Genomic DNA, 230686 nt, shown 5'->3' with positions numbered 1-230686 from the left:
CGGCTCACGGCACCACCCGCCCGGCGGGTGACGAGGTCGAAACCTGTGCGCGCTGCCATTCCCGGCGCGGCATCCTCTCCGAAAACTGGCATCCCGGACAAGCGCTCACCGACACGCATCTGCCGAGTCTTCTTTCCGAAGGACTGTTCGAAGCCGATGGACAGATGAAGGATGAGGTGTTCAACGACCAGGCCTTCAAACAGAGCCTGATGTATGCGCGCGGCGTCGTCTGCAGCGATTGTCACGAGCCGCATTCGGCACAATTGCGGGCGCCAGGCAGTGCGGTCTGCGGTCAGTGTCATGATCCCGCACGCTTTGCGACGACACACCATAGCGGTCATTCTCCAGGCGCAAACGCGCCCGACTGCATCGCCTGCCACATGCCGAAACGGACCTATATGGTCATCGATGAGCGGCACGATCACTCTTTCCGCATCCCCCGGCCGGATCTTTCCATGCAGCTCGGTACACCGAATGCCTGCAATGATTGCCACCGGGACAAACCGGCCAGCTGGGCGGCCGACGCAGTGACACGCTGGCACGGACACGAGCGCGAGGGCGTGCGCAAAGGTTTCCAGACCTGGGCCACAGCCTTTGCGGCGGCACGGCACGGCGCGCCCGAGGCGCGCGAGGCGCTGATACGGCTTGCCAAAACACCTTCGGTTCCAGCCATCGCCCGCGCGACCGCCGTCTCGGAGCTTCAGGCCTTTCCTTCCATCGCGACGGAAGCAGCGATCCGCGCGGCCCTCGCGGATCCCGATCCGCTCGTACGCATCTCCGCGATCCAGGGACAGGAGGGCCAGCCACTCGCCACGCGCTGGCAACGTCTTTCCCCGTTGCTCGCGGATCCCGTGCTGGCGGTGCGCATCGAAGCGGCAAGCCAACTGGCCGAACAGCCAATGGACGGCCTCACCGAGGCCGAGCGGTCGCGGCTCGAAGCCGCATTTCGCGATTATGAATCCGCCCAGCGGCTCAACGCCGACCGCGCGGAAGGACGCGCCAATCTCGGAATGTTCATGCTCAAGCGGGGAAATCCGGCGGGCGCCGAGGCGGAATTTCTCGCCGGGTTGAAAGTGCATCCGGGTTCACCGCTCTTGTCGGTCAATCTCACCGATCTCTATCGCCAGCAGGGTCGCGAAGCCGAAGCGCAGAAGGTGCTGCACCAGGCCATTGAGACCTTCCCGGACGCGGCGGCGGCGCATCACGCTTTGGGGCTGGCTCTCATCCGCGCGCGGCAATATTCCAAGGCCGTCGCCGAGATGCAGAGCGCTTCGCGCCTCGCGCCGGATCATCCGCGCTATGCTTATGTCTATGTGGTGGCGCTCCAATCGCTCGGCAGGGCGGAAGAAAGCGCGGCGGCTCTCGCCGATGCCCTGCGCCGGATGCCGAACGACGCAAGCCTGCTCACACTGGCTTTGAACGCGGCGCTCCAGTCCGGTGACATAAAAACCGCACGCAGCCATGCGCAGACGCTCGGCCTGCTGCGCCCCGACGATTCCGAAATTGCGCGAATCAAGGCGGAACTGCACTGACCGCAGAAGCGGCGCCCTAAGGGAGCGAACGAGAGCCACGAGCGGGCAATCCGGCAGCTTTATCCGTTTTCAAAGAAAAAAGAGCACCGGATTGCTCATCCGGTGCTCCAGAAAACGCTCTTTGGAAAAGACACAATTGTCTTAGTGATAGCCCTCGCCTGGCCGCAGACGGCCGCGGAAGGTCCAATAAACGAAGGCCGTATATCCCAGAACGATCGGCAGCAGGAACAAGACGCCGAACAGCATGAAGATCAGCGAGCCAGGCGCGCCGGCAGCCTGCCAGAGGTCGATCGAGCGCGGCACCAGATAGGGATAGGCGGAAATCGCGAGACCGACGAAACAGCAGAGGAAAATGCCGACCACGCCGAAGAAAGGCTTGACGGCCTCCCCTCTCTGAAGCGCCCGGTAAACCTGATAGGCCAGCCAGGCAGTGGCCAGCGGCAAGGGCCAGAGGAAGAAAATATTGGGCATCGAGAACCAGCGTTCCGCGATGAAGGGATAGCGCAGAGGTGTCCACAGGCTGACCAATGCGGCAAATCCGGCGACCCCCAAAAGCAGCATCGGCGCAAGGCGCTGGGCATGGAGATGGATCGCACCGGATGTCTTCATCAACAGCCAGCAGCTGGCGAGCAAAGCATAGCCGGTGACAAGACCGAGACCGCAGGCGACCGAAAATGGTGAAAGCCAGTCGAAGGGACCACCGGCGAAAGCCCCATCCTTGACCTCGATGCCCTGAATGAGACCACCGAGCACGAAGCCCTGAGCCAAAGCCGCAAGGGTGGAGCCCGCGGCAAAAGCGAAATCCCATAATTTATGGGTGGGCTTGGCCGCCCAGCGGAATTCGAAGGCCACACCGCGCAGGATCAAGGCCAGAAGCATCAGAATGATCGGCACGTAAAGCGCGGACATGACGATCGCATAGGCGATGGGGAAGGCGGCGAACAGGCCGCCGCCACCAAGAATCAGCCAGGTTTCATTGCCATCCCAGAACGGCGCGACGGAGGACATCATGTCGTCGCGTGAGGTCTCGTCCCGCGTCGTCCAGAAGAGAATGCCGAGGCCAAGGTCGAAACCGTCGAGAATGACGTAAAGCGCCACGGCGGTCGCGAGCAGTCCAGCCCAGATCAGCGGCAGATAAGGTTCGATGCCGGTCATATCGATAATTCCCTGAAATCTCTCATGCCAAAGTCGCCCTCAATCGCCGATGCTGCGCGTGGCGGCCGACAGAGGCCGAGACGGCACGCCTTCCTCGGCGCCAACGACATGCGGAACCGGCCCTTTGTTGATCAGGCGGTTGATGAAATAAATGCCTGCGGAGAAAACGATGCCATAGACGAAGATGAACAAAGCGAGAGAGACCATGACCGATTGCGGCACCAGCGGCGAGGAGGCATCGGCGGTGCGCAGAAGGCCGGTCACGATCCACGGCTGACGTCCGATCTCGGTCACCATCCAACCCGCAATGGTGGCGAGAAAACCGATCGGCCAGACATTGGCGGCGACCCGCAGGAACAGGCGGTTTTCCATCAAATCACCGCGCCACCAATGATAGAGGCCCCAGGCGACGAAGCCGAGAAGGGCAAAGCCGATCCCGACCATGAAGCGGAAAGCGAAGAAGATCGGCGGCACCGGCGGACGATCCTGCGGCGCGAAATCCTTCAGCGCCGGAAAGCGTCCATCCCAGGAATGGGTGATGATCAGGCTGCCGATATGCGGCAGCGAGAGCGCGAAATCATTGCTTTCCGTCTTCTGGTTCGGCCAGCCGAACAGAATTAGCGGCACGCCCGCGCCTTCTTCCTTTTCGTTTTCCCAATGGCCCTCAATGGCCGCGAGTTTGGCCGGCTGATGATGGGCGGTGGCGAGTCCGTGGAAATCGCCGATCGCGATCTGCGCCGGAACGAGAATGAGAGCGAGGCCGAGCCCCATGTGAAGCATGGTGCGGGCATGGTCGGGGAATTGTCCCTTCAGCGCGAAACGGGCGCCGACGGCGACGACCACCAGAGACGTCGTGATATAGGCGGCCGTGACCATATGCGCGAAGCGCAGCGGGAAGGTCGGGCTGAAGATGATATGCACCCAATCCAGGGGAAAGGCGACGCCGTCGCGCATTTCATGGCCTGTCGGGAACTGCATCCAGGAATTGGCCGAAAGGATCCAGAAGGCGGAAACGGCGGTCCCGATCGCCACCATAATCGCCGCTGTCAGATGCAGCCATGGCGGCACCCGGCCGGCGCCAAACAGCATGATGCCGAGAAAGGTCGCCTCGAGGAAGAAGGCGGTCAACACTTCATAGGCGAGAAGCGGACCGACAATATTGCCGACGACGACGGAAAACCGGCTCCAGTTGGTACCGAATTGATAGGACAGAACGAGCCCGGAAACGACGCCCATGGCAAAGGAAATGGCGAAGATCTTGGTCCAGAAACGCGCGAGCTCCAGATCATGCTGACGCCCACTACGCGTATAGCGGACCATCAGCACGGCAATGAAAGCGGAGAGGCCGATGGTGAAGGAAGGAAAAATGATGTGAAAAGTGATGGTGAAAGCAAATTGCAGGCGGCTCAAAAGAACAGGATCTAACACCATCGCATACTCCGATTCATTGCTCTTCTCCTCCGATCCGGAAGACGTTCGCTCTCACGCCGTCAGCGCGTCCGGGGGAACGCCGAGGATGAAAGTCATCACGGGAACGGGATCAGCGAGAGGTTATAACATATAACTTACTCTAGGCTGGTCTTCTCTTACCATGCGACTTTTTACCAAATTTTAAAACTCCGTAATAATGTAAATAAATATACTCCACATCTATTGGATGTTTATTTGCCACAATTCACATATTATTTTGAATAATTAAGAAAATTACATCGGTTTCATGTGTATTTAGCAGCATGCTGGCCGGCCTCGGAACAGCTTCATCAAGACTGCATCAAGAAATCTGCTTGCGCCAATTCGCTTGCGTCAATGCGTTTCCCGCGCATTCGCGGCCCATGCACCTCTCCCGCTCATCGCCGGAATGCTCTATCTGTCGCCCATGACCAGATTGAAACGGTTGCAACGAAAGGGCAAGGCCGATGCGTGACCAATTCACGAGCCAATTGAAGGAAGCCATGAAAGCCGGCGACAAATGCCGGGTCGATACGATCCGCATGATCACCGCCGCGCTCAAGGACAAGGATATCGAGGCCCGCACCACCGGCAAGACAGTCTCGGATGACGAGATTCTCGCCTTGTTGCAGAAGCTTGTGAAGAGCCGTCAGGAATCGAAAGAAATCTATGAAAAGGCCGGCCGACCGGAACTCGCCGCGCAGGAAGCCGCGGAAATAGCGGTCATTCAGGGGTTTCTGCCGCAACCTCTGAGCGAAGAGGAAGTCGAAGCGGCGGTTTCCGCCGCTCTTGCCGAGACGGGCGCGGCATCGATCAAGGACATGGGCAAGGTCGTTGCAGCGCTCAAGGCAAAATTCGCGGGCCGCATGGATTTCGCCAAGGCGTCTGGCATCGTCAAAGGCAAACTCGGCGCGTGAGAAAAGAACAGGCTTGCGGCCATCCACGGCGGCAAGCCTGTCCGGGGCTCACGACCTTCGGCGCGCGCCCAGCCTCCGCTCAAAGCGAAATATTCCGCAGCATCGCCCGGAAACACCGGGCGCTTCCGCTCTCGGGCGATGCTCACCTTTCTGGTGAATACGGTCGAATGGCCTGAGCCAGACCCGAAGGCGCCCGGATCGGAGGTCAAGACACTTCAGTCAGAAACGCAGGCAATTCCTCCCGGCTCATGAAAAAGGCATTGGCCGCGGCCGGAAAAGCTCTGGCATGGACATCGGCGACATAGGCACGGGCAGCGGCTTCCATGCTCTCGCCAACCTCGGCGTAGCGCTTGTTGTGCCGGAAAGCAGCCTTGGTGAAACCCAAAACATCGCAGATCACCAGAACCTGGCCATCAGTCGCCCGGCCCGCGCCAATGCCGATGGTCGGCACTTTGAGCCGTTGCGTCACGGCCTGCGCCACTTCCTCGGGGATCAGTTCCAGTACCAGCATGGAAACGCCGGCCTTTTCCAGACCAAGTGCCGCCTCGACGAGCTGATGCGCCTCGCCCGCCTGTTTGCTCTTCAGCCGTTTCTCGGCATGGTGCTGCGGCTCGAGGCCCAGATGGCCGCAAACCGCAATATCCGCATCGGCGAGGGCCGCGACAATGGCCGGGCGGTCGCCCTCGAATTTCACCATATCGGCGCCAGCATTCAGCAATGTCCGCGCATTGGCGACGGCCTCCGCCGGAGTCTCATAGGTCGCAAAGGGCAGATCACCGATAATGTAGGATTCCGGAGCCCCTCTGCGCACGGCGGCGACATGATGTGCCATATCCGCCAAAGTGACCTCGCGCTCGCTCGCATAGCCGAGCATATTGGTGCCGACGCTGTCTCCGACGAGAAGAATGTCGACGCCCGCCGCCGCCTGCGCCCGCGCCGTCGGGGCATCATAGGCCGTGAGCATGGCGATCGGCTCACCGCGTCTCTTCATGTCCCAAAAACGCGTCGCCTTGCCTTCCATAGGTCTTCCTCTTTCAATCCGGCCGGCTCCCGAATCGTCCGGGTCCGCCATTATGGAGGTCATGAACCTCTTAGGAGCCGCAAGCGGATGCGGCACCTGTCCGCAATCGCCTCCTCGCCCCCACCCGAAGCGCATGATCCGTTTCTAATATAGGATATTCTAATAGTGGAGAGCCGGCGATAGCCACGATCATTCCGGAAAATCAGTCCGACAGTGAAAATCCGACGCATAAAACCACGGCCGCGCTCTTGCCGCATTCATCGGGCATGGATACACTTGTAGAGGTTAGCGTCTCGCAAAGATGCGAAACATGCGTGGTGCATTCTATCGTTTAAGATAATTCCGACGATGCATCGAGCCGCAAGGCACCCGCCTCTTTCAGTTTTGTGCATGTAAAGTGCGAATGTTATTGCAAGTGGAAGAATTGACCTGACCGTGTTTCCGGCGCGTTCCTCCCTCCGCCCAAATCCCATGCCTTCACCGGCGTGGCACGGTTGCTTTCCGCAGCGGCAGAGGATGTTTTTCCTGCTTGCAATCCTTCTCGCCGTCCTTTCATTTCTGCCCGGCGTGACGGCCCCATCGGCTGCATCCCTTTATCGAACGAAACAGCCCATGAGGCTCGCGGCAGCGCCGGACACGGCCTCCGGCATGAAGGCGCAACGGAACACACGGGAAACCGTCGCCGGAAAATCCGCCGTGTCATTCCGGCTCGCCGACAGGATTCGTCTCGACGATCCTTCCAGCCTTTCCGCCAGCGCAGTGACACAATCCGGCGAAGCGCGCATGAGCGCGGCAGCGGACGATGCCGACGACGAATTCCCGGAACTGCCCGACCCACGGGGCAATCCTTCTGCCAATTCTCTTGGGGAAAATATCGTCGCGGAGGATAATCCGGGCGATCTCGACGATTCGTCTTCAGCCTTTCCCTGCATGGGCGGTGATGCTTTTTTCTGTCCCCTCTTCGACTGGCGTCGTGGCTGGGGCTTGCCCGCTTCCCATAGGATCCTGCCGCTCGCCAATGCGGCGCCGCCCTTGCGGCCTCCCACTTTTGTGCCTTTGAAGGGCTGATTCCCGCATGAAGACGATAGCGTGAGCATCTGATCCCGTCCTTCCAAAGAGATCAGGAGCCGCCTGCGCCCGTCACAGCCGGTCAGCCGCCGTGCAAACGCCTCCTCACGCCCCAATGGCGTAAAGGCACCTTTTTCCATCAATCAGCGCCGCAAGACCGCAGGCTCTCCCCCGCCGCGCGTCCTGTCCGTGCGCTTTACGCGATGTCCGAAAGCCTATGATGAGCAAGACTTATTCTCCTGCTTCCACCCGCAATCCGATCGATTCCATTTTCGATGCCTTCATACAGCACCGGCAAGGCGATTTCGCCGAAAATCCGGAGGTTTTTCGGGTCGGCAACAAGCCGCATACAATGCTGATCACCTGTTCCGATTCCCGCATTCTTCCGGAGCGGCTGTTTGGTTTCGATCCCGGCGAGGTTTTTGTCCAACGCAATGCCGGCAATATCATCCCGCCCTATGGTCAGTCCGTGTCGGGTGAAATCGCTACCATCGAATATGCGGTGGATGGGCTGGGTGTCCGCAATATCATCGTCTGCGGCCATGCGGATTGCGGCGCGATGAAAGCCGTAGTCGATCCGACGCTTCTTGCCGGATTGCCTTCGGTGACCGCCTGGCTCAAACATGCCGATACGGCGCGCAAGGTTGCCTGCGGTTGCGATCATCACACGAAGGATGCGCTGATCGACCGTGTCATCGAGGAAAATGTCCTGGCGCAGATCGATCATCTGCGCACCATTCCGGCCGTCGCCGCGCAAATGCGCCGCTCGGATGAACGCGGCGCCTGCCTGCAATTACACGGCTGGGTCTATGACAATGCGCATGCGACTCTCAAGGTTTACGACGGAAACGCCTTCGTTCCCTTCGAGACCCTGGAACTCGCGGATTATTCCGCCGAGATCCCCGCCTTTCAGCGCGCGTCCGGACGCCATATCGTGAGCTGACGGCAAAGCCCGAACCAGCGCCCTAGAGCATTTTCGGCCCGGATTGAATCGCTACACGAGTCAAATAAGTTGAAAATGCTCTGATTTTTCCGAGCGGAGCGTTTCGGATATATCCGAAACGCTCCGGGTCTCAATGAGCTTCTCTCTCATTGAGACCTGATTGATTGAGGCTTGTTTCATAGGAACTGGGCACGGTTTGCGAAGCCCGCACCAGCCAGGGTTCGCATCAACCCTCATCTCGGCGCGGCGGACTTTCCTGCCTCGATGCCCGCTTCCGTCTCAAACGGGAAGACACGCTTCCAGTCAGATTTCATGTCCACCACGATCCAGCCGCGGCCAGGGGCGTCCTGGAGCGCTTCCACGAGCTTGCCGCTGCTTTTGGTGTGGGCATCATAAGCATATTCACGTTCCGCATCGGTGTGGTGAATGATGACACCAAGGCTCGGCCGGGGGTTTGCGATTGTGGTATATTCCAACATTGCCTTGTCGCCATCGCTGTTACCGAAAGCCATGATAGGGCGGAGTCCAATGAATTCATGGATACCGGCAGGCTTGCCGTCCTTGTCATCGACAAAGAGGTAATCCAGCGTTTTGACAAGCTCCGGCCCGCTTGGCGTAAGCGCGTATTTCACGCGGCCCGCCGATCCCACGACCTGCTCAGGCGGGATACCATAAACCCGCTCGCTCCAGACGCGCATGAAATCGACACCACCGCCGGAAACGATGAAGGTCTTGAATCCATTAGCGCGAAGATAGCTGAGCACTTCCTGCATCGGCTGATAGGTGAGTTGGTCATAAGGCTTGCCATAGCGGGGATGACGGGCGGTGGCGAGCCATTTTTCCACATCCGCATTGAATGCGTCGGTTGTCATCCCGGCATGAGTCAGCGCTATGATGTGGAGCAAGCCATCATGGTGGGGGCCTTCGAGAAGCTTGGCAAAATCGCCCGACAAGGCCGCCTGAACCATCACGTCCTTGCCTAGTTCCGGCTTTTGTTCGGCCATTTGCCGCAGCATGTCCAAAGCATAGGCTAGTTGGAACGGGACCGGATTTTCAGGCCATAGAGTGCCGTCATTATCGAAGACTGCTATGCGTTCGGCCGGTGGAACATATTTCGAGCCGGTCTCGTCGGTGGTCTCCGTCACGAATGCGATGATGGCCTTCCTGGCTTGACCGTCATTCCACGAGGGGAGTGGATCCGCGGCAGCAAATGCTTGTGCGTAAAGCGCAACCAGCAAAGCTCCGAACGCCATCAGGCGGACGATTTGTGCCACAGCAAGTCGTCGGTTCATGAACGGCTCCATGCGTATGCCTCCCAACGAACAGAGCCTATTCGCAAGACGACAGGACCGGATGATATCAAGCCGCCTCCGCGGCACCGGATTGTGTCATCTTCAGCATGACTTGATCAAGGTTGAAACCGCTGCGCCTTTCGGCACATCATTCCAGGTCTCAACGAGCAAGCCTCAAACGCCAAGCAGAGCCAGCGTATGAGGATCGGGTTTTCCGCCATAAAACTGACCGAGCGCGTCGTCGAAGATCCGCGCCTCATCGTCATTCATTGCAGCCCTTTGAAACAATGTGAGACAGGAGTGGAATTTCAGATCGTCGGGCGTGCCGAGGATTGCATGGGCGGATTTGTCCTTGTGTTCCAGTATCAAGCGCACATGGCGGAGCAGGCGCGGCCCCAGGACAGGATCGGCGAGATAGCGGCGGGCCTCATCGAGATCGAGAATCGCAAAATGTTGCGCCGTCGGCGAGCGGCCAAGGCCCGCCAGCTGCGGAAACACGAACCACATCCAGTGGCTGCGCTTGTGACCGGCAGCGAGTTCCGCTTCGACGTCATCGAGAACCTCGTTCTGGGCGGTGACGAAACGGGTGAGATCGGAATCTGTCACGGCACGGCCCTTTCAGCGAATGTTTCCCTCGACGGATACGCCAGCAGAAACATGGATGCCTCCATCGGATCTGATGCATTTACAAAAACAACAGGGTCATTCATGTGTTCAAAGACCGTGCGCTGCTTCACGGCCCCGCCTGTGCCGCGCGCACTTGCTCCAAGGCGGTCCGGGCCTCGCCAAGTATATGCTGGAATTCCGATGAAGGCAGGGCAAGCGGCCCCTCGAAAGGAAAATCAAGCAGGCGCACCAGAACCAGAATGCTGGTCAATCCCAGAGTGAAACACGCCGTCATCAGCATTGCCGTGACCATGTCGTCGATCTGCGATAGGGCTGTGAAGATCACCAGCACGAGGGTGAAAACAATCAGCAGCGTCCAAAGCTGGCGCGGCACGCCGAAACTCGCCTGGAAGATCCGCGTCCCCCGATCGGTTTGTGCATTCTGCAACGCTGTGAGGATACGATATTTGGTATCGGCGGCGTCGGGATCGCCGAGTTTCGCCGTTACAGTCTGCCGCACCAGTCGATCGAGCCGCGCGCTCGTCTCGCGATCGCCGTTCCGTTCCCTCGCCATCGAGGGCCATTCCTTTTGAATGACGCTCTCCATGTAGGCGATCTGCGCGGCGAGAATTGCCTCGGCCTCGGGCGGTGGAAGGGTTCCGGCCAGCACAGTGATGACATGCAAGGAGTGCTGCTCGAGAGCAACCGCTTCGGCGGCTCCATTATATTCGCTCCAGACCTCGCTGAACACGAAAGCGAGCAGAACGGCAAATACGACGCCGAGTTGCAGGTACATGGTGGAACCGACATCATGATGGCGGCGGCGAAAGGCGACCTCGACACGTATCTGAACAAGAAATGCGAGGGCAGCCCCGCCAAGACCGGCAAGCCCGATGATCAGAAGCGCTATTCCATAGCCCATGCTTCCTCCCTCTGTTTGCCCGGCATTCCTTAAACCCGTTCATTTTTCGGGCAGCCAATTTTCTCCTGAAAGGTCGCGGCGCACTTTGTCGAGTTCTTCCGTATAACGCCGCAAGACCCGCGATTCCGTCAAGAGCCCGATGATATGCCTGTCCTGCTCGTCGGCCACCACGGCAAGCGCCTCGCATTCACTGCGCTCGAAAACATAAGCCGCCATTTTGACATTCATGTCTGGCAGGAGCATGGATTCCTTCTGGCGCAGGATCCTGCTGACGCGCGCTTCGCCCAGAGCAGGCATCGCCTCTCGGCCAGAAACCGCTTCCTCTTGGAGAGATTTCTCTTTGACCACCTCGCCTTGGACCGTTCCCTTCCCGGCCGGATAATCCGGCAACGCCGCGAGATAGGCCTCGGTCACGGAAATGATTCCGGCATAATGTCCCTGCGGATCAGCGGCGAGAACCCATTGCAACGAGCCCAGCGGAAATTTCTCCCTGAAAGCGGCGATGGAAAGATCGGAGCAAACGACCGGCACATCCGTATACATGAGCTTGCCGACCGTCAGATCCCGCATCCAGCCGACATCCTGGGCGCTGCGGATCGATTCACCGCGCAGGTGCAAGCGCCAGGTCGCGAAGGAATAACCGAACATCCGCCGCACCATCACCGAGACGATGGTCGCCACGGCCAACATCTCGATGGCGAGCGGCAGATCGCTTGTCGCTTCCAGCGCCAGAAAGGTCATGGTCATCGGGCCGCCGACGATCGCCACAGCCGTGGCGGCCATGCCGACGACAGTCGCGATCCAGGCATCGGGCGCCAGCGCCGGGTCGATCCAGCCGACCAGAACCACGAAGATGCGCCCGAGCAGACCGCCGAGATAGAGCGAGGCGAAGAACAGGCCGCCGCGAAAGCCGGAACCAATCGAAACCGCCGAAGCTATGGCCTTGAGCAAAAGGACGCCAATAAGAAAGGTCAGCGTGACATCGCTTTCAGCGAACAAAGTGGCAAGCGCGCCATGGCCCGAGGCAAGCACATGCGGCGTGATGAGCGCCAGAGCACCAAGCACGCAACCGCCGATTGCCGGACGCATCGCGGCCGGCACCCGGCTCCGGCGAAAGATCGTCTCCATCGCGGTCACGGCGCGCATCACGACAATGCCGAACAGGCCACAGGCAAGGCCAAGCACCAGAAGCAGAGCCATATCGCCATGAGACAGGGCTATATCCGGTCCTTTGCCGACGAAATCGCCGCCTGTCCCCAATGCCCTCCCGGCGAGCGCGCCGCCGACCGCCGCCGCACCGATCGGGGCAAGACCAAAAGGCGTATAGGAACCAAGGATGAGCTCAAAGGCATAGAAGGCGCCGGTCAGGGGCGCGCCGAAGGCGGCGGCTATGGCGCCCGCAGAACCGCAACCGACGAGGGTGCGCAGATCGCTGCGCCGCAGACGAAAAGCCTGGCCGAGCCAGGAGGCGAAACCCGAGCCGAATTGGGTATAGGAAGCCTCAAGGCCGACCGAACCGCCAGTCCCGTTGGAGAGGAGGGTCTGGCCGGTGATGAGCACGGAATCACGTAGCGACATCCGGCCACCGCACAAAGCATTGGCCTCGATCGGATCCACCGGCCGTTCACGCCGCCATTTCTGCAGAAAATGGCCGCTGATACCTAAGAGAAGCCCCCCTACGCCGGGAATAAGCGCCTGCCAGGGATGGCCAAGCCGCGTCAGGCTGCTCAGATGGGATTCGAAAGCAATCCCATAGAGAAACATATGCATCCAATTGGCGAGACTGATAATGCCGGCGACGAGAACACCGGCGATCTGCCCGGCGAGGAGTCCGAGACAAATGAGTCCCAGTTCGTAGCGCCGCACGATCCTGCGCACATAGGCGGGCACGCTCCAACGCATGGGCGTGCCATCCATGGAGGCCATGGCGGGAGATGAAGAGATCGCGGGAGAAGCGGCTTTCGGCGGCAAACCCATCTTGACCGATATTTCTCCGCCTGTCCGAAGAGGATTCATTATGCCGATGGGTAGCACTGCATGAACCGAGATCCAAGCGGAGCTCTGCCTTGAAAATCTCTGCTCCGGTCTCGAAAAGGGGCAGCCAGATCTCAGGCGGGGCTGGAAAAGACCAGGCGCGTTCCCGTATAGGCGCGCACCAGGCGGTCGGGCATTTCCGCCTTGGCAATCTCGTAAAATGGCTCACCGGTACAGTGCAACGGGATGAGGTAATCCGGTCCGATCTCCTTGAGCGCCGCCACCGTCCGGCGCACATAATCCAGCGGATAGGGTGCGAGATGAAAGCCGCCGATGATAGCGTGCACTTTCTCGACGCCGGAGATTGTTTGTGCCTGTCTGACAGTATTGACGACACCACGATGACTGCAGGAGGTCAGAACGATGAGGCCACGGCCCCTGAGATGAAACGCCGTCGCGATCTCATGCCGGAACTTGTCGGGAATGGGCCCCGGCCCACGCTCGGCTTCCGGCAATCGTTCAGGCGAACAGCCGTTTCCCCCAGCCATGCCGGGATACATCGCGCTCGGGGACAAAAGCATCTCGAAACTTTTCCCGGCGATCGGGCCGGAGGTGAAACCGTGCCCGGCGACGAGCACCGGCCCTTCGGCAAGGGTTGCATCAAGGCCCGTCTCGGCCAGGAGCGCACGGTCGATCACACCGAAATCCCCCTTGACGGGAGGCGCCGTCCATTGGCGTGCGCAGAAACAATCCTCTCCACCGACATGGAACGGCAGTCCCCGTTTCAGATGATCCTTATTCTGCCGCAGAAAACCGGCGAGACCGCCAAAATGATCATAATGGCCATGACTGAGGACCAGCGCATCGATCTCGGCCGGATGGAGACCTAGAAGCTGGAGATTATTGTTGAGTGCCGTGGCGGTATAGCCGAAATCGATCAGCGTCCTGCGTGTCTGCGCTCCACGCGACGATGTCACATGAAGAGAAAGACCGAATTCACTCGCGGGCGTTCGGTCCGGCGGATGGTCGGGACTGATGCCCCAGCCGAAATGCTCGATCGAAAGATTGCCCACCTTGCGGCTCGGCGCGACGGCGAATTGATAATCCTCCGTCACGACATGGACACTCACGCTGTCAAGTTCGGGGACCGGCAAGACCAAGGCCTGCGCCGCAGTTCTTGACGCCGTTCCCGTCAACGCTGCCATAAACAGGCTTAAAGAAGCAGCGCCGCAGCCGCAAAGCACATTCCGTCGACTGGGATCCTCACAAACAAAGGGAAATTGTCCGATCCGCTCATCACTATGCCGGGAGAGCCGGAATCTCGCAGGTGCGGCAGGAGCCATGGGCAACCTCCGATGTTTGTCTTGACGCAAACTGGAAGCCTAGAGCATTTCGGATGTTTCCGAACTGCTCCACTTGGAAAAATTAGCGCATTTTCAGGTAGACAAAATGCTCCAAGGCCACGGATACGCTATAATCTGTAGCCGCACCGGGCGTTGACACAAACATTACGCCCCTCTCCCGCCGATCGCAAGATGGCAGGCAGCATTGCATCATACGGCGATATCAGGCGGCCGCTGCATATATCGAACAGCTATATGCAGCGGCCATCATCCTATCTTTTGATGGCACCGACGATCTGATCGACATTGTTGCGGACCATGCGGAGATAGGTCGGTGCCGGGCCATCCGGCGGCGACAGGGATTCGACGTAAAGCATGCCGCCGGGCACCGCGCCCGTCGCCTTAGCGATCTGCCGCACGAGGCGCGGATCGTTGGAATTTTCCAGAAAATAGACCTTCACCTTCTCCTTACGAATCTGGTCGATCAGTTTCGCGACGGTCGCCGCCGAAGCTTCCGTCTCGGTCGAAAAACCGGTCGGCGCGAGAAAAGTCACGCCATAGTCACGGGCGAAATAACCGAAGGCTTCATGGCTCGTCAGCACTTTCCGCTGTTCTTGCGGCACTTGCGCGATCTTCGCGCGGACATCAGCGTCAAGCGCCTGCAATTGCTGGCGATAACGGCTGGCATTTTCATGAAAGGCGGCAGCATCCTCGGGATCGGCGGCGGCGAGCGCCTTTTCGATATTATCGGTCCAGACGATGACATTGGCGACACTGTTCCACACATGCGGATCAGTCACATTGTGGTCACCCTCTTCCATCGCCAGGGTCTTGATACCCTCCGAGACAATGACAGGCTCACCCTTGTAGCCGGAAGCCTTGGCAAGGCGGGCAAACCAGCCCTCAAGTCCTTCACCGCTGATGAAGACGAGCGAGGCCGCCTTCAGGGAGCGGGCATTATCAGGCGAGGGTTCGAATTCATGCGGATCGCCATTGGTCGGCACGAGGCTCTCGACCGTGACATGATCGCCGCCAATCTGTTTCACGACATCAGCGAGCACGGTGAAGCTGGCGACAGCCTGAACCGTCTTGGCCATAGCCCCCTGCCCCGAGGGGACGAGCGACAGAAGACACGCCGAAAGGCACAAGCAAGCGACGCCAGGGATCCGTATCCGCATATCCCATCTCCCTCAACCGGTGCGATGCCGCAAGGGCAACAGTCGGCGCATGGCGCCCGATGGACAAAACAGCAGGGAAAGAACGTAAAAGCAGGCAGCCGTGAGAATGATCGTCGGCCCCGAGGCAAAGCCCAGATGGAACGAGACGATCAGCCCGATCAATCCCGAAAGCGCGGCGATAACAGCAGCGACCAGCGCCATGCCGGGTAACGTGCGCGCCCAGAGCTGCGCCACGGCGGCGGGCAGCATCATCATGCCAACCGACATCAAAGTGCCGAGCGCCTGAAAGCCCGCCACGAGATTGAGGACGACGAGAAACAGAAACAGGAGATGATAAAAGATGCCATGGCCGCCGACCGCGCGCATGAAGCCCGGATCGAAACATTCCGCGACGAGCGGCCGGTAGACGATGGCGAGCACGATCAAAGTGAAAGTGGCAATCGCCCCGACAAGGTAAAGAGCCGGCGCGTCAATGGCGAGAATGGTGCCGAAGAGCACATGCAGAAGATCGATGTTCGAGCCCCGCAGCGACACGATGAGGACGCCGAGCGCCAGAGAGGTCAGATAGAAACTCGCAAAACTCGCATCCTCGCGCAGCACTGTCGTGCGGCTGATGAGACCAGAGAGAAGCGCGACGCTCAAACCGGCAACGAGACCGCCGAGCCCCATGGCGGGCAGAGAAAGACCTCCGGCGATCAGAAAACCGATCGCCGCGCCCGGCAGAACCGCATGGCTCATCGCATCGCCGACGAGGCTCATGCGGCGCAGCATGAGCAAAACACCGATGGGACCGGAACCAAGGCCGAGCGCGATGGAAGCCACCAGCGCGCGGCGCATGAAACCATAATCCGCGAAGGGGCTGATGAAGAGAGCGGAGAAGCTCATGCGCTCCCCGGCACGGACGCTGCGGCCCCTGGCCTCTTGCTGAAGGGGGGAATGTGCATCGAAAGACCCTTATGAAACAGCTCACGAGTAAGGAGCCTTTGAGGAATCAGGCGGCGCAATAGGGGGCGCTTTCATCCCATTTTTCCGCCATCGCCCGCGTCCGCTGCAAATTGGCCTCGGTGAGTACGCTGGCGGTCGGCCCCCAGCCGACCAGATCCCGCGCCAGGAGCAAAGTCTCGGGGAAATGGTGCCGTACCTGATCGAAATCATGCAGCACGGCGATCACCGTACGTCCTTCGCCATGCCAACCGGCAATGATCCGCAAAAGGTCCTCGGTGGTGCGCGCGTCGATTGCGGTAAATGGCTCATCCAGGATGATCACGGAGGCATTCTGCAGAATGAGGCGCGCGAAAAGGACACGCTGGAACTGGCCGGAGGAGAGCGAGCCGATGGAACGGAATTCGAACCCCTCAAGGCCGACGGCGACAAGCGCCTGCCGCGCCGCCTCGGCGCAGGCGCTCGTCACCCGACCAAACACGCCGACCTCGCGCCAGGCACCGAGCATCACAAGATCGGCAACCGACAAGGGAAAATGGCGGTCGAGCTCGGCCGCCTGCGGCAGATAGCCGAAATCGCCGATAGCCAGGCCGCAACGATCGATTGTGCCATGTGACAGCGGTAATTGACCCATAATGGCCTTGAGCAACGTCGATTTGCCCGCCCCATTAGGTCCCACAATGGCGGTAAGGCATCCCCGGGCGAAAGTGCCTGAAAGGTGATGCACCGCCGGATGGGCCTCGTAGGTCAAGGTGACGTCGTCGAGCACGAGAACGGGAGGCGAAACAGGCTTCATGGCAGGGAAATCGCCCATACGATCGCGAGCCACAGGCACAGGATGACGGGAAGCGCGAAAGCCAGCCGCTGCCACGCCGAACGCGCCAGGAGCGAGGTGAGAAAGGGATCACGGGCGGCCATGCGGATGCTATTTCTTCGGCGCGAGGGGAGATCAGGTGACCGATCATAACGCAATGTTATAATATATCAATGCCCATGAAACGGCCCATCAAACTGATCATGGCTCGCGAATCCTGGATGTGCGGGCGGCTGCCGGCAATGATTCCACAGCGGCGCGGGGGGGCTTCATGCCGCCGGACGAAAGTGGCCCCGGCACAAGCCGGGGCCATCTGCATTCCGAAACCTTTGCCACAGGCAAACGCTCACCAGGCAGCCCGTACCTGGCTTGCCGGCCGGTTCAGCTCGACATCATTCGTGCCAATGGATTTGATCCAGTCGAGCGGAATGAAATGGTCGCGTCCGTCCGGGGAATCGGCGCGGGTAAGCTGTATGCGGTCGCCTTCGAGGTGATCGACAATACCGATGATCTGGCCGTCAGAAGCCATGACATTCATATGATCATGGATCTTATCGGCATAGGATGCCATATCCGAGCCGACGAGGCCCGTGCTCGCTGCCAGACGGTCCTTGTCGATAGCTTGGCCAAGGCGGGAATCGTCAATGTCGACTTTGGTTTCGCGCACCTGATCCGACACTGTCTGCTCATGTTCGGTGACGTTGCGGCTGAGGAGGATTTCCTCGCTGATATGGATATCCTTCTCGACCACCGGCTCTTCGGCATGTTGCGTGAGTTCGATCGTTCTTTCAGCGAAGACATCCTCCGCCGCGGTCACGGAGCGATCAACGGGATGACGATCGAGCGTGATATTTTCCTCACGCAGATTGATTGTCGCGCTGACCGGCCGCATCACCGTATAGCTGTGAACGCGAACGCGGCCATTGTCGATTTCGCGTTTGCCGAGATGCATGATTTCCTGGGCGACGGGGATCACCTCTTCCCGCCCGGTAAAGGCCGGGGCTTGCGAGCCCACACCGGCGAAACGGGTCTCGCCCATATTCTCCTCGCCAAGGAGAGCCGCATTCTCTTCCTCGGTCAAGGGCCTGATATCCTCTGGGCTTTCAAGCAGCGTCATTTCCTCGGAGGTCTTCTCTTGTTCACCCAAAGCCGGTGCAATGGGAGCCGCACCGGCTGGTGCCGCCGCAATCGCGCCGGAAGGCTGATCTTTCATTGCAGCATCCGCCATTTCGGCTTTTTCTTCCATCTTGGCCGGCATGCTGGCGTGGGCGGCCGCATAGCCGGTCCAGCCTTCGGCGCGCCATTGCGCTTCCTGCTCGTTGAGATCGATCGTGCCGGAGGAATCGAGAATATCGAAAGCCTGTTCATAGGCGGCATCGCTTTCCGCGCGGACCGACACGAGATAACCGCCCCGCTTCAAGCTCTCGGCATAGATATGACGGTCTTCCTCGGGCAGGAACATCCCCTTGAGGCTTTCCCAAAAGCCTTTTTCCTCCTCAATTGTGCTGCCAGCGGCTTCCTGCAGCGTCCCTCCCAGACCATGCAGGAAATGAATGGAGGATTCCGGAATGCCGATCGCCAAAAGCTTGTCCACCGCCCTGCGGGCATCCGCCTCCCGATCGAAAAACGCCGTGATGTGATGATATTTGGTGGAATCGCCTTGTCGCGCCTCGGGTAGCGACTCAGAAAGATTGGCCATGAACTGTCTCCCTTCCTCGGGTGAACTGGCCGCGTCCTGAAGCGGCGCAGCCGTTGCGGGCAGGGTCTCGACAAGCGCGCGTTGTTGACGCCGTTCGACGGGTATATTCACATAGGTGTCGGAGCGCTGCCGGCGAATGTGGATTTCTTCCGTCAGGACGAGGCGCTTTTCGATGAACAGAACTTCCTTGAAAACCGGAATGATCGTGAGATCGCCTTCAATTCGGACATCCGGAACACTATCGACAACACGATCCACCGGCACACGTTTGATCTCGACAGTCTCTGACGCAAGCGTCGCCTCAATGGTCTCGTTCAGCCTATCCGTGACGACACGCACACGGACTGACCCTTTCGACACCGATCGTTTACCGACAGACGCGATTTCCTGATAAAGCGGCAGAGTTTCGGTTTCCGTCTCAAGATTTTCATTCATCGTGGGACCCGATCCATTGCCAATTTTCAACAAACGGCTGGCATCGAGGTTCCAGAAGGAAATTGAGGAATTTCCCTCACATGCAAATTGCGCGCGGTGAGGGATAAGCAGCAGGCCATGAATGCGAAGCTCGAGCAAGTTCATCGTCCGGGCACCCGCAGCCGGATCGGCCTGCCACGCGCGATTGCGCATACATTTCCATTGTATGAATCGCTATGTCCTCCCGTGAGGAGATCACACGACCAGGACTGCCGAAACCATCATTGCCCGGGCTTGAAGATCGCCACGGCATTTGCATCGCCAGGCCGGGGCAGAAGGCCCGCCGCGAAGAAGGCGTCGGCGATCGCCTGTTGCTCGCCGAACGCATCGCGCTTGACCGCGCCGACTTCGTAACTGCGTTTGGCATTGGCATCAAGCACAGTCTCTTCATCGATGCCCCAGAGTTTTGCGAGAATCCGGGTCGCCGCTTGCGGATGCGCCTTCACATCCCTCCCGCGTTCCACCAGCTTTTCAAAGATGACGGCAAGCTCGGGAGCATGTGTCGTGGCATAGTCCCCAGTCGTGACATAATAACGTTTGTATGCGGCGAGGCTCTGCGCATCGGCAAGCACACGCGCCTTCGTCTGCCGCTGGATGCTCGAAACGAAAGGTTCCCATGTCACCAGCGCGTCGATCCGGCCGCTCGCCAGCGCCGCGCGCCCGTTCGAGCGCGCCATCTGTCTTCAGCAAGACCATGAGAGTGGGTGAACGCTGACAGCCGATGCGCATCACCTCTGCCTCGGCAAGCGCGCCGTCATGGCAAAAGAGCACCGCCAGCAAGAGCGCGAAGAGGGTCAGCATCACGGATCCGTGCCCACGGCAAAAAAACTCAATTCGAACATGATGCCCCTCCGCAATGCCCACGGCGGAATTACGCGGCGGGCGATAGATAAATACATATCCAATTGATATATCTTGTATTTTGTAGCGTCAGCGGCGCCATGATGCGGCACTATAGAGAAAGCCCCGCCCGAAAATACTTGAGTTTTTCTCAACGATCGGCATCCGTGACCGGTCTGGTCTTCGATCGGCTCAGGAAACACGCCACGCCAACTTCAAGGCTTTCGCTTTTTCCGACTGCCCTTTTATAAGGGTCGAAACATCATTCTCCTCCGCCCATTCGGAGCGGCGCCACCGCCTTGAGCAGAAGGTTAAGGGCAAGGGGTGAGGTGACGGACTTTCACGAAGAGGATTTCATGGGTTTCAAATGCGGCATCGTCGGCCTGCCCAATGTCGGCAAATCGACCCTTTTCAATGCCCTCACGCAGACCGCGGCGGCGCAGGCGGCGAATTATCCCTTCTGCACGATCGAACCGAATGTCGGCGACGTCGCCGTGCCTGACGAAAGGCTCACGGCGCTCGCTGAAATCTCCCATTCCAAGGAGATCATCCCGACGCGCCTCACCTTCGTCGATATCGCCGGCCTCGTGCGCGGTGCGTCGAAGGGAGAAGGCCTCGGCAATCAATTCCTCGGCAATATCCGCGAATGCGATGCCATCGCCCATGTCGTGCGCTGTTTCGAGGATTCCGACATCACCCATGTCGCGGGCAAGATCGCGCCGATCGACGATATCGAGACGATCGAGACCGAACTCATGCTCGCCGATCTCGAATCTCTCGAAAAGCGCGTCGGCAATCTGGAGAAAAAGGCCAAGGGCGGCGACAAGGAAGCCAAGGAAATCCTGTCGCTTGTGGAGCGCAGTCTCGCGCTTCTGCGCGAGGGCAAGCCGGCGCGTCTCGCGGAGGTCGCGGCCGATGAACGCAAGCTTTTTTCAAGCCTTGGTCTCCTGAGCGCCAAGCCGGTGCTCTATGTCTGCAATGTGGAAGAGGAATCCGCAGACAAGGGCAATTCCTTCTCCGCCGCCGTCGCCGCGCGTGCAGCTGAGGAGAACGCGGTCACCGTCGTCGTCTCGGCCAAGATCGAAAGCGAGATCGCCATCCTGCCACCGCAGGATCAGAAGGACTATCTCGAAGCCGTCGGGCTCACGGAACCAGGCCTCAACCGCGTCATTCGCGCCGGCTACAGCCTGCTCGGTCTCATTACTTATTTCACCGTCGGACCGAAGGAAGCCCGCGCCTGGACGATCCCCGCCGGAACCAAAGGCCCGCAGGCGGCTGGCGTGATTCATACCGATTTCGAGAAAGGCTTCATCCGCGCCGAAACGATCGCCTATGAAGATTATATCGCCCATCAGGGCGAAACCGGCGCGCGGGAAGCCGGCAAATTCCGCCTAGAAGGCAAGGATTATGTCGTCGCTGACGGAGATGTGTTGCATTTCCGTTTCGCCAATTGAAACGGATGATTTCGCGCCGCATTACCAGTTTTTGAGAGGTCTCACGCCGAAACGCATGTGTCACGACAGAGCGTGATCCACAGCGCTCGGCGGACGACCACCCCGCAATCGCAGGAGCCGGCAGGCAATGATCTATGGTCAGTGCCGGTCGAGATCACGGACGCGGGGCAAATCGGCAACAGCCAGGATGCGAGGTCGCGCATCCTGTTCACATTTGAAAAGAAAGCATTTTCTTAAAGCCGCCAGAGGCCGCATGGCAATTGGAAAGCTGTTCCCGTAGCGAGCTCGCGGCATTCGGAAGCTTGGCTTATTCCCGATTTGGGGAAATGCGTGAGGGAATCATCCGTGCCATTGTCTCGAACAGAGAGAGACAACAGAGGCAACGCAACGCACCAAGCTCGAAGGCCCCGCGCCTAGACTATGATACAGAAACAATCACGGTCACGGAATTGTCGAATTTCTATCGTTATATAAAATGCACTCCACTCATACGTATAATAAATAAAAATAGATTTAAATTTAATTTATGTTGCGTATGATCGGAACTTTCTATAATGACAACGGCAGATTTCTCGTCGAGATAACGATTTTATCCCTTTCTGCACCCTGTATATTACATTGTCGGCTGAGGTCTTTCAGACCTCAGCTTTTTCATTTGGGCGTTTGTATCACAAATATTCCATAACAAGGTGGGCTGGTTCTCGTTTCACTCGAGCACCGGAAACCTCCCGATAGATCACAACCAAAAGCCCCCACTCTTACGGGGGAGCCTTGTCTTCATTTAAAGCCTGTCACATCAAGGGGATTTGCCGGGAGGAAGGCTCATCGCATCGATGGCAGCCTGCTCGGCCGCCGTTGCTTTTGCGCGTGAGGGCGCCTTGATCCTCTCGCGCAACCCCTGGAACAGAACATAGAGCGGCGGTATCACGAAAATGCCAAGGAAGGAGGCTCCGATCATGCCCGCGAACACCGCCGTCGAGACATTGCGGCGGGCAAGCATGGCGGCTCCAACCGCGAAGACCAACGGGACGAGCCCAAGGATGAAGGCAAAGGAGGTCATCATCACCGGGCGAAACCGCAGCCGCGCTCCTTCCGTCGCCGCTTCCAGCAAGGGCATGCCGTGTTCGCGCCGCTCCTTGGCGAATTCGACGATCAGAATGCCGTTCTTCGCGGCAAGACCGATGAGCACGATCATGCCGATCTGGGCGTAGAGATCGAGCGTGACGCCCGCCACGACCATGCCCACGAAAGCTGCAACGAGACCGACGGAAACCGACAGAAGCACCGAAACCGGAATGCTCCAGCTTTCGTAAAGCGCGACCAGGAAGAGATAGGCGAACAGGACGGCGAAGGCGAGAATGATGGGCGTCTTGCCCTCGGCGCGTTTCTCCTGGAAGGAAATATCCGTCCAATCCCCGCGATAGCCGGTCGGCAGGACATTGGCGGCGACGCGTTCCATCGCACTAAGCGCCTGCCCCGAAGAAATGCCAGGCGCCGGGCTCCCCTGCACCGTCGCCGCGAGCCGGTTGTTGTAGCGGATGAGGGCCTGCGGACCGACGACGAGGCGCACCTCCACGAGGCTACGCAGCGGAACCATCTTGCCCTGTGCATTACGGACATTGATGCGGTTGATATCGTCCACCGAGGCACGGTCCTCCGCCTCGGCCTGAACCTGGACCTGCCACGTCCGCCCGAAGAGATTCATATCGTTGACATAGAAGCCGCCGAGGGATGCCTGAAGCGCCTGGAAAATGTCATTGATTGCGACACCGAGAATCTGCGCCTTGTCACGGTCGATATCGAGATAGATTGACGGGTTTGTGGCCGAAAACGTGCTGAACACCCGCGCCAGTTGCGGATCCTGATTGGCTGCGACGAGGAGACCGCGCAACACTTGCGCCAACGCTTTGGGCGTGCCACCGGCAAGATCACGCAAGACGAAACTGAAGCCGCCGCCGGTGCCGAGGCCGATGATGGGCGGCGGACTGATGGGGATGGCGCGGCCGCCGCGCACCTCCGCGAGTTTTTCACCAAGCCGGCGAATGATCGCGGGCGCTCCGTCTTCCTCCGCCTTGCGTTCCTCGAAAGGCTTTAGCGTCACGATCACGAAGGCCGCATTGGGCTGCGAATAATTGTCGATGAAATTCAGGCCGACGATCGAGGAATAATCGGCAATCGTCGGTTCTTCCTTCAGGACGGTTTCAACCTGACGGATGACATCGGTCGAACGGCCGATCGAAGCCCCATCGGGAAGCTGGACGATGACAAAGAGCGCACCCTGGTCTTCCTCCGGCACGAAGCCTGTCGGCGTCATCTTGCCGAGTACATAAATGCCAGCAAAGGCCGCGGCCACGGCGACGAGACTGAGCACCGAGACACGAACCAGCCGGGCGACGGCTGCGCCGTAACGGTCACGCACCCAATCGATTGCCCGCATCAACGCGCCGATCGGCCCCCGGCGCGGACCATGGCGCGACTGCAGGAGCAGAGCGCAAAGCGCCGGCGATAACGTCAGCGCATTCACTGCCGACAGGAACATCGAGACCGCGACCGTCACCGCGAACTGACGGAAGAGCACGCCCGAGATTCCCGGGACGAAGGCAACCGGAACGAAGACGGAGAGCAACACCAGCGTAATGGCGATGATCGGCGCGGTAATGCCTTTCATCGCCTGGATCGTCGCCTCGGCGGGGGTCAGTTCGGGATGGTTTTCCATCACCGCCTCGACCGCTTCGACGACGACGATCGCGTCATCGACGACGATACCGATCGCAAGCACCAGGGCCAGCAGCGAAACCGTATTGGCGGAATAGCCGATCGCGTTCAGCACGACGAATGTGCCGATCAGGCTTACCGGGACGGCAATCGTCGGGATCAAAGTCGCGCGCAGATTGCCGAGGAACAAAAATACCACCAGCACGACGAGGACAAAAGCCTCGAAGAGCGTATGCAGCACCGTCTCGATCGTCGCCGAAACGAATGTCGTCGGATCGTAGGTGACTTTCCAGGCAAGATCCTCGGGAAAATCCTTGGCGGCTGTCCGCAGCTTCTCCTTGACCGCGTCCAGCGTTTTCAGCGCATTCGCGCCGGGCGTCTGGTAGATGCCGATGAGTGTAGCGGGGCCGCCATTGAGGCGGGTCGAGCGGTCGAGATTTGCCGCGCCGAGCTCAAGGCGGGCAATATCATCGAGCCGCAGGATCGAGCCATCGGGATTCGTCCGGATGATGATCTTCTTGAATTCGTCGATCGAGGTCAGACGGCCCTTGGTCTGAATATTCAGCTGCAATTGCTGATCGTTGGAGATTGGCCGCGCGCCGATCCGGCCGACCGCCGCCTGGACATTCTGCGCCTTGATCGCATTAATGACATCGCCTGTCGTGAGGCCAAGGCCGGTCAGCCGGTCCGTATGCACCCAGGCGCGAACGGAATAATCCTGCGGCGCGAACAAAAAGGCATCGCCCACGCCAGGCGTGCTCTTGATATCATCGAGAAGATTGATGGTGACGTAATTTGAAATGAACAACTCGTCATGCGTCTGTTTCGGTGAAGAAACCGCAATCACGCCGAGAAGCGCGGAGGATTGCTTCTTGACGTTGACGCCCTGCCGCTTGACATCTTCGGGGAGTTTCGACAGCGCGGTCTGGACACGATTGTTGACATTGACCGTATTAATGTCCGGATCGGTACCGAGTTCGAAGGACACCAGCAGGGAATAACTGCCGTCATCTCCGCTCACGCTTTTCATATAGATCATCTTGTCGACGCCGATGACCTGACTTTCGATCGGCTGCGCGACCGTCGATTCGACCACGGCTGCCGAGCCGCCAGGATAACTCGTCTTGACGGACACCTGAGGCGGCACGATATCGGGATATTGCGCGATGGGAATGACGAAGAGCGAAACGAGACCGGCAATCACTGTAATGATGGCGATGACGGTCGCAAGCCGGGGCCGCGCCACAAAGACGTCTGAAATCATGGATCAGCTCCGGTCGGTAAGCGGCATAACGGGGCTGGCGGTCACGGGGCCGCCGGGACGCGCGCGGTCGACGCCCTCGACGATGACTTGCTCTCCTCCTGTAAGACCCGATTCGACGATCGAATCGCCGCCAATTTCCCCCCCGAGCTTCAAGCGGCGGACCTGCGCCTTGCCATCCTCGACAACAAAGACATAGACGCCCTGCTGATCGGCCAGCAAAGCGGATTCAGGCACTGTGACCTTTTCCTGCGGCTTGCCACCTTCGACCGTGACCTGGACCAATTGTCCGTCGATCAGCATGCCATCGGGATTGGGCACGATAGCCCGCACGGTGATTGTATCCGTCGATTTATCCACCGTCACATCGACGAAATTGATCTTGCCCTCGTGATCATAGGTAGAGCCATCGGAAAAGCGAAGGCTGACCTTGAGAACATCACCCGCCATTTTGCGCTTTTCATTCTCGAGACGAAGGAATTCACGCTGGCTGACCGGGAAGACGACATAGGTCGGATCCTGGCTGACGATCGTTGTCAGGACTCCGCTATCGGGACCGACAACATTGCCTTTCGTTACATTTGTCCGGCTGATGATACCAGCGATAGGCGAGGTGATTTGCGTATAGCCAAGATTGATCATGGCGCCGTCCAATTGCGCTTCCGCCACGGCAACATCGCCGAGGGCGGTCTGCTCTTCCGCCACACGCACGTCGCGCACGGCAGCGGTACCGGTTTGCCTGGCCAGCAATTCCTGCGCACGGGCGCGCTGGAGCGAGGCATTCGCCAGCGCGCCCTTCGCCTTCAACACATTGCCCTTGGCTTGTTGCACCGCGGCATCAAAGGGCTCCCGTTCGATACGAAACAGGGGAGCACCTTCGGCGACTTTGTCGCCCTCCTTGAACAGAACAGCTTGGAGATAGCCGGTGACACGCGCACGAACCTCGACCTTGTTCATCGCCTCGATCCGGCCGACGAAGCCCAGCGCGTTGGTGACCGGCCGTTTGGAGACAAGAACAGTACCGACGATGGCTGGCGCCGGCGTTTGCGCGATTACGGGGCCGCGAATGGAGCTCATAGCCAGCAAAACACACACAATGACAGAGAGATAACGGACAGAGGGATACCGCATGAACTCCGTCTCCATCGATCGCATAGCCGTTCTTGCAAGCCGTCAACGCGCGTCTCGAACGCGCCCGCACATTCATATCATTCTTTGGCAACAGGCATCAAAGTGGATTTTGGGTTAGGTGACCCATTGTTTCACCCCCAAGTTTCCTCTCAAGCTGCATCAGCCGACGGAACCGTGTCTTGATCGGCGTGTTTTACCCAACGCGCATCTCGGCACATCTCGGTACATCGGACCACGTCAGGAAAACCGGCAGCTTGGCCACAACAGCAGTTTTGAGGGCATACAGCTTGCGGTCCCCCTGGTGGTGCGAGACAGGCTCCGCAACGGCTTGGCTCACAATCAGCCTTCACAGGCCGCTATGATTATCCTCGTCCCTTCACCTCGGTTTCACGGTTAACCTGCCCAACGAAACAGCTCCCGGGAGGGAAATATGACAACCCATCTCGACGAATTATTACCCACCGCCAAAGACATTATGAAGAAAGTCGCTATCGCCGAGGCGGCGGAAGCGGCCAAGCGCGAAACCGCGCAAGCCAAGGCTGCGGAAGAAAAAAAAGCACTGATCGAGCAGCTGTCGAAACCCTCCGGACTGTCGGACGAGGAGGCCATTCGACGCGCCATCGTCATCATCGATCGCGCCGTCAGCAATGGCCTGACGGAAGTCCAGGTCTACCGCTTCCCCAACGAGCTCTGCACGGATCACGGCCGCGCCATCAACCAGGCGGAACCGGGATGGGAGACGACCCTCACCGGCATACCCAAGGAAATCTATCAATTGTGGGACAAATATTTTCGCGAGCGCGGCTACAAGCTGAAGGTGGAAATCGTCGACTATCCGGGGGGAATGCCGGGTGATGTCGCGATGACGATGAACTGGAGCGACACCGAACCGGGCACGACCCATTGACCCTCACCGGGCAGCCGCTCCATCACGGAAATAGTGCGGGCATAAACACCCATTCCGCTAACAGAGCCGTTGGTAGAGATGACCGCTGGCTTGGAGCGTTGCGGATATACCCAGAACATGACCCAACAGATGAGAGCATCGAAGGTTCGAATGGAATCCTCTTCGATGCTCTGTTTCATTGAAAACGCAATCAGATTGATTCCAAAACGGGTGCCCTTTTGGGTTTGATGCTCGCGACGGACAGCGCAGGGGAGCGGGACTCATGATCTTCGATAGCGCGGCATTACCCTCCAACGCTCCCACTTGGCCACTCACGGGGCCGATTCCGGGGCCAATGGGCTTCTTCGCGCCCGTGATGGATTATTGGATCGATGCGGTGCAGCGCAGCCTGCTGTTTCTCGACGTCCTGCGTCAACGCGGCAATCAATATCACGTCCATATCGCCAAGACGGCGCCACATGTTCTCAATTATCAGGTGGAGCTTGTGGTTGATGGCCGCCAACTTGAACAGGCCGTCAATTACCTCCTCGTCAAGGTCATTCCGCCACCAGGCATCAACGTCGATCCGACGCTGCGGCCTTTCGTGATCGTCGATCCGCGCGCCGGTCACGGTCCCGGCATCGGCGGGTTCAAGGCGGATAGTGAGATCGGCGTTGCCCTCAAGGCCGGCCATCCCTGCTATTTCATCGGCTTCCTGCCCAATCCCATGCCGGGCCAGACGATCGAGGATATCGCCCGCGCGGAAGCGATCTTTCTCAAGAAGGTCATCGAACTGCATCCTGAAGCCGATGGCAAACCCTGCGTGATCGGCAATTGCCAGGCCGGTTGGGCGATCATGATGCTGGCCGCCATCGCCCCCGACCTGTTCGGCCCCATCATCATCGCCGGGTCGCCTTTGTCCTATTGGGCAGGCGTTCATGGCCAAAATCCCATGCGCTATAGCGGCGGTCTTGTGGGCGGAAGCTGGCTGACCGAGCTCACCAGCGATCTCGGCAATGGCATATTCGATGGCGCCTGGCTCGTGCAGAATTTCGAGAACCAGAATCCCGCGAACACACTTTGGACCAAGCAATATAATCTCTATTCCAAAATCGACACGGAACCGAAACGCTATCTCGATTTCGAGCGCTGGTGGAGCGGCCATGTCAATCTCGCTGCGCAGGAGATTCAATTCATCGTCGACAAGCTCTTCATCGGCAACAATCTCGCCGCGGGCAGGATCGAAACCTCCGACGGGAAGACAATTGATCTCCGCAACATCCGGACACCCACCGTCGTCTTCTGCTCGAAGGGAGACAATATCACGCCGCCGCAACAGGCGCTGGGCTGGCTTCTCGATCTTTATGAATCCGTCGACGACATCCGCGCCTATGGTCAGACCATTGTCTATACAATTCACGAATCCATTGGTCATCTCGGCATTTTCGTCTCGGGAGGCGTCGCCAAAAAGGAGCATGGACAATTTTCAAGCAATATCGATCTGATCGACGTCCTGCCGCCAGGCCTCTACGAGGCGATTTTCGAACCCAAAACGGAGATGATGGCGCATCGCGATCTCGTCGCCGACGAATGGGTGATGCGATGCGAGAGTCGAACATTGGAGGACATCCGCGCCCTTGGCGCAAACAGCACGGCCGATGATCGCTGTTTCGAGACCGCCGACCATGTATCCAAAGTCAATCTGGCCTTGTACCGGCTGTTCGCGCAACCGCTGATCCGCGCCTTTATCAACCCATCACTGGCGGAAACGATCCGCAAGAGTCAGCCGCTGCGGCTGCAATATGATGTTCTATCCGATGACAATCCCTTGATGCCGCCGCTTGCCACAATAGCGGAGAAAATCCGCGAATACCGCAGGCCGATTGCGACGGACAATCCCTTTATCATCATGCAGGAGATGGTTTCCGAGCAGATCGTCGCGGCTCTAGACAACTGGCGCGTGGCCTGCGAAACAATCACCGAACGGAGATTTTTCGCGATCTATGGCTCACCCGCGCTGCAAGCGGCGTTTGGCATCGACCGGTCGGATACACATCCGTTTCGCAAGGCACCGAAAAGCAAGCTGTATGATGAACTCAGGCGGATCCGGATCACCGAACTCAAATCACAAATTCCCGTCGGAGGATTGCGCGAGGCCACAATCCGGGGCCTTCTCTATGCCGGCATGGCTCGAGGTTCGGTCGACGAACGTGGTTTCGAGGCGGTGCGCCGTATTCGCGAGACCTATGACACAACACCTTTGCCTGCGTTCAAATCCATCGTCCGCCAACAATTCTATATGCTGCTGCTCGACACGGAAAGCACGCTCGCGGCCATACCCGCCATGTTGCCGTCCGACATGGATGCACGGAAAAAGGCGTTGCAGATCATCAAACAGGTTCTGAGCGCGCGCGGCGAACTCTCCACCGAGGACAAGCGGCGGTACCAGCGGGTCGCGGCTTTGTTCGGTGTCGAGGAAGACGTGGAGCCGCAGGGCAGCCTGACGGTCGTGCCAATGACACGAAAGGAAACACGCAAGGACGTACAGACCAAGACGCCATGATCGATCGCCGGCGCCCCGGCGCTCTCAAACCGAATGGATATCACTGCCGGTTTGAACGCATAAAGCCGCATAGCCCTAGCCTCGCACCTTCACTCTTCCGCCATAGGCCTTCGGACCAAAGTCCTCTTTCGCCGCAAATCGCGCCGGGCCATAGACAATCTGGGAAAAAGCTTGATCCCGATGATGGCGAGAGCCCACCGATTGTGCGGCGCGCGCAGGCGGGAGAGGAAGACGCATGATTTTTTATGACGATATCACCAGCGGCGACCTGATCGAGACCGGCATGCGCGCCCTGAGCCGCGACGACATCATCGAATTCGCCCGCGTCTATGATGCGCAGCCATTCCATCTCGATGAAGAGGCCGCCAGAAACTCCCTGCTTGGCAGCCTTGCCGCTTCCGGCTGGCAGACGGCGTCGCTCACTCAGCGTCTCGTGCATGAGGCCTTCATCGGCAAGGCCTCCTCGCTTGGCGCGCCCGGTATCGAGGAATTGAAATGGCTGAAGCCGGTCGTGCCAGACGTCGGTTTACGCGCACGCATTCATGTGGGCGACAAACGCGTCTCGAAAAGCCGTCCTGAAATGGGCCTTGTCAATCTCTTCGTCGAAGTCCTGAACGAGGCCGGCGTCACCGTGATGACGCAACGCAATGTGCTGCTGATGGGCCTGCGCGGTGCCTTGCAAAAACCGATCGAGCGGCCCCAGGATGGCGGTGCGCAGACACAGGATGGTTTGTCATTGCAACACTCCGCGCCTCAGGAAAGGCCCCTCCGGCCGTGGCCGAAGACGCAATATCTGGAAGATCTGCCAGTCGGACAGGAAATTCTCCTCGGCAAGGAACATTTCACGGCACAATCCATCATCGCCTTTGCAACGGCCTATGATCCGCAGCCGTTTCACTTCGATGAGGCAGCAGCACGGCAAAGCCATTTCGGCGGGCTCGCGGCCTCCGGCTGGCAGACAGGGGCGAGCTGGATGAAGCATTATGTGGCTTATCGTGAGGTTTTTTCGAAGGAGTTTTCCGCCGAAGGCGGTATCTTGCCGGAATATGGCCCCTCCCCCGGATTCATCGACCTCAAATGGCCGCGCCCGGTCTATGCCGGAGACACGATCACCTATACAACCCTCATCGAGAGCATACGTCCCACCTCGCGGTCCGGCTGGGGGCTCGTCACCTCGCTGAACCGGGGATTCAATCAGAATGGCCAGTTGGTCCTTTCCTTCCGTCCTTCCATCTTCTGGCAGATGAAGCCGGTTTGATGCGGAGCAAGCCCCTTGAGAGAGCTATGGATTTTGCCCCGTCACAAACAGACCCGGCCCATACGTGTCAGCATCCTCCCGTGTTCGATGACGCCTTCTTCGAGCAATTGATCGATCTGTTTCGCTGGCGCCGCGATGTCCGCCGTTTCCGGACGGATCCGGTGCCTCAGGCTCTCGTCGAGGAACTGGTGTCGATGGCGACGCTCGCGCCCTCCGTCGGCAACAGCCAGCCATGGCGGTTCATCAGCGTCGAAAGCCGCGAGCGCCGCCAGAAGGTGATCGAGGATTTCAATCTCTGCAATGCCGAGGCGCTCAAGACCTATGAGGGCGAGCGCGCCGCCCGTTATGCGCGACTCAAATTGTCGGGTCTCAGGGAAGCACCGATTCATCTCGCCGTCTTTTGCGATATGGAGACGCTGGCCGGCAAAAGGCTCGGCCGTCTCACCATGCCGGAAACCCTCTCCTATTCGGTCGTCGCCGCCATTCAAATCCTCTGGCTCGCCGCGCGGGCACGTGGCCTCGGCCTCGGCTGGGTGTCGATCCTGCATCCCGATGTCCTGAAGAAGACGCTCGACGTGCCGGCTGAGTGGCAGTTCATCGCCTATCTGTGCCTCGGCTATCCGCAGGAGGAACATGAGGATCCCGAATTGGTGCGCAGCCAATGGCAGGCACGTCTCGCCGAGCCCGGGCGCCTGCTGCACCGCTGACCCCTTTCCAAGCCTCCGGTCCGGCCGGCATCCTGACCGTGGCCAAAGCCATACTTACACAATTACAATGAAATAGCAGCGTCACGGAAAACTGCTAGCCTGTATGACATAACCTCTGATCAACGCGAGGGCCGGTCATGAACGCCAGCGATGTCATGGTACACAATGTCATTACCATCGGACCCGAAGACGATATTGCGGAAGCCGCCAAACGGCTTGTCGATCACGACATCAGCGCCTTGCCGGTCGTCGACGGCGAAGGACGCCTGATAGGCATCCTGAGCGAAGCGGATCTGATCCACCGCAAGGAGGTCGACACGGAAAAACGGAGGCCGTGGTGGATGGAGGCCATCCTTCCGGCGACCATTCTTTCGGAAGATTACGCGAAATCCCATGGGCGCAAGGTCGGCGAGGTCATGTCACCGCATCTCGTGACGGCCGCCGAGGACACGCCGCTGTCCGAAATCGCCACTCTGATGGAAAAGCATCGCATCAAGCGCATACCGATCGTGCGCGACGGCAGGCTCATCGGGATCGTCAGCCGCGCAAATCTCATCCAGGCGCTCGCCAGCACAGTGACAATGCAGCATGAAACGCTGGATGACGACCGGGCAATCCGCAGGGAAATCCTGTCGCGGCTTGCCAACCAATCCTGGACCGATTTCGGCGAGCGCAACATCGTCGTCACAAAGGGCGTCGCCCATCTCTGGGGGCTCGTCGGTTCCCCCGAGGAACGCAAGGCGTTGCGGGCCCTTGTCGAGACGGTGCCTGGCGTGCGCAGCATATCCGACGAAATGATCGCCGCCTACGATTGAGGCTTCCACCGCCGCGCAGGCTCGTGACAACCAGCGCGGCCTCGGATCATCCGACATCTTGCCGCAAGGCCCCATCGATCGCAGCGATTGCAATCGACGAGGCCGTTATCATTCACCCGATGGAAGAAGGTGCAGCCGCTTGTTCCTGTGGACGATCAGCCGGCAGGAACAGGCTGAACAAGGTCGCGACGACTATGTTCAGGACCAGCGCGATGAGACCGACATAGATGGTGACGCTGTCGCTCCCATAAGCGATCTTGTGCAGGGGCTTCAGCCCGTCGCTCCAGGCGAAATAGGTTCCGACGGTGAGACCGACGGCCCAGCCGAGGAGCAGGGCCTTTGCCTTGAAGAACCGCGTGTAGAGGCCGAAAATGAGAGCAGGAAAAGTCTGCAGAATCCACAGACCGCCGAGCAATTGCAGATCGAGCGCGAACTGTGTCGGCAGATAGATGATAACGAGCAGCGCGCCGACCTTCACCAGCATGGAGGTAATCTTGGCGACCTGCGCCTCGCCCGCCGGTGTCACCTGCGGATGAACATAGGCCTTCCAGAAATTGCGCGTGAAGAGATTGGCGGCGCCAATGCTCATCACTGCCGCAGGCACCAGCGCACCGACAGCGATCGCGGCAAAGGCAAAACCCGCGAACCAGCTCGGGAACAAGGTCTGGAACAGTGCCGGCACAACATCATTATTATGGGCGAGTTTGAGGCCCGCCGCATGCCCCATATAGCCGAGCAGGGCCAAAAGGCCGAGCAGCAATGTGTAGGCCGGCAACAGCATGGCGTTCTTGCGGATCGTATTCCGGCTTCTGCTGGCGAACACACCGGTCAACGTATGTGGATACATAAAGGCAGCAAGCGCCGAACCGAGCGCCAGCGAGGCATAGGGAATGATCTGTTGCGATGACAGGAGAATCCCGCCAGATCCCTTGGTCTCGAAGGCTTTCTGCGCCGCGTGGAACACGGCCCCGTAGCCGCCCAGCTTGAAGGGAACGATGCCGATGGCGACGAGCACCACGATATAGATCATGATGTCCTTGACGAAGGCGATCAGCGCCGGTGCCCTGAGGCCCGACGAATAGGTATAGAGGGCAAGCACCAGAAAGGCGATGACCAGCGGAATTTCGCCGGTGATCCCCAAAGCCTGAATGGCGACCGCCATGCCGACGAGCTGCAGCGCGATATAGGGCATTGTGGCGATGACACCGGTGCCCGCGACCGCGAGTTCGAGCGCGCGGGAACCGTAACGGCCATGCACAACATCGGCAGCGGTGACGTAATTATTGTCTTTCGCGACCTTCCACAGAAGGGGCATGACTGCGAAGACGAAAGGATAGACGATGATCGTATAGGGGAGCGCGAAGAAACCGAAGGCGCCGGTGGCATAGACGAGCGCGGGAACGGCAATGACCGTATAGGCCGTATAAAAATCGCCGCCGACGAGAAACCAGGTAATCCAGGTTCCAAACTGCCGCCCGCCCAATCCCCATTCATCGATATGAGCGAGCGTTTCAGGCCGGCGCCAATAAGCGGCGATGAAGCCCATGACCGTCACGAGCACGAAAAAGAACAGAAAGACGCCGAGCGCCGTATAATCGATCTCAGTCGTCATGGGAGACGCGCCCCGCCTTCTGGAGACTGCGATAGACGATGTAAAGCAGCAGCGAGGTTATCGGCACCCAGGCGAGCTGGTACCAATAGAAGAAGGGAAAACCAAAGATTTCAGGTTCGGCGCGATTGTAGAGCGTCACCCATAAAAGCCCCACATAGGGGATCAATGCCAAAAGCCAGACCGGCGACATGATATGCTCCTCCCTGACCGGGAGAATTCATCGCCTCCCGTTGCATCATACATATTTCCGCGCGCAAACGCCGTTAGCTCCACGATAGGCTCGAGAGGGGGCCATAAGGAAAATCGTCTGAACGATCCGCCCAATGCCCTCTTCTGCGCGACTCCAGCCCACGACGCCGTTCCGCTCAGACTATGCACATAGTCTGAGCGGAATCGCCATTCGCCGAATCGTTATCGGCGCTTCTCCGAAATATTTTCGGGATGGAGACGCCTATTTGTTCTTGTCCTCGAGCTGCGCCTTGAGCGCCGCCAGTTTGGCGAAGGGCGAATTGGGATCAATCGGCCGCTCGCCGCCGCCGCGCCGTTCGGTCGAGAAATGTCCGCGATTTTGCCCGCGCTCCCCTTCCCCCGAACGCTGCTGATGGGAGCGTTGCGCATTGCCGCGATTCTGACCGGACCTTTCGGGCCGGTTCTGGTCATTGCGCTGATCGCCCCTGCCTCGCGGCCGCTGTGATTTCTGATCCTCGCGCCCCGAGGCCCCCCCGGGCGCACCTTTGCCACGATAATGATGGGCGCCCGCCTGCTGCGTCTTGGCCTCGGCGGCTTCCGCCACTGGCGGTTGGCCGCCTTGAGCATCAGCTTGAGAAGCATCGGCTTGGGGCGCGTTGGCTTGGGGCACGTTGGCTTGTGCCGGCCCCCGATGCTCATGCCTTCCGTGTTCGGATCTCCCTCTCGGGCGTTGCTGTCCAGCCTCGCCCGCGCGCTCCGCCTGAGGACGCCTGCCGCGATGATCTGGGCGGCGGGCATGGTGCTGGCGATGCGGCCGCCAAACCTCGATCAAAACCTCCTCGGCGACTGGCTCCGCCGGGTTCTCGCTTGTTTCCGCGGTTTCGGTGCTCACAGCCCCGGCCTCGGCCGGTTCCGGCGTTTCAGCGAGAGCGGTTGCAGAATCGGCAACGGCCTCCGGCACCTCCACTTTTTCTGCTGTTGTGACAACCGCCTCGGTGGGAGCAACTTCCAACGCAGCCGTCTGGCTCTCGCCCTCCTGCGCCGGCGCCACAGACACCGCCGGTTCCTCGACAATGCTTTCTTGCGGTACGCCGGGCACGGTCAAAGCTTCCGCAGCGGCTGATTCTTCCTGGGTGTCCGCGCCCATTTCCGGGGTCACTACATCGCCAGTCGCCGCATCCGCCGCCACCACTGCAGTTTCTTCCGATGATGCCATTGCGGTATCGGCACCGCCCTCATGCGCGGCCACAGGCTGCACCGGTTCGGTCGCGGCAAGCGGCACCAGCTTCTGGGTGATCGCCGGCCCCTTACGCTGTTCCGATTGATAGCCGAGCGCGCGCAGAATGGAGGCGAAGCTTTCCCCCGAACAGCCGGCAAGCGAGGTCATGGCCACGGTTACGACGAATCCATCACCGTCGGCGGTACCCGCTGGCGGTTCACCCGGGGTGGTTCCCGGCCGATAGGAGACGGCGGGGCGAATCAGATCGGCAAGGCGCTCGAGAATATCGACGCGCACCGCCCGGTCCCCGCAGACGGAAAAGCCGGCGGCGCGATAGAAACCCTTTGGAATTTCCTTGTCGGCGACGAAGGAAGTGCGGCCGGACGATGCCAGATGTGGCACTTCATCGAGCCCCTTCACCTCTTCGACACCGCCATTCTTCAAGGCCCAAAGCTGAGCCGCGAGCGCGCGGGGAGCGGGCTTGAGCAAGGCCGGCAGGTAAAGATGATAGGCGCCGAAACGAATGCCGAATTTGCGCAAGGCGGCGCGGGTTTCCTGCGCCAGATTCTTCACCTCATCGGCAACTTTCGAGCGTTCCAGCACGCCGAGTGATTCGGCCACCTGAAAGGCAATGCCACGGGCGATGCCTTCAAGCCCCTCGCCCTTTTCCAATTCGGCGAGCGCTCCGAGATATTTCTTCACATGCTGGCCGAGCCAGAGATCGAGACGCCGCTGGACCTGCTCCAGGGCCTGACCGCTCAATTGCTCATCGGCAAGGACGCGCACGCGGGGCTCAAGCAGATGCTCCCCGGCGATGATCCTGCCGACTGGCTCGCCAAGCCAGCGGATGACGCCGTCATTGGCGAGAACGAAAGCCTCGTCCACCGCCTCATGGACACGATTGGCCCGGGCTTCGATCTCGCTCGCCAAGGCTTTTTGCGCCGCGGCGTTCAGGGCCTTTGCCGCTTCACCGGCGGCCTGCGGATCGGCCGTGAAGCGAAATCCATTGAGCTGGCCCACGTGCTGGCCTTCCACCATCACTTCGCCATTGGTGGTGACTTCCGCTTCCATGATCGCATTCTCTCTCAAACGGCGCATGAGGACACTCGTCCGGCGGTCGACGAACCTCTGGGCGAGCCGCTCATGCAAAGCGTCGGATAATGTGTCCTCTACCTGACGCGTCACGCCCTGCCAATGCCGCGGATCGGCCAACCAGTCGGAACGGTTGGCAATAAAGGTCCATGTGCGGCATTGCGCGATGCGCGCGGACAAAGCATCGATGTCGCCATCGACCCGGGCGATGCCTTCGACATGACGCGCCAGCCAGTCCTCGGGAATACGTCCGGCGCGGACGACGAAACCATAAACGGCCAGCACGAGTTCCGCGTGAGCGGCCGGGGAAAGCTTCCGGTAATCCGGAATCTGGCAGCATTCCCAGAGACGTGCGACATCACCCCGATTGGTCGCGGTGCGTTGCACCATGGCATCGCGGGCGGCTGCGTCAAGCACCATCTGATCGATGGCGAGCGGTGCACGGGTGAGTCGCGGCTCCCGCGGCGACAGATCCAGGGAATGGACAAGGTCGGCGATCGAAGAGAAATCGAGGTCGGTGTTGCGCCATTGCAGCAGAGTGGCGGAATCGAAACGATGGTCCTCCAGCGCCTCGATCAAATCCTCGTCGAAGGGAGGACAGCGGCCGGTGGTGCCGAAAGTGCCATCCTTGACGTGGCGGCCCGCGCGCCCGGCGATCTGGCCGAATTCCGCCGGCGACAGGCGCCGATAATGCCTTCCGTCAAATTTCCGGTCGGCGGCAAAAGCAATATGGTCGACATCGAGATTGAGGCCCATGCCAATGGCATCGGTGGCGACGATGTAATCCACATCGCCGTTCTGATACATCTCGACCTGGGCATTGCGTGTACGCGGTGACAAGGCGCCGAGCACCACCGCCGCGCCACCGCGCTGGCGCCGAATCCATTCGGCGATCGCATAGACTTCCTCAGCCGAAAAGGCGACGATGGCGCTGCGCCGCGGCAGCCGCGCCATCTTCTTCTCTCCGGCGAAACTGAGTTTCGACAGACGCGGCCGCGACAAGAAATGCGCCCCGGGCAGAAGCTCGGCGAGCGCCTTCTGCATTGTGGCGGCGCCGATCAATAGCGTCTCGTCACGGCCACGCCGGTTCAATAGCCGGTCGGTAAAAACGTGGCCGCGATCGAAATCACAGGCAAGCTGGATTTCATCCACCGCCACAAAGGAGAGATCGAGATCGCGCGGCATAGCCTCGACGGTCGAGATCCAGTAACGCGGCGATGGCGGCTTGATCTTCTCCTCGCCGGTGACGAGTGCCACGGCATTGACGCCGGCCTTTTCGACGACACGATTATAGACTTCACGGGCCAGAAGCCGCAGCGGCAGGCCGATCATGCCGGAAGGATGGGACAGCATACGCTCAATAGCGTAATGCGTCTTGCCCGTATTGGTCGGGCCCAACAGGATCGTGACCCCCTTTGAGCGATCCTTGGCGCGCTCTTTGGTGCGATCCTGGGGCTTTAAGGGGTCAGCCGGGAGAACGAAATTCATTCACGACTCGGCGAAGCTGAGGCGAAGGCGGCAAGCCCAAGAGGCGTAAACGCTTGCGGCGCGGACGGAAAAGCGCGCCAGCATCCGGACCGCTTTTGAAAACGGCGGAGGGCGAGCGGCATCCAAGGCAAATCACTTCGCACGATCAAATATCCGATCCGCAGTTCCGGCGGAAAAACCATGCAATCCAGCCCCGCTGTCAGGTCCAGACCCTTATGCAGATTCCCCGCCTACAGCAGACAGGAGCATTCCGCCAAAGGATGATGCATCGTTTCGGATAATATGCGGATTTGCAAGCGCTTCCGCCAGCCCTTCAGGAAATCGCAAGACTGGCGGGAAATAACGGCGGCAATCGGAAGAATGCCGCCGCCGCGTGACCGGGGAAACGCGCTAACGGCTCCGCGCGGTCATGGTGGATGACGGTTCGACCGAAAATTCGGTCGCCTCGACCACGGCAAGGCCAGCAAGCGTCATCAGGGAAACATGGACGGGGACGACGACATGCGCCTTTTCAACCGGCGCGAGCCAAGCCTCGATTTCCCGGTTCTCGGCCATGAAACGGGTCGATTGCGAATCAAGCTTATGGCCGGCAATCGGCCGATAGCGGGCGGCACAGACGGAAACCGGCCCGGAATAACCCGTCACCTGGACGTCACGCGTTCCCGCATAGCTGAGTGCCACATCATAGCGGATATACCCGTCGTAGATGCGCAAGGTCCGGTTGCAGGCGGCTGGTCCCACCAAAGGCTGATTCTCTGGAACCGCCATGATGAGCGCGCTGGTCGGATCGAGAATATTGCGTTTCAAGGCTTCGGTCACCGGCACCCGGCCCTCCCAATCCTCGAATGGGGGGGAAATATCCAAAGCCTTCACAGTCCCTGACTTCAGCCGCATGCGGACCGTGTGCGTCTCTTGCTCGGTACCGCTCGTCGTTGCGTAAGAGGCCGGCAGAACCGAACCGCTATGAAGCGCGCCCGTCGAGGCGAAGGCGAGCCGCATGTTGGAAACCATGGCCGCGACGCCTGTAAGCCGCGCGTTGAGATCGATCTTGTAATGGGAAGGCTCAACATTGCCGGTCGCTATGGCATTGCCGATCTCAAGACCCACCAAGCTCAGCCGATATTGCGCGCGGATCATATCCGCCGCCGCTGGCGTCGCGAGGCCAGCTACAAGGCCGGCCGGAATGCCAAGAGCGGTGGCGATAAGGAGAAAGGATGGCCTCACCTCGTCCTGGCGCCGGCCCATCCCTTCGGAGATCCCTTTGGACATCCCTTGCCGCGAACGGCACGACCGCATCCGCATCTGGCGGGAGAACAAGCCTGGGGCGGCTTTGATGCGCCGGACATATCTCTGCCAGGGAAAAGACCAAAACACCATCGTGCGACCATCGTTGAACGGAGAGATCCAGCTTGTCGCGCCCTCTCAAGCTTCGTGAAGCCCGAACCTGAACCCGACGGATATTCCCGGTAAATCATATCAGTTTTTGATCGGGGACGACATGAAATCGAAGCGATTTCAGAAATGCCTGTGCCACCGCCGGAATCTCGCGGACCATGCCGGAGGTGCGGCAGAAGACGGGGTGTAAGGCGATCTGTCCATTCCCCCTTCTGTGACGCATAAGAAACCATTAAGGTTGACGAAATCTTAACCCCAACGCCTCGCGAACATTGTAAAGCACCCCGGCAGATTATCTTGCCAAAATCACCTTGGCGCGTCTGCCTGGAAAATGCATCGTCTGGTTCCACTCCGCCATGCGCGTGCAAAGGACCGGATCAGAGACGCGCGGCGGCAGGAGAAGCCAAGCGCAGGATCCGGCGTGCAAACCGCGCCGGGGCGCGGCATCGATGCTCGTATTCAGGTGATCCATGACGACTTTCCCTTACAAGACCGCCCTGATTGTCGGCGCTGGCAGCGGATTGAGCGCTGCCCTTGCAAGACTGTTTTCGGCCAAGGGCTTGCAGATCGGACTAGCCGCCCGCAACGTCGATAAGCTCGCGGGTCTCGCGGCGCAAACCAACGCCAAACTCTTTAAGGCAGATGCGACCGACCCCGATGCAGTCGCCACACTTTTCGCTTCGGTCGACCAGGAATTGGGCGGAGCCGATGTCGTCATCTATAATGTGGCGGGGCGGGTGCGCGGATCACTGACCGATCTCGATCCGAAAGACGTCGCCTTCGCACTCAATGCCGGCGCCTTCGGCGGCTTCCTCGTCGCCCAGCAGGCGATCAGACGCATGCGCGCCAAGGGGCAAGGCGCCCTCTTCTTCACCGGCGCCACGGCGAGCATCAAGGGCAATGCGCAATCGGCACCCTTCGCCATGGGCAAATTCGCCCTGCGCGCTCTGGCGCAGAGCGCGGCGCGGGAATATTCGCCGCACAATATCCATGTCGCCCATTTCATCATCGACGGTGCGATCTGCCCCGGCAATGTGCCGCCCGGCCCCGGACGCGAGGACATGATCGATCCTGATGCAATTGCCCAGACCTATTTCGATTTTCTGGCGCAACCGCGCGGCGCCTGGAGCTTCGAAGCCGACCTGCGGACATTCGTCGAGAAATTCTAGAGCAACCAGCCCAGGAGTGAGCATTGAAGGCGGCCCGATTCAAACCTCCGATGCTCGCGAACGAAGCGGCAACAGCCTAGAGCATTTCGGATATATCCAGAAACGCTTCACTCAGAAAATTCAGAGCATTTTCAAGCAAATGGAATCGCGGAGCGATCCAACATCAAAAACAAAATGCTCTAACCCGCCTGGAGCTCTCCTTTACCTTACAGAAAGGTTAATTTTATCAAGGCGCATGAGGCCCCCTCTCGACATGGCTCAAGGCCGCTATACATTAGGTGCGTCCTGCCGTGCCGCCGGGACGATGACTTTGCCGGGATTGGGGCCCTTAAGCTCTCAAACTGAGCTCTCAACTTGGGCTCCCGATCGACGAAGACAGCGGCCAGAATGGAGCGGTCCATGAGCTATTACAGCGGACGGCCGGGCGATGATCGGCCTTCGGGCGAGGGGTCACCCTGGGGCACTTACCGGTATGAATCGCATTATGCGTCCCATGGCGGTTGCGCCAATTGGAAACCCGCCGAATTTATCGCCATGATCCTCGGCTTCATCGTGTTCTGGCCGGTGGGTCTCGCCATCGTCGGATGGAAATTCTGGCAGGGCAAGAGCGGCTATTCCGGCGATCTTTTCAGTTTTCTGCGCGATCAATGGAACCGCCGGGGCGGCCTTGACGGCATTGCCTGCCGCGCCGGATTTCCGCGCGGTTTCGGCGGCGGTTTTTCCGGCTTCGGTGGTTCGAGCGGCAACCGCGCCTTCGACGAATGGCGTAATGCCGAACTCGCAAGGCTCGAGGAAGAACGTCGCAGGCTCGCAGCGGCCGAACGGGAATTCTCAGCCTTCCTCGAACAATTGCGTCACGCCAAGGATCGCGAGGAATTCGAGCGTTTCATGCGCGAACGCAACAATGGCCCGTCTGCTGCCTGAAAACACCCGGTGTCTTTTTCGATAGACGGCTGGAGAGGAAGTCTTCTCTCCAGTTTTCTTTTGGCGAAGGTTTAGTGCTGCTTAAGAAATTGCCTGCATCTTGCGGCAATGGCACGCTTCTTCTTCTCCTTCGTGCATCGGGCAGTCACGTCCCGCGTCGATTGCCCGCGCCCCCGCCTCTCCGGCCTGCCCGCACGAGACTGGCGGCACCATGGTTTGCTTCTACCGCTCGGCATCATCGCGGCTTTGCTCTTCGTCGAAGGGTGCTCGAGATATCAACGTCCGCAACGCGCCGCCTGGCGCGGCCAGGCTGAGCGCGCCTGCCTCGCACAACATCGCATCCGCCCGACCCTCTTCATCCAGCAGGCGCGCGCCATCGACGGACCTAGTGTCTGCGGACTCGATTACCCCTTCAAGGTAACCGCCCTGCAAAACGGAGCGGTAGCCTTCAACTCACCGCATACGATCGATTGTCCGATGATCGCCCTGCTGGACGAGTGGCTCGCCGAGGTGGTGCAGCCGCTGGCGCAGGCCACTTTCGGCGTACCTGTAGCGGGCCTCAATGGCATGGGCGCCTATTCCTGCAGGGGCATGAACAATCAGGCTGGCGCCCGGATTTCCGAACATGCTTTCGGCAATGCCATGGATATTGGCGGCTTCCGCCTCGCTGATGGCCGCACCATTTCGGTGCAGCATGACTGGACACAGGGCGATGCGCCCACCCGGGCCTTTTTGCTCGGCGTTCAGGCCGGTGCCTGTTCCCGCTTTACGACGGTGCTCGCACCGGGCTCCAATATTTTTCACTATAATCACATTCATCTCGATCTGGCGATGCACGGCAATACATCGACAGGTCCCCGGCGCATCTGCAAACCGGCGCCGCCTTCCATGCAAGCCCCGACGCAGAAAGACAATCTGCCGCCTGCCCCGGACATCGAGGACGAGATCGATGTCGCGCACCATGCGGTGGGTGAATCCAGGACGGTCGCCCTGCAGCAGGGCGCGGGATCCGGCCTCGATGTCGCTGTCCCGCCCGTTGCGGCCAATTCCTACGCATCAAGCGCCCGCACATTATCGCAGCAATCGGCGCCGCAGCCCTTGCATGGCAGCCTGCGCGAGGACGGCGCCTTCGTTCCCGAAGGCCACCCGCAGGATTGGGACCTGCCTACCTCCTCGATCCCCCAGCATTAAAGACCCCTGCCGAAGGAATAAGGCGGCATAGTCCTGCAGATCATTGGAATGGAATGATCTGCAGGAACAGAACCCGAAATTCCCGCGGAACTCGGGTATCCCAAAGGGCGATGAACCTTAATTCTCGCCCTTTGCCCCGCGACCGAGGGGCGGCAGTCCGTCAAGCACTATGGATCATGAAAGGGCGTGATCCATGCACCTTGGGCAAGCTCGGCCCCTTTGCCGATCTTGTGGCAAATCGCCGAGAAGCCTATAGAACGGGTCTTTCACAAAAGCGTGGTTTTTCCGTTCCTGCCACGCTTTTGCTCATTGTCCCTTCATCAGGATCCCGCCAGCGCCGTATGGTCACGCTCTTTCATCATCCGCTATGCCCGCATTCCCGTTTCGTCCGACTTCTTCTCGGCGAATATGGCATCGAGCCGCAATTGATCGAGGAAAAGACCTTTCAGCGCCGCCCGGAGTTTCTGGCGATCAACCCGGCTGGCACCACGCCAGTGCTGGTCGAGGCCGATTACGTCATTCCCGGCGCAGATGTGATTGCCGAATATCTCGACGAAACCCGCGGCCTCGGCCTCGGCCGCCACAGGCTCTTGCCGGAAGAGCCGCTCGATCGCGTCGAAGTGCGCCGCCTTTATGATTGGTTCGCCCGCAAATTCCACCAGGAAGTGGTGGATTGGCTGATCACTGAAAAGGTGACCAAACGCTTCATGACAAGGGCGCAGGGCGGCGGCGGACCTGATATGGAGGTCGTGCGCATCGCCCGCGGCAATATTCGCTATCATCTGCGCTACATCGGCTATCTCACCGGACGGCGTAACTGGCTCGCTGGCAATCGTCTGACTCATGCCGATCTCGCCGCCGCAGCGCAGATTTCCTGCATCGACTTTCTGGGCGATGTGCCTTGGGAGGAGGATGAGACGGCAAAACTGTGGTACGCGCGGATCAAGTCGCGTCCCTCCTTCCGCTCCCTCTTGAACGACAGATTGCCCGGCCTTGCTCCGGCAGCCGTCTATGCCGATCTCGATTTTTAAGGCATCAAAGATCCGATTTTCGGAAAGTTTCAGCGCATTTCGTCTCCAGAATTTCCGCGATCATTTTGTCTCTGGACAAGCAACGGTCAAAGCGATTCCAATGACACAATAACACCCGGCAGTCGGAGACGCCCTCCGGGCGCGGAACAAGCGCAAGCACCCGGAATTGCCCTCCCAAAGAAGGGAATCGCCAACCCCTATGGCCGCGCGATTGCTTCCTTCGAGACAGATACAGATCATCAAACCCATCATCCGCCATGATCCCTGATCAGACCGAAGGTCAAACCCAAGAACGGTCACAGGAAGCGAAAACGGACGCGGCCTTCAAGGAGGCTCTCGCGGCAGCGGCGCGCGATCAGGGTTTCGCCCTCTGCCGCGTGACCGATCCAGCGGCGATCGACGGTTCTTTAGCCCCCCGCCTGCAAGCCTGGCTCGAACGCGATTATTGCGGCGACATGGACTGGATGCGCGAGACTCAGGCGCGCCGCACCGATCCGCGCGTGCTCTGGCCGGAAGTCCGCAGCATTATCATGCTCGGCATGAATTACGGCCCGGAAGAGGATCCGCTCGCCCATGTCGGAGAAGCAGGCCGCGGCAACATCTCGCTCTATGCGCGCGGCCGCGATTATCACGAAATCATCAAGGGCCGCCTGAAAATGCTGGCCTCCTGGCTCCTCGCCGAGGCAAAGCGCCGTCACCTCCAACCGGACGAACCAGAGCTCAAGGTCTTCGTCGATACGGCGCCGGTCATGGAAAAGCCGCTCGCCGCCGCAGCGGGCCTTGGCTGGCAGGGACGCCATACCAATCTCGTCTCGCGCAGCGCGGGCTCGTGGCTGTTTCTCGGCGCGATCTTTACGACCCTGTCCCTTTCACCGGATCTCACAGAAAAAGATCATTGCGGCTCCTGCCGTGCCTGTCTCGACGCTTGTCCCACAGGGGCCTTTCCCGAGCCTTACCTCCTCGATGCGCGCCGCTGCATTTCCTATCTGACGATCGAGCACAAAGGGCCGATCCCGCTGGAGTTCCGCAAAAGGATCGGCAACCGGATCTATGGCTGCGACGATTGCCTAGCAATCTGCCCATGGAATAAATTCGCCAGCACCAGTGCGGAGATCAAGCTCGCGGCAAGGTCCGAATGGACGGCGCCACAGCTCGCAGAATTGCTCGGCCTTGACGATGCCGCTTTTCGGCGTTTCTTCGCAGGCAATCCGGTCAAACGGATCGGCCGGGCCCGTTTCCTGCGCAATGTGCTGATCGCCGCCGGGAATAACGGGGATAAAACCCTGGTACCGCAGATTCTGGCGCTCATCGACGATGATGCGCCGCTCGTGCGCGGAGCCGCCGTCTGGGCGCTCAGCGCACTTTTGCCGGAGACGGAATTTCTTTTCCTTGCGGGCAGGCTCGCCGCGCGCGAAAAAGAACCTTACGTCCGCGGAGAATGGATGCAATCGGATAGGATGGAGAAGGGCGTTTTTGCATGAAGCTGTTCGCATTCGGACTCGGATACAGCGCCTTACATTTCATCGATCGTTTCGGCGCCTCGTTCGAGGCGATCAGCGGCACGGTGCGCACGGCGGAAAAGGCCGCGGAACTCGCCAGCGACCAGATCACCCCCCTGCTGTTCAGCCCTGAAAAAGAAGATCCGGCAATTCTCGACGCACTGGGAACGGCCGACGCCATCATTGTCTCAATTCCCCCAGGCGTTTCCACCGATCCCGTCCTGTCCCGCTTTGGCCGCAAGATTGCCGGCATCGACCGGCCGCAAACAATCATCTATCTCTCGACCGTCGGCGTTTACGGCGATCGACAAGGGCAATGGGTCGATGAATCGCGTCCGGCGGTTCCCACATCGGATCGCGCCCGCACGCGCATCCAGGCGGAGAAATCCTGGGCCGCGCTCGGCAAGAGCCGCAACAAGAACGTCCATATCCTGCGTCTCGCCGGCATCTACGGCCCCGGCCGCAACGTGCTCGTCAATCTGCGCGCCGGCACCGCGCGGCGGATCATCAAGCCCGACCAGGTGTTCAACCGCATTCATGTGGATGATATTGCAAGCGCCATTGCCGGTGCTCTGGCCCATGAGGGCCGCAACGAGGTCTGGAATGTGACCGATGACGAGCCGACGCCGCCGCAGGATGTGGTGCTCTATGCGGCGCAATTGCTCGGCATGACACCGCCACCGGAAGTCCCCATCGAGGAAGCCCTAGACCTCTCGCCGATGACCCGCAGCTTCTACGCCGAAAACAAACGCGCATCGAACCTGAAGCTCAAACAGGAATTACGGATGGAACTCGCCTATCCAACCTATCGTGAGGGACTGACCGCCCTCTGGGAAAGCGGCGAGGGGCGGCTCTGATACGCCGTCCCAATCGAGCAAGACTCATTGTGACTTAGACTCGGAGACTGGGTCCCTTCGTCGATGGAGCTGCGCCTTCACGCCGGAATCTGTGCAGGAATAATTGTCCTATTGACCGGATAGGAAAATATCCTTCTATATTTCATAAACAGGTCGGATTTTTCCAATCATTGATCATTCTCTCCGCCTGTCATTGCGGACATGTTTATTCTTCGCGTCAGCACATGACGGCAAAAAGCACACAATACGCAACGCCTGCCGATTTGGAATCGAGTTCTTTTAAAGGACATCCCCGTTGATCTCTCTTCCCGAGCCCGATTCCGGCTTTTCCGCTCCGGCGGTTTCCTCTTCCAATCAAAAGCCCATTTACGTCATTCTCGGCATGCACCGGAGCGGCACTTCTCTATGTTCCAGCATTATGAGTGCGCTCGGCGTGGATATGGCCGATGAAAAGGGCGAGGGTACAGGCAACGAACTGGGGCATTGGGAGAGATGGGATATTGTCGCCCTTCAGGACGAAATCCTCAGCTTTTTCAATCGTGCCTATTACGCCCGGACCCATGATTTTCCGTTGCCGCCCGCCTGGTGGGCGGATCCGGCCCTGCAACCGATCATCGGCCGGCTGGAACAACTGATTGCAGAAAAAATCCGGCATACAGATGCTTTCGGGTTCAAGGATCCCCGTACCGCGAAACTTATGCCGGTGTGGAAACGCATTTTCACCCGGCTGAACCTGAAACCGAAATTCGTCTTCTGCATACGCAATCCGGCGCAGATCGCCGCCTCTCTCAAAGCCAGGGATGGCCTCGATCCGAGCGTCGGCGAATACAGATGCCTCGATTACATCGTCGAAAGTTTCCGTTATTCAGTGGACCAGGATGTTCTCATCCTCGATTATGATGAATGGTTCGAAGATCCCGCCGCCACCTCTCAACGGCTACAAACCTTTCTGGGACTCGGCAAATCGCTTTCGGATCATGATCGAATCCTCGCCGTCAACCATCTCATCCATGATGAGATGAACCGGCAGGGGCGTGTGGCACCCAGAGCACGACAGCCACTGGTACGCAGCGCCTATGAATTGTTGAGGCAGGCAAGGACCGATGCGACGGCCCACGAAAAATTCCGCAATTTTGCCGACCAATTTGTGAGCTTCCGGCAATTGCTTGCCCCGTTCGAACTGCAACTGACCTCGCTGCAAAGCGCTCACGACAATATCCAGGCACAGATCCACGCCGCTCAGACGGCCAATAACGAGCTGACCGGACAAAATCATGCGCTGCAACAGGCAGTTCAGGAACAGACGAGCGCCCGGGAGGGTGCTGATGCCGCACGTAACGCGGCCGAACACATAACGTCCGTCGTTGCCGGAGAGCGCGATGAACTCAAAGCCGCCCTTGATCAGAAAAACCAGGCGCAATTGGAGTTGCAACAGACCTTTACGCAAAGGATAGCGGAACAGGATGCAGCAGTCGCCGCACGCCTGGAAGAGATCGGTACTCTTCGATCAACAATCGCTTCCAACGATTCGGTAATTCTCGATCTACAGAATCAGCTGCAGCAGGAAAGAACGAAGCGGGAGGAAACCGAAGCGGCGCTGATCGCAGCACGGGAGCAGGTTGAACGGCGCAGAATGTTTCTGGTGCCACTCCGCGTGTGGAAAATACGAAACTGAAAGCAGTATAGCGGGAGGAATACGGAAAAAGGCGGCTTCAATCACGCCAATCCACAGAGTGAATGGCTATTTCATTTGCCTGTAAACATAGGGTGTTTCATCCTTCCCCTCGTCCCGGAAGCGCGCCACGGCGACGACTTTTTCATGGTCCGGCGCATTGACGCAGACCGGATCCGCCCGTGATGCATCGCCGGTCAATGCCAGAGCCTGACAACGGCATCCGCCAAAGTCGATTTCTTTCCGGTCACATGACCGGCAGGGTTCGGGCATCCAGTCGGTTCCGCGAAATGCATTGAAGGCCGGCGAATTGAACCAGATATCGGCGAGCGAGGCGTCGCGCACCGTCAGGAAGGTGAGGCCCGGAATCGTTTCCGCAGCGTGGCAGGGCAAGACCTTACCCGATGGCGTGACATTCAGGGTCCGCCGCGCCCATCCCCCCATGCAAGCCTTAGGATAACGCGCGTGATAGTCGGGAATGACATGATCGATGACGATCGTGCCCGCATAATGTTTGCGCAGCGCCTCGACTTCGGCAATGGCGGCTTCCGCCTCAGCCTTGCCGGGCATCAGCGCCTCACGGTTGACGAGACCCCAGCCGTAATATTGCGTATGCGCGATCTCGACGCGGCGGGCGCCGAGCGCGACCGCCAGTTCGACCATGCGGCCGGCGCGGATGATATTGGCGTGATGAATGACGGCATTGACGGTCAGCGGCAGCCCCGCCTCGATCACCCAGGCGGCAACGGCCTGCTTGCGCGCGAAAGCGCCCTCATAACCGGCGATGCGATCAGCCGATGCGGCTTCGGCATCCTGAATCGACAATTGCACATGATCGAGCCCAGCCTCGCTCAGCGCATTCAGCCGCTCGCGGGTGAGGCCAATGCCGGAGGTGATCAGATTGGTGTAGAGGCCAAGGCTCGCGCAATGGACCACGAGCTCAACGAGATCGCGTCGCGCGAGCGGTTCGCCGCCGGAGAGATGCACCTGCAAAACGCCAAGCGCCGCCGCTTCGGAGAACACGCGCTTCCAGACCGCGGTGTCGAGTTCATCCGCGACCTTTTCGAGATCGAGCGGGTTTGAACAATAGGGGCAGGCCAAGGGACAACGATGCGTCAGCTCGGCTAGGAGACCAAGCGGGGCGCCGATCTTTGTCGACGATTGCGGCGCGTGATCTGTAACGGGTTTGTTCATAGATCCAGCATGCGTTTGGCGGCGAGTTCATTCAGAAGCGCACGAACATCGCGTTCGATGAGCGCCGGATCGGCGGAGAATTGCTCGGCCAGCGCCTGCACGATTTCGCTGACATTCGCCTTACCGTCACAGCGTTTCAGGATTTCGATCGCACTCGGATTGGGCTTGACGACACGTTCGGGAGCAAGCAGCAGCCATTCATCCCGTGTCTCATCATGTTTGAGACGCACGCCACGCGGCATACGCGGAATGGTCGTCGGCTCAATCTTCGTTTCGACACCCATGAATGATACGCTTTCGCTAGAGCATTTTCCGATAGCGTTGAAACGCTTGGCAATACCATTACCCTGAAAATGCTCGATTTTTTAAGTGGAGTATTTCCAGATATATCCGGAATACTCTCGATGCCGCCCCTCAAAGCCTGCGCCAACACGCTGGAGAGAAATCCATTGTGGCCCACGCGGATCAGGGCGCTGCCCTTCAAGGTTTGAGCGCAATCGGTGATTTACAATCCCGCTCGAAAAAGATTGCGCGGGCCGGAGAGACGCAGCGTACTCGCCTCTCCCTCCGCAGGCCGTTTACCTTAGGCAGCCTGGACCTTGCCTGAGGGTGGTGTCGCATAGCCTATTCCCTGTCCCGGCACCCAGGCACCGGGCGGAATGGCGCCATCGACATAGGCACTCCACAAAGCATCGAGCTGCGCCCAGAGCACCGAACATTTGAATTCAAGCGCCGCACAGACGAGGTCCTGCTCCGCGCGTGTTTTCGCATGTTTCTTGACGTAATCGAGCGCGAAATCGCTGTCGCGCTTGGCTTGCACCGGACGTTGCGAGAAATAGGCGAGCGTCTCGCTGCTCACGAAATCATAATGGGCGAGCATGCCGGCGACACGTTCGGAGATGATGGTCGGCGAAAACAGCTCGGTCAGCGACGAGGCGACGGCCTCGAGCAGGCTGCGGGTCCGGCAGAATTCCACATAGGCCTCAACCGCGAAGCGGGTCGCCGGAAGAATCCCGCGCGTCGACTGCACGTAGTCGCGGGGAAAACCAAGACTGTCGGTCAGTTTCAGCCAGCGTTCGATGCCGCCATCCCCCGGATGCAGACCGTCATGATCCTCGATGCGCTTGCGCCATTGGCGGCGATCCTCGGCATCCTGCATCCGGGTCAGGACCGTCGCATCCTTGATCGGGATCATTGCCTGATAATAATAGCGGTTGAGCGCCCAGGCCTGGATCTCCGGATAGGTACATTCACCGGAATGCAGCCGCTTATGGAAGCGATGCAGATTGTGATAGCGCTCAGCGCCGATCTGGCGCAGCCGCGCCTCGAATTCCTCGCCGGACAGAAGCAGTTCGTCAGCGCCCATTATGCGACAACCTCCATACCGTCGTAAGCGATTTCCCAACCGGCCTTTTCGGCGATCGCCCGTTGGGGCGAGTCGCTGATCAGAACCGGATTCGTATTATTGATGTGGATATAGATACGGCGTGGAATGCCGCAATCGGCGAGGCCAGCGAGCGAGCCTTTTTCCCCGCCCATCGCCACATGGCCCATGCGCCAGGCAGTCTTCTGCGAGAGGCCGAGTTCGACCATTTCGGAATCGGTGAAGGTGGTTCCGTCGAAGAAGAGCAGATCAGCGCCTTTGATGCGTTCAAGGAGCGCAGGGGTTATTTCGGCGCAGCCGGGAATATAGAAAAAGCGCCGCGCCGGCCCGGCAATCTCGAGACCCAATGTGCTTTCCGAGAGCCCGCCGATTTCGACCGTTTCGCCTTCCAGATAAAGCGGCACTTTCCCCGGCACGGCAAAAGCCGTCACCGTGAAGCCGAGGCCAGTATCACAAGGCTGATCGAGAGCGATGGTCTGCGTCTTGACAAGTGCCCGGTTGAGGACACCGAAGACGCTACCGGGCGGGATCTGGGCGAGGGTCGCCCCCGTACCATAGACCGTAAATGCCTGCTGCTCACGCATAGTGAGGAGGCCGGCGATATGATCAATATCGCCATTGGTCAGAAACACGCCAGCGATTGGCGAGTGACGCTTCCCTTCGCGCGGATGTAAGGCGCGATTGGAGATAATCTGCTGCCGCAGATCCGGCGACGCATTGAGTAGCAGCCAGTGCTCGCCATCGGCGCTGACCGCCAGACTTGACTGGGTGCGGGCCGTGACACGCGCGTCACCAGCCCATACCAGACTGCACACGGGGCATCGGCAGTTCCATTGCGGAAAGCCGCCGCCGGCCGCCGATCCGAGAACAAGAACCCGCATAGGCGACCAGCCCCGATTATCCAATCAGATTTCGGCCGGAGCGTAGCTCGTAACTTCCATACCGATGCAAACTTCAGTCACGGCGGGGGTGGTCCAGGTCATGTGATCCTCCTACAAAGACTCTTTTTGTCGAGTTATCGAGAGTCGCCGTTTCCCGCTTCATCACGAGCCAGGCAACTTTTCTTTCTCTAACATGGCGGCAAACAGCACGCCATTCCTTTTCTCCGCTTTACCGGGAATTGCCGATAAAGTGATGAACCTCATAGGTTTGACCTTCAAACGCGCAAGCGCGCCCTTGTTTCCCCAATGAGGTCATTCTTATGCGAGGCGCGGCCCCATAAGAGACCACAATGAAAGACCGGGAACTTGAAAAGCCCGGAATGCTGTCATGCCGTCACGGCTGCATGAAAGTCGCGAATGCGCGGCACAACCTCGCGGCGGAAGCGCGAGCCGTTGAAGACGCCGTAATGACCGACTTTCTCCTGCATATAATAATCTTTCAGACGGGATGGAACGTTAGCGCAAAGATCGAGCGCGGCCTCCGTCTGTCCAAGCCCGGAAATATCGTCGCGTTCACCTTCAACGGCGAGGAGAGCGACGCGGTGGATCGCGCGCAGATCGACCTTCTCACCGCGATGACGCATTTCGCCGAGCGGCAGCGCATGTTTGACAAAGACCGCATCCACAGTCTGAAGGTAGAATTCGGCGGAGAGGTCCATCACAGCGAGATATTCGTCATAGAATTCGCGGTGCTTCTCGGCGGAATCACCGTCGCCGGCGACAAGATGCTCGAACATGTCCAGATGCGCCGTCACATGTTTGTCGATATTCATTGCCATAAAACCGGCGAGCTGCAAGAAGCCCGGATAGACGCTGCGGCCGAACCCCGGATAGCTGTAGGGCACCGTATGGATGCAATGCTCGCGAAACCATGGCAAGCCGCGCTCCTGGGCCAGGAGATTGACGGCGGTCGGGCTGCGCCGCGTGTCGATCGGACCACCCATCAGCGTCATCGAGGCCGGCACTGCCGGATCTCCCATGGCTTCCATCCGTGCGACGGCGACGATCAGCGGCACCGCCGGCTGGCAGACGCCGATCGTATGCAATGGCACTTTGGGCGCGCCATCCGCCCCATCTCCATTCAGCAGACGGCAGATCGCGATCAGATAATCGACGTAATCGTCGAAACCAAAGGCGCCTTGATCTTTGGGAACGAGCCGCGCATCCGTCCAATCGGTGATATAAACATCGTAATCCGACAGAAAGGCCGCGACGGTGCCACGCAGAAGCGTCGCGTGATGGCCGGACATGGGCGCGACGATCAACAATTTCGGCTGCCGGCCAAGCACGGCGGCACATTCGGGCGCCGCGGCGGCGTCACGCTGAAAATGCAGAAGCTTGCAGAAGGGACCCGACCAGACGACTTCCTCGAGCACCGGGACTGTGATGCCGCCAACATGCGCGGAATCGAGGCCAAAAACCGGCTTTTCATAATGCCGGGTCAGACGCTCGAAAATCTCGGCCGAGGCAGCCAGATTACGCCCCACGCGCGTATAGGAAATGGGATTGGCCGGATGCTTCAGCCATTGGCGCGTGGCATCGGTGACGATACGCGCAGGCGTCAAGGCCAGATGCGTGATTTCATGCATGTCATAGGAATACGGCCGCATTCGTTCTCCCCTTCGGATCTGCTTCTCCGACGACACAACGACCTGCCAAGCGGCCGCAATTTTCGCCAGGGCGACCCTGTTGCATTTTCCGTGGCGTGATTTATGCTTAGCGACTAGCCACATTATCGATTCGCCAGCATGAATTCCCGGAAGCGCAGATATCCCCGTTTGCGCTTCACAATGTCGCATACCTGTTCTATTCCCCATTCGGAAACAGGGCGTTTATAATACCTGTTTCGATATGGGATTTCTACCATTACGAAGCGACTATTGCCACGGTCACGTTTTTTTGACATCCTGCTTTTCTGGCAGCAGGGATCGCCCAGAGCAAAATCTACCGACAATACAGTCCTCTGACGGCAGATTCTTTTGAGGGCACAGTGCAGGCGATATTCCGTCTCCGAACAGCTTCCGGCCTCGATCACCTCAGCCTTCCTGTCCTCTTTGCGCCCACCTGCTCCCACAGCTTCCCTTGGGCGATGTCTGACGATTGACCTCCAGCGGCGCTTTATTCGCTCACTATTCAAGCTGATAGAGACGAATTATACCGGCCTCGTTGATCCGGACCCACCGTGATCACATGGCTTGGTAGAACGCGATCTTTTCATGCCCTCTTTGCCCGAAGTCGATCTCAGCCGCTATTCACGCCGCTTGCGCGTCGACACGCTCATCAAATTGCGCTGGCTCGCCTTGTTCGGCCAAACGGCAGCGGTGCTCATCGTCTATTACGGCTTCGGATTCAACCTGCCGTTTCTTGCCTGTCTTGTCGCCATTGGCGCCTCGGCCTGCCTCAATATTGGCCTACGTATCCGATTCGCGCGCACGCACAGGCTCGACGACCTCTCCGCCTCGCTCACCTTCGCTTATGATATTCTTCAGCTCACCGCCCTGCTGTTTCTGACCGGCGGCCTGCAAAATCCCTTTTCCATGCTGGTCTTCGCCCCGGTGGTGATTGCCGCTGTCTCGCTCTCGGGCCGCACGACTTTGGTGCTGACCCTTTTGATGATCACGGCGACCACGCTGCTCATCTTTTTTCACTATCCGCTGCCCTGGTACGCCAGCGAAAAAATCAACCTGCCGCTGCTTTACCGTTTCGGCATCTGGATCGCGATCGCGCTGGGCGCAAGTTTCATGGCGATTTATGCCTCACGCGTCGCGGAGGAAGCACGCAAACTCGCCGATGCCCTTGCCGCAACCGAACTCGTGCTCGCCCGCGAACAGCATCTGACCCAGCTCGACGGACTCGCCGCCGCCGCCGCACATGAACTCGGCACCCCGCTCGCCACCATTACCCTGGTGACGCGCGATCTCCAGAAGGCTGCACAAAATCTCGATCAAGAAAATCTGCTCCCGCAGGAAGATATTGCACTGCTCGCCCAGGAAGTCGCCCGCTGTCGCACCATTCTCGGCAAGCTGACTTCACTCGGCGAGGATAGCGGCGATATTCTGCAGCGTATGTCCGTCACGCTATTGCTTGAAGAAGTCGTCGAGCCGCAGCGTGACTTCGACATTCAGCTCGAGGTCGAGGCGCAGGGCGAAGGCCGTGAACCCTCCTGTCGCCGCAATGCAGGTATCCTTTACGGCCTCGGCAATCTCGTTGAAAATGCGATCGATTTCGCCAGGACCAAGGTGAGCATCAAGGCCAACTGGAGCCAGACCAGCGTCCGCATCACCATCGAGGATGACGGACCGGGTTTCGCGCCGCATGTTCTCGGCCATCTCGGCGAGCCCTATGTAACGACCAGGGCCAACCGGCGCGCCAAGATTGAGGAAGGATCAGGCCTCGGCCTTGGCCTCTTCATCGCCAAAACGCTTCTGGAACGCTCGGGCGCGAGCGTGACCACCGCCAACAGGCCTGCACCCGAATCAGGCGCCTCCATCAGCATCACCTGGAACCGGACCGTGTTCGAACAGGAGTCCGCCTCTCTCTCCCGTCTCTCCGGCACTCAAAACCCGTAGCGGCAGAGGAACAGGATGCCGGGATTTCTATTCTCAAGCAGACGCGAAGGATGTACAAAACGCACGCAAAATGATTAGAATAGCTTCAGCAAAGGCATAGCCATTGAGCAAAGTCGTCCTGAAACGCGCGCCAAACGGATTCCTCGCCGCTCCCGCCGTCCTGCCGAATGACGCAACTCGATGAAACCCTTTGCGACAGCAACCCTTGCGCCCAACCTTTGCGCAACAGACTCAAAGACGGGCCTAACGGGATAACCCACCGAAGCAACCAACAGCGCATGACCGCCACCGAGCATGGCGGAATTTGATGCCATCTTCTCTCGGTTTCGCTCGGCATGCCGGCCGGAACACGATCCAGGGTGAAGACCCATGACCTCTGCCGAAAATCTGCACCATGAATTGCCTGAAGGCCAGCCGCTCCCCGATCCGCTCGATGAACTCGGCCCCGATCGCAGCCTGCTCCTCGTCGATGACGACAAGCCCTTTCTCACACGCCTCATCCGCACCATGGAACTGCGCGGCTTCACCGTCACCGCAGCCTCTTCCGTCGCCGAAGGACTGGCGGCGATCGCCGCCCATGCTCCCGCCTTCGCCGTCATCGACATGCGGCTCGGCGACGGCAACGGGCTCGACGTCATTTCAGAACTGAAAGCACGGCGGCCCGACGCGCGGGGAATCATCCTGACGGGTTACGGGAATATCGTCACCGCCGTCACCGCCGTGAAGCTCGGCGCCTTCGACTATCTGGCAAAGCCCGCCGATGCCGATGAAATTTATTCGGCGCTGATCGCGACGCGGCATGACAAGGCTGAAGTCCCGGAAAATCCGATGTCCGCCGATCGCGTGCGCTGGGAACATATTCAGCGCATTTATGAATTATGTGGCCGCAACGTCTCGGAAACGGCGCGGCGGCTCAACATGCACCGGCGCACCTTGCAGCGCATTCTCGCCAAGCGCGCGCCGCGCTGAAGGTCGAACGCACCCGGCGCGGAGCGCATGAGCAACCGGCCAAGAGGCGGTCTTTCTGAAATACCGCTTCTTGAGCCGCGCGGAAAATTGACTTTGCCGCCCGTCTCCTTCTATATGCGGGCGATTTTCCGCTGCCGCCGCCTGCTTCACGCCTGACGGCCAGCGACTTCCCATTATCATTACGATCGAGGCCGGAGTTCCGCGCGCCGATTGGCATTTCCGCCACCGCTTCCGGAAATCGGCCGGGAAGGCATTGCGGTATCAGCCGGCGGCTCTCCAGCCTTTCAAGAGGCAAACAGGAGTTTATCGTGAAGCGTACTTATCAACCGAGCAAGCTCGTGCGCAAACGCCGTCATGGCTTCCGCGCCCGTATGGAGACGGTCGGCGGCCGCAAGGTCCTCGCGGCGCGACGCGCGCGTGGCCGCAAGCGCCTGTCGGCTTGAACGAGTAAGCTTGAGCGAGCCCCGCCGACAGGCAGCCTGGCTTTTCGCTTCCCGAGACGATCGCGATTCGCCGCATTCGAGCTTTTCTCCCTTGCGCGACAAGAATCCTCCCTCCGAACCACCACACGTCGCACGGCTTCGCAAGCGGCGTGATTTTTTGCGCGCCGCGAAGGGAAGAAAATTTCATTGCGGCGCTCTCACCCTTCTGGCCGCTTCACGCTGCCCGTCCCCCTCGCCGGACGCCATCCCCATCAAAGACCAAACTCCCGGAGATCAGCCCGAGGGACTTGGCTTGGAGGCTTTTGGCTTGCAGGATCACGGTTCAGAAAGTCGTGTCCGGCTAAACCTCTCCATCAGCGCAGCCGGCGCTGTGACGGAGCGGCAAAGCGCATCGATGCTAGATGATGCATCGGACGGCCCATGCATCGATGCAAAGGCCGAAGCTCCGCCTTTGGCCCGCGTCGGCTTCACCGTCACCAAGAAGACGATCGGCCATGCGGTGAGACGCAACCGGACACGCCGGCGTTTGAAGGAGGCACTGCGGACGCTCGGGGATCTTCCGGTAAAGCCCGATCATGATTATGTGGTCATCGCACGCCCCATGGTCCTCGATATGCCGTTCGGTGATCTTCAGGCCACGCTTCGGCAGGCGCTGGTAAAGGTCCATGAGCCGAAAAAATCGCGCCAGCCGGAGAGAAAAAATTCGGCTGCCGCGCCGCAGAAAGCTGACTCACCGACGGACATGACCGATGCCAGTGCATCAAGGCGGCCGCAACGCCGAGGCCAGAAAAACGATGCCACAACAAAGGGCATGAAAGGAAACGGCGGCTCCGCAGCCGGTGCCCTTGACATCAAGGACGCCATCAGGGACGCCGAAACCCGCAATTTCAGAGCTTCGCTCGGTGATTCCGATCCATGAGGGATGCTCTGTCGCTGTCCGTCAGCTTCGGATTGTTCCGAACGCTCGCTATAAAAATGAAAACATTTCCGGTGCCTCGACTTTTATGAGGTAACCCGGTCGAAATTGCTCTCCCCATGGCATCAAACCAAAGCGGGTTCTCCCTCTTCCGTTTGATTGCCGCAGGCAACCAGCCATAGGCAAAACTTCAAAAGGCCGCTCAACCCCATGAAGCAGGACAGTCGAAATCTTTATCTGGCGATCGGCCTGTCGCTCCTCGTCCTCATCGGCTGGAACTATTTCTTCGCCGGTCCGCAGATTGAAAAGTCCCGCCAGCAACAGCAGCAGCAAGCGCTGGAACAGCAGATGGCCGCGTCCAAGGGCAATAATGCTGGGACCGATTCCTCCGGCCTGAAGGCTCCTTCACAGGGTGGTAACGGCGCCGGCGCGCCGCAGGCAATCATGACCCGGGCCGAGGCCATCGCCGCCTCGCCGCGCATCAAGCTCGATACGCCGGCTTTGTTTGGCACCATCAATCTGAAGGGCGCGCGCATTGATGACGTGTCGCTCAAGGGCTATCGCGAGACCGTCGCCAAGGACAGCCCGCACATCATCCTTTTGTCCCCCAATGGCAGTCCGGAACCCTATTATGCCGAGAGCGGCTATGTCGCTCCTGCCGAATCAGGCCTCACCCTGCCGAAATCCGATACGCTCTGGACCGCCGATCGCGACCTGCTGACGGCGGAGGCGCCGGTAACACTGAGCTGGGATAACGGCCAGGGGCTCGTCTTCCACCGCACCATTGCGGTCGATGACCATTTCATGTTCACCATCAGCGACAAGGTCGAGAACAAGACCGACAAGCCGGTGACGCTCTACCCCTATTCGCTGGTTTCACGGCATGGCCGCCCGGCGACTTCCGGCTTCGCCGTCCTGCATGAGGGCATGGTCGGCGTCATCGGCGACAACGGCCTGCAGGAAATCACCTACGACAAGATTCTCAAGGAAGAGAACGCCACCAAGAGCTTTAACGGAACCGGCGGCTGGCTCGGCTTCACTGATAAATATTGGGCCGCCGTCGTGGTGCCTGACCAGGCGGTGCGATTCGAGGGACGCTTTTCCGAACGCGGCAGCGTGAGCCAGCTCTTCCAGGCGGATGCGCTTGGACCGGCGGAAATCATTGCGCCCGGCGGCACGGGCAACGGCATGAGCCGTCTCTTCGCTGGCGCCAAGGAAGTCCAGACGCTGGACAATTACCGCGACGAACTCGGCATCAAGAAATTCGATTTGCTGATCGACTGGGGCTATTTCTATTTCATCACCCGGCCGATGTTCTGGGTGTTGCATACGATCTATCAGGTCGTCGGCAATTTCGGTGTCGCCATTCTCTGCATCACCGTCCTCGTCAAGGCCCTGTTCTTCCCGCTCGCCAACCGCTCCTATCTCTCGATGGCCAAAATGAAGGCCGTCCAGCCGCAGATGGTGGCCTTGCGGGAACGCTATCCCGACGACAAGGTGAAGCAGCAGCAGGAGCTGATGGAGCTCTACAAGCGGGAGAAGATCAATCCGGTCGCCGGATGTCTGCCGATGCTGATCCAGATTCCGGTCTTCTTCGCGCTCTATAAAGTGCTGTTCGTCACGATCGAGATGCGCCAGGCACCTTTCTTCGGCTGGATCCACGACCTTTCGGCACCCGATCCGACCAATATCTTCAACCTGTTCGGGCTCATCCCCTTCGATCCGACGCATCTGCCGCTCATCGGCCATTTCCTGGCGATCGGCATCTGGCCGCTCATCATGGGCTTCTCTATGTTCCTTCAGATGAAGATGAACCCTGAGCCCACAGATCCGGTGCAGAAACAGATGTTTGCCTGGATGCCAGTGATCTTCACCTTCATGCTTGGCACGTTCCCCTCCGGTCTCGTCATCTACTGGACCTGGAACAACACGCTTTCCGTCCTGCAGCAGACCCTCATCATGAAACGCGCCGGCGTGAAGGTCGAATTGTGGGACAATCTCGCGAATATGTTCCGCAAGAAGGCGACGACGTGATCGCGACGCAAGCAAAGGAAACAGCAGAGGCGGCGGGCACCGAGGACTACCTCGAAGCCGGCCGCAAATTATTCGCGCAGGAATGCGCCTTCTTCTGGGGCGCAGCCGCAAAGGGCCAATTACCGCCGATGCGGGCGCCGGAGATCGCTTTCGCGGGACGCTCCAACGTCGGCAAAAGCTCGCTCCTCAATGCGCTGACCGGCCGCAAGACGCTCGCACGGACATCGCATACGCCGGGACGCACCCGCGAGCTCAATTTCTTCGCGCTCGGGCCACAAGGGTCCGGCCAGGATGTTGAAACGCCGCGGCTGATTCTCGTCGATATGCCTGGCTATGGCTATGCTGCCGCCTCCAAGGAGAAGATCGCGGCCTGGACCGCGCTTTGCCGCGATTTCCTGCGCGGCCGCGTACCCTTGAAGCGCGTCTATGTTCTGATCGATGGAAGGCACGGGCTGAAGCCGATCGACACCGAAACGCTCGACATGCTCGATCAGACGGCCATGTCGTATCAGATTGTTCTGACCAAGCGCGACGAAGTCAAAATAGCCGATCAGGCGGCGCGCATCGCCGCCGTCGAGGCGGCGCTCGCCAAACGGCCAGCGGCTTTTCCGCAGGTGATCTTCACTTCCTCGCAAACGGGAGAGGGTATCGCCGATCTGCGCGCCGCCATCGCCCGATTGCTGGCCGAACAAGGCGGCTCATCGGCGCAGGAAATCAGCTGACGCAGGCAATCCACAATAAATCCTTCATGATCGGCGCTTAACCCTTTGGGGACTCTGACGAGAAAACCACGAGGCCAAAGGGCTGGCGGAACCGGAGGCAGGGCCGATGACCGGGAAATTCGAACAAAAAGCCGGTGACGGCGAAGAGGCGCAGGAAGAGTTGAAGGCCCAGCAGCAGGCCGAGATCCTGATGCAGGCGCTGCCGCATATGCTGCGCTATGACGAAGCGATCGTCGTCGTGAAATATGGCGGCCATGCCATGGACGACGAGGAAAGCGCCCGCAATTTCGCCAGGGACATGGTGCTGCTCGAACAATCCGGCGTTAATCCGGTGGTGGTTCATGGCGGCGGTCCGCAGATCGGCGCCATGCTCGCCAAACTCGGGATCAAATCCGCCTTTTCCAACGGGCTCCGGATCACCGATCGCGCGACGATCGAAATCGTCGAAATGGTCTTGGCGGGCTCCATCAACAAGCAGATCGTCGGCTTCATCAATGCGGCAGGCGGTCATGCCATTGGCCTTTGCGGCAAGGATGGCAATATGGTCACGGCGCACAAGCTCGGCCATTCCGATGCCAGCGTCGATCTTGGTTTCGTCGGCGAGCCGGAAAAGGTCGATACCACCGTGCTCGACCAGGTGCTCGGCCGCGAGTTGATCCCCGTCCTCGCGCCGGTGGCCCAAGGCGTCGATGGGGAAACCTACAACATCAACGCCGACACCTTTGCCGGGGCGATCGCTGGCGCTTTGCGCGCCAAGCGGCTTCTCTTCCTCACCGATGTGCCCGGCGTGCTCGATCGCGACAAGAAGCTCATCAAAGAGCTGAAGGTCGATGAGATCCGCGCCCTGATCGCCGACGGCACGATCACCGGCGGCATGATTCCCAAAGTTGAGACCTGCATCTATGCTCTGGAACAAGGCGTCGAAGGCGTGGTTATTCTTGACGGCAAGACCCCCCATGCCGTGCTGATCGAGCTTCTGACCGACCATGGCGCGGGCACCCTGATTACACGGTGACAGTGACGAAAGCGCGATCTTTCCTTCCTGAAAATTCTCCCCGGCGCGCGGAGACGGGCGACGCCGGGGCACGCGATTCCTTCGCGCATGTCGAGACCTTCGTCTTTGATCTCGACAATACGCTCTATCCGTCCGATTGCGATCTCTGGCCGAAGATCGATGCGCGCATCACCTTGTTCATGATGCATCGGCTCGGCCTCGACGGTCTCTCCTCGCGGGCGCTGCAAAAACATTATTATCACGCCTATGGCACCACATTGCGCGGGCTGATGCAGGACCATGACGTCGGCGCCGAGGAATTTCTCGCCTTCGTCCACGACATCGATCGCTCGACGCTTTTACCCAATCTCCTGCTCGCCGAGGCGCTCACCCACCTGCCCGGCCGCAAATTGATCCTCACCAATGGCTCGCGTGACCATGCGCTGCAAACGGCCAAGGCGCTTGGCCTCGAAGCCCTGTTCGAGGCGGTTTTCGACATTGCCGACGCCGATTTCGTGCCCAAGCCCCATGCCGCCACCTATGAGCGTTTCTTCGACAAGCATCAGGTGGACCCGCTGCGCTCCGCTTTGTTCGAGGATCTGTCCAAAAATCTGATCGTACCGCACCAGCGCGGGATGAAGACCGTGCTGGTGGTTCCCAAACCCGGAAAGATCGATCATCGCGACGCCATCGAGAAAGCCGGTCCCGAACGGCCGCCGCATGTCGATTTCATCACCAGCGATCTCGAAAATTTCCTGCTCGATCTTTTAGCCGAGGACGGCACAGACGAAAAAGAGGCTACGCCGCCGCAATCATTCTGATGCATTCGGGGTGCCGCTCATACCAAGTCTCAAGGAGAATGACTCATCGAGACTTGCCCCTTCCGCGACTTTAGGGCGGCGGCTCGCCGGACCTCGAAGCTCTGGTTAACCTGGTTAGAGTGTTCCCGGATATATCCGAAATTCTCCAGGCTCGCCTTCCATCGAAGGTATCGCGCCATCAACGGAAGCGACCAAACGCATCGACTGGCCGCCGACCGATATTTAAATATTTTTCATTGCCATGACTTTCGTTATATTATAAATTATCTGGCATGTGATATTATGTATTAATTCTATCTAGCGAGAACTTTTCTGCATTCTGTCACTTGGACAGTCTCGCTTTACCCAAATATTAAATTACGGGATCTTCATGTCGGTTTCACTTACGAAAAACCAGACTGTCAGCCTTGTGAAGAAAGCAAGTGGTATCCTGACCTCGATCACTCTCGGTGTAGGCTGGGATGTTGCCAAACCCAGGGGCCTACTAGCTACAATCATCGGCCGCGGCAACAATAGTATCGATCTCGACGCATCGGCCATCGTTCTCGACAGCCGGGCAAATGTCACCGACACCATCTGGTTTCGTCAGCTTCAAAGTAGAGATGGTTCGATTCGTCACAGCGGAGACAACCTCACCGGCGAAGGCGAGGGTGACGATGAAACGATCACCGTTGACCTGACGCGTCTACCTGCAAATGTCGAGCATGTCGTGCTCACCGTGAACAGCTTCCGTGGTCAAACTTTCAACAACATAGATAATGCTTACGGACGAGTCGTCGACAATTCGAACGGCCATGAGTTGGCACGCTTCCCCATTTCAGGCAGCGGTCCACACACAGGACTGATTCTCGCCAGCCTTTCACGAAACAATGGAGACTGGACTTTTAAAGCTCTCGGTCATCGGACCAATGGCCGCACCGTTCATGAGTTGGTCGGGGAAGTAACTCGCATCCTGCAATAGCCATTCGAAACAGGTCTGTGCCAAACGCATGGACATTGTAAAGCTTTGAATCTTTTTTGGATGAACACGAAAATGCAGCTTCAGCGCGGAGAGAAGCGGAGCTTGTCCAATCTCGGCATTGGATCAAAATGCTCAGTCAAAGTCGATTTTGGTCTCGACGGTGTCGATATTACAGCATTCGGTCTCAATCAAGCCAAGCAGATCGGCGATGATCGTTACGTCGTCCTTTTCTCGAATATCCGATCGCCAGAAGGTGCAATCCAGATCAACAGCTATTCCGACACGGCAACTTTTGACATTGATCTTAACCTTCTTCCCGACGTCATACAGCGAATTGTCTTTACCGCCACACACGACACCCGTCCTGTTTCTCAAGCCCTCTCCCTTATCGTCAAACTGGATGGCAACAAAGCGACTTTCAATGTTGCCGAGCATCTGACTACCGAAAAAGCGGTTATGATGCTCGAGCTCTACCGCCATTCGGGTGAATGGAAGGTCGGTACGATCGCGGCGGGGTTCGACGACGGCTTGCCCGCCCTGATCGCCCATTTCGGGGGAACAGTGGCGGATACCCCTGCCTCTATGCCTACCTCCGACGCTATGCCGGGAGTGCCATCAGTCGCCCCCGCTCCGGTATCGCTAAAAAAGATTACGCTCGAGAAGTCGAGCCCCACCGTCAGCCTCAAGAAGACCGCGGCGACTTTTGGCGAGATTGTCGTGCATCTAAATTGGAATCAGGCGAAAGGCCGTCGTGCCCTTTTTCGAGCTCCCAAAAACATCGATTTGGACCTTGGCGTTCTTTACGAACTCAATACTGACGGACGCGGCGTGATTCAATCGCTCGGCAATGCCTTTGGATGCTACGACAACAATCCATGGATCGAATTATCAGGCGACGATCGTACCGGCGCCACCACCGGTGAAACCATTCGGGTCAACGGCAAGTATTTTGACCGCATTAAGCGCATTGCTGTCTTCGCTCTCATCTACGATGGTGTACCGAATTGGCAGCAGACGGATGGTATCGTCTGCATGAATATCCCGGGACAGCCAGAGATAGAAGTGCGTATGACTGAAGGCCGCAATGATTATCGTCTTTGCGGCATTGCAATTATCGAAAATGTCGGGAGAGAACTACGTATTCAGCGGCACATGCAATACTATCGCGACCAGCAGGACTTTGCCGATGATATCGGAATTTACCTACGCTGGAAGGCAGGGAGGAAGGACTAATGTTTTTTCTTGCCTTGCAATAAACGCCCGGATTCCATCCCTTGCCAGCCAAGTTTCAAAGGAAACTCTCTCATGCAGGCATTTCGCGGTTCGATGATCTTCACGATTGTCTGCCTCTTGCTCGCAGGACTCCTCGGCTATGCCGAAACAGGTCTCATTGCCCCTGTACTGTCGATGGTCTTCCTTGCCGCCGTTCTCGGTGTAATGGAAATCTCTCTCAGTCTGGATAATGCGGTCGTCAATGCCTCAATCCTTAAAGATATGGATGAGATGTGGCAACGTCGATTCCTCACCTGGGGCATCGTGATCGCTGTTTTCGGGATGCGCATCCTTTTCCCGATCCTGATCGTTTCCTTTACAGCGATGGTTACCCCTTGGGAAGCAGCGTCCATTGCGATCACAGATCACGCACGCTACGAAGCCATCGTCACTGGCGCTCATATCGGGATTTCCGGCTTCGGCGGTGCATTCCTCATGCTCGTAGGCCTGAGCTTCTTCTTCGACGAAGACCGAGAGCATCACTGGATCGGATTCATAGAAAAGCCACTATCTCTATTCGCCAAGCTCCCACTAGCACCTTACATCACAACGGCTTTCCTTCTCATAGTCCTCTCATTCATGCTGGATCCGGCCGAAAAGCAAACCTTTCTCTTCGCCGGCTTCGCAGGTATTACCGTTTACTTTCTCGTTCAGAGGTTGGGCGATTTCATCGGGGAAGAAGACGAGATTACGGGAAGGGTTGTTCGCTCAGGTGCAGCGGCATTTGTCTATCTCGAATTCCTCGACGCTTCATTTTCCTTCGACGGCGTGATTGGCGCCTTTGCCATCACCAATGATATTCTGCTGATCGCGATCGGTCTTGGCATTGGCGCCATGTTTGTCCGCTCAATGACGCTTGCTCTCGTACGTGGCGGACATCTCTCCGAGTTTCGATACCTTGAACCCGGCGCCTTCTACGCCATCATCGCCCTCGCTCTAATCATGTTACTGAGTATTCGTATCCACACGCCAGAAGTTGTCACCGGCCTCATCGGCGCCGTGCTCATCGGCCTATCGCTTCTGGCCTCGATCCGTCATAAAAAGCTGTTTCCACATGAATACGCGGAAGACGGCAATGCAGATGCCGTTCTGCCTAGCGGCAATGTCATTTCCAGTGTTCATACCATCTGATTATAACGCGGACGGAGCGGAGCATTCCTGGACATGTCCAGATGCTCTAAGCTGCTTTAATCACACCTTTTGGTGGGATCGCACCCGCGAACAGTCTTCCTCAGTAAAATCGAAAGGATTCTCTCATGGCAATCTCGCTTTCGAAAGGCGGCAATGTCTCACTGTCAAAGGAAGAACCGGGTCTTGACGAGATCACGATTGGCCTTGGATGGGATGTGCGCGCAACCGATGGCAAAGCTTTTGACCTCGATGCTTCGGCTTTTCTGCTGAGCGTCTCTGGTAAAGTCCGCAGCGACAGTGATTTTGTGTTCTACAATAACTTGACCACCGCCGGTGGTGCCGTTAACCACCAGGGTGATAATCGTACCGGTGCAGGCGAAGGTGACGACGAGCAGATTAAGATTACGCTCTCGAAGATGCCTGCAGATGTTGACAAGGTCGCCATCGTTGTCACCATCCATGAAGCTGACAAAAATGGTCAATCGTTCGGCCAGGTCTCGAACGCTTACATCCGCCTCGCCAATGAGAAGTCGGGCAAGGAGGTTGTCCGTTACGACTTATCCGAAGACGCATCGGTCGAAACCGCGATGATCCTAGGTGAAGTCTACCGTCATGGTACCGATTGGAAGTTCCGCGCGGTCGGCCAGGGCTACAAGGGCGGCCTTGGTCTCCTCGCGATGAATTACGGCGTAAACATAGGCTGATAGGTTCCGGACCGAGCTCACACGTCGCGGCACACTTGGTTCCGGCCCTGCCGCATGAAAGGGCCGGATCAGCCGGTGCTCTCGCTATAGGATATGCCCATGCTGACCATACTTTGAGGAAGAACGAGCGCCCATTTGTTTCCCCCAGACTCAAATGTCATAAAACTCTGAAGGCCTTGACTACTCTCGCCAGTAGCGTTTGAAGGCAGTTTGACGAGGGTGAAATTACCACCGAATTTCCCCCCATCCAGTCACCTGATCCGTCAGTTCCAAGGACTTATAAGCCTTCTGGATGCTGTCCAGCGACGGAAGCCCTTTGGCGAACACGGTCGTATCCTGTGTCGCCGTCAGAGACGGGCCGTCCTGGCCAAGCGGGACATCGACCACCGTGACCGCCTCTCCCATGCCACTGAGAGAGCCATCCTCGGCGCTTGCTCCATGGTTCGTGGCGGGATCGAGCGCATTTTGCCCCTAAAGCGTTTCGGATATATCCAGAAACGCTTCACTCAAAAAACTAAAGTGTTTTCAAGGCTATGGAATCACGAAGCCATTCAACGTCAATGCAAAATGCTCTAGACATACTGATTGACTAAGGCGACGGCATCATTGATCTGTTGCAATGCTCCCGGCGCCGCGATGGTGACGCCCGGATCCTTCACATTATAGCCCGAAATACAGGCCGAGGCTGCCTGAACATTAGCGCAAGCCCCCCGTCCGAAGGCAAAGCGGAGAATTTCACCCCGAACAAAGTCAGCAGTTGGAGGGCGTTCGAGCCACCATAAGCATTCAACGAAGACAACATGAGACACCTTTTCCCGCCCGCGGACGGTCATCGTCCTCGACGGCCTTTTGCTTGGCCCGCATGACCGGGAATGAAGGAAAGAATCGGGAGCGGAAACGTCCATGACGATGGCGCGCTCGTGACGGCACCCGAGTTTCGCAACGACATAGCCGACGTTTATCACCTGTTTGATCCCGCCAGATTGGGATCAAGGGACATTCGGTGGAAAACCGCCACCCCGCCGTCGCGGCAGCCAGGTATGAGGACCCGGAACGAGAGCCTTTCCGCAATTGCCGGCAAAAGCCCCAAAAGCAGTGCCGTGGGCTTGACTTCACCCGTGCGGCCGTCGAAACCATCCGGCAAAGAAAGTCCAACGGGAAGAAGACAGAATGGCGAATTCTCCGCTCGAAAGCCTGATCGAGGCCGCCTTCGAGGACCGCGCGAATATCAATGCTTCGACGCAGGGTGATGTGCGCGACGCCGTCGAACGCGCGCTTCTGGAGCTTGATTCCGGCAAGCTGCGTGTCGCCGAAAAACAGGAAGGCGGCTCCGGGCCTGAAGCCTGGAAGGTCAATCAATGGCTCAAAAAGGCGGTGCTGCTCTCCTTCCGCCTGAATGACATGTCGACGATTGAAGGTGGCCCAGGCGGCGCCTTCTGGTGGGACAAGGTACCCTCCAAATTCGCCGGATGGAGAGCGGCAGACCATGCGGCGGCGGGTTTCCGCTCCGTGCCCAATTGCGTCGTGCGCCGCTCGGCCTATATCGCACCGGGCGTCGTGCTCATGCCCTCCTTCGTCAATCTCGGCGCCTATGTCGATTCCGGCACCATGGTCGATACCTGGGCGACGGTCGGCTCCTGTGCGCAGATCGGCAAGAACGTGCATCTTTCGGGCGGTGTCGGCATCGGCGGCGTGCTCGAACCGTTGCAGGCCAATCCGACGATCATTGAGGATGATTGCTTCATCGGCGCGCGTTCGGAGGTCGTCGAAGGCGTGATCATCGGCCAGGGCTCGGTGCTCGCCATGGGCGTGTTCATTTCCTCATCGACCAAGATCATCGACCGCGCGACGGGCAAGATCCATATGGGCTATGTGCCACCTTATTCGGTGGTGGTTTCCGGCAATCTGCCGGGCAAGCCCCTGCCCGACGGTACGCCCGGTCCCTCGCTCTATTGCGCGGTAATCGTCAAAACCGTCGATGCGCAGACGCGCTCCAAGACGGGCATCAACGAGCTTTTGAGAGATTGATGACAGAGCCATCCGACGGGGCGCCCGACGAGCGGCGTTTCGCCTTCCTGTTCAAATCCGACCAGGGCCTCATCAGTGCCTCGACCTGGCGCCGTCATGCGGCCCGGCTCGCGGCGCTTCTGGCTCTCCTCACCCTCATCTGGTGGGTCATTTCGCCTTTTGCCGAACATGATCTCGCCAAACAGGCGTTTTTCGATCCCGCAGTCATCGCCACCTTCGTCTATCTCATCTTCTATGCCTTCGCGGTTCTGTTGATCGGCATCTGTTATTATAATCTCAGCGCCAAACGCTGGCGGGACAGGGCACGGCCGCCGAGCCTGGCCGGACTGCTGCCGGTCGCGGCTCTATGCGCCGGGGCGGCGCATTGGTTGCAGCCTCGCGTCACCGAGGTGATGCCGCGCTTCTATGTCATCGGGCTCGACGTGCTGCTCGTCCTGATCCTTGTATGGAACATCGGCGAATTGGGTTTCATGCGCTCGCGGCCGCAAAGCGGAGGCCAGTGACTGCGCCCCCTCACTCCCGACAGCCTTCGCTTACGAAGAATCATGCGCGATGAGAGCCGGGATGAGGCGCAGATCCTCCAGAAACAGCGCGTAATTTTCTGATTTTTCCGGCTCCTCCATGCGCAGGATGGCGGAGGGATGGGTCGTCACCAGGAGGCTCGTCTCGCCGAAGGGCAAGGGCCTGCCGCGCGAGGCGCCGATCCGCACGACATGACCGGTGAGCCCACGCGCTGCCACCGACCCCAAGGCCACGATCACTTTGGGTTTTACGAGCGCAAGCTCCGCCTCAAGCCAGACATTGCAGGCTTTAATTTCCGAGGCGACCGGCGATTGATGGATGCGGCGCTTGCCGCGCGGCTCGAATTTGAAATGTTTCACCGCATTGGTGAGATAAAGGCCTTTTCGATCGAGCCCCACATCTTGAAGCGCCCGATCGAGCAGATGGCCGGCGGGGCCGACGAAAGGGTGACCGAGCACATCCTCGCGATCGCCCGGCGCCTCACCCACAAGCATGGTCTCGGCGTCGAGCGGCCCCTCGCCGAAAACCATCTGCCGCGCCTGTTGCCACAGGGGACAACGGTGACACTGCCGCGCTTCCGCGATGAGCCGGTCGAAATCCGTATCTGGCTCTGAAACCTGTTCGTGCCGCTCCGTCATCGCGCCCCTCTTGTTCGATGAAGGAATCCGTTCGCGCCCGGCGCACAGATTCGGAATTTTTTCCAAAATCCCGTGACGACCAACGTATAAGAGAGCGCAATGATGCATCCCTGCGGGAACAACTCCGCCGAAAGTGCCTTCCATGCAAGATAATGCGCTCGACCTCGCCCGCGCTCTCATTGCCTGCCCCTCCGTCACGCCGCAGGATGGTGGCGCGCTCGGCATTCTGGAAAACCGGCTGAAACAGGCGGGATTTCGCACCCATCGCCTGACTTTTCAGGACGAGGGCACGCCCGATATCGACAATCTCTATGCGCGTTTCGGCACTAAGGGTCCCTGCCTCGCCTTCGCCGGACATACGGATGTGGTGCCAGTGGGCAGTGCTTCCGACTGGCGGTTCGATCCCTTTGCCGGCAAGATCGAGGACGGCCAGATCTGGGGCCGCGGCGCCGCCGATATGAAAGGCGCCATCGCCGCCTTCGCCATAGCGGCGATGGATTTCGTCACCACGCACAGTTTCGAAGGGTCGATCGCCTTTCTGATCACCGGCGACGAGGAAGGCCCCTCGATCAACGGCACCATCAAACTCCTGCACTGGGCGACCGAACAGGGAGAACATTTTGATCATTGCATCGTGGGCGAGCCGACCAATCCGCAACAGCTCGGCGATATGATCAAGATCGGACGGCGCGGTTCTCTAAACGGAACGCTGCGCGTGCAGGGCAAGCAGGGCCATGTCGCCTATCCGCAGCGCGCGGACAATCCGATCCCGACCCTGATACGTCTGATCGCGGCATTGAAGGTACCGCTCGACGAAGGCACGGCGCATTTCGATGCCTCCAATCTCGAAGTGGTCGCCCTCACCTCCGGAACCGGCGCCTATAATGTCATTCCGGCTCAGGCGGAAGCGAAATTCAACATCCGCTTCAACGACCTGTGGACGGCTGAAACATTGCGGCAGGAGCTCGCGACAAGGATAGAGAAAGTGGCGGAGAATGCCGCTTACACTCTCACTTTCGAGCCGTGCAACGCGCCGGCCTTCCTCACAAAGCCGGACCCCTTCACCGAACTCGTCGCCTCCGCGATCGAAAAAGGGACCGGCCGTCGCCCCGAATTGTCGACGACGGGCGGCACTTCGGATGCGCGTTTCATTTCCGCTTATTGTCCCGTGGTGGAATTCGGGCTCGTCGGGCAGACCATGCATATGGTCGATGAGCGTGTGTCGGTGGACGACATCACACGCCTGAAGGAGATCTATGAGTCTATTCTCGTGGATTATTTCGATAGCCGGGAACGGTGAAACATTCTCAGCGTCAGCGGCCTGTCATAAAAACGGAACCATGTCCGATCGGAGATACGACAAGCGTCAATGTTTGTCACTGATGCGGCGATAGAGATCGATGAGGATCGGCGGCGTACAATATTTGATATTGTTCCAAAGCCGCATCTTGCCACGCAAAACGATGTCGCGCTTGATGATTGTCGAATGTTCCTCTGTATCCGCCCCGTCCTCGCGCCCGTTCGTATAAAAATAGGCAGCGACTGAACAACGCGGCTGATTATCAGGGGCGCTCACGGGCTCCGGATGGCCATGAATGCTTTTTGAGGATTGCGCGAAAAAAACCGAACGGCCAAAAATCGGATCGATCTTCACGGTCTCACTCTGTTCATTTCCGTCCCATAATTCGAGCTGGCCACCATAGGAAGAATGCCAGTCCTTATTGAGGTAGGTGATGAACACCAGGCGGTTGTCGAGCCTCGTTTCCGGATGTTTGTTGAAATCGAGATGCATGGCGAAACGGCCATCGGTCGGAATCTTGTGCATGCCTCCACTTTTGAGAAGCGGATCGCAGATCAAGCCTGGAATACCGGTCACCGTTTGCAGGAAACGGATGAAACGGCTGGAATGCAGAAGTGAGAAATAGATTTGCGTCGCCGGACCAAATTGCTTTTCGGGCGTGGAAAGAAACTTGAATTCGTTCTTTCCATCATGGACACGCCAATCACCATATTCCAGCATGTCGAATTCGGACCGTACTTCCTCAAGCAGCCCGTCAGCAAAAAAATTATCGACGACGAGAAAAGGAAATGGCCGATTGTTTTGGAAAGTGCCGGCGAGATCATCCGCCGCAGCCAAAACATTTTTATTCATAAGATCTTCAAAATGCAGCGATACGCGATCAAATTTCAACAATAGATTCGACACAACTGCCTCATACTATATATTTTATTACTTATCATAAAACAAATTTCCGGCAAACCCGTTACCAAATTACCAATAATTGCCATTTCGTACAGATTCAAGCACAGCAGTACGCAAATCGACAAAACCATACAGACATATCATTATGTTTTAAATTTACATAACATATCTGCGCTTAGCATGCGCATATCCTATACGATATATTATAAAATCTTTCAAGAACCGCCTTAAATATACCTTTTGTCACACGCCAGAAAGACAATACAATTCCCCGAGGTACAGACCTGCACCCTACTCATCATATAGATTGTATATTATGCCGAGGACTTGCCGCTTCTGAAATCATGCTCATCCACTATTCAATATACTCGAAAGGTCATTCGTTTTCATGACGGTCGATCGAGGTCCCGCCAGTCGCTTGCAACGATTCCCGGGCTATGCGGCAGAGCGACGCGCTTACCGCGGCCACGCACAGAAATCCTATTCAAAGGAAAGAAACCGCGGGAAAGAAACCGCGAAGCGATTCACCAAGATCGGAAAATGTTCCAAAAGCCTCGGCCTTCCTCGATGAGAGAAAAAATTTGCCCGGGACCGGAATAGGACGGAATAAATCCGGATCGAGACGGTTACCTCCTCAAAGCAATGCGCTTTGGGAGATTGATAATGAGTGCACAAAATGATGACAGCGCAGGCGTAACGCGACGCCACACTCTCGAATGTATGCTATGGGCCGGGACCGGCATGGTCTGGACCTTGGTAGGCGGCGTTCCGGGCTCGATGCCTCTGGCAAAGGCGGCGGCGCTTAATCCTTCAAAGACATTCAGCTTCGTCCAGATCAGCGACAGCCATGTCGGCTTCGACAAACCCGCCAATCCGGATACGCTCGGCACTTTACGGGAAGCCGTCGCTTCTATCAAAACCCTCCCCACCAAACCCGCCTTCTTCCTGCATACAGGCGATATCACGCATCTTTCAAAAGAGTCGCAATTCGACGATGCGGATCAAATCCTCAAGGAGCTCGGCGCGCCTGTCTTTTACGTGCCCGGAGAACATGATGTCCTCGATGACAATCCGGGCCAGTCCTATCTCGCCCGTTACGGCAAGGGCACCAGCGGTGCTGGCTGGCGCTCGTTTGATCACGAAGGTGTCCATTTCATCGGCTGTGTCAATGTCGTCGATCTCAAGGCCGGCGGTCTCGGCAATCTCGGCGCCGATCAGATCGCCTGGCTCGCTGCCGATCTGAAACCGCTTTCATCCTCCACGCCGATCGTCGTCTTCGCGCATATTCCCCTCTGGTCGATCTATCCGGAATGGGGCTGGGGAACCGAGGACAGCGCGCGCGTGCTCGATCTCCTGAAACGGTTCGGCTCGGTCACGGTGCTGAACGGCCATATTCATCAGGTGATGCAAAAGGTGGAGGGCGCCGTCACCTTCCATACCGCCCGTTCGACGGCTTTTCCGCAGCCTGCGCCCGGCACCGCCGCCTCGCCCGGCCCGATGAAGGTACCGCCGGGTCTTCTGCGGACATTTCTCGGCATTACCGATGTGACGTTCCAGCGCGGCGAGGATCGTCTCGCGGTCGTTGATCACACGCTTGCAGGCGAAGGTACCAGCAAATGACCCAGGCCGAGGAGAAAGCCATGATTCAGCCATCCGACATATCGGCGTGGCGTATACGCCACAAACAGGCAAATACTTCCCCCGCAGCCTCGTGCCTTAGCGTTGCCATCTTGTTGATGTCGTCTTCGTTATGCTTCGCACAGCCGGTCACCATTCACGTGGATAATTTCACCTTTACCCCTGTGGAAACGACCGTCGCTCCGGGCACGACGATCACCTGGGTCAACGACGACGATATTCCTCATACAGTCGTTGCAACCGATGGAACCTTTAAATCGAAAGCTCTGGATACCGAGGATCAATTCACCGTGACGATGACAGAACCGGGAGAATATGTTTATTTCTGCTCGCTTCACCCGCGGATGACGGGCAAAATCATCGTCAAGGCACCGTGAACATTCAATGGATATCATGCCGCGCGCATTCCTGAACGCGCCAAGGGCGGAGGTGGCGTGAGCGCCTTCGCCAAAGAGCGATTCTCCCGCCTCGTCCTGCCCAGGCTCGACGAAGCTTACCGGCTTGCGCGCTGGTTGACGGGGAGCGCCGCCGATGCCGAAGATATCGTGCAGGAGGCTTCCCTGCGGGCCTATCGCGCTATGGAAACCTTCGTGGAGGAGAATGCCCGTGCGTGGTTTCTCACCATCGTCCGCAATCTTTGCTATTCCTGGCTACAGAAGCGCAAGGCCGAACGCCTCGCCATCAAGGAGGATAAAGATCCCGCCGACGAGCAGGTGATGGAAACCGGCGGTGTTCATACCCATACGCCGGATACACCTGAGAGTCTCCTCATCGCCAAGCAGGAGACAATGCGCCTGACCCGCGTGATCGACGCCTTGCCGGTCGATCTCAAGGAAATCCTCGTGCTGCGCGAATATCACGCTCTCGCCTATCGTGACATTGCCGCCATCAGCGGCGTGCCGCTCGGCACGGTAATGTCCCGCCTCGCCAGGGCGCGGCAGCGTCTGATGCAGCTGCTGGAGGATAGTCATTGATGGATAGTGATCTCGATCTCCTCCTGAACGCCTATTGCGATGGGGAATTGTCGCCCGCCGAGACGCTCGCCATGGAACTGCGGCTGGCGGAAGATCCGGGTCTGCGCGCCGAGGCCGAAAGAATCCGCTCTCTGTCCCGGTCCCTGCACTCCACTTTGGCCGATGTGCCGGTCCCCGACGGCTTGCGTGCCGACATCCTCCACGACCTTGGATTACAGGAAACAACAGCCCCCCCGACGCCGACGCCGCGCCGCTCGCTGTTACGCTCTTTCGCCTTCGGTAGCGCCCTGATGAGTCTTCTCGGCGGTATGGTTCTCGGTGGCGGAACGGTCTATCTGACGATGCGGGAGAGCAGCGAGCCCATAGCAATGGATATCTATTCCGCCCATGCACGCGCGCTGCTCGCCCCACAGCCGTTCGATATCGCCTCATCGGAAAGGCATACAGTCAAACCCTGGTTCAACGGCAAGGTCATGATTGCGCCCGATGTCATCGATCTGTCGGCGCAGGGTTTTCCCCTTGCCGGCGGCCGGATCGACGTCATCGACGGCAAGGCCGTTCCGGTTCTCGTCTACCGGCATGGCGGCCATCTCATCAGCGTTACCGTCCTGCCCATGGAAACGCGGCTGAAGGAGGGCAGCGAAACGCACGAAGGTTTCACCATCAAACGCTGGCGGCAGAAGGATCTTCTTTATGTCGCGATCTCCGATATTGCCGCCGCCGATCTCCAAAAATTTGCGGAAAAATTCCGCGCCGCAGAACAGCAGGAGCGATGAGCGCAGCGCAAGTCTCGGCCCATGCTCCCCACGCGTTCTGCCGCATCTCGCCTCACCAATCCGTCGGCTTGGGATTGCGTTCGCCAAACTGGATCTGATGCCAATAGGGATAGGTCGGCACGCGATGGCTTGCCTTGTCGAGCAAAGCGATATGCTCCGGCGACAGCGTCCAGCCGATAGCACCGAGATTTTGCTTCAGTTGCTCCTCGTTGCGGGCGCCGATGACGATATTGGCGACACTCGGGCGCTGTAAAAGCCAGTTGAGGGCAATCTGCGGAATAGTTTTCCCGGTCTCCTTGGCGACGATGTCGAGCGCATCGACCACGGTGAACAGATATTCGTCATCGACGATCGGACCGCCTTCCGCTCCGCCGCTGGCTATGCGGCCATCGCCCTTCGGCGTTTCCCTGCGCATTTTTCCGGTCAGGCGGCCCCAGCCGAGCGGACTCCAGACCATGAGCCCGACACCCTGATCGAGACCGAGCGGCATTAATTCCCATTCGTAATCACGGCCGATCAGTGAATAATAGCCCTGATAGGCAATGTAACGCGCAAGCCCCTCGCGGTCGGCGGCGGCAAGCGATTTCATCAGATGCCAGCCGGAAAAATTCGAGGCGCCGATATAGCCTATCTTGCCGCTCGCAATCAGATGATCGAGCGCACGCAAGGTTTCCTCGACCGGTGTCAAGGCATCGAAAGCATGCATGAAATAGATATCGATATGATCGGTACCGAGCCTTTTGAGGCTCGCCTCGCAGGCGCGGATCAGGTGGAAACGGGAAGAACCGACCTCGTTTGGCCCCTCACCCATGGCGAATGTGGCCTTGGTCGAAATCAGAACCTTGTCGCGCCGGCCCTTGATCGCCTGTCCCAGCACTTCTTCGGAAACACCTGCGGAATACACGTCGGCGGTATCGAAGAAATTGACGCCATGATCGAGGCAGAGATCGACCATACGTGAGGCTTCCTTCACGTCGGTATCGCCCCAGCGTTTGAAGAAATCATTGGAACCGCCGAAAGTCGCGGTGCCCATGCTCAATACGGGTACTTTGAGTCCCGATTTTCCAAGCTGCCGATAGTCCACGGGCTTTCCTCCTGATCTGGTGCTTTCCCAGACAGAATAATGGCATGATGACACCCGCTTTTCGCGTCACGCTCGCGTGAATTAAAAGCGGCCCCTCACGGCAGAATGGCGAAGACCCGAGCCGGAAAGCCGAGGCCATCCTTGATTTTTGCAAAACTCACGACGAGCAGCGCCCCGGTCGCAGGCACGCGATCGAGATTGGCCATAACCTCGATCTGATAGCGGCCACTTTTCAGAATATAGCTTTCCGTCTCCATCGATTCGGTGACATCGGAATCGAGCGATTCATGGCCAATCGCCTTGATGCCGCGCTCTTCGACGAGAAACTGCACCGTCTCACGCGACCAGCCGGGAAAAGGATACCGCTTGAAACGCGCGGGATCCGTCGCGAAATCCTTGCTCATATCGGTCCGCAAGGCCACAAAGGCGCCTTCCGGCACCCGCCCATGCGCACGCTCCCAGGCTTCCAGATCCTGCCGCGAAAAGGCATGCGCAGGATCATCCTTGAGGAAGGGCGTCGCATCGAACACGACGAGAGGCAGGATCATATCATGCAGCGCCAGCCGGTCGAGGGTCGCCCCATCCGGCGAAAAATGCGCTGGCGGGTCGATATGCGTGCCGCTCTGGCCGACCATCGCGAAGACATTCGCGCGGAAACCGTCATGCGCGATTGTATAGGGAGCGCCATCGGGCCTGCGCGCCGACGCGATTTTCGGCTCCGGAAATCCCTCCCAGACGGGCGATGTTTCGCTCAATGTCTGCGTGAGATCGATGAAGGTTTTGTGTGCGAGCACAGCACCAATTTCGGCGAGCGTCGGCTCGGCCCGCACAATAACAGTCGAGAACAGAAGAGAGAATGCAACCGCGCCAGACCGCACCGCTTTTTGTGTAGGCCTTGGTATGTACCTTTGTATGTGCCTTGCTTGTAAACACTGACTCTGCGGACGCCGCAACGGGTTTTCAGCCGTCGAGACCGCCGAGGCAGAGATATTTGATTTCGAGATAATCCTCGATGCCATATTTCGATCCTTCCCGCCCGAGGCCGGAAGCCTTCATGCCGCCGAAGGGAGCGACTTCCGTCGAGATCAATCCTTCATTGATGCCGACGATGCCATAATCAAGCGCCTCGCTCACGCGCATGATGCGGCCGATATCACGCGCGTAGAAATAGGAGGCGAGACCGAAAGGCGTATTATTGGCGAGTGCGATGGCTTCCGCCTCGGACTGGAAACGGAACAAGGGCGCGACTGGCCCGAAGGTTTCCTCGTGAAAGATGCGCGCCTCGATCGGCACGTCGGCAAGAACGGTTGGCCTGTAGAATGTGCCACCCGCAATGTCCCCCGGCGCATCCGGCACACCGCCGATGAGCGTTCTGGCGCCCCGCGCCACCGCATCGCCTACATGCGCCTCGACCTTTTCAAGCGCGGCGCGGTCGATCAGCGGGCCGATCGCAACCCCTTCCTCGAAACCATCGCCGACCTTCAATTGACCGACCGCCTCCACGAGTTTTTGCGCGAAACGATCGTAAATGCCGTCCTGTACCAGAATGCGATTGGCGCAGACGCAGGTCTGCCCGGCATTGCGATATTTCGAGGCGATCGCGCCGGCGACGGCGGCATCGAGATCGGCATCGTCAAAAACGATGAAGGGCGCATTGCCGCCCAGTTCCATGCTGGTCTTTTTGATCGTCGGCGCGCATTGGGCAAGCAATTGGGCGCCGACTTCCGTACTGCCGGTAAAGGAAAATTTGCGCACATCCGGATTGCCGGTGAGTTCCGCGCCGATTGCCCGCGCGGGACCGGTCACGATATTGCAAACGCCTGCCGGAAGCCCCGCGCGTTCAGCGAGAACACCGAGCGCCAGTGCCGAAAAGGGCGTCTGGCTTGCCGGGCGCAACACTCCGGCGCAGCCCGCAGCCCAGCCGGGCCCCGCCTTACGGGTGATCATGGCGGAAGGAAAATTCCACGGCGTTATGGCGGCGAAGACGCCGATCGGCTGTTTGCACACGATCAGCCGGCGGCCGGGCAGATGTTCGGGAATCACATCGCCATAGACGCGCTTGCCCTCCTCGGCGAACCATTCGATGAAGTTCGCGGCATAGGCGATCTCGCCACGGCTTTCACTCAGCGGCTTGCCCTGTTCGGCGGTCATGATCCGGGCGAGATCCTCCTGATTTTCCATCATCAGATCGAAGAGCCGGCGCAGGATTCTGGCACGCTCCTTGGCGGTTTTCGTCCGCCATTCGGGTTGCACCTTTTTGGCGGCGGCGATTGCCTGCGCCGTTTCCACCGCGCCAAAGGCCGGCACTGTGCCAAGCAACGCGCCGGTCGCGGGATTTCTCACCTCGACGCGCGCGCCGCCGGAGGCTCCTGTCCAGACACCACCGATCAGATTGGCCTCGCGAAACAGCGAAGCATCCTTGAGCGAGGCGAGAAAAGAATCGTCGGCCATATTCTGCTCCTTGCCATCTGCTTGTCATTCAGCGCCGTGGGGCCCTCATTCGATCCCGCTACTCGGAGGGCGCGGCATCGGTCCCGTTCCGGCGCGCACTTTTCCCGCTTTCGCATTGCGGCGAAACCCCGCTTTTCTGGGGATCGGCGGACCCATGCCCGATCCCCTTCACAACGATCTTTCGTCCCGATCGGATGCAAAAAGACGGGATTACCCCTATCGTCGCTTGAACCTTGGCTTGACGCGGCAGGGCGATCAGGCTTCCCTCAAACGGGCTCCTGTCGCGCAGCGGATGATCGTCATGGCTCCTCAATCGTCAAAACCCGCCAGGCTTGCTCTTTCCTCACCCATTCTTTTTCTCATTCGCATGCTGCTGTTTCTCGCCGCCGCGGGAAGCGTGGTTTTCTTTCTGCAGCAACAGATCCTGCATGCCTTCATGGCCAATCCCGGTCTCAACGGGCTCATTACCGGGGTTCTGGCGCTTGGCATTCTGCTCGGCCTCAGGCAAGTGACCCGGCTGTTTCGTGAGATCCGCTGGGTCAATGCCACCGCGCGCGGCATGGGCGCCGCGGTCCGCCGGCCGGTCCTGCTCGCGCCGATGGCGAGCCTCCTTGGCGACCGTGCGCCCGGCGCGCCGATCTCGACCCCGACCTTGCGGACGATTCTCGATTCCGTCGGTACGCGTCTCGACGAGGCCCGCGACATGGCCCGCTATCTGACGGGGCTTTTGATCTTTCTTGGCCTGCTGGGCACTTTCTGGGGACTCGTCGAGACGGTGGGATCGCTCGGCTCCGTCATCCGCACCATGCAGACCGGCACTGATGCGGCCCTGATGTTCGATGATCTGAAGAACGGACTCGCCGCACCGCTCGCCGGCATGAGCATATCCTTCACATCGTCTCTGTTCGGCCTTGCCGGCTCGCTCATTCTGGGCTTTCTCGATCTGCAGTCGGGCCAGGCGCAAAACCGGTTCTATAATGAACTCGAGGATCTGTTGATGGCGAATACGCCGGAGGCGCTCGGTATCGAGGCCGCGCCGGAGGAGACGGCGGCTCGCTCCGCGCAGCCGTCCATGCCGGGACACGATGACATTCCGCTCGAATTGCGCCTCGCACTCGAAAAGATCGCCGCCGTGGCCGATCAGAGCCAGGCGCGGGCGACGGCGCTCGCCATCGCCAATCTTGCTGAGGGGATTCAGGGGCTCGTCCTGCATATGCGGTCCGAGCAACAGATGCTGCGCGATTGGGTGGAAGCGCAGGCAGAGCACAGCCAGAAGACCCAGACCTTGCTGCAACGCCTGATTACCGAGCGCCTGAGCGGAGAAGGAACAGGTGGCGAGAGAACAGGTAGCGAGAGAAGCGGTGCCGAGCGATCAAGCGCCGACATGTTGAAACGGGAGCCTTATTAATGCGCCGATTTGGCCGCAGGCAGGAACGCCAGATCGATTATTGGCCGGGCTTCGTCGATGCGCTTTCGACCATGCTGCTCGTCATTATCTTCCTTCTGTCGATGTTCATGCTCGCCCAATTCTTTCTTTCGCGCGAGATGAGCGGCAAGGACCGGGCCTTGACGCGGCTCGATCGCCAGCTCGGCGATCTTTCCTCGCTGCTCGCCATGGAGCATGATGCCAAGGAAAGAGCCGAGCAGGAAACCGGCACGCTCAAGGCCACTCTCAAGGAGACGCAGGAAGCCGCGCAGAAATCCGAGGCCGAGGCGCAAGCGCGCGCGAAAGATTCCAGCGCGGCACTTGATAGCGAAAAAGCGCAGTCGGCCGAGGCACGAAGCCAGGTCGAAACCCTCAACCAGCAGCTCGGCGCGCTGCGGCAGCAGCTCACGGGCCTGGAAACCGCACTTTCCGCCGCCAAGGAGCGCGACCAGCAAGATCAGGTGCAGATCGAAAATCTCGGCCGGGAACTCAATGCCGCGCTTGCCCAGAAGGTGCAGGAACTCGCCCGTTACCGTTCGGATTTCTTCGGACGCCTGCGTCAGGTGCTGGGCGATCGCCCCGATCTCAGGACTGTCGGCGACCGTTTCGTCTTCCAATCGGAACTACTCTTCAGCTCCGGCCAGGTGCGGCTGAGCCCCGAGGGCCATAAGGAGCTCGACGCGCTGGCCGCCGCGCTCAATGATCTCGCCAAAACCATTCCGGCGGATATTCCCTGGGTGATGCGGGTCGACGGCCATACCGACAAGAAACAGATCCGCTCGGCGCAATTCCCCTCAAACTGGGAGCTTTCCACCGCGCGGGCGCTTGCCGTCGTGCATTATCTCATCGACAAGGGCGTGCCGCCGGACCGGCTCGCGGCGGCAGGTTTTGGTGAATTCCAGCCGCTTGATCCGGGTGACAGCGAGGAAGCCCTGAAACGCAACCGCCGGATCGAATTGAAGATCACCGAGAAATAGCGCCGGTTTACATTAAATCCTCTTGATTTCCGACCTATTGGAATCAAGAAGGCCTGTCGGGGAGCCAGGTCGCAATGAGTCCTGCTCATTGAGAGCTATTACGCCTCCGGGACGTCAAAAACCTCTCCGGGGCGCTTCACCTGAAAATGGCCGGGCTCGATACCCGCGCGCTCCAGCGAAACGGCGAGGCGTTTCGGCGGTTCGTCGATCGCCTCATCAGTGAGATGGAACGTGCCCCAATGATGGGCGAGCGCATAGCTCGCACCGCAATCCTGAAAGATGCGCACAGCCTCTTCGGGATCGACATGATGTGCCCGCATGAACCAGCGCGGCTCATAGGCGCCAATGGGCAGTAGCGCCAGCCGGAACGGCCCATGCTTGACCCGCATCGCGCGGAAGATTTCGCCATGGGCATAAGCGGTATCGCCGATGTGATAAATGCCTCCGGCGGGCGTCTCGATGACGAAAGCCGCCCAAAGCGCCATGCGGCGGTCACGAAGGCCGCGCGCCGACCAATGATAACAGGGCTCAACATGGACGAAGACGTCGCGGCCGAGGCCGACGCGGGCGCCCCAGTCATGGGCTTCGACGCGGAGTTTCGCATCGTGGCGGCGGATGATGTGGTCGTTGCCGAGCGGGGTGATGATACGGGCATCGGGAAACAGCGACAGGGTCGCGAGATCGAGATGATCGTAATGATTGTGGGTGACGAGGATCGCGTCGATCGGCGGCAGATCCTCGATGGCAATCCCCGGCGCGTTGACGCGTTTCGGGCCGACCGAACGGAACGGGCTCGCGCGCTCGGAAAAGATCGGATCGAGCAGAAGATTGAGCCCCTGCGTCTGCACAAGAAAACTGGCGTGGCCAATATAGGAGACCCGCAATTCTCCGCCTTCGACACGGGCGGGCGGACGATCCCGCGCCGGGCTTGGAAAAGCCGAAGGCCATTGCGCGCCGCGCGTTTTCCCAAGCCGCCATTTCAGGAAAGCGCCCAGCCGGCTGCCCTGATCCTCTTGGCGGTCATGCTGCCCCGGCACGAAAAAACGCATGCCGTCGAAATGATCCGAACGGGGGCCGTCATAATAGGGATTGCGGGGCATGCCGGGTCCAATTGCATCCATGCGGGGTCAAATGGCCCCTCCGACGGTACGGGAAGGGAGCGCACCCGAAGGTCCGCCGGGAAAGAAGAGCGGGACGGACCAGAGATCCGTCCCGGAAAGATAGGAAAGCCGCCACGCGCTTGAAAGAGCGGGGCAGGCCGCGGACCCGGATCAAATGACGAGCAGCCTCACGATGCAGCGGAGGCGGTGAAAGACACGACGAAATCGCGGACACCCGAGGCGATGAACTGCACCGCGACGCAGGCCAGGAGAAAGCCCATGATCTTGGTCACGGACTGAATACCGGCCTCGCCAAGAAAACGGGCGATCCGCGAGGCCCCGGCAAGCGCGAGATAGGCGCAAAAGATCGTGATGCCGATGCCGCAGAGGACGACGATATAGCCGAGAATGAGGTGATTATCGGGAATCGACGACCCGTATCCCATCACGACGGCAATGGAACCGGGACCGGCGAGGCTCGGCATCGCGAGCGGGGAAAAAGAGAAATCCATATCGGCCTGTTTGATCGCGTCAGCCTTTTCCGGCCCCTCGTCCTTTCCCGCAAACAGCATGCGGAAAGCGATGACGAGAATGATCAGACCGCCCGCGATTCTGATTCCCGCGAGCGAAATGCCGAACAAGGCGATAATGCCATTGCCGACGAGCAGGAAGGCCGCGAGGATCGCAAAGGCATAAAGCGAGGCCCGTACCGCCTGCTGATGTTTGCGGGCTTCCGACATTCTCCCCGTCAGGCTCAGGAACAGCGGAATCGTGCTCAAGGGGTTCATGATCGGCAGGAGCCCGATCGCAACGATGGCGACATAGCGGAGCGCCAGAAAAAAGAGATCCATGGACAGCCTCTGTTAGTGAGCCTTTCGCCCGATGCGCCCCAAAATTCCTCTCAGGGCTGTAATTCACGCGTCGCGGTTCAGGCGAAACATCGGCAACACAGCCGGGAACCAGCTCTTTGTCGCTCATAGGGCTGGCTTCGTGAAGCCCCTTCCTGGGTTTGGCTCCGAGAAGCCCTTTCCCACACTTGACGCGCCACCTCCCGATCATTAGTTTCCTCAGCTTCCATGCGGATTTTCTCCGGTTTTCCGGCGTCAACACCGCATCCGATGACAAAGCCGGCTCCGCGATTGGATCCGGTCACGCCCGGCAGCGCGTTGCGCCCCCGGGCGCGTTTTGCGTTGCGCAAACGGGTTTTCACGCCTCTCGGCCAAACATTGACCAAGGGGGTTCAGGGTCACGGCCGCCGTCGCGGCGGTTCATGCGGGAGAGGCAGATGTTCGAAGGACTTTCCGAAAGGCTTTCCGGCGTTTTCGATGCCCTGACGCAACGTGGCGCCCTCAATACCGAAGATATCGACATCGCCCTGCGCGAAGTCCGCCGCGCTCTGCTCGAAGCCGATGTCGCGCTCGATGTCGTGCGCTCCTTCATCGACAAAGTGAAGAATCGCGCGCTCGGCGCCAATGTCGTCAAATCGGTGACGCCCGGCCAGATGGTCGTGAAGATCGTCAATGACGTGCTGATCGAAACCCTGGGCAAGAGCGCCGAGCCGATCGATCTCGACGCCGCTCCGCCGGTCGGCATCATGATGGTCGGCCTGCAGGGCGCCGGCAAGACCACGACGACGGCGAAGATCGCCAAGCGGCTGACCGACCGTTTCAAGCGCCGGGTGCTGATGGCCTCGCTCGACGTCAAACGTCCGGCCGCGCAGGAACAGCTCGCCGTGCTCGGCAGGCAGATCGATGTCGCCACTCTGCCCATCGTGGCGGGCCAGACGCCGGTGCAGATCGCCCATCGCGCCGAACAGGCGGCGCGTCTGCAGGGCTTCGACGTCGTTTTGTTCGACACGGCCGGACGCACCCATATCGACGAAGCCCTGATGGCGGAAATGGCGGAGATCAAGGCCGCCACGCATCCCCATGAAATCCTGCTCGTCGTCGACGCCCTCACCGGCCAGGACGCCGTCAATCTCGCGAAAAATTTCGACGATCGCGTCGGCATCACCGGCATCGTTCTGACCCGCATCGACGGTGATGGACGCGGCGGCGCCGCGCTCTCGATGCGCGCTGTGACCGGCAAGCCGATCAAGCTCATCGGTACCGGCGAAAAAATCGACGCGCTGGAAGAATTCTACCCCGACCGCATCGCCAACCGCATTCTCGGCATGGGCGATATCGTCTCGCTGGTCGAAAAGGCCGCCCAGACCATCGACGCCGAAAAGGCGGAAAAGATGGCTGCCCGCCTGCGCAAGGGCAAGTTCGATCTCGAGGATCTTTCCGAACAGCTCGCCCAGGCGGAAAAGCTCGGCGGTATCAGCGGCATTATGGGCATGTTGCCGGGCATGGGCAAATTGAAGGACCAGCTCGCCTCGGCCAATGTCGACGACAAGGCGCTGAAGCGCCAGCGCTCCATCATCCTGTCCATGACGCCGCAGGAGCGCCGCAACCCCGATCTCATCAAGGCCTCGCGCAAGAAACGCATTGCGGCGGGCTCCGGCATGAAGGTCGAGGACGTCAACAAGCTTTTGAAACAGCACCGGCAGATGGCCGATCTGATGAAGGCTTTCGGCGGCGGCAAGGGCAAATTGGGCAAAATGGCAGCCATGCTCGGCGGCGGACGCGGCATGCCGGGGCTTCCCGGCATGGGTGGTCTCGGCGGGATGGGTGGCCTTGGAAAAATGGGGCTCGGCGGCGGCATGCCCTCCCCCGAGGATCTCGCCGCGCTGCAGAAGCAGTTCGGCTCGCTCGGCCTGCCGGGTGCCGAGGCACCGGCAAAAACACCTGCCCAAGCTCCAGCCCCCTCGGCTGCTGCGCCAGCCGGCAAACCCGCCGCGGCACCCACCTCCTTGCCAAAACTGCCGGCCGATCCGGGAGCGATTTTCGGCACCAAAAGCCCTGCCGCCACTTTACCCGGAAAATCGAGCCCGCTGCCAGGGCTCGGCGGCGTGAAACTGCCAGGCCTCGGCGGTTTCAACCCTTTCGCCAAGAAGAAATAGGCTTCTGTTTCTCTTAACCTTTTTAACCCTTGCCCAGCATCGACAGGCATTCAACCAAAGTAGGAAAAATCCATGTCCCTGAAAATCCGGCTGGCGCGCGGCGGCGCCAAGAAGCGCCCCTTCTATCGCGTGGTCGTCGCCGACGCCCGCGCCCCGCGTGACGGCCGTTTCATCGAAAAGCTCGGCACCTTCGATCCGGTGAAGCCGAAAAACGCCGAAGACCGCATCGTGCTCGACGCGGAAAAGGTGAAGGAATGGCTCGCCAAGGGTGCTCAGCCGACCGACCGTGTCGCCCGCCTGCTCGATGGTCTCGACATCAAGAAGCGTGAGCCGCACAACAATCCGAAACAGGGCCTGCCGAAGAAGAAGGCGCAGGAACGCGCCGCTGCAGCCGCCGCCGCTGCCGCGAAGGCCGCAGAGGAAGCCGCCGCCTGACGCCGATGAGCGACGATCGCAGCCGGCGCATCCTCGTCGGCCGCTTCGGCGCGCCGCATGGCGTGCGCGGCGAATTGCGCCTGCAATCCTTCACCCAGGATCCGCAGGCGATCGGCGCCTATGCCCCGCTCTTCGACGAGAGCGGGCGCGGGCGCTACAAAATCGTGAGCCTGCGCCCGGTCAAGGGCACGTCCTTCGTTGTCCGCATCGAGGGAATCTCCACGCGCGAGGCAGCGGCGGCGCTCACCAATCAACCGCTTTATATCGAGCGGGACAACCTCCCCGAGCCCGAGGAGGAAGAATTCTATCTCGCCGATCTCATCGGCCTTACGGCCTTCGCCCGCGATGAATCCGGCGCCGAGCTTCCCTTCGGCCGCGTTAAGGACGTGCTGAATTTCGGCGGCGGCGATATTCTCGAAATCGAGCCTCCCGAGGGCGGAGAAACGATCCTCCTGCCGTTCACCCGGGCGGTCGTGCCCGAGCTTGATCTCGCCGCGCGCCGACTCGTCGTCATCCCGCCCGATGAGATCGAGGCGCGTGAAGACACGCCCACGGATGATGAAGACGCCACGGATAGCAGCGCGGAGCCCGGCCGTAGCGATGATTGATGCCTGCTGGGCTGCCAGCGTGTTCACTTTGTTTCCCGCCATGTTTCCCGGACCGCTCGGCCAGTCGCTTGCGGGCGAAGGCCTGCGCCAGGGACGCTGGTCGCTTTCCATTCATGATATTCGCGATCACGGGCTCGGACGCCATCGCGCCGTCGACGACACACCGGCGGGCGGCGGCCCCGGCATGGTCATTCGCGCCGATGTGCTCGCGGCCAGCCTCGATGCCAGCATCGCCACAGACGATCCGCGCCCGCGGCTTCTGATGAGCCCGCGCGGCAGACCCTTGACGCAGAGCCGGGTGCGTGCCCTAGCGCAAGGGCCCGGCGCCGTCCTGATCTGCGGCCGTTTCGAGGGCTTCGATGAAAGGGTGATCACGGCGCGCGGTCTCGAGGAAGTGTCGATCGGCGACTACATCCTGTCAGGCGGCGAAATCGCAAGCCTCGTGGTGCTCGATGCCTGCGTGCGGCTCCTGCCCGGCGTCATGGGCAAGGAGGCATCGGGCGAAGACGAGAGCTTCGAGCGCGGCCTGCTCGAATATCCGCACTATACACGCCCCCGCGAATGGGAGGGGCGCACCATTCCCGAAGTGCTTCTCAGCGGCGATCATGCCCGCATCCGCGCCTGGCGCGAGGCGGAGGCCCTGCGGATCACCCGCGAGCGGCGGCCGGATCTTCTGGAAACCGCCAGGAAAGACTGATTTCGGTTCGGATGAGGCGGTTTCAACTTGGATTACGGCTTGGCGCCTGCCCCATTTCGGCGGCTTGCGCCGCCCGCCGCAGGCTGTCGGCAAGCTGCCGCGTGCCCTCTGCGCGAAGGCCAATGCGGACATAAGTGCGCTCCCCCTCGGGCTCCTCGGAATTGACCGGCAATTCGAGCGTCAGCATCACCAGAGAGCCGGGCAGCGTATGGGTGGAAAAACCGATCAGCGGAAACAGGGTGATTTCTTCGTCGCTCATGAGACCTCGGCGCTTTCGGAGGGGCATGAGCCTCGATGCTACAGCAGTTTTGCACCGCATCAAGACTGTCGCCCAAAACTCTGACCATGGCTCGAATGATGCATAATTGATACGACGGCTCTGATGGCCGACTCATGCAAAGGCGCGCGGCATGACGGACAAAGAAGAATGGGTCGTCTGGAACGGCTCGCTGGGCATTCTCGTGATGGCAGCGATCGGTCTGATCGAGGAAGACGAATTCGGCCGTACCGCCTGTCTCGCCCCGCCATGGGAGGTCGTTGGCCCCTTCAGCCTCGATGAACTCGAAAAAGAGGGCAAGATCGCCTTCGGCGCCTGTCTCGTGATGTCGCGCCAGAGATGGCAGGAGGATCAAGCGGAGCTGCGCATCGAAGCCTTCAAGCTGCGCCGCTCCTTCACCCTGCAATTCGATACCGAAATCTATCAGGAACATCGCGAGGTCCTGAATCTGCCGCTCGAAGGCGCTCTCGAACCCGCCGAGATCAACGCCGCCTTCCGCCGCATGGCGAAGATCGCCCATCCCGACGCTGGCGGCAGCGACGAGGATTACCGCCGCATCGCCGAGGCGCGCGACGCGCTTCTGGAGCAATTCGCGCATGCGTCATGACCATTGACGCAAACCCCGCCATTGATAAAGGGCGGTAACACCCCCTCTCACAAGAGCCATAGTGGCGGCGATATCGTCATCATTGTATCATGACGCCCATCCAGAGTGACGTCCGTTGCGAAACGCTTGACCTTCGCCGGGACAGAACGTGATGGGAGGCAAACCATGCCGGTACGTCCTTGGGCCGCGTTGGCATTCGCAGGCCTCCTTTCGGCGATAGCGGCGCCCTCCGGCATCCTGCCTGCTCCCGCGCAGGCCGAGGCTGAACATAGCCGCCGGACTGTGGCCTTCACGAAGGGACACGCAAACATCCGCGGCCGTATCAAGGGCTATCATTTTATTGATTATGTCTTCCAAGGTGGCGCCGGCGAGTCGCTGAACGTCACCATGCACGCGAGCAATAACGCCTGTTACTTCAATCTTCTCGCTCCCGGAGAAACAGAGGTAGCCTTCTTCATCGGCTCCACGAGCGGCGACAGCTATCAAGGGACCATGCCGACGAGCGGCAATTACATGGCACGCATCTACCTGATGCGCAGTGCCGCACGGCGCAAGGAAACTTGTCATTTCACATTACAAATCACTCTCGGCGGCAAGCAGGCGACCAATGAAAAGGGACCGGACTATGCCGATGGCCTTACCGGCGGCCCCGATTTCTGGCAAGTAACCGGCGTTGCCACCGATGACATGCTGAACATCCGCAAGGATGCCTCCGCCAATGGGGTACTCGTCACGCGCGTCGCCAATGGCACGATCTTACGCAATCTCGGCTGCAAGAACAGCCGCGGCCAAAGATGGTGTCGGGTGGAGCAGGCCAAGGAGCCGAATACACGAGGTTGGGTCAATGGCCTTTATCTGCGCGAAGCGTCCGGGCCACGCTGACGATCCACGGTGACGATCCAGGCAATCCTCTCAAGCACCAGTGCGAAAACAAGGGAGAGATGTTCAGATGAAACTCGCTATCGCTCTTATCACCGCCTCGGCTACTTTGGCTTTTGTAAACGGGGCCGGTGCCGAAACAGCTTCGCAACGCGAATATAAGCGCGGATTTTCAGACTGTTCTCAAGGCAAATATGATCAGAACCAGCATGGCGCCTCCTATAAGAAAGGCTGCGCAGCCGCCGAGAAAAAGCAGGGCGGCAACGCCGCCGCGACGCCGGCACCTGCAACGGCGCCCTATGATGCAATGCTGGATAAATGCCGCGCACGCGCAGCCAGGGCCTATAAAGCCAGCGTCGGCATCATTAACGTAAAATATGAAGGGCAGCGCGTCGATGGTACGCATGCGGTCAATGGTTCTGTCGAAGGGCGTGATCCCCCCGCGACCTTCCAATGTTCCTTCAACCGTGCCGGTTCGAAGATCGTCAAATTTACCCGCGTATCCTCTGCCGCAGGCGCCGCACAAAAGCCAACGGAGACGAGTGACAACGTGCCCAGCGCGGATAAAAACGCCTGCCTGCAAAGCGTCAGGAAAACGACCAACAATTCAGACATCGTCATACTCGGTACGGAATTTTCCGAGGCAAATAATTCCGTAACATTCGGCGTCGGCCCCAAGCGTGCACGCTGGCGCTGCCTCGTCAAGCACGGCGCCGTCGTCGACGTCACCTCCCTGACCAATGAAGGCGCATTGTAACCGCAATTCCCACCGAACCAGATGTGATGGCAGTCGCGAAAACGCGAGCAATGCATTTTGGAATGGATGCGCCTGTTTCAAACAAACCGCCGGCGATACCTCCCCGTGGCGGAACCTTGGCCATTCGGGAAATGCCATGCTATATATTGTCCGAGGTCAGGCAAAAATGGTCAGTGTGTAAATGATCGGTCCGTGCTCGGGACTCTCTTCCCTTTACGGCCCAGCCAATGGCCACAGAGGAAAGGGAATGTTTATAAAATTTATCATTTCCCTGATAGGCGTCCTCATCACCGTTCCGGCCCTTGTCATTATAGCCACGCGAAGCAAGAGAGAAAGTTTCGGATGAAATTCGCCATCGCCCTCATCGCCAGCCTAATCGTTTTCATTTCTGTAAACGCATTTGGCATCGCGGCTGCCTCGCAGCGCGCATACAAGCAAGGCTATTCGGATTGCTGGCAAGGCCGATACGATCTGGATCAGTCCAGCGCATCCTACAAAAGAGGCTGCGACGCCGCCGCCTTCGCGGATTCGACGACATTTGTCAATGCAATGCTCGACAAATGCCACGCACGCGCGGTCGCGACCTATAGAGCGCGCGCCGAAGTCATCACCCTGAGATACAAAGGACAGCGCGGCGACGGCACCCAGCAGGTGAACGGCTTGGTGTTCGGCAGGAATTCCTCCGCAACCTTCAAATGCTTCCTCGATCAGACCGGCTGGAGAATCGTGAAATTCATCCGCCTGCCCTCCGCCGAAGACGCCCTGTAAAAGCTGGCCCCGACCGACGATTGTGTGTTTGCGGACGAAGCCTTGGCAATTTTAGAACTGTCGTGCTATATTTGTTTTATAGTCAGGTGAATATGGCCAGTCTCTCAAACAATCAACCCCTGTTCTGGGGCCTATCCCATTCACGGGCCAACCGATGGCACGAGGATGGGAGGGAAACTTTACGAAAATCGTCAATTCCCCGGCACGCGCTCTCACACCCATTCTGCCCCTCACCGATGCCGTCCAGAAACTCTGTGAGGACGAGGCATTGCAACTCTTCAAAATAGCGGCCCGTCATAGTAGAAAACTAGCCGTTTATCCCTCGCCGTCATCCATCTCGGAAAGCAGAGTTGATCAGGACCATTCCACCGCGCCATTCTCGGCAACTAATGGTATGCGGCAACCCTAATGCCTCGCTGGTATGGGAAGCGCACCCCAAATGGGCCAGGATGCAAGACTCATAAAATCCTTCTTTTCAAATTACTGGATAAGCGGCAAATATCGCCACAAGTGATCAACATGGTGCTCCCTGAGAACCTTACATTACCATCCGGAAATGCACGCAACATCCTATGAAAACATGTTAAAATGCTATCAGCGTTTCATTGCGAACAGCCCCATGGAGCAGCAGCTGCAGGTACGCGTGCTGGATGTCGGGGGAGCCGATGTCAACGGTAGCTATCGGACAATCTTTTCCGCTCCCCCATTTCGCCTATACGGCTGCCGACATCCACGCCGGGCCGGGCGTGCACATTGTCTGCGAGAATCCTTATCGCTTGCCTCTGGATGACCGCTCGATCGATATCGTTCTTTCAGGTCAGATGCTGGAGCATTGCGAATTCTTTTGGCTGGTCTTCGCCGAAATGATCCGTGTCCTGCGCCCGGGCGGTTTTCTGTTTCTCATCGCTCCCTCGGCAGGACCACAACACCGCTACCCAGTCGATTGCTACCGCTTCTATCCAGATGCCTATCGAGCGCTTGCCCGTTACGCCAATTGCTGCCTCTTGGATGTCTGGATGGATGAGCGCGGGCCGTGGCGCGATCTGGTCGGGGTGTTTCAGCGTCATGGCGCTCCTCCATCCGCGGCCTCGCTGCCGGCACAAACTGTCCTTGCGCCGGAAACCATCCCTCCGGCGAGCCCGGAAGAGGAACGGGTGCAGGGAGACACCTCCTATCTGTCGGTGCTGAAGGAATTACACGAGGCGATTAGCCCCCGGTGCTATCTCGAAATTGGTGTGCGGCACGGAAACAGCCTGCGGCTTGCGAAGGGGGCTGCGGTGGGAGTCGATCCCGCCCCGGCACTCGCCGAACCACTTTCGGACAGCATTCAACTGATAAAAAGCACGAGCGACGCCTTCTTCGACGGTCTAACCGCCGATGATCTTCCAGGTCCCGTGGATTTTGCATTTATCGACGGTTTACATCATGTCGACGCAGCACTACGCGACTTCATGCATATCGAGCGAATTGCTGCGCCGGATGCCATCATCGCCATTGATGATATTCTACCGAATCATACCACACAGGCCGACAGGAACCGCCGTAGCCGGGTATGGACCGGCGACGTATGGAAATTAACGGAGATCCTGCGCCGCTATCGCCCGGACCTGACACTGGCCCCGCTGAATACTTCTCCCTCCGGCTGCTTGCTGATAGCCGGCCTCGATCCGCAGAACCATATCCTATGGGATCTCTATAATCCTATCCTGCGTGAAGTTTCCAGCTGGCATGAGGTGCCGGAGGAAATTCTGCAACGCCGAGGTGTATTCTCACCTCAATCCAAAAGCTGGCGTGCATTCATTGATGCACTGACAAGCGGTATCGGAGGCCATAGCCGGACAGAGGCGCTGCGGCAACTCACTACCCAAACGGCTTGATGATTATTGTGTCCCGAGAACCCCCGCAAGAAATGAGCATCCCCACGAATTTGCCGCTATCGATTGTGGTCGTCGGCTATAAGATGGCAAGAGAACTCCCTCGAACAATCAGGAGTCTCTCTCCACAATTCCAACGCGGGATCGACGCGGCCGACTACGAGATCATCGTGGTAGACAATGGCTCGCCCTGCCCACCCGACGAGACCGACGTCCGCCAATGGTCCGCCAACGCACGTCTGATCGTGATGGAGCAGGCAACCGCCTCTCCAGTGGCTGCCATCAACAGGGGACTGGATGAAGCGAAAGGCGCGGTCATTGGCGTATTCATTGATGGCGCGCGCATGGCATCACCCGGCTTGTTGAGCGCGGCCTTAGGTGCTTCACAAATCCATCCCCGCGCGGTCGTCGGCACTCTGGCCTTTCACCTCGGCCCCGATGTGCAGATGCGCAGTGTACATGCGGGCTACGATCAGCTTGTCGAAGACGCACTCTTGGCGCAATGCCGATGGGAGGAAGACCCTTATCACCTTTTCGAGATTTCAGTATTCGCCGGTTCATCGGCCCAAGGCTGGTTTACTCTCCCCTCTGAAACCAATGCGCTCTTCCTTCACAGGGGGCACTGGCGCGAAATAGGGGGCTATGATTCTCGATTCATTACCCCCGGAGGCGGTCTCGCCAATCTCGATATTTGGGAAAGGCTTTGCTCCGACCCAACGGCTCGGATCATCATGCTATTGGGCGAGGCGACATTTCATCAGTTTCATGGCGGCATAGCCACCAATAATCCACAGTCACCCTGGCAAATATTTCACGATGAATATGTCGCACTACGTGGCAAGCCATTCACACCGCCGCAGAACGACCCTCTCCTCGTCGGCCGCCTTCCGCCAGCCGCCAAGTCCTCATTCGACCGATCAGTTGCGATTGCCACTCACACGATACCTCCTCATCCGCGCGATCCGGTAGCGCGCCCCTGCTCCATCGCCACTGGCCAGCGCGGCTTCGAAAGCTGTATTCCACCAGAACTGCTCGCCGGTATCCAGAACGGTGTGCTGCACAGCCGTTACCGCGACGTGCCGTTTTTGAAGAGTCCTTTCGACATCGCTTTGTATATGCAATTCTTTTCCCGGAAGAACTTCCACACCGTCATAGAAATCGGCAGCAAGTTCGGTGGTTCCGCCCTGTGGTTCGCGGATCTGATGAGCAATCATGGTCGTGATAACCCGCGGGTGGTCTGTGTCGATATCAAACCGCTTGCATCTTATACTGATGACCGGATCATTGTTTTAACCGGCGACGCTTCCAACCTGAAGGCGTGTCTCACATCGGATTTGCTGGCCGGCCTACGACACCCTTGGCTGGTGGTGGAAGACAGCAGCCATTTTTACGAGCAAAGTCAGGCGACGCTCGAATTTTTCCACGACTGGCTCCAGCCGGGGGATTATATAGTCGTGGAAGATGGCATAGTCACACATTTGACTGAAGAGATTTATCGCCGCTACGAAAATGGCCCTAACCGCGCAGTCAGTGATTTTCTTTTAAAGTATCCGGCCTCTTACCAGCTGGACACAGAAATCTGTGACTTCTATGGGCGTAACGCCACTTACAATCCCAACGGCTGGCTAGCGCGAGTCTGAAACCTGTCAGGATGGGGATGAGAACCCAACAGGCGTGCCACAAAGAAGCCCTCCAGCCCCCAATTCCACCCGTCACATACGGCCACGTACTACCCCTCGGCCGGCAGCCTGTGCTCACGGCGGAATGGATGGCCCGCATACACGCCCAATATCTTCAGTTCCTTGCAGAAGAAGGCGAGTTCCTCGAAGGCGAGCGCAAGGCTGCGTTCTTCCGGATGACCATCGACATCGGCGAGAAATTGCGTGGCCGTGAACGTGCCCTCGACCATGTAACTTTCGAGCTTGGTCATGTTGACGCCATTGGTGGCGAAACCGCCGAGCGCCTTGTAGAGCGCCGCCGGCACATTGCGCACGCGGAAGACGAAACTCGTCACCGTATCCGGCATCCCGAGCGGCGCCCATTCCGGAGTACGTGAGAGCACGACGAAACGCGTCGTATTATGGGCGGCGTCCTCGACATTTTCGGCGAGTACGTCGAGCCCGTAAATATCGGCGGCGAGTTTCGGAGCAAGCGAGGCACGGCTCTTGTCGCCCCATTCGGCGACTTCCCGCGCCGAGCCCGCCGTATCGCCGGCGACATGCGGGGAGAGTCCCAGGCGACGGATGATGGCGCGGCATTGGCCAAGCGCATGGACGTGACTGTAGACCGCGCGCAGATCCTCGAGCTTCGCGCCCCTCACGCCGAGCAGCTGGAAATGGATAGGCAGAAAATATTCCCCGACGATATAAAGGCCGGCGGTCGGCAAGAGATGATGAATATCGGCCACCCTGCCCGCGAGCGAATTTTCGATTGGAATCATGCCCAGCGCAGCGGTGCCGTCGCTGATCGCGCCGAGCGCGTCCTCGAAGGTCGCACAGGCAAGCGGTTCGTAATCGGGATAGACGTCCTGGCAGGCGATATGGGAATTGGCGCCGGGTTCGCCCTGATAGGCGATTTTCAAGGGCAACATGAATGATTTCCATCAAGGACCGGTGGCAAAATCTGTCGCGCCGGACCGATCACAGCTTCGTTGGTCGCGCTTAAAGATAAGGCAGCAAAAAATAGCAGGCTCCCGCTTTCATCCGAGTTGCCAAGCTCGCCGTAAAGCAGGTAATCAACGCCTGTAATGGACAGGCTTCCGTCAGATGCGTCAAGGCGCGCGTTGGCGCAAGCCCCGGATGAGCCTTGGCCCGCACCGGCCGCCGGCTCATCTGAACGGCCTGTTGAAGCTATGTCCAGGCGCGGGGGCGGGTGGCTTGCTTCTCCTCCCGATGCGAGATTGATGAGGCCTTGCAGAGGGGCTGAACAAAGGACCAAGGGATGTCATCCTTCGAGTTCAACAAATATGCTGGTGCGTTTTTTGGCAGCCTGCTCTTCGCCATGGCGCTCGTCACCGCTTCCGATCTGATTTTCGAACATCCCCCGCTCGCCAAGCCCGGCTATGACCTTCCGGGCGCGACCGAAGGCGGCGGCGAATCGGGGGGCGGCGAGGCGACGCCCGCAGTCGCGCCGCTGCCGGAGCGTCTTGCCAAGGCCGATATCAAGAAGGGCGAGGCCGACACCAAGCCCTGCCAAGCTTGCCATACATTCGACAAGGGTGGCGGCGCCAAGGTTGGGCCGCCTTTGTGGGGCATTGTCGACAGGCCAAAGGCCTCCGTCGCCGGTTTCGCCTATTCCGACGCGACCAAGGCCAAGGGTGGCAATTGGACGCTTGAGGATCTCGACGTCTTCATCACCTCGCCGAAAACCTTCATCTCCGGCACGAAAATGGCCTTCGGCGGTGAAAAGGATCCGCAAAAGCGCGCCGATCTCATCGATTATCTGAACACGCTTTCCGATAGTCCGAAGCCCCTGCCGACGAAATAATACCAGATCTCAATGAGAATGACTCATTGAGATTGAGTCCTGAGATTTGCCGCCGCGACTGCGCGGCGGTGGCTTCCCGCCGGATCTTGTTGATCCCGATCGATCGGCGAATCAAGCCTGCCACAATTGCGCAGGCCATTTCATCGCTTTTTGAAAAGCCGGGCTTTACCCGGCTTTTTCTTTGCGCCGTGAAGCCCCACCTCAATCCAACCTTTCCTTTCTTTCATGCGAGCGACTCTCGACTTCCCGCGTGCGCATGGCATATGAGTGGACAACCCTCTTATGCGTTTGTCGCGCGGGAGGCACCGGAGTTGCCCCTGGCCTTGATGATGTTCATTTCATCTTGAAGGGATGGCAATTCCGGTCTCGACCCTATGGCGCTCGTCACGCAACACGGTCGCGCCATTTCTGCCTCGACGGCCCTGCGGCCATAGCCTGGAGCGCGCCTTGCCCGGACGATCACCGTTCCTGCCCTCTCGCCGCCGCGCTCTGGAACTCGCGCTTGGTGGCCTCTGCGGCCTTTCCTTGCCCCTGCAATTCGTGAGAGACGCTGGGGCCGAGACGGCGGACCCCGCCGCGCAGGCGGGCAGCCTGGTGCCACAGGCAGGAGAGGCCTATGAATCGCATGGCCTGTCGATCTTCGGCGATCTCGCCCTGCCTGCCGATTTTCCCCATCTACCCTATGCTTACCCTGCGGCGCCCAAAGGCGGCATTTTCATCGAACAAGCCGGCTTCAATACGTTCAATACATTCAATGCCTTCATTCTCAAGGGCGACCCCGCCTCGGGTCTTGGTCTTCTCTTCGATACGCTGATGACCAGCAGCAGCGACGAGCCGGATGCACTTTATGGTCTCGTCGCCGAAAAGGTCGCGGTTTCCGCCGATCGCACCCTCTACCGGTTCTTTCTGCGCAAGGAAGCCCGCTTCCATGACGGGACGCCAATCAAGGCTTCCGACGTTGCTTTCTCGATCAATCTCATCAAGACCAAAGGGCATCCGATCCTGCGCCAGGGCCTGCGCGATCTCGAAAGCGTCGAGGCCGAGGCGGATGACATCGTCCGCGTACGCCTGCGCGCCGGCCACAGCCGTGAGGCGCCACTGACGGTGGCATCCCAGCCGATTTTTTCGCAAGCCTATTACAAGACGCATAATTTCGAGGAAACGACGCTCGAGCCGCCGCTCGGCTCCGGCGCCTATAAAATCGGTCCTTTCGAACAGGGCCGTTTCATCGCTTATGCGCGTGTCGAGAATTATTGGGGCAAGGATCTCCCGATCAACCGCGGCCGCCACAATTTCGATACCATCCGCTATGAATATTTCAATGATCGCAAAGTGGCTTTTGAGGCATTCAAGGCGGGCGTCTTCACCTATCGCGAGGAATTCACCTCCATCCTCTGGGCGACCGGCTATGATTTCGCGGCCCTGAAAGAGGGCAAGGTCAAGCGGGAGACGATCCCCGATCTCTATCCGCGCGGCACCCAAGGCTGGTTCTTCAATACAAGGCGCGGAAAGTTCAAGGATCCGCGCATCCGCCGGGCTTTGGGCTATGCTTTCGATTTCGAATGGACCAATGCCAACCTCATGTACAATCTCTACAAGAGGACGGTTTCCTATTTCCAGAATTCGCCGATGGAAGCGCGCGGCCTGCCGTCTGCGGCAGAAATCGCCTATCTCGACCCGTTCCGCAAGGACCTGCCGGAAGCCGTTTTCGGCGAGGCGGTGCTACCGCCTGTTTCCGATGGCTCCGGGCAGGACCGCACATTGCTGCGCGAGGCGAGCGAGCAATTGCGGCAGGCCGGCTGCACCCGCAAGGGCAACAAGCTGTTGCTGCCCGATGGCAAGCCGTTCGAGATCGAATTTCTCGGCTTCGAAACCTCATTTCAGCCGCATACGGCGGCCTATGTGAAAAATCTGAAACTGCTCGGTATCGATGCCGATTATCGCGTCGTCGATGCCGCCCAGTACAAGCGGCGAACGGATGAATTCGATTATGATATCGTCGTCGAACGTTTCGGCTTCGGCCTCACCCCCGGCGAGGACATGCGGCTGATTTTCGGCTCGGAATCCGCAGCAATTCCAGGCTCGCGCAATGTCTCGGGCATAGCCTTGCCTAGTGTCGACGCGCTCATTGAAAAGGCGCTCGTCGTCGATACGCGGGAGAATCTGACCGAAATCTGCCGGGCAATCGACCGCATCCTGCGGGCGCATTATTTCTGGGTGCCGATGTGGAACAATCCCAACCATCTGCTTGCCTTCTGGGACTTGTTCCAGCGGCCGCAACGCCCGCCGCGCTATGACGTCGGTGCGCTCACGACCTGGTGGTTCGACCCTGAACAAGCCAAGCGCATTGGCTGGCGCAAGCCGTAATCGCGTGACATCCTGAGCCATGGCCGCCTATATCGCCCGTCGCCTTCTCTTCATGATCCCGACGATTTTCGGGATCCTCCTGATCTCCTTCGTCATCGTCCAGTTCGCGCCGGGCGGGCCGGTCGAACGCGTGCTCGCGCAATTGCAGGGAACGGATGCCGGCGCCACCGCCAATATCGGCGGCGGCGGAGCAGCAATGGGCTCGGCCGGCACCAGCGATTTCTCCTCGAAATATCGCGGTGCGCAGGGGCTCGACCCGAAATTCATCGCCGAACTCGAAAAGCAGTTCGGCTTCGACAAGCCGGCCTATGAACGCTTTTTCCTGATGCTCGGCAATTATTTGCGCTTCGATTTCGGCCGTTCCTATTTCCGCGACGAGCCGGTCATCAAGCTGATCGCCGAGAAACTGCCCGTTTCGATCTCGCTCGGCCTGTGGATGACCTTGATCTCCTATGCAGTCTCGATCCCGCTCGGCATCAAGAAGGCAATTGCCGACGGCACGCGTTTCGACATGTGGAGCTCGGCCATCATCATCATCGGCTATGCCATTCCGAGCTTTCTCTTCGCCATTCTGCTCATCGTCCTGTTCTGCGGCGGTTCGTTCTGGCAGGTTTTTCCGCTGCGTGGCCTCGTTTCGGAAAACTGGGAGGAACTCTCCTGGCCCGCCCGCATCGCCGATTATTTCTGGCACATCACGCTTCCCGTGCTCTCGCTAAGCCTCGGCGCCTTCGCCACCTCGACCTTCCTCACCAAAAATTCTTTCCTCGACGAGGTCCGCAAGCAATATGTCCAGACGGCGCGGATGAAAGGGCTGAGCGATCGGCAAGTGCTGTATGGCCACGTGTTCCGCAACGCGATGATGATCGTCGTCGCCGGTTTTCCTGGTGCGTTCCTTTCAGCCTTTTTCACCGGCTCTTTGCTGATTGAGACAATTTTCTCGCTCGATGGCCTTGGGCTTCTGTCGTTCGAATCAATCGTCAACCGGGATTATCCGATCGTCTTCGCCAATCTCTATATTATGGCGCTGCTCGGCCTCGTCGTGAATCTTTTGTCCGATCTCACCTATATGTGGATCGACCCCCGCATCGATTTCGAGACGCGGGAGGTCTGACATGGAGGCCGTCTCGGATCAGGGTTTGACCAAACCGGCGCCTCCCGAAACCGGTGCGCCGCCAGTGACTCCCCTCGCGCCGCCGCTGCCGCCGCGTGGCCTGTTGCATCTGGGCCCGATCGGCCGCCGTCGTCTGGCCAATTTCACCGCCAACAGGCGCGGTTTCTGGTCATTGATCCTGTTTCTGCTCCTTTTCGGCCTGTCGCTTTGCGCCGATATCGTTGCCAACGACCGGCCCCTCGTCATTTCCTACAAGGGCGAATTGCTGTTTCCGCTGCTGCATGATTATCCAGAAGAGAAATTCGGCGGCTTTCTGGCCGAGACCGATTATCGCGACGCGGTCATCACAGACGAAATCAAAGCGCATGGCTGGATGATCTGGCCGCCGATCCGCTATTCCTACCGCACCATCAACCGCCATCTGCCGACACCCGCCCCCTCGCCACCGACCTGGATGCTGACCAAGGCGCAATGCGCCAGCGCCGCCGAACGTTTCGGTGGAGCCAACAAAGATAAAGGCTGCGGGGCGATCGAATGGAACTGGCTCGGCACCGATGATCAGGGCCGCGACGTGCTCGCAAGGCTCATCTACGGCTTCCGCCTGTCGGTGCTCTTCGGTCTTATCCTTTCGAGCATTTCCTCGATCGTCGGCATAGCGGCGGGCGCCATACAGGGCTATTTCGGCGGCTGGACCGATCTCATTTCGCAACGCGTGATCGAGATCTGGTCCTCGCTGCCGCATCTCTACCTGCTCATCATCGTGTCCTCGATCATCACGCCGGGCTTCTTCGTCCTGCTCGGCATCCTGCTCCTGTTTTCCTGGGTTGCGCTGGTGCATCTGGTCCGCGCTGAATTTTTGCGGGCGCGCAATCTCGAATATGTCAAGGCGGCGCGCGCGTTGGGGCTCAATGATCCCACAATCATGGTGAAACACGTTCTGCCCAACGCCATGGTCGCCACCCTGACCTTCCTACCCTTCGTCCTCAATGGCTCGATCACCACGCTGACGGCGCTCGATTTCCTCGGCTTCGGCCTGCCGCCCGGCTCACCCTCGCTCGGCGAATTGCTGTTGCAGGGCAAATCCAATCTCCAGGCGCCCTGGCTCGGCCTCACCGGCTTTCTGGTGATGGCCATCATGCTGTCGCTGCTCGTGTTCATCGGCGAGGCGGTGCGCGATGCCTTCGATCCGCGCAAAACCAGGGATTGACCCCGTGATGCGTGAAGACCAGAAAAGCGAAGAGACGCCCCTGCTTACGGTCGACAATCTCTGTGTATCCTTCCGCCATCACGGGATCACGCGGGCGGAGGATAGCGACGCGCGCGTCGTCTCGAACGTGTCCTTCACCCTGTCTCCCGGACGTACCCTGGCGCTCGTCGGCGAATCAGGTTCCGGCAAATCGGTCACCGCCTTGTCGTTGGTGCGGCTTCTCGGACGCAACGCCCATGTCAGCGGCCGGGCGCGCTTCAAAAATCACGAGCTCCTCACCTGTCCCGAAGCCGAGATGCGCACATTGCGCGGCGGCGCCATCACCATGGTGTTTCAGGAGCCGATGACATCGCTCAACCCGTTGCACAAGGTCGAGCACCAGATCGGCGAAATTTTGCGCCTGCATGGCCTGCACGGAACCGAGGCGATCCGCGCAAGGGTGGTGGAATTGTTGCAGGAAGTCGGAATCCGCGATGCGGAAAGCCGGCTCGATTCCTATCCGCATCAGCTCTCGGGCGGCCAGCGCCAGCGTGTCATGATCGCCATGGCTCTGGCCAACCGCCCCGATCTCCTCATTGCCGATGAGCCTACCACCGCGCTCGATGTCACCGTGCAGGCGCAGATCCTGACCCTGCTGCAGGAATTGCAACGCCGCTACGGCATGGCCATGCTGTTCATCACCCATGATCTCGGCATCGTGCGCAAGATCGCCGATGATGTCGCCGTGATGCGCAAGGGCGAAATCGTCGAGGCTAAGCCCACAGCAAGCCTGTTTGCGGCCCCCGAACATCCCTATACGCGGGCGCTGCTCGCCGCCGAACCAAAGGGTTCTGCTCCCGCCGATGATCCCGGCCGGCCGGTTCTCATCGAGACGAAAGACCTGCGTGTCTGGTTTCCCATCAAGACCGGGCTTTTGCGCCGCACCAGCGGCTATATTAAGGCGGTCGATGGCGTCACGATGACCTTGCGCGAGGGCCAGACCGTCGGGGTCGTTGGCGAATCGGGGTCCGGCAAGACGACGCTGGGTCTCGCGCTCCTGCGCCTCATTTCCTCGGAAGGGCCGATCGTCTTCCTCGGCCGGCGCATCGACGGGCTTGGGAATGCCGCAATACGGCCGCTGCGCGCCGACATGCAGATCGTCTTCCAGGACCCTTACGGATCGCTCTCCCCGCGCCTGTCCATCGCCGATATCGTCGCCGAAGGATTAGGGCTCAAGAATCACCATCTGTCACTGGCCGAGAAACGCGAAGCGGTCGCCAGGGCTCTGGCGGATACGGGTCTCGATCCCGCGACGATGGACCGCTATCCGCATGAATTTTCAGGCGGGCAGCGTCAGCGCATCGCCATTGCCCGGGCCATGGTGCTGGAGCCGAAATTCGTGATGCTCGACGAGCCAACCTCTGCTCTCGACGTTTCGGTACAGGCTCAGATCGTCGATCTTCTGCGTGATCTCCAGGCGCGGCGTGGCCTTTCCTATCTGTTCATCAGCCATGACCTGAAAGTGGTGCGCGCGCTCGCCAACGAGATCATCGTGATGCGCCAGGGCAAGGTCGTCGAACAGGGCCCGGCGCGCGAAATCCTCACCGCACCGAAAGAGGATTACACACGCGCCCTGTTTGCCGCCGCCTTCGACATGCAGGGACAGGCTTGACGCTTCCTTCTTCGGTTTGGGGCTCTGCTGCGCACCAATTTCTATCCGTGAAATCCGCCTCCCCGAGATTTCATCATTCCATTCGGAAGGAAGACTCTGTCATGTCCAGATGGTCCGTTCTTATTCTCTTCTTTGCTGGTCTTGCCGGTGCGGCAGGGCTCATCACGGCGGCGGCGGCGGCCCATGTCAATGCCGATCCGCTCCTGAATACGGCGGCGACGATCCTGCAAATCCATGCGGCGGCGGCTATCGGAATCATCGCTTATGCGGGGCAGCAACGGGAAGGCACGGGTTTTCAGATTGCCGCGTCGCTTTTGATCCTCGGAGCCAGTCTCTTCGGCGGTGATCTCATTTTCCACGTCTGGAGCGGCAATCGCCTGTTCCCCATGGCCGCACCGACCGGCGGCAGCCTTATGATCATTGGCTGGTTGATCGTCGCGATAACGGCTTTTATCCGTTTAGTCCGACTTGGCAAACGAGGATAATCCGCTATAGCTGAATGATTCTTTCTTATCACATTATTGTTATCTATCGTTACATTCCCTAATGGCCCGGCTCTGGACAAAGGCCGGGACCGAAACCACATCAGATCTATACACACGGTTCAGGAAGATTGATGGCCGGCGCCCTTGCAGCGAAGATACTTCCAAAGCCCCGCATATTGATCGTCGAGGATGAGCCTTTCATCCTGCTGACGCTTGAGGACATGCTTTCCGATCTCGGCTGCGAAGTCGCGGCCTCGGCAACACGGATCAGCGAAGCTCTGGAATTCATTGGCAACCGGCCGATCGACGGCGCCTTGCTCGATGTCAACCTCGGCGATCAGAAGATCGACCCCGTGGCGGATCGTCTTGCGGCAATCGGCTGTCCGTTTGTCTTCACGACAGGCTATGGTCGGTCCGGCGTACCGCATACCCATATGGAACGCGGCGTTCTCCAGAAACCGTTCCGGATGGATGATCTCGCCCGTGTCCTGCGTGATGAATTCAAATTCATCGCATAGACACTCGTTGGCAAATTGCTTGCCGGAGTCGGCCGCTCAGATTGTCGACCAACCCAAGTCGATCCCCAAATCGGCCGGAAGCCGATGCTCTTGAGAGTCGATAGCGCATCCAATGGATCCAAAGGTTGTTTGCACCTTTGGGTTTGATGCTCCGCTCAAAAAACCAGAGCATTTTCGGAGCATTGAAATCGCAAAGCGATTCAATGTTATCGGCAAATGCTCCAGGCTCTTTCCAGCTTCAATAGTTCCACTGCAATTGCATACGCAGGACGTTGGCGGCAAAATTATAATAGGGCGCCGTAAAGACATTCGTCCTGTTCATTTTCGCATAGCTCATCGTGAATTCGAGTTCCGGCCGGGGTTGCCATTCGAAACCGAATTCCCAGTCCCTTACGCGGCTACGCGGCGCGTTGGTCTGTGTTTTCACGCCTCCGTTGTAGTTCTGATACCGCACGAACGGAAACCAGATACCGGAATTGAGGACGTGATCCTCGATCTTGTAGGTCGCCTGCACGAAGCCGCCATTCAGGGAATGAGCTTCAATAGTGTTCATCTGCTCGTTCAGGCTTGGGCCTACACCCCAGTTCCATTCCGCCTGGATACCAAACGGTTGCGGATAAACAATACCGTGAACCTCGAACCGCTGATCCTTGAAACCGCTCGCATTATTACCAGGATTGATGACCGGAGTTCCGAAACCGGTGATGGCGGTTGGCGTCGCAACCTTATAGCGTCCAGTATAGCCGCCAAAGCCCGCCTCGACGACTTGGCCATTCTCGAATTGATAGGGATAGCTGAAACGTCCGACAAGATGAAGCTGTTGATTGAGTTCGGTGCGGTTGGCGCCCTGGCCATTGTAAACACCGAAGGCGACCACGCCGTAATCGCCGGAGCCTTTCAGATTATGCGAGACGAGATCACGAAAGAGCGGACGAATATGTTCCGGCGTGTAATAAAAGAAAATGCCGAGATCACGTTCGTCCTGACAGCATGTATTGAGGCCATCAGCGCGGTCGAGAGGAATACGGTTCTGGCTCGATTGAAGGTTCTCGAATCCGAAAGGAATTTTCGACTGACCAGGGCGGAACCTGAATTCCTTCTGTTTATCGATGAAAATATCCGCATAGGCGTCGCGCAGCTGGGCGAAATTGGAAGTGGTGGCACCGCCTGGCGTGCTGGCGAAATCAGGCTGTAAATAGAGATACAGGTGATCAGAGACATCGCCGCTGAGGACGAGGCGGGCGCGGCGCAGGAAGAATGAGCGGTTCTTGCCGACTGAACTGTCACCATAGGTTCTGACGACATCCCGGTTCCCTTCAAGAATCGGGTTCATCCGCAATTGTGTATAGCCGCGCAGACTCAGTTTTTCATACCAGGCCTTTTTAGCCGGTTGCACCGTCATCGCGGAATCAGCCGGACGGGATGCGACCTTCTCAAGCTTGCGATCGATTTCCTTTTCCTTGGCATCCAGCCGGTTCTTGATCGTCACCAGCTCCCGCCGGTTCTTTTCAGTTTCTTTCTGAACAGTCCCGCTGTCGCGCTGCTGGAATGTTCCGAGACGGATACGGTTCTTGCCCGGTTCGCCGTATATCTGCTTCGTATCCTTGTCCATGTAGAGTTCGAGAACCAGCGACTTGGCAAACGCATCCTGATTGGCATCGACGCCTATAGAGAACAGTCCACTGGCCATTGCCAGTGCCGTTCGTGACACAACCCCTCTCATTTCATTCCCCCGAAGTCAAAATTTCCCCGGAAGCATCCTCCCATGCCCCGTTATTAAATTAATTTTTAATTATATGAAGAATGTGAAGGTTTTTTATAAACGGCTTCGTGGGATGTTTTTCTGGACATACGAAACGGGAATAGAAGCAGAAATCATTACCCAAGATAGAAAGCTTGTGCTTGAATATACTATATTACTGCCAGTATTTTTGAGCTATTCTGGCTTTTGTGAAATGGGAGATTCAAACATCTTGCGCAACAAGGATGTTATTTTTCCACTTTGTTGTATAGTCTAGACTTTCGGGAAAAGTACCGGTCCGATCAAGGATCGGATTGGGGCCCCGGACAGGCAAGGGCCAGCAACATCTGGAGACTATTTGGATCCTGCCTGACGGCCCTGCGCCGGACTACAGAGCCCTGTCGTCAACTCCCTCTCGCCCTCATCAGCGGCTTCGCATGCCCACAAGAGGCCGAAGCAACGGCATCATATTTTCATGCAAGGGATTTGAGCGATCCATTCGCCTGTGATGATCGTGATCGGATACATCCTGCGGCGAGCCGAATGTTTACGCATATGCCATAATCCAGGCGCAGATACATCAACAGCTTCAATCGGAAAATTGAGCCTGATGGGAAGCGGCAACAGCCCTGCGCCCGCACAGGCGGGTGACAATGATCAGAAGGATCCTGTATAAGCCTCAAGCTCACGCGCGGCCGCCTTCGGCTCGCGCTGAAGATTGAAAGCATTCACGAAACGGCCGGACCGATCGAGCAGATAAACAATCGCCGTGTGGTCCAACGTATAGTCGTCTTTCGCGCCGGGAACCTGCCGGCTGTAAACTCTGTAGGCCTTGGCCATGGCCCCGACCTCTTCCTTGGTTCCGGTCAGGCCGAGAATGCGGGGGTCGAAATTCATCATATAGTCCCGCAGCACCTCTGGCGTGTCGCGCGCCGGATCCAGCGTCACGAAAATGCCGCGGATCTTTGCCTCCTCCCCCATCGCCTTGAACGCCGCCGTCATGTCGGCAAGGGTCGTCGGGCAGAAATCAGGGCAGTGCGTATAGCCGAAAAAGAGCAGCGTCGGTTCGCCGACGAGATCCTTTTCCGTGACTTTGCGGCCGTCGGCGGCGATCAGCGTGAAAGGCCCGCCGATGCCTGGCGGTTTCACTCCCTCCGGCGGATTGGAAACGAGACCGAAAGGATCATGCCCGGGCAAGATGATGAGCGCCGTTGTGGCGATGACCGCCACCATCACCGCGAGAACGGCGACCAGGAGACCGGTGGGCGGCAGCAGCTTTGAAGGCAAGGTCATGCTTTTTTCTATGCAAAAATCTGGTGCCATTCCACTGAAAAATCGTTGAAACATCCGCCTGCAAAGGACAATTGGCCGGTCACGAAGAAGGCGTTTGGATTGGACGCTGCGCCTGGGCTAGAATAGCCGCCAGTGTGACCTATCTCACGACCAGAAAGATCGGGACTTGCGGGCCAAATCGCCGGGCCGCCCTTAGCGGCTTACTCCCGATACATCATGCTCATGCGGATTGGCATCATTCCAAATCCTGTCCCCGGAGGTTTTCATGGCGGATCCGACGCCTGCCGAAAAAATTCCCGTCACCGTCCTCACCGGTTATCTCGGCGCCGGCAAGACCACCTTGCTCAATCGCATCCTCAGCGAGGACCATGGCCAGAAATTCGCCGTCATCGTCAATGAATTCGGCGAAATCGGCATCGACAATGATCTCGTCGTCGGCGCCGACGAGGAAGTGTTCGAGATGAACAATGGCTGCATCTGCTGCACGGTGCGCGGCGATCTGATCCGGATCATCGAGGGCCTGATGAAGCGGCGCGGCAAATTCGACGCGATCATCGTGGAAACGACCGGGCTTGCCGATCCGGCTCCCGTCGCCCAGACCTTTTTCGTCGATGCGGATGTCGAAAACGCCGCCCGCCTCGATGCTGTCGTCACCGTCGCCGATGCCAAATGGCTCGCCGCGAGACTCAAGGATGCGCCGGAAGCAAAAAATCAGATCGCCTTCGCCGATGTCATTCTCCTGAACAAGACTGATCTCGTCACCCCGGCCGAACTGGCCGAAGTCGAAGGCCGTATCCGCGCGATCAACCCTTATGCGAAATTGCACAAGACCCAGAATTGCGCCGTGCCACTCGACGCCGTCATCGGTCGCAATGCCTTCGATCTCGACAGGATTCTGGAGCTCGAACCCGATTTCCTGAAAGCCGATACACACGATCACACGCATGATCATGGTCACGATCATGGGCACAACCATGAGCATGATCACCACGATCATGATCACAAGGGCCATGATCACGGGCATGACCATGGCGAAGGGCTAAAACATTATCACGACGAGGAGATGCAATCGGTTTCCGTCACACTCGACGGCGCTGTCGATCCCGACAAATTCCTCCCATGGCTGAATGATTACGTCCAGAAGGAAGGGATTTCGATCCTGCGTTCCAAGGGCATTCTCGCGTTCAAGGATGAGCCGAAACGCTTCGTTTTCCAGGGGGTCCACATGATCCTCGACGGTAATCTGCAGCGCGACTGGAAACCCGGCGAAAAGCGCGTGAGCCGGATCGTCTTCATCGGACGCCACCTCAAGGAAGCCGAGATCCGCCAGGGTTTTCTCGCCTGCGCGGCCTGACAATCGATCAATCCAAGCAAGCAAGCCAAGCAATCAACCAGCCTTCCGCTTGAGGCCTCCGACGAGGCGGCCTCAAGCGGAAGGATCCATGAAACGCCCGGCAGGCCCGCAAAGCCCGCCGGGACGGCAGGAGTGTGCAGAATGGAACGGCGTCAACTCGGCCGGACGGATCTTTCCGTCTCGGCTCTGTGCCTCGGCACCATGACATGGGGTCAGCAGAATACCGAGGCCGATGGCCACGCGCAGATGGATTATGCGGTGGACCATGGCATCAATTTCTTCGATACGGCGGAAATGTATTCGATACCGCCGAAGCCCGAGACACAGGGCTCGACGGAACGCATCATCGGCAGCTGGTTCAAGGCGCGCGGCAATCGCGACAAGATCATTCTGGCATCGAAAGTCAACGGCCGCAGCGATTCCACCTGGCTGCGGCCCGACGGTTCGAAGACGCGGCTCGATCGCAAGAATATCGAGGCGGCAATCGAGGGATCACTGAAACGGCTCGGAACCGATTACATCGATCTCTATCAATTGCATTGGCCCGACCGGCCGCTCGCTTTGTTCTCCAGCCAGACGACGACCTTCAAGGACAAGCCGGAACCGCTCGAAAATCCGATCGAGGAAACCGTGGAAATCCTCGGTGATCTCGTGAAAAGCGGCAAGGTCCGCCATATCGGCCTCTCCAACGAGACCGCCTGGGGCACCATGCGTTTCGCCGCTGCGGCGGATGCCGGGCGCGGACCGCGCGTCGTCTCGATCCAGAACGCCTATAATCTCTTGAACCGGACGTTCGAGATCGGCCTCGCCGAAATCGCCGTGCGCGAGGACATCGGTCTTCTCGCCTATTCGCCGTTGGCGCAAGGCTATCTCACCGGCAAATATCAGGGCGGCGCGCGTCCACCGGGCGCCCGCACCACTCTGTTCGATCGCGGGCAGCGTTATGAAAAGCCGGCGGCCGCCGAGGCGATCGACGCCTATCTCGCGCTCGCCAGGGAATTCGGTCTCGATCCGGCGCAAATGGCGCTTGCTTTCGTCACCTCACGTCCCTTCGTCACCTCGAATATCATTGGTGCGACGACGATGGAGCAATTGAAGACGGATATTGCTTCAATCGATATCAAGATCGCTCCCGATCTCGAGAAACGCATCGATGCGATTCATCAGGTGCACAGCAATCCCTGTCCCTGAAAAGTCGGATCTTTCCAATCTGCGCGTTTCGGAGCCATCCAGAAACGCTCCGCTCACAAAATTCAGAGCATGTTCGGATGTTTCCGAACTGCTCCACCTGGAAAAATGATAGCATTTTCAGGGACATAGGATCGCGGAGCGATAGAGACAAAATGCTCTCGCTCGTCCTTCACCAATTCTTGGGCTGCCCCGATCAATGGGCGCTTTTGACCGCCTTGAAAGCCGTGAGACTCGCGAATTTGCCGCGCGCTTCACCATCGGTGCTCAATCCATGCGTATGGCACCAATGCGGAAATTCTTCCGGATCGATCAGAGCGCGTACCGCCGCCGTGCCCTCGCTTTCGACACGCATTTCCGTGGCTTCCGCCTTCACGCGCCATTCGTCAAAGTCACGAGGAAAACTGTCGCCATCGACCATGATGTCGAGAATATCGGGATAAGCCGCACGGGTATACCAGGGAATACCTATAGCGATCGGTTTGGTCGCTGGATCATCCATTATCGAGAACCCTTGCCAGAAGACTGGAGCATCGCTCGACAAAACGGTTTCGGGAACAATGCCCTCTCCTTGAAAGCGCATCGCATGCCCGGAATGGAAGCCTTTTCCGGTTTGATGCCGCCTCGAAGACCAGCTGATAATGGCAAAGGTTTCCCGGGAGCTCAAGCCCGGTGGCCGGCGAAACGATGATCCCGAAACGATGCTGTCGAAACGCGCATTGACAAATGCACCGGTAGGGTCTTTGAGCCTGCGGCGGCGTTCTTCCCGGCTGCGCGTTCCGGCTGCACGTTTCTGGCATGGCGCCATCAGCAGCCTTGCGTGGCTAAAGCCACCGTTGACTGGAGCCTCAAGCCACGATCCGACGTTTGATACGGCGCGATCCCAGAGACATCGAACGGGAAAACCATGTCTGAAATTCTGCAACGAAAAACCCGTATCGATACGGCGATCGTCGAGCACGACGCCACGGCCTTCGTGCGCGATCTTCTCGGCTGGCTTGAAGCCACGGCCTATATGAAGGTCCTGCCCAATCTTCATAAACTCGGGCTTGGCAAAGGTCCCATTCCGGAATTATCCAATGCCGATCTGCGCGAGGAATCCCTGCGCAATACAGCCGATGACACGGTCATGGCCTTCTGCATCAGCGCCGCGCTCGCCGGCGACAAGCCCGCGCTCGACTCCATGCACGCGCAAATGACAAAACGGTTCGGCCCGCTCTATCCCGGTTCCTCTGCCGTCGCGCACTGCATTCAGGTCATCGACCCGATCGTCACGCTCGACGACGCGGTCGGCCAATTTCTCATGACGCTCTTTGCGGGCAAGGCTATCGACACGCGCGATATCTGGAATATCGGGCTGCGGCTCCTGCAACGACTCCGCTCATCCAATTTCGTCCATGAGCTCTCACCGCTCGTTGCCCACTGGTTGCGCGATCAATGGAGCCGCGCGATCGAACAACAGAGATTCAATCTGGTGCGACCGAGAAGCAGCGTGCCGGCGATAGAACAGGCGCTCGCCGATCCGATGAACGACCAGCCCTTCATTGCCGCTCTCCTGCTTGCGAGCGCTGGCGCAATCGACCAGGATATAGAACCGGAATATCGCCGCCAGCTCGCGATCATCGCCGAGCGGAAATGAACCTTAGAGCATTTTCGGTTCGGATTGAATCGCTTCGCGATCTCATAACCCTGAAAATGCTCCGTTCTTGTGGAGCGTTTCTGGATATATCCGAAACGCTCTAGCCGAATTCGGTTTCCCCCGACAAAGCCAGAAAACGCGCGCCCTCTCGGCTGCCTATTCGGTCTCGAACCCGGCCTCGATGCTCATGACGCATTGAGAGATCCCGAGAATTCAATGCCGGGATTGCCCCCGCGTCTGCCGGGTAGCAGCGTTCCGCCGGGCTTTACCGCTCCCGACAGATCAGGATCAATAAGATTTGCTGTAAAGCATGGGCAGCGAACAGTTTGATCATGCTGAAAGCCGCGCGACCAGAGTCTGGCCGTGACTGATAATGAGTCATTTTTGCCAGCCTCCTGTTGAAAAGATGTTTCCGCCATCAATTCATCCCTCAAGGAGACTTGCGGGAGATTCGCCGGCTAGTGTAGCGTATTTGCGATCTTGAATGCACCGGCGCCCTGCTCACGCCGTATATTGATGATAATTTTCGCAATCTTCGGCATGCAACGGGATACGATCCCGGAACAGACCAGGCTTCGGTTAGCCGCATTGACAAGATGGAATGAGACATTTTTTCAATCGAACTGACTTTAAGACTTTTCTTTACCAGTCTCGTCACGATGGCCAAGCCGGTTTGGATGCGGCCACCGCACCTGTACAAGACTTTTCGGGATGATCCGGCGCCACACGGCCAATTGAATAATGGCCATCAATAAAGGGGCCCGCAAACGTTCGTCTGGGCAAAATTGACTATCCTGCCATCCAAATAAGCCAATTCTCTCGTGCATTGTTCACGATGTGCTTATCGGCCGGCAGAGGCTTTATTGGAGACTTCGTTTCAACTTCAGCAAGGGTGCCTCCCTCACCATTCCACAAACAGGCTCGTTCCTGTCATTTGGGTTGGTGCAATCTGGACCCTTTTCCAACCGGCGGGATCACATTGTCACTCCGCCCAAATTGCTACCGACCGATCGTCATTTCACGTTCATGTGGCCGTCGACATTCGAGACCGTTTTCGTGAATGCCCTCGGTTTCACCTCCTGGGCTTCGGCATCTGCTACCTTTTCCAAGGACAGCGGAGTGCCATCTCGGAGTCTTAGGCAATTCCTTCCTGGAAGGAGACCGGCATCCGGCATCCTTCTTTTCACAAACCGGCCTCCCTCACCAGCCGGTTCGACTGTATGAAAATTCCAAGGAGATATTGATGTCCTGGACCGATGAACGGGTCGAGCTTCTTCGCAAGCTGTGGCTCGATGGTTTGAGCGCCAGCCAGATCGCCGCCGAACTGGCTGGCGGGCTCACGCGCAATGCCGTGATCGGAAAGGTGCATCGCCTCGGCCTGTCTGGACGGACCAAAAACGGCACTGCGAGCGAAGACGAAGAACCCGTTGAAGCCGCAGTGCAGGAAATGCCGGAACAGCAGGTGGAAACAGCGATCGCCCCGCAGACGGAAATCCATACCGCAGCAGTCACCCCAACCGTTGCCCCGCCGGTCATGCAGATGGTCATCGGCAATACGGTCGTCGCCGTCGAACCGGAAGCAGAAGCCGCCCCGGTTCCGGAACCGCTGCCCAAAATCGACGTCATCGTCCCGCTGTCGGAACGCGTGACCATTCTCGAATTACGGGAATCCACTTGCCGTTGGCCGATCGGCGATCCAACCCAGCCGGAATTTCGCTTCTGCGGCGCTTATAAGATGCCGGGTTCTGGTCCCTATTGCGCCCATCATTCCCGTATTGCCTATCAGCCGCAACAAGATCGCCGTCGCGCCGCCAAGGTGCAACAGAAATCGGCCTGACATTTCAGGACAGAGCCGAAAAGACCATGTTTTTCGGTTCTGTCCGTCATCAATAGAGATGTTTGCGCAGAAGTTACGGATTTGCCGGAAGGAAAATCCATTTTCGGCATGATCCCGTCGAGCCGAATGCGTTCAGACGGAATTGCGCGCACACACGTATTTGTGCGGCTTGCCGCCGCCTGCGGTCGCGCAGGCCAAAAGGCGACGATTCAGCGACTGTGGTGAGGGGCGGCAACAGCCGAACCCAGTCCTTACCAGCTTTCTCGATGAATTTTGCAGCCGAGCCCGAGAGAGCGGCTGCCCGTCATCACCGGCCAAAATGTTCGTCGAAGGAATAGCCCGCGCCGCGCACCGTGCGAATGGGATCCGGCTCATCGCCGATGGATAAAGCCTTGCGCAGGCGTCCGACATGCACATCGACCGTGCGCTCATCGATTTCCGCCGCCTCACCCCAAACGCTGTCGAGCAATTGCGCGCGGGAAAAGACGCGGCCGGGCCGGCCCATCAGATGGTCGAGAAGGCGGAATTCGGTCGGGCCGAGATGAACATGACGATCGCCACGCTGCACGCGCCAATTTTCCCGGTCCAGTGAAAGATCGCCGGCGGTCAACAGGCCGGTAATGCGATCCGGGCGCGAACGCCGCAAGAGCGCACGGACCCGCGCCATCAGTTCCGGCACGGAGAAAGGCTTGACGATATAATCGTCGGCGCCCGTTGCCAGTCCACGGACTTTCTCGCTTTCCTCGCCCCGCGCCGTCAGCATGATGACGGGCAAAGTCCGTGTCCGTTCCCGCGCACGAATACGTCTGCAGATTTCAAGACCCGAGACGCCCGGCAGCATCCAGTCGAGCAGGACGAGATCGGGGAGGTTTTCCTCGAGCCGGCTTTCCGCCTCATCGCCGCGTTCGAGGCTTTCGACCTGAAACCCTTCGGCTTCGAGATTATAGGTCAGCAAAGTGCTCAGCGCCGCTTCATCCTCGACGAGAAGGATACGCGTCGTCGAAGAGGCTGTTTTCGCACCTCGTGTCGTGACAGAACCTTTCTGGCCGATTTCCGCGATCTGATTCATGCATTCACCGTCGTCGAGAAGTCTGACATGTCGGGGCGGCCCTTGGGACGCTCGGTCGGCAGATTTTCCCCCGTGACGAGGTAGACGACCGTTTCCGCGATATTGGTCGAGTGATCACCGATCCGTTCGATATTTTTCGAGCAGAACAGGAGATGCGTGCAGAAGGAAATGTTGCGAGGATCTTCCATCATGAACGTCAGGAGATCCCGAAATACGGAATCCTCCAGCGCATCGAGTTCGGCGTCGCGCATCCACACGGCCCGCGCCCGCTCGGCATCGCGCAAGGCATAAGCGTCGAGCACGTCCTTCAGCAGGATCGACGCCGTCTCATACATGGATTTGAGACCGATGATCGCCCGCGGGATACGCATTTCCGACGAGATCTTGATGGCTCGCTTGGCGATGTTCTTTGCAAGATCGCCAACCCGTTCGAGATCTCCGGAGATACGGATCGTCGCGATCACCTCCCGCAGATCGACTGCGAGCGGCTGCCTCTTGGCAATGGTCAGGATCGCCTGTTCCTCGATATCTCGCTGCAAAAGGTCGAGGCGGGGATCGTGGCTCACGGTCGCCCGGGCGAGATCGGTATCGAGATTGGCCAGGGAATCCATGGCATCGGCCAGCATTTTTTCTGCTATGCCGCCCATTTCCGCGATCTTGCGCCCGAGGATCTCGAGCTCCTTGTCATAGGCCCGCACAGTATGGGTAGTGGTGGAGTCCGACATAGACGCTCTTTCCTCGTATATAGGGACGGCGCGAAACAATCAGCCGAAACGGCCTGTGATATAATTCTGCGTCTCCTGCCGTTCCGGCGTCGTGAAGAGACGCGAGGTCACATCGAATTCGATCAGATCGCCAAGATACATGAAAGCCGTATATTCCGATACACGGGCCGCCTGCTGCATGTTGTGGGTAACGATGATGATCGTGTAGGTGTCCTTCAATTCGTCGATCAATTCCTCGACTTTCGCGGTCGAGATCGGATCAAGAGCCGAACAGGGCTCGTCGAAGAGAATGACTTCCGGCTGGATAGCTACGGTACGGGCGATGCAGAGGCGCTGCTGCTGACCACCCGAAAGGGCGAGCCCACTTGCATGCAGCTTGTCCTTCACCTCGTTCCAGAGAGCAGCACCCTTCAGCGCGGTCTCCACGCGATCATCGAGTTCCGACTTGGGCAATTTTTCATAGAGCCGGATGCCGAAGGCGATGTTCTCGTAAATCGACATGGGGAAGGGCGTCGGCTTTTGAAAGACCATGCCGACACGCGACCGCAAAAGATTGAGATCCTGTTGCGGCGCCAGAATATTTTCACCGTCGAGCAGAACCTCACCTTCGGCGCGCTGCCGCGGGTAGAGGTCATACATCCGGTTCAGAACCCGGAGAAGGGTCGACTTGCCGCAGCCGGAAGGCCCTATCAAGGCGGTCACCTTGTGGGCGTAAAACGGCAGGCTGATGTTCTTCAGGGCAAGTGAGTCGCCATAATAGAAATTGAGATTGCGGATCGTCAATTTCTGCGGCAGCGGGGCATCCGAATTCATTTAGCGATCTTTCTCGTGCCGAGGACGCGGGCGATAATGGACAGAATAAGAACCGAGAGCGTGATCAAAAGCGCGCCGGACCAGGCCAGCCGCTGCCAATCCTTGTAGGGGCTCAGCGCGAACTGGAAGATAATGACCGGCAAACTCGCCAGCGGCGCATTCAGATCAGCGCTGAAGAACTGATTGTTGAGCGCGGTGAACAGCAACGGCGCGGTCTCGCCACTGATGCGAGCGGTGGCCAGAAGCACACCGGTGATCAGGCCGGAGAGTGCGGCCCGATAGGTCACTTTGGTGATGACGTAGGAGCGCGGCATGCCAAGTGCCGAGGCGGCTTCTGTCAGCGGACGCGGGACGAGCAAAAGCATATCCTCGGTCGTCCTGGTGACGATCGGGACCACAAGCAGAGCCAACGCAAACACACCCGCGATGCCGGAGAAATGCCCCATGGGCGCGACCACGATCTCATAGATGAAAAGACCGATCACGATCGATGGCGCGCTCAGCAGAATATCATTCAGAAAGCGGACAGAAGTCGTGAATTTCGACCCGCGTCCGTATTCCGCCATGTAAGTGCCAGCGAGCAGACCCAGCGGCGTACCGACCAGAACACCGAGGAAAGTCAGGATCAGGCTGCCGACGATGGCGTTGAGAAGACCGCCGGCGCTGCCCGGTGGCGGCGTCATCTCCGTGAAGACCGCCATATTGAGACCGGAGAAGCCTTCGTAAAAAAGCGCGCAGAGGATCAGAAACAGGCTGAAAAGACCGAAACCGGTCGCGGCATAACATAGCGCGAGCCAGAATTTGCTTTTGCGGTTGCGCCTTGCATAGAGAGTCGCGGCGTGAGTACTCATGAAAGATCCTTCTCCGTCCCCGCAACATCGCAACGGTGTTGCCCCGCGGACAGGAAACATGCCGGCAATAAGGTCGGAATACCGCTATCGACAAAATGCACCATGGCAATCATCCCTTACACATGCGCCTGGGCGCGCATGAGCAGCAGCCGGGCGAGAGCCAGAACGATGAAGGTGATGACGAACAGAATGAGACCGAGGCTGATCAGCGCCGAGGTATAGAGGTCGCCGACTGCTTCGGTGAATTCATTGGCGATCGAGGCGGAAATCGTGGTGGCCGGCGCAAACAGCGAAGTGGAAATGCGATGCGCATTGCCGATGACGAAAGTCACCGCCATGGTTTCGCCGAGCGCGCGGCCGAGCGCCAGCATGGCGCCACCGGCAACGCCGGTAGTTGTATAGGGGATGATGACCTTGGTGATGACTTCCCATTTGGTGCAGCCGATGCCATAGGCTGCTTCCTTCAGCACGGCGGGAACGGTCTGGAAGACGTCACGCGAGATCGAGGTGATGAAAGGCAGAATCATCACCGAGAGGATGACGGAGGCTGTGAGCAGACCGATGCCATAGGGCGGACCGGCGAACAGCGAAGACAGGACCGGAACCGGCGCGAAAGCCGAAATCAGCGCCGGTTGTACATAGGCCTGCAGGAAAGGGGCGAGAATGAACAGGCCCCAAAGGCCGTAGATGATCGAGGGAATGCCGGCGAGAAGTTCGACCGCGATACCGATTGGCCGTTTCAGCGCATCCGGGCAGAGTTCAGACAGGAAGATGGCGATGCCGAGGCCGACTGGCAAAGCAATTGCCATGGCGATGACGGATGTCACGAGCGTTCCGTAAATCGGCGCCATCGCGCCATATTTATCGGAGACCGGGTTCCAGGCTTCCGTGACGAGAAAGTCGAGGCCAAAGGCGCGGAAGGTCGGCAGCGAGCCAATGACGAGGGAAACGATGACGCCGCCGAGAAGGACGAGAATGGTCAAAGCCGCCGAGAAGGTGATGAACCGATAGAAGCCATCGCTGCTTTTAAAGGCCTTGAAGACACGTTCGCGCTGATCCTTTCGCACGGTGGTAAATGCCTTACTTTCCGCCAGGATATCGACCACGCTCTATTCTCCCTCTAACCGCTTCCCGATAACCGCCCTGACCGTGCGGAACGTTCCCCGTCGTAATTCCATGCTTCTTCCAAAGAGGACGGCGCTTGCAGTTACGACGGAATGGCCGGAGCAAGCGTCACTGGACGAAATTGGGACGAGGGTGGGACGAAGCTCAATGGACAGGTAAAAACTTCAGCCTCTTCCCTTCTATTCCGGCCGCAAGAAAAGCCAACCGGAATCCCCGCCTCGACTCTCCATGCTGTTTCTGCTTGGAAGCAGGAGCACCGCTCGTAAGCGATGCCCATAGGAAATTTTGTCTCAGTTCACCTCGCGCAAAACGCGATGGTTCAAAGATCAGTGCACCAGCGGCTTGCCATCTGCGCCCTTGATGTCGGCAGCCCAGGTCTTTTCGATGAGCTTGATCACCGATTCCGGCAGCGGGACGTAGTCGAGCTTTTCGGCCATCGGCGCGCCATGGGCGAAGGACCAGGCGAAGAATTTCAGCGCGGCTTCGGCGGCGGCCTCATCCTTGGGCTCTTTCGGCAGCAGGATGAAGGTCGCGGCGGTGATCGGCCAGGAAGCGGCACCGGGCTCGTTGGTCAGGATCTGATAGAAACCGGGCGAATTGGCCCAATCCGCATTGGCGGCGGCCGCCTGGAAGGAAGCGGAGGTCGGCTCGACCTTCTTGCCTTCGCGGTTCACCAACCCCGTATAGGTCAGCCCGCTCTGCTTCGCATAGGCATATTCGACATAGCCGATCGCGCCCTTGGTCTGCAGCACGTTGTTGGCAACGCCTTCATTGCCCTTGGCGCCGATGCCGACAGGCCATTCGATGGCGGTCGAAGCACCGATCTTCGACTTCCAATCCGCCGAAACTTTCGACAGGTAATCGGTGAAGTTGAAGGTCGTGCCGGAACCGTCGGAACGGTGCACCACCGCGATCGCCGTGGAAGGCAGCTTTACGCCAGGATTGAGCGCCTTGATGGCCGGATCATCCCAGGTCTTGACCGTGCCGAGGAAAATCTTCGCGAGCGTTTCGCCATCGAGGACGAGGCTGCCCGGCTTGATGCCGTCAAGATTGACGACCGGAACGATACCGCCCATGACCATCGGCCATTGGACGAGACCGGCCTCGGCGAGTTCCGGAGCCTTCAGCGGCGCATCAGAGGCGCCGAAGGTCACCGTCCGGGCCTTGATCTGCTTGATGCCGCCGCCGGAACCGATCGACTGATAGTTCACGCCGACACCGGTTTCCTTCTGGTAGGCCTCGGCCCATTTGGCATAGACCGGGAAGGGGAAAGTGGCGCCCGCACCCGTGATGGTGACAGCAGCGGCATTGGCTGATCCGGCGGACGAACCAAGCGACGGACCGAAGGCCGGCAGAAGCGAGGTGGCGAAGCCGAAGACAGCCGCGGTCAGCAGCGTCCTTCTGACGATGCGGAGATGCGAAAGAGTCATTGTAAGCCTTTGCACCGATTGAGGGCGTAGAAAGTGGACGCGCAAATGATCATCGAATTGGGCATGGACCATGGGCCCTTTCGGCGATCCCGGTGAAGGCGTCCACCGCTAAGGCAATCTCGATCTGACCGGGTGGCCGGAACGCATTGCCTGGACCGGCTGAAGCCAAAGGCTCGAAGCGCATATTTCCGACTGATCGGCAGAGGCTGTCGAAACCTCGGCACCGGCGTTCCGAAAACATCAACCTCGCGCCATCGGCCCCTGCGGTTCCGCAGGCTCTTTATGAAACCGATATGACAGGGGCATGACGAACCAGGCCCCGGGAGAGTGTTTTATGAACCCCGCCGGCCTGCCGGTACTCCTATTCACATTTCCGTAATTGCCTCTCGGCACCCTGATTCCGTCCCGGCGGCCGCATCGGCGGGCACAGGCATCAGCGCCGCACCCCCCTCCCCCGCCCTTCAGCTCTCCTCACCGCGTTCGGCTGTGGCAAGCGGGTGAAGATCCCGTACCATGGCCTTCATGCGCTCATCGAGAACATGCGTATAGATCTGCGTCGTCGCAATATCGGCATGGCCGAGCAGTTCCTGCACTATCCGAAGGTCGGCGCCATTTTGCAGGAGATGACTGGCGAAGGCATGGCGCAGGACATGCGGGCTGATGCGCTCCGCATCGATACCGGCGGCGGCGGCCACGAGTTTCAGATCACGGGCGAAAGCCTGACGGCTCAGATAGCCGCTTTCGCTGTCGGCGGGAAACAGCCAGGATGTCTCGGTAAGACCGGCCTGTTTATGGTGCAACAGCGTGCGATAGAGATCGAGGGCGCGCCGCGCCGCTGGCGGCAGCGGCACCAACCGCTCGCGCCCTCCCTTGCCGCGCACCGGAAACAACGGATCCTTGACGGCAGCGACCGAGCGCGGCAGCGATACGAGCTCGGAAACACGTAATCCCGTCGCGTAGAGAAGCTCGAGCAGGCAGGCCGTGCGCGCCGCCCGCACGCGTTCCCCAAGTGGACGCGTCTCGTCGTCGAGCCCCTCCTTCGAAACCGCGAGCAGATGATCGACTTCAGCCATGGTCAGCGTTTTCGGCAGGCCGCGCCCGCATTTCGGCCCTTCAAGGATCAAGGCCGGATCGTCGGCGCGCAACGCTTCCGACACGAGAAAACGATGCAATTGCCGGATCGCCGAAAGCCGCCGCGCACTGGAACTGGCCTTGAGGCCACGCGCCTCAAGGCTGCCGAGATAATGGCGAATGTCCTCGCTCGTCGCCTGGGCCAGACTGGTGCCGCGCTCCGCGAGCGCCGCGGCATAATCGGCAAGATCGCGGCGATAAGCATCGAGCGTGTTGCGCGCCGCGCCACGCTCGGCGGCGATCATGTCGAGGAAGGCGTCGATCTGCGCGCTGGAACGCGGTGCGGACAAAACCGCCTCCTATTTGGCATTGAGACGCTGGGCCGGCACAGTCTGGCTCATCTCCCGCGGCTGCGGCTCGACGAAAGTCACGAGCGCCCAAAGGGCGGCATAGCCGAGCCCCGCGAGAATCGCCACCGTGACAAGAAAACGAAACAAGCTCGGCACCGCACCTCTCCGATGAATGATTGGAAATGCCCGAGCGTTTCGGATGTCTCCGGCAACGCTCCCTCGGAAGTCCTCACATTTTCAAGGCAATGAAATCGCGCAGCGATTCACCCTATCGGAAAATGCTCGAGAGCCTGTTCGGATGTTTCCGAACTGCTCCACTTGAAAATGCTGTAGAGCAGGATAGCGCGGATTGGTTTAGGGAGACTTTCTAGCAGGCCAACGCCTCGAGCATTGGCTTTCAAACCCGCCGCCCGACCAGAATTTCACCGTCACTCCCCTCAACCATCGCCTCGACGAACAGGCCAGGCGCAACGCCGGGAAGCCGCATCAGGGAGAAATCCTCGGCCCGCGCGAAGCTACCGCGCTCGGTGAGCAGGCGCAATCGCTGCCCGATCTTACCTGCAAGGTGATGCGCCAGCCGCCCCGTTCCTTCCTCGCGCAACAGGCGCGCGCGCTCCTTGACGACGGCCGGTGCCAGCGCCGGCATACGCGCCGCCGGCGTGCCCGGCCGTGCCGAAAAGGGAAAGACATGCAGATAGGTCAGACCGCATTCCTCGATCAGAGCGCGCGTCTGTTGAAAATCTTCTTCGGTCTCGGTCGGAAAACCGGCGATGAGATCGGCGCCAAAGACGATGTCCGGACGCAGACGGCGCAATTCGGCACAAAAGGCGATGGCCTCATCACGGCCATGACGCCGCCGCATGCGTTTCAGGATCAGATCCGACCCCGACTGCAAAGAAAGATGCAGCGAGGGCATCAGCCGTGCCTCTTCAGCAAAACAGCGCAGGAGAACCGGATCGGCCTCGATGCAATCGATCGAGGATAGGCGCAGACGCGGCAAGGCCGGCGCGGCGCGCAGCATCTGCCTGACGAGATCGCCAAGACGCGGAGCGCCCGGCAAATCCGCGCCATAGGAGGTGAGATCGACGCCGGTCAGGACGATTTCGCCAAATCCCTGCTCCGCCAGTTCCCGCACCTTGGCGCAGGCTTCCTCGACCGGAACCGAGCGCGAGGCGCCACGGCCAGCCGGAATGATGCAGAAGGTACAGGCATGGTCGCAGCCGTTCTGCACCGCGAGAAAGGCCCTTGTATGATCCTGCGTACCCGCCACGACGGAGAGATTGGAGGATCCATCTTCGTCCCCGGCGAGGTCGATTGGCCCCGGTGCGGAGGCGGCTTCACCCCCATCGATAGCGCGGCGCAGCCGTGCCCAGGTCTCGGCCCGCGTCTTGTCCCGGTTGGCGATGAGCGCGCCGACCTCCGGCATGGCGCGATAGAGTTCCGGCTCGGCCTCGGCGCCGCATCCGGTCACCACGATGCGTGCCCCGGGGCGCTGCCGCTTCATGCGGCGGATGGCCTGACGCGTCTGGCGCGAGGCCTCGGCGGTGACCGCGCAGGAATTGATGATGACGAGATCATCGCAATTCTGCGCCTTGGCGGCGCGGCGCATGGCTTCCGCTTCCACCAGATTGAGGCGGCAACCAAAGCTCAACGTTTCGCCCGAATCCGGCGTGGCAATTGTTGCGCGCCCGAAATCGCCAACAGGATCGCTCATGGAATCGCCTGAAACAGAGCCGGGTCGAGCGATGTCTCGAATTCGAAGGTCACTGGACCCGTCATGATGACGTGATCGTCGCTTGCGCGCCATGCAATAGTCAAATCGCCACCGGGCAGGCTGATCCGTGCCTCCCGCGCCGCAAGACCGCGCCGGACGGCTGCAACGAGCGTCGCGCAGGCGGCAGAACCGCAGGCAAGCGTCGCCCCGACGCCGCGTTCCCACACTTTGAGCAGAATGTGATCCGGCTGTTCAACCTTCGCGACGGAAATATTGGCCCGGTCCGGAAACAAGGGGTGATATTCGAGAGCCGGCCCGATGAGCGCGAGATCACAGGCATCGAGATCGTCGACGAACAAAACCGTGTGTGGATTGCCCATATTGACCACGGAAACCGCCCGCAGAACCGCCGGATCGATCGGCGGCAGGACGGCGAGATCCTGAGTCAGATCCACGGCATCGGTATCACCGACCGCATGACGGAGTGGAATCCCCTGCCAGGCGAAGACCGGCCGGCCCATGTCGACCGAAAACAGGCTCTCGCCGAGCCGCTCGCAAGCGAGCAGGCCAGCCGCAGTCTCCACCACGAGTTCGCGGGTTCCGGCAAAAGCCTCGTTCTGCCACAGCGCCCAGGCGACGCATCGCGTTCCATTGCCACAGGCACCAGCGAGCGACCCGTCGCGATTATAGATGCGGATAAAAGCCGCCGTGCTAGAACTCACCGGATCATGCAGCACCATGAGCTGATCATAATGCAGGCCCTTGGCGATGCCGATCGAACGCGCCTCCGCCGCGCTGACCTCGGTTGCCGTGCCGCGCAGATCGAGCACCAGAATGGCATTGCCGAGTCCGTTCATCTTTTTGATGCGCCGATGGGCGAGTGCGCTCGCGACCGCGCTCACATTTGAGCTCACAAGGGGCCTTTCCGTTCAATTCCGGACCTGACGTCCGCCCTGCTGGAGGCACCCGGCCAACGCCATGCGCCATTCCCGACGCCCCTCATATAATGGATCGCGGCGGTGGAAGGAATTTTCCTGAACTTCTTATACCAGGTCTCAATGGGAGCGCCTCATTGAGACCTGACTGATTGAGACCTGGCCCCAGCGACTGCAGGACAAGAGCTATCCCCTGATCACATCAGGACGCCGTTTTCGGGCACCATCGGCGCCGGAGCCGGCTCGCCGATCGTCTGCAGGAGATCAATCTCGATCGTCTTGCACATGGAGGTCATCGGCACGTCATGCACGGTATTGCTGAAAGGATCCTTCAGGTCGTCGCCGATCTGCAGGGCGGCGATGAACATCAGACCGACGAGCGTCGAGCCGAGCGGCGTCAGAACGCCAAGATCCGAGACGATGGCGATCGGCAAAAGCACACAGAAGACGCGGGTGAACATCTGCGGCAAAAAACGGAAATGCATCGGCAGCGGCGTGCGCTTGATGCGTTCCATACCGCCCTGCGCATTGGCGATATCGACCATGGTCGATTCGATGCGGACGCGCCGGTAACTATCAGTAAGCGAGGCGGCCTGGGCGAGATGGGTCGCCGTCGTATTCAGAAGCGCGTTGGGAATGTTCTTCATGCCTATGAGGCCCTTGACCTCATCCGGCTTGAGAAAAGGGGCAATTTCCGGCATCGGATCCTGGCCCCGCAACATGCAGCGCAAGGCATGCACATAAGCGATCTGCCGCAGCACGATTTGCCGGGCGAGCGCCGTCCCCTTGCCATCATCCTCATCGATCAGGGTGATTGCCTGACGCGCAAGGCTGCGCGAAGCGTTGATCATCAATCCCCATAGCGAACGCGCTTCCCACCAGCGCGCATAGGCGCTGTTATCGCGAAAGCCGAGCACCAGCGCGAGCGCAGTGCCGAAAAGGGTCATCGGCAGTTCGATCTCGAGCAGTTTCGGCGCGAAAGTGAAATAAGCGATCGTGACGATGACGTCCCATACGAACAAGAGCAGCAGGGGCGGCGTCACTTCCTGGACGACGCGACCGAATGATGGGGTATCGGAAATAATCATGGGCGGGCAGTACTTTCGGCAGGAACAGATGGCGGATCAGGAAGGGCCCTCTGGGAACAAGGCGAAGGACGGTAAACCGGAAGGCATCCTGCGGGAACGAGCCCCCGGGCGGCGTCCTGTCAGGATCATGGCTTCCGGGCCGGGAATTCAAGCACGGCGGGCGTTCGACCATTAGGAATCTCACATGCGGACTCACATGGGAAATTTCACAGGCCGGGGAGATAGAGGGGCGGTCCAGATGGAACGATGACGGGTCGCGACAACAATCCGGAAATGCCCGGATTCATCGGATCATTGCGTCCCCTTTCCTTCCCGAATTCCGGCAAACCTTCCAGCCCGCAAATCGTCCCGCGCAATATGCTTGAATAGCATGGCTTCTTATCAAATAGGTGGCGATCATTTTATTAAAGTGCCTCTCTATGGCCGAATGGCGGCTTTTCCATCCCCCTCATTATCCCTGCCGACCGCATATCCGAGGCTACCAGCGGAACGGCATGCGGCAGCCGGATCTCGCCCTGAATCAATGGCACAGCGTATCTGAGGAAACCGGCCCGAAACTTGACGGCAAGCATGATGGAGAGTCCGACGAATTGTCCCATTTCGGGACCGCCCCATTTGTGCCATTAATCACTCGTTAACCATAAAGCCCGATGGTCGAGGGTGAAACTGCCGGGAAGGCGCTCCTTCGGGAATGCAAAACCTTCGTTAACCCTCTTCGGCTTAAGACGAAGGGACAAGGTTTCCCCTCGATTTTGACGAAAATGCTGAAGGCGCCCACAGGGCTGCCCACCGCATGGTCGAGGCGATCCTCGAACGACCCGCGATGCGGGAACCAGCGGCATTCAGACGGAACATGAGGGAGTTTGGTATGGGTTTTCACATGAGCGTGGGAAGCCCCGGCGCGAGAATCTTCGGCGCACGCGGCGTCAAGCTCGCCATGGCGCTCAGCGTCGCTCTTGCGATCGCCGCCTGCGCCAAGAACCCGGCTGACGATCCAACCGCGCTGGCCGGTTATGGCGCCGGCGGGCGCGGCGGCGCGGCGACCCCCGGAAGCCCGCAGGATTTCGCCGTGAATGTCGGCGACCGCGTTTTCTTCGAAAGCGATTCCAGCGAGTTGACGCAAACTGCCCAGGCGACGCTCGACAAGCAGGCGCGTTGGCTGCAGCAATATAACCGCTACAATTTCACCATCGAAGGCCACGCCGACGAACGCGGCACCCGCGAATATAATTTCGCGCTCGGCGCCCGGCGTGCGGAAGCCACGAAGAATTATCTCGCGGCACGCGGCGTTCCCGCATCCCGCATGCGCACCATCAGCTACGGCAAGGAACGCCCCGTCGCCACCTGCGACGACATCTCCTGCTGGTCGCAGAACCGGCGCGCCGTCACCGTGCTCGGCGCCGGCCAATCCTGATCGGTGCATCGGCAAAGAAGAGCCGCAGGGAACTCACGGGATGAGCGTGACGATCTTTCACAACCCGTCCTGCGGCACATCGCGCAAGGTGCTTGCCGCTTTGCGCGAGGCCGGAATAGAGCCTGACATTCGGCTCTATCTGAAACAGCCGCCTTCCCCCATCGAGCTGAAGGATCTCCTCGGCCGGCTCGGCATGGAGCCGCGCGCGCTCATGCGGCGGAAGGAGAAACTCTATAAAGAGCTCGGCCTCGACGACAAAAGCCTCGATGACAAGGCGCTGATCGAGGCCATGAGCCAGAATCCGAGCCTCATCGAACGGCCAATCGTCATAAGGGGCGATAAGGCCGTTCTCTGCCGGCCGCCGGAAAAGGTTGCGGAAGTGCTTGGCTGATCCTCGAAGCAGCCCCTCCTCCATCACCAAAGCTCCAAACGAAAAGCCCTTCTCCTCATCGGGGAAGGGCTTTTCGTTTTATGGCGAGCAACACAACACAGCCTTGGGCCGCAGTGCCGTTCAAGCCCAAAGTCTTGAGCGACACCTGCCGGAAAGCCCCCTTACAGCGTTTCTGATTTATCCGGAAACGCTGCACCCAAGAAAACAGGAGCATTTTCAGGCAGATGGAATCGCAAAGCGATCCAACGTAAAGACAAAATGCTCTAATGCGGCGGACGCCGCAAATCGAGCGTCAACGGAAAATCGAAGGACCGCCGTTCCATCGGCACCTCGAATTGCCCCGGCGTATGGCCGTGATCCTGGAAACGGGCCAGCCGGCGCGCTTCCGCCTCATAGCTGTTGACCGGGAAAGTCTCGTAATTGCGGCCGCCGGGATGGGCCACATGATAGACGCAGCCGCCAAGCGAGCGGCCATTCCAGCTATCGACGATATCGAAGGTCAGCGGCGCATGGACCGGAATGGTCGGATGCAGACCATTGGCCGGCTGCCAAGCCTTGAAGCGGACGCCCGCCACCGCCTCGCCGACGGTTCCGGTGGTCGTCATCGGCATCATCCGCCTGTTGCAGGTGATGATATGGCGTCCCTCGACAAAGCCCGTGACCTTGACCTGCAGGCGTTCCACCGAGGAATCGACATAGCGCACGGTGCCGCCGGTCGCACCATGTTCACCGGTGACGTTCCACGGCTCCAGCGCCTGACGCAATTCGAGCATCACGCCGCCATGTTCGACCGCACCATAGAAGGGGAAGCGGAATTCCCGCTGCGCCTCAAACCAGACGGGGTCGAAATCATAGCCTGCTCCACGCAGATCGGCGAGGACGCCCTGAAAATCCTCCCAGATGAAATGCGGCAGCATGAAACGGTCATGCAATGTGGTGCCCCAACGCACCAGATTGCCCTGTTGCGGCTCCCGCCAGAACCAGGCGACGAGCGCGCGCAACAGCAATTGCTGCGCAAGGCTCATGCGCGCATCAGGCGGCATTTCGAAGGAGCGGAATTCGAGCAGGCCGAGACGGCCCGTCGGGCCATCCGGCGAGAACAGCTTGTCGATGCAGATTTCCGAGCGATGCGTATTGCCCGTCACATCGACAAGGAGATCGCGGAACAGCCGGTCAGTGAGCCAGAACGGCGCCGGCTCGCCGGGTCCGGGTACCTGGGCAAGGGCGATCTCGAGTTCGTAAAGATGGTCGTTGCGGGCCTCGTCCACACGCGGCGCCTGGCTCGTCGGGCCGATGAAAAGCCCCGAGAAGAGGTAGGACAGCGAGGGATGGCGCTGCCAATAGAGCACGAGGCTCTTCAGGAGGTCGGGCCGCCGCAAGAACGGGGAATCGCCGGGCGTCTTGCCACCCAGAACGACGTGATTGCCGCCACCGGTGCCGGTGTGGCGGCCATCGGTCATGAATTTATCGGCGCCGAGCCGCACCTGCCGTGCATCCTCGTAAAGGCCCTTGGTGATCGCAACAGCCTCGCGCCAGCTCGCGGCCGGCTGCACATTGACCTCGACGACGCCGGGATCGGGCGTGACCTTGATGACGTCGATGCGCGGATCGAAGGGCGGCGGATAGCCCTCGATATGCACCGGCACGCCCGCCGCCGCGGCCGAAGCCTCGACGGAAGCGATGAGTTCAAGATAATCGTCGAGTGTCTCGACCGGGGGCATGAAGACGCAGAGGACGCCGTCGCGCGGCTCGACGGACAAAGCCGTGCGCACCGCGCCTTCGACACGTTCCTGTTCCACACGATCCTGCGGATTGGCGGATTCGGTCTCGATGCGCTCGAAACGCTGGGCGAATTCATGCGGATCCGGCAGCGGCTTGCGCTCCTCCAACGGATCCTGCTCCACGATGAACGGATAGGACGAACGCGGAATATAGGGCAGGGAGGAGAGCGGCAGGCGATAGCCGACGGGTGAATCGCCGGGGATGAGGAACAGATTGTCCCGCCGCAATTTCCATTTCTCGCTCTTCCAGCGCGGCGGCACCGCGCCGGCGCGATGCGGAATATTCGCCTGCGTGCTGCCCTGCGCGTTCCAGCGCTGGACCGGCAGGACATAACCCGCAGGTTTCGTGAGACCGCGGGCGAAGGCGCGGACCATGCGGTTGCGTTCCTCCGCATCCTCGATCTTGGGGTCGAGCGGATTGGTATTGTCCGGCAGATTGCCTTCTTTCACCAGCCAGGAGGTGGGGTCTTCATAGGCAGGTGCCACGTAATCGGTGCCGATCCCGAGTCTGAGCGCAATGCCTTCGGCGATTTTCCGCGCCTCGGTCCGCAGTTGTTCATCTTTTTGCGGTGATCCGGGCTGAGCCCCGCCATCCGCTTTCGGCGCCGCGATCCTCTGTTCGCCGATTTCAGCGATCAGGGCCGGATTGTTCCATATCGGCTTGCCATCCTTGCGCCAATAGAGCGAGAAGCCCCAGCGCGGCAGGCTCTCGCCCGGATACCATTTGCCCTGGCCATAATGCAGAAAACCGCCGGGGGCGAAGCGCTGACGCAGTCGGCGGATCAGCCTGTCTGCGAAAGCACGCTTGGTCGGGCCGACGGCGCCGGTATTCCATTCCTCGGATTCGTAATCATCGACAGAGATGAAGGTCGGCTCCCCGCCCATGGTGAGACGGACGTCTTGCGCGGAAAGATCAGCATCGACCGTCTCGCCAAGCGCATCGAGCGCGTCCCAGGCATTATCCGAGAAGGGCATGGTGATGCGCGGCGCCTCGGCGACCCGCGTCACCTGCATATCGAAATGGAAATCGACATTGGCAGGCTCGACCACGCCCGTCACCGGCGCGGCGGAATGATAATGCGGCGTTGCGGCGACGGGCAGATGGCCCTCGCCGCAGAAAAGGCCGGAGGTGGCGTCCATGCCGATCCAGCCGGCGCCGGGAATATAGACCTCGGCCCAGGCGTGGAGATCGGTGAAATCATGCTGCGTGCCCTTGGGCCCGTCGAGCGGTTCGATATCAGCGCGCAATTGAATGAGATAGCCGGAGACGAAGCGCGCGGCGAGGCCGAGATGACGCAGCATCTGGACGAGCAGCCAGGCGGAATCGCGGCAGGAGCCCGACCGCAACTCCAGCGTCTCTTCCGGCGTCTGCACACCCGGCTCCATGCGGATCACATAGCGGATGTCCTTCTGCAGCTGCGCGTTGAGATCGACGAGATAGTCGACGATATGGGCCGGATCCTTTGGCAGCGCATCGATATAGGCGGCAAGGCCCGGCCCCAAAGGCTCGGCTGCCAGGTAGGGGGCGAGTTCATCGGCCAGCGTTTCCTCATAGGCGAAGGGAAATTGCTCGGCATAGGGCTCGACGAAGAAATCGAAAGGATTGACCACCGCGAGATCGGCGGTGAGATCGACCTCGATCTTGAATTCCGTCACCTTCTCCGGAAAGACGAAGCGCGCCTGCCAATTGCCGTGAGGATCCTGCTGCCAGTTCACGAAATGATTGGCGGGCGTCACCTTGAGCGAATAGCCCAGTATCTTCGTCCGGCAATGCGGGGCTGGCCGCAGGCGGATGGTCTGCGGACCCAGGGCGACGAGCCGGTCATATTTATAATGCGTAATATGATGGATGCTGGCTGATATGCTCAAAAACGAAAATCCTCATTGTCGCGGCTGCGCCACGCGCGGCGACAAGCCGACGAAATGCCAAGGATCGATATTAAGGATCGACGCCCAAAAGGACTGTCCGCATATAATGAACGCCCATCGACACGAGAAGATGACGCGCATGAATTTGCTGCCGTTCTTTTGAGCAAAGCAATAAAAATGTGCATTTTTGTTCTCAGCGACGCGGAGATCGGCACTCCCACGAGCCAGGGATGGTATTTTTGTCGCGATCCTGAAATTTCTGTCCGTCCTTTGCTAGAGTCACTCCCTGCTGGCGTCAGAATTGCTTCATATCCGGCCGTAACAACGAGATTGCAATGGCCGCTTTCACGATACGACACACGACCAGCTTTACCTACCGGCAGCCGGTCTCCTTCGGCGTGCATTATGCCATGGTCCGCCCGCGCGATGGCGCCGATCAGACAGTGATCGATGCGGATTTGCACATTTCCCCACGTCCGTCACAGGTTGAATGGTCTCAGGACACCTATGGCAACCATGTCGCGGCCATCCATTTCGACGGCAAGGCCGACCATCTGCATGTCGAGAGCATCGTCAAAGTCGAGCAGACGCTGAAGAATTTCGCCGCGCCCGAGCCTTTCGCAGAAAATCCCTGGCCCTTCGCCCACCTTCTCGGCAGACGGCCCAAGCTCGATGAATTCCTGCAACCCTTCCACAATGATGCCGATGGGTCCATCGGCGCCTGGGCGCATCGTTTCATGACTGATGAGCAACCCGCCGATCTGCGCGACCTGCTCATCAAGATGACCCATGCGATCCGGCGGGATTTCGCTTACGCCATACGCGAGGCCAAAGGTATCCAGACGCCTACGGAAACGCTTGGCCGGCGCAGCGGCACCTGCCGCGATTTCGCGGTTCTCATGATCGAGGCCTTGCGGCTTCTCGGAGTAGCCGCCCGTTTCGTGTCGGGCTATGTCCATGTACCGCGCAGCCCGGGCGAAGCGCCCTTCGCGGGTTCGACCCATGCCTGGGTTCAAGCCTATGTGCCGGGCCGGGGCTGGGTCGATTTCGACCCCACAAACGGCATTACCGGCAACCGCGACCTGATCCGCGTCGCCGTCGTGCGTGACCCGGCGGATGCCCTGCCCCTGCATGGCACATGGTACGGCGAGGCCGCCGATTGCCTCGGCATGGATGTCTCCGTCTCGGTCACCCATCATGAGCATGGCAGGGATTCCGGCCCTCTGCCCCGGCCCCTTGCTCCGGCCTGGCAGGCCCCGTCACACGCACCGCAATTCGCGCTGGCCTGAGGGCCGGCGCTTTTCCAAACATTTGGTGAAACGGCTTCGCCTTGACGCGCGCGATCAGGCCGCCAGATCGGCAATGACCGCATCGAGCACTGGAAAGCCTTCCGCGCTCACCCGAATGCGCCCCTCGGGCGTGCATTCCAGCATGCCGTCGCCAAGCAGCGCATCGATCCGTTTTTGCGAGAGATCCCGCCCGGCAATGGCGCGAAAATGCTCCGGTGCCACGCCTTCCGCCAGGCGCAGACCCATCAGCAGAAATTCGTCGCCCTGCTCTTCGCGCGTCAGAACCACATTCTCGGTCAATCCCTCCCCCCGCGCCTCGACGGCGGCAAGCCAGAGATCGGGCTGGCGGATCGCCGCCTGCGCCATGCGTCCCTCGGGCGTCAACAGTCGGCCATGCGCGCCGGGACCGACGCCGGCATATTCGCCATAACGCCAGTAAACCAGATTGTGGCGGCTCTCGCCGCCCGGCCGTGCGTGATTGGAGACTTCATAGGCGGGCAAGCCCGCCACCCCCATGATGTCCTGCGTCAAATCCCATAAAGCGCGGCCGAAATCGGCCTCCGGCAGGCTGAATTGGCCGGAGGACGCCAGCTTGGCGAAAGGCGTGTCTGGTTCAATGGTGAGTTGATAGAGCGAGAGATGATCACGCACATGACGCAAGGCTTCTTCAAGCTCGCCGCGCCATTCTGCCAGCGTCTGGCCGGGCCGCCCATAGATGAGATCGAAGGAATAGCGGTCGAATGTCTCGGCCGCGAGACCAACCGCGCGCAATGCCTCTTGCGCGGAATGCTGACGGCCGAGCGCCCGCAACGCCTCGTCGTTCAGCGCCTGTACGCCAAGCGAGACGCGGTTGACGCCCGCTGCGCGATAATCCTTGAAACGCTCCGCCTCGACGCTGGTCGGATTGGCCTCGAGCGTGATTTCGACATCGGCGGCCAGCGGCCAATACCGCGCGATCGTCTCGATCAGAGCCGCCACCGTTTGCGCCCGCATGAGCGACGGCGTGCCGCCACCGAAAAATACCGAGGAGACGGTGCGGCCCGGCGTCAGCGCCGCGCGATGGGCGAGTTCCTTGCGGAAGGCGGCGAGAAAACGCTCTTCCTCGACCGGCTGCGACCGCACATGGCTGTTGAAGTCGCAATAGGGACATTTCGACAGGCAGAAGGGCCAATGAAGGTAGATCCCGAAACCGGCCGTCCGCGGTTCGCCGGTTTGCGGCAAATCGCCTCGCGCGGAGGAGAAAGTGGAGAAAGCAGTTTCGGGAAAAGCGGCCATGAGGTTTCGTCTACAGCATCAAAGCTGAAAAGGGGCACCTTTTTCCGGAGAAAATTTGATGGATTGAGGAAAACCGGCCGCAATCCTCATAGGTCGCACCCTTGGAACCAGCCGCACGATGGCTTGGTCCCGCCGCAGAAACCAAACTCTTTGCGGCCCATCCCCGATTTACGAATCACAAAATGCCGCTCCGCTCCAGAAGCGCCACAATTTGTCTTAAAAAGTCAAAGACTGGAGTTGAGGCGACGGTCCGCATCAACACCCTCCTGAAGAATGGAGCCGGATCAAGAAGATGGCATCTCGTAAGGGTGCCGCCGAAAAGGTCCCGTTCGGTCGAAGGCCCATTAAGAATGCCTTCACCACGTTTGCCTAATCTGCGCCGTGCAATCGCGTTGATCGGATCGACCTTCATAAAAGGTGAATGGTGAGTTATCTCGTTCCTCCGCCCAATCCACAGCCGGTCATCGTGACCAAAGATGTCGGCGGCTTCGTCAACGAATATCAGGCGGCGACGGAACTTTATCGCGCCACCAACCGCGAAGTGCGGCTTCATGAATGCCGTTCGGCCTGCACTTTGGCGCTCAGCCTGCCGAATGTCTGCGTCTACCGCGACAGCATTCTCAAATTTCACCTCGCCTATGATCCGCGCAATCACGAGAGCAACTACGCCGTCTCGCAACAATTATTCAGCTCCTATCCGGCTCCCATCCGCGCGCGGCTCGGCGGTCTGACGCGCGATTATCGCGTGCTGCGCGGCGAGGAACTCATCGCCCTCGGCGTACGCGATTGCGAGGCTCCGCGCCGGCAGATGCCGGCACCAGCGGAACCAAAGATCATGCTGGCCTCGGCCGCGGTCCCGCGCACCGTCCCTTCGGCTCAAGCGTTACGCCAGCCGGAACCGGAGGGATCGCTCTCATCGCTCTATAACGGCATCATGTCGGCCTTCGGCCTTGGTGAGACCAGCCCGCAGCAACCTTTCGCGGCGGTGCGCGCGCGGCCGCGTCCCGTTCCCGCGCAGCCGGGCCTCTTCGGTACGGAAGTGCCGGTGCCACCGGCGCGGCCGATCGAGATCGAAACCGATTTCGCGTCCCTGCGCGGCGACGGTGCAACGGTGGAAGCGGAACAGATCGGACAACAGCCGGCCGAACAGACAGCGGGTGTCGAGATCCCCGCACCGCCGCCCCGCCCCGAGCTTGCCGATCTCGCCTATACGGCCGAAATGCGCCAGCGCGTGCTGCCACGGGTTCTGCCGTTGGTGATCCATGGCGCCCAGCCCATTCTTCCGGCGGCTTTCGTCGCCTATGCCGATCTCGCGCGCGCCAGAGTGGTCTTCGCCAGCGCGCCGGGAGCCGTGGCCAATGGCGCGGTCTCGGATCTGCTCTTCAAGCCGTCGGATCTTTGAGAGCCACATCATTCTCGCGATTTCCAGATTCTCGCGATTTCCAGGCCCGGAGCCTGCGTAAAACACTGTGCCGGGAAAATTATTGTGCGGCCGATCCTTGAATGCGAGCTTGTCGCCAACCGGCATGCGTTTCAGGCAAAGGTTGCGTGAATGGCGTTAAGGATCGAGGATTATGCACTGATCGGCGATTGCGAGACGGCGGCGCTCGTCGGCCGTGACGGCTCCATCGACTGGCTCTGCTGGCCGCGCTTCGATTCCGGCGCCTGTTTCGCCAATCTCCTCGGCACACCGGAAAACGGCCGCTGGCTGCTGGCCGCCGCCGACAAGAAGGCCAGGGTCGAACGGCATTATCGCTCCGGCACGCTCATTCTCGAAACCTTCATCGAAACCGACAGCGGTTCGGCCCTTGTCGTCGATTGCATGCCGTTGAAAATCCACGGCTCGCATCTCATCCGCACCGTGCGCGGGCTCAAAGGCTCGGTCGCCTTCACCACCGAATGGATCGTCCGTTTCGATTATGGCTCGATCATCCCCTGGATCGAGCGGAAAGAAGATGGCAGCCTGCAGGCGGTCGCGGGTCCTGACCGTGTCGTTTTGCGCACGCCCATCCGGCTAGACCGGCAAGAAAGCCAGCAAGGAAACCGGCCGGATACCGCCTTCACGGGTCATTTCTCCGTTACCGAAGGCACGAGCATCGATTTCACTCTCAGCCATTATCTCTCCTATGCCGATGTTCTGCAGCCGCCCGATCCCGAAAAGGCCGTCGAACAGACGGAACGCGCCTGGACCACGTGGAGCGCCCTTTCGACCTGCCGCGAGGGGCGCTGGGCACCTTCCATAGAAAGATCGCTTCTGACATTGCGCGGCCTGATCTTTCAGCGCTCTGGCGCGATCATCGCCGCGCCGACGACCTCCCTCCCGGAATCTCTGGGCGGCAGCCGCAATTGGGATTACCGCTATTGCTGGCTGCGCGACGCGACATTCACTTTGCTGGCGCTGATGAATGCGGGCTATGCCAATGAGGCGCTGAAATGGCGCGCATGGCTTTTGCGCGCGCTCGGCGCCGCACCGGCGCAATTACGGGTGCTCTTTGGCGTCGGTGGCGAAAGGCACCAGACCGAGAGAATTCTGCCCTGGCTTGAGGGTTACGAAGGCGCAAAGCCGGTGCGCATCGGCAATGGTGCCGAGACACAATTGCAGCTCGATATCTACGGAGAACTCATGGATGCGTTCTATCAGAGCCGCAAACATGGCCTCGTGCAGGATGATATCGACTGGCCGCTACAACACGCCCTGCTCGACCATCTCGAAACCATCTGGCAGGAGCCCGATGACGGACTTTGGGAGGTCCGCGGCGGCAGGCAGCATTTCACCTATTCCAAGGTCATGTGCTGGGTGGCATTCGACCGCGCCGTGAAAAGCATCGAACAATTCGGCTATGACGGCCCACTCGATCATTGGCGCGGCCTGCGCGACCGGATCCATACGGAAATCTGCGCCAAAGCCTATGACCCGGCGCTCCAAGCCTTCACCCAGAGTTATGGTTCGCGGCAGCTCGATGCCAGCGCGCTGCTCTTCGGCCTCGTGGGCTTTCTCGCCCCGGACGATCCACGCCTCGCGAGCACGGTGACGGCGATCGAGACACATCTGATGCGTGATGGCTTCGTCCTGCGCTATGATTCAGCCGAGACCGCCGACGGCCTGCCGCCCGGCGAAGGTGCCTTTCTCGCCTGCAGTTTCTGGCTCGTCGACAATTACCTGATGCTCGGTCGTATTGACGAGGCAGACGCCCTGTTCGAAAGGCTTGCGGGCCTTGCCAACGATCTCGGTCTCCTCGCCGAGGAATATGATCCCGCCGCACAACGGCTCGTCGGCAATTTTCCGCAGGCCTTCTCGCATATCGCATTCATCGTGTCGGCCACCAATCTGACCCATGCGATCAAGCCGCTTCTGCAACGCGCCGGCTGCGATTTGGCGCATCTACGCCAATGCCGGCCGTAAATCATCGTACGGGGCTGCCGGGATACCGCGATTACACCCGCTTCTCGCTTGAATGGCAGAGATCGGAAATGATGCAGCGCTCACATTCCGGCCGGCGCGCCTTGCAGACATGGCGTCCATGGAGGATCAGCCAAATGTGCGCGTGCAGTTTGTACTGCGCCGGAATGATCTTCTCGAGCCCCTGCTCGACCGCAAGGGGCGTCTTGCCGATCGCAAGCGGGATGCGGTTCGAGACCCGGAAAATATGCGTGTCGACGGCGATGGTCGGTTCGCCGAAGGCGATGTTCATGACGACATTGGCCGTCTTGCGCCCGACTCCGGCCAAGCTTTGCAGGGCCTCGCGATCGTCGGGCACTTCGCCATTATATTTGTCGATGAGATCACGGCAAAGCGAGATGATATTCTTCGCCTTGGCCTGATAGAGGCCAATCGTCTTGATCATGTCGCGCAGTTTTTCCTCGCCCAGCGCCAGCATTTTCTGCGGCGTCTCGGCGACGGCGAAGAGATGTTTCGTCGCCTTGTTGACCCCGGCATCGGTCGCCTGGGCCGAGAGGACGACGGCAATGAGGAAGGTGAATGTATTGACGGAATAGAGCTCGCCCTGCGGGTCGGGATCAGCCGCCTCGAACCGGCGAAAAATTTCCGCGACTTCAACGGGATCCGGAACGGGCGCACGCTGTTTACCCCTGCGAGCCACCATCATGCCCGCCATCGTTTTCGACGGTGCTTTGCCTCCCGTCTTGAGAGGAGCAGCGTCGGGCATAGCGGTCTTGGACATAGTGGTCTTGGGCTCACGAGCCTTCAGCACATTTTTGGCCGTCTTGGCAGCCCCTTGGCCAGCCCCCTTGGCGACACTGGCAGGCGTCGGAACGGCTTCGGACGGCGTGATGAAGCCATCCGGCCCAACGTCCGCGATCCCGCTCTCTGGTGACAGCTTTTTTCTTGCCATTCTGATCTTATAAAGTCGAAAGTGAAGGGAAAGAAGGGTGTGTCCATGTCTCCCGACAAATATCCCACACAAGATTCAATCACTGCGCCGGAGGTGCATTCCGCGAATGATACCGACGAGGCGAAGCTTTTCGTGGCACACCTTTCGCCGCACCGCGCTCTGACGCGAAAGCATTTTTATCTGCTGATGATGGCTTTCTCGGCAACGAGCTTCATTTCGACCCTGCCCTTCGTCCTGCTCGGCGCCTGGCCGATCGCCGGTTTCATGGGTCTTGATGTTCTTCTCTTCTATCTCGCCTTCCGGTCCAATTTCCGCGCCGCCCGAGCTCATGAGGATATCTGCCTCACTTATTTCGAACTCCTGATCGCCAAGGTCTCGGCCAAAGGCAAACGGGCTGAATGGCGTTTCAATCCGGTCTGGGTGCGGATCGACCGGGAAGAACATGCGGAATTCGGTACGCAGAGCGTGGCGCTCGTCTCACAAGGCCGGCGCCTGGAAATTGCCGGTTTCCTCGGACCAGATGAGAAAGCCGCTCTGGCCGGCAAGCTTTCGCGCGCGCTGGCAGAAGCGAAACGCGGCCCACGTTTCTCCTGAGATATTTCCGGCTTGAGCGGTTAGGGATTTAAAACCCTTTGGACACGCTCGCCCTGATCCAGCGGAGCCGCCCGCAAACATTCGATCCCATACATCGGCAAGCGCCGAAACGAAGCGGCAACAGAAGGCGCAGCCGTTTCCACAAAGAAGAAGCGCATCCCGGATGATCAGATCGCCGGGAATGTAGGCGGCACGAAACCGGAAGAAACCGGCCCTCCTGCGAAAAGGAGTTCGGTTTGGCGATATCCGCTCACGGCGGAAACGCTACGCCGTTACCCGGTTTGATGACGTCTCACCCACCCGTAAAGAAGATGAACACGCTGGTGATTGCGTGCAACGCCTATCAATACCGACACCATGCTGCGACGAAACAATCGTCTTTGCGATGAGGGCGGTTTGGTTTTGCCGCAAACACCGTTCAGTTCGAGACGTTACCGGGACCTTCCGGATACAGAGCGTCAGCACCCTGGCCAAGGCGTCCGCGTGTGCCTGCGCAATGGAACTTGTTGGCCGGATCGCAGGCGCGGCCAACGCTGCCGGCGACGGGAGCCTGGACGAGAGCCATGTAGTCCTGTCGAGCTTTGCTTCCGTCCTGAGCAAAAGCGGAACCGAAGGAAGCAATGAAAAGCGAACCAGAAAGAACGGCTGCCGCACGCGTGACCTTGGCGCGCGTAACCTTGGAATGTGATATCGAAAACGTCATCGTCATGCCCTGCCTCTGCCTGTCAACGAGAAGCTGGACAGATATAGCTCTTTACTTCTGACAAAAAATCTAAAGAATTTTTTTCTATTTTTTTACTTGGACACGGAAAAGTTTTACTGGTCACATTGCCGTGACAGATCCCTCTTCATCAGCCCGCATCGAAAATTGAACGCCTTGAAATGTTTGGTGGTTCTCCAAGGTCACCCGGTACGCGCAAAACGTGTTACATCCTCAGCCAACATGTATATGCATGTCTGCCATGATTATTTTGCAAAGCCAGGATGCCGGAAAACAATCATCAATCGCACTGTCGTCAGCGGTTCGACCTTCCGGCTGCTGCCACCGCGTGGCAGTTTGTTCGCGCCATATCGCTTAAGATGCATCAACCAACGCAATACAGGTGAAGGAGTCGTTTGTGTGGGAAAATTGCGTTGACGGGATCTCTGCCTTTGCATCAAAAGGAAAAACGAAAGGAAGGAAAGAAAGAGAGCGGCTTTCAACGCCCGTGTAGAGCGCAGCCACGATGATAGCGGAAAACGCCTTAGTTTTTTTTTGAGTTGAGCGTTTTCAGAAAGATCCGAAGCGGACTAAAGCGGCTGATACCGGCGATGACAACGCCGCCCGAGATTACTCAGGATTTCATAGCCACTCACGCCAGCCATGGTGGCAAAATCATCGATCGTGATAGTCTTCCCCAATAATTCGACTATCTCCCCGCGTTCGAGATAAGTCGCGTCGGACACATCAATGACGCTATAATCCATGGCAATATCACTGACATAGGGACATAACGTCCCCTGGATCAGTGCGCGTCCTCCGACATGTCTTTCATTATCGGTCAGGCCCGAGGGAATGCCGTCCGCGAGCCCCGCCGAAACCATGATGACGCGGCGTGGCCCCCGCGTCTTCCACAAACGTTCTATGCCGACCGTCTGGCCGGGTTCGAGCACCCGCACCTGAATGATATGGGCATCGAGCCGCACCACGGGGCGCATCGGATTGGGCCGGCCCGGCACAGGATTGCCACCATAGAGGGCATAACCGGGGCGCACGAGATCATAGAGCGGCGGATTGTTGTCGAGGAAGATCGCCGCCGAATTGGCGAGCGAAGATGGAACGCCGGGGTAGCGCGCACGGATCTTGTCGAATGCCTCGATCTGCCGGTCGGCAATGGCATCATTGGCGGTGACAAGCTGACTGAGCAGCAGAGTGACGTCGAACAGCGGCGCGAGGTGGTCGACCCGTTCGAGATCATAGAGCTTGAGACCGAGCTGATTGACGCCTGTGTCGATCCTGAGACCCGCCTTGAGCGGCGAGCCATCCGGCGCCCGCTTGTGCGAGGTGGCGCAATATTGCCCCCAATCCTCGACCTCGGGAACGGAATTCAAGACCGGCCGCAGATCATGCGCCACGAATGTATATTCCTGCGCCGGACGCACACCATTCAGGACATAGATGATAGATTCCGAGGCAATCGCCCGGACCGCCACGCCCTCGAAAACATGGGCGACGAAAAAAGTCCGGCACCCGGCCTCATAAAGCGCCTTGACCACCGGCTCGAGGCCAAGACCATAAGCATCGGCCTTCACCACGGCACCGCATTCCGTACCGGCAACAGCCTGGAGCGTCTGCCAATTGGCGACGATCGCCGCAAGATCAATGGTCAAAATAGCGCCGGCGCCGCGCAGGCTGATCTCTTTCGGGTCCATAAATCCCCAAGTCCATACATTTCAGACCTAAAGCATTTCGCCTTTACGGTGAATCGCATCGCGATTCCACGAGCCTGAAAATGCTCTAATTTTTCAGCATAAAGTCGAAATAGAGCTTCGCCCCCGGTCCAAGGCAAAATCCGTGCGACCGGCCATTCGGGCAACCCTTCCCCGCGGAATGCAGCGCGTCACATGGCTGATTAACGAATTTCAGCGCCATCCGCGAAGACCGTCAAGGTGTCGAGCCCGACGCGCGCGGCGACCCTGCAGAACCGGCCGAGGCTAACATCCGCGCCGATGACGGCGAGAGCACCGACGATTGTTCCTTCGCCGATAATCGTATCGCGTAGAATGCCGCGATCGATCGTGCTGCCTGGGCCGATCGCCACTTTGTCCTGAACGATCACACGGCCAGGCGCGGCGCTCCAGTCAACCAGGAAGGAGGCCTGACCAAGCCGGACGCCCGGCGCCAACACGACCTGATTGCCGATCAAGGCATGGCTGAGCGAGGCACCGGGACCTATCGCACAATGACGGCCGATACGGACATCCGGGCCGATCACGCTGCCCGCACCGACGAGCGTGCCGGTGCCAATTTCGGCGCGCGGCCCAATCACGGCTGCTGGGTCAACGGTCACGCCAGTCTCGAGCCGGGCCTCGGGATGCACATGCGCGCCGGGAGAAATACCCGAAGCTTCACAACTGCTTTCCATTTTCCAGGAAGGCGGAAACAGAGCCGCGAGCACCTGGCTGGCGGCGGTACGCGGCGTCGAAGTGATGAGCGGAATAACGGCAGGCGGAAGAGAATGGGCCTCGCAGGAGGTCACGAGACAGGCCCGCGCCCGCGTCGTCGCCAGCATCTCCTTAAGATCAGAGACCAGCTCGGTCTTAAGTGCTGCATCGAGACCAGCATCTACCGGGCCCTGCAGGTCCAGAAAAGTCAGGTCGTCGCGACCAGCAGTTTCAAGCGGCGCCAAAGCATGAATGCGGAACGTCGCGTCGCCCCGGCATTGGGCACCGGTTAAAACGGCAATTTCCGCCAGAGAAAGCGTCACAGGCGAGCGGAAGAAAAGGGGATCGCTCATCCTTGTCGCAATTCATTCCGCTTGGTTTCCCCATCCCGTCGCCGTAGCGGCGGTGCGTCAGAAAGACGTACCACCGGTGAAGCGGAAGACCTGGGTTTGGTCGTACTGGCTCTTCGAAAGCGCCTTGGCGAAGTCGAAGCGAATCGGTCCCATCGGGGAAGACCAGATGAGCGAGACACCAACCGAGGAGCGGACCAGCATGCCGTCGCCGCCAACGGTAATCGTATTGCCCTGCGAATAGAGCGGAGCGGTATTGTTCTGAACGACGGCTCCACCGTAAGTGAAATCGGTTCGGCCCTTATAGCCCCAGAGAGAACCGGCGTCGGCGAAGACGGCGCCGCGCAAGCCGAGATCACGCGGCAGACCCCAAAGCGGGAACTGGGCTTCGACCGAGGCACCCCAATAATTCGTGCCGCCCAACGGGTTCCCGCCCCAATCCACACCATTCGACACGTCGCGCGGACCGATACCCATCGGCTGGAAGCCACGTACGAGGCTCGGTCCCAAATTGAAATTGTCGACGATGCGCAAGGGATGGCTGGTATTGTTGAGGGCCGTGAGATTACCGCCCTGGAGGTGTACCAGGCCGACGATGTCATCGGTGATCGAATGATAATAACGGAAATCGCCGGTCGATCGCACGAATTGCGAATAACCACCGGCACCAGCAACGTCCTGGCGTAATTCGGCATAGATGCCGTCTGTCGGATTCTTGTTATTATCCAATGTATTATAAGACAGCGTATAACCGAACATCGAGGTCAGATATTCGCCAGCGGCTTCCTTGAGCGCCAGCGAAGCCTCGCCGTTGGTCAGACAGCTGTAGGAATAACCCGCCTGCCCTGCACCATAATCCGATCCGGCGGGCGCGGGCGTCGCACCCCAGACGGGATAGCGGCAATCGTTATAGGGGTGGTTGTAATCGTTCGGAATGGTCAGATAGGAATTATAGATCGAATAACGCGGCGAGAACGTCAGCTCGTCGGTCACCGGCAGGCCGAGGCGGAAAGTGCCGCCCGTGATGAAGTTGCTGTAATAGGAATAATAGGAAACTTCAGTCTTCTTGGCATAGATGTCGAAGCCGGCGGCGATACGGTTGCCTAGGAAGAAGGGCTCGGTGAAGTTGAATTCGACGCCACGGCTATATTGGCCAGCCGTCACGGCCAGACGGACATATTGGCCGCGGCCCATGAAATTGCTTTCGCTGACCGACACTTCGGCGATAAGGCCGGAGGTCGTCGAATAGCCGCCCGAGAGCGACAGCGAACCGGTCGACTGATCCTCGACATCCACCACGATGATCACCCGGTCGGGTGTCGATCCTGGCTCATTCGAGATTTTGACCTTTTTGAAATAGCCGAGATTGTTCAGCCGACGCTCGGCACGCTCGACGATGGCGCGATTATAGGCATCGCCTTCGCCGAGATCGAATTCACGGCGGATAACATAATCGCGCGTCCGCGTATTGCCGCGAATGACGATCCGCTCGACATAGACGCGCGGCCCTTCATCCAGGACGAAAACGATATTGACGGTGCGGGACGCCGGATCACGGTCACCACGCGGATGAACCTGGCTGAAGGCATAACCGCGTCTGGAAATCTCGCGCGTGAGGGCATCGACGGTCTTTTCGACCATATCGCCATTATAGACTTCGCCCACCGACATACGCAGAAGTCCCTTCAGGGAATTGGCATCGACATCGGGCAGTCGCGAATCGATCGACACATTGCCGATCTTATATTGCACACCTTCCTCAACCGTGATGGTGATCACGTAGCCGCCGAGCGTCTCATCGAAATGGGCATCGGAACCGACGACGCGGAAATCGGCATAGCCATTCTTGAGATAGAAACGGCGAATGAGTTCAAGATCGGAGCCGACCCGATCGGGATCATAGACATCCGACGTCTTGAAGAAGGACAGGAAGTTCATTTCCGTCGTCTGCATGAGATCACGCAGTTTGTTCGACGAGAAGACGTTATTGCCGACAAATTCGATCTTCTTCACGCCGGTCTTGTCACCTTCATCGATGGTGAAGACGACATCGACGCGCCCGTTGGGGAGATCGACCGTTTTGGATGTGACTTTGGCACCGGCGCGGCCGGCGCGGCGATAGGCATCCTTGATGCGCTCGACATCCGCATCGACCGTGGCCTGACTGAAAGCGCCACGGGATTTCGACTGGATCTCGGCTTGCAAAACCTCGGTCTTGACCTTGCTGTTGCCTTCGAAAACCACCCGGTTGATGAGGTTATTCTCGGTCACAGTCACCACGAGACCAGCGCCCGCATGGCTGATGCGCACATCCGAGAACATGCCGGTCGCGTAGAGTTCCTTCACGCCCTTATTGACGGCAGCCTGGTCCGTACCGGTGAAAAAGGAGGTGATGGTTTCCGTATCGACGCGCTTGTTGCCGTGGACCGTCACCTGAACGGCGAAGGCGGGAGACAGCATGCTGACGAAACAGAAGGCGGCGAGAATGCCAGTCGTCGATTTCGGCGATTTACGAATCAAGGCTGCTTTCTCCGGCGCGCGTGCTTTGTCCGAGAACCGATACGTAAGCCCTGCCTGTTTCCCTTTCGCCAGGCCGAAATCCTGCGACGTTTTAGTCATGGCTGTTTCGGCAATGATCCGGCTCGAAAGATCCTTGATGATCGGCATTCAGACCGGTCCCCGCATTCCCATTGGCCATTACAACCGGCTTTCAAGGAAAGCACACCCGGCTGTCGACTAAAGGATTGAAAGAATCCACTCTTTTCAATCCCCCCTCGTCTGCTTCTACAATTTTTAGCTTCGCCTGCAAATCAAGATTGTTATCATTTGTCGCAATTACCGCCTTCGTGGCCCACAAGCCACGTCTTATGGTAACTAGCAGATTACCAGGCAAAGTTAACGGCATCTTGGCGTTTGCGCCTCTCATCCCCAGTGCAATAATTGCCGGGTGAGCCGTAGAACATCATTATAGGTCGCAAGGATCATCAGCCCCGCGACGAGCGTCATGCCGATCCGGAAACCGAACTGCTGCACCCGTTCATCGAGAGCGCGGCCGCGGACCGCCTCGATCGTGTAAAAGAACAGATGACCTCCATCGAGGAGCGGAATCGGCAGAAGATTGAGGATGCCGACCGAAATCGACAGAATCGCAGCCAAGTGGAGAACGGCGGAAAGGCCGATCTTGGCCATTTCGCCGGAGGCCTGGGCGATGCCGACGACGCCGGACATTTGCGACGTCGATTCCGTACCACTGAACAGGCCCGCCACATAATCCCCGGTCCGCGCGACGACGTACCAGGTTTCCGAGACAGCAAGACGCGCGGATTGGAGGAGGCCGTAGTTTTCGACGCGCCAGTTTTCCGGCCTGCCCTTGGCCTCGACGCCGAGGACCCCGACCCGCGTCGTTCCGAGTGGTGTGACAATATCACGCACACGCGGCGTGGCGGAAAGCTCGATCTGCTTGCCATCGCGGGCGACAGTGAAAGTCAGGCTATGGTCGCGCGTCGTCTGCACGATCCGTTGCATTGCCTCGAAACTGTCGATCGGCGCCCCGTCGATCGACAGAATCAGATCACCCGCCTTGAATCCCGCGGCTTCGGCGGCGCTGCCCGCCGCCACCCCATCGACATAGGGCAGCAGGATGTTGCGGCCGTTGACGTAGAAAATGCCGGTGAAGAGAAGAATCGCCAGGATGAAATTGGCGACAGGCCCGGCAACGACGATAGCGGCGCGTTTCCAGACATTTTGGCCGAAGAAACTGACCGCGCGCTCTTCCGGCGGCATGGCGGCGATGGCCTCTGGATCCGCCATCGAAGCGCCATTGGCGTCGCCATGAAATTTCACATAACCGCCGAGCGGCAGGGCGGCCACACGCCAACGTGTCCCATAGCGGTCGACGAAAGCGAAAAGTTCCGGTCCGAACCCCAAGGAAAAGGCATCGACCCGCACGCCGCAAAGACGGCCGACCAGGAAATGCCCGAATTCATGAAAGAAGACGATAAGACTCAGCACGCCGACGAAAGGGACAATGTAGAGGCCGAGCGACCAAAGACTGCTGAGAATCGGCATCAAAAACTCCTCACGGGCGCAGATTCAAGGGCGCATTCAAGGGCGCAGAACGGAACGATTGCCTCATTGGCGATGAATGCCACTTAAATGCCGCATGACATCAAGCATTTGTCCCAGCAGCTGACGATGGCCCGGCTGCCACGCACGAGATACCTTCGGCCAGCACCGCGCGTTCACCGTCCAATTCGGAATATTCTCATCTCCACCTGCGCATAGGTTGCGAAACCAATCCGGCACCATTGCAGTACCGGCCTTGCACCGGCACGCATCAATGCATTGTCGCCAGACTTCCTTGCGCCAGGCTGTTCTCGGCAAGGGCGGCCCGGGTCCTCTCGCGGATCAGACGATCCATCTCGAGAGCCTCCGTGACCGAAGCAGGATCACGGGCGATGCCATCGGCGAGAGCCCTGTCGCAAGCCTGCTCGACCAGGCGCGCGATATCATGGAAGGAAATCCGCTTGCCAAGGAAAGCCTCGACGGCGATTTCATTGGCGGCATTCAAGATAGTAGGAAGCCCCTGGCCGGTGCGCAAGGCATCGAGGGCGACGCGCAGGGCGGGGAACCGATCGAAATCCGGCCGTTCGAAGGTCAGCGTACCGACGGCGGCGAGATCGAGCCGGCGCGCGGCGGTGGTGAGGCGCTCGGGATAGGAAAGGCAATGGGCGATCGGCACTTTCATGTCGGGCGCCGCCATTCCGGCCGTCACCGACCCATCGGTGAAATGGACGAGGCCATGCACCACCGATTGCGGATGCACCAGAACATCGAGCCGTGCCGCCTCGATGCCGAACAGATAATGGGCCTCGATCACTTCGAGCCCCTTATTCATCAGGCCGGCGGAATCCACGGTGATTTTCGGCCCCATGGACCAATTGGGATGGTTCAGCGCCTGTTCCGGCGTCGCCTTCGCAATGGCCTCACTGGTCCATGTGCGGAACGGGCCGCCGGAAGCGGTCAGGGTGATGCGCTCGATGGAATCGAGACCGGCATCGTTCATCGCCTGGAAGATCGCATTATGCTCGCTGTCCACCGGCAAGAGGCGCGTGCCCTGCACTGCGGCCTGATGCATGAAGGCCGGCCCGGCGCAAACGAGACATTCCTTGTTGGCGAGGGCGACCGTGCGGCCCGCCGAAAGCGCGGCGAAGGTCGGCTCGACGCCGGCGGTCCCGGCAATCGCGCCGACAACCATATCGGAGGGGTGCAGAGCCGCCTCGACGACGGATTGCGGGCCAGCCGCGACCTCGATCGATGTGCCGCTCAAAGCCTCCTTCAGATCCTTATAGCCCGCGGGATCGGCGAGCGCCGCAAAGGAAGCGCCGAGTTCTCGCGCCACTTTGGCGAGGGCGATCGGGTCGCGGCCTCCAGCCACCGCCTCGACGGTGAAAGCGCCGCCGGCACCGGCAATGATTGCCGCGGTCGACTGGCCGATCGAACCGGTCGCGCCAAGAATGACGACAGAGCGGCTGGCTTTCGTTCCGGCGGCCTCCGACCGCACTTCGCTGACCTTACCCATTCCACCTCGCTCGTTCATGGGTTTCCGCGGTGCCGGCAGGATGGGCAGTTCCGGCAGGTGCGGGTTCTTGCATTCGATACCGATCGGCCGACATCAAACCGCCGATATCAAACCGCAATGCACTGACGCATCGTGTCTGGCCCATAGATCGCGGGCGGCGATTTGCCGAACGTCACGGACCACGCAAATGCGATCCGTGACCGTGAGTATAAGCCACCGCTTATCCCGCATCGGCCGCGCCATGTAAATCTCTCCTGAAGTCTGGAGAGGCAAGGCTCATGACCAGAAGAAAACCCCTTCCGGCAAGGAAGGCAGGCCGCGCGATGCTCCAACCAGCCAGACGAAGATCGAGGCGGTGATGAAGCCATCAAGACGATCCATGAAACCGCCGTGGCCGGGGATCAGCCGACTGGAATCCTTGACGCCGAAACGCCGCTTGACCCAGGATTCGAACAAGTCACCGCCTTGCGAGATCAGGGCGGTGAGGAGACCGAGCAGAAAGATCGGCGTGAGACCCGGCGGTGAAATGCACGGCTGTGGCAGCGCCGCGACCAGTAGAAGCGTGCCGAAAATACCGCCGCACAGGACGCCGACCAGCAAGCCCGACCAGGTCTTGCCGGGAGAGACGCGCGGCCATAGACGTGGACCGCCGATGAGACGGCCAGCGAAATAGGCGGCGATATCAGTGCCCCAGATGGTGATAAAGAGCCAGGCGACGACGAGCGTGGCGCAAAGATCGCCCGAGCCAAGCCCGGAACCCAGCCCCTGAACGGCGATGAACATCAGGCCGGCATAGGGCAGACCACCGGCGCTCCAGAGGCGCCGGCCGGGTTCGGCGATGAGCGCGAGAAGGCCCGCACCGACAAACAGCAACACGAAGCCCCAGGCCGGATGACCGAACCACAGGCAGACGGCGACGGCGAGAAGCACCAGCCAGCCGATGCCGATGCGGGGCATCCGCCGCGCGCCGCCGATGAGAACCTGCCATTCGTAGAAAATCGCGAGGCTTGCCCCAAGCCAAAGGAGCAGAAACGCGAGCCCGCCCTTCCACAAGGCAAAAAGCGCGAGGCCCATAAGCACCAGGGCGGAAAGAATCCGTACCCCCAGATCGCTGAAACGGCTCTTGCCTGCGGGCAAACGCTCGGGCGGCGCAGGTGTGGCGGCGGTTTTATTTTCCGGCGCCTGCGGCGTGGCCCTTTCGCCGGGATCGGCGTCACTCATCGGCGTCACTCATCGGTCTCAATCAGGGCCTCGGGTATCGTTCAGGGTCGCATCCCTCATCACGGAAGGATCCGCCGGCACAGTTCCGGAAAGGCTCAGGGAAGAATGCGGTCGAGAAATCTCTGCTTCTTCGAGGGTGAGCCCACGCCGCCGAAGCGGCGCTCGCGGCTTGCGAATTCCGTCAGGGCCGAGGCGAAGGCCTGCCGGTCGAAATCCGGCCAATGCAGCGGCAGGAAAACGAATTCCGCATAGGCCGCTTGCCAGAGCAGAAAATTGGACAATCTTTGTTCGCCGGAAGTGCGAATGATGAGATCGGGATCGGGAATGCCGGCCGTATCGAGATAGGACGCGAAACATTGTTCGTCGATGGTTTCTGGATCGATGAGACCCTGCGCAACCTTGCGGGCAATGGCCCGGGCGGCGCCGGCGATTTCCTGCCGGCTGCCGTAATTGAAGGCGACGACCAGCGTCATGCGGGTATTGTCACGCGTCAGATCCTCGGCTTCATCGAGAAGCGCGCGAATGTCCGGCGAGAGACTCTCGCGCACGCCGATGATCCTGACCCTGACACCAACCTTGTGCAATTCCTTCAGATCATTGCGGATGAAACGCTTGAGCAGGCCCATGAGGTCGGTGACCTCCTCGACCGGCCGGCTCCAGTTTTCGACCGAGAAACTATAGACCGTCAAATAATCGAGGCCGAAATCGAGCGCCGCGCGGACCGCCGCGCGCAGGGCCTCGACCCCGCGCCGATGTCCTTCGATACGGGGGAGACCACGGCTCGCGGCCCAGCGGCCATTGCCGTCCATGATGACGCCGACATGCGCCGGCACATCTGCGGCGCGGATTTTTCCCGCAGTTTCGCGTTCCTGCGTGGTCCCCTCCGGCATCATCGTTTGTTTTTCCTCCAGATCACCGGCGCCTTACCCATCCAGGCGGGACTATGAAGCGAGAACCCCATCCGATCGACAAAGAGGCTTCGGCAGGCTCGACGAACGACTCTTTGGCGAACGGACTCAAGACCCGATCGCTCTAGACCTGCATGATTTCCTTTTCCTTGGCCACGAGCGCCTGGTCCACTTCGGCGACGAATTGATCGGTGACCTTCTGGATCTCCGCTTCCTGACGCTTCTCATCGTCCTCGCCGATGACCTTGTCTTTGAGCTGTTTCTTCAGAATATCGATCCCGTCGCGCCGGACATGCCGGACCGCGACACGCGCCTCCTCGGCATATTTATGCGCGACTTTGACCATTTCCTTACGGCGCTGTTCATTGAGTTCGGGAATACGAATGCGCAGGGTCTGACCTTCGGTCGTCGGGCTGAGCCCGAGATTGGAATCACGGATCGCCCGCTCCACGGCGCCGACCATGCCTTTGTCCCAGACCTGCACGGAGAGCATCCGCGCTTCCGCCACGCTGATCGTGGCCACCTGATTGAGCGGCAGGGATTGCCCATAGGCGTCGACATGAACCGGCTCAAGCAGGCTCGTCGTCGCCCGCCCGGTCCGCAGGCCGCCCAGCTCATGTTTCAATGTGGCGATCGCACCCTGCATACGCCGTTTAAGATCGGAAATATCAAATTCTGCGGCCATTATTCAACCTTAGCAGCCAAACCTGGACATTCGTACGGATGTTTCCGGGCCTCCGGCCGGGGAAAGCGGATTTACCGGTCTATGGTCCCGAAAACCGCCGCATGGCCCAACGCCCTCAAACACCCTCTTGCAACTCTTCGCGCTTCAGCCGTTGTGGAAACAAACAGCCGGCGCCAGCAAACTGCGCTTCATCGCACCATGAGCCCGCGCGGCGCAAATCCGCGCGACGAACGGGTCGCAGCGGTCTCCACCACAATGGCGATCATGCCTCTCCGCCGGCTGACTCCCGGCTGAATGAAACCGTCCACGGCAGGCCTCGGCCCATCCCATGGGACCACCCCCTAAAAACCTGCCGTGAGAAACCTTCCGTGTAAGATCTTCAAGGTGAGACGAAGGTCGAACGCCCCTTGCCGAGCAAGGCGGCGGTGATGGCGCCAGGCTCGCTGATCGAGAAAACGATTATCGGAATCCGGTTCTCCCGTGCAAGCGCGAAAGCAGCCGTATCCATCACGGCGAGATTTTTGCGAATCGCCTCGTCATGGGTGATCCGGTCATAACGCTCAGCATTGGGATCGCGCTTCGGATCGGCCGAATAAATGCCGTCGACTTGCGTCGCTTTCATGATCAAGTCACAGGAAAGCTCAGCCCCGCGCAACGCAGCGCCGGTATCGGTCGTAAAGAAGGGATTGCCGGTACCGCCGGCGAGAACGGCGATGCGGCCTTTTTCGAGGTGATGCAAAGCCGCCTGCCGCGAATAGGCTTCACAGACGGAAGGCATCGGCACGCTGGACAAAGTGCGGGCAGACTGGCCCTGTTTCTCGATGGCATATTCGAGCGCCAGCCCGTTCATAACCGTCGCCAGCATGCCGATAGAATCAGCGCGCGCGCGTTCAATTCCCTTGTCCGCGCCGGCGATGCCGCGGAAGAAATTGCCGCCACCGACAACGACCGCCACTTCGATGCCGAGCGATGCGACATTGGCAAGATCGCTGGCGATCCGGTTCAGAGTGTAGGCGTCAAGCCCATGGGTCAGGGATCCCATGAGCGCTTCCCCGGACAATTTGACGACGACACGACGCCAGGGCACCGCCGGCGTTTCGATTGCCGCCGACGGGAATGGATGCGAAAGCGTGAGGGAGTCTGTGCCGGTTTCCTCGGATATGCTCATGAATCAGCCTTTCCCCAATCTTCGGCCGGTTGGTCTTACCCCCGAAGCGCCGGAATTTCCAGATCACCCACGAAGTGCCGGAGCGTAGGCTTCACTTGTCGCGATGAACGTATCGCGCGACTTTACGGCAAGAATCCGCAAAGTGCGGTCCGCACGAAGGCAAATCTCCCTGAATATCTGTCGTCAAGAATCCCTCACCGCACCCCTCAGCTGGCCGGGACAAACGGTTTTCCGAGACGAACGGATTTCAAAGAGCTGACATCGATATTTCGGGAGGCATCCGGGCGGGATATGAAAGCGGAGAACAAATCCGCCGGAGGCGCAAGGCTCCGGCAGGAGGGGTCACCGCCAGCGTCATATCAAACGAATGGATAACGCCCATCTCCACGCAAGGCAACCAGGGAAATCACCGCAAGCCGCCAATCGAGGCTGCCAGGACCTCTTTGCGTTTTTCCCTCATCGGCATCCCGTCCCTTATCCTCGGCGGCGCCATAATCGTGGCAATCGGCGTGATGCTTTTCGACGCACCGCAGCGCATCGCGCGGGAGACCGCCGCGGGCCTCAATCTCGGCGATCTCGTCCTGTCCCATGCGCTGCGCGCCATCGCGCTGGATCCGCAGCCGGGCCGGGCGCTAACCCAATTGCAACAAGAACTCGCGCAATTGCGGCATATTACGGTCGATTTCAACGCCGATGAGCCAGCCGACCCGGCGGGTCATGGAGCCATCGACGCAAATCCCGTCGGGAATTGGCCCGCCACGGAGGGCACGCTCAGGACTGGACGCGCCGACAAAGCCCCCGCATGGTTCGAAGCCCTGTTCGCGCCGCCACACATCATCAGGACCTATCGTCTTGAGACGATCACGCCAGAAGACAGCATCAAGGGGACATTCCGCATGGCGACCCGTCCTGGCGACGAGATCGCCGAGGTGTGGCGCGATCTCGTCTTCCTCACCAGCCTCCTTGCCCTGCTTTCCTGCGCCATCATCGGCCTCATTGCGCTCTCCACCTCGCGGGTGACCCGGCTGTTCCGACAATTGGGAGAAGGGCTCGACCGCCTCGGACGCGGACAATTCGAAGGCCTGGCCGAAAGTCCGGTCGAGGAACTGGCGCGTATCAGCGCCCGTTTCAACCGCCTCGCCGCGACTCTCGAACGCAGTGAAGCCGACAAACATCTTCTGATCGACAGGCTGATCTCCATCCAGGAGAGCGAACGCAAGGAACTCGCCCGCGAATTGCACGACGAATTCGGTGCTGCCTTGTTCGGCATCAGGGCCGCCGCATCCTGCATCATCGAGGCGACACAGATCCTGCCGCCCAGCCGGGACGACCGGGAAAAAAGGTCGATTGCGGATATTATCGAACATGCATCGGCGATTTCCGGACTCGCCGATGCGATCCAGCGGCAGAACCGGCATATTCTCGAACGCATCAGGCCCGCTGTCCTGCATCGCATGGGCCTGCCGGAAGCGTTGCGCCAGCTGGTCGAGGATTGGCGCGGGCGCCAGAAACAGATCGCCTGCACCCTCTTCATCGACGAGTCCTTGGAAAGCAATGCACAGGCGTTCGGCGAGGATTTGCGGCTCACCCTTTACCGTCTGGTGCAAGAATGCCTGACCAATATTGCCCGGCATTCCAGTGCCCATAAAGTCTCGATCACGCTCACCACAGCAGAAGCGGCGACCGCCACAACCGATACGTCTCCCTTTCTGATCCTGCGGATCGTCGATGATGGCGTCGGCCTCCCCTCTCCCGTCCGGTTCGGCTACGGTTTTCTCGGCATGACCGAGAGGGTCCGCAAGTTTGGCGGGGCTCTCGTCATTGAAAATTCGGCACCGCGCGGCACGGCCATCGAGGCACGCATTCCGCTACCAGCTTCCTGCCTTCCACCATACGCACTCGAACCAGCACTTAGCGAACTACCAGCAAAGATTTGAAGGCAGAAACGGAGGCAAGGCACATTTGTGCAGCTCCGCTTGCAGAAGCTGCTTGCCAAATCCGGCATGCTCCCGAACTAAAAGGGACTGGCGCGAATGAAAAATCCGTGAAAGGAACCGCGTTCAGCAGGGGAGGGATACAGGATGCAGGATATGATGGTGGCTCCGCTCGCCGATGAGAAACCGGCGCGCATCCTGTTGGTCGAGGATCATCCGATCGTGCGCGACGGATGCCGGCGCCTGTTTGGACGCCGGCCGCATTTCGAAATTCATGAAGCGGCCTCGGCGGAAGCCGGCGCGGCCCTCAATGCGGCGCTCAAACCCGATATCATTATTTTGGACGTGGAACTGCCCGACGCCACAGGGCTCGACATGATTCCCGATCTACTGCGCGACAACAGCGCCGCGCGGATCATCGTCTTCAGCATGTATGAGGCGCGTAGCTTCGTCACACGGGCGCTGCAGCTCGGCGCCCGCGGCTATGTGACGAAAAACGATGATCCCGACATGATCCTGCAGGCGACCGACAAGGTCCTGGCAGGCGACCTTTATCTCGGACGGACGGTAGCGCAGACGCTCGCCTTGTCGGAACGGCAGGAACCCGACCCATTACGCAATCTGACCGAACGTGAGCGCGAAGTCGTCTCGCATCTGGGCCAGGGGATGAATATCGGCGAGATCGCCCAGGCGCTGTCACTGAGCTACAAAACCGTGGCCAATCTCATTTCCGCGCTGAAGCAGAAACTCGGCATTGCGACAAGCGCCGCCTTAATCAAATTCGCCGTGGAACGGCGCAATAAGGACAACAGGTGAGTGGTGAGCCACGGCCGGCAAGCCCCCTTGATAGGAATGACAGAAGAGGCGACGGAAAATAAGTATTAATCTCAGGAACTTTTCCACTTTCGATGAGGAACTTTTCCCCGCAGCGGAACAATAAGCGATTTTTTCTTTCGTCAGACAGTATTATTGTGACTTTATCTTTTCGATAGATTGCTCATTCGTTACAAAAGATTTAGCTTTCGTTTTACGAATTCATAAAAGCTGTTTGCGTCTCATGAAAAACCGGGTTTCTCCTCGTCTCGGCCTCGGCATCGCCATCTGCTCCCTCCCTTGTCTTCCCCTCCATGCGCAGGAGGCGACGACCGTTTCCCTGCCACCCATCGAGATCGTGGCGGTGTCGCCGCTTTCCGGCATCGGCACGGGCATTGATCGCGATAAGCTGCCCTCCACGACGCAAACGCTGGAGCCGCGCGATTTCCAGCGCACTTATTCACCCAATGTCACCGATACGATGCAGGCACGGACACCGACGGCGGTGTCGATCGACGTCAACGGCAATCCGCTGGCACAGGATTTCTTCTATCACGGCTTCGTCGCCTCGCCGCGCCAGGGCACGCCGCAGGGTCTTGCGGTCTATCAGAACGGCATGCGCATCAATGAAGCCTTCGGCGATACCGTCAATTGGGATCTCGTGCCGCCGCAAGCCATAGAGCGCATGGATATTTCCAGCAACAATCCCGCCTTCGGCCTCAATGCACTCGGCGGCGCGGTGAGTATCCAGATGAAGAATGGTTTCACCTGGCAGGGATTTGAAGCGCAAACGATGGGCGGCTCGTTCGGCCGCGTCAGCGGCATGCTGCAATATGGCAAGCAGATCGACGATTTCAGCCTTTATTTCACCGCCGACGCGACACGTGACGGCGGCTGGCGTTATCATTCCGCCTCGTCACAGGTTCGCCTCTATGGCGATCTCGGCTACCGCACGCCGGATGCGGAGCTGCATTTCATCGCCAATGGCGGCCAGACCGTTCTCGGAGTCGTCGGCCCGACACCCTTTGCCCTCGTCAGCAATGATTATCGCAGCGTCTTCACCTCGCCGCAATCAACAGACAATCAGGCCGGCTCGCTCGCCCTCACCGGGCGGTTCCCGCTGAACGCCGACTGGACGATCAACAGCAATTTCTACATGCGCGCGTTCAAGCAGGTCCACACGGACGGCAATGACGCGGATGTCGAGGGGTGCAGCAGCCGCTCCTCCTATCCCGGTCAGCTCTGCCTCCAGGATGATAATTTCGACTATCTGCTCAACGGCGGATCCAAAACACAGGCTTTCCGCAACCTGTTCGTGATCCGCGACCAGCAGGGAAATACCATCCCCTATCAGGATGGTGTCGCCTATGGCACGATCGACCGGACCTATGTCCATTCGCTGAGTGTCGGAGCCGCCCTTCAGGCGACCGATACCGAAAAGCTGTTCGGCCATGACAATCATCTGACCTTCGGCGGCAGCGTCGACCGCAGCCAGCTGAGCTTCAGCTCCACAAGTACGCTGGGGCAGATCACTTCGGATTTCTCCGTTCAAGCCTCGGGCTTTCCAGGCGCCGGCTCGATCATCCGCACCGACGGCAATCTCGGCTATGTGCCGACCTATCTGACCGGCCACACGACCTATTACGGTGTCTATGCACTGGATACATTCGATATTTTGCCGAATGTCTCAATCACCGGCGGTGGGCGCCTGAACATAGCCGTGATCAATACCGCCGATGCGACGGGATATGAGAGCGAACTCAATATCAATTCCGCCTTTTCCCGCATCAATCCGGTTGCCGGCATCAGCTGGCGTATCCTGCCGACCCTGACCGCCTATGCCGGCTATTCGGAAGCCAATCGCGCCCCGACGCCACTCGAACTCGATTGTGCCAATCCGTTGCAGCCTTGTCTCCTCGAAAACTCCCTGACTTCGGATCCGCCTTTGCAGCAGGTTGTCTCACACACAGTGGAGGCGGGTCTGCGCGGCGCCGAAACCGTTCTGGGCGATGGGCTCATCAGCTGGAAGGCCGGCTATTTCCACACCCAGAACACGAATGACATTCTCTCGCTAGCCAGCACCATTCCGGGACGCGGCTATTACGCCAATGTTCCCGGGACTTTGCGCCAGGGTGTTGAACTCGGCGTCCAATTCCAGACCGGCGACTGGCTCGCCTATCTCAATTACGGTTATGTCGACGCGACCTACCGGTTCACCGGAACGCTCGCCTCGCCAAACAATCCCTATGCGGATGAAAACGGTGACATTACCGTCCATCCCGGCAATCATATTCCGGGGATTCCCCGTCATCTTCTGAAGATGGGTGCTGACTACCGTGTCACACCGAAACTCAAGATCGGCGGCGACGTGCTGATCGTCGGACCGCAATATTACATCGGCGATGAATCCAACCAGAATCCGCAATTGCCAATGTATTGGACGCTCAATCTGCACGCCTCCTACGACGTCAACGATCACATCCAGTTCTTCGGCCTCATCAACAATGCCACCAACAATCATTACGCGACTTACGGCGCCTTCTACCAGACCGACACCAATGCCCAATTGGTGACCGGCATCCCCTTCACCAATGACGCGCGAACGATCACTGCGGCACAGCCACTGTCTCTCTATGCCGGTGTGAAAGTGACCTTCTGATCGCAGGAGCGAAGCCCGCCGTCGCCAGGGCCCCGACAATGGGGCCGGGCTATGCGCCGGGCGTATGCTCCGGGCGTATGCTTGGCCCCGCTTGATTCCCGGCCCGCTTCCCGTCTTTGCTTCAATAAAACCCGAGCGGAAAATATTTGAGATAAAGTTCCGCATAGGTGCCTTTTTCGGCAACGCGGGCGAGGCCATAATCGAGGAGCCGGCGCAACTCCTGGTCCTCCTCGCGCAAGGCCATACCGATTCCCTCGCCAAAATAGGCGCTTTCCGTGTAGGGGCCACCCTGGAACTGGCAGCATTCTTCCGAATCCGTTCCGTTCAGCCAGAGCGCGAGAAGAATGCCATCGCCGAACAAAGCGTCAATCTCACCCTTGCGCAAGGCTTCCTGGGCGAGCGCGAGAGTGGGAAAGGATTTGCGAACGACATCCGGAAAAAAGGCCGTGAGATAGGCTTCATGCACAGTCTTGCCCTCGACTCCGATAGTCTTGCCGGCAAGTCCCTCGGGCGTGGCGTCAAGCCGGATGCCCCGGCGCGCCGCAAAATGCGCAGGCGTCGTATAATAGGGCGCGGTAAAGGCAAGGCCCGGCCGCAGGCCACGATCGACGCGCAGCGAGGCGAGCAGCACATCGCCCTCATGCGCCGCAAGCGCCGGTTCCAGCATGTCGAAGGGGCGCGCCTGAATCGTGCAGGTCCGCTGCAGTTCAGCACAGACCGCGCGGGCAAGATCGACGTCGAAGCCTACGAGCGAACCGTCTTCCAGCGTGAAATGAAACGGCGGATTGTCCGATTCCGTCAGGAACCGGATGGTTTCGGGTTCGGTGGCCACAGGTTTTTCAGGCAGGTGACCCGGATCCCAGAACGAAGGCAGAAAGACCGGACTGGCTGGATTGGCCTTGGTGTCTCCGACGTGGTCGCCCACGGCGGAATCGGCCCGTGCGCCCGCGCCAAAGGAGTTCGCCCCACGGACATTTCCCGGCATCACGCTCATGATGATCCCGCAGAGCACGAGAAGAGCAGCCGCACCGGGCCTGGACTTGCTTGATAGGGGTCGCATCGGCGATTAAGTCCTGCGTTGAACAGGCATGAAGCCCTCAGCGGTTTTTCCGCATGACTCGTGTGAAAAACCTCATATACCACCATCTCAAAGACATGAGGCGGTACCCCCGCAACTCATCGAAAGGGGATGGTTTGCAGGAACGGGACACGAAATTCCTGCAAAATCCGGGTATGATGGATCGGATTTATCCGGAACCGCTCCGCTCAAAAACAGCTTGTTTTCAAAGCCAGGGCTCCGCGACGCGGTTCAACGTCACGGAAAATGTTGAGGCGATCAAACGAGACGGAAAGGCCGCAAGGCAGCCATGATTGAGGTCCACGTATTCGACGAAAGGCCAAACGAGACCTTGAAGCCCGAAACCCGTGAGTCCGAGAGACTAAAATCAGACGCCCCGGAGCCCGAACTCGCCTGTCTGCCTCTGTTCTTTCCCCTCGGCGGCCGCCGGATCGTTCTCGCGGGCAATGGCGAAACCCTCGTCTGGAAAGCGCAATTACTCCGCAAGGCGGGCGCCATGCTCACCTTTTGCGCGGCGGAACCGCAACCGCGGCTTGCTGATTTTCTTGCCAATTTTCTCGCCGATTCTGCGGAAAACACGGTCTCCCAGGATGCAAAGGAAAGCGGAGCACCCATCCTGTGGCATCGGCGCGCCGTCACGAGCGCCGATCTGCACGATGCGGTCCTGCTCATCGCCGATTGCCCGGATGATGCCGGCGCGGCGGATCTGCGTGCACTCGCCAGCGAGGCCCGCGTTCCCTTGAACATCATCGACAAGCCGCGCTGGTCGGATTTCCAGTTCGGAGCGATCCTCGACCAATCGCCACTGGTCATTGGCATTTCCACCGCCGGTCTCGCGCCATCCCTGGCGCTCGCCTTGCGCGTCCGGCTCGAAAGCTGGCTGCCGCCGGGCCTTGCACACTGGCTCACGGCCGCGCGCGGCTGGCGCAAACGGCTGCAGCAACAAAAACCAAAGGATCCGCGCCGTTTCTGGAGCCTGTTCAGCCAGGCGGCGCTTTCCGGCGGGGCGCCGCCGCAAGAAGCAGATTTCGACCGTTTTCTGACGCTTAGCGGACACGAACCAGAAAATGCGGCTGATAATGGCGCGGAGATTGGCCGGAAAGGCCGCGTGAGCCTCGTCGGCGCGGGACCTGGCGATCCCGAATTGCTGACCCTCAAGGCCCTGCGCGTGCTGCAGGAGGCCGATGTCGTGCTTTTCGACGATCTCGTCTCACCGCGCATTGTCGATATGGCGCGGCGGGAGGCGGAGAAAATCGCCGTCGGCAAACGCGGCTACCGGCCCTCCTGCCGCCAGGATCACATCACCGAACGCCTCGTCGAACTGGGGCTCGCAGGCAAGCGCGTGGTGCGGCTCAAGGGTGGTGATCCGATGATTTTCGGCCGCGCCAATGAGGAAATTGCCGCGCTGCTCGCGGCAGGCATCGAGGTCGAGGTCGTGCCGGGCATTACGGCGGCGCTCGGAGCCGCCGCGAGCCTGCGCCTGTCGCTGACCGAACGCGACAAGGCGCGGCGGCTGCAATTCATCACCGCCCATGCCAAGGACGGCAGCCTGCCGCAGGATATGGATTGGAAGGCGCTGTGCGATCCCCGCGCCTCGACAGTGGTCTATATGGGGGTAAAGACGCTGCCCGCGCTCGCGGCCCGGCTGCTCGCCGAAGGCATTGATCCCGCGACGCCCGCCGTGCTGATCGAACGTGCGACACAGACCGGCGAGCGTTCGATCCATGGCACCATCGCGACATTACCCACCGCCGCCGCCGCAATGGCTCCCGACGGCCCCTGCCTGATGCTCATCGGCTCAGCCTTTGCCGCGCATGCGCCGGCATCGGCGGGAGATTCTCAGCTTGCGTCTATCGGATGATCCGTTTTCCAGTTTCGAAACATCCCAGACTTTTTAGCGGGACCACAAGGAAAAACGCAGGTGCCGCTTGACCGATCCGGCACCTTCCCAATGCCGCCAGAGCCGGGCATCGAGTCTTATCCTCCCCCGATGATGGATGCGAAGACTGAAACGCCGTGTGCCTTCCATGCCGACCCGGCTCGGCCGGCCATTGCTGCCCCGCTCGCCCGCGATGAAACGGTCGCGCGTTATATCGGCAGCATTGGCGGGGACGATGGCGAGCGTCCAGCGATAACCGGTAGAGGGATTTTCCGGCAGATCGAGGATGACCTTGTCACCCTGCAGGACGCCGCGCATATGGCCGGCATCGACCTCGGTCAGGAAATCCGCCGCGAGCAGTCCCGTTCCGTCGCAAAGCAAAGCCAGGAAGAATAGCAAAATCGGCACGAACCATTTTGATACCATGGTGGCCTCTCGCTCTCAGGGGGCTCTAGGGAAGGATATTCCTCACGCCGCAGTGGCCCGGAGCCGCGCGACGCCGGGTAAACAAAGGCGGAAACGGGATGCCAGCGCCACGATCCCAAACACATGGGACCATGGGCTTGAGCGGCACGGGATTTGAATGATTCCAAGCGAGTTCCGCGCGGAAAACATTGGCCTTTTGGTCCCGCCGCTCATGTTTGCCACCCTCTCTGGCGCTCTCAGCTGCCGATCACGCGCCACTCCCATGGCCTCAACCCGGACGAGACGATGACCCTCGAAATTCCGCAAGTCTTCAAATATCATATCTTTACCTGCTCCACGAAGCGTCCGGCCGGCCATCCGCGCGGCAGCTGCATGGAACGCGGCGCGCAGCCCCTGTGGGAGAGACTGAGCCAGAAGCTCGATGCCAAGCAATTGCCCGGTGTCAGCATGACGATGACCGGCTGCCTCAGCTTCTGCCAGGCCGGCCCGCTGATGGTCGTCTATCCGGAAGGCATCTGGTACCATCCCGAAAAGCCCGAAGACATCGACGAGATCATCCAGTCGCATTTCATCGAGGGCAACCCGGTCGAACGCCTCATCATCGTCCCGCAGCGCTGACGCGCCCGGCCCGGCACAGCACCCGATTTACGGACGCACGTGAAAAATTGGGCGCGGGAATTGCTAGTTCTGTGCTAGCAATTCCCTCCTTTCTTTTACCGGAGACAATCCATGCTTGAGACAGTCATCGTCGGCGGCGGTCTGTGCGGTCTCTCGCTGGCCGTGGCCCTGCAGGCCCAGGGCCGGTCCTTCGCCCTTTACGAGGCCCGCGATCGTCTCGGCGGCCGCGTGCTTTCCGTCCCATCCGAAAAGGCCAGCATGCGTCTCGACCTCGGCCCGACCTGGTACTGGCCCGAGACACAGCCCGGCATGACCAAGCTGGTGGCTGACCTCGGCCTCATCACCTTCCTGCAGAACGACAACGGCACTGTGCTGCGTCTGCATGACCACGACAAACAGCCGGTACCGACGGAAGTCGAAAATGTGCATGCCGGCGCCCGCCGCGTCGAGGGCGGCATGGCCACGGTCATCGAGGCGCTCGCCGCCAAAATTCCAGCCGACACGATCCATCTCGGCTTCGCCCTCAAAGCGGTCATCGATCGCGGCGACCATGTCGAACTGCATTTCCGCAATGATGCGGTGGTCGAGGCGCGCCGCGTGGTGCTCGCCATGCCGCCGCGCATCGTCGAGGAACATGTGCGTTTCGAGCCGAGCCTGCCCGACAATCTCATTCAGGCGATGCAGGAGACCTATACCTGGATGGCCGGCGAGGCCAAGGGCGTCCTCGCCTATGACAAGCCCGGCTGGCGCGAAGAGGGCCGCTCCGGCAATGCCTTCGTCACCCATGAACAGGCGGTGTTCGGCGAAATCTTCGACGCCTGCGACGCCACCGGCACGCGCGCCGCTCTCGGCGGTTTTCTCGCGCTCGCGCCCGCCCTGCGCACCTCCTTCGCAGCCGGTCTGCCGATGCTGATGGGCAATCAGATGGGGCAGGTCTTCGGCCCTCAATATGAGCATGGCGAGCAGCATTATCAGGATTGGGCGGCGGAGGAATTCACTGCCACGCGGCATGACCAGATCCGCCCGGACGATCATCCCCATTACGGCAATCCCTTCCTGCGGCAGGTGCTCTGGGACGGCAAATTGTTCCTCGGCGGATCGGAAACGGCGACCTATGCCGGCGGCTATATGGAAGGCGCGCTCGATTCCGCGCGCCGCCTCGCCCGCGATGTCGGCCGTTTCGCTCCCGCCGTCGTCGTTCCCCTGCAGCCCGGCAAGGAAGGAATTTCCAACGTGGACAGTGTCGCTCAATTCGGCCAATGGGTCGCAAACCGTCAGAATAACGTACTCGACACCTACCGCACCACGCTCAACAAGCTGATGGCGAGCCCGGACAAGGAAATCGTCACCCAGCGCGCCATGGTCGCCACTGTGGAACAGGTGTTTTCGGAAGCCTTGCTGCAGCTCGAAAGCCTGCCCTTCGACATGCAGGGCATAGCGATCGATAAAGGCCGCTCCGATCTCACCCCGCAAATCCTCAAGTCGTTCGACGGCTTCATCCAATTCCTGATCGACGCGGTGATCCAATACAACCGGACCTCCTGCGCTTTGTCGAACTTCCCGGGCGAGGACAAGCCCTCCAAGGATTATCTGCAAGCCATTCTGCGCGATATTGCGGCGGCCTGGAAAGAGTTCTGCCTTTCGGTCAATGCCTATTTCGTGTCCAAGACGCCGGCGGTCGCGGCGGCGTCTTGAGGGCTCCCATCTGGAATTATGCCGGTTCTGAGAACCGCCGACAGAACCGACCCGCCAGCTAACACCAAAAGGTGATGAGTTTGACTCATCACCTTACCTTTTAACGACAGCGGGCAGCAGCATTCCGCCGGATAGTGTGGATCTTGATGAGCGCGATCCACGCATTTTCTTGTTTACGCTTTCACGACCACCAATCACCGACTATCGCCACTATCGCCCCCGTAGAGATTTCCCAACGCAACGAAGACCGCTTCAATTCATTCCGGACGAGCCGACAATCCGTCAGGTTGCGAAAGATTCGTGATCGTGCTTTCCTCTTCGTTGACCATTTGGTAATTTGCTCATGGCCTGGGCAATATCTCGGCCCACGGGAGGAAAGGCGACTTCATGCGGCTTGGTCTTTTTGCCAATCTGGAACAGGATGAAGACGAAGGCGCTGCCGGCTTCCATGCGCAGACGGACCTCGTCCAGCATGCCGAGACCTGTGGACTCGATGAAGTTTGGGTCTCCGAACATCATTTCAATTCCTTCACCCAATCGGCCTCGATCCTGCCCTTGATCGCCTATTACCTCGGCATCACGCGCACCATCCGTATCGGTTCGGCCGCCGTGCTGACACCACTACACCATCCGGTGCGTCTCGCCGAGGATCTTGCGACGCTTGATATTCTCGGCAAGGGGCGGTTTGGCGTCGGCATTGCGCGCGGCGGCCCGTTTCCCTCGCAATATGCGCATTTCGGCATTCCCGCCGAAGAAGCCGCCGCGAGAGCCCGCGAGGCGACTGATTTCCTGATGGCCCTGTTGCGCGGCGAGGACGTCACGTTCGAGGGGCAATTTTACACGGCGCGCAATCTCACCATCTATCCGCGCCCGGTCCACAAGCCGCTGCCAATCTGGATCGCCTCGGCCTCCATGGATACGGTCACCGATGCCGGGCGTTACGGCTTCGGGTTGATGGCCGGCCATTCCTGGTCGGTACCGATGATCAACACCCTGCTCGCGACTTACCGCTCGACCGGCAATCATACGACACCGGACCTCGTCATTCTGCGCAATGTCTGCATCGCCGATACCGATGAAGAGGCGATGCGCGTGGCATTACCGGCGCTCGAGCGATTCTTTATCCGCATGCGCGAATTCGCCAATCCGGGCGCGGCCTCGAGCCCGGTCTCCCTCGACAATGCGCTCACCCATTCGATCATCGGCTCGCCGGAAACCTGCCGGCAAAAACTCGCGGATCTCTCAGGTGCCCTGCCGATCGGCGGAATCGGGATGAAGCTCGCCTGCCTCGACCGGACGCGCGCCAAGGAAATTGTCCAGCGATTCCGCGAGGAAGTCATGCCCCCGGCAAGCGCCCGGCGTGAAGCTGCACTTATCGACTGACATCCCGCACCGGCGTCTTCTAACGATGCCCGATCTCGATGAGCCAGCATCGAGATCGGGCTCTTTCGCTTTACGGCCATAACGCCCCCTGTCATGGCAACCGATTTTGCGCTAAGCGATCGCGGCCGCCTCATAACGATTATTGGCGATTATTGGCGATTATTGGGGATGTGCCGATGACCGTGATGCAAGCCGTTGTGAAAAATTCGGATGAAATCGAACAGGCCTTCGATACAGGCGTCGATTTCTGCCTGATCGATCCTTCAATACAGGACAAACCCGGCTTCGATGCGCGCGCCATTGCGGCGATTGCCGCACCGCACGAACCGGAACGGTTGGGGCTTTTGCTCAAGGAGGCAACGCCCGTTGAACTCGCTGACGTGGCGCACCATATCGGGCGGTTCTTCCTCCGTCTCGGCAAGCTCGACGAAGACGCGCGTGTGCGCGTCGAGCGGCTCGTGGCGCATCTGCCACAGGGCCAGCTCTATGGCGTCTTTTCGGCGGCGACAGGCTGGACCAAAGAGGATCTCGCCTGGCTCGCCTCCCTGCATTTTCGCGGCGCCATGCTCGATGCCGCGGAACCCGGCGCAGCTTTCACCGAGCCCCGGCTGTTACGGAAAGTCGGAATTGTCGCCCTGCTTGATTTCGCCGAGGCTTGCCATGCGGTTTCGCTCGAGACGGGTTTTACCGGCGCGCTCGAGACGCCCGACATAACCCGGCTCATGGTGCTCGCGCCGGACTTCTTATCCTTTGGCCGAGCCTTGCGCTTCGGCCATAGTCTCGAGGCGGACTTCGATCCTGCATCGCTCTCGCTGGTGCGGTCGATGCTCCCGCGCGGAAGCGAAACAGAGCCGGCTGATGCGCCGCAAGACGATATCCTTGACACGGTGCCCGAAAACAGCATCGACGACGAGACCTGCAGCGCAGTCGCAACCGATCGCATTTTCGTCCATGACCTCATCCGTACCATGTCGATTGGCGCCTATGCGGCGGAACGAGCGGCGCCGCAAAGGGTTCGTATCAATGTCGATCTCGCCATCGAACGGCTTTCGGAGCGTGCGGAATCAGTTCGGGACGTATTTTCCTATGATCTGATCATCGATCGGATCGAACTGCTTCTCGCCCGCGGCCATGTCGTCGTGCTAGAAACTCTGGCGGAAGATCTTGCCGAAGCCCTGTTGCGGCACGACAGAGTGAGAGAAGCGCGCATTCGCATCGAGAAACTCGACGTCCTCGATGCTATCGTCGGCATCGAACTCATCCGCGAACGCTCCCGCAAGCCGCTCTTCCCCCGTCTCGCTTCCTGACCGGCTCCCCGGGACGGGCGGTCAGGAAAAGAGGAGGCAGCCGGTTCTGAACTGTGCCGCGGCTTGAGACGGCAGGCAGGGAGGATTTCATGAGCGACGTGCTATTTGGTCATGTCTTTGGCACCGCCGAGGTGGAGACCCGCCTCCTCGATCTGCCGTGCTGGTTTTTCGCCGACGGCGCCATCCGCCGGCGCTACAAGACCAGCGGCTGGAAAGCGACCCTGATGGTAGTCAATACGGTCGGTCATCTCTGCGAGGCCGCATGGCATCATCCCGAAATCCATCTCTCCTATGGCGGCGTCGAGATTGCGCTTTCGACCCATACGCCGCGCGGCATCACCGAGAAGGATTTCGCGCTCGCCCGCAAGATCGAGGATGTCATCTTCTGGCAGCCGAGCCGCGACTCCGGACCGCTAGAAGGCACCCCAAGCGATCCCGCCTTCGCCTATATCGATTATGATGATTGAGACGCTCAGCCGAATGCTTTTGAAATGCACCACTTCAGGATAAAGCATTGCTGATCGGGTTTGGACCGCTGGGAGGCGTCGGCTTCGTCACCAGAAGCGTCCAGTCCTCCCAGCTTCTGCGCCCGTCCGCATAGAAAGCCATTCCGCAATGACCAACGAATCTACGCACCGCGCCGATCACACGGCGCGGTGCGATCGCCTTTTCGCCCTCTGCCGGGAAAGACCCGTCATCATGGGCATTTTGAATCTCACGCCGGATTCCTTTTCCGACGGTGGCCGCTTCGACAGCGCCGATGCCGCGATCGAACACGCCCGTCTTCTAGCAACTGAGGGCGCGGATATTGTCGATATCGGTGCCGAATCGACCCGCCCCGGCTTCACGCCCATTCCGGCGGAGGAGGAAATCCGGAGGCTTGCGCCGCTCGCAGCCATCTGCGCCGCAGTGGAGAGACCCGTTTCTATCGATACGATGAAGGCCGCCACAGCCCGTTATGCGCTTGCGCAAGGCGCATCGATCGTCAACGATATCTGGGGCCTGCGCCGCGATCCCGCCATGGCCGGTGTGGTGGCGGAAGCGGGAGCGGGCCTCATCATCATGCATAATCGGGAGGCCGTTGATCCCGGCATCGATATTCTCGGCGATCTGCGCCGCGCTTTCGATGACAGCCTCGAACGTGCCGCCAAAGCCGGCATTCCGGCAAGCCGCATCATGCTCGACCCCGGCATCGGTTTCGGCAAAACGGCGGCGCAAAACCTCCTCGTCCTGCGCCGGCTCGATGGGATCGCGGATTACGGCCTGCCTATTCTCGTCGGCCTGTCGCGCAAATCCTTCATCGGCGCCCTGCTCGGCGCTGATGTCGCGCATCGCGATATCGGCACGCTCGCCGCCAATCTCGCGGCGGCGGCACGCGGCGCAGCGGTCTTCCGCGTTCACAATGTCGAAATTCATGCGGCCGCCTTCAAAATCCTTGCGGCGATCGACCATGCCTGAGACGGACATCACGATCGGCCTCGGCTTCGGCAGCAATATCGGAGCGCGGGCGCAAAATATCGAAACGGCGAAACGCCTCATCGAGGAGCGTGGTATAGCCCGCATCCTCTCCATGTCCTCGCTCTATCGCACGCCGCCCTGGGGCTTTGCGGAGCAGGAGGATTTCGCCAATGCCTGTGCGCTCGCCGTCACCCGCCTCGATCCGCATGAATTGCTGGCGGCACTCAAACAGATCGAACGGGATATGGGGCGGCGGCAGACCCTGCGCTGGGGGCCGCGCCTGATCGATATCGATATCCTGTTTTATGGCACCGAAAATCGCGATGAGCCCGATCTCGTCCTGCCCCATAAGGAATTGTTCAACCGTCCCTTCGTGCTGCTGCCGCTTGCCGAGATCGCGCCGGATCTGCGTCTCAACGGCCAGGCAGTAGCCAAAGCCGCCGCCACGGCCGATGTCAGCGGTATCACGAAATGGGAAACGGCAAATCACGAATGACGACGCGCTCGCTCAAGCCAGGCGGCTCGAAACCGAAGACGCGACCATAAAAGCCGAGTTCGAGATCGAGCACGCGGCGCTGCGTCTCCGCCTTGCGGAACCCATGGCCTTCCCCAGCGAACAGATAGAAGGCGACGGGCAGATGCCGGGCTTCTAACGCCGCCACCATGGTTTCCGCCTGGTTCGGCGGCACTGTTTTGTCATCCTCGCCCTGGAAGAAGATCACCGGGCAGGCGAGCCTGTCGATGTGATTGATCGGCGAGCGCTCCGCATAAAGCGACTCCGCTTCGGGCAAGGGCCCGACCAGCCCGTCGAGATAGCGGGATTCGAATTTATGCGTATCGCGCGCGAGCAGCATCAGATCAGCGACGCCATAAAGGCTGGCGCCAGCCTTGAATGTATCGGTGCTGGTCAGGGCCGCCAGCGTGGTGAAGCCGCCGGCGCTGCCGCCGCGAATGACGAGCCGTTGCGGATCGACGAGACCCTTCGCTGCTAGATGGAGCGCCGCCGCCCGGCAATCCTCGACATCGACAATGCCCCATTGGCCGTCGAGCGCGCGCCGGTAATCGCGTCCATAGCCGGTCGAGCCACCATAATTGACATCGACCACACCAAATCCCCGGCTCGTCCACCATTGTACGGCAAGCGCGAAATGATTGGTGGTCATGCTGGTCGGCCCCCCATGCGACAGCACCACCAGCGGCGGCAGCGTGCCTTCCGGCGCATTGTAATCGGCATTTTTCGGTGCATACCAGAAGGCATGGGCGATCGTGCCGCGGCTTGGATAATCGATCGGTTCGCCAATCGAAATCGACCCCTCCGGAATCACCGGAGGCGCCGAGACGCGCAGGATTTCGGGGGCGGAATCATGAAGGTGTGCGGCGCGTTTCAGCGCCGGCGGCGCGGTCGGCGGCGTCGCGATGAAAGCGAGTTCCTGTTCTGCCCCGCCTCCGATACCCCGCACCCTGTCGTCGAAAGCCAAAGGTTGCGGACAATCAAGTACCTGGCCGAGCGGCAAATCCTCGATCGTTCCGTTCTCGATGATACAGGCGGTACGGATACCGTTGCGCACGATGGCGGCAATGAGCCGCGTGTCGGAGAGAAAAGCGTAATAATGCTGGGCGAAGACCCAATGCGGACCGCCGATCTCGGCCTCGACGGGGGCCACAGGCAGGATCTTGTCGCCGCGCAGCACATAAAGGTTCCACCAGCCGGTTCGGTCGGAACAGAAATGCAGCGTGCCATCGGGCGAAAAGGCCGGCTGCACGATCGATTCACGATCGCGTCCGGCCAGGATGACCGCCGGGGTGATCGAACCGTAAAGCGTCATTGGTGCGAGATGCAGCCGCGTCCAGTCCCAGGGCATATTGGGATGATCCCAGGACAAAAAGACGAGATGCTTGCCGTCGGGCGACAGCCGCGGAGAACTCAGGAAATCCGGCCCCTCGACAATCACCCGCTCCTTGTCGGATGCATCGAGTGGCAGCGACACGATGGTCGCCTTGGTGTCGACATGAACACCGGGCTCTGCGGCGGTGACCCGATGATCCTCGCGAATGCACAAAAGCCGCGGATGCAGCGGATCGAAAATGAAATCGGCGTAGCGGCAATTGGGCTGCGTCGGAATCTGACGCGGGGCACCCTCGCCTTCGATCAGCCAGACCGATCCGTCCCGGCGGTCGCTGAAGACGATCGTGCCCTTCTGTACCGCAAAGGCGCCGCCGCCATATTCATGCACCCTCGTGCCGACATAAAGCGGAGCCGGAGTGCGCTCGACGATCGCGCCGTCGCGCCGTCTCTGGAGAAGCGTCGCGCGGCCGCCCTCGCTCGGGCGCGTTTCCAACCAATAGACATCGGAACCATCAACCGTCAGACCACCGAGACCGACCGCCGCTTCGGTCATGAGATCGGTCGTCACCGGAGAAACCCAGGTGCCATAGGGTGCAAGACGCGCGGTCATCGGCAGGTCCACTCATCGACGATAGGAAAGGGCAAGCCGTTTCCCGAAATTTCCGCCGCCGTCTTAGAACGAATGGCCGGGAGGGGGAAAGGCAAAAGCCGGATCCGGCGCCGCTTTCCGTGCGAATTCCGCCATCCATCCGGACATACGGGCATCAGCGCAACCGATCACGCTTTTTGAAACGGTTTCAGCAAGTGCAAAGAAAGCCCTTGCAGGAATGCGGCGTTCTTTCCTGCGGAAACAGAACGAACCCGAAGAGCACTTCTCTTGCGGGTTCGCGCGGCAGGTAATACTTTTGGTATTCAATGGCGCCGAGGGACCGTTTCTTCCTGATAATGTTGCGGTTCGGGATCATCCGGCAGGACCTTGGCGTCCGGCAGACCTTCACTGACAGCCTGCGTCGGCTCCGCGGAGGAGGGAGCATCATGGCCTTGGGCGCCTGCTGCATCATTGGGCGTTCCACCGGCAAGAGCTACGCCCGTCGCCATGAAACTCGCGGCGGCGAAAGCAATCCATAGGGCCCCAAATCCTGTCTTACTTTGCATGACGTTTCCTCTTCGATAGCATCTAATTTGAATGAGAGCCGGCCATGACGAGAAGAGCTATCGAATTCGCCCTGTCATGATATCCGGTTCAAGCTTCCGGCCCGGGATCGCACCTGGTTCGGAAGCGTGGCTCCGTTGCTGCGGGCGACTGGAGCATTCTCCGATGACGTTGAATCGCTTCGCGATTCCCTTGTTTTAAAATGTTTTAAAACGCTCGGATTTTTTAAAGGAACGTTCCGGATATTTCCGGAACGCTCTCGCATCTCGGTTCACACTCTCTGAAAACACCCACGGTTTCAGAGAGGGCCATTCGCTGTCATCAACTCGCGTTCAAAGCCGCCGAGGGACAGACTGCTAGAAGGTCTGCCTTATTTTGCCGGTGACTGGCGAGCGGCTTCGGCTTCCTTGGTCGCGTCATTCTCGTCAAGCGCGCTATAGGGCAGGATCTTTGCGTTGGGATCGCCCTCGCTGATGCCCGTCGTTGGCGCAGCGATCGAAGGCGCATTATGGCCCTGCGCGCCAGCCGCGTCGCTCGGCGTGCCGCCGGCGAAGGCGGTTCCCAGGCTGAAAAGGCTCACGAGGGCGAAGCCGCCGAGCAATGAACCGGAACGATAAATCTTTTGCATGATGGGTTCCCGTCTGGTGATTCGGACACCGGCACCTAATTCATGCCGGACGCCACCATGACATGGGAACGATGAACTAGAAATAAAATAGATCGCCTGCGCGTTCCTCACTCTTTAGAGCTACGCAAAGCTGAACAAGTCTAGCGAAAGCACGTCCTTCCGGATCGACTTGGCTGCCTTGGCGGTTCGAGCCGCAGCCTCATTCAGGCCGGGAGGAAATGCTTTCGTTCGATGGAAATGATTCAAAAGGATCTGGATGCTTCTACAGCATTTTCCCATGAATTTTAATCGTTTTGCGATCTCATTGCTTTGAAAATGCTTTGATTTTCGAGTGGGACAGTGCCGGATATATCCGGAACGATCTGTAAAGCGGCCACGATGCGTAAGCGGCGCGCCTTCAGGCCTCCCGTGAGCGCAAACTGAACGGAACGATCGTCGCCGTCTGAAACTCATCATCCGTCGCGGCGTCATTTCTTTCACGGCCGTCGATCGCAGGAAGCTTGTCGAGATCGGCGAGGGCTTCCGCGAGAGACTGACGGGCTTCGATCAATTGATGGTTCAGTTCCTCGGCCGAACGCAGAAGATTATCCCGCCGCGTCCGGGCGGCGCGGGCATAAGTGGGATAGGCGAAATGGTCCGGATCGGAAACACCGGCCTTGTGTTCCTCGGCGGCAATTTCCTGGGCGAGATCTTCCGCCATATGCAAGAATTCCGCGACCATGGCTTCAATCTGCATGACGCGGCGGCGTTTTTCTTCCATGTAAAAACGCTTGAGGCGCATGATATTATCGCGCGTTTTCATACTGCAAGCTCCAACCCAGCAAGCTTTACACGGGTCATCAATTCAAGGCCGCCACGCAGGAGCGAGAGGAAGGCCGGGCCAGTCTCAGCCAAGCCTTAGCCAGATCTCTAGCCGGGCGGCGGAGAGGTTGGTCGCTTTTCGAGTGCCACCTGAGGCGTGCCGGCTTTCTGGCGCATGTGAGCCGGAAGAACACGCCTAGAGCGTTGCGGAGGAATCCAGAACCGCTCCACTCAAAAAACCAGAGCATTTTCACGGCTATGAAATCGCAAAGCGATTCAATATCATCGGAAAATGCTCCGGTGCCTTCCGAAAGCTTGTCCTTGAACCTGCCCGAGCCTGATACTGCAGCAGTAAAGTTGCGTATTCGTTACTGAATTTCGAGTTCCTGCGACAAAAACGATGGGATTGGAACCATGCGTCACCGGGAATAGCGGCGGAATGGGTTACGACCGCAAGCGCCAATGACGAAGAGATCAGCCAGACCTCATTGATCACACCATTTATGGTCAAAAGACCCGGCCAAAGGCGCCTGGCGCAAAGCGTCAATTCAGTAGCGGACTCCACGCCGGGTCCGACGCATAGCTCGGAGTCGGCACCGGAAATTCGCCACGTCCATAAAGATCGACCATGAAAAGGCGCGGACCACCCTGGCCCGGCACGTCCCGGAAGAACATAAGGAACAGACCGTTCGGCGCCCAGGTCGGCCCCTCGTTGTGGAACCCTTCGGTCAGGATGCGCTCCCCCGATCCGTCCGGCTTCATGACACCGATACCGAAACTGCTACCCTTTTGCCGTGTGAAGGCGATGTAATCGCCGCGCGGTGACCATACTGGCGTCGAATAGCGCCCGTCCCCGAAGGAAACGCGGCGCGGTGCGCTGCCGGAAGACGACATGATATAGATTTGCTGGGTGCCGCCGCGATCGGACTCGAAAGCGATCTGCGCACCATCCGGCGAATAGGAAGGCGAGGTGTCGATCGAGCTCGAATCGGAAAGCCGCGTCGTATTGCGCGAGCGCAAATCCATGGTGAACAAATTGGAAGAGGCGCCTTGCGACAGCGACATCACGATTTTCTGCCCGTCCGGCGAAAAGCGCGGCGAAAAGGTCATGCCGGGAAAATTGCCGACAACCTCGCGCTGGCCTGTCTCGATATTGAGCAGAAGCACTTTTGGATCGGCCGCGCCAAACGACATATAGGTGATGTCTTGTGACGAGGGCGAGAAACGCGGCGTCACGACGAGATCGTCGCCGCGCGTCAGATAACGCACATTGGCGCCGTCCTGGTCCATGATGGCGAGACGCTTGCGGCGGCGGTCGCGGCTCCCGGTTTCATCGACGAAGACGACGCGTGTATCGAAAAAGCCCTTTTCCCCGGTGATGCGGGAAAAGATCGTATCGGAAATGATATGGGCAACACGGCGGCCGTTGCTCGGATCCGTTACATATTGCTGGCCGGCAATCTGCTGACCGCTCGTCACGTCCCATAGCCGGAATTCGGTCTGCAATCGCCCATCGGCCGTCCGCGTGCTTCGCCCCGTCACCACGAATTGCGCGTTGATCGCCTTCCAGGGATCCATCTGCGGCGCCTGGTCGAGAGGCGCCGTGTCGCTGATGAAGGTTTTCGGATCGAGCGGATTGAGAAAGACCGAGTGGCGGAAGTTGTTGATGATGACGCCGGTGGGATGGTTCGGTCCGGTGTTTTCTCCGGCGAAATTCGTGACGGCGATCGAAACCGGCTTGAATTCACCGCCTGGCCGCACGTCGAGATAACGGTCCTGCGCACGCGCTGCCGAGAGAGGCGCGACAGAGAGCGGAACCGAAGCGAGCGGAGCCGAAAGCGCCGCCGCACCCAATCCGGACAGGAGTTTGGCCACCGCGCGCCGGCTCATCGGCTGCGCCACGGCGGGTGTTCCGGAAGCGAGTGTTCCGGGCCCTGTCGAGGGCCCGTTCAAAAGCGGATTCAGCGGCTCGCTCGAAGAATGCGGGAAAAGGGAGCGCCAGGGAGCAACAGGGGTCACAGCATTTCCTCTGGATCGAAACGGACGATCCGGCCTTTCCATTGATCGTAATAGGGCTGGTATTGGGCAGGAATTTTCAGCGGGTTGCAGCGGCGCACCGCGCGCAACGCGCTCTCGGCAAGGCCGCGCATTTGCGGATCCGCTGGCGGATTGAGCAGAACCGGCTGGCCTACCAGTGCACCATCCTCGGAATATTGCACGTGAATTTCCGGTATATAATGCAGCTTGTTGAGGCCGATGAAATTCCAGCACTGCTTATATTGTTCCTGCAGCAGGCTATCCAGCCGGTCCCACATGGAGGGCGACATTTTCGAGGCGCTCGCATTGGGCGCGCCAAGAGAGGCGGTCTGCTGCAGCACCTTGCCGGTCGACGCCTTGCGCTGCGGCGCTTCCGCGCTGAGCAGGCGGCTGATATCGGAGGCGTTGAACTTGCTCGGCTCCGTCGCCGCCTCGGAGCCGGATTTCGGCTTCTGCACGGGCTTTGCGGCAGTCTTGCGCGGCTCGGGATTACTGGTGGTTGCCTCGAGCAATTTCGCTACCGCATCCGGCGTGAACTTGTGTTTGTCCTCGTGCGGCTTTGCTGCCGTCTTTTCCACCGGTTTGGTTTCCGGTTTCGGTTCGGGCTTATGCACTTCTGGTTTCGGCCGCGGTGCCGGCAACGGTTCGGCGGCGTCCTGCACCGGCTGCGGCTTCGCTTCAGACTTGGGTTCAGCCTTGGCCTGTGATTTCGGCGCTGGCGGCGGTTCGACCTTAGCCTCCTGCACAGGGCGCGGAGGTGGTTGAACGGGACGTTCCGGCGGCTTCGGCGGCGCGGGCGGCGTTTTTGCCGCTTCCTGTTCCGGCGGTTTTTCGCTGTCGCCCGGTTCCGGCTGCGGCTTGCCGGGCCGCGGAGGCGGCATCACATCTTTCTTCGCCTCGGCGAGCGGTGGCTGCGGGCGTAATTCGGCGAGATCAGCGACCTTTTCCGCACGATGCGACGGCTGGACGGTTTTGGCGGTTTTCTCGCCCTTCATGATCTGGTTGAGTTCGCTGGTCGTGACCATGTCGACCGGAATCGATTCGACGGCGTCCGGCAGCGGCGGCGCGCTCGAAAAAGAGACCAGAAAGGCCAGGAGAAAGGCGCCATGCGCGGCAAGAGAGACGCCGAAGCCGGGCTTTTCACCCAGACGCGCGACAAGACGCTGCCCAAGCCCCGAGAAACTCTGCCCCGTAAGAGACCGAACGTCCGCCGGCGGGCCGGCGAGACCGGCGCCACGATGCTCCTCGCGGCCCTCGTCCAGCTCCTGCTCGTCGAGATCCTCATCAAAGCGATGCATTGCGCGCGGCGGCATGGGGCGTAAAGCCTTAGTTCTTGCTCGGATCGGTAACCAGCGCGACTTTCTTGTATCCCGCACCGGTGATGATCGTCATGACCTCGGCGATCTTGCCGTAATTGACCGTATTGGCGCCGCGCACATAGATGCGTTCATCGAAGCCTTCCTTGGCCATATCCTTCAAGGCGGCGGCAAGCGTCGAGGTATCCACCTGCTTGTCCATGACGAAAATCTCGCCCTTGTCGTCGACCGCCACGGAGAGCGGCTTGTGCTCGACATTCAGGGCGGCAGCCTTGGTCTGCGGCAGATCGATCGGCACGCCGGTGGCGAGCAAAGGCGCCGCCACCATGAAAATGATGAGCAGCACGAGCATGACGTCGATGAACGGCGTCATGTTGATATCCGCCATCGCGCCGTAACGGTGGCCGCCCCGCCGTCCACGCCCCCCGCGGCGGCCGCCCGCCAAAGCCATGCCCATGATCGCTGGTCCTTTCGCTGTCTGTCTTCAGGCTCGCATCGGGCGGGCCGGAAGCCGCCGCTCCACGATGAGATTGTTGCCGTGCTGGATTTGGTCTCCCTCAGGCAGCCCGATCATTGAGACTGTGCTGATCGATCTGGCGCGACAGGATCGAGGAAAATTCATCGGCAAAGGCTTCGAGCTTGCCCTGTTTGCGCGCGACGTCGTTTTGCAGCTTGTTATAGGCGATAAGCGCCGGAATGGCGGCGAAAAGGCCGATCGCCGTCGCAAACAAGGCCTCGGCAATGCCCGGTGCCACCACGGCGAGAGAAGTGTTCTTCGAGGCGGCAATCGAACGGAACGATGTCATGATACCCCAGACCGTGCCGAACAAGCCGACGAAGGGGCCGGCCGACGCCACAGTGGCGAGGACGAGAAGCGAGGATTCGAGCCGTTCCGTCTCACGCGCGATGGAGACGTCGAGTGCCTTTTCGATCCGCGCCTGGAGTCCGAGGAAGGAATAGCTGACACCCTGCATGGAGCGTTTCCATTCGCGCATGCCGGCGACAAAAAGACTTGCCATTCCGGCGACGGGCTTGGCGGATAAGGTCGAATAGAGATCGTCAAGCGAGGTGCCGGACCAGAAGATATCTTCGAAACGCGCCGTGTCGCGGTCGAATTTCTTGAACAGAAGTGTCTTGTTGATGATGATCGCCCAGCACCAGACAGAGGCGCCGAGAAGGCCCAGCATGACGCATTTCACAATGATATGCGCCGACCAGAACATGCTGAACAATGACACTTCCGTAACCGGCACGGCGGCGCCGGCGATATCGGCTGGATTCATGAATTCATCCTCGTTGAGTGACCGGAAGCCCGGCGGCGGAAACGATATCTAGAGCATTGCCGATTTGGAGAAAGCCGCCGGACGATTCAAGATGTCCGAAAACACTTCCGTTTTGCAGAGAAGCTGTTCGAAATCCCGTATCCATGATCAAGACCATTGCCCGGCAAAAGGCCGCCCGGGCGTTGTCCAAGAACCCGCTCAAGCCAAGCCGTCGGCTTGTAATCGCATCTTGTAACCGCATCCGCCTGTTCCGAAAAGCGGAGCCATTCCGAAGAAGGTCTTCGCCGAATACGGCCGCCCCGGCAGGGATATCCATGTGAACGACGCTTGAGGAGGCGCAGCGGGAAACCATACAGCTGCAGCCTAGAGCATGTTCGGATGTTTCCGAACTCTCCATCTGGAAAAATTAGAATATTTTCAACGCTTTTGAATCGCGCAGCGATTCAATCCGAACCAAAATGCTCTTGGGCCATTCGCCGCAAGGATCTTTCCTTGTACGAAATTCCGTCATTTCTGCGGCTTTGCTTCTCTTCCACCGACGGATTGATCCCGAATGGCTATCCGTCGAACAGCTTCCTTGCCCCTTCTCGAACAGGCTTTGTTGTTACCCCCACATTTGACGGTGAGGCGGCAAGAGATCAGCCTAGAGCGTTTCGGATATATCCAGAAACGCTCCACTCAAAGAACAAGAGCATTTTCAGAGCTATGGAATCGCGAAGCGATTCACCATCAATACAAAATGCTCTAGACTTTCCGTTTCAGGCAAATCTTGCAGCCGATTATTTCCACCAGGCTTCCGTCACACCGCGACCCAAGCATTCCCCAACGCCTGCCGCGCGTTCTCCGGCTGAACCCGCAGCAAATCGCACGCCTGGCCAAAGCATTCTTTCGAAGGCCGCGGGCATCAAGCGTGGCTGTGACGGACCGCCTTAAATCTTCCTATCGCCTTAAGGTTAAGGACTAATTACGAAGTCTGCCCCGCAAAGCCTTTGCACGCGCGCGACAGAACCTCCGGGAATGCACCGGAGGTTCTGCAATGACCTTCTTTCTTTACCGACAGATACGTCCCGGAGGAGCGATTGAAAGGATCAACGCCCCGTCAGGACGGCCATAAGGGGAGGCGGCAGGATTTTGGCGCGCCCATTACTGCCGATCACCGCAAGCCGGACGGCCGCGGTCACCAGAATCGTATCTTCGCGAAGAACTCTCTGATTGAGGGAGACCGAAGCACCGCCGACAGACTCGATCGTCGTCTCGATGAGCAATTCATCGTCCATCCGGCCCGGCCGCAGGAAATCAATTTTCATATCCCTTACGACGAAGGCACAGGCATCGCCATAAGATCCTTCCGCCAGTTGAATCTGCGAAATCCCCCGCGCGCGCAGCAATTCCGTACGGCCGCGCTCCATGAAGCGCAGATAGGAAGCGTGGTAGACAATGCCGGAAAAATCCGTGTCCTCATAATAGACACGGATCGGCAGGAGATGCCGCTCCTTCAACGCTTCCCCATCCATGACCATTCAGACTCCCGTTCATTCCACCATGATCAGCACATCGCTGGGATTGATTACGGCATCGGCACTCATACCGACCGTGAGATTCAGGGCCTTGAGGGATTCATTGGTCATGGATGCGACCAGAATGGTTTCCCCGACGGCGATCTCGACATGTGAGGTTGTGACATCCGTATGGATGGCAGCAATTGTCCCCTGCAACACGTTGTGAGTGCAAATTTTCATCACTGGTTCCTTGAGTGACCGGAGTGCGGGACTGTAAGGGGCCATAAGAACCTTGAGCGAAGCTTGTGATCACTTCCAACAAAATGCGCCGTCCCGCAAGTCTCAATGCAAGTCTCAATGAATGTGCGGGCGATCGCATCCTGCGGTCCTGAAAAGATGCCGGTCCTCTCGCCCATTTGCGGGAAACAGCCGGCACAAAGCCCGGCCGTGCGGCGTTCAGGCTCACGACGACAAGCAACAACGCTTTTCAGGAAAGGTGTGGCGGATAAGAAACCCTGGGATCCTGTGTGTAAATGCCATCGTGACCAACAATGAATCCGGAAATGGAACTCGAAGGCCTGCCCCCGGCAAGCCTCCATCGAATAATAATTCGAACGCCGTTAAATTCATAAAACATTGAAATATCAGTATAGAATGCCCTTTATGCCGACACATTTAGGGGGCGCGCACGGAAGCACCGGCGGCAACAAATATCAATCCCCGGAGCATTTTCGATTTGAGCAGACCCATGTAATGATTCAGGCCTTTAAAATACGCACATAGTCAAAATGAACGGCTTGCAAACCATCCAGCAGCGCCCCCGAGCACCGGATGACAACAGCATTCATCTATCAGGATGGCCCGAAAGCAGACTTGTTTTATGGCCTGATCATCATGGCCTTTCGCCTGCCCGAACAGATTGCGGCACTCGACTTTCTAAGACACATCCCATCTTCATGCTTAAATTCTAGATTATTTCGAATATCCGATTATGACAATCGCCTTCAGCAGTTTACAGCCAGATGGCTAGAGTATTTTTGAAAATATCGAATTGCTTCGCGATTCCATAGCTTTGAAAATACTCTCGTTTTCCTGAATGAAGCATTTCGGTAACATCCGAAACGCTTTAGCGGGCTTTCCCGGCGGCCGGCCCGCATTGTCGCAGGGAAAATCCGCGCCGACTTGGCGGAGTGATCTCGTGACTTTTCCCATTCTCCCCGATTCCCTGCTCGACCAATTGCTGGCCGACGACAATCCGCTTCTCGATCTCACCACCCATGTCCTGCCAATCGGTACGCAGAAAGCGGAAATGCTGTTCGTCGCACGCGATGCCATGGTTGTCGCCTGCGCCGAGGAAGCAGCCCGCATCATCGAACGCGCGGGCGCCGATGTGAGCTTGCGAGTCGATACGGGAGCAAGGCTGGATCCCAGAACGCCCATATTGTGTGCGATCGGACCCGCCAAAAATCTGCTGCGCGCCTGGAAAGTCAGCCAGAATCTGATCGAAGTCGCCTCGGGTATTGCCTCGGCGGCCAGCGCAATTGTCGACGCCGCACGCGCTGTCCGTCCGGATGTCAGCGTCACCTGCACACGCAAAGCAGTGCCAGGCACCAAACTGATCTCGCTCAAGGCAATTCTGGCGGGCGGTGCCCTGCCGCATCGGCTCGGTCTTTCAGAAACCATCCTCATCTTCGCCGAGCATCGGGTGCTGCTTGCCGGCCATTCCGCCCGGGAGCTCGTGGCGCATGTCCGCCACGCGGCGGCGGAAAAGAAGATCGTCGTCGAGGTCGGCTCGGTCGAGGAAGGAATGATCTGGGCCGAGGCAGGAGCGGATGTCATCCAGGCGGAGAAATTTTCTCCTGATGCCATAAAGACATTGGTGGCGGCTGTAGCGGGCCTCACGCCTCGCCCCATCATTGCGGCAGCAGGCGGCATCAATGCGGACAATGCCGGTCTGTACGCGGCAGCGGGCGCCGATGTTCTCGTGACCTCGGCACCCTATTGGGGCAAGCCGCGCGATGTCGCCGTCACCATAACGCCCTACGCGGGTCTCGACGCCTGACTCGATCAACGAGCAATGAGGCTGCCAGCGGGTGTTTGGCGTTTTTCTCGCTTGCCCGCTCCACAGCCAAATTGCGGGATAGCGGAAAGGCATTTCCTGATGTTACAAAAAGGTCATAAGGAGACGCTCAGCTTCCTCTTGATGGAATGCCAAATTTCGATGACCATCTCTCTTTGAAAGCCCATGTGGTAAGGGTCGAACGCATCAAACTATCCCAAAAGCATTTTCCAATAATGCCTGAATCGTTTTGCGATTCCATTGCTTCGAAAATGCCGGGATTTTAAGGGGAACGTTTCTGGATATATCTCACGTTCTAGAGCATCAAACCCCAAAGATGCTTTTGAGCCTGTTCGGATGTTTCCGAAATATTCTCCAAAAATACTCTAGGACGAACGGGATCGAGACCGGCCCATGTTGGAAGTCGCAAAGAAAACCAGACGCGTGCCCAGCCTGAAGACGCTGGTGCATGCCCGCGTCCTGCGTCACGACGAAGCCATGGCCCTGACGACCCTGTTTTTCGAAGATGGGGAATTGCGCGTGCCGATCATCAATGATGCGATCGGCTCTGTCGTGCGCGTCCGGATCGAAGCGCGGGATGTCTCGATCGCTCTGTCCCGGCCGATGGATGTTTCGATCACCAATCGTTTGCCGGGACGGATCTCAGAGATCGAATATCTGACGCCACCCTATGTGCGCGTGTCCTTTGACCTCGGCAAGACGAGCCTGCAGGCCCTTGTGACCAAGGAATCAATCCTGCGGCTCGCCCTCGAACCCGGTCTTTCCGCCTGGGTGATGATCAAGGCGGTGGCAATTTCAAACGGCGGAATTATGCCAGATCACGTTCCGGCTCCGCGACCCTGGCCCTCGGCTCGAAAGACCAGTCGAGAGCCGACGTAAGTTCGTCGAGCGATTTCTTGGCTGAATTGGACGCGTGGCGGGCAATCGAGCAATAAAGCGCCACGAGCCTTTCACCGAAGGGGGTGATTTCCGCGCCACCGCCGCGCCGCCCCGGAAAGGTCGCGATGACCGGGCTCTCGAATGTGCGGTTGAGAGCATCAACCGAAAGCCAGCATTTCCGGTAGGAGAGACCCAGCGCCCGGCTCGCGCCGATGATCGAACGCTCAGTACGAATCATATTGATCAGCGCCAGGTCTTCCGGCTTGAACGTACCGCCGTTCGGCAGTTGCAGTTCAATCGCGAGACCGGCCTGGGTTGGCTTGGATTTTTGCATGGAAGCTCCCTTATCGCCCGAATATAGCAAGCCTTGCCAGAATTTTCGAGTCACTTTGCCCAGGGTTTACCACAGAGGTTATAAATAATTGTTTTCCGCCGCGTTTTTTCAAGAGCCCGTGAAGCCTCGCGGCATCTGTCAAACGAACGATATTTTTTGACATATAGGTTATTCAGTAAAACTACTCATGCCTTGGCAGAGTTGCATGGCCAACCCCAGGAAGGGCCAGCTTTTTCAAAGCAAAATCAATGCTGCTCATAATCTTATGGAAACGGATTTCAAATGGCTTAATGCCCGGCACGGGCGGGAATATCTTTTCGCCCGAAAGAAGAGAGCCAACCCGGCGATGATCCCTCGCGAAAGAATCCCACCAAAAATATAGCATCAAAAGCTTGCACGGATATTTCCGCTCAGATCTGCTGAAAAAATAAGCGCTGCTTAAAAATTGGCTTTACGATCGATGGCCTCTGTTTCGAGACGAACCATTCCGCCGGTCCCGCCAAAGCGTCATGTTAGTGGGTCGGTGGCGGGACAGGCGTTCCAGCCCACCGCTCTCGCACCTTGACCGGGTGTGGTTCCCTCGCCGCGCGGCGGCCATGCAGCTTGAATCGCTTCAGTGAAAATTGAAACCCGGCACGAGGCCCGGTGTGGTGCTCCCCGCCGCTTCCATGCGGCGCATGCCGCGCATCACGGCTTCGGCAATGCTGCGGGGACGTTCGTCCATGCCGGTCCAGCGGCAGGCCCGGCCGCTCGGATCGATTTCGACGATTTTGACGTTTGCGGGCATTTCCGTATCGTCCCTGGCGAGGCCCCGCAAAATGCCATCGAGTGGTGCGACCACCGGTTCGCGCCCAAGATGGCCAAGCACGACGCCCTTGTAGACACGGACACCGACATCGAGCGGTGTATGCCAGCGCCCGCCAGCCTGCGTGTAAACGAAACGTTCGCGGCCGACGCCGCCAAGCAGACTCGGCTCGGGGTGCTGATCCTCTGTCGAGCCATCCATCAAATGGCCGATCCGGCCGGGCCGCGTCTCGATCGCCAGATCGCAATTCTCACCAATCCGGTAACCGGGGCCGAGACCGACAGCTTGCCGGGCAAAGCCGCGCAGATCCGGCTTGACCGAGCGTTTATGCATGCGCGCATCGACGATGACATCGATCGATCCAAGAATGAGCAGATCCGTCAGCCCCATTGTGGTGACGAGCACGGTCTCGCGGGCGGCGAGCGCGCCACGCACCTCACTCAGATAATCGACCCTTTGCGCCTTAAGGTCATTGACCCAGGCGAAATCCCCAAAAAGCGCATCATGAAACGCCATGCCGCGGCGAATGACCGGAATGACCGGATCATGCGTCAGGATCACCGCGCGGCTGGAGCGATGCAGCAGAACGGCGACGGCCGAAGCGATTTCATTGGTGCCGAGAACAATCGCCAGCGGGCGCCTGGATTTGGGACCGTCGGAAAAGAACCGGTTGGTGAAAGACGGGGAACACATAAGAACCTCGGAGCGGGAGAGGCCAGGCGGATCATCCGGCGATTGGATCGCAGCACGATCGCATGGCGGCGAAAATCTCAAATCCCGCTCTCATTGTCCCAATGGACCGGTCACCTGCGCGGATCGGCCCCAGACGATGCGGGTCTCACCAAGATACGCCGAAGCTATATACTTCACAATACTTTTTGACAGCCAGTTTGCGCATTCCCGAGGCAAGGCTGCGCCAAAAGCTTTGCCGGCTGCGTCACACAGCCAGCAAAGCGTTGAAATTGAGTGGTTTGAGGCAAGCAGGCAGCGCCCTGCGCCGCCTGCAATCTCATCACAGATGATCGGCGAAAAAGGCGAGGGTGCGGGATTTGGCGAGGGTCGCGCTCGCTTCATCATAAGGGGGATAGCCCGCGCGATTGAAGGCATGACCGGTCGGATAGAGATAGATCTGCGCCTGAGGCTGCGCGGCACGGATCTTTTCAATGGCAGATGGCGGGATCCATTCGTCACGTTCGCCGAAATGCAGCATCAGCGGCACCTTGGGCTTCAGATCGGCCACATCGGCAATACCACCGCCGTAATAGGCAACCGCCGCTGAAAGGCCCGGCACGCGCGCCGCGGAGATGAAGGTCATGAGGCCGCCGAAACAGAAACCGACGATACCGACCTTTCCGCCAGCAGAAGCCGCCGCAACGGCGGCTTCAATATCGAGCAGGGCCTTTTCCTTGTCGGTCCTGTTCATGAGGTCGATCGCTTTGTCCCAATCGGCGCCGGTATAGCCCAGTTCGATGCCTGGTTCGAGGCGATCGAAAAGGGCCGGCGCTATGGCGAGATAACCTTCCGCAGCATAGCCGTCGGCAACGGCCTGAATATGCGGATTAATGCCGAAAATTTCCTGAATGACGACGACACCGCCGCGTGGCGTTCCTGCAGGAACCGCCTTGTAAGCGCCGATCGTGACGCCATCGCTCGCCGTCAGCGTAATCTTTTCACCCATATCCGATCCCTCCCTGGTTCATCGCCACGCGCCCGACCCTGACCAGCCTTGCGTGGCGGAAGCCATTCAATCGAAACCTCAGGCGATCGCCGGAGTGGCCGGCTTGCCCGGCTGCCCCGCCTGGCCCACTGGCTTCAACTGGCCGGTCGGCGCGGCGTGGCGCACGACCATCCCCTCGGGCGTGGCGAGCGTCGCGCTGCTGCGATCAAGCCGGGTATAAAGGGTGAAGCGTGGATCGAAAATGAAGGTCACGAAAAGTTTGAACCAGGACCGATGACATTTCAGGTGAGCGTAGAATTCGGGCGCCATCACGGTGAGACAGGGCAGCCTGACCCAGGGCACATCGGGAAAATCATGATGCTCGTTGTGATAGCCGATGTTCAGCGCCACGACGTTCAATGGACCATAATAATCATAGGTTTCCTGTTCCGTATCGGGTGTGTAATGCTCCTGAATCCAGCGCGCGCCGAGCGGATGCAGACCACCGACGGAAAACCAGAAAGACGCAAAGAGATAAAGCAGCGCGACGGGCCCGAGCAGAACCAGGATCGCGAGATCGAACGCAACGATGCAGGCGAGGTTGATGAAGGTCCAGCGGCCCCACATGGGCACCGAGGCTTTCAGACGCGGCAGGCGCGTGCCCTGGAAGACCGGGAACAGAAACATCCACGCCGCCTTGCCATACCATGTCCGGCCGAAAAGGCGCGCCTCCCAATGGCTCGGCAGATCGGCGTCATAATCATAATCGCCGAGATGCGAATGATGCTTGATGTGAAAATTGCGGAAGCCGATGGCCGTCGGCACACAATTGGGAAGATCGGCGAGAATGCCGGCCCATTTATTCGCCCGCACCGAAGCGAAGATGCAATTATGGCAGGCGTCGTGGATCACCACGTAAAGCGCATGATTGGCGAAAGCGCCGATGCAATAAGCGGCGATGAGGGCGACCCACCAGGCTTTGGTGCCCATCCAGGCGGCCATCAGAATCTGCAGACCGACGATGCCGAGCGTGACGACGAAAGTGAAGGGATCATGCCCGATGAGAGCGGCCACATCCGGATGCGCCGCTGTGATCGCGCGCCGGCGGACGGGATGCGGACGCTGCGCCGGGCCCGGAATGAAGCCAGTGAGGCGGCGGGGACGCTTGGAAGGACCGAGATCGAAAAGCTTGCCCACATCGTCACCCATGCCGTTCATCCTTTCGAGTTCGAAGTGGCCCGCGCGGTCACCAACCTGCCGAAAACCTCCCGCGCGCTCGTCATTTATTGAATCACTACGCGATTCAAAATCGTTGAAAATACTCTAATTTTTCCAAGTGGAACCATTCGGGAATATCCGAACATGCTCTAACCTGGCCCGCCGAAACCAGCGTCTGTTGAAACCATGGAAATCGCTAAAAACAAAGAAGCCTTTTCAGCGCAGGCGGCATGGCTGAAAAGGCTTCGAATTCCTCATATCCATAAGCGTCCCCATGAAGCGTCCCTATGCCGCATCGGCTTCACCGGCACTCCACCAACGCGCCAGGGCCAAAAGCATCATGCCGAAAGCATGGGGCCAAGCGCATCATCAGGACCGTCAGCACAAACGCCGATGCTATGATGGTGGCCTCACCGGGAAACGAAGGAAACCATCGCGGCGGGCAGCGGCTTCCTGCCCGGACCTTCTTCCTTTCAAGGAAGAAGATTCAGACACGTCGCATTGCGGACTTCTCAAGCCTCGCTGGTCGGCGCAGTCGTGGCGAGCGTGCTGGATTTGGGTGTCCGCTTCCAGGTCTCGGTACCGCCGAAGGTGCTTTTCAGAATGGCCGGCGCATTGGACAGGCTGATGTAGATCATCATCGGCGGCAACAAAATCACGGTCAGCAGATATTGGTACAGGGGACCGCGCCGCAGGACGAGATAGGGCACCAGTGTCAAACTGATCGCGACAAAGGCGACGACGGCGGCGAAGCCATTGAGCACCGGCATGAATTCGGTCGCATCACCGCCATCGAGGGCGATTCCCCCGAGCACCGAGGCGGTGGCGATCGCCGCACAGGGATAGAAAGCCTGGATCAGGATGAGCAGGCTGGCCGAGGCCTTGAGCCGGAACGAGAGATCCGAGGCCCAGATCTGCTTCATCAGCTTGCGGGTGACCTGCACGAAACCGGTCGACCAGCGCCGTTGCTGCACGCGCCAATGCTGCACCTTTTCCGGCACCAGTCCCGGCACCACCGGCTCCATGGTGAAGACGCCATGCCAGCCAGCGACTTCCGCCCGCACCGTCAGATCGAGATCCTCGCAAAGCGAATCACCTGACCATCCGCCGGCCGCGACGATCGCCTCGCGGCGCCACAGGCCCGCCGTGCCATTGAACTGGAACAGCCATCCGGCGCGATAGCGCGTGGCCTGTTCCATCGTATAATGGGCATCCATCATCATGCCCTGGATACGGGTCAGCCAGTTGGTGCGATAATTGGAGAATTCGCAACGCGACTGAACGAAAGCCGCCTTGGGATCGGCGATCATCATCGGCACGACGACCCGCAGCCAGTTCGGCGGCGGCCGGAAATCGACATCGAAGACAGCGATATAGGGCGCATCATTGCGCATCATGCCGGCGGCCAGCGCCCCGGCCTTATAGCCAGAGCGGTCGGCCCGGCGCAGATGCAGCACATCGACTCCCTGGGCGCGCAGATCCTGCACCACTTTCTGAGCGGCATGGGAAGTATCATCGGTCGAATCGTCGAGAAGCTGAATGTGCAGGCGATCACGCGGCCATTGCAGAGCGGCGGCGGCCTCGAGCGCGCCAGCGACCATTTCCGGCTCGTTGAAAATCGGAATCTGGATCAGGACATGCGGCAGGGCGGCTTCCGCCAGGATCGGCCCCGGGGCCGGGGTTCGCAACCGGCGGCCGATCAGCAATTCGAAAATATTGATGCCTATCAACGCCAGAAAGCCGCTCGCAACGAGCAGTAATCCGAGAATGGAGAGCAACAGGCTGCTCTCAAGACCAACTCTCAGGAAATCAATCGACGGCAAAGGCTTCATCCCGCGGCAGTATCAGATCGTCCACGGTCACGATTCATCATGGATCGCCCAAGCTCTCAACAAACGAATTGCAACATAGTCTTGCAAGGCTTGAGAAAGCTTAATGATGCATTGCCAATGACTTGTCCTGATTTTTGGCGTTCCCTTGCGGTTCCTTCGGCATTTCCCTGCCAACCCTATGGATGCGCCTTGCATGGCTAAACCGCTGCTTTTCCAAGGCCATGGGAGGTCACGCCAAACTCGCGGCGGCACCGGAATCTCACATCAAGCGAGAATCCACTGAGACGGATTCACAACCTCAACCGCGATCAGATCCGCTCCTGCGTCTGCGGAACATGGGCGGAAACGCCAGTCATAATCTTGTCGTAGAAGCGTGAGGGCAAGAGGCGGCCGAAACGCGCCAGCAAATAGAGCGGCAGCGGAAAGGCGACGACCGCCTTGCCGCGCGTGAGACCGCGGCGAATGAGCGCGGCCGCCTTGGCGTCGGAGAGTTCGAAGGGCTTGAACGTGTCGATACTGTCGTTCAGCGGCGTCTTCACGAAGCCGGGAATGATGAGGCTCACCAGAACGCCGCGTTTTTCGAGACGGCCCCGAATCGATTCCATATAGGCATGGACCGCCGATTTGGTCATGCAATAGGCCGGCGCATAATGTAGCCCATGCAGGCCGGCGATCGACCCCACGCAGGCGATCTGGCCATGCCCGCGTGCCGTCATGGGAGCGATCAGGGGTTCGATCGTATTGAGCACGCCGATGAGATTGGTCGCAAGGATCGCCCGCACCGCTTCCGGATCCTCCGTGAGATCGCCGGGCGCGAGGCCGGTGGTGATACCGGCATTGGCGATGACGAGATCGATCGGATGCGCCTTGTCGTGCTCGGCGATCCAGGCACTCATGGCGGCCCGGTCCCGCACATCGATCGCGCCCACGACCACATCGGCGCCCTGGCGCATCGCCTGTTGCGCGGTATCGGCAAGCCGTTCGGCATTGCGGCCGATGAGAATCAGGCAAAGGCCCGGCGCCGCATAGGCGAGGGCGAGCGCCTTGCCGATGCCGCTCGAAGCACCGGTGATGAGAACGGTACGCAGGTGCCGTGTTTCAGGATGCATGAGGCTTTTTCCAGGTGAGACTCGCTTCCGCCAAAACCGCGAGTTCGGCCGATCCTTTTGACGATCCCGCTGGCGCATCCCCTAGATCGGCCGACGCGGTCACATGCACCATGAGACGCAAAAGGATTTCCGGCTCGGGCTCCTCGCGCCGCCGGACGACCTTGCCGGACAAAGCGAGACCATCGCCTGCAAAGACAGGCCGGAGGAATTTGGCGGAAAGACGAATGAGACGCAAATCGGGCCGCCAGGCAGCAAGCGGCGGCTCGAAGGCAGCGAGGATCAGCATGCCCTGGACGGGCGGATACGGCAGGCCGATGGCCAGCGCCGCCTGCGGATCGAGATGCAGCGGATTGTCATCTCCCGAGGCTTGCGCATAGAAAGCCAGAGCAGCGCCGTCGAAGGGTCCGAGCCGCATCGGCGGCAACACCTCGCCCGTCGCGGGCAGAGGCAAATCGGCGGTGACAGGAAAGAGAGGGTCGCGCGGCGTCAAACGGCACTGTCGAAATTGGAAATATCTCTAGAGCGTTCCGGACAGGTCCGGAAATGCTCCAACCAGGGAAACCAGAGCGCCCGGCCGGAGCGGGGCGCATAGCGTGCCTGAACAAACTCTGGAAAGTTTGCTTCCCTCTATAAATCTTGGCAGCGTTGATCTTGCTATCAAAAGCAAGATCAATCGTGGCTTTAGCCACGCAAGGCTGCTTAGACCATTTGGACGCGAAAAGGAATCCCTTTCTCCAAAGGGATTCCCTCAATTATTCTCACACAGGGTCTCTTCAAGGGACGGCCGATCCGGGGGCTATGCCCGCTTTATTCGGCTGCGACCCGTTTGATCTTCTCATCATCCGGGTTCACCGGATCAGGCGGCAGACCACCCTCGGCGCGCGGTTCCGAGACATATTGGAAATTGCCCTCGTTCCAGGGACCGCGATAATCCTCGCCGCGCGACAGGTTGAAGACGACATTCACCGTCTCGTCGGGCGCGATCGTGCCGAACATCGGATCATCGAGCTTGCCCATGGCCTGAAGCGCCTTCATGAACATATTCGTATGGGTGATCTCACGGGTCAGCAGATGGGTCAGGACCTTTTTGGTCTTGTCATCCTCGCAATGTTTGATCAGCGCCTCATAGGTCTGCCGCGCCCCGGCCTCGGAAGCTATATTGGCGCGCAGGTCGCGCACCACATTGCCGCCCTCGTTGATATAGGAGGCGGTCCAGGCCGATCCCTGGCTATCGATGAAATGCGGACCGACGCCCTTCATCGCAAAGAGCGGCGCGTCATAGACATCCCCCTGATCGATCTTGCTCGTATGCTGGGCAATGAGCTTGCCCACCATTTCGAGATGGCCGAATTCCTCAACGGCAATGTCCTGCAGCATGTCGCGAATGCTCGGATCCTCGACATGGAAGGATTGCACCCAATATTGCAGCGCCGCCGTCAGTTCCCCCGTGGCTCCGCCGAATTGTTCGAGCAGCATCTTGCCGAAACGCGCGTCCGGCGCGCCGATGCTGACGGGTTGGATGGTTTCCTTGACGTGAATGAACATGATCTGTCCTCGAAGGTGAGTGAAGCGCCGCGCGGCGAAAGCCAGCGACCAAGGCGGCTCGACATCAGCCCCCATTGAGAGGGAAGCCGACGGAACGCCACGCGATGCCAGGGATGGAGACGCGGAAGGAGTAGGCCCGCAAAGCCGCCGCGCCTGTGTTAAAGCCACGAATATAGCTTTTAAAACAAAAGGATATATCGCGATAAAGCCGTTTGCTGCGGGGCTAACGAGCAACGATGAGAAAAGTTCAAGGTGAGGATGAATTATCTGAATGCCTTTGAACGCATCAGTAGCGGCCCAAACCGCTTGTAGCTGAGACGCGACATTAACCTCGGCTTGCTAGACTGCGGCGCGCAACCATCCCACCATCAAGGCCTGCCAGAAATGCGCTTCAGACTTTCTCCCCCCGGCGTTCCGGTCCTGCTCGTTTCGCTCGCCATTGCCGTCACCGCCATCGCCACGCTTTATACAAAGGTGCCCTTCGTCGGCCATTACGTGACCTTACACCGCTTCTGGGTCATGGCCGCGGCCTATGGGGTCCTTCTCGCAGGCGTCCTTTTCGAGGATTTGTGAGGCCAGGCTGTTACGGCGAGAACAGTGAAACGAGAGAGTTGAAACGAGAGCTTTGAAACGAGACTCGCGCGGCGGCAAGGCTCGCGCAGGGAAGCGTCCCATATTATATTGGCTGTATGCCCAAAGCTCCTTCCTCTCCGCCCGAAACCGCCGCGGGCGATACGCCGGCCGCAGCGAAAAAGACGCGATCTGCAAAAGCCGGATCTTCGAAAGCTGGATCCTCAAAAGCCAAGGCCTCGAAGCCGGAGGTCCAGCCGCTCGATGAGCATCTGGCGGCTCTGCTCAATCCGGCCCTGACGAAAGCCGCCGCGCCCGTCGACAGGCCACCGGCCGGTCTTGCCGAAGTCCGCGCCGATTTTCATTTCGATATCGACGCTTTCGAAAGCGGGCCGGCCTCCCCGCGCCAGCGCGGAGGCACAGCGAAAGCCGCCAAACCTGCTTCCAAGCCCGCTTTCCCGGAGATGACCGGGGCATCGGCAACGGCTCAGGTGCTGCAGGATCTTTTGGCTTTGGGCGATCCCAACCTGCGCGAGCGGCCACCCTGGAGCCCTCATCGCCCGCCGCGTCCGGAAAAGAGCGAGGGTGGCCATCATTTCGAGATCGTCTCGGATTATTCCCCGCGCGGCGACCAGCCGCAGGCGATCGATGCACTGGTGGCAGGCATCGAGGTGCAGGAGCGCGATCAGGTGCTGCTCGGCGTCACCGGGTCGGGCAAGACCTTCACCATGGCGCAGGTCATCGCCCGCACCAATCGCCCGGCACTGATCCTCGCCCCCAACAAGACGCTCGCGGCGCAGCTCTATGGCGAGTTCAAGAGTTTCTTCCCGAACAATGCGGTCGAATATTTCGTCTCTTATTATGATTACTATCAGCCGGAAGCCTATGTTCCGCGCTCCGACACCTATATCGAGAAGGAAAGCTCGATCAATGAGCAGATCGACCGCATGCGCCATGCGGCGACGCGCGCGCTGCTCGAGCGCGACGATGTCATCATCGTCGCCTCGGTCTCCTGCATCTACGGTATCGGTTCGGTCGAAACCTATACGGCGATGACCTTCACCCTGAAACAGGGCGACCGCATCGACCAGCGGCAATTGATCGCCGATCTCGTCGCCCTGCAATACAAACGCTCGGCCGGCGATTTCTCGCGCGGCGTATTCCGCGTGCGCGGGGATACGCTGGAACTGTTTCCGGCCCATTACGAGGATCGCGCCTGGCGCATCGGCTTTTTCGGCGACGAGATCGAGACGATCGTCGAATTCGATCCCTTGACCGGCAAGAAGTCGCAGGACCTCGAATTCGTGAAGGTCTATGCCAATTCGCATTATGTCACGCCGCGCCCGACGCTGCTGCAATCGATCAAGGGCATCAAGCAGGAACTGAAACAGCGCCTCGACGAACTCACCGCAACAGGCCGCCTGCTCGAGGCGCAAAGGCTCGAGCAGCGCACCACTTTCGATCTCGAAATGCTGGAAGCCACTGGCTCCTGCGCCGGCATCGAGAATTATTCGCGCTATCTCACCGGCCGGCGTCCCGGCGAACCGCCGCCAACTCTGTTTGAATATCTGCCCGACAATGCGCTCGTCTTTACCGATGAATCCCATGTCACCGTGCCGCAGATCGGCGGCATGTATCGCGGCGATTTCCGCCGCAAGGCGACACTCGCCGAATACGGTTTCCGCCTGCCGTCCTGTCTCGACAACCGGCCATTACGTTTCGAGGAATGGGAGGCGATGCGGCCACAGACGGTGCATGTCTCGGCGACCCCCGGCTCCTGGGAGATGGAACAGACCGGCGGCGTCTTCGTCGAACAGGTGATCCGGCCAACGGGCCTCATCGATCCGCCGGTCGAGGTGCGTCCAGCGCGCAGCCAGGTCGACGATCTGCTCGACGAATTACGGCAGGTAACGCAGCGCGGCTATCGCAGCCTCGTCACCGTGCTGACCAAGCGCATGGCCGAGGATCTGACCGAATATCTGCATGAGAACGGCATACGCGTGCGCTACATGCATTCCGACATTGACACGATCGAGCGCATCGAGATCATCCGCGACCTGCGGCTCGGCGCCTTCGACGTGCTCATCGGCATCAACCTGTTGCGCGAGGGGCTCGATATTCCCGAATGCGGCTTCGTTGCCATTCTCGATGCCGACAAGGAAGGGTTTTTGCGCAGCGAAACGTCGCTTGTCCAGACAATCGGCCGCGCCGCCCGCAATGTCGAAGGCAAGGTCATTCTTTATGCGGATCACGTCACCGGCTCGATGCAACGCGCCATGGCCGAGACCGAACGCCGCCGCGAAAAACAGCAGGCCTTCAACATCGCGAACGGCATCACGCCGGAGACGATCAAGCGCGGCATTCACGATATTCTGGGCTCGGTCTATGAGCAGGACCACGTGAGCGTCGATACCGGCCTCGCCAATGCCGAATTCGTGCCCGGCAATAATTTCAAAATGACCATTGCCGATCTCGAAAAGCGCATGCGTGAGGCGGCGGCCAATCTGGAATTCGAGGCGGCAGCCCGCTATCGCGACGAATTGAAACGGCTGCAGGCAGTGGAACTCGCGGTGGCCGACGACCCGCTGGCGCGGCAGGAAGAGATCGAGGAACAGGCAGGCAGCTACAAGGGCGCGCGCAAATATGGCGCCGCCGCCAATCTGCCGGCGCACCGCCCGCACAAGCCGACCGACGAGGAAATGGGGCCACATAATTTCGGCGGCGGCGAGGCAAAGCCGCGGGGAGGGAAGCCGCCAACGAAAAATAAGCCTCGGGCAAGGCCTCGGGGTTAGAAATTATTAGATGGGTGCGCGATCGCGGCATCACTGTCCGCAAGACAATCGACATGATCATCGGAACGTTCTGTATCGAAGGTAACCATCGGCTCTTGCATGCCGATCGGGATTTCGATCCGATGGAAAAATATCTCGTCCTTCGAGTGGTCTGCGTCGGATGATCGCCCCAACGATCACTGATCCTTAAACAACGATGGGATCATACGCCACTTAGGGCGTGTTCGGATGTTTCCGAACCGCTCCACTCGAAAATACTCTAGGTCGTCGGGCCACATCGGTGTCCCGAGCATTTCAACCAATTACTCCTTTCGCGTCCATTCGTCCGGAGACAATTCGATCGTCGGTGGATTCTCCCGCGAACCGCGCTTATTGCCGAACTTGCCGAATTGCAGCCGCTCCGTGACGAAGGTGCGGATGGTCGGTGCAATCAGGGCGAGGCCGACGAGATCGGAGACGAAGCCCGGCAGAATCATGAGCAGCGAGCCAAGCGCCGCGAGCGAGCCGTCGAACAAAGCCTCGCGAGACAGGGATTCGCGCGCGCGCATGCCTTCCTGAAAACCCATGCTTGCCGTCATGCCGAGACGCCGCAGCACCACGAAACCCACGAGGCTCGTCAACAGGCCGAACAGAATGGCGCCGCTCAGGCCTGCGACATAGACCACCAGCAGAAACACCAGGATTTCGCTGCCGAGCCAGAGGGCGAGGAACAGGAACAAAGGATTGAAAGGCATAGCTCAGGAGATCCGCATCAGGATTTACCGCTTAGAGCGTTTGGATATATCCAAAACGCTCCACTCAAGAACAAGAGCATTTTCATCGGCCTGAAATCGCAAGGCAATTCCAGGCCGATGAAAATGCTTCGGGCCGGAAAATCGTCGCTTCCCGCCAAACAGCGATTGAATTCCTATATGATCGGCCAGACGCCCGCGCGCAATATGCCGCTTTGCCGAACCGCCGGACGGGATCAGGCTTTCCATCGCAGAAGGTCCCGCTGGGGGGGTGCAAAAATGTCTATATCGGTTTTATGAAGCCACTCGCGCGGAATTTTGTGATGAAGCCGCTCGCACGGCACGCCGGATCGACCCGCCGGCAGCGAACGGCTCCCCTCAGGGTTTTGGACCCCTTGATGATGAATGAACAACCCTTCGATATGTCGATCGTCATTTTCGCCCTGCTCGCGGCTTTTCTGATCTGGAAGCTGCGCTCCGTTCTCGGCACGCGTAATGATAATGAACGACCGGGCGGCGGGCCGGCCATGCCTGGACGCTGGTCGGCAGGCTATTCCCAAAAACCTCGATCGGATGCGCCGGCTGGCAATGGCCAGTCAAGCGATTCCACCGCCTTCCGCCGCCGCTCAGCGCCGGCCAATGGCAGCGCACCGGACCAGAGGGAGAATGAAGGGGCAAGCAACGCCCCGCGCGACTGGAGCGCCTTTATCGCGCCTGGCGCGGCCGCTGCCCCCGGCCTTGATGCGATCGCTGCCGCCGATCCGGCTTTCGAGCCCCGCGCCTTCATCGAAGGCGCACGCGCCGCTTACGAGATGATCGTCAATGCTTTCGCGAAAGGACAGCGCGACGTTCTCGCCCCATTGCTGACGCCAGACGTCTTCGCCGGGTTCAACGGGGCCATTACCGAGCGGGAAAAACACGGACGGACAATCGATTTCACCTTCGTCTCGCTCGATTCGGCGAAGATCACGGAGGCCGCGCTCGTCGAGAATCATGCCGAGATCACCTTGCGTTACGAGGCCAAGATGATCAAAGTGACGCGTGACGCGCAGGGCAATGTGGTCGATGGCTCACCGGATCATGTCGTGGATGCCCACGAACTCTGGACCTTCGAGCGGCCAGTCGACGCGCGGGATCCGAACTGGAAACTGGCCGCGACGAAAAGCGAAGACTGATGAACGGAAGGGTAGGGGCGCCCCGTCGCCTCCGCTTTCCCGCCGATCAGGCTCTTGCTTGCCTTAATTCCCTTGCCTCGCCCTTCGCATCCGCCGCTGGCTCTAAGAGCCAACGCGGCGGGCTCCTAGCCTCTCTCAACCATGGCGCAGATTGCAGCATGATGGCCGCTTCGCCCAATCCGGCGTCACGTCCGATGGACGAAGCTTTTGCTCCCGCCTTCACCGCGCGGGAACTATCTTTTTCCGCCTTACCCGGCTTCGATGACGACGATTTCAGCGTTGCCTTTCGCGTCTTCGTCACTCATGCCAAAGCGGCTCTGAATGCTCTTGCGCCATTGCGGCCCGCGAGATCCGCACCGCGCAGCTTGCAGGATCTCTTTCTCAAGGCGGCATCGCTCGACGTAGCGGCTGATCCGCACGGCGCCCGCGCCTTTTTCACTGATCATTTTCGACCGTTTCTCATTCTTCCACGTGGAGGTTCCGAAGCCAATAGCGGCTTCTTCACCGGCTATTACGAGCCGGTGGTCGCGGCCTCGCTGACACCAAGCCCGGATTTTCCGGCGGCTATCCTCGGACGTCCGGACGATCTCATCGCCCTGCCGCATGATCACCCTTCCGGTTTCGCCGCACGCCGCGCGACGGGAAATGGCACTTTCGAACCCTATCCCGACCGCGCCGCCATCGCCAAGGGCGCGCTGGCAAATCATGCAGTCCCCGTGGCCTATGTTCGCGATGAGGCGGAAGCCTTTCTGATCCATGTGCAGGGCTCGGCGCGATTGGAATTGCCTGATGGCTCGGCGGCGCGGCTCGTCTACGCCGGTCGCAACGGGCGTCCCTACCGGTCGATCGGACGCATTCTGATCGAACGCGGGGATATCGCGCCGGAAGCCATGTCTCTTTCCGCATTGAAAGGCTGGATTCGGGCGCATGGGCAAAAGCCGGGCGAAGCCGGCCTCGCTCTGCTCCATGAAAATCCATCCTATATTTTCTTTCGGCTCGAGCGTTTCGGATTGATCGGGAAACGCTCCACTCAAGACAACCAGGGCATTTTCACAGAAACGGGATTGCCATCGGAAAATACTTTGGAGCCCGCCACGCGAGAAGGACCGATTGGCGGCGCTGGCCTGTCGCTCACACCCTTGCGCTCGATCGCCATCGACCGATCCTTGTGGCCCTATGGCACACCGATCTGGGTCGATGCGGAGTTTCCCTGGGATGCTTCTCTCGGTGCCGATCCGCCGCCGACGCCCTTCCGACGGCTGATGATCGCCGAGGATACGGGATCAGCCATCATCGGACCGGCACGCGCCGATCTGTTCATGGGATCGGGCGCAGCGGCCGGAGACCTCGCGGGACGGCTCCGCCATTCTGGCCATTTCATTGTGCTGTGGCCGCATGGCGAAGAGATCGAGCCATGAAGAAGGATCCGCCCCGGCGCCGCCACCGGGCCCTGACCGACGAGGAAATCTCGCTGTGGCATCACGTCGCCCGCTCGGTCGTCCCGCTGCCGGAATCGAGCCTGCCCGCCCTGCTGCGCAAGCAGGAAGATCCGGACGAATCCGAGAAGCCGAAACCGGAACCGCCTGCCGCACCTGCCCCGCCAAAGCAGGAGACTCGGCGAAAACCTCCCCTGCCGGCTCCCGCATCGCTCGATCCGAAGACGCGGCAGAAATTGTCGCGCGGCAAGCTCGCACCGGAACGCTCTCTCGACCTGCACGGCCTGTTCCAGCAACAGGCTTTCGCCGCCCTGCGCCGTTTTCTCGTCACGGCGCAGCAGGATGGCGTGCGGCTCGTCCTCGTCGTTACCGGCAAAGGCGAAAACAAGAGCGAAAATAAAGGGATTGATCTGGACCGGGAAACCGGGGTGCTCAGGCGCAGCGTTCCGCTCTGGCTTAGCGGGCCTGAATTGCGTGCGCTGGTCGTCGGTTTCGAGGCGGCGGGACGCCATCATGGCGGCGGCGGCGCGCTCTATATCCGCTTGCGCCGTCTCGACCGGCCAGTGCGACCAAACAGAAAGGATGGCCCGCGATGACCCCTTTCGGCGAGAAATTGCGGGAATTGCGGGCGGCGCGCAACATGAGCCTGAAAGCCATGGCGGCGGCGCTCGACGTCTCGCCCGCCTATCTCTCGGCGCTGGAACACGGCAAGCGCGGACAGCCGACCTATATTTTCGTCCAGCGCACAATTGCTTTCTTCAACATCATCTGGGACGAAGCCGAAGAATTGATGCGTCTCGCCCAGCTCTCGAATCCACGCGTCGTCATCGATACGGCGGGCCTCAGTCCCCGCGCGACCGAACTCGCCAACCGCCTCGCGCGGCAGGTGTCCCGGCTCGATGAGGACCAGCTCGCAGCCCTGCTCGAGCGACTGCCGCGTGAAGGCGGATAGATCGATCCGGAGGAAGAATGTCCGACGCCATCAACTGGAGCGCTTTACGCGCGCCAAGCCTCGCCGATATCGAGCGCCTTGCGGATGCGGCCTTCGCCTCTCTGCCGGAGACTTTTCGCAGCCTTTGCACCGATATCGTCGTCCGGGTCGAGGATTTCCCCGATGAGGAAACGCTCGACGCCATGGGCTGCGAAAGCGAATTCGATCTTCTCGGCCTCTTTACCGGCCTCGGCCTCGCCCAGCACGGGCAACGTGCCATGACCGGGCAGATGCCCAATCTGATCTTTCTCTATCGCCGCCCGCTGCTCGACTATTGGGCCGATCACGAGGATTCGCTCGGCGCGCTCGTCACCCATGTGCTGGTGCATGAGATCGGCCACCATTTCGGCCTGTCGGATGCGGATATGGAGCGGATCGAGAACGAGGCGTGAGTAGGCATTTCCATTCACGCCCCATCTCGCACGCCCCATCACGCCGGCAGATTGAGCAGCCCCGTCACGCCATTCTCCAGGCCGAACAGCAATCTTTGCCCGGCGTCGTCCCAGGTGAGCGCGGTGACCGCCGATTCAGCGCCATCGCGCACCGCATGCACGACGATTTCCGCCCCGTCGGCCAGACGCACTAGCAGGACCCAACCATCTTCATAGCCGATGGCGACGATCGGATCGCGCGGATGAAAGGCAACGCGCGAGACATTGGCGTTGCGCGCCCCGCATTCCTGCGGGGCCTTGTTCATCGGCCCGTCCTTGTCCTTGAACGGCCAGACGACGCAGGCATTGGCGCCGGAGGTGGCGAGCCATTGGCCATCATGCGACCAGGAGAGCGAGCGCACCTTCGAAGGATAGCCGCTCATGCGCATATTGCCCTTGTCGCTCAGACGCCAGCCATGCAGATCGTTTTCCTGCATGGTGGTGATGAGAAAACGGCCATCGGGCGAGAAGCTGATGTCGAGATGCGAGCCTTTCCATTCGCAGCGTTCGGGCTCCGCCGCCGTATTGGGAAACCACAGGCTCGCGCCATTGTAATGCGCCATGGCGAGCCTGTAGCCCTTCGGCGCGAAAGCCAGACCGCGCACGGTCGAGGGCGCATCCACGGTTTTGACGGCGCCTTTCGCATCCCGGCAATAGACTGTCTTGCCGGTCGACCAGGCAAAGGCGCCATCCTCGCGCCCGGTCAGAGCATCGATCCATCGGCCCTTATGCGCCGAAATTTCCTCCGTCACACCGGCCGTCGTGGTGCGCACCACCCGCCCATCGTCGCCTCCGGTGAGAATGACCTTGCCGATACGGCGGGCGGCGAGAATGCCGGCGCCCGGATGTGCATCAATGCGCCGCGTCTGCGCATCATCGCGCAACAGGATCTGTCCCTCATTGAGGACGAAGGCGATCAGGGGACCGACGAAGAAAGCATCGACGAGCGCTTCGCCGATTTCGCCGAGAACGACATTCTGGGTGAGGGAATTAGGGGAAGGAGCCATGCAATCGATACGGAAGGAGAACGCAACCCTTGGGACAAAGGCCCGGAGGAGCAGGCTTATCCCGGAACGCGAAAATTGACACGCGATTTCTGCACGGCAAGCGCCAAAGCGCAAGAGAGCGGAACAAAAAGGGCTCCGGCCAATCCGGAGCCCTGACGAGAGCTGATGCGCGAAGAATATGCAGGCCCCGAGCCGAGGCCAGAGCGATCAAGCCTTGGTCGGCTGCTTGCAGTCGATGCCCTTGCTGGCGAGGAGCTGGGCGAGTTCGCCCGACTGGAACATTTCGCGGGTGATGTCGCAGCCGCCGATGAATTCGCCCTTGACATAGAGCTGGGGAATCGTCGGCCAGCTGGAGAAATCCTTGATGCCCTGACGGATCTCGTCGTTCTCGAGGCAGTTCACATGTTCGTAGTTGACGTCCATATAGCCGAGAATCTGGACGAGCTGGCCGGAAAAGCCGCATTGCGGGAAATTCGGCGTGCCCTTCATGAAGAGGACGACGTCGTTCTTGTCGACGATGGACTTGATGAGATCGGAAACGGCAGACATGGCGGTCCTTTCTGAAGAAGATTTTGAGAGATCACCCGATGCGTGGAAGACAGAACGAACTGGCGACGCACCAGGCGATTGAATCGATGAGCGCGGCTCTGAAACGCCGCTAAAGCATTTTCCCTTTACGTTGAATCGCTCTGCGATTTCGTGCCTTTGAAAATGCTTTACTTTCTTGAGTGAAGCATTTCTGGATATATCCGAAATGCTTTAGGCTCTGATTTTCGCGTGCAACATTCCGGCTAGACCGGAAAGGCTCTCATGCCTATTTCGGCGCATAGGTGGTGAGCTGCAAGGCATGCAGCTGGCCACCCATATTGCCACCAAGCGCCTTGTAGACGATCTGATGCTGCTGCAGCTTGGTCTTGCCGGTGAATTCCGAGGAAATCACGATCGCGGCGTAATGATCCTTGTCGCCGGCCAGATCGGTGATCTGGATTTTGGCGTCCGGAATTCCTTCCTTGATGAGGCGTTCGATTTCAGATTGTTCCATGGGCATGATGGAAATGACCTCGCAGGCTTTGCTTTTCCGCTCGACCGAACCGGCCGGAATGCTGGTTTGTCGATACGATGCTGACGATCAGCGAACAGTTCATCCCTGTCTCATCGATCACGCGTGAGTATAATCAATGAGGCTCGGCGTGAGAGCCGCCACCCGCCAGTCGCGGCACCAATCGTTCGAAAGCGGACTTCGAAAAGCGACCTCCGCCTCTCGAAACCCTCTCCGGCTTTTAGAATCGCATATATGCAAGAAGCGGGCAAATTGAAACGTCCCGCCTCCGTTTTCGGCCCGGCTTCGACTTTTGGATCATCAGGCCGGGGCCACGGCTGAAATCTAAAAGTATCGGCAAACTTTAAAAAGTTCGCTTCGCCATCAACTCCGGCAGGAAGGAGTCGAATCTCTCGCGCAAGGCGTCGAGCCCGACGCTCGCCACCTCGCCGAACGCCAATATGGAGCTCCCCGTCGTTCCGATCAATTGGCAGGGAATGCCCTGCGCCTCGGCCTCGAGGCGAATGGCTTCGGCCTTTTCCGGCAGGGCGGTCGCCAGATAGCGCGCCTGATCTTCGCCGAAAAGAAAGGCATGGGCCGGCAGCGATTCCGGCAGTTCGATGCGGGCGCCGATACCACCCGCGAGCGCCATTTTGGCGAGCCCCAAGGCAAGGCCACCGTCGCTCAGCGTGTGAACCGCCGTCAGGGCGCGGTTTTCGATCAGCCCGCGCAGAAAATCGCCATGCCGCCGTTCAACCGCAAGATCGACCGGAGGCGGAGCCCCTTCCTCGCGGCCGCAGAGATCCCGCAAATAGACCGACGCGCCGAGCCAGCCATGTGTCTCGCCAAACAGGAGAATGGCGTCACCCGGCCGCTTGATGGCAAGGGTCGCGCCGCGGCTCGCGTCTTCGAGCAGACCGACGCCGCCGATGGCCGGGGTCGGAGGAATGTCCTGCCCCTCGCTCGCATTGTAAAGCGAGACATTGCCGGAAACGATCGGGAAATCGAGCGCCCGGCAAGCCTCACCGATGCCTTCGAGACAGCCGATGAACTGACCCATGACATGCGGATTTTCAGGATTGCCGAAATTCAGATTATCGGTGACGGCAAGCGGTGTCGCCCCGACCGCTGTCAGATTGCGCCAGGCGAGCGCCACCGCCTGCTTGCCGCCTTCATAAGGGTCCGCCTCGCAATAACGCTGCGTGACATCGGCGGTGAGCGCCAGGCCCTTTGGCCCGTCGCCGAGGCGGATCAGCGCCGCGTCGCCGCCGGGATCCTGTGTCGCGGGCCCCTGGATCGTATTGCCGAGGATGAGCGAATCATATTGCTCGGTGATCCAGCGTTTCGAGGCGAGATCGGCGCTACCAATAAGGCGCAGCAAGGCCTCGTTATGCGGCAATGGCGCCGCCACGGTCTCGGGCGCGAGTGGCGCGGCCTTCGGTGTCGGCACCGAGGGACGGTCATAGACCGGCGCCTCGTCGCCCAGTTCCTTGATCGGCAGATCGGCCTTCACCTCGCCATGGTGACGGATGACGAAACGCGGCTCGGCGATGGTCTTGCCGATGATCGCGAAATCGAGCCCCCATTTGCGGAAAATCGCCTCGGCCTCAGCCTCCTTGTCGGGGGCCAGCACCATGAGCATGCGCTCCTGGCTTTCGGACAGAAGCATTTCATAGGCGCTCATGCCGGGCTCGCGGCAGGGCACGGCATCGAGATCGAGTGCAATGCCGAGATTGCCCTTGGCGCCCATTTCCACCGCCGAGGACGTGAGACCCGCAGCCCCCATATCCTGAATGGCAATGACCGCGCCGGTGCGCATCAGTTCGAGACAGGCTTCAAGCAACAGCTTTTCGGCGAAAGGATCGCCGACCTGCACGGTCGGGCGCTTTTCCTGCGCATCGGCCTCGAAAGCGGCCGAGGCCATGGTCGCGCCATGAATGCCGTCGCGGCCGGTTTTGGAGCCGAGATAGACGATCGGATTGCCGATTCCGGTCGCCTTGGCATAGAAAATCTCGTCTCGCCGGGCGATACCGACGGCCATGGCATTGACGAGAATATTGCCGTTGTAGCGGCGATCGAATTTGGTCGAACCGCCGACGGTCGGCACACCGAAACTATTGCCATAGGAGCCGATGCCGCTCGCAACACCCGCGATCAGATGGCGCATCAGCGGATGGTCCGGCGCACCAAAGCGCAACAGATCGAGCGTCGCCACGGGGCGCGCGCCCATGGTGAAGACATCGCGTAAAATCCCGCCTACCCCGGTCGCCGCGCCCTGATGCGGTTCGATATAGGAGGGATGGTTGTGGCTCTCCATCTTGAAGATGCAGGCGAGCCCGTCGCCAATATCGATGACGCCGGCATTTTCACCCGGCCCCTGGATGACCCAGGGCGCCTTGGTCGGCAATTTGCGCAGATGGATGCGTGAGGATTTGTAGGAACAATGCTCGTTCCACATGGCCGAGAAAATGCCAAGCTCGGTGAAGCTCGGTTCGCGGCCGATAAGCGCGAGAAGCCGCTGATATTCGTCGGGCTTCAGGCCATGCGCAGCGACGAGTTCCGGCGTTATTCGCCCTGAATGATGCATCACGATTCATTACCTGCCTAATTTTTGTTATCCGCCCCATCAAACTTTACAATAGAAAATATTCGGGGTATCTTTAATTGTTGAATTAATACTTTTTTTGTTAAAAAAACAAATATTTACTTCGCCCTACAACGCAATCTACAAATTAACATTTCCAATCATAACTATTATACGGGAGCTTTTCAAATGCCTTTTGAGGGATTTATAAAACCACTACTGGAAAAACTTATCGAATTTTTAAAATATAAAATTATCGTTTCTATAATTTTTGGTTTGTTATTTTCGTTTATTTTAACATCCTTAGTTGGATTTATGTTAGGCTTACTAAGCATCGACGGCGGGCATTGGATCACTCACAGCTATAGTGCCGGATCATTTTGGGCCAATGGCGCTCTAGCAGCATTTCTCGTATTGTCGTTTTGTGCAATCACTATCATAATTTATGTTTCTATTAGGGTCCAGGGTGAAGATTTTCTCCACCCAATTAGACTTAAACTCTTAGGTGTCAGAGAACTAAAAGCTAAAACGTGGAAACATAACTCTGATGGCACATGGACGCAAGAATTTGTCACACACAACATTATATTCACCATGGACCTAAATAACAAACTAACAGCAACTTTACAGATAAGAGAAAGCGACCTTTTCACCGACTGTAATATGCAGACAAGTATCGTTCATATAAATCGCGAAACTGCTCCATTTTACAAATTATATGTTCTTTTTTTTGCAACTATGCAGCTTAAAGAAGAGATTAAGCACTACTTCGGCAGCGAAGAAATTAGCTCTACGATGCTATTTATACTGAAGTTCGAATATGCGAGGGGTCACGATATTGCGCGCTTTGATGGATATTGGTTTGATGTCGAAAATGTCATTTACCGCCTAATGGTTAATAGCACTGATAACAATGCAACAACACAATTAGCAAACCTATTGAACCATGGCGTTCAAAATTACAAAAATAAGTGTGAAGTAGGCGTGCGCCTTTGACTATTAAATTAATCTTTTGTTTGCTCTAAAATTTATCCATACTGAGAAAGACTCTGGAACAGAGGCAGGCCGTCCGTACCGCCGATGATCGGCTCGATGAGATTTTCCGGATGCGGCATCAGACCGAGCACGTTGAATTTATCCGAATAGATGCCGGCAATATCGTTCAGCGAGCCGTTCGGATTGGCCGCTCCGCCGATTTGCCCGCGTGCGTCGCAATAGCGGAAGGCGATACGGCCGTCGCCTTCGAGCCGCGCCAGCGTATGGTCATCCGTGACATAATTGCCTTCGCCATGGGCAATGGCCACCTTGATGACCTGCCCCGCTTTATATTGAGCGGTAAAGGGCGTATCGGCACGTTCGACGGAGAGATGTTGCATGCGGCAGATGAAGCGCAGATCGGCATTGCGCATCAAAATGCCGGGCAGGAGACCGCTCTCGACGAGAATCTGGAAACCGTTGCAGATGCCGAGCACAAGGCCGCCACGCGCCGCATGCTCGGCCACCGCCCGCATGATCGGTGAATGCGCCGCCATGGCGCCGCAGCGCAAATAATCGCCATAGGAGAATCCTCCCGGCAGGACGACGAGATCGGTGCCCGGCGGCAGTGTGTCCTCGCCGTGCCAGATGAGCCGGGGCGCCTTGCCGCTGGCATGTTCCAGCGCGCGGCAGACGTCCTTCTCGCGATTCGAACCGGGAAAAAGAATAACGGCAGCGTTCATCGACAATCCGTTCAACGGCAGACTCGCGCGGCCGAAACCACGATTGATCTGCTTGTTTCAAAGCAAATCGCTGCTGCCAGGAAATAAGATGCTCCCGCTTCCTTAGAGCCTTTTCGGTTCAAAGGGAATCACCGCGCGATTTCCCCTTTCGAAAAAGCCTCATTTTCAAGCAGCAGGCTGGAAAAACCCGGATCGCTCAGCGATCGGTCAGGATCTCGATGCGGAAATCCTCGACCACCTGATTGGCGAGGAGTTTGCGGCAGGCCTCCTCCAGCAATTCCTCAGCGGCGCCGACCAGCGTTTCGGACAATTCAATGTCGAAAATCTTGCCTTGCCGCACGCTTTCGATGCCGTGCAGCCCCTGCGCGAGCAGCGCGCCCTCGATGGCCTTACCCTGCGGATCGAGAATGCCTTTGCGCAAAGTGACGGTGACGCGGGCTTTCATGGCACTTTCCAGAGACGGCGGTTTCCAGAGAAAACAGGGCGGAGAGCATGCTCTCCGCCCGAAACCAAGCTTGCCGGGAGTTATTACCCGGCAGCAGGACAATTTACTGAACGAGCTTGGGTCCGCTCGCGCGGGGCTGCTCGCTCTCCGGCAGGATTCCGAGCCGGCGCGCGACTTCCGTATAGGCCTCGACGAGGCCACCGAGATCACGGCGGAAACGGTCCTTGTCCAGTTTGTCGTTGGATTTGATATCCCAAAGACGGCAGGAGTCCGGGGAAATCTCGTCGGCGACGACGATCCGCATCATGTCGCCTTCCCACAAGCGGCCACATTCCATCTTGAAATCGACGAGGCGGATGCCGACGCCGAGGAACAGGCCAGTGAGGAAATCATTGACGCGGATGGCGAGCGCCATGATGTCGTCGATTTCCTGGGGGCTCGCCCAGCCGAAGGCCGTGACGTGTTCCTCAGAAACCATCGGATCGTTCAGCTCGTCATTCTTGTAATAGAATTCGATGATCGAGCGCGGCAGCTGGGTGCCTTCCTCGATGCCGAGACGGGTCGAGAGGGAACCGGCGGCGACATTGCGCACGACGACCTCAAGCGGCACGATCTCGACTTCGCGGATCAATTGCTCGCGCATGTTGAGGCGGCGGATGAAATGGGTGGGGACGCCGATATCGTTGAGGTTCTGGAAGATGAACTCGGAGATCCGGTTGTTCAACACCCCTTTTCCGTCGATCACCTCATGTTTCTTGGCATTGAACGCGGTTGCGTCGTCCTTGAAATGCTGGATGAGCGTACCGGGTTCGGGTCCTTCATAGAGGACCTTGGCCTTGCCTTCATAAATGCGCCGGCGGCGATTCATTGGGATTAACCGTGGCTTGAGATGATCCATGGGTGACCGTGGCTCCTTTGAGATCCAGTGCCCCCGGCGAATTCGGCCTGCTGCATCGCACCGCAGGACCGTTCGGGAGCGGCAAAGGCTTTGCTTCTGTCGCCACGATGCGACGGTCCTAGCTTTTTCCGCTTCGGGAAACAACCCGGACGCGCAAAACGCCAAACCGTCATCCGTGCCGGCGGCCAAGCCTGGCAGCCAATCCTCAGGCTGCGGGAGTGACTCTCCTTCCTGGTCCAGACGGTTTTTCGAGTGCGCGCATACCGACGCTTTCTTCCCCTAGCAGAGAATGGTTCAGGAATACAGGAAGAAATAGGCCCCTATCCTGCCACCCGATGCTTGCGCGGCGCTTGCATCCCGACGGTTCAGGCGCCCGCCCGGTTGCCAGTTCTCATTCTGGAAGCTTAGTTTCTCGTGCTCTCGTCTAAATCCGGTTAAAGTGGGCACGAAAGAATTAACAGGCTGGATATGGGTTTTTCATGACAGATTTCGACGCGGAATTCGAAGCCAAGCTCAAGCATGACGAAGAGCTGAAGTTCAAGGCCAATGTCCGCCGCAACAAATGGCTCGGCGCCTGGGCTGCCGAACTGCTCGGCAAGTCCGAGGTGGAAAGCGAGGATTATATCGTCGAGGTCATCGCCTGCGATCTCGACGAGGATGGCGAGGATGAGATCGTCAAAATGCTCGTCCGTGATTTCGCCGCTGGCGGCCGGTCGGAAGGCGAAAGCGAAGTGCGCGCGCAAATGCTCCGCTTTTTCGAGGAAGCAGTGGCCGAGATCAAGGCCATCGCCGCCGAGGCCAAGGAAAACAGCCCGGATTACGTGCCGCCTCTCCTTCCCGACATGCCGGAGGATTGAAGCGTACCAGCGCAGCGCCGGAACCATGCGGAGGTCGGGCGGGGAGGGAGAAGAGTCATCGATAATATTTAAGTGGAAAATTCACGATTGCCAGAGCAGGCTCGCCGCATGACCCAATCCGCGCCCGAACCCTCGCTCGTTTTCGCCCCCGCCCGAGCCGATCTCGCGGCGGCGGCTCAAGTCTGGCTCCTGCATCTTTCCGGCGAACGCCGTGTCTCGGCGCTCACGTGCGAGGCTTATGCGCGCGATCTGCGGCAGTTTCTGGCTTTTCTCGCTGATCATTTCGGCGGCCCGCCCGATTTTGCCACTTATGCGGCGCTGACGCCTGCCGATCTGCGCGCCTTTCTCACTTCCCGCCGCAACAAGGGCACCGGCAGCCGCTCGCTCGCTCGCCAGCTTGCGGGGCTGCGCTCCTTTGTCCGGTTCCTCGAACGTGAGGGCATGGGTGAAGGAAAGATCAAGGCGCAGATCTTCAGCGCGGTGCGCACACCGACACTCGCCCGCAGCCTGCCGAAACCGCTCAATCCGCAGGCCGCCTGCGCTCTGGTCGATGCGGAAAACCGCCCCGAAACCGAGCAGCCCGCCTGGATTCTGGCGCGCGATGCCGCAGTACTCGGCCTGCTCTATGGCGCCGGCCTGCGCATTTCCGAGGCTTTGTCGTTGACGCGGCGCGAGGCCCCGACCGGTACGACCGACAGTCTGACCATCACCGGCAAAGGCCGCAAGACGCGCATGGTGCCGATCATCAAGCCGGTCCGGCGTGGCGTCGAAAGCTATCTCGCGCTCTGCCCCTATCCGCTGCCGCAGGAAGGACCACTGTTTCTCGGCGCCAAGGGGGGCCCGCTGTCGCCGCGCATCATCCAGCTCGTCGTCGAACGAATGCGCGGTGCGCTCGGCCTGCCGGCGAGCGCCACGCCCCATGCTTTGCGCCATTCCTTCGCCACCCACCTGCTCGGACGCGGCGGCGATCTCCGCGCGATCCAGGAATTGCTCGGTCACGCATCGCTCTCGACGACGCAGCTTTATACGGCGGTCGATCAGGCACGGCTGCTCGACGCCTATCGCGCGGCGCATCCACGGGGACGATAAGCTGCCACCCGCAATCGCGTCGCAGACTCCTTCCCTTCCGCCCCTCCTGCTGCTATCTCAAGCCGCATGAGCACGCCGATCGACTCCATCCGCAATTTCTCCATCGTCGCCCATATCGACCATGGCAAATCGACCCTCGCCGACCGCCTGATCCAGCAGACGGGCACTCTGGCCGAACGCGAAATGGTGGAGCAGGTGCTCGATTCCATGGATATCGAGCGCGAGCGCGGCATTACCATCAAGGCGCAGACCGTGCGGCTCGAATATCGCGCCAGCGACGGCAAGCTCTACGTCCTGAACCTCATGGACACGCCCGGCCATGTCGACTTCGCCTATGAAGTCTCGCGCTCTCTCGCCGCCTGCGAAGGCTCGCTCCTCGTGGTCGATGCCAGCCAGGGCGTCGAGGCGCAGACGCTCGCCAATGTCTATCATGCGCTCGATGCCGGCCACGAAATCGTCCCCGTTCTCAACAAGATCGACCTGCCTGCCGCCGAGCCCGACCGCATCAAACAGCAGATCGAGGATGTGATCGGCCTCGATGCCTCGAACGCCGTCCTCATTTCGGCCAAGACCGGGCTCGGCATCGAGGAAGTACTCGAAGCCATCGTCACCCGCCTGCCGCCGCCGAAAGGCGACCGCGAAGCGCCGCTCAAGGCGCTGCTCGTCGATTCCTGGTATGATGCCTATCTCGGCGTGGTGGTGCTGGTGCGCATCATCGACGGCACCTTGAAGAAGCATCAGAAAATTCAGATGCTGGGCGCCGGCGCGCATTACGAGGTCGACCGCATCGGTGTGTTCCGCCCCAAAATGCAGGATGTCGCCGAGCTCGGCCCCGGCGAGGTGGGTTTCATCACCGCGCAGATCAAGCAGGTGGCCGATACGCGCGTCGGCGATACGATCACCGATGAGAAGCGCCCCTGCACCGAGGCCCTGCCGGGCTTCAAGCCGGCCCAGCCGGTGGTTTTTTGCGGCCTGTTTCCGGTCGATGCCGCCGATTTCGACGACCTGCGCGCCGCCATGGGCAAGTTGCGGCTGAATGATGCGAGCTTTTCCTATGAGATGGAAAGTTCCGCCGCGCTCGGCTTCGGCTTCCGCTGCGGCTTTCTTGGCCTGCTGCATCTCGAAATTATCCAGGAGCGGCTGGAGCGCGAGTTCAATCTCGATCTCATCGCCACCGCGCCCTCCGTGGTCTACCGCATCGTGTTGCGCAGCGGCGAGACGATCGAGCTGCACAATCCCGCCGATATGCCCGATCCGACCCTAATCGAGGCGATCGAGGAGCCGTGGATTCGCGCCACCATCCTCACCCCGGATGATTATCTCGGCGCGGTCCTGAAACTCTGCCAGGAGCGGCGCGGCCTGCAGGTCGATCTCTCCTATGTCGGCAAGCGCGCCATGGCGACCTATGATCTGCCACTCAATGAAGTGGTGTTCGATTTCTACGACCGGTTGAAATCGATCTCCAAAGGTTATGCGAGCTTCGATTACAACATCACCGATTATCGCGCCGGCGATCTCGTCAAGATGCAGATCCTGGTCAATGCCGAGCCGGTCGATGCGCTCTCGATGCTAGTGCACCGCGACCGCGCCGACATGCGCGGGCGCGCCATGGTCGAGAAATTGAAAGAACTGATCCCGCCGCATATGTTCCAGATCCCGATCCAGGCGGCGATCGGCGGCAAGATCATCGCCCGCGAGACGGTGCGCGCGCTGCGCAAGGATGTGACCGCCAAATGCTATGGCGGCGACGCCACCCGCAAGCGCAAGCTTCTGGAGAAACAGAAAGCCGGTAAGAAAAAGATGCGGCAATTCGGCAAGGTCGAAATCCCGCAGGAAGCCTTCATCGCCGCCCTCAAGATGGATAGCTGAAATGACCCTGAACATCGCCGTGCAGATGGACCCGATCGAAAAGATCAAGATCGCCGGCGATTCGACCTTCGCCATGATGCTGGAAGCGGAACGGCGCGGCCACAAATTGTTTCATTATACGCCGGACACATTGTCTCTCGCCGGCACCGCTCTCGTCGCCAAGGCGGCGCCCATCAAGGTGCGGGATATCGAGGGCGATCATTTCACCCTCGGCGAAAAGGTCCGGCTCGATCTTTCGGCAATGGATGTGGTGCTTCTGCGCCAGGATCCGCCCTTTGATCTCGCCTATATCACCTCCACCCATCTCCTCGAGATGCTGGCGCCGCATGTCCTCGTCGTCAATGATCCCGCCAGCGTGCGCAATGCGCCGGAAAAACTCTTCGTCCTGCGCTTTCCGCAGCTGATGCCGGAAACGCTCATCACCCGCGACAGGGAAGAGATCGAGGCCTTTCGCCAGGCCCATGGCGAAATCGTCATGAAACCCCTGTTCGGCCATGGCGGCGCCTCGGTCTTCAAGGTGGCGGTCAAGGACCCGAATTTCGGCTCGCTGTTCGATCTTTTCGCCGATACGTTCCGCGAACCCTGGGTGGTGCAGCGTTTCCTGCCCAAGGTCAGCGAGGGCGACAAGCGCATCATCCTCATCGATGGCATTGCGGCGGCGGGCGTCAACCGCGTACCGGCGGAAAACGACATCCGCTCCAATATGGTGCGCGGCGGTGCGGCAGCCGCGACCGATCTCACCGGGCGCGAGCGGGAAATCTGCGAGACCATCGGTCCCGAATTGAAACGCCTTGGCTTGTTGTTCGTTGGTATAGACGTCATCGACGGCAATCTGACCGAAATCAATGTGACCTCACCAACCGGCATCCGCGCCATCAAGCGGGTCGGCGGCCCCGATCTCGCCGTCCTCTTCTGGGATGCTGTCGAAGCGAAACGCGCGCGATTCCGCGAGGAATGAAGAGCGACATATGATGAATGACCAGACGGTTCCGGTCCTGGAGCCCATGGAAACGGCGACACCGCCGGCCAAGCAGAAACGCGGGCGTTCCGCGCCGAAAATACGCGCCTTGTTCGACCGGACCCGCCTGCGCGACGAAATCGCAGCGCTGCATGAGTGCGCGGTGAACTGTGAACTTTGCCGAGAAAAGGTCGTCGCCCTCTTCCGGCAGGCTCTGGCCGATGGCAGGGCGCTGGCCCGCGCCGGGCTTGAGGCACGCGGTAGTGGCCTCGCCTGCGCCACCCAGCTCGCGCATATAGAAGATGAACTCATCCATGCCATACACGCCTATGTCGTGACCTATATCCACCGCCCGCCACATGCGCGGGCGGCACGGCTGGCCATTGCCGCCGTCGGCGGCTACGGCCGTGCGACACTCGCGCCCGGTTCCGACATCGATCTCCTTTTCCTCCTACCGGATGCCGACGAGATCGAGCTCGAATGGAATCAGCGCGTCGTTCAGGGCATTCTTTATCTTTTATGGGACATGCGGCAGAAGATCGGCTATTCGACCCGGCTTCTGTCCGAATGCCTGGAGCAGGCGCGCGACGACATGACCGTGCGCACCGCCCTGCTCGAGGCGCGCTTTCTGCTCGGCAACAAGAAATTGTTCGAGACGATGCGCCGCCGTTTCGACATGGAAATCGTCCGCAATACGGCGGCGGAATTCGTCTCCGCCAAGCTCGAGGAACGCGAGGCACGCATCGCCCGCGCCGGGCGTTCCCGCTTTCTGGTCGAGCCCAATGTCAAGGAAGGCAAAGGCGGCCTGCGCGATCTCAATACGCTGTACTGGATCGCCAAATATGTCTACCGCGTCCGCACGCCGGCGGAACTGGTCGGCGCCGGGCTGTTCTCGAAAGACGAATATCGACTGTTCTACCGCTGCGAGGAATTTCTCTGGCGGGTGCGCTGCCACCTCCATTTCCTGACTGGCCATGCGGAAGAGCGGCTGAGCTTCGATGTTCAGCCGATGATCGCCGACCGGCTCGGCTATTCGGAGCGCGGCGGTCTCGCTCAGGTCGAGCGGTTCATGCGGCATTATTTCCTGATCGCCAAGGATGTCGGCGATCTTACCGCCATCGTCTGCGCCGCGCTTGAGGAGCGCCAGGCCAAGCCGCAGGCGATGCTCGACCGCCAGGCACTGGTGGCTCCGCCACAGCGTGACGCCTCCATCATCGGCGATTTCGCCATCGAGACCAATAGAGTCACCGTTTCCGCGCCGGATGTCTTCGAGAAGGATCCGATCAATCTCATCCGCATCTTCTGGCTCGCCGACCGCAACGGCCTTGCTATTCATCCCGACGCCAAGCGGCTGGTCACCAAATCGCTGAAACGCATCGATTCACGGGTCCGCGAAAATCGCGAGGCGAACCGCCTGTTCATGGAGATCCTCACGTCGCGCAACACGCCGGAAATCGTGCTGCGGCAAATGAACGAAGCCGGAGTGCTTGGGCGTTTCATCGAGCCGTTCGGGCGTATTCTCGCGCTGATGCAGTTCAACATGTATCATCATTATACTGTTGACGAACATCTGTTGCGCGCTGTCGGCCATCTCGCCGATATCGAGAACCACCGGCGCGAGGATTTGCCTTTCGCCAGCCACGTCATGGCCTCGATCAGCAATCGCCGGGCGCTCTATCTCGCTTTGTTTCTGCACGATATCGGCAAGGGCCGGGAGGAAGACCATTCGCTCGCCGGCATCAAGGTGGCGCGCGAGCTCTGCCCGCGTCTCGGCCTGTCCGATGCCGAGACGGAAACCGTCGCTTGGCTCATCGAAAACCATCTTTTGATGTCCGACACGGCGCAAAGGCGCGATCTCAGCGACCGGCGCACGATCGAGACTTTCGCAGAGGCCGTGCAGACGATGGAACGGCTGAAAATGCTGTTCGTCCTCACCATCTGCGACATTCGCGCGGTCGGCCCCGGCGTCTGGAACAATTGGAAAGGGGAATTGCTGCGCACCCTCTTTTGGGAAACCGAGGTGGTGCTGACCGGCGGCCATTCGGCCCTGAAACGCAAGGGACGCATCGAGAAGAGCAAGGAGGAGCTTCGCCGCGCTTTGTCCTCCTGGACGGATGAGGATTTCGCAGATTATATCGTACGTCTCCCAGCCGCCTATTGGCTGAAGGTCGATCTGGCGCATAAGATCCTGCACGCAGAGCTTCTCACCATGTCCGAGACCGAAATGTCCGGCCCGCTGACGCATACATTGACGGATGCTCAGCGCGGCGTGACGGAACTGACGGTCATTGCCCCCGACCACCCCAACCTTCTGTCCTATATTGCCGGCGCCTGTGCTGCTTCCGGCGCCAATATCGTCGATGCGCAAGTGTTCACGACCACCGACAGTGTGGCGCTCGACACGATCACTTTGTCGCGCGCCTTCGATTTCGACGAGGATGAATTACGCAGGGCAAGCCGCATCGCCAGCGCCATCGAGCGTGCATTATCCGGCGAGATCAGGATGCGCGAAATCGTCGTCGCCAAAAGTCAGTCGAGCCCGCTGCGCCATCGCGGCAAGACCTTTCAGGTGCCACCCGATGTCACCATCAACAACAGCCTGTCCGGCCGCCATACCGTCATAGAGGTCTCAGGTCTCGATCGCACTGGTCTTCTCTACGATCTGACACGCATCCTCTCCCAGGCACTCCTCAATATCGGTTCCGCCCATATCGTGACTTTCGGCGAACGTGTCGTCGACGTGTTCTATGTCACCGATCTCAACGGCAACAAAATTACGTCACCGGCACGGCAACAGACTGTGCGTCGCCAGATCCTCAAAGCCTTCGCCCCCGCCACCTATTGAACACGTGGCTAAGCCCGACAGGTTTTGCGCCCGATCGCATGATCAAGCGAGATAACCCCTGGCCCCCGTGCGATGATGAGCAGGAAACAGGCGGCCCATGTGCCATGGGTCGGCCAGGCATCGGGATAGACGAAGATTTCGATGACGAGCGTCATGACAATCAGAGCGGCGGCGGAAAGCCGGCTTGCGAGCCCTATCACCAGCAGAACGGGAAACAGATGTTCCGCCAGAGCGGCGAGCTGCGCCGCAATTTGCGGCTCGATCAACGGCAGCCGGTATTCTTCGCGGAACAGGATGATGGCATTCTCGCTTACATGCCAGCCCTCGATTTTGGTCTGCCCCGATTGCCAGAAGACTGCGGCGGGAAACACCCGCGCCATCAGGGCGACGAGTGAATAGGGAATGATGTCACAGGCGGCGATCCCGTTTCGCCGCAACCGGCAAAACCAGTCGAAAGAGCCGCCCGGGCTCAAGGTCATAGGCGTGTCAATCATGCGAGCCTCCCGCGAATAGAAACATCTATAGAAACATCTTCGGATGGTTTCGAATACGCCCCTTATACACAGTCTCACTGATCCAAATTTGTTGGGGTCGGTGAGGTCCGGCGGAAAGCCGCCACCCCGCAATCGCGAGGACAAAAGGGCCATAGATCAATCGTATCTCCCTTTTGTATCAGGAAGCGGAATTGTTTTCGTGGTCGATGGCGAGAAGCGCGCCGGTCGAAACGAGACCCGCGAGATTTTCGGTCAGCGAGAATGCCGGCGTTTCCGTACTGGCAAGCATAGCGGCATCGGCGAAAGTCGCCCCGCTTACAAGCGCATGCAGAAACACTGCGCCACCCGGCGGCAGCAGGTGAACATGAACCGACAGGAAGGGTCGCACGATCAGGGCATCCTGCGCGTTCCATTCCTCGATGGGCGCCAAGGGTTCTTCCCCCGCATTCATCGCAAACAGAGTAACGATCGGGTGATCGGACGATAAAATCGTGACTGACGGGTGCAGACGAGCGCTCGATCGAGCGAAGGATTCCGCATCGTAACCCGCAAGATCGGCTCCCTTCAGCGGCGTAGCATCGGCGGCGTGATAGGCCTTGCGCCGCGCGAGTTCGAGCCGCATGACATCGGCAAGGTAGGGAAGCTCGGCAGCCTGAGGAAATTGCTCCACGAAGTCGGGGAAGTCCTCACCATAATCAAGCAGAGCCGGTGATAAAGGTGGCGCTTCCACAACAAAGAGCCGCGCCATCCCGGTCAGGAATTCCGCACCAACAATGTTGGCGGTGATCGGAAAGGCACTCGCAAGCGCCTCGGCAAGACCGGTGACGACATTGGTGCGGTGAATTGCGAAACGCCGCGCAGGTGACAATCCCGCCTCGGCCACAATGCCGCGAGGTACACTCCCATCCGTATTCAACAGAGCGCTGGCAAATTGCAATTGTATGCCTTGTGATTGTATGTAAGAATGCATGAGATGATTTCCGCTTAAAAATTTCACCTGAATGATTGCGTCTTGAGCGTCGAAACCTGGCGTAACAATCAACCTTCCCTGATCGCCCTGTCTCGCTCCCACCCTGTCTCAGGCAGCCTCTCGCCTTGTCGATGCAGCATCGAGGATAGCGCCAGCACGTTCGGCCTCACGACGCAGTACCGGCCAGTCAGGCACATGATTGTCCCATTCGACGAGAGTCGGCAGCGGCCCTCTTTGCGCGATGATCCCGGCGAAGAGTTCCCATACCGGTTCGGCGACAGCCTCCGCATGGGCATCGAGCGCCAATGTCACGTCATCGGGCATATCGGGAAAGTTCTTCGCGATGACATGGCCGCTCAAATGAATCTCCCCGACATGATCGAAAGGGAAATCCGCCAGATAGACGTGCGGGTCCTGCCGGTGATTATAGGCTGCAACGAAGACATTGGTGATATCGAGCAGCAATCCACATCCCGTACGCCGGGCTATTTCCGCCAGAAAATCGGTTTCGGGGATCTCGCTGTCCTCAAACAAAAGGTAGCTCGCGGGATTTTCGATGAGGATCCGTCGTTTGAAGGAAGATTGTATCTGATCGACATGGGCCGCGACCTGATCCAGCCGCTCCTGCGTATAGGGGATCGGCAGGAGATCGTTGTAGAAAACACCATCATGGCTCGACCAGGCGAGATGTTCGGAAAAACTCTCGGGTTGGTAGCGGTCGCATAGGTGTTTCACGCGCGCCAGATGGTTCTTGTCAAGCGCCTGAGGCGAACCGACGGACAGGCCGACACCATGAATCGACAATGCGTAATCGCTACGCAGACGGTTCAATTGCGCATGCGGAGGACCGCCAGCGCCGAGATAATTCTCGGCATGGATTTCGATGAAGCCAATCGGTTGCGGCTCCACCTCGATCGCCCGAAAATGGTCTGGCTTGAAACCCACGCCAGCAAGCGCCGGCAGGGAAGAATGCAACAAACGCGGCATAGACATGACAATGTTTCCTGCGGATTGTTCCCCGGAAGCGATTGTGGCTGGAGAGTGAGGGAGAGAGAAGAGGGCGGCGAAGCCGGCAGGCCCTGCCGCGCCCGCGCCTCCCTTTTCGACAGGAATCGTGGCCGTCCTCGATCAGACCGGGCGCTTGACCGGCGTCAGGGAGCCTGGACCATAGGGCGTCTTCATCGTGGTACATGTGCCCTTCGCCACGAGTTTCCAGGAATTGCCCTGGTAATCGACATGGGATGTTCCGGCGCAGGTGGTACCGGGTCCCGCCGCGCAATCATTCTGGCCCTTGAGGGCAACGCCCCAGCATTTTTCCTTGCTCTCTTCAGCGGCGGAGGCGGCAGCACCCAGGACAGTGAGCGCGGCGGCAAAGGAGGCGGCAAAAGCAATTGTTCTGTGTGCGGATACAGAGGAATTCGACATTGATCTTTTCCTTTCGGATACATCGATCTATCAGACATCAAACACCGGCTACAGGTGAAGAAGCCCGATGATGAGGAGAAAACGTTCAGGCCTTATGCGGCTTCAGCGAGCCCTTGATCGTCGTGCAGGTTCCCTTCGCCACTTCCTTGAACGAGCTCTTGTCGAAATCCACGGTGGACTGGCCGGCGCATGCATGGGCGCCGCTGGCGCAATCATTCTGGCCCTTGAGGGCAATGCCGTAACATTTTTCCTTGTCCGCCGCCTGAGCGACCGACGCCGTCAACAATGTCAGAGCCGTGGCGAACGAGCCGGCGAGCGTTATCATACGATGATCCATGGTGGTTCCTTTCCGATGCAAATGGTGATCATGAACGGGATAATGCGTTCATGCCCCATTCTTCGCGGAAACCCGGCCCGGCGTTACGGAGTCCGCCGCGAAAAAATCTTCGGCACTCCATTCATTCTTTTCGAAAAGACGTGTAACGGTTGCGGCGGCGTAAACGAAGGACCCTAAAGGCGTGACGCATAGCGAACCGGAGGAACAATGGGCGGCATGGATGCGCCTTGCCCTCGATGGCGACGGCGATGCCTATCGCCGAGTGCTCGCTGCCATCACACCCTATGTGCGTGCGCAAACCCGCAATCGTTTCAAGCGTTTGGGAATCGATCGGCTGGGCCGCGACGGCGTAGACCCCGAGGATGTCGTGCAGGAAATCCTTCTTGCGGTGCATCTCAAACGGCATACATGGGATATGGAACGGCCGATCGGCCCCTGGCTCGCGGCGATTACCCGGCACAAGGTGATCGACACATTGCGCCGCAGGGGCTACCGTTCTGATGTTCCGATTGAGGATGTCGCCAATGTGCTGCCTGTCGAGGCGGCGGAAGACGGATTGGACGGCCGCGACCTCGACCGCATGCTGGAAAGGCTGAACGATCGGCAGCGCGATATCGTTCAGTCGATTTCGATGCGGGGCAATTCGGTGCGGGAAACCGCCGAGCGATTGAACATGAGCGACGGCGCGGTGCGCGTCGCCCTCCATCGCGCATTGAAGAGTCTGGCCCTTTTGTTTCGGAGTGATCCCGCTTGAAGACCGATGAGCTGATAGAGAGCCTGGTTGCCGATGAAGCCGCCGCCCCGGTGCGGCCGGGCGCGGCTTTGGCCCTGTCAGTTCTCGCCGGCGCGCTGATCGCCGCCGTGCTGTTTTTCGTCGCCATCAGGCCGCGGCCGGACATTGCCGACGCCGCGCATCATATCCGCTTTCTCTTCAAATTCGTCGCGACGGCGAGCCTTGCCACAACCGCCCTCTGCCTGATTCTGCCACTCGCGCAACCGGGCGCTACGTTGCATCGCGCGGTTCTCGCCGTCGCGCCGGTTCTTCTTGGTCTTGCCTGTATCGCCGAGCTTCTGGCAGTCCCTTCCGCCGAATGGGGAACACGTCTCGTCGGCACTAATGCGCGTTTCTGCCTCACCTTGATCCCGCTTCTATCGCTGGGGCCGCTCGCCTGCTTCCTCTGGCTCATGCGCTGGTGCGCGCCGACAGCCCCCGGATTTGCCGGCCTCGCAGCCGGCCTCGCGGCGAGCGGCATTGGCGCGACCTTTTATGCAGCGCATTGCACCGACGACAGCCCGCTCTTCGTTACGGTATGGTATTCTTTGGCGACGGCTCTCGTCGCCACGGCAGGCTTTTATCTCGGCCGGCGTTATTTGCGCTGGTAAGCGCGCATTGCGCGAGAAACCTGACCTTCGGCGTGTCGGCGCTTGATTTTTACCGCCGGGAAACAGATATCCGGGATGAGTTTTTCAATTCTCGAAGAGAGACGATGACAGAATCGACCAACAACGAGGGCGCTTCGGGACACACGACCCGCAATCAATCCGCCGTTGACCCGACGACCGAGGAAGTGGCGGCGGTCTTTAACGATCCGGGTGCCCAGGCTCCGGCCGGAGAGCCAGATCCTTTTGTCGTTCTCGAGAATCTCCAGCTCGAGAACGCCGGGCTGAAGGACAAGGTGCTGCGCACCTATGCCGATATGGAAAACATGCGCCGCCGTTCCGAAAAGGAAGTGGCCGACGCCAAAATCTATGGCGTGACCTCCTTTGCCCGCGACATGCTGACTTTCGCCGACAATCTGCATCGGGCGATCGAAAGCCTGCCGGCAGACGTCCGCCAGGGTCTCGACGGACCGCTGAAGACTTTTGTCGAAGGCATTGAATTGACCGAGCGCGATTTTCTTTCCCGCATCGCCAAATATGGCGTCAAGAAAATCGAGGCTGTGGGCAATAAATTCAATCCCAACCAGCAGGAAGCCCTGTTCGAGATCCCCGATGAAAACGTCCCCAGCGGCACCGTTCTTCAGGTCGTCGAGGATGGCTATGTGATCGGCGAGAGGGTGCTGCGTCCAGCCAAGGTCGGCGTGTCCCGCGGCGGTCCCAAAGCCTGAGGCGGAAGGCCGGCACGCAGCGTTCGTGCAAACCAGGAAACAGATTTGCAAAGGCCGGAAGCGTCCAAAGCTTCCGGCCTTTTTCGTCATGCCAAGAGGCAAGATCTTTTGGCCAAGCCGCTCAATGCCGTAATCTTGACGTTTCAGTCGGAAAATCTGGAAGCGATGGAAAGACCTGACGCATCTTGCGTTTCGGACCTTTCCGATCACCGCTGGAGCATTTTCCATGACGTTGAATCGCTTTGCGATTCCACCTCTTTGAAAATACTTTCATTTTCCTGAATGAGGCGTTTCTGGAAATATCCGAAACGCCTCATGTTCCCTTTGTCTTGAGCTCCGCTTCTCTCTAAAACCGGAACGGCTCCAGCCGGAATGGCTCCGGTAAAGCCTCTCCGCCTCGTTCCCACCTTCCAGGAAGATCATCTATGGCAAGCGCCTGTACTCAAGGGCTCGATACGGGTTTCGTCGCGCTCGGCTATGCGAAAGTCGCCGTTCTCGGCGTGGTGCAAGGATTGACCGAACTCCTGCCGATTTCCTCGACGGCGCATATGCGGATCGTTCCGGCTCTACTCGGCTGGCAGGATCCCGGCTCCGCCTTTTCCGCCGCGATGCAGCTTGCGGCACTGGTCGCGGTCATCACCTATTTCTGGTCGGATGTCCGCGGCCTCGTCTTCGGTTCCCTCGGAGCCGTAGCGCGGCGCGATTTCCGCGACTGGAATTTCCGCTTCGCCGTCTGGATCATCCTCGCCACCGTGCCGATCGTGATTGCCGGCGTCGTGTTCTCTTCGGTTCTCAATTCCTGCGGCTCGCCGCTGCGGACCCTGAACGTGATCGGCGTTTCCTGTCTCGTCATGGGCGCGCTGCTCGCCGTCGCGGAATATTATGCCCGGCACAAGCGCACACTCGACCAGGTGACACTGAAGGACACGATGATCGTCGGGCTTGCCCAATGCGGCGCGCTGATTCCCGGCGTTTCCCGTTCCGGTTCAACGCTGACGGCCGCGCTGTTCCTCGACATGCAGCGCGAGGAAGCCGCTCGTTTCTCCTTCCTTCTCGGCCTGCCGGCCATTGCTGCGGCGGGTTTCAAGGAGCTCTGGGAACTTCACAAGGCGCATCTCGACGCGCAAGGGTGGTCGGTTTTGGCGGTCGGGCTCGCCGTTGCTTCGGTATCGGCCTTCGTGGCGATCTGGAGCCTTCTGCATATTCTGGAACGCTATTCGGCCTGGCCCTTCGTGATCTACCGCTTCCTGCTCGGCCTGTTCCTGCTGATAGCGGTCGCGATCGGCCTGCTGCCGAATTAGCAAATAAGGGCTCTGGAGCCCTGCGAACGGCTGCGCCACTATGATCGTCAGCCTGCGAAAGAAAAAAGCTCCGGACCCTGAAAGTCCGGAGCTTTTATTTGATTTATCTCTGCAAAACGCCCGGTTCCATTCAGGACTGTTGCTGAATGCCCGAGAGTTTCCAATCGGCCGGGCCCGCGCCGAGCGGCCGCGTGAAGGTCCAGATTTCCGTCACCTCTTCCGGTGTCCCACCGGAAACGATACATCCGCTCGCCCGTTCGATCATCCGGTCGACCAGGGTGTAACGCATGGCCACAGTGGCATAGTCGGCGTTGGCCTCCCGCCAGGATTCGGCGACATCGCCCTGCAGCAATTTCACGTCACTGATCTTGTTGACGAGGCCTTTGGTCGCATTGGCGGCGATTTCCTCGGCGAAATAAGACGCCATTTCCGGCGTCACCATCATCCGCAGAGTGTTCAGATCTTCGTTGCTATAAGCCGCCTGGATCGCGGCGAGCTTTTGCTCGAAAGCGCTGTAATCGGCGGTCTCGATAGGCAAAGGCTGGTCTCCATTGCCCTGACGGCCAAAACCGAAGCCACCGAAACCGCCCGCCTGCGGACCATTACCGGAAGCACCGGGCGCATTGCCGCCCTGATAGGCCGAGGACTGCGGGCCGCCTTGAGAGCCATTTTGGAAGGCTGGCTGACGGTTGCGCAGAAAGCTCATGACCAGCCTGAATACGAGATAGAGGAGGCCGATCTGGAGGATGAGACCAAACAGCGACATGCCCGAGCCGAGACCGCCGAACATGCCGTGGCCGAATAGCAGGCCAAAGAGGCCGGCACCGAGGAAACCGCCAAGCAGGCCGCGTCCGAATCCGCCTGAGAAGAATCCGCCCGGACGCATGGCGCCCCCCATCGCTCCGCCCATGCCAGGCCGGACCGTGCCTTGGTTAGGAGATGTCATCGACCTTTGAAAAGGCGAAGCACCACGCGGCGCCGTCTGCGTCATGGAAGGGGCGCTGAAAGTCCGCCCGCCACGGCTGCCGAACGAGCCGCCGCCGCCGGGACGCGCCATGGCTTCCCCGGTGCAGCCCAGCGCAAGCAGGCCGATGAAAAAAGCATTCAAGATTTTTTGGCGTAAAGACATCGTTCCATCCCAGGAAAGCGCCAATTGACGCATCCGACCCTTTATATGGGTAGCATTGCCGGAAATGCCAATGTCGTTCGAGTAGGAGACCCAAGCCCGCGACAGCATCAAAGAGGATCATGGACCGCTCTTTTTTGAATAATTTGACGCATTTCCGAAGAAATCGAACATTCTTTTCGATGAGCCCGGCGCATTGCTCGAAAAACGGGCCCGATTATCCTATAATTAACATGTGGACGCTTTCAGCCTCCGCGACCCTGTGTTAGAAGGCCCAAAATCTGTTCCGGCCGGCGCCCACATATACTGCTTACCAAACCGCGCTGCATCAGCCGATCCACCGAATCAGCTTCGACAAACATGCTGATCCCCGGCCTGCAGGTAGCAAGGTTCGACGGCTGGGTTCGGCGGAAAAGCCGAACGGCGCATGCTGATGATGCATGCTAATGAGTGGGTTCCTTCCTTCATCTCGAAGGCTTCGGACGGGTGCGGCTTGGACTTCACGCGGGGTTTCCAGGCCGGATTGGCGTTTCGCATGGAAGAAATTGGTTCATAATGGGCGAAAATATCAGCGAACGGCGTTCCAGCTTCGAATATGAAGACCTCCTTGCCTGCGGACGCGGCGAACTCTTCGGGCCGGGCAACGCGCAGCTGCCATTGCCGCCGATGCTGATGTTCGACAGGATCGCGATGATTTCCGAAAGCGGTGGCGCGAGTGGCAAGGGCGAGATTCGCGCCGAATTCGCGGTGCGGCCCGATCTCTGGTTCTTCGATTGTCATTTCAAGAACGACCCCGTCATGCCGGGCTGCCTCGGTCTCGATGCGCTTTGGCAATTGCTCGGCTTCTATCTCGGCTGGCTGGGCCTGCCCGGCCGCGGCCGGGCGCTCGGAGTCGGCGAGGTGAAATTCTCCGATCAGGTCCTGCCGACGGTCAAGCGCGTCATTTATGGCGTCGATCTGAAACGCGTCTTCAAGACCAAACTGGTGCTCGGTATCGCCGATGGCTGGCTCGAAGCCGACGGCACCCGAATCTATGAAGCCAAGGATCTCAAGGTCGGCCTGTTCCGGGCTGCCGAAGCACCAGCCTCCGCCTGAATCCAACGCGTGCTCATCGCTTTCACTGGAACCTCTTCGGATCAAACGGGCCTTGCGAGAGCCGCTCCATAGCCAAAAGTCCTGCCGACTCTGGTCTCTCCTGCCGCTATAGGCCCTCATATTGGCCATCGTATCGATCACTCCGGAAATTGGGGAGAGCATCGGCTCCCTGGCATGAGGGCCGCTCGGCACACAATTCAGCCTGAGAGTCGACGCAAGAATGCGGTCGGAATCATACGAGCCCTAGAGCATTTCCGATCCCGGTGAATCGCTTCGCGATTTCATTTCTTTGAAAATGCTCTGACTTTTTCATGTGGAGCGGTTCGGAAACATCCGAACCTGCTCCAGGATCATACAACTCCCAAGATCGTGCGAGCCTGTGGGAGCAGCGATACACCGGAGCGGGCGGCTGTGGTTTGCAGAGCCTTCGCCAAAGGAAGGGAGATGAAGAATGAGGCGCGTCGTCGTGACCGGAATGGGGATCGTATCCTCCATCGGCAACACGAGCCAGGAAGTGCTTGCCTCCCTGCGTGAGGCGAAGTCGGGAATCGTGCGGGCCGACCGCTATGCGGAACTTGGTTTTCGCAGCCAGGTTCACGGCGCACCGACACTTGATCCGAGCACCATGCTCGACCGCCGCGCGATGCGTTTTCACGCCGGCGGCACTGCCTGGAATCATGTCGCCATGGATCAGGCGATCCTCGACGCAGGCCTCGAGGTTTCCGAAGTCTCGAACCCGCGCACGGGCATCATCATGGGTTCAGGCGGCCCCTCTACCCGCACCATTGTCGAAGCAGCGGACATCACGCGCGAAAAGGGTCCCAAAAAGATCGGCCCCTTCGCCGTGCCGAAAGCCATGTCCTCGACGGCTTCCGCGACGCTCGCCACCTGGTTCAAGATCAAGGGCGTCAATTATTCCATCTCCTCGGCCTGCGCCACATCGAACCATTGCATCGGCAATGCCTATGAAATGATTCGTTATGGCAAGCAGGACGTCATGTTCGCCGGTGGCTGCGAGGAACTCGACTGGACCCTCTCGGTCCTGTTCGACGCCATGGGCGCCATGGCGTCGGCCTATAATGACCGGCCGGCCGTCGCCTCGCGCGCCTATGACAAGAACCGCGATGGTTTCGTCATCGCCGGAGGCGCCGGGGTTCTCGTGCTCGAAGATCTGGAACACGCCCGTGCGCGTGGCGCGAAAATCTATGGCGAGATCGTCGGCTACGGTCTCACATCCGATGGACACGACATGGTGGCGCCTTCCGGCGAAGGCGCGGTGCGCTGCATGCGCATGGCACTCGAGGACGTCAAACTGCCGATCGATTACATCAATCCGCATGCGACCTCGACCGGCGTCGGCGATCTCAAGGAGATCGAGGCCATCCGTGAAGTGTTCGGCTCCGGCGATAAAAGCCCGCCGATTTCCGCCACCAAATCTCTGACCGGCCATTCTCTCGGCGCGACCGGCGTGCAGGAGGCCATCTACTGCCTTTTGATGATGCAGAGCGGATTCATCTGCGAAAGCGCCAATATCGAGGAACTCGATCCAGCTTTCGCCGACATGGATATCGTGCGGGCACGCCGCGACAATGTCTCCCTGCGTACGGTCCTGTCGAATTCCTTCGGCTTCGGCGGCACCAATGCCACCCTCGTCTTCAAACATGTCGATGCTTGAGAACGCGGGACCGGCGGAAGGCCGGCAGATGCAGGGATTGATGGCCGGCAAGCGTGGCCTGATCATGGGGGTCGCCAACGATCATTCGATCGCCTGGGGCATCGCCAAGGCGGTGGCGGCGCAAGGCGCCAGCCTCGCCTTCACTCATCAGGGCGAGGCGCTCGGCAAGCGTGTGCGACCCTTGGCTGAAAAGCTCGGCAGCACATTGGTATTGCCCTGCGATGTCGAGGATCTCGCCTCCGTCGATGCGCTCTTCACCCGGCTGGAAGCGGAATGGGGCGGCCTCGATTTCATCGTCCATGCGATCGCTTATTCCGATCGAAATGAATTGAAGGGCCGATACGCCGATACGACGCGTGAGAATTTCTCGCGTACCATGCTGATTTCCGCCTTTTCCTTCACGGAAATCGCCAAACGCGCGGCAGCCCTGATGCAGCAGGGCGGCAGCATGCTGACCTTGACCTTCGGCGGTGCGACACGCGTCATGCCGAATTACAATGTCATGGGCGTGGCCAAGGCCGCACTCGAGGCCAGCGTCCGCTATCTCGCCGCGGATTACGGTCCGCAGAATATCCGCATCAATGCCATTTCGGCAGGGCCGGTGCGCACGCTCGCCGGCGCGGGCATAGCGGATGCCCGCTTCATGTTCAATTTCGAGAAGAAAAACGCACCGTTGCGGCGCACCGTCACCATCGAGGATATCGGCGGAGCCGCGCTCTACCTTCTCTCCGATCTCGCCAGCGGCACCACCGGCGAAATTCATTTCGTGGACGCCGGCTATAATATCATTTCCATGCCGCATCCGCGCGATGCGCAGGAACAGGGCTTTTCGGCCGATAACACGGAAACGGAAACAAAGGTGCGGTGACCGGAGCACCGGGGTTCAACACCGGTGATCGACGTCCTGTGCGCCCGGTTTCACGGTAGCCCCCGAAGCGCGCTCCTATGGACCCAGCCGAGGGGGTCATGAAAACCGGCTCTGAGCCAGGAACCATCGCGCTCGAAGATGATCACTTTGGTTCCCTGCGGCAGGACACGCAGAATTGCCGCATGGCGATCAGGTGCCGCTCTGACACTCACATTCTGACTGGCGATCATCTGTTCCCGATGCTCTTCGATCGAGGAAGCGAAGGGAACTGGTTGCTGACGCGATTCCTCAGCATTTTGGGATTTAACAGCACTATTTTGCTGATCACTTTTTGCAAACAGAGCATCCCCCGATCCCGCATTGCTGTCTTTCGCAGCCAAAACCGTGTTTTCACCCGACACAATGCTTTGCTGCGTCTGCAGCATATGGACATACAGAAACCCTGCCGTGGCTAGAATCGCTGGCACCAGATAGAATTCATAAGCCCCCCTCACATCCGGCAAGACCGGAAGAGAGGGGATGGAATCATCCATGGTGCCTGGTTCAACGCTCGGGGATGTTCCCTCTGCGGAGGAAGATTGGCCACTCTGCCGCCGCAGCGCATTCAAAAATCGCTGTAAGGCTTGAACAAATTCAATAGCCGCCTGGCAATCGCTGATCTGATAGGCTTCCATCAATCCTAGAGGCGTCGAAAAGCGGATTTCGCCATATTCGACGACGGGTATCTGGTAATTGCCGCTGAACCTCCGGTCCCGCGAGCCATCCTTATTCGCCTTCGCCCACGCCTGATCAACAATCTCGGTATCAGCGGGGATAGCTTCTGTTTCCAGAAAACGCGTCCTTGTGCAGCTCACTTCGAGATCATGGAGATCAATCAGAGCATAGTCCTTGTGATCCCTCGTCCGCATCAGCAAAAAGCCGGGAAAAAGATCGAGATCTCCCCCGTTAGCATTTTCGAAACGCATGCCCGGCTGTGCAGTAGCTATGAAGCTGTCAGCGACCGTATAAAATCTGACGAGCGTCCGGGTTATTGCCGTCGACGCGGTCATTCTCTCTCTGACGCGATCAAAGTCGATCGCGGATGTGATATCCCAAACCCTGCAGGCTCCGGCCAAGACAGCGTGAGCGGCGGCGGTTTGCGACCACAGCGCGAGGCATTCTTCGTCGAGATTGACATCGATGCGAATACTGGTGGCAGCGATCGCTCGCGCCACCTTTCCAGCTTCCTCTTCTGCAGCGAGATAGGCCTCACGCACAGCCGGTAGAAAAGGCCGCATGAAGAGCCGAAGGGGAAGCTGTTCGCGCCGCCTTAGACGCCGCCACGCTTTTTCGCGACTATCAAGAGCCGCGGCAAAATCTGCATTCAAGACGGCCAGCTGCTGCGCCGCCTCGTTGATGAGAGCCTTCAGTCCTTGCCAATCCGGGCTTGTCAGGCTGGCAACATCGGCGCTACGAATTTCCCCGTCGCACTGGTCCTGAGGCTCGACATTAACCTCAGACGGGCCGCCGAGAAATGGCGTCGTCGAAAGGGGCAGTTGTACATTGGCAAGCGACGGATTTCGTCTTTCCGCGCGGCCAAATGCATGCCGATAGGAAAGCCCCGTACCGGGAAGCCCCAATGTCAACAGGCTCCGGCGATGACCGAAATTCAGCGTAGCCCCTGGGACACCAGCACTGACGCTCACGCCTGATTTACTGAAATTAAGATGCACGCCTGGGAACAGGCGAACTGATCGGTGGAAACGGAAACCCATGAGTCGCCTCGCTTCCCTATGCAAGGAAAACGGATAGCGCCAAAGTCCGCTTATGCCAAAGCCGGCGCACCATTCACCAGCAGCTCCCGACAATCGGGAAGAAATCGCACCCAGCTGCACTCCGATCTCGTACCTAGACCGTCGCTGGGCTCATTAGCCTCGACCGACCCGGCCTGCGCCTTCCCTGGCGAGACTGTTGTTCGGATCGAAGGCGAGCGCACGTTGATAGGATTCCGCAGCCTTGGTGCGATTGCCCGCCTTCTCATAGGCGAGACCGAGCCCTGCCCAAGCGTCCGGATTTCTATTATTGACATGCAGAGCTGCGTTGAAATCCTCGATTGCCTTGTCATATTGACCGATCGCAATCAGGCTCTGGCCACGCGCCTGATAGGGCGCGCTGGCGAAGGGATCACGGTCGATCGCATTGTCGAAATCCGTAATGGCCTGGGCATGGTTGCCTTCACGCTGATAGATCAGGCCGCGCGCATGAAAGGCCTGCGCACTTTCCGGATGCAGGCGAATCGCCTGATCGAGATCGGACTTGGCCTGTTCCAGATTACCCTGCGTCCGCAGGAGATTGGCGCGGCCGAGATAGGCCGGCGCATGGTTCGGATTGACCTCGATCGCACGGTTGAAATCAGAGAGCGCGGCATCGTTGCGGTTGATCTGCCGATAGGCGAGCGCGCGGTTGGTCAGAGCCGCGGAATTATTCGGATCGAGCTTGATCGCCTGCGAGAAATCACCAATCGCCTCGGAAAACTTGCCGAGTTTGGCATAGGCCACGCCACGCGTATCATAAGCTTCCGAAGATTGCGGATTGCGCGCAATGACATCATTGAGCGAGGCCAGATTGGCTGAGGCTTCCTGCGGTGTCTGATGCGCGATTTCGGCAATCCCAGCGCCCCGCATTCCGGAAACGCCATCCGAGCCGCAGCCGGCCAAGCCCATGCTGGCGACGAGAAGCCCGATGCGGATCGCATCGCCGGATTTGCATTGCGCCAGAAAGAAAGTCGGCTGGCGCCGCACCAATGACCTGAGCATGAATGACTTTGCCATCAGGGATTTGGGCATCAAGGATTTGGGCGCCGTCAAAATGGGCAATAATACCACGGAAATTCGCGATGCCGCGCTAAAGGTGTCCTGTCGCATGCCGATCCTGATCCATTATCAGGCCGCCGGAAGGGGCCCCAGGCGCCAGCATGATCGCTGGTACGCCCAAAATTGATCATGCCTTGATAAAGGCAGAATTCCTAAAAAGAAACAGGGCTGAAATGTGTCTGACCGAGGAGGCCGGAAGGACACCCGGACGGGTAGAAGCCCATACCAAATTCACCCTGAAAGCGGTTCCGCCTTCAGGGTGAATTCAAACAGGAACCCCGCTGGAGAAGCGTGGTGGAAATGGCTCAGCGCATGCCCGTCTCAGCGCATGCCCGTCATGGGCTTCTGCTTCATGGGCAGGAGACCCTCACGCTGCATTTTCTTGCGTGCCAGCTTGCGGGCGCGCCGCACGGCCTCGGCTTTCTCCCGCGCGCGCTTCTCGGAAGGCTTCTCGTAATAGCCGCGAAGCTTCATTTCACGGAAGATGCCCTCGCGCTGCATCTTCTTCTTGAGCGCCTTGAGGGCCTGATCGACATTATTATCGCGAACGAGAACTTGCACGCATTGGTCCTTATGAAATGGCCGCCCCGCCGCACGGCGGACATGCCAGATAAGAGGGGAATTCTGGTTCTTCGGCGAAACGCGTCTCAGTCACTCTGAAGGGTCAGGCGACTCGGGCAGAACGCACCGGAGAGGAGCGATGCGGATACCAGACTTGGAGTTTTTTGTCCAGTATCCACAGGTTCTTCGGCGAGGAATCGCGCAAAGGGCCAATTCTGCGCCGGTATCCCTGTCAGGCCCAGTGCAGGAAGGCTTTGAAGGCAATCTGTGGGTTATTTACCCGGCTCTCACTGCCTGAGAGCCGAAAGAACCTTGGCACCGGCGCGGCCGTTCGCCGGCAGGCCCTGGCGCTGCTGGAAATCGCTGATTGCCTGCCGGCTCTTGGTGCCAATCACGCCATCGGCCTTGCCGTCGAGATCATAGCCGCGCCGTATCAGCAAGGTCTGGAGCTCGCGCCGCTCGGCGCGGGAAAGACCGGGATCATCGGTCGGCCAGGCGGCGACGAGTCCCGGGCGGCCGCGTAGACGATTGGAAAGCAAAGCGATGGCGAGGGCATAGGATTCAGCGGCATTATAAGAATAGATCGCATCGAAATTGCGCGTCACCAGAAAGGCAGGTCCATTTGGCCCCGCCGGCAGCAGCAGCCCGGCATGCGCCGAACCGGCGATCGGCGCCCCATCAATGCGCCGCAGGCCACGCGCTGCCCAAGCACTCATCGGCTCCTTGCGGGTACGCCCAGAAGGACCGGCATAATGCGCCGGCAGGCTCACTTCGAAGCCCCAATCGAGGCCCGGCGTCCAGCCATGCTTGTGCAAATAGGCGGCGGTAGAGCCAATCGCGTCGGGAATGGAATTGATCAGATCGCGCCGCCCGTCGCCGTCGAGATCCACCGCCGTCGTCAGGAAAGTCGACGGCATGAACTGGGTGTGGCCGAAGGCTCCGGCCCAGGAACCGTTGAATTGGTTGGGTTCGATATCGCCCCTGTCGACGATTTTCACGGCCGCCAGCAATTCGCTGCGGAAATATTTCTGGCGGGGACCAGCGCAGGAGAGCGTCGCGAGCGATTTGATGACGGGCCGCGTTCCGAAACTGCGCCCGAAATCGGATTCGACGCCCCAGACCGCGGCAATGACTGCCCGCTCCACTCCGAATCGCTGCTCGGCCACGGCAAAGGTCCGGCTATTATGCTGCAGCATCCCGCGCCCGTCATCGACGCGCTCCTGATCAACAAGGCTCGCAAGATAATCCCAGATCGGCGTCTTGAATTCCGGCTGATTGGTCAGCAGCGGCAGAATTTCCGGATCATAACGCAGGCCGTCGACGGTTTTCGCCAGCGTCGCTTCCGAGATTCCATGCGCCCTGGCCTGCGCCCGCAGATCGGCGAGGCAATTCTGGAATTCATCCGCCCGCGCCGCGCCGCTTTGACAAAGCGGGACGGCAAAACCGATAGCAATGCCCAAGGTCAGGCCCAAGACCGACAGAAGAGCTGAATGGCTTTTGCTTTTGCGCAACTCGATGCGCATCTGGGCGCGCGGCTGATCGAAGACCGGGCGGGAAGACGTGTCGCTCTTCACGGATTGCCTCCTCCTTCGGGCTTGTCCCTTGCTGGAATGTCTCTCGCAGAAAATTTCTCGCAAGCTGGTCTCTTGCCGGGTGCACGAGCGGAAACCAGGCCTGGATCGTGTCGGTTTAAGACAAAGTGTCAGGCAGCGAGCAGCCTCTGCACTTCATTGACCAGATCCCGCAGATGGAATGGTTTGGAAAGAACCTTTGCCTGTTTGGGAGCCTGGCTGTCGGAATTGAGCGCCACCGCTGCGAAACCGGTTATGAACATGACCTTGATATCGGGATCGAGTTCCGTAGCCCTCTTGGCGAGCTCAATCCCGTCCATCTCCGGCATGACGATGTCGGTCAACAGCAGTTCGAATGGTTCCTCACGCAGGCGATTATAGGCGGCGAGTCCATTGTCAAAGGATGACACCTCGAAACCAGCATTCTGGAGCGCCTTGGTGAGGAAGCGGCGCATGTCATTATCGTCTTCAGCGAGCAGGATTTTGCAATGATCGGGGAGAATTATGTCGTTCATGATGTGCCTCACAGGTGCCTCATCTGAACCCAGGCAGGTAAAAATCCGATGAATGAAGAATTCTTGAACGGCCAAAGCCGCTCACTTCGGATCGAGAAGGCTGCAGTCCCCCCATCCCGCTCGTCAAAAGTCTCTCGACGCAAATCCAGGGCCGCAAATCTGGCGCCGAAAGCCTCGCGCGAAACCGGGTCCCAGCAAGGACAGCGGCTCACCGATAAGGGTGGACAGACATGGGCGCAACTGCGACAGTGCGATGAAATCGGTGCCCTTGCAAGCAAATATCATCATGATCACTTTGGGCTTCGGGCCGAATGGAATGAGATCGTGGCTCCAGGGCGGGCAAAGTCTCCTCTCACTGCATTGGCCAGGAACTTCGCTCTGCCGTCGCGCGACGAATATGATCGCCACGATCAAAACGACGCCTCCTCTGCCGTGGCACGCAATGGGAGCGTTTTGAAAGCAAACACATGACTTCGGACGATTCCGCCAGAGAGACATATTGGACCGCGCGGGACCGCGAGACGCAGCCCCTCGACTTCGACCCTCCGTTCGAGGTGCTCGAACCCGCGACCCTCACCTCGCCACTGGTTTTTTCCTCACCGCATTCGGGCGCGGTCTATCCGCGCCGCTTTCTGGATCTGGCGCGGCTCGACGCCAATACATTGCGACGCTCCGAGGATGTCGCGGTCGATGAATTGTTCCAGGGTGCCGTTCGCCTCGGCGCGCCGCTCCTGCGTGCGCATTTCCCCCGCGCCTTTCTCGATGTCAACCGCGAACCCTATGAGCTCGATCCGAAAATGTTCGAGGGCAAGCTGCCAGTCTTTTCCAATACCCGCTCTCTTCGCGTCGCGGCTGGACTCGGGACGATTGCCCGGCTCGTCGGCGAATCGCAGGAAATCTATTCAGCGCGCCTCCCCGTCGAAGAAGCGATGCGGCGAATCGATCAGCTCTACAAACCCTATCATCGTGCCTTGAGAGCCCTGTTGGAACGCGCGGAAAGGACGTTCGGACTAGCGGTTCTGGTCGATTGTCATTCCATGCCCTCTTCGATCCAGACGGTCGGACAGCCTTTGGCACGCACCGCCAGCAATCGTCCCGATGCCGCGCGTCCGGATTTCGTTCTTGGCGATCGCTTCGGGACGAGTTGCGCGAGCGATCTCATGACGACGGTCGAACAGGCTCTGCGGGAAATGGGCTATCGCGTGCAGCGCAACAAGCCTTACGCGGGTGGCTTCATCACCGAACATTACGGCAAACCGGTCTCGCATTTTCACGCCCTGCAGATCGAGGTCAGCCGCGGCCTTTATATGAATGAGAAGAGTTTCGAGAAAATCGCGCGTTTTTCCTACATCGCCGACGATCTGACGAAGATGGTGGCCCTTTTAATGGCCCGGCTGGCGGATAGACGAGGCCAGGAGACTTCGCAAGCGGCGGAATGAAACCGGGCGGAATGAAAACCGCCTTAAGCGTTCCGGATCAATCCGGAAGCGATTCAAACCCACCGGAAAATACTCCAGAGCGAGATGGCCCAGACAAAGAAAAACCGCCTATGTTGCCATAAGCGGTCCAAGTCAAGGGAGGAAACGCCCAAGGAGGGCATCGGCAGCAACATCATTGCCGCACCGCAATAATATGCCTGTGCACCGCATCAAAAGCAAGAGCATTTTTGAAAAAATCAAAAATTCGCTCCGGAAACCGCCGCCACACCGTCAGCGCGGCCATAAAGAGGAAAAAATTCCGGAATGCAGCGGGAAAGACGCTAAACGAACAGGTAAAAGCTCGATGCGAGCGAAGGCGACCCAAAATGAAAGAGACCGCCTATGTTGCCATAAGCGGTCCAAGTCAAGGGAGGAAACGCCCAAGGAGGGCATCGGCGGCAACATCATTGCCGCACCGCAATAATATGCCTGTGCACCGCATCAAAAGCAAGAGCATTTTTGAAAAAATCAAAAATTCGCTCCGGAAAACCACCGCCACACCGTCAGCGTGACCATAAAGAGGGGAAAATTCCGGAATGCAGCGGGAAAGACGCTAAATGAACGGGTAAAAGCTTGATGCGAGCGAGGGAAGCCCAAAATGAAAAAGACCGCCTATGTTGCCATAAGCGGTCCAAGTCAAGGGAGGAAACGCCCAAGGAGGGCATCAGCGGCAACATCATTGCCGCACCGCAATAATATGCACCCTTGAAGCTTTATGCACAAGGAATTTGGAGTGGCTTTTGCTGCGACAAGTCAACGCAGCATTGCGCCCGCTTTCGAGCCCATCAAGGGTGTACGAAAGTATCTCCGAAAGTGTCCCCTCGGGCCATCCGGCTTCTCCATCCTTGGCCAACCGCGCACCAAACCTGAGACGACTCTCTATACATTTGTAAATGCAGACAATTTTCGCGAAACGGGTTATCCCCATCACGAAGAGATGCTGTAGAATCCAGCCACACCGTTCTTCTTGCCGCTCAGAAAGGCCGCTCCATGTCTGCCGTCGATTTCGCCGCCTTCGTCGAAAAACTCGCCGATGCTGCCAGCGAAGCCATCCTGCCTTTCTTCCGAACCTCGCTTGGGGCGATTGACAAAAATATCGGCGGTTCCTTCGATCCGGTGACCGAGGCCGACCATGCCGCCGAATCCGCCATGCGCCGGCTGATCGAACTGACCTTCCCCCTGCATGGAATCATCGGTGAGGAATTCGGCTCCATACGCGAGGATGCTGATTATGTATGGGTGCTCGATCCGATCGACGGCACCAAAAGTTTCATCGCCGGCATGCCGATCTGGGGCACGTTGATCGGCCTCCTTCATCACGGCCGGCCGATCTATGGAATGATGGTACAGCCCTTCATTCGCGAACGCTTCACGGGCGATGGCGAGCAATCGAACTGGAGCGGGCCGGGCATCGACCTGAAACCGGCGCGGCGTCTCCTTTCGACGCGCGACTGCCCGGATCTCGCCACGGCGATCCTGATGACGACATCGCCACTCCTTTATGATGCGCCACGGCTTACCGCCTTTCGCCGCGTCGAAAGCCGGGTGCGCCTGTCCCGCTATGGCTGTGACTGCTATGCTTTCGCCATGCTCGCCGCCGGCCATGTCGATTGCGTCATCGAAGCGGGATTGAAAGCCTATGATATCGCCCCTCTGGTGCCGATCATCCGGGGCGCCGGTGGCATCGTCACGACATGGACAGGTGGCGAACCGGCCGAAGGCGGCGATATTGTCGCTTCGGGCTGCGCCGCCCTGCATGATCAGGTCCTAGAACTCCTGCGGCAAGGCGGATGAGGGGGGAGCCGCAACATCCTTCGGCTCAAGACCTTTCGATGCGAGCGGGGGATGCGAAGTTCCCCTTGGGATCCGCGCCGCGTCCGGGCCCGCGATGAAACGATCGAAAGCCGCCCAGAATTGATCGCGAAAACAATCGCGCTCCAAAAGAATCTCGTGCTGGCAGCCTTCAATCGGCAGGCACCGCCCATGTTTGAGGCGCAGGGTGAAATGTTCAGCCGCCCGCGCATCCACCACCTGATCGGCGGTTGGAGCAAAGATCAATGAGGGCGTCGTAATACCCGTCCCGAAATCGGGCTTTGCCACCCGATGCATCAGACTGAGCGCGGCATGGACCCAGCCGAAGCTCGGTATCCCGATGGCGAGTTCGGGCGCAGAGGCGATCACTTCAAGGAAACGGGCAAAACGCTCCGGATCGGAGGTCAAAACATTCTTGCCGAACGGACGGGTCGTCGCCGCACGCGCATAACGAAAAGGGACGGCGGAGCCACCGAAACCCAGCCGCGACAGCAAGCCGGTAATGAAGCGCGTACCGCCGGGATAGGGCAAGCTTTTGAGGGCGATCATTGGTGCGCAAAGCACCTGACGCTCGAAAGGCACACCAGATTCATTCGCCTTGTCGAGAAGAATGGTTCCCCCCATGGAATGGGCGAGCGCATACCAG

206 protein-coding genes and 1 pseudogene (2 of these 207 only partly in view) are annotated in these 230686 nt (G+C 59.3%); 102 read left to right on the top strand and 105 right to left on the bottom strand.

Annotation, left to right across the window (positions count from 1 at the left end):
• Positions 1–1532: the 3' portion of a tetratricopeptide repeat protein gene (locus DL88_RS03510; RefSeq protein WP_051955573.1), read on the top strand. It extends 862 nt beyond the left edge of the window; the window shows 1532 of its 2394 coding nt (coding positions 863–2394); the start codon falls outside the window, past its left edge; the stop codon is at positions 1530–1532.
• A gap of 141 nt (positions 1533–1673) precedes the next feature.
• On the opposite strand, the gene cydB is transcribed toward DL88_RS03510, so the two are convergent.
• On the bottom strand, positions 1674–2687 hold the full coding sequence (gene cydB / locus DL88_RS03505; protein WP_034991694.1) for a cytochrome d ubiquinol oxidase subunit II: 1014 nt from the start codon (positions 2685–2687) through the stop codon (positions 1674–1676).
• Positions 2688–2726: 39 nt separating this feature from the next.
• Positions 2727–4118: a cytochrome ubiquinol oxidase subunit I gene (locus DL88_RS03500; protein WP_034991691.1), complete on the bottom strand. Its 1392-nt coding sequence runs from the start codon at positions 4116–4118 to the stop codon at positions 2727–2729.
• A 485-nt stretch (positions 4119–4603) separates the two neighbouring features.
• Here DL88_RS03500 and DL88_RS03495 point away from each other — a divergent pair, with 485 nt between their 5' ends.
• Positions 4604–5053, top strand: a complete 450-nt coding sequence (locus DL88_RS03495; protein ID WP_034991686.1) for a GatB/YqeY domain-containing protein — start codon at positions 4604–4606, stop codon at positions 5051–5053.
• 205 nt (positions 5054–5258) lie between these two features.
• Here DL88_RS03495 and panB read toward each other — a convergent pair whose 3' ends face one another.
• Positions 5259–6074: a 3-methyl-2-oxobutanoate hydroxymethyltransferase gene (panB, locus tag DL88_RS03490; protein ID WP_034991683.1), complete on the bottom strand. Its 816-nt coding sequence runs from the start codon at positions 6072–6074 to the stop codon at positions 5259–5261.
• 516 nt (positions 6075–6590) lie between these two features.
• Here panB and DL88_RS03485 point away from each other — a divergent pair.
• Both DL88_RS03485 and DL88_RS03480 read left to right on the top strand, forming a co-directional pair.
• Positions 6591–7142, top strand: a complete 552-nt coding sequence (locus DL88_RS03485) for a hypothetical protein (protein ID WP_034991678.1) — start codon at positions 6591–6593, stop codon at positions 7140–7142.
• Positions 7143–7359: 217 nt separating this feature from the next.
• Positions 7360–8085 carry a carbonic anhydrase gene (locus DL88_RS03480; RefSeq protein ID WP_051955544.1) on the top strand — a complete coding sequence of 242 codons (726 nt, stop codon included), beginning with the start codon at positions 7360–7362 and terminating at the stop codon, positions 8083–8085.
• 233 nt (positions 8086–8318) lie between these two features.
• Here the strand turns inward: DL88_RS03480 and DL88_RS03475 are convergent, their stop codons facing one another.
• The 11 genes from DL88_RS03475 to DL88_RS03430 form a co-directional block, all read right to left on the bottom strand.
• The gene (locus DL88_RS03475; protein ID WP_210165257.1) at positions 8319–9377 is read right to left on the bottom strand and encodes an HAD family hydrolase; all 1059 of its coding nucleotides are present in this window, start codon (positions 9375–9377) and stop codon (positions 8319–8321) included.
• 174 nt (positions 9378–9551) lie between these two features.
• Positions 9552–9983 (bottom strand): DUF1810 domain-containing protein, encoded by a 432-nt coding sequence (locus DL88_RS03470; protein ID WP_034991674.1) that lies wholly within the window; start codon positions 9981–9983, stop codon positions 9552–9554.
• Between the two features lie 127 nt (positions 9984–10110).
• Positions 10111–10905, bottom strand: coding sequence for a bestrophin-like domain (locus tag DL88_RS03465; RefSeq protein WP_034991670.1), 795 nt, complete (start codon positions 10903–10905; stop codon positions 10111–10113).
• Between the two features lie 39 nt (positions 10906–10944).
• Positions 10945–12882, bottom strand: coding sequence for a chloride channel protein (locus DL88_RS03460; RefSeq protein ID WP_051955543.1), 1938 nt, complete (start codon positions 12880–12882; stop codon positions 10945–10947).
• A 131-nt stretch (positions 12883–13013) separates the two neighbouring features.
• Positions 13014–14039 carry an MBL fold metallo-hydrolase gene (locus tag DL88_RS03455; protein ID WP_245270599.1) on the bottom strand — a complete coding sequence of 342 codons (1026 nt, stop codon included), beginning with the start codon at positions 14037–14039 and terminating at the stop codon, positions 13014–13016.
• Between the two features lie 455 nt (positions 14040–14494).
• Positions 14495–15400 (bottom strand): metal ABC transporter solute-binding protein, Zn/Mn family, encoded by a 906-nt coding sequence (locus tag DL88_RS03450; RefSeq protein ID WP_034991665.1) that lies wholly within the window; start codon positions 15398–15400, stop codon positions 14495–14497.
• A 12-nt stretch (positions 15401–15412) separates the two neighbouring features.
• The gene (locus DL88_RS03445; protein WP_034991663.1) at positions 15413–16285 is read right to left on the bottom strand and encodes a metal ABC transporter permease; all 873 of its coding nucleotides are present in this window, start codon (positions 16283–16285) and stop codon (positions 15413–15415) included.
• A gap of 106 nt (positions 16286–16391) precedes the next feature.
• Positions 16392–17138, bottom strand: a complete 747-nt coding sequence (locus tag DL88_RS03440; protein WP_034991660.1) for a metal ABC transporter ATP-binding protein — start codon at positions 17136–17138, stop codon at positions 16392–16394.
• The gene (locus tag DL88_RS20920) at positions 17135–17260 is read right to left on the bottom strand and encodes a hypothetical protein (protein WP_280949194.1); all 126 of its coding nucleotides are present in this window, start codon (positions 17258–17260) and stop codon (positions 17135–17137) included. Before DL88_RS20920 ends, DL88_RS03440 begins: the two co-directional genes overlap by 4 nt.
• Before the next feature lie 242 nt (positions 17261–17502).
• The gene (locus tag DL88_RS19195; protein WP_169741527.1) at positions 17503–19290 is read right to left on the bottom strand and encodes a DUF2382 domain-containing protein; all 1788 of its coding nucleotides are present in this window, start codon (positions 19288–19290) and stop codon (positions 17503–17505) included.
• Positions 19291–19550: 260 nt separating this feature from the next.
• The gene (locus DL88_RS03430) at positions 19551–20006 is read right to left on the bottom strand and encodes a type 2 periplasmic-binding domain-containing protein (protein WP_051955541.1); all 456 of its coding nucleotides are present in this window, start codon (positions 20004–20006) and stop codon (positions 19551–19553) included.
• Between the two features lie 519 nt (positions 20007–20525).
• Between DL88_RS03430 and ychF the strand changes: the two genes are divergently transcribed.
• A complete protein-coding gene (ychF, locus tag DL88_RS03425) occupies positions 20526–21623 on the top strand; it encodes a redox-regulated ATPase YchF (RefSeq protein ID WP_034991657.1) in 1098 nt (365 codons plus the stop codon).
• A 796-nt stretch (positions 21624–22419) separates the two neighbouring features.
• On the opposite strand, the gene DL88_RS03420 is transcribed toward ychF, so the two are convergent.
• Entirely contained in the window at positions 22420–25602 is a 3183-nt protein-coding gene (locus DL88_RS03420) for an efflux RND transporter permease subunit (protein ID WP_051955540.1), read from the bottom strand.
• A 3-nt stretch (positions 25603–25605) separates the two neighbouring features.
• Positions 25606–26730, bottom strand: a complete 1125-nt coding sequence (locus tag DL88_RS03415; RefSeq protein ID WP_051955539.1) for an efflux RND transporter periplasmic adaptor subunit — start codon at positions 26728–26730, stop codon at positions 25606–25608.
• A 430-nt stretch (positions 26731–27160) separates the two neighbouring features.
• Between DL88_RS03415 and DL88_RS03410 the strand changes: the two genes are divergently transcribed.
• From DL88_RS03410 to DL88_RS03385, 5 genes are all read left to right on the top strand, one after another.
• Positions 27161–27637 (top strand): hypothetical protein, encoded by a 477-nt coding sequence (locus DL88_RS03410; protein WP_034991653.1) that lies wholly within the window; start codon positions 27161–27163, stop codon positions 27635–27637.
• Positions 27638–27971: 334 nt separating this feature from the next.
• Positions 27972–30179, top strand: a complete 2208-nt coding sequence (locus DL88_RS03405) for a DUF3141 domain-containing protein (RefSeq protein WP_051955538.1) — start codon at positions 27972–27974, stop codon at positions 30177–30179.
• 235 nt (positions 30180–30414) lie between these two features.
• Positions 30415–31437, top strand: a complete 1023-nt coding sequence (locus tag DL88_RS03395; protein ID WP_034991644.1) for a MaoC family dehydratase — start codon at positions 30415–30417, stop codon at positions 31435–31437.
• A gap of 26 nt (positions 31438–31463) precedes the next feature.
• The gene (gene bluB / locus DL88_RS03390) at positions 31464–32144 is read left to right on the top strand and encodes a 5,6-dimethylbenzimidazole synthase (RefSeq protein ID WP_051955537.1); all 681 of its coding nucleotides are present in this window, start codon (positions 31464–31466) and stop codon (positions 32142–32144) included.
• A 137-nt stretch (positions 32145–32281) separates the two neighbouring features.
• Positions 32282–32959, top strand: coding sequence for a CBS domain-containing protein (locus DL88_RS03385; RefSeq protein WP_034991637.1), 678 nt, complete (start codon positions 32282–32284; stop codon positions 32957–32959).
• Between the two features lie 112 nt (positions 32960–33071).
• Here the strand turns inward: DL88_RS03385 and mctP are convergent, their stop codons facing one another.
• From mctP to DL88_RS03355, 5 genes are all read right to left on the bottom strand, one after another.
• A complete protein-coding gene (gene mctP, locus DL88_RS03380; protein ID WP_034991634.1) occupies positions 33072–34571 on the bottom strand; it encodes a monocarboxylate uptake permease MctP in 1500 nt (499 codons plus the stop codon).
• Positions 34561–34761 (bottom strand): DUF3311 domain-containing protein, encoded by a 201-nt coding sequence (locus DL88_RS03375; RefSeq protein ID WP_034991628.1) that lies wholly within the window; start codon positions 34759–34761, stop codon positions 34561–34563. Before DL88_RS03375 ends, mctP begins: the two co-directional genes overlap by 11 nt.
• Before the next feature lie 261 nt (positions 34762–35022).
• Positions 35023–38559 (bottom strand): helicase-related protein, encoded by a 3537-nt coding sequence (locus DL88_RS03370; protein ID WP_034991624.1) that lies wholly within the window; start codon positions 38557–38559, stop codon positions 35023–35025.
• Positions 38560–38949: 390 nt separating this feature from the next.
• A complete protein-coding gene (locus DL88_RS03360) occupies positions 38950–39804 on the bottom strand; it encodes a DUF3108 domain-containing protein (RefSeq protein WP_156970911.1) in 855 nt (284 codons plus the stop codon).
• A gap of 442 nt (positions 39805–40246) precedes the next feature.
• On the bottom strand, positions 40247–40426 hold the full coding sequence (locus DL88_RS03355) for a hypothetical protein (RefSeq protein ID WP_034991616.1): 180 nt from the start codon (positions 40424–40426) through the stop codon (positions 40247–40249).
• On the opposite strand from DL88_RS03355, the gene DL88_RS03350 reads away from it, so the two are divergent.
• The 7 genes from DL88_RS03350 to DL88_RS03320 all read left to right on the top strand — a co-directional run bounded on the left by DL88_RS03350 (position 40425) and on the right by DL88_RS03320 (position 48300).
• Entirely contained in the window at positions 40425–41123 is a 699-nt protein-coding gene (locus tag DL88_RS03350; RefSeq protein WP_034991613.1) for an SDR family NAD(P)-dependent oxidoreductase, read from the top strand. The genes DL88_RS03355 and DL88_RS03350 overlap by 2 nt on opposite strands.
• 399 nt (positions 41124–41522) lie before the next feature.
• Positions 41523–42047 (top strand): DUF2852 domain-containing protein, encoded by a 525-nt coding sequence (locus tag DL88_RS03345; RefSeq protein ID WP_084704865.1) that lies wholly within the window; start codon positions 41523–41525, stop codon positions 42045–42047.
• Positions 42048–42155: 108 nt separating this feature from the next.
• Positions 42156–43238 carry an extensin-like domain-containing protein gene (locus DL88_RS03340; RefSeq protein WP_084704863.1) on the top strand — a complete coding sequence of 361 codons (1083 nt, stop codon included), beginning with the start codon at positions 42156–42158 and terminating at the stop codon, positions 43236–43238.
• A gap of 341 nt (positions 43239–43579) precedes the next feature.
• The gene (locus DL88_RS03335; protein WP_034992208.1) at positions 43580–44269 is read left to right on the top strand and encodes a glutathione S-transferase family protein; all 690 of its coding nucleotides are present in this window, start codon (positions 43580–43582) and stop codon (positions 44267–44269) included.
• Between the two features lie 257 nt (positions 44270–44526).
• Positions 44527–45750, top strand: coding sequence for a tRNA epoxyqueuosine(34) reductase QueG (queG, locus tag DL88_RS03330; RefSeq protein ID WP_156970909.1), 1224 nt, complete (start codon positions 44527–44529; stop codon positions 45748–45750).
• A complete protein-coding gene (locus tag DL88_RS03325; RefSeq protein ID WP_034991609.1) occupies positions 45747–46625 on the top strand; it encodes an SDR family oxidoreductase in 879 nt (292 codons plus the stop codon). The genes queG and DL88_RS03325 overlap by 4 nt, the downstream gene beginning before the upstream one ends.
• A 295-nt stretch (positions 46626–46920) precedes the next feature.
• Entirely contained in the window at positions 46921–48300 is a 1380-nt protein-coding gene (locus DL88_RS03320) for a sulfotransferase family protein (protein ID WP_034991606.1), read from the top strand.
• A 66-nt stretch (positions 48301–48366) separates the two neighbouring features.
• Here DL88_RS03320 and pqqE read toward each other — a convergent pair whose 3' ends face one another.
• The 6 genes and pseudogenes from pqqE to DL88_RS03295 form a co-directional block, all read right to left on the bottom strand.
• On the bottom strand, positions 48367–49491 hold the full coding sequence (gene pqqE, locus DL88_RS03315; RefSeq protein WP_034991601.1) for a pyrroloquinoline quinone biosynthesis protein PqqE: 1125 nt from the start codon (positions 49489–49491) through the stop codon (positions 48367–48369).
• Positions 49488–49775: a pyrroloquinoline quinone biosynthesis peptide chaperone PqqD gene (pqqD, locus tag DL88_RS03310; RefSeq protein WP_034991597.1), complete on the bottom strand. Its 288-nt coding sequence runs from the start codon at positions 49773–49775 to the stop codon at positions 49488–49490. Before pqqD ends, pqqE begins: the two co-directional genes overlap by 4 nt.
• Positions 49776–50116: 341 nt before the next feature.
• Positions 50117–50857 (bottom strand): annotated as a pseudogene (pqqC, locus tag DL88_RS03305) (pyrroloquinoline-quinone synthase PqqC); the annotation flags it as partial.
• A complete protein-coding gene (gene pqqB, locus DL88_RS03300) occupies positions 50857–51756 on the bottom strand; it encodes a pyrroloquinoline quinone biosynthesis protein PqqB (protein ID WP_034991595.1) in 900 nt (299 codons plus the stop codon). The gene pqqB and the pseudogene pqqC, both read right to left, overlap by 1 nt.
• 24 nt (positions 51757–51780) lie before the next feature.
• Positions 51781–51858, bottom strand: a complete 78-nt coding sequence (gene pqqA / locus DL88_RS21045; RefSeq protein WP_084704909.1) for a pyrroloquinoline quinone precursor peptide PqqA — start codon at positions 51856–51858, stop codon at positions 51781–51783.
• 284 nt (positions 51859–52142) lie between these two features.
• Positions 52143–53426 carry a polyhydroxyalkanoate depolymerase gene (locus tag DL88_RS03295; protein WP_034991593.1) on the bottom strand — a complete coding sequence of 428 codons (1284 nt, stop codon included), beginning with the start codon at positions 53424–53426 and terminating at the stop codon, positions 52143–52145.
• A gap of 606 nt (positions 53427–54032) precedes the next feature.
• Between DL88_RS03295 and DL88_RS03290 the strand changes: the two genes are divergently transcribed.
• The 12 genes from DL88_RS03290 (at position 54033) to DL88_RS03235 (ending at position 66352) form a co-directional block, all read left to right on the top strand.
• Positions 54033–55385, top strand: a complete 1353-nt coding sequence (locus DL88_RS03290; protein WP_034992201.1) for an ActS/PrrB/RegB family redox-sensitive histidine kinase — start codon at positions 54033–54035, stop codon at positions 55383–55385.
• A 369-nt stretch (positions 55386–55754) separates the two neighbouring features.
• Positions 55755–56354 (top strand): ActR/PrrA/RegA family redox response regulator transcription factor, encoded by a 600-nt coding sequence (locus tag DL88_RS03285; RefSeq protein WP_084704861.1) that lies wholly within the window; start codon positions 55755–55757, stop codon positions 56352–56354.
• A gap of 308 nt (positions 56355–56662) precedes the next feature.
• Positions 56663–56797 carry a 50S ribosomal protein L34 gene (gene rpmH / locus DL88_RS03280; protein WP_034991591.1) on the top strand — a complete coding sequence of 45 codons (135 nt, stop codon included), beginning with the start codon at positions 56663–56665 and terminating at the stop codon, positions 56795–56797.
• A 10-nt stretch (positions 56798–56807) separates the two neighbouring features.
• A complete protein-coding gene (gene rnpA, locus DL88_RS19190) occupies positions 56808–57716 on the top strand; it encodes a ribonuclease P protein component (RefSeq protein ID WP_051955535.1) in 909 nt (302 codons plus the stop codon).
• Positions 57717–57923: 207 nt separating this feature from the next.
• The gene (gene yidC, locus DL88_RS03270) at positions 57924–59747 is read left to right on the top strand and encodes a membrane protein insertase YidC (protein ID WP_034991588.1); all 1824 of its coding nucleotides are present in this window, start codon (positions 57924–57926) and stop codon (positions 59745–59747) included.
• Positions 59744–60469, top strand: coding sequence for a ribosome biogenesis GTP-binding protein YihA/YsxC (gene yihA, locus DL88_RS03265; protein ID WP_245270597.1), 726 nt, complete (start codon positions 59744–59746; stop codon positions 60467–60469). The genes yidC and yihA overlap by 4 nt, the downstream gene beginning before the upstream one ends.
• 106 nt (positions 60470–60575) lie before the next feature.
• On the top strand, positions 60576–61484 hold the full coding sequence (gene argB / locus DL88_RS03260) for an acetylglutamate kinase (protein WP_084704857.1): 909 nt from the start codon (positions 60576–60578) through the stop codon (positions 61482–61484).
• Positions 61485–61486: 2 nt separating this feature from the next.
• Entirely contained in the window at positions 61487–62284 is a 798-nt protein-coding gene (locus tag DL88_RS03255) for a pyrimidine 5'-nucleotidase (RefSeq protein ID WP_084704855.1), read from the top strand.
• Between the two features lie 370 nt (positions 62285–62654).
• The gene (locus DL88_RS03250) at positions 62655–63245 is read left to right on the top strand and encodes a TerD family protein (protein ID WP_034991585.1); all 591 of its coding nucleotides are present in this window, start codon (positions 62655–62657) and stop codon (positions 63243–63245) included.
• 72 nt (positions 63246–63317) lie between these two features.
• Positions 63318–64478 (top strand): TerD family protein, encoded by a 1161-nt coding sequence (locus tag DL88_RS03245; RefSeq protein ID WP_034992170.1) that lies wholly within the window; start codon positions 63318–63320, stop codon positions 64476–64478.
• Positions 64479–64550: 72 nt separating this feature from the next.
• Positions 64551–65648, top strand: coding sequence for a DUF475 domain-containing protein (locus DL88_RS03240; protein WP_034991582.1), 1098 nt, complete (start codon positions 64551–64553; stop codon positions 65646–65648).
• A 125-nt stretch (positions 65649–65773) separates the two neighbouring features.
• Complete coding sequence (locus DL88_RS03235) at positions 65774–66352, top strand: TerD family protein (protein WP_034991578.1); 579 nt, start codon at positions 65774–65776, stop codon at positions 66350–66352.
• Between the two features lie 225 nt (positions 66353–66577).
• Here DL88_RS03235 and DL88_RS03230 read toward each other — a convergent pair whose 3' ends face one another.
• Positions 66578–66757: a hypothetical protein gene (locus DL88_RS03230; RefSeq protein ID WP_034991575.1), complete on the bottom strand. Its 180-nt coding sequence runs from the start codon at positions 66755–66757 to the stop codon at positions 66578–66580.
• Positions 66758–67522: 765 nt separating this feature from the next.
• Here DL88_RS03230 and dapD point away from each other — a divergent pair.
• Complete coding sequence (gene dapD, locus DL88_RS03220) at positions 67523–68380, top strand: 2,3,4,5-tetrahydropyridine-2,6-dicarboxylate N-succinyltransferase (RefSeq protein WP_034991568.1); 858 nt, start codon at positions 67523–67525, stop codon at positions 68378–68380.
• Positions 68380–68883: a hypothetical protein gene (locus tag DL88_RS03215; protein ID WP_051955534.1), complete on the top strand. Its 504-nt coding sequence runs from the start codon at positions 68380–68382 to the stop codon at positions 68881–68883. The genes dapD and DL88_RS03215 overlap by 1 nt, the downstream gene beginning before the upstream one ends.
• A gap of 30 nt (positions 68884–68913) precedes the next feature.
• Here the strand turns inward: DL88_RS03215 and DL88_RS03210 are convergent, their stop codons facing one another.
• Positions 68914–69540: a UdgX family uracil-DNA binding protein gene (locus DL88_RS03210; protein ID WP_051955566.1), complete on the bottom strand. Its 627-nt coding sequence runs from the start codon at positions 69538–69540 to the stop codon at positions 68914–68916.
• A 142-nt stretch (positions 69541–69682) separates the two neighbouring features.
• Here DL88_RS03210 and dapE point away from each other — a divergent pair, with 142 nt between their 5' ends.
• Positions 69683–70840, top strand: coding sequence for a succinyl-diaminopimelate desuccinylase (dapE, locus tag DL88_RS03205; RefSeq protein WP_210165256.1), 1158 nt, complete (start codon positions 69683–69685; stop codon positions 70838–70840).
• A gap of 66 nt (positions 70841–70906) precedes the next feature.
• Here the strand turns inward: dapE and DL88_RS03200 are convergent, their stop codons facing one another.
• On the bottom strand, positions 70907–71692 hold the full coding sequence (locus DL88_RS03200; RefSeq protein WP_156970908.1) for a 2OG-Fe(II) oxygenase: 786 nt from the start codon (positions 71690–71692) through the stop codon (positions 70907–70909).
• A gap of 714 nt (positions 71693–72406) precedes the next feature.
• Here DL88_RS03200 and DL88_RS03195 point away from each other — a divergent pair.
• From DL88_RS03195 to DL88_RS03180, 4 genes are read left to right on the top strand one after another with little or no spacing between them, the layout of a single operon-like run.
• Entirely contained in the window at positions 72407–73363 is a 957-nt protein-coding gene (locus DL88_RS03195) for a metallophosphoesterase family protein (RefSeq protein ID WP_034991562.1), read from the top strand.
• Positions 73360–73758, top strand: coding sequence for a cupredoxin domain-containing protein (locus DL88_RS03190; RefSeq protein WP_370736380.1), 399 nt, complete (start codon positions 73360–73362; stop codon positions 73756–73758). The genes DL88_RS03195 and DL88_RS03190 overlap by 4 nt, the downstream gene beginning before the upstream one ends.
• A gap of 57 nt (positions 73759–73815) precedes the next feature.
• Positions 73816–74355, top strand: a complete 540-nt coding sequence (locus tag DL88_RS03185; RefSeq protein WP_034991557.1) for a sigma-70 family RNA polymerase sigma factor — start codon at positions 73816–73818, stop codon at positions 74353–74355.
• Positions 74355–75131, top strand: coding sequence for an anti-sigma factor family protein (locus DL88_RS03180; RefSeq protein ID WP_034991554.1), 777 nt, complete (start codon positions 74355–74357; stop codon positions 75129–75131). Before DL88_RS03185 ends, DL88_RS03180 begins: the two co-directional genes overlap by 1 nt.
• A 52-nt stretch (positions 75132–75183) precedes the next feature.
• Here the strand turns inward: DL88_RS03180 and DL88_RS03175 are convergent, their stop codons facing one another.
• The 3 genes from DL88_RS03175 to DL88_RS03165 all read right to left on the bottom strand — a co-directional run bounded on the left by DL88_RS03175 (position 75184) and on the right by DL88_RS03165 (position 78666).
• Positions 75184–76215: an aldo/keto reductase gene (locus DL88_RS03175; RefSeq protein ID WP_034991551.1), complete on the bottom strand. Its 1032-nt coding sequence runs from the start codon at positions 76213–76215 to the stop codon at positions 75184–75186.
• 95 nt (positions 76216–76310) lie between these two features.
• Entirely contained in the window at positions 76311–77093 is a 783-nt protein-coding gene (locus DL88_RS03170; RefSeq protein ID WP_245270596.1) for a cyclase family protein, read from the bottom strand.
• Positions 77094–77175: 82 nt separating this feature from the next.
• Positions 77176–78666 (bottom strand): NAD-dependent succinate-semialdehyde dehydrogenase, encoded by a 1491-nt coding sequence (locus tag DL88_RS03165; RefSeq protein ID WP_034991544.1) that lies wholly within the window; start codon positions 78664–78666, stop codon positions 77176–77178.
• A gap of 301 nt (positions 78667–78967) precedes the next feature.
• Between DL88_RS03165 and DL88_RS03160 the strand changes: the two genes are divergently transcribed.
• Both DL88_RS03160 and DL88_RS03155 read left to right on the top strand, forming a co-directional pair.
• Positions 78968–80074 carry a flagellar motor protein MotA gene (locus DL88_RS03160; RefSeq protein ID WP_245270613.1) on the top strand — a complete coding sequence of 369 codons (1107 nt, stop codon included), beginning with the start codon at positions 78968–78970 and terminating at the stop codon, positions 80072–80074.
• On the top strand, positions 80074–81069 hold the full coding sequence (locus DL88_RS03155) for a peptidoglycan -binding protein (RefSeq protein ID WP_034991540.1): 996 nt from the start codon (positions 80074–80076) through the stop codon (positions 81067–81069). Before DL88_RS03160 ends, DL88_RS03155 begins: the two co-directional genes overlap by 1 nt.
• Before the next feature lie 98 nt (positions 81070–81167).
• Here DL88_RS03155 and DL88_RS03150 read toward each other — a convergent pair whose 3' ends face one another.
• The gene (locus tag DL88_RS03150; RefSeq protein WP_034992150.1) at positions 81168–82169 is read right to left on the bottom strand and encodes an MBL fold metallo-hydrolase; all 1002 of its coding nucleotides are present in this window, start codon (positions 82167–82169) and stop codon (positions 81168–81170) included.
• A gap of 188 nt (positions 82170–82357) precedes the next feature.
• Positions 82358–83020 (bottom strand): MarC family NAAT transporter, encoded by a 663-nt coding sequence (locus DL88_RS03145; protein ID WP_034991537.1) that lies wholly within the window; start codon positions 83018–83020, stop codon positions 82358–82360.
• Between the two features lie 434 nt (positions 83021–83454).
• Between DL88_RS03145 and ffh the strand changes: the two genes are divergently transcribed.
• The 4 genes from ffh (at position 83455) to trmD (ending at position 86913) form a co-directional block, all read left to right on the top strand.
• Entirely contained in the window at positions 83455–85173 is a 1719-nt protein-coding gene (ffh, locus tag DL88_RS03140) for a signal recognition particle protein (RefSeq protein WP_034991532.1), read from the top strand.
• Between the two features lie 72 nt (positions 85174–85245).
• Entirely contained in the window at positions 85246–85608 is a 363-nt protein-coding gene (rpsP, locus tag DL88_RS03135) for a 30S ribosomal protein S16 (RefSeq protein WP_034991528.1), read from the top strand.
• Positions 85609–85613: 5 nt separating this feature from the next.
• Entirely contained in the window at positions 85614–86216 is a 603-nt protein-coding gene (gene rimM, locus DL88_RS03130) for a ribosome maturation factor RimM (RefSeq protein ID WP_034991526.1), read from the top strand.
• Positions 86164–86913 (top strand): tRNA (guanosine(37)-N1)-methyltransferase TrmD, encoded by a 750-nt coding sequence (gene trmD / locus DL88_RS03125; protein ID WP_245270595.1) that lies wholly within the window; start codon positions 86164–86166, stop codon positions 86911–86913. Before rimM ends, trmD begins: the two co-directional genes overlap by 53 nt.
• Positions 86914–86935: 22 nt before the next feature.
• Here trmD and DL88_RS03120 read toward each other — a convergent pair whose 3' ends face one another.
• On the bottom strand, positions 86936–87172 hold the full coding sequence (locus DL88_RS03120; protein ID WP_034991522.1) for a hypothetical protein: 237 nt from the start codon (positions 87170–87172) through the stop codon (positions 86936–86938).
• A gap of 151 nt (positions 87173–87323) precedes the next feature.
• Here DL88_RS03120 and DL88_RS03115 point away from each other — a divergent pair, with 151 nt between their 5' ends.
• From DL88_RS03115 to DL88_RS19180, 6 genes are all read left to right on the top strand, one after another.
• Positions 87324–87797: a J domain-containing protein gene (locus tag DL88_RS03115; protein ID WP_034991519.1), complete on the top strand. Its 474-nt coding sequence runs from the start codon at positions 87324–87326 to the stop codon at positions 87795–87797.
• Between the two features lie 165 nt (positions 87798–87962).
• Complete coding sequence (locus tag DL88_RS03110) at positions 87963–88679, top strand: SH3 domain-containing protein (RefSeq protein WP_034991517.1); 717 nt, start codon at positions 87963–87965, stop codon at positions 88677–88679.
• 67 nt (positions 88680–88746) lie between these two features.
• Positions 88747–89433: a hypothetical protein gene (locus tag DL88_RS19185; RefSeq protein ID WP_051955531.1), complete on the top strand. Its 687-nt coding sequence runs from the start codon at positions 88747–88749 to the stop codon at positions 89431–89433.
• A 342-nt stretch (positions 89434–89775) separates the two neighbouring features.
• The gene (locus DL88_RS03095) at positions 89776–90201 is read left to right on the top strand and encodes a hypothetical protein (protein WP_034991514.1); all 426 of its coding nucleotides are present in this window, start codon (positions 89776–89778) and stop codon (positions 90199–90201) included.
• 665 nt (positions 90202–90866) lie between these two features.
• A complete protein-coding gene (locus DL88_RS03090) occupies positions 90867–92078 on the top strand; it encodes a methyltransferase domain-containing protein (protein WP_051955530.1) in 1212 nt (403 codons plus the stop codon).
• A gap of 32 nt (positions 92079–92110) precedes the next feature.
• Positions 92111–93715, top strand: coding sequence for a CmcI family methyltransferase (locus DL88_RS19180; protein ID WP_169741526.1), 1605 nt, complete (start codon positions 92111–92113; stop codon positions 93713–93715).
• Positions 93716–93804: 89 nt separating this feature from the next.
• Here DL88_RS19180 and DL88_RS03080 read toward each other — a convergent pair whose 3' ends face one another.
• On the bottom strand, positions 93805–94665 hold the full coding sequence (locus tag DL88_RS03080; RefSeq protein ID WP_034991512.1) for a prephenate dehydratase: 861 nt from the start codon (positions 94663–94665) through the stop codon (positions 93805–93807).
• A gap of 350 nt (positions 94666–95015) precedes the next feature.
• Between DL88_RS03080 and DL88_RS03075 the strand changes: the two genes are divergently transcribed.
• The 8 genes from DL88_RS03075 (at position 95016) to DL88_RS03045 (ending at position 102900) form a co-directional block, all read left to right on the top strand.
• The gene (locus tag DL88_RS03075) at positions 95016–95561 is read left to right on the top strand and encodes a c-type cytochrome (RefSeq protein WP_034991510.1); all 546 of its coding nucleotides are present in this window, start codon (positions 95016–95018) and stop codon (positions 95559–95561) included.
• 32 nt (positions 95562–95593) lie between these two features.
• A complete protein-coding gene (locus DL88_RS20115) occupies positions 95594–95908 on the top strand; it encodes a hypothetical protein (RefSeq protein ID WP_156970907.1) in 315 nt (104 codons plus the stop codon).
• A 4-nt stretch (positions 95909–95912) separates the two neighbouring features.
• Entirely contained in the window at positions 95913–97928 is a 2016-nt protein-coding gene (locus DL88_RS03070) for an extracellular solute-binding protein (protein WP_156970906.1), read from the top strand.
• 19 nt (positions 97929–97947) lie between these two features.
• Complete coding sequence (locus DL88_RS03065) at positions 97948–99039, top strand: microcin C ABC transporter permease YejB (RefSeq protein WP_034991508.1); 1092 nt, start codon at positions 97948–97950, stop codon at positions 99037–99039.
• Position 99040: 1 nt separating this feature from the next.
• Entirely contained in the window at positions 99041–100246 is a 1206-nt protein-coding gene (locus DL88_RS03060) for an ABC transporter permease (RefSeq protein WP_084704849.1), read from the top strand.
• 7 nt (positions 100247–100253) lie between these two features.
• Complete coding sequence (locus DL88_RS03055) at positions 100254–101897, top strand: ABC transporter ATP-binding protein (RefSeq protein WP_034991506.1); 1644 nt, start codon at positions 100254–100256, stop codon at positions 101895–101897.
• Between the two features lie 101 nt (positions 101898–101998).
• Positions 101999–102382: a DUF423 domain-containing protein gene (locus DL88_RS03050; protein WP_034991505.1), complete on the top strand. Its 384-nt coding sequence runs from the start codon at positions 101999–102001 to the stop codon at positions 102380–102382.
• A 131-nt stretch (positions 102383–102513) separates the two neighbouring features.
• Entirely contained in the window at positions 102514–102900 is a 387-nt protein-coding gene (locus tag DL88_RS03045) for a response regulator (protein WP_051955528.1), read from the top strand.
• A 238-nt stretch (positions 102901–103138) separates the two neighbouring features.
• Here the strand turns inward: DL88_RS03045 and DL88_RS03040 are convergent, their stop codons facing one another.
• A complete protein-coding gene (locus tag DL88_RS03040) occupies positions 103139–104590 on the bottom strand; it encodes a porin (RefSeq protein ID WP_034991503.1) in 1452 nt (483 codons plus the stop codon).
• A 708-nt stretch (positions 104591–105298) separates the two neighbouring features.
• Positions 105299–105934: an SCO family protein gene (locus DL88_RS03035; RefSeq protein WP_051955526.1), complete on the bottom strand. Its 636-nt coding sequence runs from the start codon at positions 105932–105934 to the stop codon at positions 105299–105301.
• Between the two features lie 265 nt (positions 105935–106199).
• Here DL88_RS03035 and DL88_RS03030 point away from each other — a divergent pair, with 265 nt between their 5' ends.
• Positions 106200–107288 (top strand): CobW family GTP-binding protein, encoded by a 1089-nt coding sequence (locus tag DL88_RS03030; protein WP_034991500.1) that lies wholly within the window; start codon positions 106200–106202, stop codon positions 107286–107288.
• 141 nt (positions 107289–107429) lie between these two features.
• Positions 107430–108479 (top strand): NADP(H)-dependent aldo-keto reductase, encoded by a 1050-nt coding sequence (locus DL88_RS03025; RefSeq protein WP_034991497.1) that lies wholly within the window; start codon positions 107430–107432, stop codon positions 108477–108479.
• A 193-nt stretch (positions 108480–108672) separates the two neighbouring features.
• Here the strand turns inward: DL88_RS03025 and DL88_RS20110 are convergent, their stop codons facing one another.
• Positions 108673–108978: a hypothetical protein gene (locus DL88_RS20110; RefSeq protein ID WP_034992121.1), complete on the bottom strand. Its 306-nt coding sequence runs from the start codon at positions 108976–108978 to the stop codon at positions 108673–108675.
• Positions 108979–109383: 405 nt separating this feature from the next.
• On the opposite strand from DL88_RS20110, the gene DL88_RS03015 reads away from it, so the two are divergent.
• Positions 109384–110115 (top strand): hypothetical protein, encoded by a 732-nt coding sequence (locus DL88_RS03015; RefSeq protein WP_034991495.1) that lies wholly within the window; start codon positions 109384–109386, stop codon positions 110113–110115.
• Between the two features lie 1243 nt (positions 110116–111358).
• Positions 111359–111952, top strand: coding sequence for a GcrA family cell cycle regulator (locus DL88_RS03010; protein ID WP_034991493.1), 594 nt, complete (start codon positions 111359–111361; stop codon positions 111950–111952).
• Between the two features lie 307 nt (positions 111953–112259).
• Here DL88_RS03010 and phoB read toward each other — a convergent pair whose 3' ends face one another.
• The 11 genes from phoB to DL88_RS02955 form a co-directional block, all read right to left on the bottom strand.
• On the bottom strand, positions 112260–113021 hold the full coding sequence (gene phoB, locus DL88_RS03005; protein WP_084704847.1) for a phosphate regulon transcriptional regulator PhoB: 762 nt from the start codon (positions 113019–113021) through the stop codon (positions 112260–112262).
• The gene (phoU, locus tag DL88_RS03000; protein WP_034991491.1) at positions 113018–113746 is read right to left on the bottom strand and encodes a phosphate signaling complex protein PhoU; all 729 of its coding nucleotides are present in this window, start codon (positions 113744–113746) and stop codon (positions 113018–113020) included. Before phoU ends, phoB begins: the two co-directional genes overlap by 4 nt.
• Before the next feature lie 39 nt (positions 113747–113785).
• Positions 113786–114559 (bottom strand): phosphate ABC transporter ATP-binding protein PstB, encoded by a 774-nt coding sequence (gene pstB / locus DL88_RS02995; RefSeq protein WP_034991489.1) that lies wholly within the window; start codon positions 114557–114559, stop codon positions 113786–113788.
• Positions 114556–115410, bottom strand: a complete 855-nt coding sequence (pstA, locus tag DL88_RS02990; RefSeq protein WP_034991487.1) for a phosphate ABC transporter permease PstA — start codon at positions 115408–115410, stop codon at positions 114556–114558. Before pstA ends, pstB begins: the two co-directional genes overlap by 4 nt.
• 116 nt (positions 115411–115526) lie before the next feature.
• Positions 115527–116516, bottom strand: a complete 990-nt coding sequence (pstC, locus tag DL88_RS02985; protein WP_156970904.1) for a phosphate ABC transporter permease subunit PstC — start codon at positions 116514–116516, stop codon at positions 115527–115529.
• Positions 116517–116861: 345 nt separating this feature from the next.
• A complete protein-coding gene (gene pstS, locus DL88_RS02980; RefSeq protein ID WP_084704905.1) occupies positions 116862–117965 on the bottom strand; it encodes a phosphate ABC transporter substrate-binding protein PstS in 1104 nt (367 codons plus the stop codon).
• 461 nt (positions 117966–118426) lie between these two features.
• Complete coding sequence (locus DL88_RS02975; RefSeq protein ID WP_034991484.1) at positions 118427–119386, bottom strand: site-specific tyrosine recombinase XerD; 960 nt, start codon at positions 119384–119386, stop codon at positions 118427–118429.
• Between the two features lie 9 nt (positions 119387–119395).
• Positions 119396–119542, bottom strand: a complete 147-nt coding sequence (locus DL88_RS02970; protein WP_034991482.1) for a histidine kinase — start codon at positions 119540–119542, stop codon at positions 119396–119398.
• Between the two features lie 241 nt (positions 119543–119783).
• Positions 119784–121100: a tRNA (N(6)-L-threonylcarbamoyladenosine(37)-C(2))-methylthiotransferase MtaB gene (mtaB, locus tag DL88_RS02965; RefSeq protein ID WP_051955523.1), complete on the bottom strand. Its 1317-nt coding sequence runs from the start codon at positions 121098–121100 to the stop codon at positions 119784–119786.
• Positions 121097–121957 (bottom strand): diaminopimelate epimerase, encoded by an 861-nt coding sequence (gene dapF / locus DL88_RS02960; RefSeq protein WP_034992105.1) that lies wholly within the window; start codon positions 121955–121957, stop codon positions 121097–121099. The genes mtaB and dapF overlap by 4 nt, the downstream gene beginning before the upstream one ends.
• Positions 121958–122232: 275 nt before the next feature.
• A complete protein-coding gene (locus tag DL88_RS02955; protein ID WP_034991479.1) occupies positions 122233–123123 on the bottom strand; it encodes a bestrophin family protein in 891 nt (296 codons plus the stop codon).
• A gap of 868 nt (positions 123124–123991) precedes the next feature.
• Between DL88_RS02955 and pal the strand changes: the two genes are divergently transcribed.
• Both pal and arsC read left to right on the top strand, forming a co-directional pair.
• Positions 123992–124537, top strand: a complete 546-nt coding sequence (gene pal, locus DL88_RS02945) for a peptidoglycan-associated lipoprotein Pal (protein ID WP_084704903.1) — start codon at positions 123992–123994, stop codon at positions 124535–124537.
• Positions 124538–124577: 40 nt separating this feature from the next.
• Entirely contained in the window at positions 124578–124928 is a 351-nt protein-coding gene (arsC, locus tag DL88_RS02940) for an arsenate reductase (glutaredoxin) (protein WP_034991475.1), read from the top strand.
• Positions 124929–125191: 263 nt separating this feature from the next.
• Here arsC and DL88_RS02935 read toward each other — a convergent pair whose 3' ends face one another.
• Complete coding sequence (locus DL88_RS02935; RefSeq protein WP_034991472.1) at positions 125192–128578, bottom strand: transglutaminase family protein; 3387 nt, start codon at positions 128576–128578, stop codon at positions 125192–125194.
• A gap of 335 nt (positions 128579–128913) precedes the next feature.
• Between DL88_RS02935 and DL88_RS02930 the strand changes: the two genes are divergently transcribed.
• Complete coding sequence (locus DL88_RS02930) at positions 128914–129867, top strand: transglutaminase family protein (RefSeq protein ID WP_051955522.1); 954 nt, start codon at positions 128914–128916, stop codon at positions 129865–129867.
• A gap of 54 nt (positions 129868–129921) precedes the next feature.
• On the opposite strand, the gene hemW is transcribed toward DL88_RS02930, so the two are convergent.
• Positions 129922–131142 (bottom strand): radical SAM family heme chaperone HemW, encoded by a 1221-nt coding sequence (gene hemW / locus DL88_RS02925; protein ID WP_084704845.1) that lies wholly within the window; start codon positions 131140–131142, stop codon positions 129922–129924.
• Positions 131143–131563: 421 nt separating this feature from the next.
• On the opposite strand from hemW, the gene DL88_RS19170 reads away from it, so the two are divergent.
• Both DL88_RS19170 and DL88_RS02910 read left to right on the top strand, forming a co-directional pair.
• Positions 131564–132544, top strand: coding sequence for a hypothetical protein (locus tag DL88_RS19170; protein WP_051955521.1), 981 nt, complete (start codon positions 131564–131566; stop codon positions 132542–132544).
• A gap of 150 nt (positions 132545–132694) precedes the next feature.
• The gene (locus tag DL88_RS02910) at positions 132695–134545 is read left to right on the top strand and encodes a glycoside hydrolase family 15 protein (RefSeq protein WP_034991467.1); all 1851 of its coding nucleotides are present in this window, start codon (positions 132695–132697) and stop codon (positions 134543–134545) included.
• A gap of 31 nt (positions 134546–134576) precedes the next feature.
• Here DL88_RS02910 and nth read toward each other — a convergent pair whose 3' ends face one another.
• Positions 134577–135248 carry an endonuclease III gene (gene nth / locus DL88_RS02905; RefSeq protein WP_051955561.1) on the bottom strand — a complete coding sequence of 224 codons (672 nt, stop codon included), beginning with the start codon at positions 135246–135248 and terminating at the stop codon, positions 134577–134579.
• 291 nt (positions 135249–135539) lie between these two features.
• On the opposite strand from nth, the gene DL88_RS02900 reads away from it, so the two are divergent.
• A complete protein-coding gene (locus tag DL88_RS02900; RefSeq protein ID WP_051955520.1) occupies positions 135540–136088 on the top strand; it encodes a DUF2244 domain-containing protein in 549 nt (182 codons plus the stop codon).
• Positions 136089–136506: 418 nt separating this feature from the next.
• On the opposite strand, the gene DL88_RS02895 is transcribed toward DL88_RS02900, so the two are convergent.
• The 10 genes from DL88_RS02895 to pyrH all read right to left on the bottom strand — a co-directional run bounded on the left by DL88_RS02895 (position 136507) and on the right by pyrH (position 149145).
• Positions 136507–136797: a hypothetical protein gene (locus DL88_RS02895; protein WP_034991464.1), complete on the bottom strand. Its 291-nt coding sequence runs from the start codon at positions 136795–136797 to the stop codon at positions 136507–136509.
• A gap of 581 nt (positions 136798–137378) precedes the next feature.
• Complete coding sequence (alr, locus tag DL88_RS02885) at positions 137379–138500, bottom strand: alanine racemase (RefSeq protein ID WP_034991460.1); 1122 nt, start codon at positions 138498–138500, stop codon at positions 137379–137381.
• Between the two features lie 200 nt (positions 138501–138700).
• A complete protein-coding gene (locus DL88_RS02880) occupies positions 138701–139585 on the bottom strand; it encodes an LpxD N-terminal domain-containing protein (protein ID WP_051955519.1) in 885 nt (294 codons plus the stop codon).
• A 57-nt stretch (positions 139586–139642) separates the two neighbouring features.
• Positions 139643–142249 (bottom strand): outer membrane protein assembly factor BamA, encoded by a 2607-nt coding sequence (bamA, locus tag DL88_RS02875; protein ID WP_084704843.1) that lies wholly within the window; start codon positions 142247–142249, stop codon positions 139643–139645.
• 255 nt (positions 142250–142504) lie between these two features.
• Positions 142505–143650: an RIP metalloprotease RseP gene (rseP, locus tag DL88_RS02870; protein WP_156970903.1), complete on the bottom strand. Its 1146-nt coding sequence runs from the start codon at positions 143648–143650 to the stop codon at positions 142505–142507.
• A gap of 268 nt (positions 143651–143918) precedes the next feature.
• A complete protein-coding gene (dxr, locus tag DL88_RS02865) occupies positions 143919–145163 on the bottom strand; it encodes a 1-deoxy-D-xylulose-5-phosphate reductoisomerase (protein WP_051955518.1) in 1245 nt (414 codons plus the stop codon).
• A 276-nt stretch (positions 145164–145439) separates the two neighbouring features.
• Complete coding sequence (locus DL88_RS02860) at positions 145440–146384, bottom strand: phosphatidate cytidylyltransferase (protein ID WP_084704841.1); 945 nt, start codon at positions 146382–146384, stop codon at positions 145440–145442.
• A gap of 95 nt (positions 146385–146479) precedes the next feature.
• Positions 146480–147274: an isoprenyl transferase gene (locus DL88_RS02855; RefSeq protein ID WP_034992063.1), complete on the bottom strand. Its 795-nt coding sequence runs from the start codon at positions 147272–147274 to the stop codon at positions 146480–146482.
• Positions 147275–147416: 142 nt separating this feature from the next.
• Positions 147417–147977 (bottom strand): ribosome recycling factor, encoded by a 561-nt coding sequence (gene frr, locus DL88_RS02850; protein WP_034991458.1) that lies wholly within the window; start codon positions 147975–147977, stop codon positions 147417–147419.
• Between the two features lie 379 nt (positions 147978–148356).
• The gene (gene pyrH / locus DL88_RS02840; protein ID WP_084704840.1) at positions 148357–149145 is read right to left on the bottom strand and encodes a UMP kinase; all 789 of its coding nucleotides are present in this window, start codon (positions 149143–149145) and stop codon (positions 148357–148359) included.
• A gap of 443 nt (positions 149146–149588) precedes the next feature.
• Between pyrH and DL88_RS02835 the strand changes: the two genes are divergently transcribed.
• From DL88_RS02835 to DL88_RS02825, 3 genes are all read left to right on the top strand, one after another.
• Positions 149589–151082 carry an ATP-binding protein gene (locus DL88_RS02835; RefSeq protein WP_051955517.1) on the top strand — a complete coding sequence of 498 codons (1494 nt, stop codon included), beginning with the start codon at positions 149589–149591 and terminating at the stop codon, positions 151080–151082.
• Positions 151083–151235: 153 nt separating this feature from the next.
• Positions 151236–151895 carry a response regulator gene (locus tag DL88_RS02830; RefSeq protein ID WP_245270594.1) on the top strand — a complete coding sequence of 220 codons (660 nt, stop codon included), beginning with the start codon at positions 151236–151238 and terminating at the stop codon, positions 151893–151895.
• A gap of 241 nt (positions 151896–152136) precedes the next feature.
• Positions 152137–154551 carry a TonB-dependent receptor gene (locus DL88_RS02825; RefSeq protein ID WP_034991454.1) on the top strand — a complete coding sequence of 805 codons (2415 nt, stop codon included), beginning with the start codon at positions 152137–152139 and terminating at the stop codon, positions 154549–154551.
• 121 nt (positions 154552–154672) lie between these two features.
• On the opposite strand, the gene DL88_RS02820 is transcribed toward DL88_RS02825, so the two are convergent.
• Positions 154673–155545 carry a transporter substrate-binding domain-containing protein gene (locus DL88_RS02820; protein WP_245270592.1) on the bottom strand — a complete coding sequence of 291 codons (873 nt, stop codon included), beginning with the start codon at positions 155543–155545 and terminating at the stop codon, positions 154673–154675.
• A gap of 373 nt (positions 155546–155918) precedes the next feature.
• On the opposite strand from DL88_RS02820, the gene cysG reads away from it, so the two are divergent.
• On the top strand, positions 155919–157490 hold the full coding sequence (gene cysG / locus DL88_RS02815; protein ID WP_051955516.1) for a siroheme synthase CysG: 1572 nt from the start codon (positions 155919–155921) through the stop codon (positions 157488–157490).
• A 33-nt stretch (positions 157491–157523) separates the two neighbouring features.
• On the opposite strand, the gene DL88_RS02810 is transcribed toward cysG, so the two are convergent.
• Entirely contained in the window at positions 157524–157934 is a 411-nt protein-coding gene (locus DL88_RS02810; protein ID WP_034991449.1) for a protease inhibitor I42 family protein, read from the bottom strand.
• Positions 157935–158219: 285 nt separating this feature from the next.
• Between DL88_RS02810 and DL88_RS02805 the strand changes: the two genes are divergently transcribed.
• From DL88_RS02805 to folK, 7 genes are all read left to right on the top strand, one after another.
• Positions 158220–158552 (top strand): (2Fe-2S) ferredoxin domain-containing protein, encoded by a 333-nt coding sequence (locus DL88_RS02805; RefSeq protein WP_034991446.1) that lies wholly within the window; start codon positions 158220–158222, stop codon positions 158550–158552.
• A gap of 111 nt (positions 158553–158663) precedes the next feature.
• Complete coding sequence (locus tag DL88_RS02800; RefSeq protein ID WP_034991444.1) at positions 158664–160247, top strand: flavin monoamine oxidase family protein; 1584 nt, start codon at positions 158664–158666, stop codon at positions 160245–160247.
• 387 nt (positions 160248–160634) lie between these two features.
• Positions 160635–161630, top strand: a complete 996-nt coding sequence (locus tag DL88_RS02795; RefSeq protein WP_034991443.1) for an LLM class flavin-dependent oxidoreductase — start codon at positions 160635–160637, stop codon at positions 161628–161630.
• A 176-nt stretch (positions 161631–161806) separates the two neighbouring features.
• The gene (locus DL88_RS02790) at positions 161807–162937 is read left to right on the top strand and encodes a dihydroneopterin aldolase (protein WP_051955515.1); all 1131 of its coding nucleotides are present in this window, start codon (positions 161807–161809) and stop codon (positions 162935–162937) included.
• Positions 162938–163026: 89 nt separating this feature from the next.
• On the top strand, positions 163027–163404 hold the full coding sequence (locus DL88_RS02785) for a 4a-hydroxytetrahydrobiopterin dehydratase (protein ID WP_034992038.1): 378 nt from the start codon (positions 163027–163029) through the stop codon (positions 163402–163404).
• Between the two features lie 148 nt (positions 163405–163552).
• The gene (gene folP / locus DL88_RS02780) at positions 163553–164395 is read left to right on the top strand and encodes a dihydropteroate synthase (RefSeq protein WP_034991442.1); all 843 of its coding nucleotides are present in this window, start codon (positions 163553–163555) and stop codon (positions 164393–164395) included.
• Complete coding sequence (folK, locus tag DL88_RS02775) at positions 164388–164891, top strand: 2-amino-4-hydroxy-6-hydroxymethyldihydropteridine diphosphokinase (RefSeq protein WP_210165255.1); 504 nt, start codon at positions 164388–164390, stop codon at positions 164889–164891. Before folP ends, folK begins: the two co-directional genes overlap by 8 nt.
• Here folK and DL88_RS02770 read toward each other — a convergent pair.
• From DL88_RS02770 to DL88_RS02720, 10 genes are all read right to left on the bottom strand, one after another.
• On the bottom strand, positions 164860–166851 hold the full coding sequence (locus tag DL88_RS02770) for a dipeptidyl-peptidase 5 (protein ID WP_034992033.1): 1992 nt from the start codon (positions 166849–166851) through the stop codon (positions 164860–164862). The two genes, folK and DL88_RS02770, sit on opposite strands and share 32 nt — an antisense overlap.
• 302 nt (positions 166852–167153) lie before the next feature.
• Positions 167154–167396 carry a hypothetical protein gene (locus DL88_RS02765; RefSeq protein ID WP_034991441.1) on the bottom strand — a complete coding sequence of 81 codons (243 nt, stop codon included), beginning with the start codon at positions 167394–167396 and terminating at the stop codon, positions 167154–167156.
• Between the two features lie 368 nt (positions 167397–167764).
• Positions 167765–168022 (bottom strand): hypothetical protein, encoded by a 258-nt coding sequence (locus DL88_RS02760; RefSeq protein ID WP_034991439.1) that lies wholly within the window; start codon positions 168020–168022, stop codon positions 167765–167767.
• Between the two features lie 397 nt (positions 168023–168419).
• Positions 168420–168824: a flagellar export protein FliJ gene (locus DL88_RS02755; protein ID WP_034991438.1), complete on the bottom strand. Its 405-nt coding sequence runs from the start codon at positions 168822–168824 to the stop codon at positions 168420–168422.
• Positions 168825–169366: 542 nt separating this feature from the next.
• Positions 169367–170713 carry a Tol-Pal system beta propeller repeat protein TolB gene (gene tolB, locus DL88_RS02750; protein WP_156970924.1) on the bottom strand — a complete coding sequence of 449 codons (1347 nt, stop codon included), beginning with the start codon at positions 170711–170713 and terminating at the stop codon, positions 169367–169369.
• A 125-nt stretch (positions 170714–170838) separates the two neighbouring features.
• Positions 170839–172173: a cell envelope integrity protein TolA gene (tolA, locus tag DL88_RS02745; protein ID WP_245270591.1), complete on the bottom strand. Its 1335-nt coding sequence runs from the start codon at positions 172171–172173 to the stop codon at positions 170839–170841.
• A gap of 13 nt (positions 172174–172186) precedes the next feature.
• Positions 172187–172633, bottom strand: coding sequence for an ExbD/TolR family protein (locus tag DL88_RS02740; protein ID WP_034991437.1), 447 nt, complete (start codon positions 172631–172633; stop codon positions 172187–172189).
• A gap of 100 nt (positions 172634–172733) precedes the next feature.
• Positions 172734–173459, bottom strand: a complete 726-nt coding sequence (gene tolQ / locus DL88_RS02735; protein ID WP_034991435.1) for a protein TolQ — start codon at positions 173457–173459, stop codon at positions 172734–172736.
• A 1088-nt stretch (positions 173460–174547) separates the two neighbouring features.
• A complete protein-coding gene (ybgC, locus tag DL88_RS02725) occupies positions 174548–174979 on the bottom strand; it encodes a tol-pal system-associated acyl-CoA thioesterase (RefSeq protein WP_280949193.1) in 432 nt (143 codons plus the stop codon).
• A 12-nt stretch (positions 174980–174991) separates the two neighbouring features.
• Positions 174992–175198, bottom strand: coding sequence for a TOBE domain-containing protein (locus DL88_RS02720; protein ID WP_034991432.1), 207 nt, complete (start codon positions 175196–175198; stop codon positions 174992–174994).
• Positions 175199–176156: 958 nt separating this feature from the next.
• Between DL88_RS02720 and modD the strand changes: the two genes are divergently transcribed.
• Together modD and DL88_RS02710 are read left to right on the top strand one after the other, a co-directional pair.
• Positions 176157–177020 carry a ModD protein gene (gene modD, locus DL88_RS02715; protein ID WP_034992022.1) on the top strand — a complete coding sequence of 288 codons (864 nt, stop codon included), beginning with the start codon at positions 176157–176159 and terminating at the stop codon, positions 177018–177020.
• Between the two features lie 411 nt (positions 177021–177431).
• The gene (locus DL88_RS02710; protein WP_051955514.1) at positions 177432–177917 is read left to right on the top strand and encodes a TOBE domain-containing protein; all 486 of its coding nucleotides are present in this window, start codon (positions 177432–177434) and stop codon (positions 177915–177917) included.
• Here the strand turns inward: DL88_RS02710 and DL88_RS02705 are convergent.
• From DL88_RS02705 to DL88_RS02665, 8 genes are all read right to left on the bottom strand, one after another.
• On the bottom strand, positions 177847–178251 hold the full coding sequence (locus DL88_RS02705) for a winged helix-turn-helix domain-containing protein (protein ID WP_034991431.1): 405 nt from the start codon (positions 178249–178251) through the stop codon (positions 177847–177849). The two genes, DL88_RS02710 and DL88_RS02705, sit on opposite strands and share 71 nt — an antisense overlap.
• A gap of 613 nt (positions 178252–178864) precedes the next feature.
• Positions 178865–179749, bottom strand: coding sequence for a xanthine dehydrogenase (locus DL88_RS02695; RefSeq protein WP_051955559.1), 885 nt, complete (start codon positions 179747–179749; stop codon positions 178865–178867).
• A gap of 319 nt (positions 179750–180068) precedes the next feature.
• Positions 180069–180734, bottom strand: coding sequence for a dienelactone hydrolase family protein (locus DL88_RS02690; RefSeq protein ID WP_034991428.1), 666 nt, complete (start codon positions 180732–180734; stop codon positions 180069–180071).
• Between the two features lie 78 nt (positions 180735–180812).
• Positions 180813–181922, bottom strand: coding sequence for a fatty acid desaturase (locus tag DL88_RS02685; RefSeq protein ID WP_051955513.1), 1110 nt, complete (start codon positions 181920–181922; stop codon positions 180813–180815).
• Between the two features lie 521 nt (positions 181923–182443).
• On the bottom strand, positions 182444–183763 hold the full coding sequence (locus DL88_RS02680; protein WP_051955512.1) for a glycosyltransferase: 1320 nt from the start codon (positions 183761–183763) through the stop codon (positions 182444–182446).
• A gap of 308 nt (positions 183764–184071) precedes the next feature.
• Positions 184072–184872: an SDR family NAD(P)-dependent oxidoreductase gene (locus tag DL88_RS02675; protein ID WP_034991426.1), complete on the bottom strand. Its 801-nt coding sequence runs from the start codon at positions 184870–184872 to the stop codon at positions 184072–184074.
• The gene (locus tag DL88_RS02670) at positions 184862–185362 is read right to left on the bottom strand and encodes a MaoC family dehydratase (protein WP_051955511.1); all 501 of its coding nucleotides are present in this window, start codon (positions 185360–185362) and stop codon (positions 184862–184864) included. The genes DL88_RS02675 and DL88_RS02670 overlap by 11 nt, the downstream gene beginning before the upstream one ends.
• 317 nt (positions 185363–185679) lie before the next feature.
• Positions 185680–186417, bottom strand: a complete 738-nt coding sequence (locus tag DL88_RS02665) for a manganese catalase family protein (RefSeq protein ID WP_034992005.1) — start codon at positions 186415–186417, stop codon at positions 185680–185682.
• Positions 186418–186801: 384 nt separating this feature from the next.
• On the opposite strand from DL88_RS02665, the gene DL88_RS02660 reads away from it, so the two are divergent.
• Together DL88_RS02660 and uvrB are read left to right on the top strand one after the other, a co-directional pair.
• On the top strand, positions 186802–186990 hold the full coding sequence (locus tag DL88_RS02660) for a hypothetical protein (protein ID WP_034991425.1): 189 nt from the start codon (positions 186802–186804) through the stop codon (positions 186988–186990).
• A 116-nt stretch (positions 186991–187106) separates the two neighbouring features.
• Entirely contained in the window at positions 187107–189779 is a 2673-nt protein-coding gene (gene uvrB, locus DL88_RS02655) for an excinuclease ABC subunit UvrB (RefSeq protein WP_034991423.1), read from the top strand.
• Between the two features lie 302 nt (positions 189780–190081).
• Here uvrB and DL88_RS02650 read toward each other — a convergent pair whose 3' ends face one another.
• Positions 190082–190513 (bottom strand): FxsA family protein, encoded by a 432-nt coding sequence (locus tag DL88_RS02650; RefSeq protein WP_051955510.1) that lies wholly within the window; start codon positions 190511–190513, stop codon positions 190082–190084.
• A 24-nt stretch (positions 190514–190537) separates the two neighbouring features.
• Positions 190538–190759 (bottom strand): hypothetical protein, encoded by a 222-nt coding sequence (locus DL88_RS02645; protein ID WP_034991422.1) that lies wholly within the window; start codon positions 190757–190759, stop codon positions 190538–190540.
• Positions 190760–190908: 149 nt separating this feature from the next.
• Between DL88_RS02645 and DL88_RS02640 the strand changes: the two genes are divergently transcribed.
• From DL88_RS02640 to DL88_RS02620, 5 genes are all read left to right on the top strand, one after another.
• Positions 190909–191685, top strand: a complete 777-nt coding sequence (locus tag DL88_RS02640; protein ID WP_169741525.1) for a Tim44/TimA family putative adaptor protein — start codon at positions 190909–190911, stop codon at positions 191683–191685.
• A 158-nt stretch (positions 191686–191843) separates the two neighbouring features.
• Complete coding sequence (mltA, locus tag DL88_RS02635; RefSeq protein WP_034991421.1) at positions 191844–193103, top strand: murein transglycosylase A; 1260 nt, start codon at positions 191844–191846, stop codon at positions 193101–193103.
• Complete coding sequence (locus DL88_RS02630; protein WP_034991420.1) at positions 193100–193717, top strand: Smr/MutS family protein; 618 nt, start codon at positions 193100–193102, stop codon at positions 193715–193717. Before mltA ends, DL88_RS02630 begins: the two co-directional genes overlap by 4 nt.
• Entirely contained in the window at positions 193714–194073 is a 360-nt protein-coding gene (locus DL88_RS02625; protein ID WP_034991418.1) for a helix-turn-helix domain-containing protein, read from the top strand. The genes DL88_RS02630 and DL88_RS02625 overlap by 4 nt, the downstream gene beginning before the upstream one ends.
• A gap of 17 nt (positions 194074–194090) precedes the next feature.
• On the top strand, positions 194091–194504 hold the full coding sequence (locus DL88_RS02620) for a metallopeptidase family protein (RefSeq protein ID WP_034991417.1): 414 nt from the start codon (positions 194091–194093) through the stop codon (positions 194502–194504).
• 38 nt (positions 194505–194542) lie between these two features.
• Here the strand turns inward: DL88_RS02620 and DL88_RS02615 are convergent, their stop codons facing one another.
• The 4 genes from DL88_RS02615 to purL all read right to left on the bottom strand — a co-directional run bounded on the left by DL88_RS02615 (position 194543) and on the right by purL (position 199176).
• The gene (locus DL88_RS02615; protein WP_034991416.1) at positions 194543–195550 is read right to left on the bottom strand and encodes a WD40 repeat domain-containing protein; all 1008 of its coding nucleotides are present in this window, start codon (positions 195548–195550) and stop codon (positions 194543–194545) included.
• 207 nt (positions 195551–195757) lie between these two features.
• A complete protein-coding gene (gene grxD / locus DL88_RS02610; RefSeq protein ID WP_034991415.1) occupies positions 195758–196099 on the bottom strand; it encodes a Grx4 family monothiol glutaredoxin in 342 nt (113 codons plus the stop codon).
• 265 nt (positions 196100–196364) lie between these two features.
• Positions 196365–196598: a BolA/IbaG family iron-sulfur metabolism protein gene (locus DL88_RS02605; protein ID WP_034991414.1), complete on the bottom strand. Its 234-nt coding sequence runs from the start codon at positions 196596–196598 to the stop codon at positions 196365–196367.
• Positions 196599–196953: 355 nt separating this feature from the next.
• Entirely contained in the window at positions 196954–199176 is a 2223-nt protein-coding gene (gene purL, locus DL88_RS02600) for a phosphoribosylformylglycinamidine synthase subunit PurL (protein WP_034991413.1), read from the bottom strand.
• Positions 199177–199362: 186 nt separating this feature from the next.
• Here purL and DL88_RS02595 point away from each other — a divergent pair, with 186 nt between their 5' ends.
• Positions 199363–200169 (top strand): hypothetical protein, encoded by an 807-nt coding sequence (locus DL88_RS02595; RefSeq protein ID WP_034991412.1) that lies wholly within the window; start codon positions 199363–199365, stop codon positions 200167–200169.
• 32 nt (positions 200170–200201) lie between these two features.
• Here DL88_RS02595 and purQ read toward each other — a convergent pair whose 3' ends face one another.
• The 3 genes from purQ to purC form a co-directional block, all read right to left on the bottom strand.
• A complete protein-coding gene (purQ, locus tag DL88_RS02590; protein WP_034991411.1) occupies positions 200202–200891 on the bottom strand; it encodes a phosphoribosylformylglycinamidine synthase subunit PurQ in 690 nt (229 codons plus the stop codon).
• 196 nt (positions 200892–201087) lie between these two features.
• The gene (purS, locus tag DL88_RS02585) at positions 201088–201336 is read right to left on the bottom strand and encodes a phosphoribosylformylglycinamidine synthase subunit PurS (RefSeq protein ID WP_034991410.1); all 249 of its coding nucleotides are present in this window, start codon (positions 201334–201336) and stop codon (positions 201088–201090) included.
• A 103-nt stretch (positions 201337–201439) separates the two neighbouring features.
• On the bottom strand, positions 201440–202234 hold the full coding sequence (gene purC / locus DL88_RS02580; protein WP_034991409.1) for a phosphoribosylaminoimidazolesuccinocarboxamide synthase: 795 nt from the start codon (positions 202232–202234) through the stop codon (positions 201440–201442).
• Between the two features lie 479 nt (positions 202235–202713).
• Between purC and DL88_RS02575 the strand changes: the two genes are divergently transcribed.
• The 5 genes from DL88_RS02575 to DL88_RS02555 all read left to right on the top strand — a co-directional run bounded on the left by DL88_RS02575 (position 202714) and on the right by DL88_RS02555 (position 209852).
• On the top strand, positions 202714–203091 hold the full coding sequence (locus tag DL88_RS02575; RefSeq protein WP_051955508.1) for a DUF1476 domain-containing protein: 378 nt from the start codon (positions 202714–202716) through the stop codon (positions 203089–203091).
• 108 nt (positions 203092–203199) lie between these two features.
• Positions 203200–204180, top strand: a complete 981-nt coding sequence (locus tag DL88_RS02570; protein ID WP_034991407.1) for a tyrosine recombinase XerC — start codon at positions 203200–203202, stop codon at positions 204178–204180.
• A gap of 66 nt (positions 204181–204246) precedes the next feature.
• Positions 204247–206049: a translation elongation factor 4 gene (lepA, locus tag DL88_RS02565; RefSeq protein WP_034991406.1), complete on the top strand. Its 1803-nt coding sequence runs from the start codon at positions 204247–204249 to the stop codon at positions 206047–206049.
• A 1-nt stretch (position 206050) separates the two neighbouring features.
• Positions 206051–207007, top strand: coding sequence for a glutathione synthase (gene gshB, locus DL88_RS02560; RefSeq protein WP_034991405.1), 957 nt, complete (start codon positions 206051–206053; stop codon positions 207005–207007).
• Positions 207008–207020: 13 nt separating this feature from the next.
• Positions 207021–209852 (top strand): [protein-PII] uridylyltransferase, encoded by a 2832-nt coding sequence (locus DL88_RS02555; RefSeq protein ID WP_034991991.1) that lies wholly within the window; start codon positions 207021–207023, stop codon positions 209850–209852.
• Between the two features lie 8 nt (positions 209853–209860).
• On the opposite strand, the gene DL88_RS02550 is transcribed toward DL88_RS02555, so the two are convergent.
• From DL88_RS02550 to DL88_RS02530, 5 genes are all read right to left on the bottom strand, one after another.
• Entirely contained in the window at positions 209861–210346 is a 486-nt protein-coding gene (locus DL88_RS02550; protein WP_051955507.1) for a DoxX family protein, read from the bottom strand.
• A 178-nt stretch (positions 210347–210524) separates the two neighbouring features.
• Positions 210525–211316, bottom strand: coding sequence for an HvfC/BufC N-terminal domain-containing protein (locus DL88_RS02545; RefSeq protein ID WP_034991404.1), 792 nt, complete (start codon positions 211314–211316; stop codon positions 210525–210527).
• A gap of 108 nt (positions 211317–211424) precedes the next feature.
• Positions 211425–212294: an MNIO family bufferin maturase gene (bufB, locus tag DL88_RS02540; RefSeq protein ID WP_156970921.1), complete on the bottom strand. Its 870-nt coding sequence runs from the start codon at positions 212292–212294 to the stop codon at positions 211425–211427.
• 150 nt (positions 212295–212444) lie between these two features.
• Positions 212445–212741 (bottom strand): BufA1 family periplasmic bufferin-type metallophore, encoded by a 297-nt coding sequence (locus tag DL88_RS02535; protein ID WP_034991402.1) that lies wholly within the window; start codon positions 212739–212741, stop codon positions 212445–212447.
• 85 nt (positions 212742–212826) lie between these two features.
• Positions 212827–213078, bottom strand: a complete 252-nt coding sequence (locus DL88_RS02530) for a BufA1 family periplasmic bufferin-type metallophore (protein WP_034991401.1) — start codon at positions 213076–213078, stop codon at positions 212827–212829.
• A 181-nt stretch (positions 213079–213259) separates the two neighbouring features.
• On the opposite strand from DL88_RS02530, the gene DL88_RS02525 reads away from it, so the two are divergent.
• From DL88_RS02525 to uppP, 5 genes are all read left to right on the top strand, one after another.
• Positions 213260–213832, top strand: a complete 573-nt coding sequence (locus DL88_RS02525) for a sigma-70 family RNA polymerase sigma factor (RefSeq protein ID WP_034991400.1) — start codon at positions 213260–213262, stop codon at positions 213830–213832.
• Positions 213829–214461, top strand: coding sequence for an NrsF family protein (locus tag DL88_RS02520; RefSeq protein WP_034991399.1), 633 nt, complete (start codon positions 213829–213831; stop codon positions 214459–214461). Before DL88_RS02525 ends, DL88_RS02520 begins: the two co-directional genes overlap by 4 nt.
• A 104-nt stretch (positions 214462–214565) precedes the next feature.
• Positions 214566–215186 carry a nucleotide exchange factor GrpE gene (gene grpE / locus DL88_RS02515; protein WP_034991398.1) on the top strand — a complete coding sequence of 207 codons (621 nt, stop codon included), beginning with the start codon at positions 214566–214568 and terminating at the stop codon, positions 215184–215186.
• A gap of 45 nt (positions 215187–215231) precedes the next feature.
• Positions 215232–215468 carry a hypothetical protein gene (locus tag DL88_RS20625; protein WP_034991396.1) on the top strand — a complete coding sequence of 79 codons (237 nt, stop codon included), beginning with the start codon at positions 215232–215234 and terminating at the stop codon, positions 215466–215468.
• Positions 215469–215611: 143 nt separating this feature from the next.
• Positions 215612–216487, top strand: coding sequence for an undecaprenyl-diphosphatase UppP (gene uppP, locus DL88_RS02505; RefSeq protein ID WP_034991395.1), 876 nt, complete (start codon positions 215612–215614; stop codon positions 216485–216487).
• Positions 216488–216617: 130 nt separating this feature from the next.
• Here the strand turns inward: uppP and DL88_RS02500 are convergent, their stop codons facing one another.
• Positions 216618–217616 carry a Tim44 domain-containing protein gene (locus DL88_RS02500; protein ID WP_034991986.1) on the bottom strand — a complete coding sequence of 333 codons (999 nt, stop codon included), beginning with the start codon at positions 217614–217616 and terminating at the stop codon, positions 216618–216620.
• 552 nt (positions 217617–218168) lie between these two features.
• On the opposite strand from DL88_RS02500, the gene fabA reads away from it, so the two are divergent.
• From fabA to fabI, 3 genes are all read left to right on the top strand, one after another.
• Positions 218169–218708, top strand: coding sequence for a 3-hydroxyacyl-[acyl-carrier-protein] dehydratase FabA (gene fabA, locus DL88_RS02495; RefSeq protein WP_034991394.1), 540 nt, complete (start codon positions 218169–218171; stop codon positions 218706–218708).
• A gap of 451 nt (positions 218709–219159) precedes the next feature.
• Complete coding sequence (fabB, locus tag DL88_RS02490; RefSeq protein ID WP_034991393.1) at positions 219160–220383, top strand: beta-ketoacyl-ACP synthase I; 1224 nt, start codon at positions 219160–219162, stop codon at positions 220381–220383.
• Between the two features lie 28 nt (positions 220384–220411).
• Entirely contained in the window at positions 220412–221251 is an 840-nt protein-coding gene (gene fabI, locus DL88_RS02485) for an enoyl-ACP reductase FabI (protein WP_034991982.1), read from the top strand.
• Positions 221252–221301: 50 nt separating this feature from the next.
• Here fabI and DL88_RS02480 read toward each other — a convergent pair whose 3' ends face one another.
• From DL88_RS02480 to cpdR, 5 genes are all read right to left on the bottom strand, one after another.
• Positions 221302–223005 (bottom strand): DUF4236 domain-containing protein, encoded by a 1704-nt coding sequence (locus DL88_RS02480; protein WP_084704832.1) that lies wholly within the window; start codon positions 223003–223005, stop codon positions 221302–221304.
• A gap of 153 nt (positions 223006–223158) precedes the next feature.
• Entirely contained in the window at positions 223159–224046 is an 888-nt protein-coding gene (locus DL88_RS02475; RefSeq protein ID WP_051955506.1) for a tetratricopeptide repeat protein, read from the bottom strand.
• A 378-nt stretch (positions 224047–224424) separates the two neighbouring features.
• The gene (gene rpsU, locus DL88_RS02465; RefSeq protein ID WP_034991389.1) at positions 224425–224664 is read right to left on the bottom strand and encodes a 30S ribosomal protein S21; all 240 of its coding nucleotides are present in this window, start codon (positions 224662–224664) and stop codon (positions 224425–224427) included.
• 287 nt (positions 224665–224951) lie between these two features.
• Positions 224952–226238 carry a lytic murein transglycosylase gene (locus DL88_RS02460; RefSeq protein WP_245270590.1) on the bottom strand — a complete coding sequence of 429 codons (1287 nt, stop codon included), beginning with the start codon at positions 226236–226238 and terminating at the stop codon, positions 224952–224954.
• Positions 226239–226366: 128 nt separating this feature from the next.
• Entirely contained in the window at positions 226367–226750 is a 384-nt protein-coding gene (gene cpdR, locus DL88_RS02455) for a cell cycle two-component system response regulator CpdR (RefSeq protein WP_034991972.1), read from the bottom strand.
• A gap of 467 nt (positions 226751–227217) precedes the next feature.
• On the opposite strand from cpdR, the gene DL88_RS02445 reads away from it, so the two are divergent.
• Positions 227218–228189: an N-formylglutamate amidohydrolase gene (locus DL88_RS02445; protein WP_034991386.1), complete on the top strand. Its 972-nt coding sequence runs from the start codon at positions 227218–227220 to the stop codon at positions 228187–228189.
• Positions 228190–229218: 1029 nt separating this feature from the next.
• Complete coding sequence (hisN, locus tag DL88_RS02435) at positions 229219–230022, top strand: histidinol-phosphatase (protein ID WP_034991384.1); 804 nt, start codon at positions 229219–229221, stop codon at positions 230020–230022.
• On the opposite strand, the gene DL88_RS02430 is transcribed toward hisN, so the two are convergent.
• Positions 229996–230686 carry the 3' portion of an alpha/beta fold hydrolase gene (locus DL88_RS02430; protein WP_084704830.1) on the bottom strand. The gene runs 359 nt beyond the window's last position, so only the last 691 of its 1050 coding nucleotides appear in the window; its start codon lies beyond the right edge, outside the window; its stop codon occupies positions 229996–229998. The two genes, hisN and DL88_RS02430, sit on opposite strands and share 27 nt — an antisense overlap.

Origin of the sequence: Beijerinckia mobilis (assembly GCF_000745425.1) — a bacterium.
GTDB classification, from domain to species: domain Bacteria; phylum Pseudomonadota; class Alphaproteobacteria; order Rhizobiales; family Beijerinckiaceae; genus Beijerinckia; species Beijerinckia mobilis.
The sequence above is the reverse complement of the archived record's forward strand: the minus strand, read 5'-3'. Positions and strand labels throughout refer to the sequence as shown.

Coding starts and splice junctions, on each gene's coding strand:
- cydB (WP_034991694.1), bottom strand. CDS start 2,687: ATGACCGGCATCGAACCTTATCTGCCGCTGATCTGGGCTGGACTGCTC.
- DL88_RS03500 (WP_034991691.1), bottom strand. CDS start 4,118: ATGGTGTTAGATCCTGTTCTTTTGAGCCGCCTGCAATTTGCTTTCACC.
- DL88_RS03495 (WP_034991686.1), top strand. CDS start 4,604: ATGCGTGACCAATTCACGAGCCAATTGAAGGAAGCCATGAAAGCCGGC.
- panB (WP_034991683.1), bottom strand. CDS start 6,074: ATGGAAGGCAAGGCGACGCGTTTTTGGGACATGAAGAGACGCGGTGAG.
- DL88_RS03485 (WP_034991678.1), top strand. CDS start 6,591: ATGTTTTTCCTGCTTGCAATCCTTCTCGCCGTCCTTTCATTTCTGCCC.
- DL88_RS03480 (WP_051955544.1), top strand. CDS start 7,360: ATGATGAGCAAGACTTATTCTCCTGCTTCCACCCGCAATCCGATCGAT.
- DL88_RS03475 (WP_210165257.1), bottom strand. CDS start 9,377: ATGAACCGACGACTTGCTGTGGCACAAATCGTCCGCCTGATGGCGTTC.
- DL88_RS03465 (WP_034991670.1), bottom strand. CDS start 10,905: ATGGGCTATGGAATAGCGCTTCTGATCATCGGGCTTGCCGGTCTTGGC.
- DL88_RS03460 (WP_051955543.1), bottom strand. CDS start 12,882: ATGGGTTTGCCGCCGAAAGCCGCTTCTCCCGCGATCTCTTCATCTCCC.
- DL88_RS03450 (WP_034991665.1), bottom strand. CDS start 15,400: ATGCGGATACGGATCCCTGGCGTCGCTTGCTTGTGCCTTTCGGCGTGT.
- DL88_RS03445 (WP_034991663.1), bottom strand. CDS start 16,285: ATGAGCTTCTCCGCTCTCTTCATCAGCCCCTTCGCGGATTATGGTTTC.
- DL88_RS03440 (WP_034991660.1), bottom strand. CDS start 17,138: ATGAAGCCTGTTTCGCCTCCCGTTCTCGTGCTCGACGACGTCACCTTG.
- DL88_RS20920 (WP_280949194.1), bottom strand. CDS start 17,260: ATGGCCGCCCGTGATCCCTTTCTCACCTCGCTCCTGGCGCGTTCGGCG.
- DL88_RS19195 (WP_169741527.1), bottom strand. CDS start 19,290: ATGAATGAAAATCTTGAGACGGAAACCGAAACTCTGCCGCTTTATCAG.
- DL88_RS03430 (WP_051955541.1), bottom strand. CDS start 20,006: ATGGCGCGCTCGAACGGGCGCGCGGCGCTGGCGAGCGGCCGGATCGAC.
- ychF (WP_034991657.1), top strand. CDS start 20,526: ATGGGTTTCAAATGCGGCATCGTCGGCCTGCCCAATGTCGGCAAATCG.
- DL88_RS03420 (WP_051955540.1), bottom strand. CDS start 25,602: ATGATTTCAGACGTCTTTGTGGCGCGGCCCCGGCTTGCGACCGTCATC.
- DL88_RS03415 (WP_051955539.1), bottom strand. CDS start 26,730: ATGCGGTATCCCTCTGTCCGTTATCTCTCTGTCATTGTGTGTGTTTTG.
- DL88_RS03410 (WP_034991653.1), top strand. CDS start 27,161: ATGACAACCCATCTCGACGAATTATTACCCACCGCCAAAGACATTATG.
- DL88_RS03405 (WP_051955538.1), top strand. CDS start 27,972: ATGGGCTTCTTCGCGCCCGTGATGGATTATTGGATCGATGCGGTGCAG.
- DL88_RS03395 (WP_034991644.1), top strand. CDS start 30,415: ATGATTTTTTATGACGATATCACCAGCGGCGACCTGATCGAGACCGGC.
- bluB (WP_051955537.1), top strand. CDS start 31,464: ATGGATTTTGCCCCGTCACAAACAGACCCGGCCCATACGTGTCAGCAT.
- DL88_RS03385 (WP_034991637.1), top strand. CDS start 32,282: ATGAACGCCAGCGATGTCATGGTACACAATGTCATTACCATCGGACCC.
- mctP (WP_034991634.1), bottom strand. CDS start 34,571: ATGACGACTGAGATCGATTATACGGCGCTCGGCGTCTTTCTGTTCTTT.
- DL88_RS03375 (WP_034991628.1), bottom strand. CDS start 34,761: ATGTCGCCGGTCTGGCTTTTGGCATTGATCCCCTATGTGGGGCTTTTA.
- DL88_RS03370 (WP_034991624.1), bottom strand. CDS start 38,559: ATGAATTTCGTTCTCCCGGCTGACCCCTTAAAGCCCCAGGATCGCACC.
- DL88_RS03360 (WP_156970911.1), bottom strand. CDS start 39,804: ATGGGCCGGCGCCAGGACGAGGTGAGGCCATCCTTTCTCCTTATCGCC.
- DL88_RS03350 (WP_034991613.1), top strand. CDS start 40,425: ATGACGACTTTCCCTTACAAGACCGCCCTGATTGTCGGCGCTGGCAGC.
- DL88_RS03355 (WP_034991616.1), bottom strand. CDS start 40,426: ATGGATCACCTGAATACGAGCATCGATGCCGCGCCCCGGCGCGGTTTG.
- DL88_RS03345 (WP_084704865.1), top strand. CDS start 41,523: ATGAGCTATTACAGCGGACGGCCGGGCGATGATCGGCCTTCGGGCGAG.
- DL88_RS03340 (WP_084704863.1), top strand. CDS start 42,156: ATGGCACGCTTCTTCTTCTCCTTCGTGCATCGGGCAGTCACGTCCCGC.
- DL88_RS03335 (WP_034992208.1), top strand. CDS start 43,580: ATGGTCACGCTCTTTCATCATCCGCTATGCCCGCATTCCCGTTTCGTC.
- queG (WP_156970909.1), top strand. CDS start 44,527: ATGATCCCTGATCAGACCGAAGGTCAAACCCAAGAACGGTCACAGGAA.
- DL88_RS03325 (WP_034991609.1), top strand. CDS start 45,747: ATGAAGCTGTTCGCATTCGGACTCGGATACAGCGCCTTACATTTCATC.
- pqqE (WP_034991601.1), bottom strand. CDS start 49,491: ATGAACAAACCCGTTACAGATCACGCGCCGCAATCGTCGACAAAGATC.
- pqqD (WP_034991597.1), bottom strand. CDS start 49,775: ATGGGTGTCGAAACGAAGATTGAGCCGACGACCATTCCGCGTATGCCG.
- pqqB (WP_034991595.1), bottom strand. CDS start 51,756: ATGCGGGTTCTTGTTCTCGGATCGGCGGCCGGCGGCGGCTTTCCGCAA.
- pqqA (WP_084704909.1), bottom strand. CDS start 51,858: ATGACCTGGACCACCCCCGCCGTGACTGAAGTTTGCATCGGTATGGAA.
- DL88_RS03295 (WP_034991593.1), bottom strand. CDS start 53,426: ATGCGGCCGTATTCCTATGACATGCATGAAATCACGCATCTGGCCTTG.
- DL88_RS03290 (WP_034992201.1), top strand. CDS start 54,033: ATGCCCTCTTTGCCCGAAGTCGATCTCAGCCGCTATTCACGCCGCTTG.
- DL88_RS03285 (WP_084704861.1), top strand. CDS start 55,755: ATGACCTCTGCCGAAAATCTGCACCATGAATTGCCTGAAGGCCAGCCG.
- yidC (WP_034991588.1), top strand. CDS start 57,924: ATGAAGCAGGACAGTCGAAATCTTTATCTGGCGATCGGCCTGTCGCTC.
- argB (WP_084704857.1), top strand. CDS start 60,576: ATGACCGGGAAATTCGAACAAAAAGCCGGTGACGGCGAAGAGGCGCAG.
- DL88_RS03250 (WP_034991585.1), top strand. CDS start 62,655: ATGTCGGTTTCACTTACGAAAAACCAGACTGTCAGCCTTGTGAAGAAA.
- DL88_RS03245 (WP_034992170.1), top strand. CDS start 63,318: ATGCAGCTTCAGCGCGGAGAGAAGCGGAGCTTGTCCAATCTCGGCATT.
- DL88_RS03240 (WP_034991582.1), top strand. CDS start 64,551: ATGCAGGCATTTCGCGGTTCGATGATCTTCACGATTGTCTGCCTCTTG.
- DL88_RS03235 (WP_034991578.1), top strand. CDS start 65,774: ATGGCAATCTCGCTTTCGAAAGGCGGCAATGTCTCACTGTCAAAGGAA.
- DL88_RS03230 (WP_034991575.1), bottom strand. CDS start 66,757: ATGGGAGAGGCGGTCACGGTGGTCGATGTCCCGCTTGGCCAGGACGGC.
- dapD (WP_034991568.1), top strand. CDS start 67,523: ATGGCGAATTCTCCGCTCGAAAGCCTGATCGAGGCCGCCTTCGAGGAC.
- DL88_RS03215 (WP_051955534.1), top strand. CDS start 68,380: ATGACAGAGCCATCCGACGGGGCGCCCGACGAGCGGCGTTTCGCCTTC.
- DL88_RS03210 (WP_051955566.1), bottom strand. CDS start 69,540: ATGACGGAGCGGCACGAACAGGTTTCAGAGCCAGATACGGATTTCGAC.
- dapE (WP_210165256.1), top strand. CDS start 69,683: ATGCAAGATAATGCGCTCGACCTCGCCCGCGCTCTCATTGCCTGCCCC.
- DL88_RS03200 (WP_156970908.1), bottom strand. CDS start 71,692: ATGAATAAAAATGTTTTGGCTGCGGCGGATGATCTCGCCGGCACTTTC.
- DL88_RS03195 (WP_034991562.1), top strand. CDS start 72,407: ATGAGTGCACAAAATGATGACAGCGCAGGCGTAACGCGACGCCACACT.
- DL88_RS03190 (WP_370736380.1), top strand. CDS start 73,360: ATGACCCAGGCCGAGGAGAAAGCCATGATTCAGCCATCCGACATATCG.
- DL88_RS03180 (WP_034991554.1), top strand. CDS start 74,355: ATGGATAGTGATCTCGATCTCCTCCTGAACGCCTATTGCGATGGGGAA.
- DL88_RS03165 (WP_034991544.1), bottom strand. CDS start 78,666: ATGGCCGACGATTCTTTTCTCGCCTCGCTCAAGGATGCTTCGCTGTTT.
- DL88_RS03160 (WP_245270613.1), top strand. CDS start 78,968: ATGGCTCCTCAATCGTCAAAACCCGCCAGGCTTGCTCTTTCCTCACCC.
- DL88_RS03155 (WP_034991540.1), top strand. CDS start 80,074: ATGCGCCGATTTGGCCGCAGGCAGGAACGCCAGATCGATTATTGGCCG.
- DL88_RS03150 (WP_034992150.1), bottom strand. CDS start 82,169: ATGCCCCGCAATCCCTATTATGACGGCCCCCGTTCGGATCATTTCGAC.
- DL88_RS03145 (WP_034991537.1), bottom strand. CDS start 83,020: ATGGATCTCTTTTTTCTGGCGCTCCGCTATGTCGCCATCGTTGCGATC.
- ffh (WP_034991532.1), top strand. CDS start 83,455: ATGTTCGAAGGACTTTCCGAAAGGCTTTCCGGCGTTTTCGATGCCCTG.
- rpsP (WP_034991528.1), top strand. CDS start 85,246: ATGTCCCTGAAAATCCGGCTGGCGCGCGGCGGCGCCAAGAAGCGCCCC.
- rimM (WP_034991526.1), top strand. CDS start 85,614: ATGAGCGACGATCGCAGCCGGCGCATCCTCGTCGGCCGCTTCGGCGCG.
- trmD (WP_245270595.1), top strand. CDS start 86,164: ATGATGAAGACGCCACGGATAGCAGCGCGGAGCCCGGCCGTAGCGATG.
- DL88_RS03120 (WP_034991522.1), bottom strand. CDS start 87,172: ATGAGCGACGAAGAAATCACCCTGTTTCCGCTGATCGGTTTTTCCACC.
- DL88_RS03115 (WP_034991519.1), top strand. CDS start 87,324: ATGACGGACAAAGAAGAATGGGTCGTCTGGAACGGCTCGCTGGGCATT.
- DL88_RS03110 (WP_034991517.1), top strand. CDS start 87,963: ATGCCGGTACGTCCTTGGGCCGCGTTGGCATTCGCAGGCCTCCTTTCG.
- DL88_RS19185 (WP_051955531.1), top strand. CDS start 88,747: ATGAAACTCGCTATCGCTCTTATCACCGCCTCGGCTACTTTGGCTTTT.
- DL88_RS03095 (WP_034991514.1), top strand. CDS start 89,776: ATGAAATTCGCCATCGCCCTCATCGCCAGCCTAATCGTTTTCATTTCT.
- DL88_RS03090 (WP_051955530.1), top strand. CDS start 90,867: ATGTCAACGGTAGCTATCGGACAATCTTTTCCGCTCCCCCATTTCGCC.
- DL88_RS19180 (WP_169741526.1), top strand. CDS start 92,111: ATGAGCATCCCCACGAATTTGCCGCTATCGATTGTGGTCGTCGGCTAT.
- DL88_RS03080 (WP_034991512.1), bottom strand. CDS start 94,665: ATGTTGCCCTTGAAAATCGCCTATCAGGGCGAACCCGGCGCCAATTCC.
- DL88_RS03075 (WP_034991510.1), top strand. CDS start 95,016: ATGTCATCCTTCGAGTTCAACAAATATGCTGGTGCGTTTTTTGGCAGC.
- DL88_RS03070 (WP_156970906.1), top strand. CDS start 95,913: ATGGCAATTCCGGTCTCGACCCTATGGCGCTCGTCACGCAACACGGTC.
- DL88_RS03065 (WP_034991508.1), top strand. CDS start 97,948: ATGGCCGCCTATATCGCCCGTCGCCTTCTCTTCATGATCCCGACGATT.
- DL88_RS03060 (WP_084704849.1), top strand. CDS start 99,041: ATGGAGGCCGTCTCGGATCAGGGTTTGACCAAACCGGCGCCTCCCGAA.
- DL88_RS03055 (WP_034991506.1), top strand. CDS start 100,254: ATGCGTGAAGACCAGAAAAGCGAAGAGACGCCCCTGCTTACGGTCGAC.
- DL88_RS03050 (WP_034991505.1), top strand. CDS start 101,999: ATGTCCAGATGGTCCGTTCTTATTCTCTTCTTTGCTGGTCTTGCCGGT.
- DL88_RS03045 (WP_051955528.1), top strand. CDS start 102,514: ATGGCCGGCGCCCTTGCAGCGAAGATACTTCCAAAGCCCCGCATATTG.
- DL88_RS03040 (WP_034991503.1), bottom strand. CDS start 104,590: ATGGCCAGTGGACTGTTCTCTATAGGCGTCGATGCCAATCAGGATGCG.
- DL88_RS03035 (WP_051955526.1), bottom strand. CDS start 105,934: ATGACCTTGCCTTCAAAGCTGCTGCCGCCCACCGGTCTCCTGGTCGCC.
- DL88_RS03030 (WP_034991500.1), top strand. CDS start 106,200: ATGGCGGATCCGACGCCTGCCGAAAAAATTCCCGTCACCGTCCTCACC.
- DL88_RS03025 (WP_034991497.1), top strand. CDS start 107,430: ATGGAACGGCGTCAACTCGGCCGGACGGATCTTTCCGTCTCGGCTCTG.
- DL88_RS20110 (WP_034992121.1), bottom strand. CDS start 108,978: ATGGATGATCCAGCGACCAAACCGATCGCTATAGGTATTCCCTGGTAT.
- DL88_RS03015 (WP_034991495.1), top strand. CDS start 109,384: ATGTCTGAAATTCTGCAACGAAAAACCCGTATCGATACGGCGATCGTC.
- DL88_RS03010 (WP_034991493.1), top strand. CDS start 111,359: ATGTCCTGGACCGATGAACGGGTCGAGCTTCTTCGCAAGCTGTGGCTC.
- phoB (WP_084704847.1), bottom strand. CDS start 113,021: ATGAATCAGATCGCGGAAATCGGCCAGAAAGGTTCTGTCACGACACGA.
- phoU (WP_034991491.1), bottom strand. CDS start 113,746: ATGTCGGACTCCACCACTACCCATACTGTGCGGGCCTATGACAAGGAG.
- pstB (WP_034991489.1), bottom strand. CDS start 114,559: ATGAATTCGGATGCCCCGCTGCCGCAGAAATTGACGATCCGCAATCTC.
- pstA (WP_034991487.1), bottom strand. CDS start 115,410: ATGAGTACTCACGCCGCGACTCTCTATGCAAGGCGCAACCGCAAAAGC.
- pstS (WP_084704905.1), bottom strand. CDS start 117,965: ATGACTCTTTCGCATCTCCGCATCGTCAGAAGGACGCTGCTGACCGCG.
- mtaB (WP_051955523.1), bottom strand. CDS start 121,100: ATGAGCGATCCTGTTGGCGATTTCGGGCGCGCAACAATTGCCACGCCG.
- dapF (WP_034992105.1), bottom strand. CDS start 121,957: ATGAACGGACTCGGCAATGCCATTCTGGTGCTCGATCTGCGCGGCACG.
- DL88_RS02955 (WP_034991479.1), bottom strand. CDS start 123,123: ATGATTATTTCCGATACCCCATCATTCGGTCGCGTCGTCCAGGAAGTG.
- pal (WP_084704903.1), top strand. CDS start 123,992: ATGGGTTTTCACATGAGCGTGGGAAGCCCCGGCGCGAGAATCTTCGGC.
- arsC (WP_034991475.1), top strand. CDS start 124,578: ATGAGCGTGACGATCTTTCACAACCCGTCCTGCGGCACATCGCGCAAG.
- DL88_RS02930 (WP_051955522.1), top strand. CDS start 128,914: ATGGCCGCTTTCACGATACGACACACGACCAGCTTTACCTACCGGCAG.
- hemW (WP_084704845.1), bottom strand. CDS start 131,142: ATGGCCGCTTTTCCCGAAACTGCTTTCTCCACTTTCTCCTCCGCGCGA.
- DL88_RS19170 (WP_051955521.1), top strand. CDS start 131,564: ATGGTGAGTTATCTCGTTCCTCCGCCCAATCCACAGCCGGTCATCGTG.
- DL88_RS02910 (WP_034991467.1), top strand. CDS start 132,695: ATGGCGTTAAGGATCGAGGATTATGCACTGATCGGCGATTGCGAGACG.
- nth (WP_051955561.1), bottom strand. CDS start 135,248: ATGATGGTGGCTCGCAGGGGTAAACAGCGTGCGCCCGTTCCGGATCCC.
- DL88_RS02900 (WP_051955520.1), top strand. CDS start 135,540: ATGTCTCCCGACAAATATCCCACACAAGATTCAATCACTGCGCCGGAG.
- DL88_RS02895 (WP_034991464.1), bottom strand. CDS start 136,797: ATGACGATGACGTTTTCGATATCACATTCCAAGGTTACGCGCGCCAAG.
- alr (WP_034991460.1), bottom strand. CDS start 138,500: ATGGACCCGAAAGAGATCAGCCTGCGCGGCGCCGGCGCTATTTTGACC.
- DL88_RS02880 (WP_051955519.1), bottom strand. CDS start 139,585: ATGAGCGATCCCCTTTTCTTCCGCTCGCCTGTGACGCTTTCTCTGGCG.
- bamA (WP_084704843.1), bottom strand. CDS start 142,249: ATGCCGATCATCAAGGATCTTTCGAGCCGGATCATTGCCGAAACAGCC.
- rseP (WP_156970903.1), bottom strand. CDS start 143,650: ATGCCGATTCTCAGCAGTCTTTGGTCGCTCGGCCTCTACATTGTCCCT.
- dxr (WP_051955518.1), bottom strand. CDS start 145,163: ATGGGTAAGGTCAGCGAAGTGCGGTCGGAGGCCGCCGGAACGAAAGCC.
- DL88_RS02860 (WP_084704841.1), bottom strand. CDS start 146,384: ATGAGTGACGCCGATCCCGGCGAAAGGGCCACGCCGCAGGCGCCGGAA.
- DL88_RS02855 (WP_034992063.1), bottom strand. CDS start 147,274: ATGCCGGAGGGGACCACGCAGGAACGCGAAACTGCGGGAAAAATCCGC.
- frr (WP_034991458.1), bottom strand. CDS start 147,977: ATGGCCGCAGAATTTGATATTTCCGATCTTAAACGGCGTATGCAGGGT.
- pyrH (WP_084704840.1), bottom strand. CDS start 149,145: ATGAGCATATCCGAGGAAACCGGCACAGACTCCCTCACGCTTTCGCAT.
- DL88_RS02830 (WP_245270594.1), top strand. CDS start 151,236: ATGATGGTGGCTCCGCTCGCCGATGAGAAACCGGCGCGCATCCTGTTG.
- DL88_RS02825 (WP_034991454.1), top strand. CDS start 152,137: ATGAAAAACCGGGTTTCTCCTCGTCTCGGCCTCGGCATCGCCATCTGC.
- DL88_RS02820 (WP_245270592.1), bottom strand. CDS start 155,545: ATGAGCGTGATGCCGGGAAATGTCCGTGGGGCGAACTCCTTTGGCGCG.
- cysG (WP_051955516.1), top strand. CDS start 155,919: ATGATTGAGGTCCACGTATTCGACGAAAGGCCAAACGAGACCTTGAAG.
- DL88_RS02810 (WP_034991449.1), bottom strand. CDS start 157,934: ATGGTATCAAAATGGTTCGTGCCGATTTTGCTATTCTTCCTGGCTTTG.
- DL88_RS02805 (WP_034991446.1), top strand. CDS start 158,220: ATGACCCTCGAAATTCCGCAAGTCTTCAAATATCATATCTTTACCTGC.
- DL88_RS02800 (WP_034991444.1), top strand. CDS start 158,664: ATGCTTGAGACAGTCATCGTCGGCGGCGGTCTGTGCGGTCTCTCGCTG.
- DL88_RS02795 (WP_034991443.1), top strand. CDS start 160,635: ATGCGGCTTGGTCTTTTTGCCAATCTGGAACAGGATGAAGACGAAGGC.
- DL88_RS02790 (WP_051955515.1), top strand. CDS start 161,807: ATGACCGTGATGCAAGCCGTTGTGAAAAATTCGGATGAAATCGAACAG.
- DL88_RS02785 (WP_034992038.1), top strand. CDS start 163,027: ATGAGCGACGTGCTATTTGGTCATGTCTTTGGCACCGCCGAGGTGGAG.
- folP (WP_034991442.1), top strand. CDS start 163,553: ATGACCAACGAATCTACGCACCGCGCCGATCACACGGCGCGGTGCGAT.
- folK (WP_210165255.1), top strand. CDS start 164,388: ATGCCTGAGACGGACATCACGATCGGCCTCGGCTTCGGCAGCAATATC.
- DL88_RS02770 (WP_034992033.1), bottom strand. CDS start 166,851: ATGACCGCGCGTCTTGCACCCTATGGCACCTGGGTTTCTCCGGTGACG.
- DL88_RS02765 (WP_034991441.1), bottom strand. CDS start 167,396: ATGCAAAGTAAGACAGGATTTGGGGCCCTATGGATTGCTTTCGCCGCC.
- DL88_RS02760 (WP_034991439.1), bottom strand. CDS start 168,022: ATGCAAAAGATTTATCGTTCCGGTTCATTGCTCGGCGGCTTCGCCCTC.
- DL88_RS02755 (WP_034991438.1), bottom strand. CDS start 168,824: ATGAAAACGCGCGATAATATCATGCGCCTCAAGCGTTTTTACATGGAA.
- tolB (WP_156970924.1), bottom strand. CDS start 170,713: ATGAGCCGGCGCGCGGTGGCCAAACTCCTGTCCGGATTGGGTGCGGCG.
- tolA (WP_245270591.1), bottom strand. CDS start 172,173: ATGCCGCCGCGCGCAATGCATCGCTTTGATGAGGATCTCGACGAGCAG.
- DL88_RS02740 (WP_034991437.1), bottom strand. CDS start 172,633: ATGGGCATGGCTTTGGCGGGCGGCCGCCGCGGGGGGCGTGGACGGCGG.
- tolQ (WP_034991435.1), bottom strand. CDS start 173,459: ATGAATCCAGCCGATATCGCCGGCGCCGCCGTGCCGGTTACGGAAGTG.
- ybgC (WP_280949193.1), bottom strand. CDS start 174,979: ATGGTCATGGATGGGGAAGCGTTGAAGGAGCGGCATCTCCTGCCGATC.
- DL88_RS02720 (WP_034991432.1), bottom strand. CDS start 175,198: ATGAAAATTTGCACTCACAACGTGTTGCAGGGGACAATTGCTGCCATC.
- DL88_RS02710 (WP_051955514.1), top strand. CDS start 177,432: ATGTTGGAAGTCGCAAAGAAAACCAGACGCGTGCCCAGCCTGAAGACG.
- DL88_RS02705 (WP_034991431.1), bottom strand. CDS start 178,251: ATGCAAAAATCCAAGCCAACCCAGGCCGGTCTCGCGATTGAACTGCAA.
- DL88_RS02695 (WP_051955559.1), bottom strand. CDS start 179,749: ATGTGTTCCCCGTCTTTCACCAACCGGTTCTTTTCCGACGGTCCCAAA.
- DL88_RS02690 (WP_034991428.1), bottom strand. CDS start 180,734: ATGGGTGAAAAGATTACGCTGACGGCGAGCGATGGCGTCACGATCGGC.
- DL88_RS02685 (WP_051955513.1), bottom strand. CDS start 181,922: ATGGGTGACGATGTGGGCAAGCTTTTCGATCTCGGTCCTTCCAAGCGT.
- DL88_RS02680 (WP_051955512.1), bottom strand. CDS start 183,763: ATGAAGCCTTTGCCGTCGATTGATTTCCTGAGAGTTGGTCTTGAGAGC.
- DL88_RS02675 (WP_034991426.1), bottom strand. CDS start 184,872: ATGCATCCTGAAACACGGCACCTGCGTACCGTTCTCATCACCGGTGCT.
- DL88_RS02665 (WP_034992005.1), bottom strand. CDS start 186,417: ATGTTCATTCACGTCAAGGAAACCATCCAACCCGTCAGCATCGGCGCG.
- DL88_RS02660 (WP_034991425.1), top strand. CDS start 186,802: ATGCGCTTCAGACTTTCTCCCCCCGGCGTTCCGGTCCTGCTCGTTTCG.
- uvrB (WP_034991423.1), top strand. CDS start 187,107: ATGCCCAAAGCTCCTTCCTCTCCGCCCGAAACCGCCGCGGGCGATACG.
- DL88_RS02650 (WP_051955510.1), bottom strand. CDS start 190,513: ATGCCTTTCAATCCTTTGTTCCTGTTCCTCGCCCTCTGGCTCGGCAGC.
- DL88_RS02645 (WP_034991422.1), bottom strand. CDS start 190,759: ATGGAAAGCCTGATCCCGTCCGGCGGTTCGGCAAAGCGGCATATTGCG.
- DL88_RS02640 (WP_169741525.1), top strand. CDS start 190,909: ATGATGAATGAACAACCCTTCGATATGTCGATCGTCATTTTCGCCCTG.
- mltA (WP_034991421.1), top strand. CDS start 191,844: ATGATGGCCGCTTCGCCCAATCCGGCGTCACGTCCGATGGACGAAGCT.
- DL88_RS02630 (WP_034991420.1), top strand. CDS start 193,100: ATGAAGAAGGATCCGCCCCGGCGCCGCCACCGGGCCCTGACCGACGAG.
- DL88_RS02625 (WP_034991418.1), top strand. CDS start 193,714: ATGACCCCTTTCGGCGAGAAATTGCGGGAATTGCGGGCGGCGCGCAAC.
- DL88_RS02620 (WP_034991417.1), top strand. CDS start 194,091: ATGTCCGACGCCATCAACTGGAGCGCTTTACGCGCGCCAAGCCTCGCC.
- DL88_RS02615 (WP_034991416.1), bottom strand. CDS start 195,550: ATGGCTCCTTCCCCTAATTCCCTCACCCAGAATGTCGTTCTCGGCGAA.
- grxD (WP_034991415.1), bottom strand. CDS start 196,099: ATGTCTGCCGTTTCCGATCTCATCAAGTCCATCGTCGACAAGAACGAC.
- DL88_RS02605 (WP_034991414.1), bottom strand. CDS start 196,598: ATGCCCATGGAACAATCTGAAATCGAACGCCTCATCAAGGAAGGAATT.
- purL (WP_034991413.1), bottom strand. CDS start 199,176: ATGCATCATTCAGGGCGAATAACGCCGGAACTCGTCGCTGCGCATGGC.
- DL88_RS02595 (WP_034991412.1), top strand. CDS start 199,363: ATGCCTTTTGAGGGATTTATAAAACCACTACTGGAAAAACTTATCGAA.
- purQ (WP_034991411.1), bottom strand. CDS start 200,891: ATGAACGCTGCCGTTATTCTTTTTCCCGGTTCGAATCGCGAGAAGGAC.
- purS (WP_034991410.1), bottom strand. CDS start 201,336: ATGAAAGCCCGCGTCACCGTCACTTTGCGCAAAGGCATTCTCGATCCG.
- purC (WP_034991409.1), bottom strand. CDS start 202,234: ATGGATCATCTCAAGCCACGGTTAATCCCAATGAATCGCCGCCGGCGC.
- DL88_RS02575 (WP_051955508.1), top strand. CDS start 202,714: ATGACAGATTTCGACGCGGAATTCGAAGCCAAGCTCAAGCATGACGAA.
- DL88_RS02570 (WP_034991407.1), top strand. CDS start 203,200: ATGACCCAATCCGCGCCCGAACCCTCGCTCGTTTTCGCCCCCGCCCGA.
- lepA (WP_034991406.1), top strand. CDS start 204,247: ATGAGCACGCCGATCGACTCCATCCGCAATTTCTCCATCGTCGCCCAT.
- gshB (WP_034991405.1), top strand. CDS start 206,051: ATGACCCTGAACATCGCCGTGCAGATGGACCCGATCGAAAAGATCAAG.
- DL88_RS02555 (WP_034991991.1), top strand. CDS start 207,021: ATGAATGACCAGACGGTTCCGGTCCTGGAGCCCATGGAAACGGCGACA.
- DL88_RS02550 (WP_051955507.1), bottom strand. CDS start 210,346: ATGATTGACACGCCTATGACCTTGAGCCCGGGCGGCTCTTTCGACTGG.
- DL88_RS02545 (WP_034991404.1), bottom strand. CDS start 211,316: ATGCATTCTTACATACAATCACAAGGCATACAATTGCAATTTGCCAGC.
- DL88_RS02535 (WP_034991402.1), bottom strand. CDS start 212,741: ATGTCGAATTCCTCTGTATCCGCACACAGAACAATTGCTTTTGCCGCC.
- DL88_RS02530 (WP_034991401.1), bottom strand. CDS start 213,078: ATGGATCATCGTATGATAACGCTCGCCGGCTCGTTCGCCACGGCTCTG.
- grpE (WP_034991398.1), top strand. CDS start 214,566: ATGACAGAATCGACCAACAACGAGGGCGCTTCGGGACACACGACCCGC.
- uppP (WP_034991395.1), top strand. CDS start 215,612: ATGGCAAGCGCCTGTACTCAAGGGCTCGATACGGGTTTCGTCGCGCTC.
- DL88_RS02500 (WP_034991986.1), bottom strand. CDS start 217,616: ATGTCTTTACGCCAAAAAATCTTGAATGCTTTTTTCATCGGCCTGCTT.
- fabA (WP_034991394.1), top strand. CDS start 218,169: ATGGGCGAAAATATCAGCGAACGGCGTTCCAGCTTCGAATATGAAGAC.
- fabB (WP_034991393.1), top strand. CDS start 219,160: ATGAGGCGCGTCGTCGTGACCGGAATGGGGATCGTATCCTCCATCGGC.
- fabI (WP_034991982.1), top strand. CDS start 220,412: ATGCAGGGATTGATGGCCGGCAAGCGTGGCCTGATCATGGGGGTCGCC.
- DL88_RS02480 (WP_084704832.1), bottom strand. CDS start 223,005: ATGGGTTTCCGTTTCCACCGATCAGTTCGCCTGTTCCCAGGCGTGCAT.
- DL88_RS02475 (WP_051955506.1), bottom strand. CDS start 224,046: ATGCTCAGGTCATTGGTGCGGCGCCAGCCGACTTTCTTTCTGGCGCAA.
- cpdR (WP_034991972.1), bottom strand. CDS start 226,750: ATGAACGACATAATTCTCCCCGATCATTGCAAAATCCTGCTCGCTGAA.
- DL88_RS02445 (WP_034991386.1), top strand. CDS start 227,218: ATGACTTCGGACGATTCCGCCAGAGAGACATATTGGACCGCGCGGGAC.
- hisN (WP_034991384.1), top strand. CDS start 229,219: ATGTCTGCCGTCGATTTCGCCGCCTTCGTCGAAAAACTCGCCGATGCT.